Annotated in this window: 210 protein-coding genes, 4 tRNA genes, 14 pseudogenes and 2 CRISPR repeat arrays; of the genes and pseudogenes, 116 read left to right on the forward strand and 112 right to left on the reverse strand. The window is 41.1% G+C overall.

Annotated features, from left to right (window positions below):
• Positions 1–374, forward strand: a 374-nt coding sequence (locus AACQ38_RS03355; RefSeq protein ID WP_165577415.1) for an IS630 family transposase, incomplete at its 5' end; no start/stop codon positions are given.
• A gap of 303 nt (positions 375–677) precedes the next feature.
• On the opposite strand, the gene AACQ38_RS03360 is transcribed toward AACQ38_RS03355, so the two are convergent.
• The 3 genes from AACQ38_RS03360 to AACQ38_RS03370 form a co-directional block, all read right to left on the reverse strand.
• A complete protein-coding gene (locus tag AACQ38_RS03360; RefSeq protein WP_165577416.1) occupies positions 678–2,429 on the reverse strand; it encodes a carbamoyltransferase family protein in 1,752 nt (583 codons plus the stop codon).
• Positions 2,430–2,700: 271 nt separating this feature from the next.
• Positions 2,701–2,967: a hypothetical protein gene (locus tag AACQ38_RS03365; RefSeq protein WP_125026230.1), complete on the reverse strand. Its 267-nt coding sequence runs from the start codon at positions 2,965–2,967 to the stop codon at positions 2,701–2,703.
• Between the two features lie 56 nt (positions 2,968–3,023).
• Complete coding sequence (locus tag AACQ38_RS03370; RefSeq protein ID WP_165577417.1) at positions 3,024–3,716, reverse strand: SDR family NAD(P)-dependent oxidoreductase; 693 nt, start codon at positions 3,714–3,716, stop codon at positions 3,024–3,026.
• Positions 3,717–4,451: 735 nt separating this feature from the next.
• Between AACQ38_RS03370 and dauA the strand changes: the two genes are divergently transcribed.
• Complete coding sequence (gene dauA, locus AACQ38_RS03375; protein WP_041380067.1) at positions 4,452–6,167, forward strand: C4-dicarboxylic acid transporter DauA; 1,716 nt, start codon at positions 4,452–4,454, stop codon at positions 6,165–6,167.
• Positions 6,168–6,282: 115 nt separating this feature from the next.
• Here the strand turns inward: dauA and AACQ38_RS03380 are convergent.
• Positions 6,283–6,477: pseudogene (locus AACQ38_RS03380) on the reverse strand (3-deoxy-8-phosphooctulonate synthase); the annotation flags it as partial.
• A 140-nt stretch (positions 6,478–6,617) separates the two neighbouring features.
• On the opposite strand from AACQ38_RS03380, the gene AACQ38_RS03385 reads away from it, so the two are divergent.
• Positions 6,618–6,950, forward strand: a complete 333-nt coding sequence (locus AACQ38_RS03385) for a hypothetical protein (RefSeq protein WP_165577418.1) — start codon at positions 6,618–6,620, stop codon at positions 6,948–6,950.
• Between the two features lie 179 nt (positions 6,951–7,129).
• On the opposite strand, the pseudogene AACQ38_RS03390 reads toward AACQ38_RS03385, so the two are convergent.
• Positions 7,130–7,363 (reverse strand): annotated as a pseudogene (locus tag AACQ38_RS03390) (3-deoxy-8-phosphooctulonate synthase); the annotation flags it as partial.
• 457 nt (positions 7,364–7,820) lie between these two features.
• Here AACQ38_RS03390 and AACQ38_RS03395 point away from each other — a divergent pair.
• Positions 7,821–8,153 carry a hypothetical protein gene (locus AACQ38_RS03395; RefSeq protein ID WP_165577418.1) on the forward strand — a complete coding sequence of 111 codons (333 nt, stop codon included), beginning with the start codon at positions 7,821–7,823 and terminating at the stop codon, positions 8,151–8,153.
• A gap of 179 nt (positions 8,154–8,332) precedes the next feature.
• On the opposite strand, the gene kdsA is transcribed toward AACQ38_RS03395, so the two are convergent.
• From kdsA to hemA, 5 genes are all read right to left on the reverse strand, one after another.
• Complete coding sequence (gene kdsA / locus AACQ38_RS03400) at positions 8,333–9,187, reverse strand: 3-deoxy-8-phosphooctulonate synthase (protein ID WP_011146328.1); 855 nt, start codon at positions 9,185–9,187, stop codon at positions 8,333–8,335.
• 119 nt (positions 9,188–9,306) lie between these two features.
• Positions 9,307–10,116 (reverse strand): invasion regulator SirB1, encoded by an 810-nt coding sequence (gene sirB1 / locus AACQ38_RS03405; protein ID WP_011146327.1) that lies wholly within the window; start codon positions 10,114–10,116, stop codon positions 9,307–9,309.
• Positions 10,100–10,948 carry a peptide chain release factor N(5)-glutamine methyltransferase gene (gene prmC / locus AACQ38_RS03410; protein ID WP_165577419.1) on the reverse strand — a complete coding sequence of 283 codons (849 nt, stop codon included), beginning with the start codon at positions 10,946–10,948 and terminating at the stop codon, positions 10,100–10,102. Before prmC ends, sirB1 begins: the two co-directional genes overlap by 17 nt.
• Positions 10,948–12,030: a peptide chain release factor 1 gene (gene prfA, locus AACQ38_RS03415; protein WP_011146325.1), complete on the reverse strand. Its 1,083-nt coding sequence runs from the start codon at positions 12,028–12,030 to the stop codon at positions 10,948–10,950. Before prfA ends, prmC begins: the two co-directional genes overlap by 1 nt.
• A 31-nt stretch (positions 12,031–12,061) precedes the next feature.
• Positions 12,062–13,324, reverse strand: coding sequence for a glutamyl-tRNA reductase (gene hemA / locus AACQ38_RS03420; protein ID WP_011146324.1), 1,263 nt, complete (start codon positions 13,322–13,324; stop codon positions 12,062–12,064).
• Between the two features lie 377 nt (positions 13,325–13,701).
• Between hemA and lolB the strand changes: the two genes are divergently transcribed.
• From lolB to prs, 3 genes are all read left to right on the forward strand, one after another.
• A complete protein-coding gene (gene lolB, locus AACQ38_RS03425) occupies positions 13,702–14,328 on the forward strand; it encodes a lipoprotein insertase outer membrane protein LolB (RefSeq protein ID WP_165577420.1) in 627 nt (208 codons plus the stop codon).
• Positions 14,328–15,203 carry a 4-(cytidine 5'-diphospho)-2-C-methyl-D-erythritol kinase gene (gene ispE / locus AACQ38_RS03430; protein ID WP_165577421.1) on the forward strand — a complete coding sequence of 292 codons (876 nt, stop codon included), beginning with the start codon at positions 14,328–14,330 and terminating at the stop codon, positions 15,201–15,203. The genes lolB and ispE overlap by 1 nt, the downstream gene beginning before the upstream one ends.
• A gap of 63 nt (positions 15,204–15,266) precedes the next feature.
• Entirely contained in the window at positions 15,267–16,214 is a 948-nt protein-coding gene (prs, locus tag AACQ38_RS03435) for a ribose-phosphate diphosphokinase (protein ID WP_011146321.1), read from the forward strand.
• Between the two features lie 95 nt (positions 16,215–16,309).
• On the opposite strand, the gene ychH is transcribed toward prs, so the two are convergent.
• The 11 genes from ychH to AACQ38_RS03490 form a co-directional block, all read right to left on the reverse strand.
• Positions 16,310–16,585: a stress-induced protein YchH gene (gene ychH / locus AACQ38_RS03440; protein ID WP_011146320.1), complete on the reverse strand. Its 276-nt coding sequence runs from the start codon at positions 16,583–16,585 to the stop codon at positions 16,310–16,312.
• Between the two features lie 479 nt (positions 16,586–17,064).
• The gene (locus tag AACQ38_RS03445) at positions 17,065–18,033 is read right to left on the reverse strand and encodes an Ig-like domain-containing protein (RefSeq protein WP_165577422.1); all 969 of its coding nucleotides are present in this window, start codon (positions 18,031–18,033) and stop codon (positions 17,065–17,067) included.
• Between the two features lie 114 nt (positions 18,034–18,147).
• Entirely contained in the window at positions 18,148–19,473 is a 1,326-nt protein-coding gene (locus AACQ38_RS03450; protein WP_165577423.1) for a hypothetical protein, read from the reverse strand.
• Complete coding sequence (locus AACQ38_RS03455; RefSeq protein ID WP_165577424.1) at positions 19,470–20,156, reverse strand: hypothetical protein; 687 nt, start codon at positions 20,154–20,156, stop codon at positions 19,470–19,472. Before AACQ38_RS03455 ends, AACQ38_RS03450 begins: the two co-directional genes overlap by 4 nt.
• 83 nt (positions 20,157–20,239) lie before the next feature.
• Positions 20,240–21,760: a hypothetical protein gene (locus tag AACQ38_RS03460; RefSeq protein ID WP_242685510.1), complete on the reverse strand. Its 1,521-nt coding sequence runs from the start codon at positions 21,758–21,760 to the stop codon at positions 20,240–20,242.
• A gap of 417 nt (positions 21,761–22,177) precedes the next feature.
• Complete coding sequence (locus AACQ38_RS03465; protein WP_242685511.1) at positions 22,178–23,680, reverse strand: hypothetical protein; 1,503 nt, start codon at positions 23,678–23,680, stop codon at positions 22,178–22,180.
• Positions 23,681–24,062: 382 nt separating this feature from the next.
• The gene (locus tag AACQ38_RS03470) at positions 24,063–25,565 is read right to left on the reverse strand and encodes a hypothetical protein (RefSeq protein ID WP_011146314.1); all 1,503 of its coding nucleotides are present in this window, start codon (positions 25,563–25,565) and stop codon (positions 24,063–24,065) included.
• Positions 25,566–26,149: 584 nt separating this feature from the next.
• A complete protein-coding gene (locus tag AACQ38_RS03475) occupies positions 26,150–27,652 on the reverse strand; it encodes a hypothetical protein (protein WP_165577426.1) in 1,503 nt (500 codons plus the stop codon).
• A 563-nt stretch (positions 27,653–28,215) separates the two neighbouring features.
• A complete protein-coding gene (locus AACQ38_RS03480) occupies positions 28,216–28,434 on the reverse strand; it encodes a hypothetical protein (RefSeq protein ID WP_058589121.1) in 219 nt (72 codons plus the stop codon).
• A 17-nt stretch (positions 28,435–28,451) separates the two neighbouring features.
• Positions 28,452–33,962, reverse strand: a complete 5,511-nt coding sequence (locus AACQ38_RS03485) for an inverse autotransporter beta domain-containing protein (RefSeq protein WP_242685512.1) — start codon at positions 33,960–33,962, stop codon at positions 28,452–28,454.
• 392 nt (positions 33,963–34,354) lie between these two features.
• Complete coding sequence (locus tag AACQ38_RS03490; protein ID WP_165577427.1) at positions 34,355–36,295, reverse strand: phage tail protein; 1,941 nt, start codon at positions 36,293–36,295, stop codon at positions 34,355–34,357.
• A gap of 528 nt (positions 36,296–36,823) precedes the next feature.
• Here AACQ38_RS03490 and pth point away from each other — a divergent pair.
• Together pth and ychF are read left to right on the forward strand one after the other, a co-directional pair.
• Positions 36,824–37,414: an aminoacyl-tRNA hydrolase gene (pth, locus tag AACQ38_RS03495; RefSeq protein ID WP_011146310.1), complete on the forward strand. Its 591-nt coding sequence runs from the start codon at positions 36,824–36,826 to the stop codon at positions 37,412–37,414.
• Between the two features lie 141 nt (positions 37,415–37,555).
• Positions 37,556–38,647: a redox-regulated ATPase YchF gene (gene ychF, locus AACQ38_RS03500; protein WP_109791511.1), complete on the forward strand. Its 1,092-nt coding sequence runs from the start codon at positions 37,556–37,558 to the stop codon at positions 38,645–38,647.
• Positions 38,648–38,797: 150 nt separating this feature from the next.
• Here ychF and AACQ38_RS03505 read toward each other — a convergent pair whose 3' ends face one another.
• Complete coding sequence (locus AACQ38_RS03505; protein WP_165577428.1) at positions 38,798–40,546, reverse strand: ABC-F family ATP-binding cassette domain-containing protein; 1,749 nt, start codon at positions 40,544–40,546, stop codon at positions 38,798–38,800.
• Positions 40,547–40,991: 445 nt separating this feature from the next.
• On the reverse strand, positions 40,992–41,270 hold the full coding sequence (locus AACQ38_RS03510) for a phage tail fiber protein (protein ID WP_242685513.1): 279 nt from the start codon (positions 41,268–41,270) through the stop codon (positions 40,992–40,994).
• 471 nt (positions 41,271–41,741) lie between these two features.
• Between AACQ38_RS03510 and AACQ38_RS03515 the strand changes: the two genes are divergently transcribed.
• Genes AACQ38_RS03515 through AACQ38_RS03525 form a run of 3 tightly spaced genes read left to right on the forward strand, consistent with a single transcriptional unit; the run spans position 41,742 to position 42,538 of the window.
• A complete protein-coding gene (locus AACQ38_RS03515; RefSeq protein ID WP_255562970.1) occupies positions 41,742–41,870 on the forward strand; it encodes a hypothetical protein in 129 nt (42 codons plus the stop codon).
• Positions 41,871–41,885: 15 nt separating this feature from the next.
• A complete protein-coding gene (locus AACQ38_RS03520) occupies positions 41,886–42,107 on the forward strand; it encodes an AbrB family transcriptional regulator (protein ID WP_165577429.1) in 222 nt (73 codons plus the stop codon).
• Entirely contained in the window at positions 42,104–42,538 is a 435-nt protein-coding gene (locus tag AACQ38_RS03525) for a PIN domain-containing protein (protein ID WP_165577430.1), read from the forward strand. The genes AACQ38_RS03520 and AACQ38_RS03525 overlap by 4 nt, the downstream gene beginning before the upstream one ends.
• 68 nt (positions 42,539–42,606) lie before the next feature.
• Here AACQ38_RS03525 and AACQ38_RS03530 read toward each other — a convergent pair whose 3' ends face one another.
• The gene (locus AACQ38_RS03530; RefSeq protein ID WP_165577431.1) at positions 42,607–43,818 is read right to left on the reverse strand and encodes a phage tail protein; all 1,212 of its coding nucleotides are present in this window, start codon (positions 43,816–43,818) and stop codon (positions 42,607–42,609) included.
• 839 nt (positions 43,819–44,657) lie between these two features.
• On the opposite strand from AACQ38_RS03530, the gene AACQ38_RS03535 reads away from it, so the two are divergent.
• Complete coding sequence (locus AACQ38_RS03535; RefSeq protein ID WP_165577432.1) at positions 44,658–45,464, forward strand: hypothetical protein; 807 nt, start codon at positions 44,658–44,660, stop codon at positions 45,462–45,464.
• 775 nt (positions 45,465–46,239) lie between these two features.
• On the forward strand, positions 46,240–47,082 hold the full coding sequence (locus AACQ38_RS03540; protein WP_011146302.1) for a hypothetical protein: 843 nt from the start codon (positions 46,240–46,242) through the stop codon (positions 47,080–47,082).
• 144 nt (positions 47,083–47,226) lie between these two features.
• Here the strand turns inward: AACQ38_RS03540 and AACQ38_RS03545 are convergent, their stop codons facing one another.
• Complete coding sequence (locus AACQ38_RS03545) at positions 47,227–48,648, reverse strand: aminotransferase-like domain-containing protein (RefSeq protein WP_165577433.1); 1,422 nt, start codon at positions 48,646–48,648, stop codon at positions 47,227–47,229.
• A 131-nt stretch (positions 48,649–48,779) separates the two neighbouring features.
• On the opposite strand from AACQ38_RS03545, the gene AACQ38_RS03550 reads away from it, so the two are divergent.
• From AACQ38_RS03550 to AACQ38_RS03580, 7 genes and pseudogenes are all read left to right on the forward strand, one after another.
• Complete coding sequence (locus AACQ38_RS03550; RefSeq protein ID WP_165577434.1) at positions 48,780–50,117, forward strand: cytochrome ubiquinol oxidase subunit I; 1,338 nt, start codon at positions 48,780–48,782, stop codon at positions 50,115–50,117.
• Positions 50,107–51,114 (forward strand): cytochrome d ubiquinol oxidase subunit II, encoded by a 1,008-nt coding sequence (gene cydB, locus AACQ38_RS03555; RefSeq protein WP_165577435.1) that lies wholly within the window; start codon positions 50,107–50,109, stop codon positions 51,112–51,114. Before AACQ38_RS03550 ends, cydB begins: the two co-directional genes overlap by 11 nt.
• A complete protein-coding gene (locus tag AACQ38_RS03560; RefSeq protein ID WP_071824106.1) occupies positions 51,095–51,253 on the forward strand; it encodes a DUF2474 domain-containing protein in 159 nt (52 codons plus the stop codon). Before cydB ends, AACQ38_RS03560 begins: the two co-directional genes overlap by 20 nt.
• Before the next feature lie 208 nt (positions 51,254–51,461).
• Positions 51,462–52,550: a histidine kinase gene (locus AACQ38_RS03565; protein ID WP_242685514.1), complete on the forward strand. Its 1,089-nt coding sequence runs from the start codon at positions 51,462–51,464 to the stop codon at positions 52,548–52,550.
• Between the two features lie 138 nt (positions 52,551–52,688).
• Positions 52,689–53,522, forward strand: coding sequence for a siderophore-interacting protein (locus AACQ38_RS03570; RefSeq protein ID WP_165577437.1), 834 nt, complete (start codon positions 52,689–52,691; stop codon positions 53,520–53,522).
• 446 nt (positions 53,523–53,968) lie between these two features.
• On the forward strand, positions 53,969–54,271 hold the full coding sequence (locus AACQ38_RS03575) for a hypothetical protein (RefSeq protein ID WP_242685515.1): 303 nt from the start codon (positions 53,969–53,971) through the stop codon (positions 54,269–54,271).
• Positions 54,268–54,566: pseudogene (locus AACQ38_RS03580) on the forward strand (hypothetical protein). The gene AACQ38_RS03575 and the pseudogene AACQ38_RS03580 overlap by 4 nt, the downstream one beginning before the upstream one ends.
• 165 nt (positions 54,567–54,731) lie before the next feature.
• Here AACQ38_RS03580 and phoH read toward each other — a convergent pair.
• A complete protein-coding gene (phoH, locus tag AACQ38_RS03585; RefSeq protein ID WP_165577438.1) occupies positions 54,732–55,520 on the reverse strand; it encodes a phosphate starvation-inducible protein PhoH in 789 nt (262 codons plus the stop codon).
• A 491-nt stretch (positions 55,521–56,011) separates the two neighbouring features.
• Here phoH and AACQ38_RS03590 point away from each other — a divergent pair, with 491 nt between their 5' ends.
• Complete coding sequence (locus tag AACQ38_RS03590) at positions 56,012–56,236, forward strand: hypothetical protein (protein WP_125026229.1); 225 nt, start codon at positions 56,012–56,014, stop codon at positions 56,234–56,236.
• On the opposite strand, the gene AACQ38_RS03595 is transcribed toward AACQ38_RS03590, so the two are convergent.
• The 10 genes from AACQ38_RS03595 to AACQ38_RS03640 form a co-directional block, all read right to left on the reverse strand.
• Positions 56,172–57,170 (reverse strand): endonuclease, encoded by a 999-nt coding sequence (locus AACQ38_RS03595; protein WP_113049501.1) that lies wholly within the window; start codon positions 57,168–57,170, stop codon positions 56,172–56,174. The two genes, AACQ38_RS03590 and AACQ38_RS03595, sit on opposite strands and share 65 nt — an antisense overlap.
• A 306-nt stretch (positions 57,171–57,476) precedes the next feature.
• On the reverse strand, positions 57,477–58,772 hold the full coding sequence (locus tag AACQ38_RS03600; protein ID WP_165577439.1) for a phage tail fiber protein: 1,296 nt from the start codon (positions 58,770–58,772) through the stop codon (positions 57,477–57,479).
• Positions 58,773–59,009: 237 nt separating this feature from the next.
• Complete coding sequence (locus AACQ38_RS03605) at positions 59,010–59,636, reverse strand: tail fiber assembly protein (RefSeq protein ID WP_165577440.1); 627 nt, start codon at positions 59,634–59,636, stop codon at positions 59,010–59,012.
• Positions 59,637–59,657: 21 nt separating this feature from the next.
• Positions 59,658–60,377 carry a phage tail protein gene (locus AACQ38_RS03610; RefSeq protein WP_113049503.1) on the reverse strand — a complete coding sequence of 240 codons (720 nt, stop codon included), beginning with the start codon at positions 60,375–60,377 and terminating at the stop codon, positions 59,658–59,660.
• Between the two features lie 382 nt (positions 60,378–60,759).
• Positions 60,760–61,455 carry an aquaporin Z gene (gene aqpZ, locus AACQ38_RS03615; RefSeq protein WP_011146289.1) on the reverse strand — a complete coding sequence of 232 codons (696 nt, stop codon included), beginning with the start codon at positions 61,453–61,455 and terminating at the stop codon, positions 60,760–60,762.
• A 227-nt stretch (positions 61,456–61,682) separates the two neighbouring features.
• Entirely contained in the window at positions 61,683–61,841 is a 159-nt protein-coding gene (locus AACQ38_RS03620; RefSeq protein WP_158538177.1) for a hypothetical protein, read from the reverse strand.
• A gap of 105 nt (positions 61,842–61,946) precedes the next feature.
• The gene (locus AACQ38_RS03625) at positions 61,947–62,384 is read right to left on the reverse strand and encodes a universal stress protein (protein ID WP_165577541.1); all 438 of its coding nucleotides are present in this window, start codon (positions 62,382–62,384) and stop codon (positions 61,947–61,949) included.
• A 178-nt stretch (positions 62,385–62,562) separates the two neighbouring features.
• On the reverse strand, positions 62,563–62,901 hold the full coding sequence (locus AACQ38_RS03630; protein WP_011146287.1) for a hypothetical protein: 339 nt from the start codon (positions 62,899–62,901) through the stop codon (positions 62,563–62,565).
• A 260-nt stretch (positions 62,902–63,161) separates the two neighbouring features.
• Positions 63,162–63,590, reverse strand: coding sequence for a universal stress protein (locus tag AACQ38_RS03635; RefSeq protein ID WP_011146286.1), 429 nt, complete (start codon positions 63,588–63,590; stop codon positions 63,162–63,164).
• Between the two features lie 197 nt (positions 63,591–63,787).
• Positions 63,788–64,012 carry a DUF2594 family protein gene (locus tag AACQ38_RS03640; RefSeq protein WP_011146285.1) on the reverse strand — a complete coding sequence of 75 codons (225 nt, stop codon included), beginning with the start codon at positions 64,010–64,012 and terminating at the stop codon, positions 63,788–63,790.
• Positions 64,013–64,446: 434 nt separating this feature from the next.
• Between AACQ38_RS03640 and uvrY the strand changes: the two genes are divergently transcribed.
• From uvrY to AACQ38_RS03670, 6 genes are all read left to right on the forward strand, one after another.
• A complete protein-coding gene (gene uvrY / locus AACQ38_RS03645; RefSeq protein WP_011146284.1) occupies positions 64,447–65,112 on the forward strand; it encodes a UvrY/SirA/GacA family response regulator transcription factor in 666 nt (221 codons plus the stop codon).
• Positions 65,096–66,928 (forward strand): excinuclease ABC subunit UvrC, encoded by a 1,833-nt coding sequence (gene uvrC, locus AACQ38_RS03650; protein ID WP_011146283.1) that lies wholly within the window; start codon positions 65,096–65,098, stop codon positions 66,926–66,928. The genes uvrY and uvrC overlap by 17 nt, the downstream gene beginning before the upstream one ends.
• Before the next feature lie 57 nt (positions 66,929–66,985).
• Positions 66,986–67,534, forward strand: a complete 549-nt coding sequence (gene pgsA / locus AACQ38_RS03655) for a CDP-diacylglycerol--glycerol-3-phosphate 3-phosphatidyltransferase (protein WP_011146282.1) — start codon at positions 66,986–66,988, stop codon at positions 67,532–67,534.
• A gap of 144 nt (positions 67,535–67,678) precedes the next feature.
• Positions 67,679–67,754 (forward strand) — tRNA-Gly (locus tag AACQ38_RS03660).
• 48 nt (positions 67,755–67,802) lie between these two features.
• Positions 67,803–67,876: transfer RNA gene (locus AACQ38_RS03665), tRNA-Cys, on the forward strand.
• A 6-nt stretch (positions 67,877–67,882) separates the two neighbouring features.
• A tRNA-Leu gene (locus tag AACQ38_RS03670) sits at positions 67,883–67,969 on the forward strand.
• A 156-nt stretch (positions 67,970–68,125) separates the two neighbouring features.
• Positions 68,126–69,354: direct repeats of the CRISPR family, unit length 28 nt; unit sequence TTTCTAAGCTGCCTGTACGGCAGTGCAC.
• A gap of 202 nt (positions 69,355–69,556) precedes the next feature.
• Here the strand turns inward: AACQ38_RS03670 and AACQ38_RS03675 are convergent.
• The 5 genes and pseudogenes from AACQ38_RS03675 to AACQ38_RS03695 form a co-directional block, all read right to left on the reverse strand.
• A complete protein-coding gene (locus AACQ38_RS03675; RefSeq protein WP_011146280.1) occupies positions 69,557–70,306 on the reverse strand; it encodes a phage tail protein in 750 nt (249 codons plus the stop codon).
• Between the two features lie 54 nt (positions 70,307–70,360).
• The gene (locus tag AACQ38_RS03680; RefSeq protein ID WP_041380819.1) at positions 70,361–70,987 is read right to left on the reverse strand and encodes a tail fiber assembly protein; all 627 of its coding nucleotides are present in this window, start codon (positions 70,985–70,987) and stop codon (positions 70,361–70,363) included.
• A gap of 230 nt (positions 70,988–71,217) precedes the next feature.
• Positions 71,218–71,842, reverse strand: a pseudogene (locus tag AACQ38_RS03685) (tail fiber protein); the annotation flags it as partial.
• 357 nt (positions 71,843–72,199) lie between these two features.
• Positions 72,200–72,292, reverse strand: a complete 93-nt coding sequence (locus AACQ38_RS03690) for a DUF2560 family protein (RefSeq protein WP_268801318.1) — start codon at positions 72,290–72,292, stop codon at positions 72,200–72,202.
• A 6-nt stretch (positions 72,293–72,298) separates the two neighbouring features.
• Positions 72,299–72,430 carry a hypothetical protein gene (locus AACQ38_RS03695; protein ID WP_278249220.1) on the reverse strand — a complete coding sequence of 44 codons (132 nt, stop codon included), beginning with the start codon at positions 72,428–72,430 and terminating at the stop codon, positions 72,299–72,301.
• Between the two features lie 196 nt (positions 72,431–72,626).
• Here AACQ38_RS03695 and AACQ38_RS03700 point away from each other — a divergent pair, with 196 nt between their 5' ends.
• Entirely contained in the window at positions 72,627–73,328 is a 702-nt protein-coding gene (locus tag AACQ38_RS03700) for an XRE family transcriptional regulator (RefSeq protein WP_165577441.1), read from the forward strand.
• A 9-nt stretch (positions 73,329–73,337) separates the two neighbouring features.
• Positions 73,338–74,046: pseudogene (locus AACQ38_RS03705) on the forward strand (type I restriction endonuclease); the annotation flags it as partial.
• 382 nt (positions 74,047–74,428) lie between these two features.
• A CRISPR array of direct repeats spans positions 74,429–75,057; the repeat unit is 28 nt; unit sequence TTTCTAAGCTGCCTGTACGGCAGTGCAC.
• 205 nt (positions 75,058–75,262) lie between these two features.
• On the opposite strand, the gene AACQ38_RS03710 reads toward AACQ38_RS03705, so the two are convergent.
• Positions 75,263–76,180: a tail fiber protein gene (locus AACQ38_RS03710; RefSeq protein WP_165577442.1), complete on the reverse strand. Its 918-nt coding sequence runs from the start codon at positions 76,178–76,180 to the stop codon at positions 75,263–75,265.
• 627 nt (positions 76,181–76,807) lie between these two features.
• Between AACQ38_RS03710 and AACQ38_RS03715 the strand changes: the two genes are divergently transcribed.
• The 4 genes from AACQ38_RS03715 to AACQ38_RS03730 all read left to right on the forward strand — a co-directional run bounded on the left by AACQ38_RS03715 (position 76,808) and on the right by AACQ38_RS03730 (position 81,411).
• Positions 76,808–77,383 (forward strand): serine acetyltransferase, encoded by a 576-nt coding sequence (locus AACQ38_RS03715; protein ID WP_058589746.1) that lies wholly within the window; start codon positions 76,808–76,810, stop codon positions 77,381–77,383.
• 140 nt (positions 77,384–77,523) lie between these two features.
• On the forward strand, positions 77,524–78,327 hold the full coding sequence (locus tag AACQ38_RS03720; protein ID WP_165577443.1) for a lipopolysaccharide biosynthesis protein: 804 nt from the start codon (positions 77,524–77,526) through the stop codon (positions 78,325–78,327).
• A 982-nt stretch (positions 78,328–79,309) separates the two neighbouring features.
• Positions 79,310–79,984 (forward strand): PAS and helix-turn-helix domain-containing protein, encoded by a 675-nt coding sequence (locus AACQ38_RS03725; protein WP_165577444.1) that lies wholly within the window; start codon positions 79,310–79,312, stop codon positions 79,982–79,984.
• Positions 79,985–80,742: 758 nt separating this feature from the next.
• Complete coding sequence (locus AACQ38_RS03730; RefSeq protein ID WP_041380057.1) at positions 80,743–81,411, forward strand: LuxR C-terminal-related transcriptional regulator; 669 nt, start codon at positions 80,743–80,745, stop codon at positions 81,409–81,411.
• A 219-nt stretch (positions 81,412–81,630) separates the two neighbouring features.
• On the opposite strand, the pseudogene AACQ38_RS03735 reads toward AACQ38_RS03730, so the two are convergent.
• Positions 81,631–82,047: pseudogene (locus AACQ38_RS03735) on the reverse strand (S-type pyocin domain-containing protein); the annotation flags it as partial.
• A gap of 794 nt (positions 82,048–82,841) precedes the next feature.
• Here AACQ38_RS03735 and AACQ38_RS03740 point away from each other — a divergent pair.
• The 23 genes and pseudogenes from AACQ38_RS03740 to AACQ38_RS03850 all read left to right on the forward strand — a co-directional run bounded on the left by AACQ38_RS03740 (position 82,842) and on the right by AACQ38_RS03850 (position 96,557).
• A complete protein-coding gene (locus tag AACQ38_RS03740; RefSeq protein WP_165577445.1) occupies positions 82,842–83,534 on the forward strand; it encodes a PAS domain-containing protein in 693 nt (230 codons plus the stop codon).
• A 55-nt stretch (positions 83,535–83,589) separates the two neighbouring features.
• Positions 83,590–84,267: a helix-turn-helix transcriptional regulator gene (locus AACQ38_RS03745; RefSeq protein WP_165577542.1), complete on the forward strand. Its 678-nt coding sequence runs from the start codon at positions 83,590–83,592 to the stop codon at positions 84,265–84,267.
• Between the two features lie 29 nt (positions 84,268–84,296).
• Positions 84,297–84,443: a hypothetical protein gene (locus AACQ38_RS03750; protein WP_369931609.1), complete on the forward strand. Its 147-nt coding sequence runs from the start codon at positions 84,297–84,299 to the stop codon at positions 84,441–84,443.
• Positions 84,428–85,114, forward strand: coding sequence for a helix-turn-helix transcriptional regulator (locus tag AACQ38_RS03755; protein ID WP_165577446.1), 687 nt, complete (start codon positions 84,428–84,430; stop codon positions 85,112–85,114). The genes AACQ38_RS03750 and AACQ38_RS03755 overlap by 16 nt, the downstream gene beginning before the upstream one ends.
• 29 nt (positions 85,115–85,143) lie before the next feature.
• Positions 85,144–85,290, forward strand: coding sequence for a hypothetical protein (locus tag AACQ38_RS03760; RefSeq protein ID WP_369931609.1), 147 nt, complete (start codon positions 85,144–85,146; stop codon positions 85,288–85,290).
• On the forward strand, positions 85,275–85,955 hold the full coding sequence (locus tag AACQ38_RS03765; protein WP_165577447.1) for a helix-turn-helix transcriptional regulator: 681 nt from the start codon (positions 85,275–85,277) through the stop codon (positions 85,953–85,955). The genes AACQ38_RS03760 and AACQ38_RS03765 overlap by 16 nt, the downstream gene beginning before the upstream one ends.
• A gap of 29 nt (positions 85,956–85,984) precedes the next feature.
• Positions 85,985–86,131 carry a hypothetical protein gene (locus AACQ38_RS03770; RefSeq protein ID WP_369931609.1) on the forward strand — a complete coding sequence of 49 codons (147 nt, stop codon included), beginning with the start codon at positions 85,985–85,987 and terminating at the stop codon, positions 86,129–86,131.
• Positions 86,116–86,796: a helix-turn-helix transcriptional regulator gene (locus AACQ38_RS03775; protein ID WP_165577448.1), complete on the forward strand. Its 681-nt coding sequence runs from the start codon at positions 86,116–86,118 to the stop codon at positions 86,794–86,796. Before AACQ38_RS03770 ends, AACQ38_RS03775 begins: the two co-directional genes overlap by 16 nt.
• A 30-nt stretch (positions 86,797–86,826) precedes the next feature.
• Positions 86,827–86,967: a hypothetical protein gene (locus AACQ38_RS03780; RefSeq protein ID WP_369931610.1), complete on the forward strand. Its 141-nt coding sequence runs from the start codon at positions 86,827–86,829 to the stop codon at positions 86,965–86,967.
• Positions 86,957–87,637, forward strand: coding sequence for a helix-turn-helix transcriptional regulator (locus AACQ38_RS03785; RefSeq protein ID WP_165577449.1), 681 nt, complete (start codon positions 86,957–86,959; stop codon positions 87,635–87,637). The genes AACQ38_RS03780 and AACQ38_RS03785 overlap by 11 nt, the downstream gene beginning before the upstream one ends.
• A 30-nt stretch (positions 87,638–87,667) precedes the next feature.
• A complete protein-coding gene (locus AACQ38_RS03790) occupies positions 87,668–87,796 on the forward strand; it encodes a hypothetical protein (protein WP_339367022.1) in 129 nt (42 codons plus the stop codon).
• 110 nt (positions 87,797–87,906) lie between these two features.
• Positions 87,907–88,590 (forward strand): helix-turn-helix transcriptional regulator, encoded by a 684-nt coding sequence (locus AACQ38_RS03795; protein WP_011146267.1) that lies wholly within the window; start codon positions 87,907–87,909, stop codon positions 88,588–88,590.
• A gap of 270 nt (positions 88,591–88,860) precedes the next feature.
• Positions 88,861–89,541, forward strand: a complete 681-nt coding sequence (locus AACQ38_RS03800; protein WP_165577450.1) for a helix-turn-helix transcriptional regulator — start codon at positions 88,861–88,863, stop codon at positions 89,539–89,541.
• A 29-nt stretch (positions 89,542–89,570) separates the two neighbouring features.
• Positions 89,571–90,251: a helix-turn-helix transcriptional regulator gene (locus AACQ38_RS03805; protein WP_165577451.1), complete on the forward strand. Its 681-nt coding sequence runs from the start codon at positions 89,571–89,573 to the stop codon at positions 90,249–90,251.
• A gap of 30 nt (positions 90,252–90,281) precedes the next feature.
• Positions 90,282–90,962, forward strand: a complete 681-nt coding sequence (locus AACQ38_RS03810) for a helix-turn-helix transcriptional regulator (protein WP_165577452.1) — start codon at positions 90,282–90,284, stop codon at positions 90,960–90,962.
• 45 nt (positions 90,963–91,007) lie between these two features.
• Positions 91,008–91,205: pseudogene (locus AACQ38_RS03815) on the forward strand (helix-turn-helix transcriptional regulator); the annotation flags it as partial.
• Positions 91,206–91,234: 29 nt separating this feature from the next.
• The gene (locus AACQ38_RS03820; protein WP_165577453.1) at positions 91,235–91,915 is read left to right on the forward strand and encodes a helix-turn-helix transcriptional regulator; all 681 of its coding nucleotides are present in this window, start codon (positions 91,235–91,237) and stop codon (positions 91,913–91,915) included.
• 29 nt (positions 91,916–91,944) lie between these two features.
• A complete protein-coding gene (locus AACQ38_RS03825) occupies positions 91,945–92,625 on the forward strand; it encodes a helix-turn-helix transcriptional regulator (RefSeq protein WP_165577454.1) in 681 nt (226 codons plus the stop codon).
• A gap of 29 nt (positions 92,626–92,654) precedes the next feature.
• On the forward strand, positions 92,655–93,335 hold the full coding sequence (locus AACQ38_RS03830; protein ID WP_165577455.1) for a helix-turn-helix transcriptional regulator: 681 nt from the start codon (positions 92,655–92,657) through the stop codon (positions 93,333–93,335).
• A 29-nt stretch (positions 93,336–93,364) separates the two neighbouring features.
• On the forward strand, positions 93,365–94,045 hold the full coding sequence (locus AACQ38_RS03835) for a helix-turn-helix transcriptional regulator (protein ID WP_165577456.1): 681 nt from the start codon (positions 93,365–93,367) through the stop codon (positions 94,043–94,045).
• Positions 94,046–94,337: 292 nt separating this feature from the next.
• On the forward strand, positions 94,338–95,015 hold the full coding sequence (locus AACQ38_RS03840; RefSeq protein WP_165577457.1) for a helix-turn-helix transcriptional regulator: 678 nt from the start codon (positions 94,338–94,340) through the stop codon (positions 95,013–95,015).
• 27 nt (positions 95,016–95,042) lie between these two features.
• Positions 95,043–95,714: a helix-turn-helix transcriptional regulator gene (locus tag AACQ38_RS03845; RefSeq protein ID WP_165577458.1), complete on the forward strand. Its 672-nt coding sequence runs from the start codon at positions 95,043–95,045 to the stop codon at positions 95,712–95,714.
• A 147-nt stretch (positions 95,715–95,861) separates the two neighbouring features.
• Positions 95,862–96,557 (forward strand): helix-turn-helix transcriptional regulator, encoded by a 696-nt coding sequence (locus AACQ38_RS03850; protein ID WP_058589326.1) that lies wholly within the window; start codon positions 95,862–95,864, stop codon positions 96,555–96,557.
• Between the two features lie 286 nt (positions 96,558–96,843).
• On the opposite strand, the gene AACQ38_RS03855 is transcribed toward AACQ38_RS03850, so the two are convergent.
• The 11 genes from AACQ38_RS03855 to AACQ38_RS03905 all read right to left on the reverse strand — a co-directional run bounded on the left by AACQ38_RS03855 (position 96,844) and on the right by AACQ38_RS03905 (position 108,064).
• Positions 96,844–97,980, reverse strand: coding sequence for an aminotransferase class V-fold PLP-dependent enzyme (locus AACQ38_RS03855; RefSeq protein WP_165577459.1), 1,137 nt, complete (start codon positions 97,978–97,980; stop codon positions 96,844–96,846).
• 42 nt (positions 97,981–98,022) lie between these two features.
• The gene (locus AACQ38_RS03860) at positions 98,023–99,384 is read right to left on the reverse strand and encodes a YhfT family protein (RefSeq protein WP_041380053.1); all 1,362 of its coding nucleotides are present in this window, start codon (positions 99,382–99,384) and stop codon (positions 98,023–98,025) included.
• 10 nt (positions 99,385–99,394) lie between these two features.
• Complete coding sequence (locus AACQ38_RS03865; RefSeq protein ID WP_165577460.1) at positions 99,395–99,754, reverse strand: DUF2620 domain-containing protein; 360 nt, start codon at positions 99,752–99,754, stop codon at positions 99,395–99,397.
• Between the two features lie 11 nt (positions 99,755–99,765).
• The gene (locus AACQ38_RS03870; RefSeq protein ID WP_165577543.1) at positions 99,766–100,656 is read right to left on the reverse strand and encodes a phosphotriesterase-related protein; all 891 of its coding nucleotides are present in this window, start codon (positions 100,654–100,656) and stop codon (positions 99,766–99,768) included.
• A 43-nt stretch (positions 100,657–100,699) separates the two neighbouring features.
• Complete coding sequence (locus AACQ38_RS03875) at positions 100,700–101,878, reverse strand: YhfX family PLP-dependent enzyme (RefSeq protein WP_011146254.1); 1,179 nt, start codon at positions 101,876–101,878, stop codon at positions 100,700–100,702.
• 117 nt (positions 101,879–101,995) lie between these two features.
• Positions 101,996–102,352 (reverse strand): PRD domain-containing protein, encoded by a 357-nt coding sequence (locus tag AACQ38_RS03880; protein WP_011146253.1) that lies wholly within the window; start codon positions 102,350–102,352, stop codon positions 101,996–101,998.
• A gap of 23 nt (positions 102,353–102,375) precedes the next feature.
• Positions 102,376–103,281 (reverse strand): GntR family transcriptional regulator YhfZ, encoded by a 906-nt coding sequence (yhfZ, locus tag AACQ38_RS03885; RefSeq protein WP_011146252.1) that lies wholly within the window; start codon positions 103,279–103,281, stop codon positions 102,376–102,378.
• A 152-nt stretch (positions 103,282–103,433) separates the two neighbouring features.
• Positions 103,434–105,101: a PTS fructose transporter subunit IIBC gene (fruA, locus tag AACQ38_RS03890; RefSeq protein ID WP_058589328.1), complete on the reverse strand. Its 1,668-nt coding sequence runs from the start codon at positions 105,099–105,101 to the stop codon at positions 103,434–103,436.
• Positions 105,102–105,298: 197 nt separating this feature from the next.
• Positions 105,299–106,426, reverse strand: a complete 1,128-nt coding sequence (fruB, locus tag AACQ38_RS03895) for a fused PTS fructose transporter subunit IIA/HPr protein (protein WP_109791500.1) — start codon at positions 106,424–106,426, stop codon at positions 105,299–105,301.
• 471 nt (positions 106,427–106,897) lie between these two features.
• Positions 106,898–107,518 (reverse strand): tyrosine-type DNA invertase, encoded by a 621-nt coding sequence (locus tag AACQ38_RS03900; protein ID WP_011146249.1) that lies wholly within the window; start codon positions 107,516–107,518, stop codon positions 106,898–106,900.
• Between the two features lie 375 nt (positions 107,519–107,893).
• Positions 107,894–108,064 (reverse strand): hypothetical protein, encoded by a 171-nt coding sequence (locus tag AACQ38_RS03905; RefSeq protein WP_207631779.1) that lies wholly within the window; start codon positions 108,062–108,064, stop codon positions 107,894–107,896.
• A 430-nt stretch (positions 108,065–108,494) separates the two neighbouring features.
• Here AACQ38_RS03905 and AACQ38_RS03910 point away from each other — a divergent pair, with 430 nt between their 5' ends.
• The 8 genes from AACQ38_RS03910 (at position 108,495) to AACQ38_RS03940 (ending at position 114,864) form a co-directional block, all read left to right on the forward strand.
• A complete protein-coding gene (locus AACQ38_RS03910) occupies positions 108,495–110,036 on the forward strand; it encodes a PTS transporter subunit EIIC (protein ID WP_165577462.1) in 1,542 nt (513 codons plus the stop codon).
• A 13-nt stretch (positions 110,037–110,049) separates the two neighbouring features.
• Positions 110,050–111,408: a 6-phospho-alpha-glucosidase gene (locus AACQ38_RS03915; RefSeq protein ID WP_058589330.1), complete on the forward strand. Its 1,359-nt coding sequence runs from the start codon at positions 110,050–110,052 to the stop codon at positions 111,406–111,408.
• Positions 111,409–111,664: 256 nt separating this feature from the next.
• The gene (locus AACQ38_RS03920) at positions 111,665–112,444 is read left to right on the forward strand and encodes a MurR/RpiR family transcriptional regulator (protein ID WP_011146246.1); all 780 of its coding nucleotides are present in this window, start codon (positions 111,665–111,667) and stop codon (positions 112,442–112,444) included.
• 719 nt (positions 112,445–113,163) lie between these two features.
• On the forward strand, positions 113,164–113,298 hold the full coding sequence (locus AACQ38_RS03925) for a hypothetical protein (RefSeq protein ID WP_255563012.1): 135 nt from the start codon (positions 113,164–113,166) through the stop codon (positions 113,296–113,298).
• A gap of 19 nt (positions 113,299–113,317) precedes the next feature.
• Entirely contained in the window at positions 113,318–113,500 is a 183-nt protein-coding gene (locus tag AACQ38_RS24010) for a hypothetical protein (protein WP_324251497.1), read from the forward strand.
• Between the two features lie 242 nt (positions 113,501–113,742).
• Complete coding sequence (locus AACQ38_RS03930; protein ID WP_324251498.1) at positions 113,743–113,988, forward strand: helix-turn-helix transcriptional regulator; 246 nt, start codon at positions 113,743–113,745, stop codon at positions 113,986–113,988.
• Entirely contained in the window at positions 113,954–114,148 is a 195-nt protein-coding gene (locus AACQ38_RS03935; protein ID WP_158538234.1) for a hypothetical protein, read from the forward strand. Before AACQ38_RS03930 ends, AACQ38_RS03935 begins: the two co-directional genes overlap by 35 nt.
• A gap of 20 nt (positions 114,149–114,168) precedes the next feature.
• Positions 114,169–114,864 (forward strand): helix-turn-helix transcriptional regulator, encoded by a 696-nt coding sequence (locus AACQ38_RS03940; RefSeq protein WP_011146244.1) that lies wholly within the window; start codon positions 114,169–114,171, stop codon positions 114,862–114,864.
• 319 nt (positions 114,865–115,183) lie between these two features.
• Here the strand turns inward: AACQ38_RS03940 and AACQ38_RS03945 are convergent, their stop codons facing one another.
• Genes AACQ38_RS03945 through AACQ38_RS03955 form a run of 3 tightly spaced genes read right to left on the reverse strand, consistent with a single transcriptional unit; the run spans position 115,184 to position 117,214 of the window.
• Complete coding sequence (locus AACQ38_RS03945) at positions 115,184–116,440, reverse strand: PTS ascorbate transporter subunit IIC (protein WP_165577463.1); 1,257 nt, start codon at positions 116,438–116,440, stop codon at positions 115,184–115,186.
• 13 nt (positions 116,441–116,453) lie between these two features.
• Positions 116,454–116,741 carry a PTS sugar transporter subunit IIB gene (locus tag AACQ38_RS03950; protein WP_041380050.1) on the reverse strand — a complete coding sequence of 96 codons (288 nt, stop codon included), beginning with the start codon at positions 116,739–116,741 and terminating at the stop codon, positions 116,454–116,456.
• A 29-nt stretch (positions 116,742–116,770) separates the two neighbouring features.
• Entirely contained in the window at positions 116,771–117,214 is a 444-nt protein-coding gene (locus tag AACQ38_RS03955; RefSeq protein WP_165577464.1) for a PTS sugar transporter subunit IIA, read from the reverse strand.
• 297 nt (positions 117,215–117,511) lie between these two features.
• Between AACQ38_RS03955 and AACQ38_RS03960 the strand changes: the two genes are divergently transcribed.
• Positions 117,512–118,552, forward strand: coding sequence for a LacI family DNA-binding transcriptional regulator (locus AACQ38_RS03960; protein ID WP_041380049.1), 1,041 nt, complete (start codon positions 117,512–117,514; stop codon positions 118,550–118,552).
• Positions 118,553–118,610: 58 nt separating this feature from the next.
• Here AACQ38_RS03960 and AACQ38_RS03965 read toward each other — a convergent pair whose 3' ends face one another.
• The 5 genes from AACQ38_RS03965 to AACQ38_RS03985 all read right to left on the reverse strand — a co-directional run bounded on the left by AACQ38_RS03965 (position 118,611) and on the right by AACQ38_RS03985 (position 121,961).
• Positions 118,611–119,075 carry an Rrf2 family transcriptional regulator gene (locus tag AACQ38_RS03965; RefSeq protein WP_011146238.1) on the reverse strand — a complete coding sequence of 155 codons (465 nt, stop codon included), beginning with the start codon at positions 119,073–119,075 and terminating at the stop codon, positions 118,611–118,613.
• A 206-nt stretch (positions 119,076–119,281) separates the two neighbouring features.
• The gene (locus tag AACQ38_RS03970) at positions 119,282–119,683 is read right to left on the reverse strand and encodes a nuclear transport factor 2 family protein (protein WP_011146237.1); all 402 of its coding nucleotides are present in this window, start codon (positions 119,681–119,683) and stop codon (positions 119,282–119,284) included.
• Between the two features lie 181 nt (positions 119,684–119,864).
• Entirely contained in the window at positions 119,865–120,920 is a 1,056-nt protein-coding gene (locus AACQ38_RS03975; protein ID WP_011146236.1) for an alkene reductase, read from the reverse strand.
• 506 nt (positions 120,921–121,426) lie between these two features.
• Positions 121,427–121,756, reverse strand: a complete 330-nt coding sequence (locus AACQ38_RS03980) for a type II toxin-antitoxin system RelE/ParE family toxin (protein WP_165577465.1) — start codon at positions 121,754–121,756, stop codon at positions 121,427–121,429.
• Positions 121,725–121,961, reverse strand: a complete 237-nt coding sequence (locus AACQ38_RS03985; RefSeq protein WP_011146234.1) for a TA system antitoxin ParD family protein — start codon at positions 121,959–121,961, stop codon at positions 121,725–121,727. The genes AACQ38_RS03980 and AACQ38_RS03985 overlap by 32 nt, the downstream gene beginning before the upstream one ends.
• A gap of 516 nt (positions 121,962–122,477) precedes the next feature.
• Between AACQ38_RS03985 and AACQ38_RS03990 the strand changes: the two genes are divergently transcribed.
• Positions 122,478–124,199 (forward strand): phospholipase, encoded by a 1,722-nt coding sequence (locus tag AACQ38_RS03990; protein WP_165577466.1) that lies wholly within the window; start codon positions 122,478–122,480, stop codon positions 124,197–124,199.
• 217 nt (positions 124,200–124,416) lie between these two features.
• Here the strand turns inward: AACQ38_RS03990 and AACQ38_RS03995 are convergent, their stop codons facing one another.
• Together AACQ38_RS03995 and dsdX are read right to left on the reverse strand one after the other, a co-directional pair.
• The gene (locus AACQ38_RS03995) at positions 124,417–125,748 is read right to left on the reverse strand and encodes a D-serine ammonia-lyase (protein ID WP_165577544.1); all 1,332 of its coding nucleotides are present in this window, start codon (positions 125,746–125,748) and stop codon (positions 124,417–124,419) included.
• A 684-nt stretch (positions 125,749–126,432) separates the two neighbouring features.
• Positions 126,433–127,770, reverse strand: a complete 1,338-nt coding sequence (gene dsdX / locus AACQ38_RS04000) for a D-serine transporter DsdX (protein ID WP_011146230.1) — start codon at positions 127,768–127,770, stop codon at positions 126,433–126,435.
• Between the two features lie 241 nt (positions 127,771–128,011).
• Between dsdX and dsdC the strand changes: the two genes are divergently transcribed.
• Both dsdC and AACQ38_RS04010 read left to right on the forward strand, forming a co-directional pair.
• Entirely contained in the window at positions 128,012–128,950 is a 939-nt protein-coding gene (dsdC, locus tag AACQ38_RS04005) for a DNA-binding transcriptional regulator DsdC (protein ID WP_011146229.1), read from the forward strand.
• A 308-nt stretch (positions 128,951–129,258) separates the two neighbouring features.
• Positions 129,259–129,807 (forward strand): Ail/Lom family outer membrane beta-barrel protein, encoded by a 549-nt coding sequence (locus AACQ38_RS04010; protein WP_011146228.1) that lies wholly within the window; start codon positions 129,259–129,261, stop codon positions 129,805–129,807.
• 176 nt (positions 129,808–129,983) lie between these two features.
• On the opposite strand, the gene AACQ38_RS04015 is transcribed toward AACQ38_RS04010, so the two are convergent.
• Positions 129,984–130,059: transfer RNA gene (locus AACQ38_RS04015), tRNA-Lys, on the reverse strand.
• 251 nt (positions 130,060–130,310) lie between these two features.
• Between AACQ38_RS04015 and cycA the strand changes: the two genes are divergently transcribed.
• The 4 genes from cycA (at position 130,311) to xylB (ending at position 135,731) form a co-directional block, all read left to right on the forward strand.
• The gene (gene cycA, locus AACQ38_RS04020) at positions 130,311–131,717 is read left to right on the forward strand and encodes a D-serine/D-alanine/glycine transporter (RefSeq protein WP_165577467.1); all 1,407 of its coding nucleotides are present in this window, start codon (positions 130,311–130,313) and stop codon (positions 131,715–131,717) included.
• A 379-nt stretch (positions 131,718–132,096) separates the two neighbouring features.
• On the forward strand, positions 132,097–132,696 hold the full coding sequence (gene wrbA, locus AACQ38_RS04025) for an NAD(P)H:quinone oxidoreductase (RefSeq protein ID WP_011146225.1): 600 nt from the start codon (positions 132,097–132,099) through the stop codon (positions 132,694–132,696).
• A gap of 491 nt (positions 132,697–133,187) precedes the next feature.
• Positions 133,188–134,216, forward strand: a complete 1,029-nt coding sequence (locus tag AACQ38_RS04030) for an NAD(P)-dependent alcohol dehydrogenase (RefSeq protein WP_113024307.1) — start codon at positions 133,188–133,190, stop codon at positions 134,214–134,216.
• A gap of 3 nt (positions 134,217–134,219) precedes the next feature.
• On the forward strand, positions 134,220–135,731 hold the full coding sequence (xylB, locus tag AACQ38_RS04035) for a xylulokinase (RefSeq protein WP_165577468.1): 1,512 nt from the start codon (positions 134,220–134,222) through the stop codon (positions 135,729–135,731).
• A 214-nt stretch (positions 135,732–135,945) separates the two neighbouring features.
• Here the strand turns inward: xylB and putP are convergent, their stop codons facing one another.
• Positions 135,946–137,442, reverse strand: coding sequence for a sodium/proline symporter PutP (gene putP / locus AACQ38_RS04040; protein WP_165577469.1), 1,497 nt, complete (start codon positions 137,440–137,442; stop codon positions 135,946–135,948).
• Positions 137,443–137,928: 486 nt separating this feature from the next.
• Here putP and putA point away from each other — a divergent pair, with 486 nt between their 5' ends.
• On the forward strand, positions 137,929–141,909 hold the full coding sequence (gene putA / locus AACQ38_RS04045; RefSeq protein ID WP_165577470.1) for a trifunctional transcriptional regulator/proline dehydrogenase/L-glutamate gamma-semialdehyde dehydrogenase: 3,981 nt from the start codon (positions 137,929–137,931) through the stop codon (positions 141,907–141,909).
• A 76-nt stretch (positions 141,910–141,985) separates the two neighbouring features.
• On the opposite strand, the gene fliZ is transcribed toward putA, so the two are convergent.
• The 3 genes from fliZ to AACQ38_RS04060 all read right to left on the reverse strand — a co-directional run bounded on the left by fliZ (position 141,986) and on the right by AACQ38_RS04060 (position 144,587).
• Positions 141,986–142,498, reverse strand: coding sequence for a flagella biosynthesis regulatory protein FliZ (gene fliZ, locus AACQ38_RS04050; protein WP_011146218.1), 513 nt, complete (start codon positions 142,496–142,498; stop codon positions 141,986–141,988).
• Positions 142,499–142,550: 52 nt separating this feature from the next.
• The gene (locus AACQ38_RS04055; protein WP_011146217.1) at positions 142,551–143,273 is read right to left on the reverse strand and encodes an RNA polymerase sigma factor FliA; all 723 of its coding nucleotides are present in this window, start codon (positions 143,271–143,273) and stop codon (positions 142,551–142,553) included.
• Positions 143,274–143,519: 246 nt separating this feature from the next.
• Positions 143,520–144,587: a FliC/FljB family flagellin gene (locus AACQ38_RS04060; protein ID WP_165577471.1), complete on the reverse strand. Its 1,068-nt coding sequence runs from the start codon at positions 144,585–144,587 to the stop codon at positions 143,520–143,522.
• Between the two features lie 274 nt (positions 144,588–144,861).
• Here AACQ38_RS04060 and fliD point away from each other — a divergent pair, with 274 nt between their 5' ends.
• Genes fliD through fliT form a run of 3 tightly spaced genes read left to right on the forward strand, consistent with a single transcriptional unit; the run spans position 144,862 to position 147,083 of the window.
• Entirely contained in the window at positions 144,862–146,283 is a 1,422-nt protein-coding gene (fliD, locus tag AACQ38_RS04065) for a flagellar filament capping protein FliD (RefSeq protein ID WP_165577472.1), read from the forward strand.
• A 12-nt stretch (positions 146,284–146,295) separates the two neighbouring features.
• The gene (gene fliS, locus AACQ38_RS04070; RefSeq protein ID WP_011146214.1) at positions 146,296–146,706 is read left to right on the forward strand and encodes a flagellar export chaperone FliS; all 411 of its coding nucleotides are present in this window, start codon (positions 146,296–146,298) and stop codon (positions 146,704–146,706) included.
• Positions 146,706–147,083: a flagella biosynthesis regulatory protein FliT gene (gene fliT / locus AACQ38_RS04075; protein ID WP_011146213.1), complete on the forward strand. Its 378-nt coding sequence runs from the start codon at positions 146,706–146,708 to the stop codon at positions 147,081–147,083. The genes fliS and fliT overlap by 1 nt, the downstream gene beginning before the upstream one ends.
• Positions 147,084–147,343: 260 nt before the next feature.
• Here fliT and AACQ38_RS04080 read toward each other — a convergent pair whose 3' ends face one another.
• The 7 genes from AACQ38_RS04080 to fliE all read right to left on the reverse strand — a co-directional run bounded on the left by AACQ38_RS04080 (position 147,344) and on the right by fliE (position 152,365).
• Positions 147,344–148,174 carry a DUF2829 domain-containing protein gene (locus AACQ38_RS04080; protein ID WP_165577473.1) on the reverse strand — a complete coding sequence of 277 codons (831 nt, stop codon included), beginning with the start codon at positions 148,172–148,174 and terminating at the stop codon, positions 147,344–147,346.
• Between the two features lie 542 nt (positions 148,175–148,716).
• Entirely contained in the window at positions 148,717–149,721 is a 1,005-nt protein-coding gene (locus tag AACQ38_RS04085) for an ATP-binding cassette domain-containing protein (RefSeq protein WP_165577474.1), read from the reverse strand.
• Positions 149,722–149,745: 24 nt separating this feature from the next.
• Positions 149,746–150,120: an ABC transporter transmembrane domain-containing protein gene (locus AACQ38_RS04090; RefSeq protein ID WP_165577545.1), complete on the reverse strand. Its 375-nt coding sequence runs from the start codon at positions 150,118–150,120 to the stop codon at positions 149,746–149,748.
• A gap of 17 nt (positions 150,121–150,137) precedes the next feature.
• Entirely contained in the window at positions 150,138–150,350 is a 213-nt protein-coding gene (locus AACQ38_RS04095; RefSeq protein ID WP_165577475.1) for a hypothetical protein, read from the reverse strand.
• 124 nt (positions 150,351–150,474) lie between these two features.
• A complete protein-coding gene (locus AACQ38_RS04100) occupies positions 150,475–151,284 on the reverse strand; it encodes an AAA family ATPase (RefSeq protein WP_165577476.1) in 810 nt (269 codons plus the stop codon).
• 38 nt (positions 151,285–151,322) lie between these two features.
• Complete coding sequence (locus AACQ38_RS04105; RefSeq protein ID WP_165577477.1) at positions 151,323–151,895, reverse strand: thioesterase domain-containing protein; 573 nt, start codon at positions 151,893–151,895, stop codon at positions 151,323–151,325.
• A gap of 158 nt (positions 151,896–152,053) precedes the next feature.
• Positions 152,054–152,365, reverse strand: coding sequence for a flagellar hook-basal body complex protein FliE (gene fliE / locus AACQ38_RS04110; RefSeq protein WP_011146211.1), 312 nt, complete (start codon positions 152,363–152,365; stop codon positions 152,054–152,056).
• Between the two features lie 285 nt (positions 152,366–152,650).
• Here fliE and fliF point away from each other — a divergent pair, with 285 nt between their 5' ends.
• The 14 genes from fliF to AACQ38_RS04180 all read left to right on the forward strand — a co-directional run bounded on the left by fliF (position 152,651) and on the right by AACQ38_RS04180 (position 164,182).
• On the forward strand, positions 152,651–154,354 hold the full coding sequence (gene fliF, locus AACQ38_RS04115) for a flagellar basal-body MS-ring/collar protein FliF (RefSeq protein ID WP_113024300.1): 1,704 nt from the start codon (positions 152,651–152,653) through the stop codon (positions 154,352–154,354).
• Positions 154,351–155,343, forward strand: a complete 993-nt coding sequence (fliG, locus tag AACQ38_RS04120; RefSeq protein ID WP_011146209.1) for a flagellar motor switch protein FliG — start codon at positions 154,351–154,353, stop codon at positions 155,341–155,343. Before fliF ends, fliG begins: the two co-directional genes overlap by 4 nt.
• Complete coding sequence (gene fliH, locus AACQ38_RS04125; RefSeq protein ID WP_011146208.1) at positions 155,336–156,040, forward strand: flagellar assembly protein FliH; 705 nt, start codon at positions 155,336–155,338, stop codon at positions 156,038–156,040. The genes fliG and fliH overlap by 8 nt, the downstream gene beginning before the upstream one ends.
• A complete protein-coding gene (gene fliI, locus AACQ38_RS04130) occupies positions 156,040–157,404 on the forward strand; it encodes a flagellar protein export ATPase FliI (protein ID WP_011146207.1) in 1,365 nt (454 codons plus the stop codon). The genes fliH and fliI overlap by 1 nt, the downstream gene beginning before the upstream one ends.
• A gap of 42 nt (positions 157,405–157,446) precedes the next feature.
• Positions 157,447–157,890, forward strand: coding sequence for a flagellar export protein FliJ (gene fliJ, locus AACQ38_RS04135; RefSeq protein ID WP_165577478.1), 444 nt, complete (start codon positions 157,447–157,449; stop codon positions 157,888–157,890).
• The gene (locus tag AACQ38_RS04140; RefSeq protein ID WP_165577479.1) at positions 157,890–159,218 is read left to right on the forward strand and encodes a flagellar hook-length control protein FliK; all 1,329 of its coding nucleotides are present in this window, start codon (positions 157,890–157,892) and stop codon (positions 159,216–159,218) included. The genes fliJ and AACQ38_RS04140 overlap by 1 nt, the downstream gene beginning before the upstream one ends.
• 173 nt (positions 159,219–159,391) lie before the next feature.
• The gene (gene fliL, locus AACQ38_RS04145; RefSeq protein ID WP_011146204.1) at positions 159,392–159,868 is read left to right on the forward strand and encodes a flagellar basal body-associated protein FliL; all 477 of its coding nucleotides are present in this window, start codon (positions 159,392–159,394) and stop codon (positions 159,866–159,868) included.
• Between the two features lie 5 nt (positions 159,869–159,873).
• A complete protein-coding gene (gene fliM / locus AACQ38_RS04150) occupies positions 159,874–160,878 on the forward strand; it encodes a flagellar motor switch protein FliM (RefSeq protein ID WP_011146203.1) in 1,005 nt (334 codons plus the stop codon).
• The gene (gene fliN / locus AACQ38_RS04155) at positions 160,871–161,290 is read left to right on the forward strand and encodes a flagellar motor switch protein FliN (protein WP_011146202.1); all 420 of its coding nucleotides are present in this window, start codon (positions 160,871–160,873) and stop codon (positions 161,288–161,290) included. Before fliM ends, fliN begins: the two co-directional genes overlap by 8 nt.
• A 1-nt stretch (position 161,291) precedes the next feature.
• Positions 161,292–161,744, forward strand: a complete 453-nt coding sequence (gene fliO, locus AACQ38_RS04160) for a flagellar biosynthetic protein FliO (protein WP_041380047.1) — start codon at positions 161,292–161,294, stop codon at positions 161,742–161,744.
• 49 nt (positions 161,745–161,793) lie between these two features.
• Positions 161,794–162,510 (forward strand): flagellar type III secretion system pore protein FliP, encoded by a 717-nt coding sequence (gene fliP / locus AACQ38_RS04165; RefSeq protein WP_109791968.1) that lies wholly within the window; start codon positions 161,794–161,796, stop codon positions 162,508–162,510.
• Between the two features lie 20 nt (positions 162,511–162,530).
• A complete protein-coding gene (gene fliQ / locus AACQ38_RS04170; protein WP_011146199.1) occupies positions 162,531–162,800 on the forward strand; it encodes a flagellar biosynthesis protein FliQ in 270 nt (89 codons plus the stop codon).
• Positions 162,801–162,802: 2 nt separating this feature from the next.
• The gene (fliR, locus tag AACQ38_RS04175) at positions 162,803–163,585 is read left to right on the forward strand and encodes a flagellar biosynthetic protein FliR (RefSeq protein WP_011146198.1); all 783 of its coding nucleotides are present in this window, start codon (positions 162,803–162,805) and stop codon (positions 163,583–163,585) included.
• 189 nt (positions 163,586–163,774) lie between these two features.
• On the forward strand, positions 163,775–164,182 hold the full coding sequence (locus tag AACQ38_RS04180; RefSeq protein ID WP_165577480.1) for a cytidine deaminase: 408 nt from the start codon (positions 163,775–163,777) through the stop codon (positions 164,180–164,182).
• A gap of 305 nt (positions 164,183–164,487) precedes the next feature.
• Here the strand turns inward: AACQ38_RS04180 and AACQ38_RS04185 are convergent, their stop codons facing one another.
• Positions 164,488–166,575, reverse strand: coding sequence for a DNA methyltransferase (locus tag AACQ38_RS04185; protein ID WP_011146197.1), 2,088 nt, complete (start codon positions 166,573–166,575; stop codon positions 164,488–164,490).
• Between the two features lies 1 nt (position 166,576).
• Positions 166,577–167,419, reverse strand: a complete 843-nt coding sequence (locus AACQ38_RS04190; protein ID WP_165577481.1) for a hypothetical protein — start codon at positions 167,417–167,419, stop codon at positions 166,577–166,579.
• A gap of 159 nt (positions 167,420–167,578) precedes the next feature.
• Here AACQ38_RS04190 and AACQ38_RS04195 point away from each other — a divergent pair, with 159 nt between their 5' ends.
• The 5 genes from AACQ38_RS04195 (at position 167,579) to AACQ38_RS04215 (ending at position 169,358) form a co-directional block, all read left to right on the forward strand.
• Entirely contained in the window at positions 167,579–167,878 is a 300-nt protein-coding gene (locus tag AACQ38_RS04195; RefSeq protein ID WP_162129035.1) for a hypothetical protein, read from the forward strand.
• Positions 167,879–167,880: 2 nt separating this feature from the next.
• The gene (locus AACQ38_RS04200) at positions 167,881–168,165 is read left to right on the forward strand and encodes a CopG family ribbon-helix-helix protein (RefSeq protein WP_011146195.1); all 285 of its coding nucleotides are present in this window, start codon (positions 167,881–167,883) and stop codon (positions 168,163–168,165) included.
• Positions 168,165–168,359, forward strand: a complete 195-nt coding sequence (locus AACQ38_RS04205; RefSeq protein ID WP_041380046.1) for a hypothetical protein — start codon at positions 168,165–168,167, stop codon at positions 168,357–168,359. Before AACQ38_RS04200 ends, AACQ38_RS04205 begins: the two co-directional genes overlap by 1 nt.
• A 287-nt stretch (positions 168,360–168,646) precedes the next feature.
• Positions 168,647–168,907: a type II toxin-antitoxin system RelE family toxin gene (locus tag AACQ38_RS04210; RefSeq protein ID WP_165577482.1), complete on the forward strand. Its 261-nt coding sequence runs from the start codon at positions 168,647–168,649 to the stop codon at positions 168,905–168,907.
• A gap of 76 nt (positions 168,908–168,983) precedes the next feature.
• The gene (locus AACQ38_RS04215; RefSeq protein ID WP_011146193.1) at positions 168,984–169,358 is read left to right on the forward strand and encodes a helix-turn-helix domain-containing protein; all 375 of its coding nucleotides are present in this window, start codon (positions 168,984–168,986) and stop codon (positions 169,356–169,358) included.
• Between the two features lie 307 nt (positions 169,359–169,665).
• Here the strand turns inward: AACQ38_RS04215 and AACQ38_RS04220 are convergent, their stop codons facing one another.
• The 18 genes from AACQ38_RS04220 to flgB all read right to left on the reverse strand — a co-directional run bounded on the left by AACQ38_RS04220 (position 169,666) and on the right by flgB (position 188,176).
• The gene (locus AACQ38_RS04220; RefSeq protein WP_165577483.1) at positions 169,666–170,589 is read right to left on the reverse strand and encodes a hypothetical protein; all 924 of its coding nucleotides are present in this window, start codon (positions 170,587–170,589) and stop codon (positions 169,666–169,668) included.
• Between the two features lie 109 nt (positions 170,590–170,698).
• Positions 170,699–171,559, reverse strand: a complete 861-nt coding sequence (locus AACQ38_RS04225) for a hypothetical protein (protein WP_242685516.1) — start codon at positions 171,557–171,559, stop codon at positions 170,699–170,701.
• Between the two features lie 172 nt (positions 171,560–171,731).
• On the reverse strand, positions 171,732–172,655 hold the full coding sequence (locus tag AACQ38_RS04230) for a hypothetical protein (RefSeq protein WP_165577485.1): 924 nt from the start codon (positions 172,653–172,655) through the stop codon (positions 171,732–171,734).
• On the reverse strand, positions 172,655–174,247 hold the full coding sequence (locus AACQ38_RS04235; protein ID WP_165577486.1) for a hypothetical protein: 1,593 nt from the start codon (positions 174,245–174,247) through the stop codon (positions 172,655–172,657). The genes AACQ38_RS04230 and AACQ38_RS04235 overlap by 1 nt, the downstream gene beginning before the upstream one ends.
• A 9-nt stretch (positions 174,248–174,256) precedes the next feature.
• Positions 174,257–174,526: a type VI secretion system PAAR protein gene (locus AACQ38_RS04240; protein ID WP_165577487.1), complete on the reverse strand. Its 270-nt coding sequence runs from the start codon at positions 174,524–174,526 to the stop codon at positions 174,257–174,259.
• 25 nt (positions 174,527–174,551) lie between these two features.
• A complete protein-coding gene (locus AACQ38_RS04245) occupies positions 174,552–175,394 on the reverse strand; it encodes a DUF4123 domain-containing protein (RefSeq protein ID WP_165577488.1) in 843 nt (280 codons plus the stop codon).
• Positions 175,394–177,361, reverse strand: a complete 1,968-nt coding sequence (gene tssI, locus AACQ38_RS04250) for a type VI secretion system Vgr family protein (RefSeq protein ID WP_165577489.1) — start codon at positions 177,359–177,361, stop codon at positions 175,394–175,396. The genes AACQ38_RS04245 and tssI overlap by 1 nt, the downstream gene beginning before the upstream one ends.
• 633 nt (positions 177,362–177,994) lie before the next feature.
• Positions 177,995–178,960 (reverse strand): flagellar hook-associated protein FlgL, encoded by a 966-nt coding sequence (flgL, locus tag AACQ38_RS04255; protein ID WP_165577490.1) that lies wholly within the window; start codon positions 178,958–178,960, stop codon positions 177,995–177,997.
• A 74-nt stretch (positions 178,961–179,034) separates the two neighbouring features.
• Positions 179,035–180,681, reverse strand: coding sequence for a flagellar hook-associated protein FlgK (gene flgK / locus AACQ38_RS04260; RefSeq protein WP_165577491.1), 1,647 nt, complete (start codon positions 180,679–180,681; stop codon positions 179,035–179,037).
• A gap of 251 nt (positions 180,682–180,932) precedes the next feature.
• The gene (flgJ, locus tag AACQ38_RS04265) at positions 180,933–181,874 is read right to left on the reverse strand and encodes a flagellar assembly peptidoglycan hydrolase FlgJ (RefSeq protein ID WP_165577492.1); all 942 of its coding nucleotides are present in this window, start codon (positions 181,872–181,874) and stop codon (positions 180,933–180,935) included.
• Entirely contained in the window at positions 181,874–182,983 is a 1,110-nt protein-coding gene (locus AACQ38_RS04270; RefSeq protein WP_165577493.1) for a flagellar basal body P-ring protein FlgI, read from the reverse strand. Before AACQ38_RS04270 ends, flgJ begins: the two co-directional genes overlap by 1 nt.
• Before the next feature lie 12 nt (positions 182,984–182,995).
• Positions 182,996–183,685, reverse strand: a complete 690-nt coding sequence (locus AACQ38_RS04275; RefSeq protein ID WP_173362523.1) for a flagellar basal body L-ring protein FlgH — start codon at positions 183,683–183,685, stop codon at positions 182,996–182,998.
• Between the two features lie 137 nt (positions 183,686–183,822).
• The gene (gene flgG, locus AACQ38_RS04280) at positions 183,823–184,605 is read right to left on the reverse strand and encodes a flagellar basal-body rod protein FlgG (RefSeq protein WP_011146182.1); all 783 of its coding nucleotides are present in this window, start codon (positions 184,603–184,605) and stop codon (positions 183,823–183,825) included.
• A gap of 23 nt (positions 184,606–184,628) precedes the next feature.
• The gene (locus AACQ38_RS04285) at positions 184,629–185,384 is read right to left on the reverse strand and encodes a flagellar basal body rod protein FlgF (protein WP_165577494.1); all 756 of its coding nucleotides are present in this window, start codon (positions 185,382–185,384) and stop codon (positions 184,629–184,631) included.
• Positions 185,385–185,402: 18 nt separating this feature from the next.
• Positions 185,403–186,617 (reverse strand): flagellar hook protein FlgE, encoded by a 1,215-nt coding sequence (gene flgE / locus AACQ38_RS04290; RefSeq protein WP_165577495.1) that lies wholly within the window; start codon positions 186,615–186,617, stop codon positions 185,403–185,405.
• A 27-nt stretch (positions 186,618–186,644) separates the two neighbouring features.
• Positions 186,645–187,340 (reverse strand): flagellar hook assembly protein FlgD, encoded by a 696-nt coding sequence (flgD, locus tag AACQ38_RS04295; RefSeq protein ID WP_011146179.1) that lies wholly within the window; start codon positions 187,338–187,340, stop codon positions 186,645–186,647.
• Positions 187,341–187,352: 12 nt separating this feature from the next.
• Positions 187,353–187,757 carry a flagellar basal body rod protein FlgC gene (flgC, locus tag AACQ38_RS04300; RefSeq protein ID WP_065824386.1) on the reverse strand — a complete coding sequence of 135 codons (405 nt, stop codon included), beginning with the start codon at positions 187,755–187,757 and terminating at the stop codon, positions 187,353–187,355.
• Positions 187,758–187,762: 5 nt separating this feature from the next.
• Positions 187,763–188,176: a flagellar basal body rod protein FlgB gene (gene flgB / locus AACQ38_RS04305; protein ID WP_011146177.1), complete on the reverse strand. Its 414-nt coding sequence runs from the start codon at positions 188,174–188,176 to the stop codon at positions 187,763–187,765.
• 259 nt (positions 188,177–188,435) lie between these two features.
• Between flgB and flgA the strand changes: the two genes are divergently transcribed.
• The 9 genes and pseudogenes from flgA (at position 188,436) to AACQ38_RS04350 (ending at position 203,810) form a co-directional block, all read left to right on the forward strand.
• Positions 188,436–189,095: a flagellar basal body P-ring formation chaperone FlgA gene (gene flgA, locus AACQ38_RS04310; protein WP_165577496.1), complete on the forward strand. Its 660-nt coding sequence runs from the start codon at positions 188,436–188,438 to the stop codon at positions 189,093–189,095.
• Between the two features lie 124 nt (positions 189,096–189,219).
• Positions 189,220–189,522, forward strand: coding sequence for a flagellar biosynthesis anti-sigma factor FlgM (flgM, locus tag AACQ38_RS04315; protein WP_011146175.1), 303 nt, complete (start codon positions 189,220–189,222; stop codon positions 189,520–189,522).
• A gap of 11 nt (positions 189,523–189,533) precedes the next feature.
• The gene (locus tag AACQ38_RS04320; protein ID WP_165577497.1) at positions 189,534–189,974 is read left to right on the forward strand and encodes a flagella synthesis protein FlgN; all 441 of its coding nucleotides are present in this window, start codon (positions 189,534–189,536) and stop codon (positions 189,972–189,974) included.
• 346 nt (positions 189,975–190,320) lie between these two features.
• Positions 190,321–191,451, forward strand: a complete 1,131-nt coding sequence (locus tag AACQ38_RS04325) for a hypothetical protein (RefSeq protein ID WP_165577498.1) — start codon at positions 190,321–190,323, stop codon at positions 191,449–191,451.
• A 29-nt stretch (positions 191,452–191,480) separates the two neighbouring features.
• A pseudogene (locus AACQ38_RS04330) lies at positions 191,481–192,110 on the forward strand (IS630-like element ISPlu8 family transposase); the annotation flags it as partial.
• Between the two features lie 278 nt (positions 192,111–192,388).
• On the forward strand, positions 192,389–194,077 hold the full coding sequence (locus AACQ38_RS04335; RefSeq protein ID WP_165577499.1) for a glycosyl hydrolase family 18 protein: 1,689 nt from the start codon (positions 192,389–192,391) through the stop codon (positions 194,075–194,077).
• Between the two features lie 83 nt (positions 194,078–194,160).
• Positions 194,161–197,673 carry a Tc toxin subunit A gene (locus AACQ38_RS04340; RefSeq protein ID WP_165577500.1) on the forward strand — a complete coding sequence of 1,171 codons (3,513 nt, stop codon included), beginning with the start codon at positions 194,161–194,163 and terminating at the stop codon, positions 197,671–197,673.
• A 20-nt stretch (positions 197,674–197,693) separates the two neighbouring features.
• A complete protein-coding gene (locus tag AACQ38_RS04345) occupies positions 197,694–201,839 on the forward strand; it encodes a Tc toxin subunit A-related protein (RefSeq protein WP_165577501.1) in 4,146 nt (1,381 codons plus the stop codon).
• 57 nt (positions 201,840–201,896) lie between these two features.
• Entirely contained in the window at positions 201,897–203,810 is a 1,914-nt protein-coding gene (locus AACQ38_RS04350; RefSeq protein ID WP_165577502.1) for a glycoside hydrolase family 18 protein, read from the forward strand.
• Positions 203,811–203,968: 158 nt separating this feature from the next.
• Here AACQ38_RS04350 and AACQ38_RS04355 read toward each other — a convergent pair.
• Positions 203,969–204,316, reverse strand: a pseudogene (locus tag AACQ38_RS04355) (hypothetical protein); the annotation flags it as partial.
• Positions 204,317–204,867: 551 nt separating this feature from the next.
• Here AACQ38_RS04355 and AACQ38_RS04360 point away from each other — a divergent pair.
• Both AACQ38_RS04360 and AACQ38_RS04365 read left to right on the forward strand, forming a co-directional pair.
• The gene (locus AACQ38_RS04360; protein WP_165577503.1) at positions 204,868–205,185 is read left to right on the forward strand and encodes a hypothetical protein; all 318 of its coding nucleotides are present in this window, start codon (positions 204,868–204,870) and stop codon (positions 205,183–205,185) included.
• Positions 205,186–205,245: 60 nt separating this feature from the next.
• Positions 205,246–206,196: a hypothetical protein gene (locus AACQ38_RS04365; protein ID WP_165577504.1), complete on the forward strand. Its 951-nt coding sequence runs from the start codon at positions 205,246–205,248 to the stop codon at positions 206,194–206,196.
• A 515-nt stretch (positions 206,197–206,711) separates the two neighbouring features.
• Here the strand turns inward: AACQ38_RS04365 and AACQ38_RS04370 are convergent.
• The 13 genes and pseudogenes from AACQ38_RS04370 to flhB form a co-directional block, all read right to left on the reverse strand.
• A complete protein-coding gene (locus tag AACQ38_RS04370) occupies positions 206,712–208,184 on the reverse strand; it encodes a hypothetical protein (protein ID WP_165577505.1) in 1,473 nt (490 codons plus the stop codon).
• Between the two features lie 58 nt (positions 208,185–208,242).
• Positions 208,243–209,706 (reverse strand): hypothetical protein, encoded by a 1,464-nt coding sequence (locus AACQ38_RS04375; protein ID WP_165577546.1) that lies wholly within the window; start codon positions 209,704–209,706, stop codon positions 208,243–208,245.
• Between the two features lie 900 nt (positions 209,707–210,606).
• A complete protein-coding gene (locus AACQ38_RS04380; RefSeq protein WP_165577506.1) occupies positions 210,607–212,109 on the reverse strand; it encodes a hypothetical protein in 1,503 nt (500 codons plus the stop codon).
• Between the two features lie 57 nt (positions 212,110–212,166).
• Positions 212,167–213,318 (reverse strand): annotated as a pseudogene (locus AACQ38_RS04385) (hypothetical protein); the annotation flags it as partial.
• A 1-nt stretch (position 213,319) separates the two neighbouring features.
• Positions 213,320–214,519, reverse strand: a pseudogene (locus AACQ38_RS04390) (hypothetical protein); the annotation flags it as partial.
• Positions 214,520–214,577: 58 nt separating this feature from the next.
• Positions 214,578–216,083 (reverse strand): hypothetical protein, encoded by a 1,506-nt coding sequence (locus AACQ38_RS04395; protein WP_207631782.1) that lies wholly within the window; start codon positions 216,081–216,083, stop codon positions 214,578–214,580.
• Between the two features lie 49 nt (positions 216,084–216,132).
• Complete coding sequence (locus AACQ38_RS04400; protein ID WP_011146164.1) at positions 216,133–216,534, reverse strand: hypothetical protein; 402 nt, start codon at positions 216,532–216,534, stop codon at positions 216,133–216,135.
• Positions 216,535–216,552: 18 nt separating this feature from the next.
• A complete protein-coding gene (locus AACQ38_RS04405) occupies positions 216,553–218,124 on the reverse strand; it encodes a hypothetical protein (protein ID WP_165577507.1) in 1,572 nt (523 codons plus the stop codon).
• Between the two features lie 180 nt (positions 218,125–218,304).
• Positions 218,305–218,748: a hypothetical protein gene (locus AACQ38_RS04410; RefSeq protein ID WP_165577508.1), complete on the reverse strand. Its 444-nt coding sequence runs from the start codon at positions 218,746–218,748 to the stop codon at positions 218,305–218,307.
• Positions 218,749–219,441: 693 nt separating this feature from the next.
• The gene (locus AACQ38_RS04415; protein ID WP_207631783.1) at positions 219,442–219,849 is read right to left on the reverse strand and encodes a hypothetical protein; all 408 of its coding nucleotides are present in this window, start codon (positions 219,847–219,849) and stop codon (positions 219,442–219,444) included.
• A 399-nt stretch (positions 219,850–220,248) separates the two neighbouring features.
• Positions 220,249–220,614, reverse strand: coding sequence for a hypothetical protein (locus AACQ38_RS04420; RefSeq protein ID WP_165577509.1), 366 nt, complete (start codon positions 220,612–220,614; stop codon positions 220,249–220,251).
• Positions 220,615–221,123: 509 nt separating this feature from the next.
• Positions 221,124–223,205: a flagellar biosynthesis protein FlhA gene (gene flhA, locus AACQ38_RS04425; RefSeq protein ID WP_011146160.1), complete on the reverse strand. Its 2,082-nt coding sequence runs from the start codon at positions 223,203–223,205 to the stop codon at positions 221,124–221,126.
• Complete coding sequence (gene flhB / locus AACQ38_RS04430) at positions 223,198–224,349, reverse strand: flagellar biosynthesis protein FlhB (protein ID WP_165577510.1); 1,152 nt, start codon at positions 224,347–224,349, stop codon at positions 223,198–223,200. The genes flhA and flhB overlap by 8 nt, the downstream gene beginning before the upstream one ends.
• Before the next feature lie 305 nt (positions 224,350–224,654).
• Between flhB and AACQ38_RS04435 the strand changes: the two genes are divergently transcribed.
• The 8 genes and pseudogenes from AACQ38_RS04435 to AACQ38_RS04470 all read left to right on the forward strand — a co-directional run.
• Positions 224,655–226,343 carry an S-type pyocin domain-containing protein gene (locus AACQ38_RS04435; RefSeq protein WP_165577511.1) on the forward strand — a complete coding sequence of 563 codons (1,689 nt, stop codon included), beginning with the start codon at positions 224,655–224,657 and terminating at the stop codon, positions 226,341–226,343.
• On the forward strand, positions 226,340–226,597 hold the full coding sequence (locus AACQ38_RS04440) for a bacteriocin immunity protein (RefSeq protein ID WP_011146157.1): 258 nt from the start codon (positions 226,340–226,342) through the stop codon (positions 226,595–226,597). The genes AACQ38_RS04435 and AACQ38_RS04440 overlap by 4 nt, the downstream gene beginning before the upstream one ends.
• An 87-nt stretch (positions 226,598–226,684) precedes the next feature.
• A pseudogene (locus tag AACQ38_RS04445) lies at positions 226,685–226,762 on the forward strand (hypothetical protein); the annotation flags it as partial.
• Positions 226,763–226,774: 12 nt separating this feature from the next.
• Complete coding sequence (locus AACQ38_RS04450; protein WP_242685521.1) at positions 226,775–227,182, forward strand: hypothetical protein; 408 nt, start codon at positions 226,775–226,777, stop codon at positions 227,180–227,182.
• On the forward strand, positions 227,179–227,649 hold the full coding sequence (locus tag AACQ38_RS04455) for a DUF6392 family protein (RefSeq protein ID WP_011146156.1): 471 nt from the start codon (positions 227,179–227,181) through the stop codon (positions 227,647–227,649). The genes AACQ38_RS04450 and AACQ38_RS04455 overlap by 4 nt, the downstream gene beginning before the upstream one ends.
• A 103-nt stretch (positions 227,650–227,752) precedes the next feature.
• Positions 227,753–228,220: a DUF6392 family protein gene (locus tag AACQ38_RS04460; RefSeq protein WP_165577513.1), complete on the forward strand. Its 468-nt coding sequence runs from the start codon at positions 227,753–227,755 to the stop codon at positions 228,218–228,220.
• Positions 228,221–228,317: 97 nt separating this feature from the next.
• Positions 228,318–228,503 (forward strand): CPCC family cysteine-rich protein, encoded by a 186-nt coding sequence (locus tag AACQ38_RS04465; RefSeq protein ID WP_011146154.1) that lies wholly within the window; start codon positions 228,318–228,320, stop codon positions 228,501–228,503.
• A 356-nt stretch (positions 228,504–228,859) separates the two neighbouring features.
• A pseudogene (locus AACQ38_RS04470) lies at positions 228,860–229,042 on the forward strand (DUF6392 family protein); the annotation flags it as partial.
• An 85-nt stretch (positions 229,043–229,127) separates the two neighbouring features.
• On the opposite strand, the gene AACQ38_RS04475 reads toward AACQ38_RS04470, so the two are convergent.
• The gene (locus AACQ38_RS04475) at positions 229,128–229,379 is read right to left on the reverse strand and encodes a DUF2442 domain-containing protein (protein WP_011146152.1); all 252 of its coding nucleotides are present in this window, start codon (positions 229,377–229,379) and stop codon (positions 229,128–229,130) included.
• A gap of 232 nt (positions 229,380–229,611) precedes the next feature.
• Between AACQ38_RS04475 and AACQ38_RS04480 the strand changes: the two are divergent.
• A pseudogene (locus AACQ38_RS04480) lies at positions 229,612–229,757 on the forward strand (IS982 family transposase); the annotation flags it as partial.
• 329 nt (positions 229,758–230,086) lie between these two features.
• On the opposite strand, the gene AACQ38_RS04485 reads toward AACQ38_RS04480, so the two are convergent.
• Positions 230,087–230,509 (reverse strand): cupin domain-containing protein, encoded by a 423-nt coding sequence (locus AACQ38_RS04485; RefSeq protein WP_011146151.1) that lies wholly within the window; start codon positions 230,507–230,509, stop codon positions 230,087–230,089.
• Between the last annotated feature and the right edge of the window lie 177 nt (positions 230,510–230,686).

Consider the following 230,686-nt stretch of genomic DNA (forward strand, 5'->3'; position numbering starts at 1 on the left):
AATATCAGACCATCAATGACTACAACATTTGCTGTTTTTTCAATGAAATAAGAAAGTCTTATCCTGACTACCATCAAAAAATTCACCTTATTGTGGATGGAGCGGGTTACAACAAAGCTCATCTTGTTAAGGAGTGGGCTTATGTTAGCAATATTGAGTTACATTACCTTCCTCCCTATAGCCCAAATTTAAACCCAATAGAGCGATTATGGAAGGTCATGAATGAACAGGTTCGAAATAACCGTTATTTCGCGGATAAACATGAATTTCGAGACAAAGTCTTCAAATTTTTCACCACAACGCTACCGGATATAGCGGACTCGCTGATGTCTAGAATTAACGACCATTTTCAGGTGCTAAAAACTGCATCTTGAAGTTTCTTGGGTATATATCAATTCTATATCATGATAGCACATTGATATACGTTACCAAATCCCCATCACTCCCTTGCCGTCGCGATCCATCTTGAAATCCATTGGGTATATCATATTTTTATATTACCTTTGCTGATCGATGATAACGTTATGCCGCCCGGCAAACAATCTCTGTTTTGCAAATAGAAAGGATGTGTTTCCATATCATCAAATATCATCTCCAGATATTTTTCTAAGATGACAAAGAAACCCATGTTATCCCAAAATCAATTAACTGACATTTTTATCAGGACGCCATCAGGATTATTCTTTCCATACGACAAATCCCTCAATATAAAGTTTGTCCAGTGAAGTTTTCAAAAACGTCTCTATTGCAATCTCCGGGGACATAATAAGCGGCTGTCCTCTAACGTTGAATGAAGTATTCACCAGACAACCATAACCGGTTATCTTCTGTACCTCTTTCAATAATCGCCAAAAAGTTGCGTTAAAAGCACGTTCAACAAGCTGAATACGCGCCGTTCCATCAGCATGGACAATACCTGACACCGGCTTCATCATTTCTGGTTTTACTTTGGCGGTGCAAAGCATATATCGAGTCGGCATTAAATTGCGTGTCTCAAAAATAGTGTCGCAATCCTCATCCAAAATTGCCGGGGCAAATGGTCGGAAAGCCTCACGGAATTTCACTGTACTATTGATTCTATCTTTTATTCTTTCACCTGCCGGCAAAGCCAAAATTGAACGGTTGCCCAGTGCTCTTGGGCCAAATTCCATCCGATCATGGAACCAAGCAATGATTTTATCTTCTGCGATATCTTTAGCCGCGGTCGCAAAATAATCATCATTCAGCCCTAAATAACGCCATTTCATTCCTGCATTGCCACCATGTCGGAATAATACATTACGGACTTCATCGGTAGAGAAACGAGGACCGAGGTAAGGATTAAAGCAAGAATCGGCACCATTGTGATATTCACCAGCCACAAAAAGCGCAGCGCCCAAAGCCGAACCATCATCCCCCGATGCCGGTTGAACAAAGACGTTTTCCACACCATCAAGCTGACAAATAACTTGATTTGCTTTGCAGTTTAAGAATGATCCTCCAGCAAGACAGAGTGATGTTTCACCCGTTTTTCCCAGCCAATAGGTTACTAACTGTTTCAGCAGCAGTGTAAATTTTTCCTGTAATCCGGCAGCAAAATCCTGATGAACATCCCGTAAAGTGTCATCTTCTCTTCTCGGCGTAAAACCAAACATATCACTAAGTTGTGCCATTGCAGCGGGAAAACCATATTCTGCATTATCAAATGCTGGCGGTAACCAGTTTATCTGTATCGTTCCGCTCTCTACATCGAATTGAGCTAATTCATTGAAAATATCACGATATCGTTCAGGGTTACCATACGCAGAAAGTCCCATAACTTTATATTCATCGCTATTAAATACAAAGCCAAGGAACCGGGTACAGATAGAATAAAATATGCCTAATGAAGAGCTAATTGGCTGGCTGTACAATTTCTGGAATTGTTGGTCTTTAGCAAGATAAACACTTAAGGATTCTATTTCACCCATACCGTCTGAAATAATGCACAATGCAGAAGGGAAGCCACTAGGATAAAAGGTTGATGCCGCATGAGCCAAATGATGATCTACCCCTTGAAAACGCAATTCAATATTCTGCCATCCCTCAGCAGTTAATGCATTAATCATAGTTTTTCCACTAAAAACCTCCTCGAATAACGCTTCATTAGACATGAAAAATCGGCGATAATTATCATAATTAAAACCGTGGGCAATCACCTGTATATCATCTTGCGTAAGACCTGTTTCCGCCAAACAATAATTAATGGCATTAGCAGGAAACCGCCCTGTTCCTTTCTCTCCCGTAAAACGCTCTTCCGCCGCCGCTGCAACAATTTTTCCATCAATAATCACACAGGCTGCACTATCGACTCCCTGGCAAATACGTTCATCTAATTTACTCACCTCTGGATTATTCTCTCGCAGAAAACGTTGAGCATTAGGAAGGCCACTGATCCCTAATATAATCATTTTCTTCACCTCCAAATTGTTATTTTTCTTTCATAAAAATTAAACTATACGCTTTATACTGATAGCCCATTTTGTATTAAGTGGAATCAAGTTACCTTGCCAAACAAAGTAATGGCATTGTTACCACCGAAACCAAATGCATTATTTTATGTATTTAAAATTATTCTTCATTTCTATTTAATGAGTGATTAAATTAAATTTAAATTCAACACCCTCCGGCAAAATATATATTGAAAAACGCATTCCAACTAACTACCTGCAACAATTACGACTATTGGGATAGACTCTCATTTACCCAGAAAAATAACTCATAAACAATATAAAAGTAAAGATATCTGATAATCAGTTTCATACCCGTCATCTTCCAAATTGCCCTTTGTTGGCTGCACTCACTCACCCCGGTCACATCGTTATCTATGCTCCCAGGGATTCGCTCCCTTGCCGCGAAGCATCTTGAAATCCATAGGGTACAGATTCTATTAAAAATAGCGAAGCCAACATTGAAATAATAACCTTTTCTCATTAAAACGATTGGCAATATTCAGCCAGGTGAAGAAATATATTTATTATAAATCCAATCTGCTATTTTAGCTATTAACCACTTAATCCCCCATCAATGCAAAGAGATGTTCCTGTGATATAGGTTGATGTACTCAACGTCCCCACACAAAAACTGGCAATTTCATTAATATCTGCCATTCGTCTTAATGCGGTGCTTCTAGCGAATTCCATCTTCTTTTCTGGGGAAATATGACGCAACATACCACCATCAACATATCCCGGCATGACAGTGTAGGCCCTAATATTAAAACGGCCATAGTCATTAGAGATGTTTTTTACCAATGCATTCATGGCGGCTTTCGAACAAGAATAAGCGGTGGCACCGGTCTCTCCACGTAAACTTGCTGTAGAAGAGATAAATTGCATCACGCCATTACGATTCTTCATAAAATGTGGCAGCAAATATTTTGCTACTCTTGCTGCACCAAATAAGTTGACATTAAAAACGTCATGCCAACCCTCAATATCCTGAGCATGCAATAAACCATCCAATGACATTGCCGGTGTATAGATAACCGCGTCAATACATTTCATCTTCTCAACTGCAATGCCAATGGCTTCTCTAACACTGTTATCTGACATAACATCTAAATAAATTTCTTCATTACGCGGTTTACGTGAAGTGCCTAATACTTCATAACCACTTGCAACCGCATGCCGGCAAATTGCATTCCCAATTTCACTTGATGAACCAATAATAAGTATTTTGCTATCATATTTATGCATTTAAACATCCCTACTTCAAATAAAGTATTCAGAATAAACATCATTTAAATAATAAAATATTTTTAACTTATACATTATTAATTTATATATTATTAACGTATATATTTTAGCTTACCTATTTTCAACTCACTTGTTCCATCTAATTCTATGAGTCACCCTAAATAATAGGGTGAGTTCTTATATCTGTCAAATTATTAATCTAATATTTAAGCGATATCAACGCATTGGTTAAATTACATCCAAAAATTAAATAAAAAATATTATGCGTAAAAACATTCAATATAGCTAATTTAATTCAGTCATAATCAATACATGTGGTGAATGCATAATTAATTATTTAACTCCCTAACAATAACAATTAAAAATTGTTATCAATTATGTTAATTAATTATAAAAATGAAATATTATAATGCTATAATTAATAGAATAAACATCTGGCTTCAATTTTAAAAATATTAATCAGATTCTTTATGGAATTAATTCAATAATATTCACCAATAAGAATAGATTCTTAATAGAATCGATTTCAGCATATCTCCCAATGATAAAAATGCTATTCTCCCTTTTACTTTTTACTTTCCTGCCGTTAAGCTATTAACATTAAGTTTGCTCTATGGCACTATCATTTTGAACTAAAAGCACTATTTTTATAATTCGGCTTTGTAATTTGGCCTTGCAATTTGTCTGTAACGACCTTATTACTTTTTTCCCTCTATATTTTTGGTTTATGCACAGATGAAAACTCGTAGAATGAACGGCATACGGCCGTTTAGTGCTGTAATTGATGCTTGCTGGAAGGAATCTTACTCTTTTGCTCGTTTAACTAAAGATATTATTGCCGGTATTACTGTCGGTATTATCGCCATCCCGCTCGCTATGGCGCTAGCCATCGGCAGTGGTGTCGCGCCACAGTATGGGCTTTATACCGCCGCTATCGCCGGGATAGTTATCGCGATAACCGGCGGCTCACGCTATAGTGTTTCCGGCCCTACCGCCGCTTTCGTTGTCATTCTCTATCCGGTCTCTCAACAATTTGGTCTGAGTGGTTTGCTCATTGCAACATTAATGTCAGGCATTATTTTGCTGGTGATGGGATTAGCCCGCTTTGGTAAATTGATCGAGTATATTCCGCTACCCGTCACACTCGGTTTTACTTCTGGAATCGCGATAACTATCGCAACCATGCAAGTAAAAGATTTTTTTGGTCTGCAATTGGAACATATGCCAGAGAATTATATCAATAAGGTTGTGGCTCTGTTTCAAGCTCTGCCAACGCTGTATGTGAGTGATACGCTGATTGGCCTGACGACACTTGCTGTTCTGATTTATTGGCCTAAGCTTAGGCTGAAATTACCCGGGCATCTTCCTGCTCTCATTGCAGGAACTGCTGTGATGGGGATCATGAACTTATTCGATCAACATGTTGCTACTATTGGTTCTGAATTTAGTTATATATTGAATGATGGTACACAAGGGCAAGGTATCCCTCCCATCCTACCGCAATTTGTTTTACCGTGGCATTTACCTGATATGGGTGCTCATCAGGTTGATATAAGTTGGTCAACGGTTTCAGCCCTATTACCCGCCGCCTTTTCAATGGCAATGTTAGGTGCCATTGAGTCACTGCTTTGTGCCGTGGTTTTGGATGGTATGACCGGTAAGAAGCATCACTCAAACAGTGAATTGATTGGTCAAGGGTTGGGAAATATTGCCGCACCATTCTTCGGTGGCATTACAGCTACCGCCGCAATCGCCCGCTCAGCCGCCAATATCAGAGCCGGCGCAACATCACCGGTTTCAGCCATTGTTCACTCTCTGCTCGTGTTATTGACTTTACTGGCATTGGCCCCCATGCTCTCCTATCTTCCTCTGGCCGCTATGTCTGCCTTGTTGCTTATGGTCGCCTGGAATATGAGTGAAATACATAAAGTTATCGATCTGATCCGCCGTGCACCAAGGGATGACATTATTGTGCTGGTGCTTTGTATGTCGCTCACGGTGCTGTTTGATATGGTTATCGCAATTACGATCGGTATCGTATTAGCTTCACTGCTGTTTATGCGTCGAATAGCTAATATGACTCGCATCAGTCAATTGCCACAAACCAATGTCGATAAAGCTCTGCTGGTTGTTCGTATCAATGGCCCGCTATTCTTTGCCGCCGCTGAACGTATCTTCACCGAATTAAAGGAAGAAAGCGCCAGTTATCAGACAATTCTCATGCAATGGGATGCCGTTCCTGTGCTAGATGCCGGTGGGCTGCACGCTTTCCAGCGTTTTATTGATGAAGTGGGTAAGGATAAATATATTGCTGTTTGTGATATTCCATTTCAGCCGTTAAAAACACTGGCCAGAGCCAGAATACAATTGATTGAAAATCACCTTAGCTTCCATGCGACATTGCCACGAGCAATGGAAGAGTTGAATTTCAATAGCAAAACAGTTAACTAAAACCCGATAAAGAGTCGTTTAACTTTTTTCAACATAATGGCGCTGTAAACCAGCGCCAAATCTATTCATCACCAAATCTCGCCATCATTTGATGTCATGGCATCAAAAAGCCATTTTATTTACTGGTATCCAGTTGAGGGAAACTTTTCACTACATCATCAATCGCTTTCATCTGGCTCAAGAATGGCTCAAGTTTTGCCAACGGCAATGCTGATGGACCATCGCACATTGCATTCGCCGGATCAGGATGCGCTTCAAGGAACAAGCCAGCAATGCCGACTGCCATTCCCGCACGCGCCAGTTCAGCAACCNATTAAAACAAATTAAATTTGTTTTTTTAGTAAAAATACTGGCTAATTTATGGCTCTCAAATATATAAGCTTATTACTACGTTTCTTAGAGAAACATAGGTATATCTATAAATCAATTATTATTATGGAACCAAAAATTATGAATAATCTCGTCAAACCCCGCCATGTTGATATACTTAATCTTATTCAGCAACCACCGGTTACTGGTACAGTATATAAAATTGATCTTAAATCTGACGTTACAATTACTTTGTCGATACTGTCATCTGGGACTACAACATTATCTGAATATAAATTAGTTGGAAAAACTGACGATACTAAAAATCCTGTGAATATGTTTCTATATAACTCTCTTCTAAATGCCATGTACGCTGTTAATAATATAGAGGCATCCATTGAAAAAGATGTTGGCTCAGAGCAACAATATATAGTTAGTGTTAAACTATTAGAAATACCATCTAAACAACCTTAGCTTCCATGCGACATTGCCACGAGCAATGGAAGAGTTGAATTTCAATAGCAAAACAGTTAACTAAAACCCGATAAAGAGTCGTTTAACTTTTTTCAACATAATGGCGCTGTAAACCAGCGCCAAATCTATTCATCACCAAATCTCGCCATCATTTGATGTCATGGCATCAAAAAGCCATTTTATTTACTGGTATCCAGTTGAGGGAAACTTTTCACTACATCATCAATCGCTTTCATCTGGCTCAAGAATGGCTCAAGTTTTGCCAACGGCAATGCTGATGGACCATCGCACATTGCATTCGCCGGATCAGGATGCGCTTCAAGGAACAAGCCAGCAATGCCGACTGCCATTCCCGCACGCGCCAGTTCAGCAACCTGAGCACGACGACCACCAGACGCTGCACCAAATGGATCACACTTAAAAATGGAACAAGGGCCTGAGGCACGATTAAAGTTTTTGTCAAAAACAACGTAATATTATGTTGCACTTATTATGTGAATCCAAGTATTATCTCTATTTTTATAATCTCGCTATTTTAATCTCTTTTCAATATTAAAATCCATAAAGATAGTTTATTGTTCATACATATAATTATATATAGCAAGAAATATACCATTCATATTATATTTAACAGATAATAAGCCTATGTTAATTATAGAACAACAACATTATCAACTAGTTATATAAAATAATAAATTATACTTGACAACCCCAAAATATAATTTATTATTAATTAAAACAAATTAAATTTGTTTTTTTAGTAAAAATACTGGCTAATTTATGGCTCTCAAATATATAAGCTTATTACTACGTTTCTTAGAGAAACATAGGTATATCTATAAATCAATTATTATTATGGAACCAAAAATTATGAATAATCTCGTCAAACCCCGCCATGTTGATATACTTAATCTTATTCAGCAACCACCGGTTACTGGTACAGTATATAAAATTGATCTTAAATCTGACGTTACAATTACTTTGTCGATACTGTCATCTGGGACTACAACATTATCTGAATATAAATTAGTTGGAAAAACTGACGATACTAAAAATCCTGTGAATATGTTTCTATATAACTCTCTTCTAAATGCCATGTACGCTGTTAATAATATAGAGGCATCCATTGAAAAAGATGTTGGCTCAGAGCAACAATATATAGTTAGTGTTAAACTATTAGAAATACCATCTAAACAACCTTAGCTTCCATGCGACATTGCCACGAGCAATGGAAGAGTTGAATTTCAATAGCAAAACAGTTAACTAAAACCCGATAAAGAGTCGTTTAACTTTTTTCAACATAATGGCGCTGTAAACCAGCGCCAAATCTATTCATCACCAAATCTCACCATCATTTGATGTCATGGCATCAAAAAGCCATTTTATTTACTGGTATCCAGTTGAGGGAAACTTTTCACCACATCATCAATCGCTTTCATCTGGCTCAAGAATGGCTCAAGTTTTGCCAACGGCAATGCTGATGGACCATCGCACATTGCATTCGCCGGATCAGGATGCGCTTCAAGGAACAAGCCAGCAATGCCGACTGCCATTCCCGCACGCGCCAGTTCAGCAACCTGAGCACGACGACCACCAGACGCTGCACCAAATGGATCGCGGCATTGGAGTGAATGAGTGACATCAAAAATGACCGGATGCCCCCCCGTTGCCTGAGCCATGACATTGAAGCCCAACATATCCACTACCAAATTGTCATAACCAAAGTTGCTGCCACGGTCACATAAGATCACCTGATCGTTGCCGCCCTCTTTGAATTTATCCACAATATTTCCCATCTGACCCGGGCTAATAAACTGGGGTTTTTTAACGTTGATCACCGCACCGGTACGCGCCATCGCCTCAACTAAATCAGTCTGACGCGCCAGAAATGCCGGCAGTTGGATGACATCAACCACTTCCGCCACCGGTTGTGCCTGTGCCGACTCATGCACGTCAGTGATGATTTTCACACCGAAAGTTTGTTTCAGTTCCTGAAAAATCTTCATTCCCTCTTCCAGACCCGGGCCGCGGTAAGAGTGAATTGATGATCGGTTTGCTTTATCAAAGGAGGCTTTGAAAACATAAGGAATGCCCAATTTTTGTGTCACTGTCACATAGTGCTCACAAATACTCATGGCCAAATCCCGTGACTCAAGGACATTCATACCACCAAAGAGAACAAACGGTAGATCATTCGCGACCTTAATATCACCAATATGAACCACTTTCTGTTGCATACTTATACCTTCCGTTAGGGACCAATAAATTAATGAGATAAATCAGTGCAGTGCGCTATTCATCAGTGCAAAACAATATTTCAGTACAAAACCATGTTCAATGTAAAACAATATTTATTTCAATGTAAAACAATGCATTGCTGCTGAATGGCGTATATCTGCATTCTGACCATTTCTGCCACCGGGTCCTCCGGGCAGTGCTCCACAAAATAATTTAAATCAGAAACCGCAATATGATTACAATCAAGTTCCGCATAAATCAGCCCCCTATCACGTATTTCATAGGGGTTATCGGGATCAAATATCAGCACAGCTTCGCTCGTTCTCAGTGCCAATTCCATCTGCCCTTCGTCCATCAATGCAGCTTTTATTGTATCCAGCACTTTACGTATAATGCTGGCGTTATCCGCTCCTTGCAAATCATCGGCTGTTAATTTAGCTGTCTGACTAATATTGCCTTTAAGCCACACATCAAGCACATATTCACTTAACGCTTCACCATTGAGTGGATTAATAAACCTCGCCGTGTTATCTGGATAATCAACACGCAAAATCAACTGGGTTGGAAAAACCACCGGCATAAACGGTAGCGCTAAAGCCTGAGCAATATGGATAAGAATTACCCCTAAAACAGCAGAGGAACCTTGGCGAGTTTGCAGTACTTTATCTAGCCATAATGTATCCGACAGACAATAAACACCACCGGCACCGCCGAATTTCCAGCTTTGATAAAAAAGCCTCAGTAATTTTTCCAACCGTTCTTCTATAGTTAACTGCGGAGATATTTCACGTCTGGCTTCATCAATCAATGCTTGAAGCTGCATTTCCACTGAATGCTGAGGAAAATCAGAACGCAATGTTCGGGAAATTAACAGGATACCGCTACTTAACGATGCATTATTAAATTCATAATCAGCTATGGCTTTCATCACTTTTCCACTGACCCTGTGTTATTCGCTCATTACCGCCATAATCCTGAAAAGTAGCTACCTGCCGATAACCACTTTCAGAAAACAGGCTTCTTATAACATTTCCCTGTTTCCAACCATGTTCCAATAACAACCACCCACCAGGTAACAAAAAATGGCGAGATAGATCAATAATGGTATTCAGATCAGCAATTCCCTGTTTTGCCGCAATTAATGCACTATCTGGCTCAAACCGAACATCGCCCTGAGATAGATGTGGATCGGTTTCATCTATATAAGGCGGATTACTGACAATCATACCAAACTGTTGATTATTCAACGAAAAAAACCAATTACTTAACAAAAAATCCACATTTTGTATTTTGAGTTTTTCAGCATTGCCCTGCGCCAGCATCACCGCATCAGGATTGATATCAACCCCGGTAACCCGGCAATCAGGGCGCTCACTTGCGATTGCCAATGCAATTGCGCCGGTTCCCGTTCCCAAATCCAGAATGCAGCAAGGTGTCAGCGATAGCCGTTCAAGTGCCTTTTCTACCAGACATTCTGTATCAGGACGTGGGATTAACGTAGCGGGAGAGACATTTAATGGCAACGACCAGAATTCACGCTCACCGGTGATGTAGGCAATAGGTTCACCTTTCACCCGGCGAGCGAGTAAAGCCTCAAGCTGGCTGAACTGCTCTGGAGCCAACTGAGTTTCACCGAATGCCAATAGATAAGTTCGGGAATGGTGAGTGACAAACCCCAACAAAATTTCTGCATCTCGTTTAGGACTGTCACTCGCCGATAACTGCATTGTGGCTTGTTTAAGCCAAGATAGATAATCCATCAATCCTGCTCTGACAAAGCCGATAATAGATCAGCCTGATACTCATTCACAATCGGCTGAACAAGCATATCCAATTTGCCTTCTATCACTTCATCAAGGCGGTACAAAGTGAGGTTAATGCGGTGATCCGTCACCCGCCCTTGCGGGAAATTGTAAGTACGATTGCGATCTGAACGATCACCGGAACCCAGCAAGTTACGGCGCTCAGAAGCTTCCGCTTCCTGACGTTTACGAACCTCCGCAGCGCGAATACGGGCCGCCAATACCGACATCGCTTTCGCTTTGTTTTTATGCTGTGAACGTTCATCCTGACATTCAACGACAATGCCAGTTGGAATATGAGTGATACGGATGGCGGAATCCGTGGTGTTGACATGCTGTCCACCCGCACCCGATGAACGGAACGTATCAATACGCAGATCACTTGGACTGATTTCCGGCAACTCGGCGTCCGGGATCTCCGGCAAAACCGCAACGGTACAAGCAGAAGTGTGAATACGCCCCTGCGATTCGGTTTCCGGTACACGTTGAACACGATGACCACCCGATTCAAATTTTAAATGACCATAAACCTGCTCACCAGAAACTTTCGCAATAATTTCCTTATAGCCACCATGCTCACCATCGTTAGCACTGATGACTTCAACTTTCCAACGACGGGATTCAGCATAACGGCTGTACATACGAAACAAATCCCCGGCGAAAATCGCCGCTTCATCACCACCGGTTCCTGCACGCACTTCAAGAAAACAGTTACGCTCATCATCAGGATCTTTCGGCAACAGCAACAATTGCAGTTGCTGCTCTAATTCTTCATTGCGAACCTTAGCGTCCCTGATCTCTTCCTGTGCCATTTCCCGCATTTCAGGGTCATCAAGCATTATTTCGGCTGCTTTAAGATCATCCTGAACCGCACTCCAGGCCTTAAAACAGTTCGTCACATCAGTCAGTTGAGCATATTCCCGCGACAAAGCACGAAAACGTTCCTGATCAGCAATCACATCGGCATCACCGAGATGAGCCAAAACTTCCTCGTGACGTTCTTGCAATGCTTCCAATTTAGCAACAATAGAAGGCTTCATTCTTGGTTTCAGACCCTATTCCGAGATATGGTTAATTATGTTCCAGCCCCAGGCTGTCACGTAATAAATTAAGACGCTCCAGATCACCATTGCTGGCTGCTTGCTGGAGTGATTTGGTAGGAGCATGTATCAGGCGGTTCATCAATTGATGAGTCAATTGATTGATTGCCTGTTCTACGTCAGCTCCCTGATTGATAGCAGTCAGTGCCTTAGCCGCCATCTCAGCCCGCATCTGTTCTGCCTGATTACGATACTCACGGATTGAATTCACTGCACTCTGCGAACGCAACCAATCCATAAAATAACGGCTTTCCTGCTGAACAATACATTCAGCCTGAACCGCCGCTGCTTTGCGCTGCGCAAGATTCTGCTGAATAATTGCCTGCAAATCGTCAACACTGTAGAGATAGACGTTATTGAGTTTTTCCACATCAGGCTCTATATCACGAGGAACCGCAATGTCAACGAGCAACATCGGTTGGTTACGGCGTAACTTTAATGCACGTTCAACCATCCCTTTACCAATAATAGGCAGCGGGCTGGCCGTCGAACTGATAACAATATCAGCTTCAGCTAAACGTATATCAATTTCAGGCAAGGTGATCACTTCCGCCTGAACTTCATCAGCCAATACCTGTGCCTTCTCTTTTGTCCTGTTAGCAATCATCATATGGTGCACACGATGCTCTCTCAAATGACGAGCCGCTAGCTCAATGGTTTCTCCGGCACCTACCAGCAAAATATTCAGTTCAGAAAGTGATTCAAAAATCTGCCGCGCCAAGGTACAAGCGGCAAATGCAACAGAAACCGCATTCGAACCAATCTCTGTTTCCGTTCTGATGCGCTTGGCAACAGAAAATGATTTCTGAAATAGTCGCTCCAGTTCACTCGATAAAGAGTGGCTGTGCTGCGACTCGGCAAATGCTTTCTTCACTTGCCCAAGAATCTGAGGTTCCCCAAGTACCAACGAATCCAGCCCACTCGCCACTCTCATCAAGTGGCTAACGGCTTCATTATCACAATGCCAGTAAATACTGGATTTTAGCTCTCTGGGATTCAGTTGATGGTATTCACACAACCAGCCAATTAACTGCTCATACAGATTATCTTGCTGTTCTACGCTGAGATAAAGCTCCGTACGATTACACGTTGACAACACAACCCCCCCTTTCACCAAGGGATGCTGGAGGAGGTTATCAAGCGCTTCACCAATCGTATCTGGAGAAAAAGTCACCCGTTCACGCAAGGATACAGGGGCCGTTTTATGGTTAATACCAAGTGCTAACAAAGTCATATCAACTTCATTGAGTTATCAGCAGAGAGATCGTTCATCGTAAAAAACATTCTATACCCGTTATCTTTCAAGTTGCTTCTTTGTTGGCTGCACTCACTCAACCCGGTCACATCGTTATCTATGCTCCCGGGGATTCGCTCCCTTGCCGCCGCGATCCATCTTGAAATCCATAGGGTATAATATTGATGAAATCATCACCCTTAATAAGGACTCTTATAAGCTGTGCATTCTACTTGATACCTCAGCTCAATAAAAGACAATCAGCAGTGTCTGATATCATTATTCAGAACATTTTTTTGAAATTTAACTGGATTAATAGTTCATTCTTCATTATTAAGTGATGTAAAAGTTTTCACGTTATTAAACAGAGATTACCGATGAAGCCAATACAAAAATTATCACTATTCCGCCTATTGCCACTCTCTTGTGTACTACTGTTGACCGCCTGTACATTAACACAACCTGGCGGAACAGGTTCGGCGGATTCTCCTCAATGGCGAGCACATACCCAACAGCTACAGCAATTAAATCAATATCAAACACGTGGATCTTTTGCCTATCTGTCTAATGAGAAAAAAGTTTATGCCCGCTTTTTCTGGCAACAATATCATCCTGAACACTACCGTTTATTACTGACTAACCCACTGGGCAGCACGGAATTAGAACTGATCGTTCAGCCAAACATGACGCAATTAACCGATAGTCAAGGTAAAAAATATTTTAGTGATAACCCCGAAGAGATAATTTATCAGTTCACCAATATGGATATTCCATTAGATAATCTGCGGCATTGGATAACGGGTCTCCCCGGTGATGCCAAAAACTTTAAACTGGATGCTAGCTATCTATTGAAAACCGTCAATTACCAGCAAAATGGCGCAACATGGCAGGTTAACTATCAATCCTACGATACCTCAACCACCCCCGCCCTTCCCAACCGTCTGGAACTGATTCAGGGTGATCGCCGCATTAAACTGAAAATGGATAACTGGACCACAAAATAATGACATTCACTTGGCCCTCACCGGCAAAACTGAACCTATTTCTCTATATCACCGGTCGTCGCGCTGACGGTTACCACCAGTTACAAACGCTATTTCAATTTCTTAATTATGGTGATGAAATTACGATTACCCCTCGTCAGGATAATGAAATTCGTTTACTGACACCCGTGGAGGGAGTGGAACACGATAACAACCTGATTGTTCGCGCAGCACGTCTCTTGCAATCCTATAGCGACAAACACCATGCGGGTATTGCTCATAAAGGTGCTGATATTCATATCAACAAACGTCTGCCAATGGGCGGTGGGTTAGGCGGAGGTTCATCCAATGCCGCTACCGTACTCATAGCCCTGAATTATCACTGGCAAACCGGTTTCACAGACGAAACACTGGCCGCCCTCGGCGTAAGTCTTGGTGCTGATGTGCCCATCTTTGTCAAAGGGCATGCCGCATTCGCAGAAGGTATTGGTGAAATCCTGCACATAGCCGAGCCGGAAGAAAAATGGTATCTGGTTGCGCATCCTGGTATTGAAATCTCAACTCTGCGTGTCTTCACAGATCCAGAATTAAAACGTGATACACCAATTCGCCCTCTGGCCGCATTATTAAAGGCTCCGTACCTAAATGATTGTGAATCTCTTGTAAGAAAACGTTTCCGTAAGGTTGAACAGCTTCTTTCATGGCTGCTAGAATACGCGCCGTCACGCCTGACCGGAACCGGTGCATGTGTATTCGGTGAATTTGAATCAGAAGCATCGGCCCGTAAGGTGTTAAATCAAGCCCCTGAGTGGTTGCAGGGTTTTGTTGCGCGTGGCGTTAACAATTCACCTTTGCACAATTTCCGCTCTGGGATACCCGTGTTATTGAACCAATGAATAAATATGTTATTTAACATTGGTCAACAATATCTCTCTGGACGCAAGCCTGAGGTCTTTCTCGTGCCCGATATGAAGCTTTTTGCTGGTAACGCTATCCCGGAACTAGCACAACGTGTTGCCAACCGCCTGTACACTAATCTTGGAGATGCTGCTGTCGGCCGTTTCAGCGACGGTGAAGTCAGCGTGCAAGTTAACGAAAATGTGCGTGGTGGTGATATTTTCATCATCCAGTCCACTTGTGCACCGACTAACGACAACCTGATGGAATTAGTCGTTATGGTGGATGCACTGCGTCGTGCTTCCGCAGGACGTATTACCGCAGTAATCCCTTATTTCGGTTATGCCCGTCAGGACCGTCGAGTCCGTTCCGCCCGTGTGCCAATTACCGCCAAAGTTGTTGCAGACTTCCTGTCCAGTGTCGGTGTAGACCGCGTACTGACTGTTGATCTGCATGCTGAACAGATCCAAGGTTTCTTTGATGTTCCGGTTGATAACGTATTTGGCAGTCCAATTCTGCTGGAAGATATGCTACAGAAAGAGTTAGAAAACCCTATCGTTGTTTCCCCGGATATTGGCGGGGTTGTCCGCGCACGTGCTATTGCTAAGCTGCTGAATGATACCGATATGGCCATTATCGATAAACGCCGCCCACGCGCTAACGTTTCTCAAGTGATGCATATTATCGGTGATGTTGCTGGCCGCGACTGCGTGCTGGTCGATGACATGATCGATACCGGAGGCACCTTATGCAAAGCGGCTGAAGCATTGAAAGAACGCGGAGCAAAACGTGTATTTGCCTATGCTACTCACCCAATTTTCTCCGGCAATGCGGTGGATAACATTAAAAACTCGGTGATTGATGAAGTGGTTGTTTGTGACACCATCCCATTGTCTGCTGAGATCAAAGCGCTCAATAAAGTTCGTACTCTCACTTTGTCCGGTATGTTAGCTGAAGCGATCCGGCGTATCAGTAATGAAGAGTCAATTTCTGCGATGTTTGAGCACTAATAAATAAGTTATACTCATATATGAAAAAACCCGTTGTACAAGAGCTTCAACGGGTTTTCTGTTTACTCTGGAAGAATAATACTTCTCCATTTTTGTTATGGATACCGATGACTACCACGACGATAACGCTCATCATAGTTTCTTAGCCACCAATAACGATCTGCCACACCTTCCCGGCCTCCCACACCGGCACCAGCCAACCAAACAAGCGCACCAATAAAAACGCCCAATAGCGCTGCTTCAGATAAAAACTCAGGCCAGCCAAAACCGAAGATGTGAGGCAGTAATGTATAAACCAGGCTACTCACTATGGTGAACATACCGACACCCATCAATACATTACCGACTATGAAGGCACTTTGACGTTTCATATGTTACCTCCAACACTCTTCATTAATACACACTCTTCGTTAATACACACTTTCCGTTAATACACACTCTCCGTGAACACTAAGAACCGAAAATTCAACAGCTAACGTTAATTGACTCTATATAACTTTATAGCCTATTTATAGTATAGCCCTATTTCATAAAAGGTCATTGCGGACACGATCACAACTAAAGGAGATTTAATAACAATTCCCTCATCATTGTGAGAAATAACATGAAGAAATAATGAGTTAGTAACCTGAACTTTGCTTAAAGAGAAGTTCAGGTTTTTAACTAAATATTGATATATAACAATGATAGTTGTGAAATCCCACCCAGGTTATATATTCTTAATCAATGATTCCTACCGGGATAATAAAAATCATCTTATTTTCACACTGCATGATAACGGCTAAAAACAGGGGATTTGTCTAATTTTTTAATGAGTAACCATCAATCAGCATCCCCAAATATCCAACACCTAATATAGCCCTGGGGTTAATTCTATCCACGCTTGAGAATATACCCTCCCATCAATACAACTTATATACACCGATGAAAATTCACTCATGGGAGGTACATGATTATGAGGCGAATACCCCCGAGAATAAGAAGAAGAAACTCTAAAGCTAAAATAGCCATTTTTATCGGTAGTCATATGTTTGTCTTGATCACTCAATGACAGATAAGATCCCATAGATACTCCTATAGTGACATTAGGTTCACCTACGCCATTCTTATATAAATATCCAGCTATAATACCGCTTGAAAATGAATACAGCACAGCCGGAAATTCTATAATCTTTAACTGATATGGATTATACGTGAAACACATAGCTATAGCCTTTTCAATAGCTCCCGCTTGTGCCATTAGTATCACTTCACCAGCACGACTAGATTGTATTGACGCCGTTATCTTACCATCTTTATCTGTCATCCCGGACGACGGAGCTACTGTTGCCCCACTATCTGCATAGAAGGTTATTTCTTGGTTTTTAATTCCATTACCCAACCGATCATACACCGTTGCAACTACCTTATTCTCATCGGCACTCTTAGTCCATGCATTATTTTTTTCTAAGTCAAGATTAAGCACTGCCACCGATTGAGGAGCAACAGTAAACTCGACCTGGAGAGGAGGGGCTTCTATTTCAGTATCATCTTCCAAGCAAGCATACACATTCCCTTGACACGGAGTTGAATCAGTAGAGATTATTTCAACTGATACCTTACCCAGTACTCCTGTACCTTTTATAATTTTACGATCATTATTCTCTTTAAATACCATAGATTGATTATCTAACGTGAAAATTATATTTACCCCATGCAATAAATAACCATCCTGGATTGCGCTTACACCGATATCTATCGGTTTATCCGCAGTTTCCGTTTTTTCATTTGATAGCCAATTTAATGTTTTAGCCTCTTTTGGTGCTTGTTCGTCATTCATTTCATTCTCCTAATTTATCACTATCATGTATATTTATATATGTCATCATCGATTTAAAGTTAAAAAAATAATTTCAAGTTGATAACATTATACTAATTAACAATATTCCTTACGCTAAACAAAAGGAAAGTGTTTAAAATTAATAGAAAATTGAATCGACTTATCAGTATCGGGTAAACTTATTATCACATTATTTTTTTCTGCTTTGGTATTAGTTATATGGAAAGTTGTACAACCATCTTTACTAATCGCAACCTGCAACTCTCTTTCATTATCACCATAACCTGAAATTATCGCGGAGCCATCAGTACGAACAAGTAATCTTTTACCGGAATAGACAGTACGGTCCACAATAACATAACCACTACAAACACTCACGCCATCAGCAGGTACTTCAGAGGTAAATGCATAAGCACTGATAATATTTCCTCCATCTCTCCACTCACTAAATACTGCCTGACTTACAGCCAGTGTTATAGAACCATCCTCCGCCGAAACAGTACAACGAAAACTACCCGCTACCTCAGATTGCAAATGGAAATAAGCCAGCCCGAAACTATTAGGGGCAAACTGATATTTTGCACCACCCCCTTCAACAATACTGCCTGATTCAACACTGGCCGATAATCTCTTTCCTGGCGGCCCATAAACCACAGCTAAATTTTTCGGGTTTATTCTGGGATATTCATTAGATACCATCGGCGCACCTTCACTAATTGATATCATGGCAGATGACATATCCGTTAGCGACAATATCACTGAACCTGGAGCAGAACTATTATTACCAACCTCATAATACCCTGTTCCCACGCCCTCTTGCCCCAAACAAAGCACATTTTCCGCCGGCACCACTAAAGAAACATAACCCTGCTTAACATCCTCATCACTGACTGTTATTGGTTGTGCATCCCAGGCCGCCCTCGCAATCGGATCATAGTCAAAATTATGCCCTTGCCAGTGGAATATGACGCTATCGCCTTTCTGCATCTGCTGATAACTAATATGCACATTTAACCCACTATGTTGTACAAGAGATGAATAGTGAATCACGCCAGATGTTGAATCTGGATAAATGGATGGTAATAATTTTATCGATGGGGAATTAATAATTTTAATAACAGCCGGTTTAGAGAAATTTTCATTCTCGAAATCATCGGCTGATGTATAAGTCACATTATAGCAACCATCCGGTATTTCAGAGAACGGAATAGTTACAGTAAAAAAATCAAGATTAATATTCTGAATATAATAGGGCCGAGAAAATATCCCCCCAACATTTACCACGATCATATCCCCGATTCTTAGCCACTCATGATAAGGTACTTTGATAATTAAATCTTGGTTCTGTTGAACAGAAACATCAATCAGGCCATCGTGTTCTGCTTGCGGCAATTCTGGCGACGATAAAGAAATAGGTGTATTGTCGTTATTGGTAATCATATTTCACCTCCCATTGGAGTCGGTCTGAACGATAAAACAAAATTGACTTTATCGCCTGAATCTGAATCAGGCGCTGTTAGCCAAACATTAACTTTACCTACTGTGTTGCTAATCACATTCACTGTCGCACTACCATCCTCCTTTAATGGAATATCTGCCCAATCTTTATTATAACCATCAATGAGGGCATTATTATTCACTCTTATCCGGATTTGATTAATATCATCATTATGTTCACGATCAATGAAAAGATATATCGAGCAAGGCGTCTTGCCATCTGCCGGAGCGCCTGTAGTATAATTATAGGCGGTAAATATTATAGCCTCATCAGACTGACGATAATTACCAAAAGTAAGCGGAAAAGACATTACTTTATTGATATCCTCTTGCGGGGCAATCACCACAAAAGCCGAAAATTCTTCGCTATTTTCAATATTTTTATGTTCAAACGGAGAACGAACATAAAAATGTCCTTTTCCAGTCTCATCTAACGTCAATATGATCTGATCTAGATTAATGTTATCGTCTACAATGAAAGCACCGATAGATGTCGTAGCATAGAATTTATGCCCAGGCAAACCATATAGAGTCACAATATTTTGAGGGTTAAGATTAGGGTAATCGGTTAAATCACTCATCGCCGCGTTTTCTGTGATAATCACACTTGATATGCCGTTATTCATATTGTCACCATTAACTCCATGATTTATTAATCGAAAATAAAATAATAACGCTTAATAAAATATTAAATCTCAATCAGTTAAATTTATCGTCCGGGGGGAACCGTATCAATGCGTCCATACCAAATCTTAGAGTGCTTTGTACTTTCACTACACTCCATGCCTACACTATAAGTGATATAAACCCAGCTTGGCGTACCATCACGATATGAATTTACATTAGTAAAAATCGCCCGACCAAGTGGAATAATAGCTTCTCCAGCGTCCATTACGTCGGCAGTTACCGTATGAGGTGCAAGAGAATAAATCTTTGAAAATGGATTCTCATTGATAATACCATTAACGTAAATACGTACATTAATGACATTATTTATCTCTATCCCATTCTTTTCACCCACAGCAATATGAGCATCCAACCCTCCTCCTAAAATACTTGCAAGATTAATCTTGCTTGACTGTCTAAATTCTACCTGATCTTTATGACTGAAAATTCTGGGTACCGCTAATATACGCCTAATCTCTGGTGGTACATTTAGTACTGGCTTCGTTAAATTAAAATAGCGGGCAGATGATACAGCGACGTTTCCAGTTGCATCAGCCACATAATAATACAACTCATTATTGCCAGTATTTGGAATATTGGCATATGGAACTGAAATAAATGACATATCCAACTGATTCAGATCAGTAATGACAGCAGACGCACCTTGCGTTTCGTCATCATCTTCTCTAATTATTAAAAAAACTCTATCCCTCGGCCTAACACCTTCATAAAATGGAATAATCACATGAAAATCTGTATTGCTATTTCCTACTGATGGCATTAATTTATTACCATTCAGTTCTGCAATATCTGGCGCTGGAAGCGTTGGCTCAATATCTTCGGTAATCATCAAAATGTTTGATGAAGCGCTTTTTAAAAGATATGGCAATTTTGTCAACATATTCACTGAATAGTTACCCTCAGATTTCTTAGGGAAAACTATTAAGGCAATAAATCCTTTACTATCTGTATTAATATAATATTGACAATTATCTTTTTCACTAATAAACGGCAATATTTCTTCCCTAATTTGCCCTCTATTATAACCAAAAATACGCACTGGCTTATCCGTTACCAGAGGAATTTGAAAATAAGGAAGTGGATCATTTTTTTTATTCAAAGCATAAATATTAATAAGCAGTCTGTCATTAAATAGTGAAGGTCGCCAATTATCTTCTGCCGGAGAAAAATCTTTTACCCACGAATCGCCAATAATTATAGGGGTAAACCCTTCGTATGAAAAATCATTTTTACCAATAGAATGAAACTCAATCTCTAATTTAGCATCAGGATCGGTAGCTTTATCCATTGAAAACATTATGGTGAAATCACTGGCATCAGAATAAGCAGAAACAACAAATTTTGCAGTGTAGATATTATTCTTGACATCCCTTGAAATACGCGGAATCTCATCAAAACTGACATCTTGCTGGTCACTGTACACTATATCAGTCGCTTCCGTTACTTTATGAACCTCATCACCTGAATAAGTCACAGTGATAACAACTGGACACCCTTCTAAAATCGTTATTCCTGAAACGATATCTGCTGTAAGTGTAGACATATTCAATCTCATATTAAAGTTAAACATCAATAAGTAAAAAACATCTAATTTTCTATCAAAATTAATACACTTCCACAATGATGCCGACTACCTATTACCTCCTTTCTACTTCTCAACAAATAAATTATTTACTTTAGCCGGTCATGTAATAACAATAAATCCATCACTCAGAGCATAAGCTTTATATCCAAGCAGACAACATAACCATAATTTTTATATGATTAAGACAATGGTAATCGTTAAATCACTTTTCACCATGTTTGCTATTATTCATACTGTCACCATTAACTCCATGATTCATTGGTTGAAAATAACCCACAATAAAAAATCGCTAGTTTACAAATAAGAAACATGTCCGGGGAAATGGAAAACGCTTACGCATTTTCCATAAACAGGTAAAATCTCAATCAGTTAAATTTATTGTCCGGGGGGAACCGTATCAATGCGTCCAAACCAAATCTTGGAGTTCTTTATATTTACACTATAAGTGACATAAACTAATCCTGGTCCATCATCATACGAGTCCACACCGGTAAAAGGTGCCTGACCAAGCAGAATAATAGCCTCTCCTGCCGCCACTTCTTCGGCAGTTACCGTATGAGGTTCAAGAGAATAAATTTTTGAAGATGGGCTATGATTGACAATACCATTAACGTAAATACGTACATTGATAATACTATCCACATCTATTCCATTTTTTTTACCCACAGCAATACGCGCATCCAGCCCTCCCCCTAAAATTTTTACAAGATTGATCTTACCTCGCTGTTTAAGTTCGCTCTGATCTTTATGAGTAAAAATTCTAGCTGCCGCTAATGTACGCCTAATCTCTGGCGGTTGATTCGGTACTGACTTCGTTAAATAAAAATAGAGGGAAGATGATATAGCTACGTTTCCCATTGTATCAGCCACATAATAGTATAACTCATTATCGCCAATATTTGGAATACTGGCATATGGAGCTGAAATAAACGGACTATCCAACTGATTCAGATCAGTAATGACAGTAGATGTACTTTGTATTTCATCATTATCTTCCCTGATCATTAAGAAGATTCTATCTTTCGGTTTAGCACCTTCATAAAATGGGATACTCACATGAAAACCTGTGCTACTATTTCCCACTGATGGTATTAATCTATCGCCATCTAACTCTTTAATATCTGGCATCACAAGGGTTGGAGCAATATCTTCTGTAATAAACAGAATATTTGACGAAGATTTCCTTGAAAAACCCTGCAACTCTGTAAACATATTGACTGTATAGTTACCCCCCTCTCCCTTGCTAGGGAAAGCTCTTAAGGCAGCAAAACCTTCACTATTCGTATTAATATAGTATTTACTATTATTGAGTTCTTGAATAAAAGGAAATATTTCTTCCGTAAGTTGTCCTTCCTCATAACCAAAAATACGTACCATCCTATCAGTTACCAAGGGAATTTGAAAATAAGGCAACGGATCATCTGTTTTATTCAGCGCATAGATATTAACAATGAGGCTGCCGTTAAACTCAGAAGGTTGCTCATCATCCGCTACCGGAGATAAGTCTTTTACCAACGAATCGCCAATAATGATAGGTTCAAACGCTGCATGTGAAAAACCATTTTTATCAATAGGATGAAATGCTATCTCTAATTTAGCATCGGGGTCCGTAGTCTTATCCATTGAAAATATTATGGTGAAATCATTGGCGACAGAATGAGCAGTAACAACAAATTTTGCAGTGCAGATATTATTCTTGACATCCCTTGAAATACGAGGGGTTTCATCAAAACTGACATCTTTCTGGTCACTGTACACTATATCAGTCGTTTCCGTTACTTTATGAATCTCATCACCTGAATAAGTCACAGTAATGACAACCGGGCACTCTTCTAAAACCGTTATTCCTGAAACGATATCTGCTGTAAGTATCGACATATTAAACCTCATATTAAAGTTAAACATCAATAAGTAACAAACGTCTAATCTTCTTACCAAAATAATGCGTTTACACCACGATGCTTACTGTCTATTACCTCCTTCCTGTTTGTTACAAAAATAAATTATTTACTTCATCCGTTATTTTTTGGTCAAGATTAGGATAACTGTAAAATTACTTCTCACCCTGTTTGCCATTATTCATACTATCATCATTAGTGCCATGATTCCTTGGTTTAAAATAAAAGGACAACACTCAATTAAATATTGTATCTCGGTAATGAAAAAATCGCCAATTCACAAAATAAGCAACATGTCCGGGAAAATGGAAAATGCTTATGCATTTTCCATAAACAGGTAAAAGCTCAATCAGTTAAATTTATTATCCTACTGGAGCAGTATTAATGTGCCCACTCCAAATCTCAGACTCCTTCGTGTCTACACTATAAGTGATATAAACTGAGCCTGGTGTACCATCACAATACGAACCTACCTTAGTAAAAGGAGCCTGGCCAAGCTGAATAATAGTTTCTCCAGCAGCCACTTCATCGGCAGTTACCGTATGAGGATCAAGAGAATAAAGTCGTGAGGATGGGTTATCATTTACAATACCATTAACGTAAATACGTACATTAATAACACTATCCACATCTATTCCATTGTTTTGACCCACAGCAATATGGGCATTCAACCCTCCTCCTAAAATATTTTCAAGATTGATCCTACCTGACTGTTCAAATTCTAACTGCTGTTTATGAGCAAAGATTCTGGGTACTGCTAATGTCCGCTTAACTTCTGGTGGTTCATTCGGTACTGACCCTGTTAAATTAAAATAGAGAGCAGAAGACATAGCTACATTTCCCACTACATCAGCCACATAATAACATAATTCATTGTCGCCAATATTTGGAACGCTGGCATATGGAACTAAAATAAATGGATTATTCAACTGATACAGATCAGTAATGACAGTAGACGCACCTAGCGTTTCGTCATTATCTTCTCTAATTACTAAAAAAATCCTATCTCTCGGTTTAGCACCTTTATAAAATGGGATACTCACATGAAACCCCGTGCTACTATTTCCTACTGATGGCGTTAATCTATTTCCATCCAGCTCTTCAATGTCTGGCGCAGGAAGCGCTGGAGCAGTGTCTTCTATAATGAAAAGAATATTTGATGAAGCGTTCTTTAAAAAACCCGGCAATTCTATGAACATATCAACGGTATAATTACCAATCTTCTCCTTACGAGGGAAAACCCTTAAAGCAACAAAACCTTTATCATCCGTATTAATATAGTATTTATTATTATTGATTTCTTTAATAAAAGGCAATATTTCTTCCGTAATGTTTTCTCCATCATACCCAAAAATACGTACTAAATTATCAATTACCAGAGGGATTTGAAAATAGGGTAACGGCTCATTTGTTTTACTCAACGCATAGATATTAATAAGCAAGCTGCCATTAAATTCAGAAGGTCGTTCATCATCAGCTACCGGAGATAAGTCTTTTATCAACGAATCGCCAATAATGATAGGTTCAAACGCTGCATGTGAAAAATCATTTTTATCAATAGAATGAAATGCAATCCCCAATTCAGCATCGGGGTCCGTAGCCTTATCCATTGAAAATGTTATGATGAAATCACCAGCGTCAGAACCAGCAGTAACAACAAATTTTGCAGTACAGGTATTATTCTCGACATCTCTTAAAATACGAGGGGTCTTATCAAAACGGGTATTTTTTGGGTGACTGTACATTATGTCAGTCGTTTCCGTTACTTTATGTGTATCATCACCTGAATAAGTCACAGTAATGACAACCGGGCACGCTTCTAAAACCGTTATTCCTGAAACGATATCTGTTGTAAGTATTGACATATTAAACCTCATATTAAAGTTAAACGCCTATACCCGTTATCTTTCAAGTTGCTTCTTTGTTGGCTGCTCTCGCTCACCCCGGTCACATAGTTTGCTATGCTCCCGGGGATTCACTCCCTTGCCGCCACGATGCATCCTGAAATCCATAGGGTATATAAGTAACAAACACTTAATTTTCTGTCAAAATAATGCGTTTATACAACGATACTTACTATTTATTATCCTATTACCTCCTTCCTGTTTGTTACACAAATAAGTATTCATTTTAGCTATTAATGTAATAGCAATAAACCCACTACTCATAACATAAGCTTTATATCCAAGTATATACTATATAGTCACAATATATCTGGGGCTAAAACTACGATAATTGTTAAATCACTTTTCGCCATATTGACCATTATTCATACTGCCACCATTAACTCCGTGATTCATTGGTTGAAAGTAAAATGACAACGCTTAATAAAATATTATAGCTTGGTAATGAAGAATCGCCAGTTCATCAATAAGAAATATGTTCAGAAAAGTGGAAAATGCGTGAGCATTTTCCAACAAACAGATAAAAGCTCAATCAGTTAAATTTATTACCTAGGTGGAACAGTATCAATATGTCCAAACCAAATCTTAGATTCGTTTTTGCCTACGCTGTAAGTGATATAAACCAAGCCTGGCGTACCATCATCATATGAATCTATATTAGTAAAAAACGCCTGACCAAGTGGAATAATAGTCTCTCCTGCCGCCACTTCGTCGGCAGTTACCGTATGAGGATCAATAGAATAAATTTTCGAAGATGGATTATCATTGATAATACCATTAACGTAAATACGTACATTAATGACATGATTTACCTCTATTCCACTGTTTTTACCCACAGCAATATGGGCATCCAACCCTCCACCTAAAATATACTTAAAACTAATCTTACCTGGCCAACTAAATTCCTTCTGTCGTTTATGATTAAAGATTCTAGGTCTCGCTAATATACGCTTAATCTCTGGTGGTATATTTGGTGTTGATCTCGTTAAATTAAAATAGAGGGCAGATGACATAGTTATGTTTCCTATTACATCAGCTACGTAATAGTATAACCCATTATTGCCAATATTTGGAATACTGGCATATGGAACTAAAATAGATGGTATATCCAACTGACTCAGATCAGTAATGACAGTGGACGCACTTGGCGTTTCATCATTATCTTCTCTGATCATTAAGAAAATTCTATCTCTCGGTTTAACACCTTCATAGAACGGGATACTCACATGAAAACCTGTATTGCTATATCCTGTTGATGGCGTTAATCTATCACCGTCCAGCTCTTCTATATCTGGCATCACCAGCGCTGGAGCAATGTCTTCTGTAATAAACAGAATATTTGATGAAGATTTCCTTGAAAAACCCTGCAATTCAGTGAACATATTAACTGCATAGTTCCCCTCTTCCTCCTGACTGGGAAAAATCTTTAAGGCAACAAAACCTTTATCATCTGTATTAATATAGTATTTATTATTATTCAGTTCTTGAATAAAAGGAAATATTTCTTCCGTAATTTTTTCCCTATCATACCTAAAAATACGTACTAATTTATCCGTTACCAGGGGAATTTGAAAATAGGGTAATGGATCATTTGTTTTACTCAGCGCATATAGATTAACGAGGAGGTTACCATTAAAATCAGAAGGCTCCTCATTATCTGCTGCCGGAGATAAATCTTTTATCAGCGAATCACCAATAATGATAGGTTCAAATGCTGCATGTGAAAAACCATTTTTATCAATAGAATGAAATGCAATTTCTAATTTAGCATCGGGGTCCGTAGCCCTATCCACTGAAAATTCTATGGTAAAATCACCAGTGCCAGAATTAGCAGTAACAACAAATTTCGCAGTGCAGGTATTTTTCTCAACATCTCTTGAAATACGAGGAATTTTATCAAAATAGGTATTTTTGGGGGTACTGTGCACTATGCCAGTCGTTTCCGTTACTTTATGAGTATCATCACCTGAATAAGTCACTGTGATAACAACTTGGCACGCTTCTAAAACCGTTATTCCTGAAACTATATCTGCTGTAAGTGTCGACATATTAAACCTCATATTAAAGTTAAACACCAATCAGTAACAAACACTTAATTTTCTATCAAAATAATGCGTTTATACAACGATGCTTACTCTCTATTACCTCCTTCCTGTTTGTCACACAAATAAATTATTCACTTTAGCCATTACTGTAATAGCAATGTATTCTTTATCCAAAAGATATCGTAAAATAGGATACGATGCTTCCTCCTCACATTCAAAAAACTAAGTCAGAAACCATCAGCATATGAGTCCACATATGAAAAAAGCGACTGACCAAGCTGAATAACACTTATTCTAACCTCCGTATCTTCCTTGATTCATGTATGAGGATCAATAGTAATAAATACTTAATCTAACTCCTCTCCCATAATACCATCAGCGTAAACACTTACATCAATAACATCATCTACATTGATTTCAACTTCCAGCCCTACAACATAAGCATCCAAGTCCCTTCCCTGAATAATCAAATAATTGATTTTCCCTCGCTGTTCAAGTTCTAAATAACCTTGGTGAGTAAAAATTCCAGCTACAGCTAATGCACGAGAAACCCCTGTGATCGTTCATTAGAGACTGGCTCGATTAAAATAACGAGAAGATAGCATGGCTACATTTTCACTATAAGTAGCAGTAATGACAACTGAGCACTCTTCTAAAATCGTCATTCCTGAAATTATATCTGCTGTAAGTGTTAACATATTAAACTTCATATTAGAATTAAACACCAACCAGTAACAAACACCTAATTTTCTATCAAAATAGTGCGCTTCAACAATAATGCTCACTACCTATTATTTCCTTCCTACTCTTCACATAAAACCACATAAAAAATTGCATTTGGATCTTTCTCCTTCAACAAATGAACCTGAATACTTTCGTCATTTATTTGTAGCCCTCCCATTGTTATTCCGTTAGAATTTAACGAAGCTCGTGGATCTCCTAATAAACCCTTATCAATAAGATTCAAATTCAAATCCTTAACCAAATAATCAATTGAACCACCAAGATCACTCTCCTTTATCCTATTTCCTCTTGTACAACTAGGTAAAGGCTTACTCGTGTCAATACGATCCTTCGAGTAAGCGGAACCAATCCCCGGCCCTGTCGAGCTAGAATCAACAATTACAAAGTGATCAATTTTCACATCGGGAATAATATATTTTAAATACCGGCCAGATTCTGGGTGTGTAAACGTCGTAGTTAATGTAGCCGTTCCTGCTTTTTTAACTTGAAAATAATGTCCATCCACATCAACTACGTTCCTATTACTTGAGTCATATACTCCAGTATAACCAGCTATAGTTAATTCTCCAGGCAAATACTCGGGTTCAAACCTCATTTTTGGCCAAGCAAAATTCATTCTTTCTTTTGGAACCGAACGCCCGGGTCCTTTTCCATCTTTAGTGTCATAATCCATTATAAAGAAGTCAGTAACATCCTGCTCATTAGCCTTAATTTCTACCGTTTTATTCTTAGAACCAACAGATGAATCATTCACTTTGGCCGTTACCATAACAGCAACAAACCCGCCACTTTTACTATATACCTGATATTGCGCTTTCCCATCAGCATCTGTTTTACCATCACCCACTACCTGAGTTACCAAGTTTTTATCAGTAATGGTGACTCCCTTACTATTTGCTGCACTCCAGGCCACCGTAATACCGCTTTTCGCCTGCCCGGAAAAATCTTTTACTGTGGCAGTGAAGGTATAAGTATGCCCCTCGCCTTCTCCTTCTGTTACGTGATCTGGGCTAACAGTAAGAGAAGCAAGCTCATCAGGGCTGATAAAACTGACTTTTTTATCTACATTCACCGGCGTCTGCTGAGTAGCTGTTTTTGCGGACACTTGTACATCAATCGCTACCACTGTACTGGTTAAGGTCGCGGTCACCTGTCCCTGCGCATTACTCACTGAGTTGTTCTGTTTCGTCAGTTTTAACCCGTCAGCCTTTGGATCTGTCTGCCAGTCAATGTTGACCGGTTGACCCATCACCAGATTGCCGTGCCCATCCTTTACTATCGCCGTGAAGGTATAACTGTCACTGCCGTTGTTGTAGTACTCCTTGTCTTTATCCACTTCCACCGTCACGCTGGCGACATAATAGCTGGTGCTGAACTCCGTAAAACTGACTTTGCCGTTCGCGTTCACCACCGTCTGCTGGCTGGCTGTTTTCGCCGATACCTGCACATTCTCCACCGCCGCTGTACTGGTTAAGGTCGCGGTCACCTGCCCCTGCGCGTTACTCACCGAGTTGTGCTGTTTCGTCAGTTTTAACCCGTCAGACTTTGAATCTGTCTGCCAGTCAATGTCGACCGGTTGACCCACCACCAGATTGCCGAGCCCGTCCTTCACTGTCGCCGTGAAGGTATAACTGTCACTGCCGTTGTTGTAGTGCGCCTTGTCTTTATCCACCTCCACCGTCACGCTGGCGACATAATAGCTGGTGCTGAACTCCGTAAAACTGACTTTCCCGTTCGCGTTCTCCGCCGTCTTCTGGCTGGCTGTTTTCGCCGATACCTGCACATTCTCCACCGCCGCTGTACTGGTTAAGGTCGCCGTGACCTGACCCTGCGCATTACTCACCGAGTTGTTCTGTTTTGTCAGTTTTAGCCCGTCAGCCTTTGGATCTGTCTGCCAGTCAATGTCGACCGGTTGACCCACCACCAGATTGCCGTGCCCGTCCTTCACTGTCGCCGTGAAGGTATAACTGTCACTGCCGTTGTTGTAGTGCGCCTTGTCTTTATCCACCTCCACCGTCACGCTGGCGACATAATAGCTGGCGCTGTACTCCGTAAAACTGACTTTCCCGTTCGCGTTCTCCGCCGTCTTCTGGCTGGCTGTTTTCGCCGATACCTGCACATCAGATACCACCACTGTGCTGCTTAACGTCGCCGTGACCTGCCCCTGCGCGTTACTCACCGAATTGTTCTGTTTTGTCAGTTTTAACCCGTCAGCCTTTGGATCTGTCTGCCAGTCAATGTTGACCGGTTGACCCATCACCAGATTGCCGTGCCCGTCCTTTACTGTCGCCGTGAAGGTATAACTGTCACTGCCGTTGTTGTAGTGCGCCTTGTCTTTATCCACTTCCACCGTCACGCTGGCGACATAATAGCTGGTGCTGAACTCCGTAAAACTGACTTTCCCGTTCGCGTTCACCGCCGTCTGCTGGCTGGCTGTTTTCGCCGATACCTGCACATCAGATACCACCACTGTGCTGCTTAACGTCGCGGTCACCTGCCCCTGCGCGTTACTCACCGAACTGCTCTGTTTTGTCAGTTTTAACCCGTCAGCCTTTGGATCTGTCTGCCAGTCAATGTCGACCGGTTGACCCACCACCAGATTGCCGTACCCATCCTTCACTGTCGCCGTGAAGGTATAACTGTCAGCGCCGTTGTTGTAGCGTACTTTGTCTTTATCCACTTCCACCGTCACGCTGGCGACATAATAGCTGGTGCTGAACTCCGTAAAACTGACTTTGCCGTTCACGTTCACCGCCGTCTGCTGGCTGGCTGTTTTCGCCGATACCTGCACATTCTCCACCGCCACTGTACTGGTTAAGGTCGCAGTCACCTGCCCCTGCGCGTTACTCACCGAGTTGTTCTGTTTCGTCAGTTTTAGCCCGTCAACCGTTGGATTTGTCTGCCAGTCAATGTTGACCGGTTGACCCACCACCAGATTGCCGTGCCCATCCTTTACTGTCGCCGTGAAGGTATAACTGTCACTGCCGTTGTTGTAGTGCGCCTTGTCTTTATCCACCTCCACCGTCACGCTGGCGACATAATAGCTGGTGCTGAACTCCGTAAAACTGACTTTGCCGTTCGCGTTCACCGCCGTCTGCTGGCTGGCTGTTTTCGCCGATACCTGCACATTCTCCACCGCCGCCGTGCTGGTTAAGGTCGCAGTCACCTGCCCCTGCGCGTTACTCACCGAGTTGTTCTGTTTCGTCAGTTTTAGCCCGTCAACCGTTGGATTTGTCTGCCAGTCAATGTTGACCGGTTGACCCGTCACCAGATTGCCGTGCCCGTCCTTTACTGTCGCCGTGAAGATATAACTGTCACTGCCGTTGTTGTAGTGCGCCTTGTCTTTATCCACTTCCACCGTCACGCTGGCGACATAATAGCTGGTGCTGAACTCCGTAAAACTGACTTTGCCGTTCGCGTTCACCGCCGTCTGCTGGCTGGCTGTTTTCGCCGATACCTGCACATTCTCCACCGCCGCCGTGCTGGTTAAGGTCGCAGTCACCTGCCCCTGCGCGTTACTCACCGAGTTGTTCTGTTTCGTCAGTTTTAGTCCGTCAACCTTTGAGTCTGTCTGCCAGTCAATGTCGATCGGTTTATCCGCCACCGGCTTGCCATGCCCATCTACCACCGTCGCCGTGAAGGTATAACTGTCAGCACCGTTGTTGTAGCGCTTCTTGTCTTTATCCACACCCACCGTCACGCCGGTGACTCGATAGCTGCTGCTGGACTCCGTAAAACTGACTTTTTTATCCGTAGTAACACGTTCGCCATTAATCCTGACGCTAACTTGTATATCGGATAATGGCGTTGTACTGGTTAATGTTGCAGTCTGTTGTCCATTTTTATCTGTTGCTTCTGAATCAGGCTTTAATTTCAATCCAGGATCTTTTTTATCCGTATCCCAAATCAATTTGGCATTTTCTATCGGCGTTTTTTTGTCAGCGCCAAGCAGGGTAGCTGTATAGACATATTTCGCATTTCCATCAGCAATTAAAGGATCGGTTGTATTAACACTCAAAGAGATATTACGTTGTAATACATGAGCTTGTATTTGCACCCTCAGCTGATCATCTTTACTTGTACCTGTTATAGTATAGTCATTTTTTCCATCAGGCTGATATTCCGGTAACTGAATGGTATAACCATGAGTACTTTCTATATTTATCATCCCGCCATTCTTCTGGAATAATTCAGGTATATCCCAAGTCACATTTTTGAATGGAGTATCAGATTGAATTTGTATTGGTTTAACTTCACCACCGTAACTACTAATTTCTATTACAGGGACCAGTAACCTAAAATGTTGCTGTTTTTTCAGATAATTCAAAATAATATTATTATTTCTTTCAACTAAGTCGTAACGACTGCCGGCCAAGCTTCGTAGTGAAGAGACATTTTCTGGTGAAAGTTGTTCTGACAACGGAACACCAAATCGGTAATTCACATTGAATGAAAATATACCATCACTTTTTCCCTCTTTTCCTAATTTATAGTCAATCCCCGCTGTGATCAGTGGAATCGGGGTATAATTTACCCCAATAGTTGCCGCATAGGGATCTTTTTGTCTCTTGTTCTTTCCGAATAATGCAACATTATCACCAAAATATTGTTCATATTTTATTTTGGCACCGAGTGACGGCATTGAAGGTAAATACATGTCGGCAATAAGGTCATAACCATTGGCAGGGCGCTCATAATAATTGACTAAATCACGGGAGTTATGCCAATCACTCAGGCGAAAATAGGCGTTAGCAGACATCTTTAGGTAGTTAGTCCATAGTTCACCACCCAAGCTGAATCGGCTATTATTACCAGTTAAATCATTATCGTAAAAAGTGTTCGCCCCATACATCCAGTTATTTATGAATAAACGGGTGCCAATGCCTAAATTCACAGTGTCACGGCTATCTTTATGACGATAGCCATATTGACTATAAACAAGCCAATGCTCTTTATCATCATAAAAAGGAACGAGTAAGTCTACAGAACTTTCATCCAGTCGCCCACGATGATCAACATTTAAATTAATTTTAGCTGTACCAAACTGTGATAACCACTTCTGGGTATTACTTGTTATCTGACTGTTTAATTTATTAACAATATAATCCTGTGCCAATTTTTTCGGATCTGAATTTAATAATCCAAGGATTTTAGTGCCATGAGATAAAATTAAAGGAGGGAGGGGGTGATTACCGTCTTTATGACTATCTTCGTCTAACCACAGTATTTTTGGTTTTTCACCGCTATCGTTTTTTCCTACTACGCTTCTCTTTGATAAAAAATTACCACATCTCCTCGGCTCTGATCGCTTTTTCTCTTTATAAGTAACGTTTTCGTGTAACTTATTGCTAGCCTGCTCGGTTATCTGTTTTTTGCTATCAATATTATGCTCTATAACTGCCTCTGGGTATTCCTGGCAATTTTCAATACCAATCAAAGACTTTACTGGTTCAGATAAAGCAGGATAACTTTTTAGTAGCATAAGCGCTGCAAATAAAAAACAGACGATTAGCACACCTTTATTTATCTTACAATTTATTACATTACGAGAATTACGATTGATGCTCATCAGAAATTACCTAAAGTTATTGCTGTTATACCCGTCATCTTTCAAGTTGCCTCTTTGTTGGCTGCACTCGCTCACCCCGGTCACATCGTTATCTATGCTCCCGGGGATTCGTTCCCTTGCCGTCGCGAAGCATCTTGAAATCCATTGGGTATATATTCAGTTATAGCTAATGAGTACAATAAATTACTTTTTATGACTTTGTATAATGAAAATAAATTATCAGTCGATAACAATAAGTAATCACTTAGCAAAATAAAAATCGTCGTAAATCATTTACTAACACGGCATTAAATATTTATACAACTTTCATTAAAAACATAAGCAGAAAACCCGCTCCAACGGGTTTTCTGTCTATTTATCATTATTGAGTTTACACTCAGTGATTATGGTTATTATGATTTTTCCGGCAGTTGAACTCGAACATTAATCACTCGTCCATCGGGGATATCACAGAGTTCACCATCATTATAATAAATGACTTCTCCATCACTATTAACGCTCTTAACACGTTTATTTTGAGCAAATATCGGCGCATCTTTATTTTGACGATGATAACATTCGATGGTTATATTGCCATTAGATGGATCTACTGATTCACAAACCCAAATCAAATTTAATCCGTTGCTATCTGCCGGGACAATTGTACCACCGTGAATTCCCCATGCTCCATCTTTAGCAAAACCGTTGCAGCCGCTGATGCGGTATTTCCCTGTCTCTATCCGCTCGACAATCATGCCTTCCGCTTCGCGAGTTAATTCATAAGTGCCGTCTGGATGAATACTCACTACAGGGCTGGATATTTTAAGATTGCCGTTAGTATCAGCAATACAGTTATCATTAAAAACAGCAATAGGATTACCGTTATATTTCAATTTTTCGCCAACTGTCAGCCTGCCATAATTTTTTTCGTTGCAAATATCAAAATCCGATGAGCCGTCACCTGGAACTCCAATGTAGGCAGTTCTTTTTCCTCCCTCAACAAACTGAAAATATGCGTGTCTACCCGTGTCATATATTATATTAAAAATACCCCCGGCCCCCTTTAAATTTGCCGACCCGGCATCAATCTGCCCCGCAGGAGAAACAGAGAAAACCCGATTATTATTAATATATGCCGCCAACTCTCGACCAATGGTTAATTTGCTAGATTTTTTTTCGTTACAAATATCAAAATCCGGTGAGCCGTCACTCGGGAATCCAACATAGGCCGTCCTTTTTGCTTCCTCAATAAACTGAAAATATGCATGTTTACCCGTATCATGGGTTATGTTAAAAACCCCCGCATTTCCCCTTATATTCGCTGACGCGGCTTCCATCAGACCCGCAGGAGAAACAGAGAAAACCCGTTTGTCATTAATATCTATCGCATATCCGTAGGTATTAGCACTACCACCACGCACAATACCGGCTTTAGCATAATTGTCATACCAATTGTAAAGCGTATACGAGACTATTGTACCCGTCGATCTTAAACCAGATTCAGAAACTAACATCGTCGCATTACGTTCGGTGGGCAGTGTTTCAACCTGTTTAAACCTAGCGTTCCCATTTATATTCGCTGACGCGGCTTCAATCAAACCCTCAGGAGAAACAGAAAAAACCCGTTTGTCATTAATATCTATCGCATATCCGTAGGTATTAACATTACCACCACGCACAATACCTGTTTTAATATAATTGTCATACCAGTTGTAATGCGTAAACCCGACTAGCCCATTTTGCGGTCTGGCTCCCTGCAAAGAAACTAACATCGTCGCATTACGTTCGGTGGGCAGTGTTTCAACCTGTTTAAACCTAAAATACTGTGGATAATTCCCGCCATTGGCCGATACCGCATTTTTCGCCAATTCCACTGTTTCCGATAAGCCGAGGTTTTTCACAAACCCGCTCTTATCAGGAATATCTGCGCCATTTTGATTTTTTGCCAATCGGTTATTCGCATTATCATTTACATCAGAAACCAGTTTCTGCGTTACCGCGAGGGTATTACTATTACCTATTGTATCTGTGAGCTGGATAACACCTTTTTGTGTTAATGAAGCACTTGGTACTGCTATTCCGATTTTTTGTTCTAATGCTCTATTTAATTGGACAATAAGTTTGGCTATATCCCCATCATCCAGAACATCATTACCGGAATATGTTGCGATAAAACTAGCCACAACAGATGTTATGGTTGACGACTGACGTAACGCCTTGTTTAGTAAATGAATCGTAATATGATCTGGTGGAAATCCCGTTTTTAAACTCTGGCTTTCTTCATATCCTTCTTGACTCACCACATTAGCATTATTACTAATAGAAAAAGCTTTAAAATCATTTTTTTGATTCATATATACTCCTAAAATTAAAAAAACATCATTTCATAATCAACATGTTAAATTCCTGTAAAAATAATTCCCCGCAATTTATTTTAATTATAGTTTAGCTTAGAAAAATAATAATTGAGCCAATATTACAACTTAAATTACCAACTATTTTTTATAATTGATAGCAATGAAAAACCAAATGTCATTAAGCCAGATCTATATCAAAAATATTTCCATCCATTTCCTCACTTGCTATTACAATTGCAAAACTTATTAAATTATTTTTTACAATTTTACATAATGAAAGTCACTTATACCCTATGGATTTCAAGATGCATCGCGACGGCAAGGGAGTGAATCCCTGGGAGCATAGATAACTATGTGACCGGGGTGAGCGAGTGCAGCCAACAAAGAGGCAACTTGAAGGATAACGGGTATAACGATCGGGAATCACTGACAAGGAAGACTCAATCAAACTGAACTTTGTACTCGTCGTACCCGGCAGGTAAACTATCCTCCTTTTTGTTTTACTGCCAAAAGTGAAGAAAAATAGTGAGTAACATAAAATTAATCGTCGGTCTGGCTAATCCCGGTGCTGAATATGCTCAAACCAGACACAATGCCGGAGCCTGGTATGTTGATCTACTCGCTCGGAGCCACAATCAATCACTGAAAGAAGAGAGTAAATTTTTCGGTTATACCGCCCGGATTAATATCTGCGGTCACGATGTTCGTCTGTTAGTCCCGACGACGTTTATGAATCTCAGTGGTAAATCTGTCGTAGCCCTCGCCTCCTTCTACCGTATTCAACCGGATGAAATTCTGGTGGCTCATGATGAACTCGATTTACCGCCCGGGGTGGCAAAAATGAAGCTGGGTGGTAGTCATGGCGGTCATAATGGCTTGAAAGATATTCAGAACAAATTTGGCAATAACCCTAACTTTTATCGCTTACGTATTGGTATCGGCCATCCCGGCGATAAAAATAAAGTGGTTGGCTTTGTGCTAGGCAAACCACCAGCCAGTGAACAACAGTTGATTGATGATGCCATTGATGAAGCACGGCGTTGTACTGATATCCTGATGAAACAAGATATGGATAAAGCGATCAACCGTTTACATAGCTTTAAAGCCAGCGTTTGATGACATGGAATCTGGAATCGATAAATCTTGTCTGTAAGATCGTGATAACCCGTCATTCCGTGTATAATGGCGCCAATTTTTTTGACTCATCGAAAAGGCTGATACAGCCTTTTGATTTATAAGTAAATTAAGGTGAAAATCATGGGATTCAAATGCGGTATCGTTGGCCTGCCTAACGTCGGAAAATCAACCTTATTCAATGCGCTGACTAAAGCCGGTATCGAAGCAGCAAACTTCCCGTTCTGCACCATTGAACCTAATACCGGTGTCGTCCCTATGCCAGATCCACGGCTTGAACAACTGGCTGAAATTGTGAAACCTCAGCGAATCTTACCAACCACAATGGAATTCGTCGATATTGCGGGTCTGGTGAAAGGTGCATCAAAAGGTGAAGGCTTGGGCAACCAGTTTTTAACTAACATTCGTGAAACAGAAGCTATCGGCCATGTTGTGCGCTGCTTTGTCAATGACAATATCATTCACGTTTCCGGTCAAGTTGATCCTGCTGCTGATATTGAGATCATCAATACCGAACTGGCCCTTTCCGATCTGGACACCTGCGAACGGGCCATTCATCGTGTGCAGAAAAAAGCCAAAGGTGGCGATAAAGAGGCCAAAGCAGAATTGGCAGCTCTGGAAAAATGTCTGCCTCATCTGGAACAAGCGGGTATGTTGCGGGCGTTGGATCTCAGTACCGAAGAGAAAGCGGCTATCCGCTATTTGAGTTTCCTGACGCTGAAACCCACCATGTATATCGCTAACGTCAACGAAGAGGGTTTCGAAAACAACCCTCATCTGGATGCGGTTCGTGCGATCGCAGAAAAAGAGGGTTCAGTGGTCGTACCGGTTTGTGCGGCGGTAGAAGCGGATATCGCGGAGCTGGAAGATGATGAACGCGAAGAATTTATGGCTGAACTTGGGCTGGAAGAACCCGGTTTAAATCGCGTTATCCGCGCTGGCTATCAGTTACTGAATCTGCAAACTTACTTCACCGCCGGCGTGAAAGAGGTTCGGGCATGGACCATCCCAGTTGGCGCAACCGCACCACAAGCAGCCGGTAAGATCCATACTGATTTTGAAAAAGGTTTTATCCGCGCACAAACCATCTCTTTTGAAGATTTCATCACTTACAAAGGCGAGCAAGGGGCCAAAGAGGCCGGCAAGATGCGTTCAGAAGGTAAAGACTATATCGTTAAAGATGGCGATGTAATGAATTTCTTGTTTAATGTCTAATTTATTTTTCATCTCTGACAACATCACAAGATCTCTCTGAGACTGATTAAAATTCTTAAAATCCACGCAGTTGCGTGGATTTTTGTTTTCATGATGTCTCAAAAAATATCGTAACAGCTCGGGCTAAATGCGTCTGTTACGGGCAACGAATTACAGGTTCAACTGAGCCTGTATTTTTTCTATCTCCTTTATCCACTGCTGCTGAAGATGTGGCTTTTGGTGAGCAATCTTACGTTTCCTATCGATTTCCAGTTTTTCTTCAAGATAAAACAGGCGCTCCAGTAATTGCTCTTCCAGCAATAAGGATGGTTGTAACCTGTCATCAGCAATGTGGGAAGCATAGCGGCCGTACTCTTTGTGTTTACTTTGCTGCTGACTCATCTGTTCAATTTGCTGATAAATAGCCTCAATATCGTGATACTCTTCCAACTGGTTGTTATTGATAAACCAAAAACGCTGACAGCTATTTTCGATCAACCAGCGATCATGGCTAACAACAAGTAATGCACCACTAAATGTCGCAATTTGCTCACACAATGCTTCTTTACCTTCAATATCCAGATGGTTGGTCGGCTCATCCAGCATGATCAATTCATACTTCGCCAAACTCAGTCCCACAAACAGCAACCTTGAACGTTCACCACCACTGAGAGTAGCCACTTTCTGCTGATGGCACGAGTAAGCAAAACCGGCACCAATCAGCGCCATCTTGCGCTGTTCGTCTGTCAGTAGTGCAAATGGCCGTAATGCATCTATCAGGCTGTCGTTATCATGCAATTGGTGTAATTGCTGATCGTAATAACCTGCTGTAATGGCCGGATGGAACTTTATATCAGGACTGTGGCGCATCGCTGAGAGATAACGTTGCCACAACAGTCGCAATAAGGTTGATTTACCACAACCATTGGCACCAATGATAGCAATGCGATCACCACTCTTTACCTGATGAAAGCCGGTGGTAAACAGTGGTATTGAGCCACCCTGTACTGTTATGGTGGCATAGTCAAGTTCAAGAACGCGATCAGCCTGAATAGGCTGGCCGGTTAATGTCAACTGCCACTGGTAACCTTCAGTCAATACTGTCTGCGCATCTTTCAAACGTTCAATGTGTTTTTCCATCTGTTTCGCTTTGCGTGCCAGATCTTCGTTATCATAAATGCGTCCCCAGTTTGCAAGGCGTTTGGCACTGGACGTAACACGATCAATCTCGTTCTGTTCAAACTGATGGCGATGTTCATCACTCATATCTTTTTCTGCGAGAGCTTGACGGGCCTCAGAACAGGGTAAACGATAAAAATAGAGGGTCTTGTCGCGCAATATCCATGTGCAATTAGTGACCTTATCGAGCAGAGTCTGATCGTGGGAAACCAGAATAAAACTCCCTTTCCAGGACTGAAGAAAATTGCCCAACCACCATAGAGTAGGTAAATCCAGATGATTACTTGGCTCATCCAGTAATAGCAGATCAGGCTCCTGTATTAATGCCCTGCCTAATAGCAGACGTGTGTGTTGCCCACCGCTGAGCTGACTGGCAGGTTGTGCCCACAAGGTTTCAGCAAAACCGAGCTGTGTCAGAAGAATTTCCGCACGCCAGCGTTCTGTCACACGTTCATCAACAGGTAATTTTTGTAAAACCGCATCAATTAATGGCTGATTTTCCACGTCTTCCGGTAAATGCTGCTCAATATAGGCAGTCACACAATGGCTGGCATAGTGAATAGTGCCAACGCTAGGAAGTAGTTGCGCTGTCAATAATTTTAATAGCGTACTTTTTCCACTGCCGTTATGACCAATCAGACCAATACGGTCACCAGCCTGAATAGTGAAAAAGACATTATTCAGCAACATGGCGGTAGATACTTCGTAACAGATTGATTTTACAGATAATAATGTGCTCATAGCTTACTCATTTTTCAGGTACAGAGATACCCGGGTTAAGTCAGGGGGCGACAACCCAGTAAGCTGAGGAAGAGATTTTTTTAGATAACTTCGCTCAGACAGGTTATCGCAGTGTAATACTGTGAAAGCCTGAGCTCTGGCGATTACCAAAGAAGTGTGAATATTCGATCACATCACACAACATCATAATTAGCCTCCTTATTTTTCCAAATTGAACGATACTGTCATCGTAACAAAGCTGTCTATTTACAGGCAAACAATAATTAAATAAAAATAACCAGGTATCAATAAATTTAATGGCTAACAGGCGGTTATGCGTTTTTTTTAGATATTTTGGTAAAAGCTGCTTCACGATTAAAATCATGATTCAAATAAGGACATATGAGAGTTACCTCTTTAAAGCCCTTGAAATCCACGCAGTTGCGTGGATTTTTTTATTTTATTCTTATGGTTTTTCTGGCAGTTGTACTCGAACGTTAATTACTCGCCCATCAGGAATGTCGCATAACTCACCATCATTGTAATAAACAACTTCCCCATCATCATTAATACTCTTAACACGCTTATTTTGCGCAAAGATAGCAATAAATTTTAAACTCCCTAAAACCAGACATATATTAAAACCATTTCTGTCCAATATATGAAAGTAACTCTTTTCCATCCATTTCATTTCGAAAATATAAATAATAACATTTACTTTCCAAGAATAAATAAATCCCACCATACAACAAAATATTTTAACCAAGAAGTTAATATAATTGATCGTAATTTTAACTTGTAATTATTCATTCCAAATAAATATAAATCAAAATAAATCGACAAATAATTAATAATAAAGCGCATTATTATAAAATAAAAAATAAATATCCGAATAATATAATTCAGGATTATTCAATTAGAACAACCAAAACACAAATTTTGCGATAATGGACTTTACATACTATATTTTTACACCATTATTAAAAGATTAGATATATATTTTTACCTATTGATTAAGATATTCTCGGTTTTCAGGAACATTGCTTATCATATAAATAAAACCCTATATTGTTGATATAAAACAAATTATAGTTTCTGAATCTGGATCTCATTTTGAGTAAAGAATGAAAATCAATTACTTATCTAATATACCCTATGGATTTCAAGATGGATCGCGACGGCAAGGGAGTGAATCCCTAGGAGCATAGGTAACGATGTGACCGGGGTGAGCGAGTGCAGCCAACAAAGAGGCAACTTGAAAGATGACGGGGATGACGGGTATAAGTATAGATATTTACTATTGACAATATGTAAAGACGTGCATATCTTTATCTTTTACATTTAGTAAAGAGGTGTTTGTATGCCAATAGTTAGCCAGAAAAGGCAGGTAACGTTACCGCTTGAGCAATGTTCGATAGCTGGCATTCAGCCAGGTGATGAGTATGAGAGTTTCGTCAGCCGAAAAGGAGTCATCTCAATTGTCACAAAGCGCAAAGGGGCCGCGAAGGGGATATTAAAGGGTATCCTGGCCGATCACCAGGTGAGTGAAGAAGAATCACTTGAGAGTGCCATACACAAATGATTGCGGTAGATACAAATATTGTTCTCAGATATCTTCTGCAAGATGACGCGAACCAGTCTCAAAAGGCCAATGCACTTTTTGAAGGCAAACAAAAAATCTTGATCACCGATGTGGTCTTAGTCGAGACAATTTGGACATTGAGAGGCAAGCGTTACTTGCTACCTAAAGAGGCGCTGATAGAAGTGTTGCACAGGCTCATTGAAGAGCCTAATGTTGTCTTCGAAGATGGTCATGCGCTCTGGTGTGCGTTGGATGACTACATCAATGCCAAACCGATTAAATGCGGCAGCAAGACGAAGCAGGCCGACTTTGCGGATGCATTGATAGTGAATAAGTCTCAGCGGTATGGCATAAAAAACAAAAAATCGGTTTCGCCGCTTTATACATTTGATAAAGCCGCCTTGGAGATCGATGGTACAGAAGAGCCTTAGAGGAAAGGCATTATGCTGGAGTTAGCTAAAGCCCTTGAAATCCACGCAGTTGCGTGGATTTTTTTATTTTATTCTTGTGATTTTTCCAGCAATTGCACTCGAACATTAATGACGCGCCCATCAGGAATGTCGCATAACTCACCATCATTGTAATAAACAACTTCCCCATCATCATTAATACTCTTAACACGCTTATTTTGCGCAAATATCGGCGCATCTCTATTTTGACGATGATAACATTCAATGGTTATATCGCCACTGGCTGAATCTACCAATTCACAAACCCAAATAAGATTTAACCCGTTGCTATCTGCCGGAACAATAGTACCACCATGAATTCCCCATTCCCCATCTTTAGCAAAACCATTGCAGCCGCTGATACGATATTTCCCTGTCTCTATTCGCTTGACCGTCACCCCTTCCGCTTCGCAAGTTAACTGGTAAGTTCCGTCTGGATGAATATCTACCACTGGACTGGAAACTTTAAGGTTGCCATTAGTATCTGGTTTGGCGTTGCTTGTTGACCAGACTTTATACCACGGATTCCATTTATTGATGTTACCGTCACCATTGTGCGTTCTATAGTATAATTCGCTCTTCAGCAAGTATGAGGAGTGAATCATCAGCTCATAACCCTTAAAAGTCCCATACCCTCCTGAAAATCTCATTCCGGGACCATGTACACCTGGACCATTTAACCCTACTGGATAGCCAAAATATGTCGAATTCTGAGGAATGTTATCAAAATTATCGATTGTAGAAGCTGTATTATTCCCAACAATAACCGGTTTTGTACTAATCACTTCTAAAGCGAGATTTTCCACAAAGGCTTTTTTATCAGGAATGTCTGCGCCGTTTTGGCCTTTTGCCAATCGGTTATTAGCATTATCATTCACATCAGAAACTAGCTTCTGTGTTACCGCCAGGGTATTACTGTTGCCAGTTTTATCTGTAAGCTGAGTAACACCTTTTTGTGTTAATGAGGCATTTGGTACTTCGGTGGCAATTTTTTGTTCTAACGCGCCATTTAATTGGGCGGCAAGTTTAGCGATATCCCCATTATCCAAAACATCATCGCCGGAATATGTCGCAATAAAATTAGCCACAACAGATGATATTGTCGATGACTGACGCAATACCTTATTGAGCAAATGAACAGTAATATTGTCGTCTGGTGGAAACCCAATCTTTAAACTCCGGCTTTCTTCATATCCTTCTTGACTCACTATATTAGCATTATTACCAATAGAAAAGGCTTTAAAATCATTTTTAGAACTCATACACCCTCCAAAATCAAATAATATTATTTTAATTTAACCACCGTGAAAATCATTCCCCATAATTCACTTCAATCATAGTCTAGCTTAGAAAAACAATAATGGAATATTCTTACAACCTAAATTGCCAACTATTTTTATAATTGATAGCAATAAATTTTAAACTCCCTAAAACCAGACATATATTAAAACCATTTCTGTCCAATATATGAAAGTAACTCTTTCCATCCATTTCATCTCGAAAATATTTATAATAACATTTACTTTCCAAGAATAAATAAATCCCACCATATAACAAAGTATTTTAACCAAGAAGTTAATATAATTTATCGTAATTTTAACTTGTAATTATTCATTCCAAATAAATATAAACCAAAATAAATCGATAAATAATTAATAATAAAGCGCATTATTATAAAATAAAAAATAAATATCCGAATAATATAATGCAGGATTATTCAATTAGAACAACCAAAACACAAATTTTGCGATAATGGACTTTACATACTACATTTTTACACTATTATTAAAAGATTAGATATATATTTTTACCTATTGATTAAGATATTCTCGGTTTTCAGGAACATATGCTTATCATATAAATAAAACCCTATATTGTTGATATAAAACAAATTATAGTTTCTGAATCTGGATCTCATTTTGAGTAAAGAATGAAAATCAATTAATTATCTAATATACCCTATGGATTTCAAGGTGCATCGCGACGGCAAGGGAGTGAATCCCCGAGAGCATAGCAAACTATGTGACCGGGGTGAGCGAGTGCAGCCAACAAAGAGGCAACTTGAAAGATGACGGGTATAAATCCATAAAGGAAAATAGACATGAAAGATATACTCACAAATTCTGATCATAAAATTAAAACTGTCCAAGAGTGGAGAGAATACGTTAAACACAGAGGAGAAAAATATTCTAAAACGCAGCAACATTCAGATAACATTTTTACTCATTTCTTAGAAATTGAGAATCTTTCTGATATACAAAGTCCAGCCAGTGTAGCAGCGACAAATAAATACACACTATTCGCCAAGAAATCGGCCACATCAAATAAATACCCAGTCAGTGTCACTGAAGGGCTGCAAACTATCATTAACTTATGTCGAGTGGCCTCAGGTTATGACCCGCTGGAACCGGAAGGTAATGGCAATGCGCAGAAATTCACAGCATTCACAGAAGAAATAGAAAAGGTTCCCTTTCTCTCTTTACTATGGGCAGACACAAATACGATTACTCAACAAAGTCATGACACAGATGTCTTGATCGATTCTTTTGTTGAAGCCTTTCAAGGGTTATCTCCTCAGGATAAAATTACTATTAAGATTTATTTGAAAAAGTTGATTGATACCGCTTTATCATATGCCGATCAAAAGGAAAAAAAATCCAATCTGGTGCAATATGCTCTGACTAAAACCCCAAATGGGGTGTCACTCTTACTCTATTCTTCTATATTGATAATAAAGAAAGTAGATAACAAGGGTACTATTAAATTCACCTCTCATTATAATCTTTGCCAGGCAGAATATAATCTCAGCCAGAAAACGTGGGAAATAGTAAGATCAGTATTCGAGAAAGAAGATAAGATAACCATAGAGTATTTAATTGATTGTATGACAACCAAAATGAAAGCATAAACTGAAAACTCTCTGTCAGTAGATTAATTGATTTATATCAATAACATTATTACCAATATGTGCTGATATTATTCTCATCATAGTTATTCAATAAAACCATTAAATTAAAGGAGAATAGACAAATATAACATAAAGAATAGAACATACGATCAATATATATAAAAATGAATTATCTCAAAATGTGAATTTCAAATCGATAAATTTCACAAGCAGTATTTTACTATTAATATGAAAATATCACATAAAAAAACATTTATCCGTGAGGAATAAGTTAAATTACATACCCTTAATATTTGATAGTGAAAAACATCCACTTATGGATATACTTAGTTCATACAAAAATATATTTAACACTTATTAACAAAAATTTAAAATAAAAATTACCAAGCTAAAAAAACAGTAATATTAAGTACATGATTATCGATTTATCTCACTGTTAAAAATAGGGTTCAACATTGTTCCCTACTTTCAACAGTACCCTAACATTCAATACTTAACTTAATATACCCTATGGATTTCAAGATGGATCGCGGCGGCAAGGGAGCGAATCCCCGGGAGCATATACCCAATAGATTTCAAGTTGCAGTGCGGCGGCAAGAGAACGCATCCCCAGGAGCATAGATAACTATGTGACTGGGGTAAGTGAACGCAGCCAACAAAGCAGCAGCTTGAAAGATGAAGGGTATAGATAACTCTGTGACCGAGGTGAGTGAGTGCAGCCAACAAAGAAGCAACTTGAAAGATAACGGGTATAAATCTATTAAGGATAAAAATCATGGAAAATATCTTAAATAATCCTGATTATGCAGTTAAAAAAGCCCAAGAATGGATAGAACATATTGAAAAAGGAGGCACAAGGCTCCTTAAAGATTGGGAACGCTCAGGTAATATTATTATGGAGTATCCTGAGGCTGGCGATTATTCTGATGTACAGAGCCCAGCGAATGGCGCAGCTACAGGAAATTATACCCAGTTGGCAAAAGATTCTGCCTCACCCTCTAAAAACCCACTCAGCATTACCGAAGGCTTGCAAACTGTTATTAATATGTGCCGTGCGGTTTCAGGCTATAATCCTTTAGATCCTCAAGGCCAAGGTAATAAAAAGAATTTCTTCTCATTTACAGCAGAATTATCTGGCGTTCCATTCCTTTCTTTACTGTCAACAAGTACACAAAATGTTATTCAAAAAAGCCATGATGCCGATGTTTTGATCAACTCTTTCCTGGAAAACTTCCTAGGATTATCGAGTCAGGAGAGAGAGCAGATGAAAACCCCACTGAGACAATTGGCTATCGCTGCATTATCTTATGCTGGTAGAAGGCAAACTCAATCCAATTTCGTACAAAGTGTTCTTGCTACATCACCAAGAGGTGGCGTGTCATTCTTCTTGTATTGGTCTGAGTTTTCAATCATCGCTTACGAAGATGATAAAGGTCTTATCGAATTCAAATCTCATTACTTCCTGCCACAAGCAGAATATAACCTAAGGTACGAATCATGGGTAAATGTAAGGCCCGCATTCGAGAAAGCACAGAAGGTATCATTAGAAGATTGGATTGACAGTATGACCACTCGGAGAAAGCAAGGAAGTAACGTAAGAGCGCTTTGTATAGAATAATGTATACCTTATAGATTTCAAGATGCATCGCGACGGCAAGGGAGCGAATCCCCGGGAGCATAGGTAACTATGTGACCGGGGTGAGTGAGTGCAGCCAACAAAGAGGCAACTTTCTCCTTGATAGGGATTAATATCAGCCTGGGATCAGGCTATTTCAACCAATAATGTATGACAAATATTGCCCAAAGTCTGCATCGCACGTTCCATTTGCTGATTCCAATCAAAAGAGGCATTCAGACGAAAGGCATGGTTAAACTGTTCGCTGGTGCAAAACATACTGCCCGGTGCAATACTGATCCCTTCTGCCAATGCCAGTTGATAAAGCCGCTGTGCACTGAACAGAGGCTCAAATTCCAACCAGAGAAAATAGCCACCTTTAGGGCGATTCACTTTGACTGAAGCAGGCATATAGTCACCAATTGCTCGTAACATCAGTTGCTGACGTTGCTCCAATATGCGACGAAGGCGACGTAAGTGGTTGTCATATCCCCCCTCCGCAAGATAATCAGCAATTGCCAATTGCGTCGGCATGCTGGCAGAAACGGTACTCATCATTTGTAACTGTTGGATTTTCTTGGCATGTTTTCCTGCTGCCACCCAACCCACACGGAATCCCGGGGCCAGACATTTAGAAAACGAGGAGCAGTGCATAAAGTTGTTTTCACTGTCTAACCCTTTCGCCGGTACAGGCCGTTGCTGATCGAAGTAGAGTTCACCATAAACATCATCTTCAATCAGCACCACCTGATTACTGTTCAGGATATTCACCAGCCGTAATTTACTTTCAGCGGACATCGTTCCCCCTAGCGGGTTCTGAAAGTGAGTCATTAACCAACAAGCTTTTATTGGGTATTTCTGGATCACCTCCTCCAACGCATCCAAATCAATACCGTTTTGTGGATCAGTTTTGATGGCTACCGCTTTCAGACGTAAACGTTCAATGGCCTGTAAAGCACCGTAAAAAGCCGGTGATTCAATCACCACCCAATCCCCCGGTTCTGTCACCGACTGTAAACTGAAACTCAGTGATTCCATCGCACCCGCAGTGATGACAATTTCATCAGGAGGGACATGAATACCATGCATTGCATAACGGCGCGATATGTTACGGCGTAACTTATCATTACCCGGCGGTAAATTGGCTAAAGCGCTATGTGGTGCTATTCGTCTGGCAGCAGCCGCTAACGCTTTGGAAAGTTTAGGTTGAATCAATAAGGATGGATCTGGAAATGCTAAACCAAACGGAATAATCGCAGGATCTTTGCACGCCTGTAATACATCAAAAATAGAAGCGCTTATTTCCACGCTTTCACTTAAATGTAATCGCTTTCCCCCTTTTGCTGCGGCAAAGGGCTGCAAACGTTTAGCGACGTAATAACCCGATTGAGGCCGGGAAATGATCCATCCCTGACTTTCTAGTAATTGATACGATTGAACAACGGTCATCAAACTCAAACCTGATAACGTCACTGATTCCCTCAATGAAGGTAATCTATCTCCCACCAGCCAGGTACCATCTTCAATATGTTGAAGAATTTGCCTGGCAAATTGTTCATAACGCTTCATCAATTCAGACCTCTCCGCAAACTGTTATAGTCAATATACAGAAAACTGTCACTATTATAGTCATTTTTTTCATGCTTTACTTGTCCGCATACATTTCCTGCCTTTATTCAAACTAAAAATAAGAGGTTACTATGTTTGGTTTAAGTGCCTTGGAACTGGCCAGAATTCAATTCGCGTTTACCGTCTCGTTTCACATTATTTTTCCGGCAATTACCATCGGGCTGGCAAGTTTTTTAGCGGTACTGGAAGGGTTATGGCTGAAAACGCGTAATAGTGATTACAAAGTGCTATATCATTTCTGGTCGAAAATTTTTGCTGTTAACTTCGGGATGGGCGTGGTTTCCGGTCTGGTTATGGCTTATCAGTTCGGTACCAATTGGAGTTTTTTCTCCAATTTTGCCGGTTCAATCACCGGCCCATTGCTGACTTACGAAGTACTGACCGCGTTCTTTCTTGAAGCGGGCTTTCTCGGCGTTATGTTATTTGGCTGGCATCGTGTGGGTGAAAAATTACATTTCTTCGCCACCTTTATGGTTGCACTAGGTACTCTAATATCCACTTTTTGGATACTGGCTTCCAATAGCTGGATGCAAACCCCGCAAGGTCACGAAATTGTCAATAATCAGGTCGTCCCCGTCGACTGGCTGGCAGTGATATTTAATCCCTCCTTTCCCTATCGCCTGGCTCATATGTCTACTGCGGCCTTCCTCGCCTCAGCATTCTTTATTGCAGCTTCCGCGGCATGGCATTTATTAAAAGGCAATGACTCGACAGCAATGAAAAAAATGCTATCCATGTCGATGTGGATGATCTTGATTATTGCGCCTTTGCAGGCATTGATTGGTGATGCTCACGGTCTCAACACCCTCAAGCATCAACCCGCTAAAGTCGCGGCAATGGAAGGCCACTGGGAAAATCTTCCCGGTGAAGCCACGCCGCTGATCCTGTTTGGTATCCCGGATATGGCGCGGGAAGAGACGCGTTATGCCGTTGAAATTCCTTATCTCGCCAGTCTAATCTTAACTCACAGTATAGATAAGCAGGTTCCGGCGCTGAAGGAGTTTCCACCGGAAGACAGACCAAACGCGCTTATGGTTTTCTGGTCATTTAGAGTGATGGTCGGCCTCGGTATGTTGATGATAGTTGCCGGCTTTTGGGGACTTTGGCTACGCTATAAGAGACGACTTTATCAGTCAAAAGCTTTCCTGCGTTTTATCTTCTTAATGGCACCTTCCGGCCTGATCGCCATTCTTGCCGGTTGGTTTACTACCGAAATAGGCCGTCAACCGTGGGTAGTTTATGGTCTGCTACGTACCAAAGATGCGGTATCCGCACACGGTGAAATACATATGAACATCAGTTTGTTGCTTTTCATCGCGGTCTACAGCTCGGTATTCGGTGTGGGTTACGCCTACATGATGAAACTTATCCGCAAAGGTCCCAAAAAGGAGTTAAACAATGGGTATTGATCTGCCGTTAATCTGGTTCATCATCATTGTGTTCAGCATCATGATGTACATTGTCATGGATGGTTTTGACCTTGGGATTGGGCTGCTCTATCCCACGGTTAAAAGCGATAAGGACCGTGATTTAATGATGAACAGCGTTGCGCCGGTGTGGGATGGTAACGAAACCTGGTTGGTGCTTGGCGGCGCAGGTTTATTCGGTGCTTTTCCTTTGGCTTATGCCGTTATCCTTGATGCATTAACGATCCCCGTGACATTAATGTTATTTGGCCTGATCTTCCGTGGTGTCGCCTTTGAATTTCGTTTCAAATGCGCGCCTGAGCATCGTTATATCTGGGACAACGCTTTTATCAGCGGCTCTGTGATGGCGACGTTTGTTCAGGGCGTGGTGGTGGGTGCCTTTATTCAAGGGTTCCCGGTGGAAAACCGAGCTTACACTGGCGGCTATTTTGATTGGTTCTCACCCTTCCCCCTATTTTGTGGTTTTGGCCTGATAATTGCTTACGCATTGTTAGGCTGTGGCTGGCTAATTATGAAAACCGAAGGTCACCTACAACAAGAGATGTACCGTGTCGCCCGCCCGCTCACTTTTCTGATGCTGACAGTTATCGCCATTATCAGTTTATGGACACCATTCATTCATCCGGCAATCACTGAACGTTGGTTCAGCTTACCTAACCTGTTGTTCTTCCTTCCTGTGCCACTGTTGGTGGTCTGGTCTGGCTGGAAACTACTGCACTCCATCAAACGTAAAGCTCATTACACACCGTTTCTGGTAGCACTATTGTTAGTTTTCCTTGGCTACAGTGGGTTGGGCATCAGTATCTGGCCTAACTTGATCCCACCGACCATCAGCTATGAAGCCGCGGCAGCGCCGCAACAAAGTTTAGGTTTTATGCTGGTCGGTGCCCTACTTATCATCCCAGTGATTCTGGTTTACACCTATTGGAGCTACTACGTTTTTCGGGGGAAAGTTAACCATGAACAAGGCTACCACTAATCAAAACACCCCACGCCCTTCTGTATGGAAACGGATAGGCTGGATGGCAATGATCTGGTTATGCAGTGTGATGGCTCTTTTTGCTGTTTCCACACTATTTCGCCTTCTGATGACAGCAGCAGGTATGAAATTGAAGTAATTATTAACACTATTTAACAAATTGAGCTAAAGTTTTCATCAGTATTGCAGAACGGAATCTTAACCTGATGAAAACAAGTTCAAATAACACCATCTTCAAAAACCAAAAACTGTTTGTAATCAACTCTATTATAAATTTGTTTTTACTTTTTATACTGTTGTTGATTGATAAACCGTCGATTCCAGATTTAATTTTACCGTTATTGATAATGTTAAGTATTACAAATGTCTACTTCCTGATAAAAGTGGTACATAACTCTGCTCCTGTCAAAGAATGGCAACATGCAAGATACAAAGCAGAAATTAACGCACTGAAACAAAAAAATGGCTATTTGGATTTTCTCTGTCAAAGCCATTTCAAACTACAAAATTGTAAACTGCTACCTGAAAAGCTTCAGGAGATTTTTTCTCACCTCAATCGTCTGATCCCTTTCTGTGAAGCCAAAATCATCTTTTATCCATCACAACAAGAATATTTCTTTCGCAATCCCCATCAATGCCCCTATTTTGATATGCCGCTGATTATGAGATGGAATCTAGATGATAATATTGATAGCTATGGGACACTCTGGATAAAAACACACAGGAATAGTGATCTCACTCCCGATGAAAAAAGTCTGGTTCAGGATGTGGTGACGTTAATGACAAATAAACTATTACGGGAAAATCAGATCCAATGCCAACACCAGAGTATGTTGGCCGCAGAGAGAACCGCTATTTCTCGTGAACTCCACGATTCCATTGCCCAATCCCTCTCTTTCCTTAAGATTCAAGTTAATTGTCTATATATCGGCAGTGATAATTTACCCAAGCAAAGTTTAACCTCGTTGAATATGATTAAAGATGAGTTAAATATTGCCTATCGCCAGCTCAGAGAATTACTGGCAACGTTCAGGAACGAACAACCTCAATGTAATCTACAAGAATCTTTACAGACCTTGATTAGTGAATTTAACCATCGTCTAGGCTTCAACATTGAATTCAATTACCGCCTGACACATCAGCACATTCCTGACAGTTACAGCAAACATTTGATACAAATCATTAGGGAATGTTTGAACAACTGTTATAAGCATGCCAATGCCAATTGGATCAGTATCCGTATTTATCCTATCGATGACAAAATCATTACAGTTGTCAGTGATAATGGTCAGGGTATCAATCTGGACTCCGCTAATAAAAACAAATTTGGGCTGGCTATTATGCAAGACAGAGTTTCTATCCTAGGTGGACAATTACAGATAAAAAACCGTAAACATGGTGGTACAGAGGTAGAAATTCAATTTTCAGTGGATTGAAAAAGGCAGATCAATCCCATTATCGACGGCAGCGCAATTTATTTAATGATAATAATTATCATTTTCGTTAATTGCTGTTACACTAACTTTGGCTTTATCAGATAATAACCTTCGGTAAATTTTCCAGAGGAATTTTACGTGACCAATAAAACAATTGAAGAAAAAAACATTTACCGGCCTGCCCCCCCTAGACTTGTTCAGGTGAAAAACATTTTCGACGTGACACCTAATATGCGCAGCATTACTTTCACCGGTGAATGTCTGGATAGTTATCCCACGGAATGTGAAGGCGGACACCTAAAGATATTCTTACCGCTTCCGGGGCAGACCAAACCCGTGTTACCGACTCTATCTCCAGAAGGCCCGATATGGCCGCCGAGTGAACTGCGTCCAATAACGCGCACTTACTCGGTTCGAGCCATCCGCACCGAACAAAAAGAGATCGATATTGAATTTGCACTACATCACAATGGCGGCCCGGCGGTAGAATTTGCTTATAGAGCCCAAATCGGTGACTGGATGGGTATTACTAACCCCGGTGGACCTGATCCATTACTGCCAAAAGTCAGCCACTATTATATGGCCGGCGACCCAAGTTCTTTGCCTGCTATTGCTGCGCTATTGGCAACAGTAAAACCAGATGCAACCGGGCAAGTCATTATTCGTATCGAAAGTGAGCAAGATATTCAGGAATTAAAAAAACCGGCAGGAATAACAGTTCACTGGATCACTGGTGACGTTGAAATAACTGACACAATCGTATCTGAATTCAAATCCTGGTCATTACCAACAGAAAATGTCACTTTCTGGCTGGCCGGTGAGGATAAGCTGGTAAAAGAACTTCGTCGCTATATTCGCCGGGAAAAAGGCTATGAACGCCACCAGCTATATGCCATTCCTTATTGGAGGCATGGCTTTGATGAAGAAGGTTATCATGCCCTGCGTCATGAAGTGGTGGATAGCGACGATTAATGGCCTTACATGCCTTGCATATTTATACTCGCTTGATCCCCTCTCCTACTAAAATCAGAGGATGAGGGAATCAGCGATACTGATATTATCAGCAACATCACTTTAAACGAGGTTTTTAAAACCGAAGAAATACGATTGACGATAACTCAATCCCTATTGAGTTTGTCACACTTTCTTATATACCCGTCATCTTTCAAGTTGCCTCTTTGTTGGCTGCACTCGCTCACCCCGGTCACATAGTTTGCTATGCTCCCGGGGATTTACTCCCTTGCCGCCGCGATGCATCTTGAAATCCATAGGGTATAAACCTATTTTTTCACAGATTTAAAAAATGAAAATTTCCTCTTGCTATTTGGTGATGATTTAATAATCATAACCGAATTCCATCATATGGACAGTATGAAGGAAATTCCAACTCCTGTTCCCTTATTCAAAGGGATTAATTAATGGGAATACATTTGCTGTATTCCTGTCATTCAATTCACTATTCCTCACTTGGCGCACGACTGGCAGAACTGATTGCACCGGGTAAATACCATTTTTTCCAAGATCAAGAACAGTTATTTGAAAAAACGCTGAATGAAAGGCCCGATATTGTTGCAGATATTCGGCAGCGCGATGCACTATTTTTACAGATGGACCATCACTTAAAGCAAACATTGATTTGCACTCAACAGGATCAACAAGGACCGTTAGCCTTAACACGCTATATAGATAATGCTGTAGGAATTGAGGAAAACTTACCATGATAAATATCAAGCAATACTTATCTGTTTTATCCGTGATTTTAATATCAGGCTATGCTGACCCTAATGATCCGCTTTCTCCTCCTAAAGAGAATCAATGGATCACCGTGGAAGGGGTAGCACCGAAATTACCTTTTAATGGCGGAGGTCGGTGTAAATGGAAAATTATCTTTAAGCCTAAACTAGATGAAACCAAAATACCCAAGATCACGGTGACTAAAAAAAGGAATGGGTTGAATATCCTGACGGGCGAATTGACCTTCACCGCCAAACGATAGACTACTGGAAAATAAAGTAGTTCTATCAGAGTTTCCAATAAAAATCATTGGCCGTCAGTCAGCAGGAAGAAAAAGGGAAATTGGCTGAAGATCAGAGAGTTAAAATATACCGAAATCAGAGAATATGCTAAAAGATCACGCCGTGAGGCGCTCTTGCAAAAGCCCTCACGGCATATTTCCATCGGTTATTTACAATAAGCCAGCAACGTTTTCTGGCACAATTGAGAACGAACACAATCCTCTTGATTAAAATGGATAACACTGACGACTTCATCATCTGAAAATCTTCCCAGTGCATCACGCAATCCTGATACCACTCCCACTGGCAAATCACATTGACTTATATCACCATTTACAATCACAGTAACATTTTCCCCAAGCCGGGTCAGAAACATTTTCATCTGATTAACCGTGACATTCTGGGCTTCATCCAGAATTACAAATGCATTTTCAAATGTTCTGCCCCGCATATAGGCAAAAGGCGCAATTTCCACTTTGCCAATTTCAGGCCGCAAGCAATATTGCAAAAACGATGCGCCCATACGTTTTAATAAAACGTCATAAACCGGTCGGAAATAAGGCGCAAATTTTTCAACCATATCTCCGGGCAAAAAGCCGAGATCTTCATCCGCCTGTAATACAGGACGGGTAACAATGATTCTATCAATTTCCTTATTAATCAATGCATCCGCAGCCATTGCCGCACTAATAAACGTTTTACCGCAACCCGCCTCCCCACTGGCAATAATCAGTTTTTTATAGTTTATTGCGCGCATATAACGCCATTGCGTTTCAGTTCGTGGCAAAATTTCCGAAGTATCCCGGTTATCACGTGCCATACCAATGGCTTCTACGCCACCGGGTTGCACTAAAGAGGTTACATTATCATCCCGATAACATTGATGGCGCAAATCCCTTTTCATCATCCGTTTTGCCTCTCGACGCGATTTAATCACTGCTTTCTGTCTACTCATAGCAGTATCACCTTATCGTTGTTTTCACCCATGCGGTGTCATATCACCGATACAATCACTACGTTATTTCAAGCCTCTTTTCCGCTTATTTAGCCCCATAGAAAAACGGTAGTGGAACCGCCACATATATTAATGACCTTAATATTCCCGCTAGCTCGCATATGATCGGTATATCAATCATTAACACTACTCACCATTATTTCCATTTAGTGAAAACTAACGAATCATTATGACAGTATAATGACAATCTCTGAGTTATGACAAACAAGCCAGGGATGCTCAATTAAAAATAATCGACAGTATCGTTTATTTAGTTTTGCGAGAAATTTAATTCATTGAATAATATGACTTAATATAAGCTAATGACTTAACATCATAGTAGCCATTATTGATTTGACTACCATAGTATTGATACATTCAGCTACTATCCGGCAAAGAAGTCACTATCTGAAAGCACTCTTCTTCACCGGATGGCAATAATATTATTATTGATGACAACAGAGCAAATAGTTAACTATACCCTATTGATTTCAAGATGCATCGCGGCGGCAAGGGAACGAATCCCCGGGAGCATAGATAACTATGTGACCGGGGTGAGCGAGTGCAGCCAACAAAGAAGCAACTTGAAAGATGACGGGTATATCTGTTTTATTAAGTCCCCTTACAGTTTCCAGCCAACCGAAAACCCGCATTTCTTGCTTCCGTTTCTGTTTTAAAATAGACCGAGTTCTTCTCCTGAATCACCTTATAACCTGAACAATGAGAAAAATGGTAGATTTTGCTGTTGTTATTCCCTTTAATTAATCCTCTAGAGGATGAATCAGATAATACCCGTTGTTTCTGGGTATCTGTTTGACTATTTCTCTGCCCTTTTCTCTGCTCGCTTTTTGGAATGCCAGAGGCGGAGTTTTTATGCCATAATTGCCATTTCTGTTCACCGGTAACAAAAGGGTTATGATGCCCCATAATACCGGTAATTCGGTTATCTCTCTCCCGCTCCCATTTACTCGGTGGATATTGACGATCCCAAGCGATAAATAGCTGCTGCTGTTGGCGAGACATGGAAAGATTGTAACGATCATGCATATAAAAATTGATCCGAGCGACCTGCCCTTTTACTTCATCTCGCGGTTCGAACGTTCGAGATTTAAAATCAACTTTACTGTTACAACGACCATAATCATTCGGCATATTTTTCGGTAACATTCCATAACTGAAATTACTACGATCGCCATTAACCTCGCCAATTGATGGAACCAAATTATGTATATCAGATTCCATTGCCCTAAAAACAGGATCAGAAGAGATACAATTCTTCCTCCCTCCATTCCGCCAACATTGCCGCTGATGACCAAAAACCCAGGCAGGAACAATATGCTCCCATTCAATTCGTTCAGCACGATTCTGTTGTGACCTGACTTGATAACCACACGAAGAAAGGATTGCGCGTCCACCGCTCTTACCTGTCCATTGCCAATCACAACCACAATAAAATGTCCCTTCCCCTGACTTAAATTGATCATGGTAAATGCGTTTACGCAATTCAACTTTAGCTTGTTCAAAGGTAGCCGGTGCGGCAAAAGAAGATAAAGGAGCAATTAAACTGAAACACCCAATGTGAATTGCCCAAAAAATAACTTTACGTTTCAATGATAAACCCTACTTATATAAAAATACCATTCTGATTTTAACCTTTTATGTTGCCTCATAATCGACCTATAAGACAAACATTGTTTCTTTGCATTTCTTCTTAGCATCTCTTTTAAAGAAATCGGGTATTATAAGTCAACATAGAGATCATATGCTTCAAAAAACGAGCGGTTATATCACTTACCAATGGCATGAAAAAATAGAGGATAGCGCTGAACGTCAACCCTCTATATTGAAGCCCCCAAAAGCCCAAATAAGATACAGGGCCGATACACGGCCCCGCCTTACTGCAATTTACTACCAGAATCATTTATTACCAGAAGCGCTGGTACTCTCCATTTCTTCCTGTAACTTCTTTCGTTTCAAGTTCCAGAGTGAATCTTCTGGCATTTGGACCCGAATATCTAAGCGGCAAGAATCGGGAATATCACAGGGCTCCCCATCTTGATAGAAGATCTTGTTGCCATTGTCATCAATAGATTTGAGTCGCCAATTTTGGAATCTCTCCGGTAAATGCGTATGTTGGCGATGGAAAGTCTCAATAATAATAGAGCCGTCAGACTGAACCTGATCATCAACAAAAATCAGTTCGAGATTATTATTGTCGCGGGGAACGGAAATACCCCCATTAACACCCCAACCACCATCAGCGTTATAGCCCAAGATATTTGATATACGATATATGCCGGTTCCCTGTTTTATCACTTCTGCACCGTCGGATTCGTCATTAGTCGAGAATGTGCCATCAGGGGAGATTTCTATTACCGGGGAGGCTACCTTGAGGTTTCCGTTGGTATCTGGTTTAGCGTTCTTATCGTCCCAAAATTTACGGGTAACTTGTCTTTTGCTATCGCTGTTTATGCTATCTGTACGATATGTATTGCCTTCATGAGCAAAAACTAATCGGTGACTCCATACACCATCCACGCCTTCATTTGATAAGCCATTTACATTACTAATTCTTAACTGAACACCATACCAATCAGATGGCAATCCATATTTAGTAAGGAATGGCGCAGTGGGCCCATACCCGGCACAACCATCATATAGATTTTCCGATCCATACAAACGAGCAAAACCCATTGAATGCATTGCATCATTAATTGATACTGCGCCCACATCCCCCGCAGTCAAATTGATATCTCCGGTCAACACCTTACCGTTTATTTTCCGGCTATCAGGTACCTTAGTATTAATACTTCCCAGTAATGAATTAACTATTTCCTTAATCAACTTTTGCGTCACTGCTAATGAATCACTATCACCAATCACATCGGTAAGTTGAACAATACCTTTTTGTGTTAGTGAAGCATTGGGAATTCCTGTTATCGCTTTCTGTTCTAAAGCTTTATTTAGCTGTGCTGTGATTTTGGCTACATCACCATCATCTAAAACATCCTCACCAGTTTGTGTCGCAATAAAATCAGCTACAACCGATGTTATTGTTGATGTTTGACGAAATATCTTATTTAAGATGTAATTATCAATATACTGCCTGTCTGGAAACCCACGCGGTAAATTCGGATCTGTTTCATAGAGTTGTTGACTGGGCACATTAGCGCCATTACCAATAGCAAAAGCTTTAAAATCATTTTTACTCATATATCTTCCCCAAATTAAATAATGTTCATTTATAATCAAAAATATTAAATATCTTAAAATATCCTTGTTGATCACCCACCATTTTTAAAGAAAATAAATTCAAAATCGATCACCAAATCAACTTTACGAACCAGAGTTCATTTTTATATGGACTTTTATACGAATTTCTTTAATCAAAGCACTGATTAAAAAACCAGTGCCTTGTGAATGTCTGAGGATTATAAGACATTAATGGTATTATTCTTGCGGCTGTTCAGGCCAATTAATATCTGGTGCCGATGAAACATCAACCCGACGCAATAATACCAAATACTTTTTCCAATCTAACAATAAAGTTTTTTCCTCTTCCGATGCCATTTCAGTTTCAACTGCATATTGCAATACAGTGATGGCTTCATCGGCTTGCCGACGAAAAATAGCCCGTTGTTGCTCTGCCTGTTCAATTTGACTGACTTTTTGAGCTTCAAAGTCCGTTACCCATTTTTCACCATCCCATTGATCAAAATCGGTGGACGGTTGCTCGAATGTTAATATTTCTGGCAATTCACCCAGTACAGTCACTTCTTCCTGTACACCCGCTTGCGTGTTGTAAACTATTTTTCCACGGTGGTCAGGGACAATTTCCCAATAACTTCCATCCTCACTGCGACGCACAGCCATATCATCAGAATCGGACAGGTTTGGTGCGTCCAAATAAGAATGCGCTGACAAACCCACGCCTTCCGCAACATATTCGAAATCAGAGCCAGAGAATTCTCTCGTATAGGAATTAGCATGATAAACTTTTATCCAGCCAGCTTGAATTGCTAATCCGTCTTCACCTAATACAGCGGTTTCAGTATCTAAAATATTTTCTTGTGTCATTATTATTCTACCTTTACGATATTATTCTGCTTTTACGATATAGTTAAATGCGATATTACGGGGGCGGGTTTCATGACCGCCTGTATTGTTAGCAATTGATGTAACAGTAGCACTCTCAAGTACATCACGCCCCAGCGGGAACTGGTATCTATCTACAGGACCTTGATAATCAACAAGAAATTGCCCATTAGAGAGTCCTTTCGTAAGTTGTATTCTTTTTGTGTTGTCAGTCTGTGCGCTTAAAATAACACGGCCACTATCAACACCTCGCCCATCATCCCAGCCACGAATAAACTCGCCTCTTAAATCGGGTATTCTGCCATCAGGATAAGCTTCTGCTAACTTCGGATACTGTGATCTACTAAAAGCGGAACCATTACAAGTAAAATAACCGGAAGGTGGGTGGGACAACGGCCAAGGAATAGGAGAGCCAACGGGAATACTGGAAATACCTGAAATTTTTTGCTCTAAAGCTTTATCTAAAGCCCTATTGAATCGTACAGTAAGTTTAGCTATATCACCATCATCCAAAACATCCTCACCTGATTGTGTCGCAATAAAATTAGCCACAACAGATGATATTGTTGAGGATTGGCGTAATACCTTATTTAATACATGAGTAGAAACATTCTCAGGTGGAAATCCCGTCTTTAGATTCTGACTTTCTTCATACTTTTCTTGACTCACTATATTAGCATTATCACTAATAGAAAAGGCTTTAAAATCATTTTTTTGGCTCATATACTCCTCTTTAATTCAATAATATCATTCAGTAATCAATATATTAAATTTTCGTACAGATAGCCTCTCTCAATTGACGCTAATGATAGTCTAGTTCAGAAAAATAATAATGAAATTTATTTTATAACTTATAGGGTTAATTATTTTTGTATAATTGACACTAATAAATCACCCAACACACTGCAATAAAACACATCCAGATTATTTGCATTTATCATCTTTTACTTTATCTTTACTATTTATAACTAAAAATCTTCATGAAAATATTTCCTACCTTTATTAAAACAAATGAAAAAATAATAGTGACAAAAAGTTATTTCATTGAAAAATAAAAAGACCACACTACAGCGTGGCCTTAAGCAAGGTAACTCACCAGTAAAAATCATTGTTTTTCAGCGAACAATAACCTGTAAATTCCCCCTCCAACAATCCCACCAATAATTGGCATCACCCAGAAAAACCACAACTGCTCTAAAGCCCAGGTATTCTGGAATATCGCAACAGCCGTGCTTCGTGCCGGATTGACTGACGTGTTGGTAATAGGAATGCTAATCAAATTAATTAAAACCAGCGCCAAACCTATTGCTAATGGCGCAAAGCCCGGAGGTGCTCGTCTATCTGTCGCACCAATAATAACAATTAAGAAAATAGCCGTTAAAACAATTTCAGCTACAATAGCCGATTGAAGCGAGAATCCACCCGGTGAATGCTCACCAAAACCATTTGAGGCAAAGCCACTCGTGGTCGCATCAAAACCCACTTGCCCACTGGCAATAACATATAATACCGCAGCAGCAAGAATACCACCGATAACCTGAGAAATAATATAAGGAATAACTTCCACTGCCCTGAAACGACCACCAGCCCAAAGACCAATTGTTACAGCGGGGTTAAAATGCCCGCCAGAAATATGCCCAACAGCATATATCATCGTCAATACGGTTAAACCAAATGCCAAAGATACACCGACAAAACCAATCCCTAATTCAGGAAATGCCGCAGCGAATACAACACTACCACATCCCCCAAAAACCAGAACAAAAGTTCCAAGTAATTCAGCCGCTAATTTTCTTAACATGTTTTGTCCTCATCCAGATATCAAAACGAGTTACCTTGCTGAAATTAACTATAGCCAATAAATTAAAATCATGCTTATTTTTACTATAACCGCATAAGTTGCTGATTCTTGTGGCATCTTTGTCTGATATTCACTTTAATCCGGGATTTAATGCAACATCTATCCTGTGCAGATCAACTTTTTAGTGAAAAATGGATAGCTTAAAATCAATTATCACCAAAATAAGTTCAATATTCTGTTCTAAAAATAGGATGATCCGATGCAAAATATCTGCACCGGATTATTACATCAGTATTAAATAACACAATATCTATTAAGCAATGAGTACTATACCCGTCATCTTTCAAGTTGCTTCTTTGTTGGCTGCACTCACTCACCCCGGTCACATAGTTTGTTATGCTCCCGGGGATTCGCTCCCTTGCCGTCGCGATGCAGCTTGAAATCTATAAGGTATATGTGAAAACGGGTTTTTTCACTGCTAAACAAATCATTCATCTGACTACCAAAACTGAAATATTTGCATATCCGACAATTCCTGAAGCATTTGAGCCTAATAAATGGGTGGAAATATTAGGCCGCCGGGAACCAACAACAATTAAATCTGCTTTAATCTCATCTGCTGTCGATAATACTTTATCCCTCGGTGATCCACAGGCTACGGAGAAAGAGACTCGCTCTTTTGGCAAATCTATTTTTTCAGCCACTTTTGCCAATTCCTCTTCTGATCTTGCAATAGATTTCTTGGCAAAAGAGTTGAGCAAATCATAATGGTAACTATAACTAATTGAAAATCTTGATATATCAGGAACGGCATGGAAAAGATGTATATTAGCATCAGACAACTTCGCCAAATACTCTGCATGTGTAATCGCTTTATCGGTCAACTCATCTTCTGAAATATCCACCGGTACTAAAATCGTTTTGTACATACGTACTCCTATATTTATATACTCGTCATCTTTCAAGTTGCCTCTTTGTTGGCTGCCGCCGCGATGCATCTTGAAATCCATAGGGTATAACTATTTCAATGAGTGTATAAAATATTACATTATTTGTTGTGAATTATTTAACTAAATCAAATAAATTACCGTATCGCTCTATTTTCAATCACTCAGAGTCAAGATGCCACTTATGTAATATTCGATGAATGAAAGGTGTTACAACAAGCCCCAAAGTAATAAAGAACACACTTTCCAAAAATACCCCATATATGGCAATAAAATATTTACCGGATAAACTAACAGGAACGGGATCTAAACCCTGCGATCCCAGCATAAATAAAGCGTTAAGCAAAGATTCAGAAAATGTATGCTCTTCTATCAGGTAAAACCCTAGGACACCCGGAATTATTCCAATAAAGAAAAACGTTGCAGCAATAAAGTAAAAGCGTATCACCCGCCATACAAAATGGTCCAAACGAATCAGTTTATCAGTAAATTTTTCCACAATTATTGCATCCTCAACAATTCTACAAAATCTTATGTAACCTCAATGAAAATGAAATCAGAGCAAATTTAATAAAAATAGTGCAGCCCAGCGTTAGCTAGCAAGCCACCCGAAGATGGCTAGCCATTATACCCGTCATCTTTCAAGTTGCCTCTTTGTTGGCTACACTTGCTCACCCCGGTCACATAGTTACCTATGCTCCCGGGGATTCTCTCCCTTGCCGTCGCGACGCATCTTGAAATCCATAAGGTATAACCACCTTACCTGATAACCAAAACAGATGTTGTCGAATATTTGACAACACCTGATGCATTAGATCCTAATAAGTGCGTTGTAATATTGGGCCTTCTAGAGCCAATAACGATAAGATCAGCATTAATTTCTGTCGCTGCTGCTGTTATTTCATCTCTTGGCGACCCAAATGCAATAGAATAAGATAACCTGTCAGCAGGAAAATCGATGGCATCAATCAGCGTTTTTAAATCATCTTCGGCTTTAATTGTCGCTTTATCCTTAATTTCATCATATCCCAACGAATATGCGTTAACAATCGCGGATGAAATTGGCAGTACATGAAGAATATGGAGCTTCGCACCCGTTTCTTTTGCTAAAGAAAGTGCATGCTTAACCGCTTTACTCGTTAGTTCATCTTCTGAAATATCTACCGGTACTAAAATAGTTTTGTACATACGCACGCTCCTATATTTACATACCAAACCAGACTACTACATTTAGTATACACTATATCCTGTTAATTACTATGAGTCATTCAACTATATATATTTTTCCAAATAAAAATTTTATGAAAATAGGTGCTGTTCATTTCAATACGTGGCAAAAGTGGGATATGTACAGGGGCAATAACATTAACCCCTGAGACTCTACCTCACTGCCGATATAACGCTTTTATTTGCTGAACGGTATTTTCAAATATCTTGGCCTGTTTTTCATCGCCCATTTCTGCAATAACACGTTCCAGATTCAGTACAACTCTCCCTGCATGAGCTTGTCCCATAGTTTTAAGAATAGAGGCCAACAGAACTTTCAAACATGTCACCTCTGTTGCCAAGGTTTCAGTATCAGATGAAGGAATTAAATCGATTTTATTCATAGTCGTTACCTGTTTACGTATTAATTGCGTCATGAAAATAATAATTATACCACATAATTCATCCCCTATTTTTATACATTTTCCAAATAGATCTACGCCAAAAAACGTTAAATTGTTGTTAAAATCATATATTTTATAAATATTTATTTAGTTATTAATTTTATCATAATCAGAATATATGAGATATTATGATTGCAAATAAATAATACTTCCTATCGTATAAAATAATTCTCTTTTGTCTTTGGAAGAGATAAGTATAATATTCACATTCCTGATGAACTTTAAGGATAATTTATCTATTCTATTGTTTTATATAATCTTTACCAAAAGTTAAAAAACAGACAATTGAAGTTAACTTTTCTGAAACAAATTCAATACACAAGCAATATCAATGAAGCTCATGTATGAGCATAGAGCCAGTTGGAGACACTTTTTTGATAAATGTTTTGTTAGTCGATGATCATGAGCTGATCAGAGTTGGTGTAAAACGTATTCTTGATGACGTAAAAGGGATAACCGTAGTAGGAGAAGCTAATTGTGGTGAAGATGCGATAAAATGGTGCCGAGCTAATAAAGTAGATATCGTGTTAATGGATATGAACATGCCAGGCATTGGGGGCCTGGAGGCAACAAAAAGAATCCTACGCTATTGTCCCGATGTCCGTGTCATCATGTTGACTATCTATACTGAAAATCCTTTGCCAATGAAGGTGATGCAGGCTGGTGCCAGAGGATATCTCAGTAAAGCCTCTACCCCTCAGGACATGGTAAATGCAATTCGTGCAGTTAATGCCGGCCAGCGCTATATCGCTCCCGATATTGCTCAACAAATGGCTCTTAGCCAAATTAGCCCACAGCAAGACAATCCATTAAGTTGTCTGTCTGATCGTGAATTACAGATTATGCTGATGATCACGAAAGGACAAAAAGTGAGCGATATCTCTGAACAACTTAATCTCAGCCCAAAAACCGTCAATAGCTATCGCTACCGAATGTTTAGTAAACTAAATATCAACGGTGATGTAGAATTAACACATATGGCAATACGTTATGGGCTATTCGACACAGAGAGTCTATTAAATAGTGACGGAACAATTTGATTCAAAAACATTTTTAAAAACAGTAACCAGTCAGCCTGGCGTTTATCGTATGTATGACACCTCAGGCACGGTTATTTATGTCGGTAAAGCCAAGGATTTAAAAAAACGGCTTGCCAGTTACTTTCGCGCACAAGTCACCAGTCGTAAAACCGAATCTCTGGTTAAAAATATTGTTCAGATAGATGTTACAGTTACGCATACCGAAACCGAAGCACTGCTGCTGGAGCATAATTACATTAAGCTCTATCAACCCCGATATAACGTTTTACTGCGAGATGACAAATCCTACCCTTACATTTTTCTCAGCGCAGATAAACATCCACGACTGGCAATGTACCGGGGAGCTAAACATTTCAAAGGTGAATATTTCGGCCCATTCCCAAACACTCATGCGGTACGGGAATCATTAATCTTACTGCAAAAACTTTTTCCTATCCGACAATGTGAGGATAGTGTCTACCGCAATCGCTCGCGGCCATGCCTGCAATATCAAATTGGTCGCTGCCTTGGGCCTTGCGTTAAAGGGCTGGTAAGTGAAGATGAATATCAGCAGCAAGTTGATTATATTCGTCTGTTCCTTTCAGGCAAAGATCAGCAAGTTTTAACCAGATTAATTGAACGAATGGAGCAAGCCAGCCAGCAACTGAAATTTGAAGATGCTGCAAGATACCGTGATCAAATCCAGGCCGTTCGTCAGGTTACTGAAAGACAATTTGTTTCAGGAACAGACGATGACCTCGATGTTATCAGTGTTGCCTTTGACGCGGGCATGGCTTGCCTGCATGTACTGTTTATACGTCAGGGCAAAGTACTGGGTAGCCGAAGTTACTATCCTAAAATCCCGACAGGGACAACGCTTGATGAGATTGTACAAACATTCCTTGGCCAATTTTATTTACAAGGCAGCCAAAATCGGACTTTGCCCTCAGAAATTTTGCTGGATTTTACTCTGCCAGAGAAAGACATTTTGTCTGATTCTTTATCTGAAATATCCGGGCGAAAAATTCATATTCAAACCCGGCCCCGCGGAGATAAAGCCCGTTATCTGAAACTTGCCCGCACAAATGCAACAATTGCCCTATCGACCCGCTTATCACAACAATCAACTATTCACCAAAGATTAGACTCTCTCACCAAATTAGTTAAGTTAGCAAAAATTCAGAGAATGGAATGTTTTGACATTAGTCACACTATGGGAGAACAAACTGTTGCATCCTGTGTCGTCTTTGATAGCAATGGTCCACTACGTTCTGAATACCGGCGCTATAATATCAGTGGTATTACTCCTGGTGATGATTACGCTGCCATGAATCAAGTACTACGCCGTCGATACGGGAAAGCATTAGATGAGTCAAAAATTCCCGACATTATTTTCATCGATGGTGGTAAAGGGCAATTAGCTCAAGCAATCGATGTCTTTCAGTCTCTTGATGTTGAATGGGATAAAACGCGACCTCAATTAATAGGTGTTGCCAAAGGCAGTGATCGCAAAGCCGGGCTTGAAACGCTATTTTTCGCAACGGAGGATAAAAGTATCGCATTACCGCCGGACTCTCCTGCCCTGCATGTGATTCAGCATATTCGTGACGAATCACATAATCATGCAATAACCGGGCACCGTCAGCGTAGATCTAAAGTTAGAAACACCAGTACACTGGAATCTATTGAAGGCGTTGGACCAAAACGCCGACAAATGTTACTGAAATACATGGGAGGTTTGCAGCCTTTACGTAATGCAAGTGTCGAAGAGATCGCAAAAGTACCGACTATTTCCTATGCATTAGCAGAAAAAATTTATAATGCATTGAAACACTAAGTACATTGATGCACCATACTTATAAATTCCACTATAGCCAGATAGTTAAGAAGCACTATGCAATTAAATATACCAACATGGCTCACTCTATTTCGTATCGCCCTGATCCCATTTTTTGTCCTGGCATTCTATTTGCCATTCACATGGGCGCCGATGGTTTGTGCCATAATTTTTATTGTCGCTGCGGCGACAGACTGGTTTGACGGTTTTCTCGCTCGCCTTTGGAAACAGACAACTCGCTTTGGCGCATTTCTTGATCCTGTCGCGGACAAAATCATGGTTGCGGCCGCATTAGTCTTAGTTTCCGAACACTATCATACATGGTGGATAACCCTGCCCGCAGCAACCATGATAGCGCGTGAAATTATCATCTCTTCTCTCAGAGAATGGATGGCTGAATTAGGCAAACGCAGTAGTGTTGCCGTTTCCTGGATGGGTAAGGTAAAAACGACAGCACAGATGGCAGCGTTAATTGCTTTATTATGGCGCCCTAATTTTGAATTCGAATTGGGTGGATTCATATTACTTTATGTTGCTACGGTGATGACATTTTGGTCAATGTTTCAATACATAAATGCGGCTTGGTCTGATTTGCGTGAAGCTTGATCGAAATGACGTAAAAACCATCGAACAAACACGGTGTAACAATAATTGTGTTGACTCGATACGTGAAGTAAGTAGAATGCAACGCATCGAACGGCACATGAGATTTACGAAAACAAATAAGTAAATCAGCTAGTTCAAAGCGGTGCGGGAATAGCTCAGTTGGTAGAGCACAACCTTGCCAAGGTTGGGGTCGCGAGTTCGAGTCTCGTTTCCCGCTCCAAATTACTGTTCAGAAGTTGGATGCTGAATTAGTCGTTGAATATAGAAAGGCGCGTTGGCAGAGTGGCCATGCAGCGGATTGCAAATCCGTCAACCTCGGTTCGACTCCGGGACGCGCCTCCAAATTCAGCCCAGGTGGTGAAATCGGTAGACACAAGGGATTTAAAATCCCTCGGCTGTAAGGCTGTGCGGGTTCAAGTCCCGCCCTGGGCACCAAATGAAATTCGCTGATAAAACAGTGAGTTAGGAAAAAGAAAAGGCCACCGCAAGGTGGCTTTTTTTATGCCGGCCCCTCCCCTTCCTAACATGCTTTCCTAACATCATTGTTGTGCAATGAATAAATATTCACTAAAAGCGCTCAATTAATCCTCTTTTCTAATCTGCCTGTACGGCAGTGCACCTGGAGCAGGACTAGGAGCACAACTTGCAGGATTTCTAAGCTGCCTGTACGGCAGTGCACTTAACTCAAGCTTAATAATAGGTCTTAAACATTTTCTAAGCTGCCTGTACGGCAGTGCACGCAATCAAAAGTTAATCTCACAGTTAGCGGAGTTTCTAAGCTGCCTGTACGGCAGTGCACCGGTCACGCCATTGCTTCAGGGAGTTTTCAAATTTCTAAGCTGCCTGTACGGCAGTGCACCAACCCCTTCTTTTTTGCCTGCGCTGCTGAAATTTCTAAGCTGCCTGTACGGCAGTGCACATCCCTGCGGGTTGCATCAGTTCGAAGATGTCTTTCTAAGCTGCCTGTACGGCAGTGCACACCCGCTCAGTGTCCTATCAGCAATCAAGCATTTTCTAAGCTGCCTGTACGGCAGTGCACTTTCATCCATCCCAATAAGCAGGTTATGAGCGTTTCTAAGCTGCCTGTACGGCAGTGCACTCTACTCCAGCGTTATCCATTGTATTTTGTAGTTTCTAAGCTGCCTGTACGGCAGTGCACACAATGTCTTACATTCAGTCATGGATTTAATCTTTCTAAGCTGCCTGTACGGCAGTGCACACCACGGCTGAGGTTTTCTGCGTTTAACACCATTTCTAAGCTGCCTGTACGGCAGTGCACGGTATGCAAGCCGCTAATCCCACAGCGATTGTTTTCTAAGCTGCCTGTACGGCAGTGCACGGGTATTGAATGAGTTTTCTTGATAATTTAATTTTCTAAGCTGCCTGTACGGCAGTGCACCGTTCAGCGCTGTAATTTTGCTCAACGCCGAATTTCTAAGCTGCCTGTACGGCAGTGCACCCTTGATGCTATCTCATTTACTTGTTCATTTGTTTCTAAGCTGCCTGTACGGCAGTGCACAATATTTCTGGCATCTCATCTAAGAACTTTAGTTTCTAAGCTGCCTGTACGGCAGTGCACCTATAAAGATAGGATTACCATCTGGGCCCAATTTTCTAAGCTGCCTGTACGGCAGTGCACAATGGCACCTGGAGCGTGATGTGGTTAACCAATTTCTAAGCTGCCTGTACGGCAGTGCACGCTGAATCAATCCAAATTACGTGTAGTTTGTCTTTCTAAGCTGCCTGTACGGCAGTGCACCCGGCAAAACGATGGCTGCTGAGGTCATTGCTCTTTCTAAGCTGCCTGTACGGCAGTGCACTGTTACATATTAACCCCAACCTATTGAATGTTAAAGAGCAACCATGATAAAAAATAAAAAACCCTTTTTTGTGGGACAAAAAATATTTACTTAAAAATCAATAAATTAAAATTTGCCGTTAAAAAAGGGTCAAAATTTTTTCCATCCAAGTAGAAAGCAGTCTCTTCTTCTTCTAGCTATCAAGCGTATTTTTGTTCAGCCATTACGCCGCTCTCACTATGTAATTAAATGCTATGTTGCGAGGGCGGTTCTCTGAGGCTACAGGAACAACCCTTGACGCCTCGAACCCAAAGCCGTATGGAGTATCTGTGTCAGAAATATTTATCGATTTGAAACTGCCATCTGTCGCTATTCCAAGAACTTGACTAGCATAAAAAGCCCCTCTTGTTGCCAAATGATAATTTAGTGCTATCATGCCGGCGAACGAGCCCTGAATATTTCGGATAGCATCCCCCTGATGCGTTAAAATTCTACGGCCACTATCAATACCTCGTCTATCATCCCAACCCCGAATAAATTCTCCTCTCAAATCAGGTAAGTTACCATCAGGATAAGCTTCTGCTAATTTCGGAAATTTCGACTTATCAAAGACCGCCCCATTACACTGCAACCACCCAGCAGGCGGCACGGCAGTCGGCCAAGGAACAGGAATACCGACAGGAATGTTAGAGGTATCTGAAATTTTCTGTTCTAATGCTTTATTTAATTGGGCGGTAAGCTTGGTTATATCACCATTATCTAAAACATCCTCGCCAGATTGTTCCGCAATAAAATTAGCTATGACGGCTGATATAGTTGATGATTGATCCAACGCCTTATTTAACAAATGAGAGTGAACATCATTTGAAGGAAACTCTGTCTGCAAATCCGAACTTATTTTATATTTCTCTTGACTCACTATGTTTTTATTATTAATAACAGAGAGAGCTTTAAAATCATTCTTGGGACTCATATGTCCTCCTTGAATTAAATAACATTATTTCGCAACTCACATCAATCAAAGTCTTTACCTCGGCTGTTCCGGCCATTCAATATCGGGAGACAATGAAATATTTACTCTATTGAGCATTACCCTATATTTTCTCCATGTCAGTAAGGCGGATTTTTCTACTTCGGTAGCGATATTTAAATCAACAGCATCTTGCAGTAATGCAATGGATTCACTCGCGTGTCGCAACAGAGTTACACGCTGCTGTTCCGCTTGTTCAATTTGATTTGCTTTTAGAGCTACATTATCAGTGACCCATTTTGTGCCATCCCATTTATCAAAACCGGTGGTCGGTTGCTTGAAGGTCAGAGTTTCAGGTAATTCACCCAGTTCAGTGATTTTCTGTTGAGTTAATGTTAACGTGTCGTAAGCTATTTTCCCCCGATAATCAGGGACGATCTCCCAACACTTACCGTCTTCACTGCGACAAACAGCCACATCATCAGAATCGGGAAAGTCTGGTGCATCTAAATAAGAATGTGCTGATAAACTGACACCGAGCATGACATATTCAATACCAGCGTTAATAAATTCTCTTGTTATTTGATTCGTGTGATAAACTTTTATCCAACCGGGTTGAATTGCTAATCCGTCTTCACCCAATACAGCGGTTTCATGTTCTAACGCGTATTTTTGTTCTGTCATTATGCTGCATGCTGCTGCTCTCACTATGTAGTTAAATGCTATATTACGGGGCCTCGATACCCCTATAAATGCGGAATTCGCAATCCAGTCTGCCTGAGCTTTATAATATACAGCTTTTACCGAAGTATTTTTATTTTGTGGAATATCCCACTGCAATTTTGCGAACTCATTGCGTGAGAGGGTAATCATAAAATTATTAGCCCGATCAACATTCTGTACCAAATAAGCCCCTTCCTGCCATGACAATATTGAACGAGATGGATCCACATTTCGCCCACTATCCCAGCCACGGATAAATTCTCCCCTTAGATCGGGCAATCTGCCGTCAGGATAAGCTTCTGCTAACTTTGGGTACTGCAATTTATTGAAAAATGCACCGTTACAAACGAGATAGTTGACAGGTGGATAGGGTAACGGCCACGGAATGGGGGAACCCACAGGTATATTAATTTCTTCACGTAATGAATTTATTATTTCCTGAGCAAGTTTTTGTGTAACCGCCAATGTATTGCTATTGCCAACCACATTTGTAAGTTGAACAATACCTTTCTGTGTTAATGAAGCATCAGGAACCTTTATTGTCATTTTCTGTTCCAGCGCTCTATTTAATTGGCTGGTGAGTTTCTCTATATTCCCATCATCCAGAACATCATTGCCAGATTGTGTAGCGATAAAATTAGCGACTACAGAGGATATCGTGGAAGACTGACGTAATGCCTTATTTAGCATATCAGTGGTAATACCATCTTGTGGAAACCCAGTCTGCAAATTCTGATTTTCTTCATATTTTTCTTGGCTAATTACATTAGCATTATCGCTAATAGAAAAAGCTTTAAAATCATTTTTTTGACTCATATCCTTACTCCTTAAGCAAAATAATATTTTTTATAATCAACATATTTAATTACTGTAAAAATAATCCGTCTGTAATTCATTAAAATCAAAGTCTAGTTCAGAAAGAAGAGTAATACAGCATTCCTATTTATTAGGAGATTGACTATTTTTATATAATTAGCAGTAATAAGTAATTAAATATTTTAGAATCGAAAACATACCCAAACCATTTATATTTAACATCTGAAAACTATTCTGCTCTTATTCCTTCTATCTCTTCCTGTAACGCCTTCTATTTTAAATTCCAAGATGAATCTTCTGGCATTTGGACACGAATATCTAAGCGACAGTATTGATCCTGTTTACAATTTTGTGTTATCACCAATTAAACCCTATGGCTTTCTGGGCTGCTGCTGTGTCGTTCATAACAAGACGCAATGTATCCAAACGCATTTGTTGCGATGGTGTCAGTTAGAGTTAAAAGAACTTTTTTGAACGAATCCGCTCTCTCCCCCCGGTCACAGAGTTATCTCTGCTCCCGGGGATTCGCTCCCTTGCCGCCGCGATCCATCTTGAAATCCATAGGATATATACCCTTTTTTGTTCCACTGGCGAACCACCTGATCCCTAATACTTAGCATTTTGTCTAATGTTGGTATGCCGCCAACTTCCTTTATTGCTATATCCAGTATGTTCATAAAAGTTTTCTTCTTTTACTAACAACAACAAACAAAATACAATAAATACTTTAAAAATAAAGTCTTGCTTGCTATAAAAATAAAAGCCTCACTTGTATATTTAAGACATGAAAACAATGCACGAAAGAATCAAGCAAGCTCGGCTTGCAAAAAAATTAACTCAAGCTGAACTAGCAGATATGCTTGGGGTTACTCCACAATCTGTACAACAGTGGGAATCAAGCACAGAACCAAGGAAATCAAGGCTGACAGCATTAGCATCTATCCTTGACGCTGATGTGAACTGGCTTTTATTTGGCGAAACACTCAAAAAGGGTGAGGATCAAGTTCCACCTGAGAACGAATGGGCAGCTATTGCGCAATGGAACAGTAACATGCCACCAGATAGCGATGAGGTGAAGGTGCCGTTCTTAAAGGATATTGAATTCACATGTGGCAATGGTGGATATATTGATGCAGATTATAACAGCTTTAAGTTAAGATTTTCTAAAGCAACATTAAGAAGAATTGGCGCACCAACTGACGGCTCTACAATTGTTTGTTTTCCTGCTAAAGGCGACAGCATGGAACCCGTTATCCCAAATGGGACAGCAATAGCAGTAGATATCTCTAATAAGAAAATTATTGATGGAAAAGTGTATGCAATTGAACAGGATGGGTTAAAGCGTCTTAAATGTCTTTACAGACGCCCGAGAGGGAAATTACTTATCAGAAGTTATAACCGTGATGAATACGAAGATGAAGTTGCAGATGAAGATCAAGTTAGCATCATCGGGAAAATGTTCTGGTATTCCGTTTTAGATTACTAAGGTTATGGAATGGACAATTTTAAGATAAAAATAAAATATCATGTTGACCACGTTAAGAACGTAGGCCAACACTGCACCACCGAAGAAACAACTAAGCAAGCATTAATATTGCCTTTTTTAGATATTCTTGGGTTCAGTCCGTATGACCCTCAAAAAGTTAAAGCCGAGTACGGAGCGGATTTCCCCGGGTTAAAAGCAAATGAGCGGGTTGATTACGCTTTGTTTTGCCAAGGTGTTCCAGTTATGCTTATCGAGGCAAAAGGATACAGCGAAAAACTAGATAACCACTGCCCTCAGTTATCCAGATACTTTAATTCCACTCCAGAAGTGACTATTTCGGCAATTACAAATGGATTAGAGTGGCGTTTCTTTACCGATTTAAAGCAAAAAAACGTAATGGATATTACCCCATTCTTACGCATTAACATGGATGAAGTTAGCGATGCAGATGTTAGCCAGCTCTATCGATTTAGACACGATAAATTCAAACCGGAAGCGCTAAGGACGCTTGCAGAGGAAAGTGTTTACTTATCCGCTTTTACTAAAACCATCAGCACTAGCTTGAGAGATGTTGATAGTGAATTTGTGAGATATGTTGCCAATAGATCTAATGTCGAACGCCAACTAAATCAGCGCTTTATTGAATCAATCACCCCGTTGGTAAAACAGGCTGTTGAGAAATCTGTCAGCGCAATGGTGGTTTCCGGTCTTTCAAATAAACATGCTCCGATTGATGGAGTTCAAGACGAAATAGAACTCCAAGAAAATTCGAAAGAACCAGATGAGATAGTGGATCTAGATAACCCTAATATTGTTACCACCAAAAACGAATTAGCTTTATACCCGTTATCATCTTAATATGACTCGCTACCGCCTAGAAGAACATATCCGCAAATCTGAGGAAAACAACGTAGCGTTGCTTTTCCAAGCTGCCTGTACGGCAGTGCACTTGAGACAGCTTGAGAGGAAAAGCCTTAAAGATTTCTAAGCTGCCTGTACGGCAGTGCACTAAAGGGGGTAAAAACATCGGTCAAGAGAGGTTTTCTAAGCTGCCTGTAGGCAGTGCACATGATGTTATATATTGCGATCCGCCCTATCTTTTTCTAAGCTGCCTGTACGGCAGTGCACATAATAAGTTGTTTGTGTTTCAAAATATATGATTTTCTAAGCTGCCTGTACGGCAGTGCACGATCTGGATGAAATGCTGGCCCCAAAACATTTTTTCTAAGCTGCCTGTACGGCAGTGCACTAAAGAAGGGGTTGCTGATGAGCGGCACCTCTTTTCTAAGCTGCCTGTACGGCAGTGCACGTTTTTCCTGAACCAGACGCTCAAGCAATGCCTTTCTAAGCTGCCTGTACGGCAGTGCACTTTAACTCTAATGAAGCTACATTAAATATCAATTTCTAAGCTGCCTGTACGGCAGTGCACTTTATTTTAGGAGGAAATTTTTCTGGTATTGATTTCTAAGCTGCCTGTACGGCAGTGCACATCCATCTTCGGGTTTTTGAGGGGCATTTGTTTTTCTAAGCTGCCTGTACGGCAGTGCACATATCACAAAATGGCAATCAGAGAGGATATTTTTTCTAAGCTGCCTGTACGGCAGTGCACTTTATATCCTCATCATCTTGAGTAGAGTTTTCTTTCTAAGCTGCCTGTACGGCAGTGCACATGAACGCTTGTTGATGGCATTAGAACGCCATTTTCTAAGCTGCCTGTACGGCAGTGCACTGTTACATATTAACCCCAACCTATTGAATGTTAAAGAGCAACCATTATAAAAAATAAAAAACCCTTTTTTGTGGGATAAACAATATTTACTTAAAAATCAATAAATTAAAATTTACCGTTAAAAAAGGGTCAAAATTTTTTCCATCCAAGTAGAAAGCCATCTCTCTTTCTATTGCCGGCTATCAAGCGTATTTTTGTTCAACCATTATGCTGCTTTCACTATGTAATTAAAGGCTATGTTGCGGGGGCGGTTCTCTGGTGCTACAGGAACAACTCTTGACACGTCAAACCCGAAACCGTATGCAGTGTATACAGCACTCTGGGTAAAATGATCTACTGATTTAAGAGTACCATCTGTGCCCAACCCAAGAGCTTCACTAGCATAAAAAGCCCCTTTTGTTGCAAGATGATAGTTTGGTGCTATTGCCCCAGGAAATGAACCTACAATATTTCTAATGGCATCCCCTTGATGAGTTAAAATTCCACGGCCGCTATCAATACCACGACCATCATCCCATCCGCGAATAAATTCGCCTCTTAAATCAGGTAATCTACCGTCAGGATAAGCTTCCGCCAACTTCGGATACTGTAATTTATTAAAAGCTGAACCATTACAAGTGAAATAACCGAATGGTGGATGAGGTAACGGCCACGGAATAGGAGAACCGACAGGAATTTCATTGGCTGTTTTCATCCGGTTGTCTATCTCTTCGCGGGTATATTCACGTAATGAATTTATTACTTCCTGAACAAGCTTTTGTGTAACCGCCAATGTATCGCTATTACCAACCACATTTGTAAGCTGGACAACACCTTTTTGTGTTAATGAAGCACTGGGAATATCTGTTGTCATTTTTTGCTCTAGCGCTTTATTTAATTGAGCGGTGAGTTTGGCTATGTTTCCATCATCCAGAACATCATTGCCAGATCGTGTCGCGATAAAATCAGTCACAGCAGATGATACCGCTGACGCTTGACGTAGTACCTTATTTAATAAATGGGTGGGAACATTATCTGGTGAAAATCCAGTTTGTAAACTCTGATTTACCTCGTATTTTTCTTGACTGATTACATTCGCATTATCACTAGTAGAAAAAGCCTTAAAATCATTCTTATAACTCATATACTTTCTCCTGCAATTAAATAATATTATTTTATAACCAATATATTGAATTATTGTAAAAACAATCTCTCTTGCAATTCACGCCAATCAAGTCTAGTTCAGAAAAAGAATAATGCAGCGTTCTTATTACTTATAAGGTTAATTATTTTTATATAATTGGTAGTAATAAATAGTTCAACATTAGAAACGACAGCCGGAAATTTATCTATTAATACCCATTACATATCACTATTGACATTTTAATTAAATTACCCAGATATACGTCTCACTGCCAACCCAGTAATTTCCCTATTTTTTCTCTTTTTTCTGCAAGATGGTTTGACTGGATTTACTATGTTTACGCTTGACGGTGACTTTTTCTTGAGATTCACCTGTATTTCGTCAACAAAAATTCACATAGCCAGGTTTGCCAAATTGATCTACACCTAATGGATTTCAAGATGGATCGCGACGGCAAGGGAGTGAATTCCCGGGAGCAGAGATAACGATGTGACCGGGGTGAGCGAGTGCTGCCAACAAAGAGGCAACTTGAAAGATAACGGGTATATTTGGCTAAATTCGATATTTTTAATATAATCCATATCTGAAAAATGATACGGCTAATCAGTGCAGGGTTTTGATAGAAAAATGAACAAGGTATTATCACATAAAGAAGAGCTAAGCCATTTAACAGCATGTTTACTCAGCGAAGTTATCTGTTCACGGACATCGTTTTCATGGTTCAAAGCAATCCATCGAGCCCTTAAATGCCCAGACCGCAGGTTCTATTTCTGGTGGAGAATTGCTAATTACTTATATAGGACAAATAAAGCCAAGAAAATCTCGATTCGTATCAATAGAAATTTAAGAAATAAATATGGATGTGATTTAGGATTAGGCTGCTATATAGGAAAAAATTTACGTATATCTCATTATGTTGGCATTGTTATTTCCCGCACTTGCATTATTGGTGATAATTTTCATGTTTTACAAAATACAACCATTGGCGTTCTTAATGAAGATATTCAAGGGAAAATAAGTATAGGTAATGATGTAAAAATAGGTGCAAATTCTTGTATTATAAGTGACAACATAACAATTGGAGATAATGTCTACATAGGCGCCATGTCATTTATCAATAAAGATATCCCTGCTGATTGTATTGCATATACGCCTAAATCTCAAAATGAGATAAAGATAAAAAAGCAAAAAATAATTAATTGAACATTCCAATTTAAAATAAAAAATGGTAACACAATATGTTTTTTAAATATAAATATCTTTTAAAACTAGGTATGCTCTGTAAGCAGAATATAACAAAATCAATATACAGAAATGTATCCAGTAAAAAAATGAAACACAATATGAACTTTTGGCCTCACATAAAGATCTCAAGAAACATTAATGGCAAAATCGACGCCGTTTCATTCAATAAGAAAAGTATAAACATCAATGAATTCCCAAAAAAATCAGAAAAACCCTTAATCATTATTGCATCTGGACCGTCGGTATCTACCATCAAAACAGATTTTTTTGATGATACCAAATTTGATATTATGGGTGTTAACGGCTCGTATGAATTATCACCAGAGGTAAAATTCAAATATCATGTTATAATTGACCGAACATTCATTCTAAATAGGAAGAATATCGTTTTAAATATATTAAAAGATAATGAATTGATACTCTTCACAACAATGGATTGTCTCAATGATATCTTAATTCATTACGGTTATCTTGAATTAAAATGTAAAGTCATTATTATTGAGAACATTGACCAGCCAGTTTATCAACAGGAAAAAGAACTTTTTGAAATAAAGAGTGATGAAATAATAATACAGAACGGTATCGCATTCTCATTGAACTTAAATCTCGGATTCTACAACGGAACAACAGTGGCATATTCTGCTTTGCAAATATCATTTTTTTTGGGGTATAAAGAAATATATTTCGCAGGTCTAGACATGAACAATTTTTCAAAACCAAGATTTTATGAAACCCAAAATGACAAGCTAGATACCAAATTAAATAATAACTTACATGATTTCATCATTCCTTGTTTCAACCTGGCTCATGAAATAGCCATAAGAAAAGGAGTTAAAATTTATAATCTATCGAAAAATAGCGCTATAAATTCATTTAAAAAGTTAGATTATAGAAAAATTTAAGTCATTAGATTTCTTATAAGCAGAGCAACGAGATAATTAATAAATTTTTCATATTCTTAAATTGATTTATTTTTTATCTCAAAAATTTTAACCATTATAATTTCACAAAAAGTTAAAATGATCACAGATACATTTCATTTGGTCTTATTTCAATTAAGGGATTTTTATTAATTCCCAAAATGTTAAATCTATTGTTCGATACAATATGCCGAGACTATTGATACCCATTCATCACTAATGAACATCGAAAAAAATAAGTATTACCGGCTATAGTTGGACATTCATAAAAAACACCATTACTAAATAATTTTTCTGTGAAATAATATTCATAAATACATTTATGTTTATTTAAAATTTCATTTTTAAATAATAAATAATTTAATTAATAGTTATTTTCCCTTGAAAAACAAATTGTTATTCTATGCTATAGAATCAAATCATGTTACGTAAAATTATTACTTAAATCATTCAGATAATGTCTTAAGTAATCACCAAGGATTTACTATGCAAAATATAAAAAGTAAGCTAATCAGTATCACTTTAATCTTAACGTGTACGAAGAATAAAAATGGGGTCATTTAAACATATAAATTATATTTGATAATCTTAAAATATGAACAAGAATTCCGTTACTAAGATAAAACATACTTTGAAACGATGCAGAGCCACTTTGCTAGAAACTCACTCATTTGGAGACCACGACAAGAAAAATAACTACCCTCTTTTACACCCTATAAATATTGATCACTTAGGGTCGCCGAATATTATATACCCTATGGATTTCAAGATACATCGCGACAGCAAGGGAGAGAATCCCCGGGAGCATATACCCTATGGATTTCAAGATACATCGCGACGGCAAGGGAGAGAATCCCCGGGAGCATAGGTAACTATGTGACCGGGGTGAGCGAATGCAGCCAACAAAGAGGTAACTTGAGAGATAACGGGTATAAATTTATCATCACTATAATAGGCATTAATCATGAAAAAAATTAATGGAACATACATTTCATCACAAATAATAAACACAATGGAAGCAAGCAATGAACCGTGGGGAATCAAAGATAAAAATTCACGCTTTATTTATGGTAACCCGGCCCTAAAATCTATTCAAAACATTCCAACATCATTTGATTATGAAGGGCTTTTTGATGACGAACTTCCTTGGGGTGGAGCGGCGTTTGCAAAAGAATTTATTGATCATGATAAAATTGTAATGACAAAAGGGAAAAGAATCTGTTCACTTGAAACATATACATATGGAAAAGAAAACATTTTATCGTCTTACTTCCAAGAAAAATTACCACTATATAACGATGCAAAGGAATGTATAGGCATACTTTTTCATGGATGGAAAGCCAAAGATTTTTCATTAATGAATTTATATCAATATTATAACGTTCTCCCCACATCTATTATATTTCAACCACCAACAGATACTTTTACCCAACGTGAGTGGGATATTATTTTCTTCTTTTTACAAAAATATACCAGGAAACAGATTGGAAAAATATTAAATATCTCTTACCGTACAATTGAATCCCATATGGCCAATATATATCATAAGATAGGTGTTGATTCCAACCAACAACTGGAAGAATATTGTCTCATCAACAATTTTAAACGTTATGTACCCGAAAAATTTTTACTATTTTAATAATTTTATTTACTATTTTTTAGTCATAAAAAACATGATTAAATAGTTTATCGCTGTCGGTATGATACAGGTAATATATGAAAATTATACCGACACAATTTTCATATATTAAAAACATCAGTTATATAAACAGTTTACTGCCTATCTCAATAGGGCTATTTTATTTGCCCTTCTTTGCCATAAAGAGCGAACCTGGGCAGTGCTCAAAATCCTCACGTACTACGTGTACGCTCCGGTTTTTCCGCGCTGTCCGTGTTCACTGTTCATTGATAAGAATGGCCTGCAACAATTACGCCTATTGAAATAGGCTCTTAATGCCTATTTTATTTTTAGAAAAATAATTATTTCCTGTTACAGTTACTCATATTTAAAGTTCACATCTTAAATAAAAATAAATTTAATCAGCAGAAAGAATTGGCTTTTTTCCATCATAAAACACAGCTATTTTAAATATCACAAACAAATAAATCATTTAAATAATATCATTATTGAACTAATTTATCTGTGTAAAATTGATCGATTCTTAACTGATAAATTACTCTCATCCATTATAGAAAACACGGTTAATTATATTAAGAAAATTTACCTCAAATTAAATCTATAATGGCATGCACAACTAAACAATTCTCGTAATAAAAATAGCCACAATAATTATTTTCTGAAAAAGTCTATTATTACTGATAATAAAGTATTAAACTGATAATATGATTCAAACATATCACAACTTAAACCCAAAATGGGTAAAAAGGAATTATAATATGAGTAATCGCATAGCTATATCATCTCAAGTTATTAATACATTGGCAGTAAGCAACGAGCCTTGGGGAATTAAAGATAAAAACTCATGCTTTATTTACGGTAATCTAGCATTAAAATCTCTTCAGAACTTTTCAAATTCATTTGAATTTGAAGGGGCCTATGAAAATGAACTTCCTTGGGATAGCGCTAAATTTGCGGAACAATTTATTAATCATGATAAAAAGGTAATGGAAAAACAGCAGAGAATATGTTCAATCGAAACCCATATATTTGGCAGAGAGCAAATCCTATCGTCTTACTTTTTCGAAAAATCACCTTTTTACCATAAAGATGGAGATTGCATCGGAGTCATATATCATGGTTGGAAAGCAAAAAACTATTCATTAGCCTATTTACATCAATACCACGACAAACTACCGGCCTCAATTATGCTGCAACCACCAACGGATCTTTTTACTCACCGTGAATGGGATATCATTTTCCTCTTTTTACAGAAAAATACCAGAAAGCAGATTGGGCGGATACTGAATCTAGCTTATCGCACTATTGAATATTATATGACTCGGATATACCGTAAGATAGGAATTAATTCCAGCCAACAACTGGAAGCGTATTGTCGAGCCAATAATTTTAATTACTATATACCGGAAAAGTTTTTATTGTCTTAAATTACGTATTTATTCCTAGTTTTTACATATTACCCTTATCCATTATTAATGGAGAAAATAATCCGCCCTGTTTAAATATTTCATTTAAAAACATAATATTAGGGATATACCCTATGGATTTCAAGATGCATCGCGACGGCAAGGGAGTGAATCCCCGGGAGCATAGGTAACTATGTGACTGGGGTGAGCGAGCGCAGCCAACAAAGAGGCAACTTGAAGGATAACGGGTATATAATCACGGAAATCCTTCTCTTCTGGCATTGGCAGCGATTCAATATCACTACCCTCTTTATCCGGGATTGGTAATACGGTTATTTACGACGGAATAAACGGCTGCTCTTCATTTCCGGTATGCGGTGGAGCCTTGCATTCCTGTTCATTCGGCGTCCATAAAATCGTCGGTCGATTTTCTCCCGGCTCCCAGAATTCATAATTACCGATAGTCGGATTCAATCTCATCATACGAACCAGCACGTTATCCAAACCACTTTCCGGGCTGACATGATAGCCCTGAACCGTCATCTTTCCGTTTTTTTCATCTCTGATCCAACGAAAGCGAATACGAGTCAGCGCTTTACCGGACCGTTCCGCAATTTTACTCAGGTGATACCGATTTAATTCGTCCTCTTCGCCTTGATAATGAAAATCAGGTCAATTTTTTGCCTCCGACGTTACCTCGCCGGCACTGTCAAAGCAGAAAATCATTGATACAAACTGCGGGAAATAGAGTAAGAACGTGATGGTGGCAAACATCTAAGTGGAACTTGAAATACAACTTTATATCTTGGGCTATACCATTTTAAGTAAGTTTTTTACTTAATTATTCTTCGATAATTTAATTTCATAGAATTTACCTAACCTTAATTTTATTTAAGAATAGCTATTGTCAGCAGTAGGAAAATTCAAACTCGGTTTTTAGATTGAAAACTCTATTTAGTTGATTATTCTGATAATTCCAAAATATAGTTTATCTAATTACAATGCTCTAAATACGCTGTTTAAAAAGCATTCTTTAATTGATCGAATATTATTCCGATTAAATGCCATTTTTTCGCCATTATCCCGCGCCAAAAATAACGCCTTCTTTTTCATTCTATTACCTATCATCGTTATAACAACCGCTCCTTCACGCTTCGGTTAATGACAGAAAGTTTTGATCTACGTCACTTAATTATTCATGACTTAAAAAATTTATTCATTAATTTTGCTGTTTAATAAGTTAACTAAAATGTTTTTATACTAAATAGTATTTTTAGTTATATTCATTAATGTTAAAAGTATCACTATATAACAATAAAAGGTTTAATTAATAAATATATGTATTTTGACGAGCAAGTTATTATATTCTATTATATTACCAAGGCATTTTAAGTATAATTAGTTAGCAAACATGTCAGATAACAATTGAAATAATCATTCAGGAGTCACTAATGCAACATATAAAAAACAGACCTAATAATATCACCCTACAATTAATTCATATGTGGGAAAACAGTGATGAACCTTGGGGAGCTAAAGATCTCCAATCGAGATTTATTTACGCCAATTCCGCTTTTTATCAACTACACAATTTACCTGACGATTTCGATATTACCGGGCTTACCACAGGTGAATTACCCTCACCTATTGCAGAATATGAAAAAGAATTCCACCGTCAGGATCAAAAAGTTCTTCAAACTATGCAACGTGTTAGTTCACTAGAAACGCATCCATTTGAAGAACATAAGATTAAGCAAATCTATCTTTGTAATAAATACCCACTTTGCGATGAAGATGGCAATTGTATTGGGCTCACTTTTCATATGTGCAAAACCAAAAACTTTTCTACTGCCTACTATTATGATAAAACCCCTCCGGCAACGTTGGAATTTATCGCCCCTAATGACAAATTGACACAAACTGAATGGGAAGTTCTCTTTCTAACGCTACGTTCATTAGATGAAGAGAAAATCGGTGAAGCGTTAATGATAAGTGCCGAAGATGTGGTTAATCATATTCAGTCAATCTACCAAAAATTCAATTTATCATTACACGAAGAATTAAAAGATTTCTGTAAAGAAAATAAACTTGACGCTTATATTCCTGCAAGATTTGTCACTATCGGCAGTGTGGAATTAAATTGATTACAAAATTAAATATCAATAAGCTAATTTTAAGGCTAGAAAAATGAATGATACTATGAGTAACAAGATAATTTCATCGCAAATCATTAACACAATGAAGCAATGTAATGATCCTTGGGGAATAAAAGACAAGAACTCATGCTTTATTTATGCTAATCAATCATTTAAAACCCTCCAAAATCTTTCAAATTCTTTTGACTATGAAGGAGTTTTTGATGATGAAATTCCCTGGGATGGAGCTGAATTTGCAAAAGAATTTATTACTCATGATAAAACTGTAATGACAAAAGAACAAAGAGTGTGTTCACTTGAAACGCATGTATATGGGAAAAATCAAATTCTGTCATCCTATTTTTTTGAAAAGCTACCTATTTATCATGAAGATGGTAGCTGCATGGGGATTCTATTTCATGGTTGGCAAGCTCAGGATTTCTCATTCACCCGGCTATTTTATGGAAAACTGCCGGCATCTATTATGTTCCAACCACCGACCGATCTCTTTACTCAACGGGAATGGGATGTTATTTTCCTGATGTTACACAAATATACCAGTAAGCAAATCGGTAGGATGTTAAATATTTCCTATCGTACGGTTGAAACCCATATCTCACGCATATATAAACAAATTGGTCTTCATTCTACTCGTCAATTAGAAGATTATTGCCGTACCAATGATTATGATCTCTATGTACCAGAAAGGTTTGTGCATCCAGAAAGCAGAATGTTTCCCTGATCCTTAGATTAAAAGGAGCTTTTACTGATATGAAGAAGAACTACGCACTATCACCTCAGATTATTAATACAATGGAAATGGAAAATGAGCCGTGGGGAATAACGGATAGTTCTTCAAACTTTATTTACAGCAATGCAGCTAAAGAAAAAGGGGTAATAGCATGGACAATAAACTAATTATTTCATCTCAAGTTATTAATACAATGGAGCAGAGTAATGCCCCGTGGGCAATAAAGGATAAAAACTCACGCTTCATGTATGCCAATCAAGCATGTAAACATCTTCAAAACATTTCAAGCTCTTTTGACTATGAAGGACTTTACGATGATGAAATTCCTTGGGGTGGGGCCGAATTTGCCAAAGAATATATCATTCATGATCAAAAAGTGNAAGTGATGGAAAAAGAAGAAAGAATATGTTTGCTTTTAACACATAAATTTGGAAAAGAACAAATTCTTTCGTCTTATTTTTTTGAAAAATACCCTCTTTATCACGAAGACGGAAGCTGTATGGGAACGATGTTTCATGGTTGGCAAGCTCAGGATTTCTCATTCACCCGGCTATTTTATGGAAAACTGCCGGCATCTATTATGTTCCAACCACCGACCGATCTCTTTACTCAACGGGAATGGGATGTTATTTTCCTCCTATTACACAAATATACCAGTAAGCAAATCGGTAGGATGTTAAATATTTCCTATCGTACGGTTGAAACCCATATCTCACGCATATATAAACGACTTGGTCTTCATTCTACTCGTCAATTAGAAGATTATTGCCGTACCAATGATTATGATCTCTATGTACCAGAAAGGTTTGTGCATCCAGAAAGCAGAATGTTTCCCTGATCCTTAGATTAAAAGGAGCTTTTACTGATATGAAGAAGAACTACGCACTATCACCTCAGATTATTAATACAATGGAAATGGAAAATGAGCCGTGGGGAATAACGGATAGTTCTTCAAACTTTATTTACAGCAATGCAGCTAAAGAAAAAGGGGTAATAGCATGGACAATAAACTAATTATTTCATCTCAAGTTATTAATACAATGGAGCAGAGTAATGCCCCGTGGGCAATAAAGGATAAAAACTCACGCTTCATGTATGCCAATCAAGCATGTAAACATCTTCAAAACATTTCAAGCTCTTTTGACTATGAAGGACTTTACGATGATGAAATTCCTTGGGGTGGGGCCGAATTTGCCAAAGAATATATCATTCATGATCAAAAAGTGATGGAAAAAGAAGAAAGAATATGTTTGCTTTTAACACATAAATTTGGAAAAGAACAAATTCTTTCGTCTTATTTTTTTGAAAAATACCCTCTTTATCACGAAGACGGAAGCTGTATGGGAACGATGTTTCATGGTTGGCAAGCTCAGGATTTCTCATTCACCCGGCTATTTTATGGAAAACTGCCGGCATCTATTATGTTCCAACCACCGACCGATCTCTTTACTCAACGGGAATGGGATGTTATTTTCCTCCTATTACACAAATATACCAGTAAGCAAATCGGTAGGATGTTAAATATTTCCTATCGTACGGTTGAAACCCATATCTCACGCATATATAAACGACTTGGTCTTCATTCTACTCGTCAATTAGAAGATTATTGTCGTACCAATGATTATGATCTCTATGTACCAGAAAGGTTTGTGCATCCAGAAAGCAGAATGTTTCCCTGATCCTTAGATTAAAAGGAGCTTTTACTGATATGAAGAAGAACTATGCACTATCACCTCAGATTATTAATACAATGGAGATGGAAAATGAGCCGTGGGGAATAACGGATAGTTCTTCAAACTTTATTTACAGCAATGCAGCTAAAGAAAAAGGGGTAATAGCATGGACAATAAACTAATTATTTCATCTCAAGTTATTAATACATTGAAGCAAAGTAATGATCCGTGGGGAATAAAGGATAAAAACTCATGCTTTATTTATGGAAATTTGGCATTAAAATCTCTTAAGAATTTTTCAAGTTCATTTGAATTTGAAGGGCTTTATGAGCACGAGTTACCTTGGGATGGGGCCGAATTTGCCAAAGAATACATCGCTCATGATCAAAAGGTGATGGAAAAAGAAGAAAGAGTATGTTTGTTTTTAACACATACTTTTGGAAAAGAACAAATTCTTTCATCTTATTTTTTTGAAAAATATCCTCTTTATCATGAAAACGGAAGTTGTATGGGAACGATATATCATGGTTGGCAAGCTCAGGATTTCTCATTCACCAGACTATTTCGTGGAAAATTGCCAGCCAATATTATGTTCCAGCCACCGACCGATCTCTTTACCCAACGGGAATGGGATGTTATTTTCCTGATGTTACACCAATATACCAATAAGCAAATCGGTATAATGTTAAATATTTCCTACCGTACGGTTGAAAACCATATCTCACGTATATGTAAACGAATTGGTCTTCATTCCAGTCGGCAATTGGAAGAATATTGTCGCACCAATGATTATGATCTCTATGTGCCAAAAAGATTTGTGCAATCTGGAAGCAGAATGCTCCCTTAACCCTTAGATTAAAAAGGAGTTGTTACTAATATGAATAAGAACTATGTTATCTCTCCTCAGATTATTAATACAATGGAGATGAACAATGAGCCGTGGAGAATAACGGATAGTTCTTCAAACTTTATTTACAGCAATGCAGCTAAAGAAAAAGGAGTAATACATGGACAATAAATTAATTATTTCATCTCAAGTTATTAATACATTAGAGCAAAGTAATGATCCTTGGGGAATAAAGGATAAAAATTCATGCTTTATTTATGGTAATTTGGCATTAAAATCTATTAAGAATATTTCAAGTTCATTTGAATTTGAAGGGTTTTATGATGATGAAATACCTTGGGATGGAGCCGAATTTGCCAAGGAATACATCGCTCATGATCAAAAAGTGATGGAGAAAGAAGAAAGAGTGTGTTCACTAGAGACACATGTATTTGGGAAAGAACAAATTCTGTCATCCTACTTTTGTGCAAAATATCCTTTTTACCATGAAGACGGAAGTTGTATGGGAACGATATATCATGCTTGGCAAGCTCAGGATTTTTCATTCACTCGGTTATTTCGTGGAAAACTTCCAGCTTCTATATTATTTCAACCACCGACTGATCTCTTTACTCAACGAGAATGGGATGTTATTTTCCTGATGTTACAAAAATATACCAATAAGCAAATCGGTATAATGTTAAATATTTCCTACCGTACAGTTGAAAACCATATCTCACGCATATGTAAACGAATTGGTCTTCATTCCAGTCGGCAATTGGAAGAATATTGTCGCACCAATGATTATGATCTCTACGTGCCAAAAAGATTTGTGCAATCTGGAAGCAGAATTCTCCCTTAACCCTTAGATTAAAAAGGAGTTGTTACTAATATGAATAAGAACTATGTTATCTCTCCTCAGATTATTAATACAATGGAGATGAACAATGAGCCGTGGGGAATAACGGATAGTTCTTCAAACTTTATCTACAGCAATGCAGATAAAAAAATTTATTCATAATGTTAAACAATTATTTGATTATAAACTACCCTAGGGTTTGGGGTAGTCGTGAGTTAAATAGATTATAAGATCAAATATCTAATTTTAAGGCTAGAAAGAGGAATGATAACATGGAAAATGAATTAATTATTTCATCTCAAGTTATTAATACAATGGAGCAGAGTAATGATCCTTGGGGAATAAAAGACAAGAACTCATGCTTTATTTATGGTAATTCAGCAACAAAACAGTTCATTCATGATTTTAAAAAATCATTTAATTATGAAGGGCTTTATGATGATGATCTCAACTGGGATGGAGCTGAATTTGCAAAAGAATTTATTGCTCATGATAAAAGTGTAATGGAAAGAGGAGGAAGGGTATGTTCTCTTGAAACACATCTGTTTGGCAAAGATAAATTTCTATCGTCTTACTTTTGTGAAAAAACGCCTATTTACCATGATAACGGGGATTGCATAGGAACTATATATCATATGTGGAAAGCTCAGGATTTTTCATTCACCCGGCTATTTTATGGAAAACTTCCTGCTTCTATATTATTTCAACCACCAACTGATCTCTTTACTCAACGGGAATGGGATGTTATTTTCCTCCTATTACACAAATATACCAGTAAGCAAATCGGTAGGATGCTAAATATTTCCTATCGTACGGTTGAAACCCATATATCACGTATATATAAACGAATTGGTCTTCATTCTACTCGTCAATTAGAAGATTATTGTCGCACCAATGATTATGATCTCTACGTGCCAAAAAGATTTGTGCAACCTAGAAGCAAAATGTTTCCTTGACCATTAGATTAAAAAGGAGTTTTTACTGATATGAAAAAGAATTATGCACTATCACCTCAGATTATTAGTACAATGGAGATGAACAATGAGCCGTGGGAAATAACGGATAATTCTTCAAACTTTATCTACAGCAATGCAGATAAAAAAAATTTATTCATAATGTTAAACAATTATTTGATTATAAACCACCCTAGGGTTTGGGGTAGTCGTGAGTTAAATAGATTATAAGATCAAATATCTAATTTTAAGGCTAGAAAGAGGAATGATAACATGGAAAATGAATTAATTATTTCATCTCAAGTTATTAACACCATGCAACAAAGTAATGAACCTTGGGCAATCAAAGACAAAAACTCATGTTGGGTTTTTGGTAATTTGGCATTTAGACAAATCCAAAATCTCCCAGATTTATTTGATTATGAAGGGAAAAATGATAGTGAACTCCCCTGGAACGGGGCTGAATTTGCAAAAGAATTCGTTATTCACGATAAAAATGTTATGAAACAAGAGAAAAGAATATGCTCACTTGAAACACATACATATGGGAAAGATAAATTTCTATCATCTTATTTTTCGGAAAAATATCCAATCTATAATGATGAAAACGAATGTATCGGTCTCTTTCTCCATGCATGGAAAGCCCAAGATTTCTCACTTACTCGACTATTTTATGGAAAACTTCCTGCATCTATATTATTTCAACCACCGACTGATCTCTTTACTCAACGGGAATGGGATGTTATTTTCCTCCTATTACACAAATATACCAGTAAGCAAATCGGTAGGATGCTAAATATTTCCTATCGTACGGTTGAAACCCATATATCACGCATATATAAACGAATTGGTCTTCATTCTACTCGTCAATTAGAAGATTATTGTCGCACCAATGATTATGATCTCTATGTACCAGAAAGGTTTGTGCATCCAGAAAGCAAAATGTTTCCTTAACCATTAGATTAAAAGGAGTTCTCACTAATATGAATAAGAACTATGTCATCTCCCCTCAGATTATTAATACAATGGAGCAAAGTAATGCCCCCTGGGCAATAAAAGATAAAAACTCATGCCACATTTATGTCAATCAGGCATGTAAACGTCTTCTCAATATTTCACGTTCTTTTGATTTTGAAGGGCTTTATGATAATGAATTACCCTGGAATGGGGCCGAATTTGCCAAAGAATACATCGCTCATGATCAAAAGGTGATGGAAAAAGAAGAAGGAGTATGTTTGCTTGTAACACATACTTTTGGAAAAGAACAAATTCTGTCATCCTATTTTTTTGAAAAACATCCTCTTTATCATGAAGACGGAAGTTGTATGGGAACTATTTATCATGGCTGGCAAGCTCAGGATTTTTCATTCACCCGATTATTTCATGGAAAATTACCCACCAATATTATGTTCCAGCCACCGACTGATTTATTTACTCAACGGGAATGGGATGTTATTTTCCTCCTATTACACAAATATACCAGTAAGCAAATCGGTAGGATGCTAAATATTTCCTACCGTACGGTTGAAAACCATATCTCACGCATATGTAAACGAATTGGTCTTCATTCCAGTCGTCAATTGGAAGAATATTGTCGCACCAATGATTATGATCTCTATGTGCCAGAAAGGTTTGTGCATCCAGAAAGCAAAATGTTTTCTTAACCCTTAAATTAAAAAGGAGTTGTTACTAATATGAAGAAGAACTATGTCATCTCTCCTCAGATTATTAATACAATGGCGCAGAGTAATGAGCCCTGGGGAATAAAAGATAAAAACTCATGCTTTATTTATGCCAATCAAGCATGTAAACGTGTTCAAAATATTTCAAGCTCTTTTGACTATGAGGGGCTTTATGATTATGATCTTCCCTGGGATGGAGCCGAATTTGCTGAAGAATACATGACTCACGACAGAATGGTGATGGAAAAAGAAGAAAGGATGCGTTCACTTATAACACATGTACATGGAAAAGAACAAATTCTTTCATCTTATTTTTTTGAAAAACATCCTTTTTATCATGAAGACGGAAGCTGTATAGGAACAATATATCATGGTTGGCAAGCTCAGGATTTTTCATTCACCCGACTATTTCGTGGAAAATTACCCGCCAATATTATGTTCCAGCCACCGACCGATCGCTTTACTCAACGGGAATGGGATGTTATTTTTCTGATATTACACAAATATACCAGTAAGCAAATCGGTATAATATTAAATATTTCCTACCGTACGGTTGAAAACCATATCTCACGCATATGTAAACGAATTGGTCTTCATTCCAGTCGTCAATTGGAAGAATATTGTCGCACCAATGATTATGATCTCTATGTACCAGAAAGGTTTGTACACCCAGAAAGCAGAATGTTTCCTTAACCATTAGATTAAAAGGAGTTCTCACTAATATGAAGAAGAACTATNTTACACAAATATACCAGTAAGCAAATCGGTATAATATTAAATATTTCCTACCGTACGGTTGAAAACCATATCTCACGCATATGTAAACGAATTGGTCTTCATTCCAGTCGTCAATTGGAAGAATATTGTCGCACCAATGATTATGATCTCTATGTACCAGAAAGGTTTGTACACCCAGAAAGCAGAATGTTTCCTTAACCATTAGATTAAAAGGAGTTCTCACTAATATGAAGAAGAACTATGTTATCTCTCCTCAGATTATTAATACAATGGAACAGAGTAATGAGCCCTGGGGAATAAAAGATAAAAACTCATGCTTTATTTATGTCAATCAGGCATGTAAACATCTTCAAAATATTTCAAGCTATTTTGACTATGAAGGGCTTTATGAACATGAATTACCTTGGGATGGAGCCGAATTTGCCAAAGAATATATGCTTCATGATCAAAAAGTCATGGAACAGGAAAAGAGAATATGTTCACTCGAAACACATTTATTCGGAAAAGAACAAATTCTATCATCCTATTTTCTTGCAAAATATCCTCTCTATCATGAAAACGGAAGCTGTATGGGCGTGATATATCATGGTTGGCAAGCTCAGGATTTCTCATTTACTCGGCTATTTCGTGGAAAACTGCCGGCATCTATTATGTTCCAGCCACCAACTGATCGCTTTACTCAACGGGAATGGGATGTTATTTTTCTCCTATTACATAAATATACCAGTAAGCAAATCGGTATAATGTTAAATATTTCCTACCGTACGGTTGAAAACCATATCTCACGCATATGTAAACGAATTGGTCTTCATTCCAGTCGCCAATTGGAAGAATATTGTCGCACCAATGACTATGATCTCTATGTGCCAAAAAGATTTGTACATCCAGAAAGCAAAATGTTTCTTTAACCCTTAGATTAAAAAGGAATCTTACTAATATGAAGAAGAACCATGCCATCTCACCTCAGGTTATTAATACAATGGAGCAGAGTAATGATCCCTGGGGAATAAAGGATGAAAACTCATGTTTTATTTATGCCAATCAAGCTAATTATCGTGTTCAAAATATTTCACGTTCCTTTGATTATGAGGGTCTTTATGATTATGATCTTCCTTGGGACGGAGCTGAATTTTCTGAAGAGTATATGGCCAATGATAAAATAGTAATGGAAAAAGAAGAACGAATATGCTCACTTGTAACACATAAATTTTTTAAAGAGCAAATTCTGTCCTCTTACTTCTTTGAAAAATACCCTCTCTATCATGAAGACGGAAGCTGTATAGGAACAATATATCATGGTTGGCAAGTTCAGGATTTCTCATTCACCCGACTACTTCGTGGAAAATTGCCCGCCAATATTATGTTCCAGCCACCGACCGATCTCTTTACTCAACGGGAATGGGATGTTATTTTCCTGATGTTACACAAATATACCAGTAAGCAAATCGGTACAATGTTAAATATTTCCTACCGTACGGTTGAAAACCATATCTCACGCATATGTAAACGAATTGGTCTTCATTCCAGTCGTCAATTGGAAGAATATTGTCGCACCAATGATTATGATCTCTATGTACCAGAAAGGTTTGTACACCCAGAAAGCAGAATGTTTCCTTAACCATTAGATTAAAAGGAGTTCTCACTAATATGAAGAAGAACTATATCATCTCCCCTCAGATTATTAATACAATGGAGCAGAGTAATGAGCCATGGGGAATAAAGGATGAAAACACACGCTATATTTATGTCAATCAGGCATGTAAACGTCTTCAAAATATTTCAAGCTCTTTTGACTATGAAGGGCTTTATGAACATGAATTGCCCTGGGATGGTGCCGAATTTGCTAAAGAATACATGGCCCATGACAGAAAAGTGGTGGAACAGGAAAAAAGAATATGTTCACTTGAGACACATATACATGGAAAAGAGCAAATTCTGTCATCCTACTTTTTTGCAAAATATCCTCTTTACCATGAAGACGGAAGCTGTATGGGCATTATATATCATGGTTGGCAAGCTCAGGATTTTTCATTCACCCGATTATTTCGTGGAAAACTTCCTGCATCTATATTATTTCAGCCACCAACCGATCTCTTTACTCAACGGGAATGGGATGTTATTTTCCTGATATTACACAAATATACCAATAAGCAAATCGGTATAATGTTAAATATTTCCTACCGTACAGTTGAAAATCATATCTCACGCATATGTAAACGAATTGGTCTTCATTCTAGCCGTCAATTGGAAGAATATTGTCGCACCAATGATTATGATCTCTATGTGCCAAAAAGATTTGTGCAATCTGGAAGCAGAATATTCCCTTAACCCTTAGATTAAAAAGGAATCTCACTAATATGAAAAAGAACCATATCATTTCTCCTCAGATTATTAATACAATGGAGCAGAGTAATGAGCCCTGGGGAATCAAGGATGAAAACTCATGCTTTATTTATGCTAATCAAGCATGTAATCGCGTTCAAAATATTTCACGCTCCTTTGACTATGAGGGTCTTTATGATTATGATCTTCCTTGGGACGGAGCTGAATTTTCTGAAGAGTATATGGCCAATGATAAAATAGTAATGGAAAAAGAAGAACGAATATGCTCACTTGTGACACATAAATTTTTTAAAGAGCAAATTCTGTCGTCTTACTTTTTTGAAAAATATCCTCTCTATCATGAAGACGGAAGCTGTATAGGAACAATATATCATGGTTGGCAAGTTCAGGATTTCTCATTCACCCGACTACTTCGTGGAAAATTGCCCGCCAATATTATGTTCCAGCCACCAACCGATCGCTTTACTCAACGGGAATGGGATGTTATTTTCCTTATGTTACACAAATATACCAATAAGCAAATCGGTATAATGTTAAATATTTCCTACCGTACGGTTGAAAACCATATCTTACGCATATGTAAACGAATTGGTCTTCATTCCAGTCGTCAATTGGAAGAATATTGTCGCACCAATGATTATGATCTCTATGTGCCAAAAAGATTTGTGCAACCTGGAAGCAGAACGTTTCCTTAATCCTTAGATTACAAAGGAGTTCTCACTAATATGAAGAAGAACTATGCAATATCACCTCAGATTATTAATACAATGGAGATGAACAATGAGCCGTGGGGAATAAAGAATAGTTCTTCAAACTTTATCTACAGCAATGCAGCTAAAAAAACTTATTCATAACTTTAACAATTATTTGATTATGAAGGGTTTTATGATAATGAACTATCTAGGATTTGGGGTAATCGTGAGTTAAGTTGATTATCAGATTAAATATCAAGAGACTAATTTTAAGGCTAGAAAGAGGAATAATACTATGAGTAGCAAGCTGATTTCATCGCAAGTCATTAGTACAATGGAGCAAAGTAATGATCCTTGGGGAATAAAAGATGAGAACTCATGCCTTGTTTATGTTAATTTGGCATTAAAATCTCTTCATAATGTTTCAAATTCTTTTAACTATGAAGGGCTTTTCGATGATGAAATTCCTTGGAATGGTGCTGAATTTGCTAAAGAACACGTGACTCAAGATAAAATAGTGATGGAAGAAGAAGAAAGAATATGTTCACTCGAAACACATCTATTTGGGAAAGAACAAATTTTGTCATCCTATTTTTGTGAAAAATATCCCCTTTACCACGAAGATGGAAGCTGTATGGGAACTATATTTCATGGTTGGCAATCCCAGGATTTTTCATTCACTCGACTATTTCATGGAAAACTGCCGGCATCTATTATGTTCCAGCCACCGACTGATCTCTTTACTCAACGGGAATGGGATGTTATTTTCCTTTTGCTACAAAAGCATAGCAGTAAACAAACCGGTAAGGTGTTAAATATTTCTTATCGTACGGTTGAAACTCATATTTCACGGATATATGGAAGAATTGGGGTTCATTCTAGTGATCAATTGGAAGAGTATTGTCGCACCCATGATTATCATCTCTATATGCCAAAGAAATTTATCCATCCCAAAAACAGAGTTTTTCTTTAACCTTTAGAATAAAGGAGTTTTACTAATATGAAAAATAACTATGCACTATCACCTCAAGTTATTAATACAATGGAAATAAGTAATGAACCGTGGGGAGTCAAGGATAGTTCTTCAAACTTTATCTACGGTAATTCAGCCACAAAAAAATTTATCCATAATTTTAAAGCGTCATTTGATTATGAAGGGCTTTATGATCATGAATTGCCCTGGGATGGTGCTGAATTCGCCAGGGAGTTTATTCTCCACGATAAAAGTGTCATGACTAAAGGCGAAAGAGTCTGTTCACTTGAAACCCATGTTTTTGGGCAAGAGCAAACTTTGTCATCCTATTTTTGTGAAAAATTGCCTCTTTATCATGATAATGGTCATTGTATGGGAATTATGTACCATATGTGGAAGGCTAAAGAGTATTCATTGACCTGCCTACATCAATATTATGATAAATTACCGCCATCCTTGCTATTCCAGCCCCCCTCCGATCTTTTTACTCAACGGGAGTGGGATATTATCTTTCTCTTCTTACAGAAACAGCCCAAAAAACAGATTGGGAAAATATTGAATATCGCCTATCATGAGGTTAAAGAACATATGCTAAGAATATATCGCAAAATCGGGATTCACTCCAGTCAACAGTTGGAAGAGTATTTTCGAGCCAATAATTTTGAGCACTATATCCCAGAAAGGTTTTTATTGTCTTAGATTACGTATTATTCCCCAGTTTCTACATGCTACCTTTGTTAGTTATTTATTGATAAAATATACGGCCCTATGGAAATATGCTTTGCTTTCAATGATGTATTTACATTCAATAAGTTAAAAAAGCAATAATTATCTTAAAGGATATTTATGAATAAATCAGGATTAAAACAAGTCCCTTTTATTACCCGTCAGTTAACACATGTATGGGACAGAAGCCCTGATCCTTGGTTTGTAAAAGATAAGGAATCCCGCTTTATTTATGCAAATACCAAGTTTATTAAAATCATTCAGTTACCGGAAAACTTTAGTATTATAGGGTATACCGTTGACGAATTACCAATAGCTGTTAATGGTTTTGCCCATCACTTTAAAGAACATGATCGCAAGGTGTTAGAATGTATGCAGAAAGTATGCTCTGTCGGCACTTATCCTCAAGGTAATGGTCGGCCGCCTAAATCCTATTTTTGTGAAAAATATCCATTGATGAGTGAGGATAATCACTGTGTCGGCATTATCTCTCACGCCAGAGAATTAGAGCACTTTACGGTTTATCATTATATTAAAGAGCATATACCAACGTCAGCTAGCCTCAGGCCACCTAATGATTTGTTAAATGAGAAAGAGTGGATGGTTATTTTTCTATTTTGCTGTGGTATGAATAATAATGAAACATCCATTGAAATGAATGTTTCATGCCATGCGGTAGAAAAACATTTTGAAAGTATTTATGAAAAATTATCGGTCAGCTCATTGACTGAGTTACGATTACTTTGCAAAGAAAAAGGGTATGATCTCTATGTTCCATCAAGGTATTTTCTATCAATAGGCCATTTTATATTATAAATAATCGATTTTACTGTTAATTATTAATAATTCTATTAATTATTTAGATAATAATTAGGGATACAATTAATGACATCGCCAACCTTTACGTTAATTCAGGATTTATAGCCTATGGATTTAAAGATGCATCGCGACGGCAAGGGAATGAATCTACTCTCGCCGAAATAAGGCGGGAGGGGCGTTTCGACGGGACTAACGTCCCGTATAGTGTTTCACAACGTCGAGCATCGTCACACGCGCCGGCAAAATGAAAACGAGACCCAAGAACGGACTTGTTGTCTGCCTCTCATACTGATGGAAAGCGGTATATCGGGAATGGTTGAGGGTGTAGCAAGGAAGCAGCCTGTGCACAGCTTTGACTCAGCAGCCTTATCACTGTCTCCGCACCACTTCGATTAGGATTTATCCTTATCATCCGTCTCTCTAACGTGGGATCAGATTGGCGAAATGTACCAGATAACCGGTAAAACAGTGGCGGAATGTCAAACTTTGATTCAGCGCCCACCGGATATGGCAGTGCACCAAGCTGATGAGCAACATGAAGTACCTGTTCGGCAATCTCATCATAAAACTCCACCAGCAATACTTTCGATTGTGCATTGGCGATAAACGCCTGTTTCACCTGCGGTATGATCCCCTGATTAAGCCGGACCACTAATGTTTCACTCACCTGAGCCTGCACAGCATGCATCACCGGAGCAAATACCAATCCACGCAATACTTCCAATGCCTGAAATCCCTGTACCTGACTGCCACCGGAATACATACTACGCCGAATGCGCTCTATTGCCGCTTGTTGACCTACCACAACACCGATACCTTGCGGGCCAAACAGTTTAAAGCTGGAGAAGGCCGATAACGCCGCGCCCCATTCACAACCGATACGTTCCACTTTCATGGCAGCATAGTTATCGTCAACCAGAACCGGTAGTGATGCCGCATTCAGCAGTGATATAACGTCTGCCAGCTCATAAGCATCATCAATTTTCTGCCGCGTGTGTTGTACCAACCCCGCCACCGGTAAATGTTGCAAAATCGCAGCCCGTATTTGTTCGGATTGATTGAAATCGGCCCGCACCAGATGCAAGCCCATCTGCTCGGCAATAATCGCCGTCGAGGGATATAACGGCGCATCATGAACCAGCAAGCGATCACCCGCATTAAGTAATGCCGATAGCCCACAACGTATTGCCCCGGTTCCCGCCCCTTGTACTAACACAGCAGCCTCAGCAGAAAAGAAATCGGCAATGACCTGTTCAACACGTTGCGTTATTTGGGGCCGGTTCAATCCCGGCACCAGCCCTAAATCTCCGGTAGTGAGGAAATCCGCACCGGGAAAATGGCGGCAAATAATGTCAACTAAATGAAACTGTTTGTGCTGCGCCTGCTCCATGCTCAGACTAGGTAATGGATATGTGTTCAATATCTGTTCTCCCTCACTTTCCTCCCCCCTCTATTTTTATCATCACAAAATAAAGGGGGAGAACAGATAAATAACATTAGCTAACACCCCAACCACAATTGTTGCAATCGGCCCAATCGCCATTTCAACCAAAGGACGTTTAGCCGTACGGTTGAGTAGATAAATCCCCGCCACCACCATAAATCCCATGCCCGGCAGAATGGCGTTGGCAGCCATCATTCCCCCCACCAATAAGGCAACTTCTAACATGCGGGTAATAACAGTACGAATATGCTCACCACAAGCTTTGACGCCGGGATATTTATCCAACCAGATAGCAATTCTCGCCAGCAGTTTGATTTCCATAAACATAATCAAACTACCGGCAATGAAGGCAATCCACAGATTATTCGTGACTAATCCGGCGACGAATACAAACTTCATGCCGACCGGGCTATAAACCCCAGTAGCAATGGCTGTCATACCGACTAACGGCACAAAGCTGATCGCTCTGGCAAGCGCCACCAGCATGGCATTAGCCCCTTCCCCCTGCGCCATCAGTTGCAAGGATACCGGACCTTCCGCCAGCAGACTGAGTGACATTGAAGCCGCTACCGCCGTCAAACCACCACTTAATACCAGCAACCAGATGTTATTTTGAATGCGCTGTATCCGCGTGGAGAATAACCCAACCAGCGTCTCATTCGCCCCTTTGGCCGGAGCAGATCCCTCGCCAGCTTTGGGAACACGCTGTTTCATCGCGAAGTAGAACATCACAATCATTGAGATCAGCAGGGCTATCCCGTTAGGATCCAATTGCACCGGTTTGCTCAGAGCCCCACCAAAACTTAATGATCCTACCGCTTTGGTCGCGATATACCCCACCAATGTTGCAATCAGTACCCATATTCCTTTGCCATATCCGTATTGATAGGCCACAACAATCGCAGGAAATAGTGCAAAGCAGGCTACGATAGGATCGCCAACTTTACTCAGGTTGCCCATGAAATTAACCGGTAAATGGGCAAAGATATCGACAACCGATCGTAAACCGGTCATCAAGGCAACGGCATACAGCGCTCCCAAGACAGCAGAAAGTATGAAACCTTTTTTACTGTTTGCACACCAAGTACCAATGACATCGGTTCCCAATAATAAGCTATGCACCAGAATAATCGGGGCAGTCAGCGAGAACGGAATACCAAAGCCGATAACTAACCCAAAACTTAGGGCAAAACTGGTGGCAGCCAGGGTTTTACGATTCATACGCCCTTCCAGATGTTCCGGCATTAAAGGACGTAGCCCATCATGAAATACTGCAATACCGCGGTTAGCCATCATGGCAGATATCCCACCAATCACCGCCAATAAACCCGCTTTAAATGGATCAATTTCCATTAAACGGGTGAAAAATTCATATTCCATTTTCCTCTCCTTATGAAAAAAGAATAGCCTTGATAATTACCGGAATAACCGCGTCTATATCCTGACCGGTAAAACCAAATGCGGTTTTCCCGGCGTTTACATGGGCAATAATTTCTTCATCAGGCAGGATCTTGCCTGGCATACTGACGGTGGCGCATTTGTCAATACCAACAATAGCAATTGCCATTGCCAAAGCGCCTCCACCGGTATTACAGGCACCAAAATAGTAATCCGCATCACCACTCTTAAGCGCCATAGCGGCATCTATGTCACTCATCACGGTAATGGATGAGGCTTTATCGCCAGCCAGATGGCGTAAAGTTTCAGCAATTTTTTCTTTCTCAATTTGCCCTCCAATAACAAATCTCATAGGTTTTTCCTTTAGTTGAAAAATAGCATTGGGTTATCACGTAACATCAAATCAATATCGGTTTGCGTTAATCCAGCCCGGTTTAGCATCGGCACAAAGGTGGTGATTAAATAATCAAATCCATTGCCACCATTGGCTTTTAAATGAGAACGACGGGTAATATCCATCGATAACATGACGCGGTTAAGCAAGCCACGTTGGGCCAAGGTCTGTAACATAGCGATCCGCTTTTCATCCGGGTAGTAATCGTTTTTGCCAATCGTGTCGAACTGGATATAGGCCCCCTGTTCAATGATGCGCAAGATGTTGTCCAGATTATCTTTAAGATCACAGTGACCAATAACTACACGTTCAGCATCTACACCGTGCTTTTTCAGTAACGCCAGTTGTTCAAGGCCCATCGTGCTTAATGTCGTATGCGTCGAAACAGGACGCCCGGTTGCCAGATGAGCTATAGCCGCAGCATGAAAGACTTTCTCTTCATCCGGCGTAATTACCCCTTTACTGGAACCAATTTCCCCGATCACTCCGGCTTTCAGCGTTGTATCGTCGATACCCTGCTCAATCTCAGCGATCATTTCATCCGCCAGTTGTCGAGCTGTGGTATGTGCTACATGTTCAGGAAAAAAGGCAGATTGGTAATAGCCAGTTGAAACTATTACATTAATGCCGGAGTCCCGCATCAGATCCAGCATAAACTGTGGGTTACGTCCCATGTAACGATTGGTCATCTCCACAATATTGTGTACACCCAAGCTGACCAGTGTTTTCATCTCTTCACAAATCAGCTCGTATTGATCCAGTCGGCAGTCAATGTTGTTTTTAAATGATGATAAATCGAGATGCAGGTGCTCATGTACATAGGTATAGCCGGACGCGTCAATTCTGTTTTTCTGGGTCATGAGTAAGGCGGTCCGCAGACGAAGAGAGTGGAACTGTGTCTGTTCACAGACCATGTTCTCCATTAATCGGGATAGGGTTTCCCTGGCTGTCATAAAGCCCTTCCAAGACCGGATGCCCTGACTGGATACCGCTAACTAACGCCACATCACTGCGGGTAGCAAATATCTGGGTGCGAAAACACAGCACGACAGCACAGCCGACCGGAAATTCACCGCTCAGAGGAAAGTGGTAATCAATACTGGTGTTATCCATCGGTAACAGGTGCGTGGCGGCGATCTGGCCGTTTGGCAGGAATATCAGCGCGTTATGCGCCCGTCCACGACGGTAATAACCGCCCCCATAGCAGTAACTGTTACCGTTAAATCGGTGGGATATTTCCGTCAGATAGAGCATAGCAATGCGTTCTGGCTGCTCTCCCCGAAAATTGGCAAGGATGGTTCCTGTTAGCGCATGCCCGGGCTCGGTATGGGTCACGCCATACTTTGCCAGTAACGGCAGTGTGCTACAGCTTGACGCCGATGGCGCATTTATCTGCGTCACCTCAACCCCAGTTTGTCGTAAAATGTCTTTTGCTTTCAGTAAAGTAAATAAGTTTGGCGCCGGCAGTGTCTGCTGCTGATCCTCTTGCCACAGCAAGCAAGGAAAATGTGTCAACCCCGTCAATTTTACACCGGGCATTGCCATAATGTGCTGAACGATGGTGTGCAATTCCGACAAGTGAAAACCCGCTTCCTGACCCGGATATAAATGGTCATGATCATCGTAGATTTTCAGCATAATGCGTTGCACATTTCCCTCACGCCGCGCCAGACTGGAAATTTCCTCCGCTTTTTCTAAAGAATATACTGTGATCACTTCCGGATGTTGCTGCATCACTGAGGAGACCATATTACGAGGGATCTGTACCAGATGGCCTGCATGAGTCACCGGGATCTTCCCACTCATCAAGGCTCTAGCCTCTTTAAAATCCACCGCGGTGACACCCTGATAACCCAATTCCATCAGTTTACGTGCCAACCAGGAGTTACGCCCAACCTGTTTGGTCATCAGATAGAGAGCAATGCCATAATGCTCCGCTACCGCAAGCAATCGTCTGGCATTTTCTAAAACCTGATCCACGTCAATCACATAAGTATCAGGCAGTAAGACCCCTTGCGCCCATAATGTCTGGGCTGCCTCAATCAGTGCCGGATTTTGTTTGTTCAGTGCATGTATAAACATGCAGTACCTCCTGTACTCCTTCGGCGATCAATGCCACTGCATTAAGTTAGATGTTAAATCATCATTTTTTTGAATATTTGATGGAAAAAAAATTCCCTCATCTCTATGGTGGTATTATCACTGCCCCTTTGCCGCCCAAAGGCTAAACAAGTTTGCCAGCAGATAACCCTCTTCACAGGGATGTAATTGCACGTCAAAATGTGCCAGCAGCGAAGCGTTAATTGCTTGCAAATGAGAAAAGATTCTCGATTGACGCACTTCCATCAGCAGTTCATTATCCATTGAACTGATTTGTTCTCCCCGGCGTGAGCGCATTAACGCGTTGGCCATATGTGTTATTACTATTTCCCCTAACGCATTCCTGACAGGAATTTCCCAATCGTTTTCAAGCTGCGCCACAACTTGTAACATGCCATCATGAATATCCTGATCAATGACATTTCCCTGATAGAGCAGATTCAGCCGATTTTCCACGCGTTAACGCCATCCATGCCAAATTAATAACTTGGGTCCTGTTGACCTGCCAGTACACGTTGTTGATGAACTAATAACTCTGTTGTATTTACCATCGTGCGTAAAAGTTGTTGCATCAGAATGTCATCAGCTCTGGTTAAAATCACCGCTTCAGAGGCTCGGGTAAAACATGCACTTCCACTGAGCGGTACTGCAATAAGCTCTCTGGAACTGAGTTCAACTTCTCTGCTGACGTTCCAGATCACGGCATCAATGTCACCTTTCGCGACCTTATACAGGCTCTCGTGGTAAGAAATATCCACCAACGTGATATCCTGCCCGGCAAAGTACACTTCAGTCATGATTTTCTGGTCGGCAGAACGATGATCCAACCCAACACGACGGATATTATGTTCACCTCCTTTGCGATAAATCAGTTGGTGTGCACCAACATAGGTATGTGGCCCCAATTCAAGTACAGTACAAACATCACCTTGTTCCAGATAAGTTTGCGCCGCCAAATGTGATACCACCGCCAAGTCATAAATACCCTTACGCAAGCATTCCACCCTGGCATCTGAACCTCTCATGTGGGCGAAGTAAAATGGAATGCCCTCAAATTGCGCTTTCAGCCCGCTCGCCAGCCCTTCGTACAATCGGGTATAAGGCAGCGGCATTGCACAAACTACGTTGCTAATATCAGCATGGGCTAACAGTGCTTTGTGATCCATACTGACCAAATAGCTACCATTACGCCCTCGTCGTTCCACATAAACCGCGCCAGAACTCTCCAGTTTTTTTAATGCAAACTGAACTAACCCAACAGATAACCCATAGTCAGATGACAGCTCTTCAATCGTTTTCAACCGATTACCACAGCGCTCACCTAGCAGATAACGTGCCAGACACGCTTGAGCAACCCCCTCTTTTTTAAGCAGCCCATGACTCATAATAATTCTTCATTTTTTTGAATATATTTATATCCAATTTAAGCAGGCAAATGACAATCGAAAAATAGTAAAAATGCGAATGAGGTCACGAATAAATAGGTAATTTTCTGAAATTTCAATGATTTTAGTTTGATAATTAATAATTTCTGTTTTTATGGTTTAGTTGTGGTCGTTTCTGGACGCTTAAGCAGTGCATAGATAAATCCTGCCAACAAAGTACCGACAATAATCGACATCAAATAACCCAGTATTGGTGTGATAGCACCTGGAATCAACAGCACAAACAGGCCACCGTGCGGTGCCATTAATTGCGCACTTATTGCCATAGAGATCGCTCCCGTCACCGCACCACCAACGATACAACATGGGAGCACACGTATCGGATCACGGACAGCAAAGGGAATCGCGCCTTCGGAAATAAAACAGAGTCCTAACACCAATGCGGCTTTACCACTTTCCCGCTGAACGTTATCAAACTTCTGCCGGGCAATCAGTGTTGCCACTCCCATCGCCAGCGGGGGAACCATCCCCGCAGCCATAATGGCCGCCATTGGCGCGTAGGTTTGTGAGCTAAGCAAGCCGACACCAAACGCATAGGCAGCTTTGTTTATCGCTCCCCCCATATCAGCACACATCATCCCGCCCAAAATGGCTCCTAGCAGGAGTGCGTTGGTTGTCCCCATGTGAGAAAGCCAATACGTTAGCCCCGCCATAATACCGGCGACGGGTTTACCAATAACGTAAATCATAATCAGGCCAGTGATCAGGCTAGCAAATAGCGGAATGATCAAGATCGGTTTCAATGCGGCCATACTCTGCGGCAATTTCACTTTGCTGTTAAGCAACTTCGCTACGTAACCGGCGAGGAAACCCGCAATAATACCGCCAATAAATCCCGCGTTCGTGCTAGTTGCCAGCATGCCGCCAATTAAACCGGGTGTCAGACCTGGGCGATCAGCGATCGAGAAAGCAATGTAACCTGCCAGTACAGGGACCATCAGCGCAAAAGCTGAGCTACCACCGATTTGCATTAACGCCGCCGCCAATGTACCCGATTCTTTAAATGCAGTGATGCCAAAAGCAAATGACAATGCAATGCACAGGCCACCCGCCACCACCATCGGTAACATGTAAGAGACACCCGTCAACAAGTGACGATAGATACCGGTATTATCTTCCCTCCGGTCAGTTTTAACCTTTTGCCCTTCCGGCTCGAAAAGCTTGGCTTCGGCTAGCGCCCTATCAAATTCTTGCGCTGTTTTCTTCAACGCCAGCCCGGTGGAGGTGCGGTACATCGGTTTTCCGGCAAATTTCGCCAGATCTACGTCAATATCGGCAACGACTAGCACCAGATCCGCTTTTTCTACCTCTTCCGGCGTAATCACATTACCCGCACCTACTGAACCACGCGTTTCCACCTTGACCCACCAACCGCGCTTTTTGGCTTCGGTTTCGATGGCCTCAGCGGCCATAAAGGTGTGCGCTACCCCTGTAGGACAAGCAGTCACCGCGACAATCCGTTTTGTATCACAACTGATGTCAGTTGCCGGTATCTGATACGGCTTGGCGTCAGCTTTTGCCTGCTGAAAGAAATTTTTCGGCGCATGCAATGCCTGTTCCGTGTCACCGAGATAAACAAGCTTACCGTTCAATGTGTTATCGGTGGGGATGCGACTGCCGGTCACGACCACCAAATCGGCCTCTGCTGGATTTTCTGTTAGTATCTGCCCGATTTCCGCCGCAGCGGCACTGAGGATTGTTTTCACCAGATAACTTCCGGCAAGTCCGAGTGAAGGATCAACGATAAGCAGCATTTTCATCATGCTTCTCCTGCTGTTAGCTAAAAGGGTTGTATACCCGTCATCTTTCAAGTTGCCTCTTTGTTGGCTGCACTCACTCACCCCAGTCACATCGTTATCTATGCTCCCGGGGATTCGCTCCCTTGCCGTCGCGATGCATCTTGAAATCCATAAGGTATAGATCGACGTGCGCCATTATCACGGCAAATGGAGGATTTCTACTCTCGCGGCCCCTCGCCCAAACCGGAGGCCACCGCTTCACCAATGGCCGCTATCGCCTGCGGCGCATCATCACCATTGGCAGTAATGTGAAGCCGATGGCCTTTTTTAGCGCCCAATGTCATGATTTTCATCAGACTACGGCCGTTTACCGGTTGACCGGCACCATCAAGATTGATGAGGGTAATTTCACTGGAAAATTGCCGGATAACATTGACCAACACAGCACCTGGGCGAGTATGTAAGCCATGTTCGTTGCACAGGACAAATTCCCCGCTGGATATGGTGCTCTGCGCCAGTGCGCCGCTGGTCAGTAATGCCAGCACTGTCGGCGCATCAGCTTTCAGCAAACATTCCGCTTTTTGTGCTAATAGCAAGTTACTTAGGTGGTGCAACACACTTAGCGGTTGGTCGTCAGCAACCGCCACCGTCAGCAACATCACCACCGGCTCGTTATCCCGCGTGAATAATCGGCTCACTGCTACAGCGCTGGTTAAGTTACCGTCGGGGCTATCACTGAGCCAAATGCCCTGCCCAAGATCCAGTGGCTTACTGTTAATCACTTTGCTGACAAAGGTCGTATCCACGGCTCCCGCTCGCTGTAACCGCCCGGCATTCAATGCCTGTAATGTCATCAGATCGCAGGCATTAACATCTAACGTAATCAAGCTGGTATCGAATTTGAACTCAGGCTGCTGAACTTCTCCCATTAGCAAGCTATGCAGTGCCTGTGCTGACTCAATAGTTTTTAGCTGTTTTGCAATACGATCATCACTCAGTAAGTGTGTTAACTGGCGCAGTAGTGCCAAATGCTCATCGGAACGCGCGGCGATACCAATAACCACATAACACATCGCGCCTTGATCCCATTCAACACCCTGTGAGAAGTGAAATACCTGTACATCGGTTTTCATGACCAGATCACGAGTATCTAACGTGCCATGGGGAATGGCGATACCGTTGCCAAGGTAGGTGGAAATTTGCTTTTCACGTTGCAACATGCCGTCAACATAGGCATCACCGACGTTACCATTCGCGGCTAACATGGCCGCCACCTGGCGAATGGCATCCTCTTTACTGGTCGCTATTGCGCCTGTATGGATATTTTGCAGAGCCAACTGGAACATAATTTTCTCCCTATTACCAAAAATAGAATCGTTTCAGTTTACGCAGAGAAAAAAGCATTAAGTCCATAGAAAGAAAAAGAGATAAAAAACTGAAACGTTTCAACGAGTGTGGAACATGACTAATTTTCATTCAATACTTATGTGAAATAAAATCGCAATTTTTTGAGATTACTCACATTTTTCCAGCCATCGTTTTTTGTCTATCTCCGGTTTAAGAGATTTGGTAAACCTTGAGGGTTCTGTGAAACATTTTTTTTATCGACAGAGGGAACAGATTTAACCGCATTTATAAATGTAGTGGTCAACTCATTCCGAAACGCTTATTTAGAAGAGTTAGTTTTACAGCGATGGTAAGAACTCTCAATATGAGAATATTAAACGTCACGCTATTTAAGATGGTCTAAGATGGTCTAAGATGGTCTAAGATGGTCTTTATGTATGCGCCTTAACAGGCGCATACATCAGAATCGCTTATTCAGTTGGACAAGGATTTTCATTTGGGACGTAATCAAAGTGTAATTCTCGGTGCCGATTCCTTTTTACACCCCAAACACCGTGGAAACGCTCTGCATTACTGGCAGTATAGCGTACTGTATGGCGAATATTACTGTGCCCAAGATAATCTTGTATCAACCGAGTATCTATCCCCCTATCTGCAAGTGCAAAACCACAGGCATGGCGCAACATGTGCGGATGAGAGCCTACGGAAATATTAGCCAATCGTCCTAATTGACTAATAAGTTGATAAATGCGCTGGCGAGTCAGTGGGTTTCCGCTGCGTGACAGAAACAACCAATCACTTTCTGCCCCTCGGAAGGTTTTACGGACTTTTAGCCACTCCCTGATCGCCTGGATTTCATAGCCTAACAGAGGATGAATAGTAGAAAATCCGCCTTTTAAACGCCGGATATACAAACTGCCATCTTCCAAATCCAGATCAGATATCCGTAGATACCTGGCTTCACTAACACGTAAGCCATGAACAAAACTCATGTATACCAGACAATAGTCGCGCTCCCCATTAGGGCCCTTTTTCGCCACTTCCAGCATTCTTTCCACTTCGTATTGCGTTAGATGTCTTCGCTGACCCATTATGGTCTATCCCAAATATTCTTTGTTGCAACGCATTTAACACGCTGCGTTATCTGTAACTGATTAAGACCCGGAACCAACCCTAAATCCCCCATAGTAATTAAACCTGCGCCAGAATAGCGGCAGATGACTGTATGAAACCTCTGTTTCTGTACTTGATCTATGCTCAAGCTGTGTAATGGATAGATATTCAATGTCTGTTCTCCGGTAATTTCCCCCTATTCTTACCATCACAAGGCCAAAAGAAAAATAGTGATTCAATTAACCGATCCCTACCCAATAAGGCTTTTTGGCTAAAATTACCAACAAAAATCGCTGCGATAGGCCCAATAACCATTTTAACAAAAGGACGTGTCCGTCAGATTGATGTCTGGTTCAAATCACTAAGGAAGGATGTTGATGCAGCAATGTTTTCCGGCTTCCAGCTTCCGATAAACATTTAATCTCTCTATACCCGTTATCCTTCAAGTTGCCTCTTTGTTGGCTGTGCTCACTCACCCCAGTCACATAGTTATCTATGCTCCCGGGGATCCGTTCCCTTGCCATCGCGATACATCTTGAAATCCATAGGGTATATATCTTTGCTAGAAGAAACCGGCGGGGCAGCAAATCTAACAAACTGGTAACACGGGTAGACGATCCTCTATACAGAATAATCTGGTATATCAGCTAGATACAATATTCAGCTTTTCAAACTACTACCAGATTTTATCCATATCGTCATCAATGATGCCTTTTATAAATTTTTTAAACCTCAATATTATGACCCATTATTGCCCTTCTCCGCCAATCATTTACAACAAAAATTAGTTTGCGAGCATAATCACACGTTTAAAAGTTACATGTTACTTTTCCCGTTATTTGTTATTTAAAACAATCGGGTAAGTGTCATTTTATCTCCCTATGCTGTTATTCTTAATCTGTCTCTTTAGTTTTATGTCATTAAATAATATCCATAGCAGGGAACAAAAATTTAATGAAAAGAATCATTAACACATTGCAAAACCTTGGCAAATCTTTGTATGGCCCGGTGTTAATTCTCCCTATTGTCGGGCTGTTTATTGCTTTTGGCAATGTATTGGGAAACGGTAACCTTGCAGAATATCTTCCATTTTTAAACCACGGGTTAATTCAGCAATCTGGCAAACTGATCGCCCAATCTGCTATTTCAATATTGAGCAATCTGGCGTTGATTTTTGCTGTTGGAATCCCTATCGGACTGGCAAAACGCAATAAAGGTTATGCCGCATTGATCGGTCTGGTTACTTTCGTCATTTTTATCAACGCCATGCACGTCACTTTAGCATTACAAGGAAAATTGGTGCCAGAAACGCAAATGCGCAATGTTGGTCAAGGAATGGTGCTAGGTGTGCAAGTATTGGAAATGGGGGCTTTTGCCGGGATATTGATCGGTGCACTGGCTGGCTATTGCTATAACCGTTATTCGTCAAAACAGTTTAATGGTGTAATGGCAATTTATTCCGGGCACTGTTTTGTTGCCATTCTGATGATCCCTCTGGCCGTTATATCGGGTTACTTAATGAGTGATATTTGGCCCTATGCGCAACGTAGCATCAGCGCCCTTGCGCATGGTATTCATGAGTCTGGGGCATTTGGCGTCGCTATATACGGCTTTCTGGAGCGCATTCTGATCCCCTTAGGTTTACATCATCTGGTTTACACGCCCTTTTTGTATACCGAATTAGGGGGCATTGCAGAGGTATGCGGCACTGTACATCAAGGAGCTCGTAATATCTATTTCGCTGAAATGGCCTGCCCGGCTGTACATCAACTCAGTCACAGCGTGGTATGGGATGCACGAGGGATCAGCAAGATGTTTGGCCTGACTGCCGCTGCACTGGCAATGTATGTGACTGCCCGCCCAGAAAAGAAAAGTACAGCAAAAGCTGTTCTCATCCCTGCCGCCATGACCACTTTTTTGTTAGGCGTGACCGAACCACTTGAATTTTCTTTCCTGTTTGTTGCTCCGCTACTATTTGGTGTTCATGCCGTGCTAACCGGTTTAGGTTTTATGCTGTTCTATCTACTCGGCGTACATGCTATCGGCGCTAATGGCATAATCGACTTCATACTGTACAACTTACCGCTCGGTACCGAAAAATCTAACTGGCCAATGTATATCGCCGTAGGGCTAATCATGTCGGTGATTTATTTCTTCGCATTCCGTTTCCTCATTTTACATTACGACCTGAAAACCCCGGGACGCGAAAATAACGATCAGGAAACACGCCTCTATAGCAAGCAACAGTATCAAGTTGCCAATGATGACAAACCAGGACAACAAATCATCTGTGGGTTAGGTGGTACAGCAAATATTGTCGCTATCGACAACTGCTACACCCGGCTACGCATAACAGTACATGACACCACGCTCATTGACAAAAACAGGCTTAAATCAACCGGCGCAAAAGGTGTCATCTGTCAGGGAAATAACGTTCAGGTAATTTATGGTCTGCACGTCCAAAAAACGCGTGAAGCCGTAGAAGAAGCACTTTAACAGGAGCATAAACATGGCTAACGCCCCTTTCATTTTAACTATCGCTGGTGGCGGTAGTACCTATACGCCAGGTATCGTAAAAAGCCTGATGGTACGGCTAAACGACTTCCCACTAGCAGAAATTCGTTTGTATGACATCGATACTCACCGACAAAACACTATCGCGCCGGTAGTAGAAAAGGTGATACGCGAACATAGCCAGACGATTCGCTTTGTCGTGACAAGCGAGGCAAAAACCGCCTTTAGTGGTACCCATTTTGTCTTTGCTCAGATACGCGTCGGTCAGTATAAAATGCGAGAACAGGACGAAAAGATCCCCTTACGCCACGGCGTAATTGGTCAGGAAACCTGTGGCCTTGGCGGATTGGCTTATGGTCTACGTACTATTATGCCAATGGTGAAACTGATCGATTTAGTGGAGCGCTACGCAGACAACGCTTGGATCGTAAATTACTCCAACCCTGCCTCTATCGTTGCTGAAGGAATACGCCGTCTACGTCCACACGCTAGCGTACTCAATATCTGTGATATGCCAGTGGCCGCTATGCGCAACATGGCAGCAATTTTAGACGTAGATCGCCACGATATGACTGTCGATTACTTTGGTCTGAACCATTTCGGCTGGTTTACCAAGGTATGGGTGAACGGAAAAGATCATTTGCCTGAATTGCGTCGCCATATCGCTCAGCATGGTTTACTGACTGCTAATGCCGCACAGACAGATCCGCAACATGCCGATCCGTCATGGGTTAAAACCTGGCGTAATATCAAGCCGCTCATGGACCATTTTCCTGATTATGTGCCTAACCCCTATTTGCAATACTATCTGATGCCAAACCATATTGTTGAGCACCAAAATCCTGACTATACCCGTGCCAATGAAGTGATGGACGGGCGCGAAAAAAAGTTGTTTAAAGCAGCGGCTGAGTTTAAACATACAGGAATTTTACCCGACGCTTTCCATGTAGGGGTACATGGCGCTTTTATTGTTGATGTAGCATGTTCACTGGCTTTTGATTTGCGCCAACGCCATTTGGTCATTACCGAAAACAGAGGCGCTATCGCTAACTTACCTTATGATGCAATGGTGGAAGTACCTGCATACATTACCGCTCAAGGCCCTGAACCGGTATGTATAGGGAACGTACCACTGTTCCATCAAGCGCTGCTAGCGCAACAACTGGCTTCAGAACAGTTGTTAGTGGAAGCGGCATTAGAAGGTAGCTATGAGAAAGTGCTGCAAGCATTCACGCTGAATCGTACCGTCCCTACCATGCAACAAGCCAAAGCGATTCTGGATGAAATGATCGAAGCCAACCAGGGTTATTGGCCTACGCTTAATCCAGCCTGGCACCAAGGTGAAGCAATTTAACCCATATTTAACCTATAATCTGCCTTTCTTACATAGTAAAGCAGATTTTTATGCGAGCCGGCTCACTATCCGACAATCACTATCTTGAGGAGATTAAGAAAATTCACCACAATTCAATTACCGAACAGCCGAACATATACCCTATGGGTTTCAAGATGCATCGCGGCGGCAAGGGAGTGAATCCCCGGGAGCGGGAGCATAGATAACGATGTAACCGGGGTGAGCGAGTGCAGCCAACAAAGAGGCAACTTGAAAGATGACGGATAATCGATTAGCACCCTTATTACAGCACAGCGAAAGAATAACTCGCGCGGAATACCGCGTATTATCCTATTTAACCGCGCATCCATTGTTAATTGGGCAAATTACAGTACGTGAGCTGGCAAAAGCTACGTTCATTTCTCCCGCCACTATTATGCGTTTATGTCAGAAACTGGGGTTCAGTGGCTATAGTGAATTTATTTGGTACTGTAAACAATTACTGTCCAGTGGAACGTCTATTTCCGGGAATATTCAGCCCCATCATACTGAGATAATTCCTGATGCATTTGAACACTTCGTGACTAATTACCGTAAAACTTTCTCTTTAATTACACCAGAAAAAATGTCACGCTTTAGCACTCTGCTACGTGAGAAAGAGAATTTTTTTCTCTATAGTGCCGGTTTCTCCAGACTATTTGCCGATTACTTGACGCAAAAATTGCAAATATTAGGGAAAACTGCTTTTAAATCCGGCCCAGGAGATAGCCGTAAGATTTTCCTAAGTAATGCGGTGAAATATGAAGTTTTTATTGCTATCTCTCGCAGCGGCCAGACAGAACAAGTATTGGATAAAGTACGCATTGCTCATAATGTTGGTATGACAGTCATTGCATTTACCCGCTCATCTGCTAATCCATTAGCTTCACTGGCTGATGTGCACTTTGCACTGTATGACGAGGCAATTTATTTCGATGCAGAAATCAACGAAATAACTTCATTCGAGTCTAATCTGATCATGCTCATTGATTTACTATTATTACAAGCAACGTCTTAATTCATTGAGTACAAGCCATACAACATGATCTCGACAGACAAAGAAAAGGAAAATAAAAACAGAGAAAGAGATGTTAAGGATTAAATCAAACCTGTATAAAGACGATTTAAATAATTTCAGAACTAAACAATATTAATGCTTATGTTTTTTTACATAGAGGTATTTTTTTACATAGAATAATAAGCCATTTAATTAACAGATATGTGTAAAAATCGATAAATTTTATTTCTCTACGAATTAATTATTGCAATCTCTTATATAATCAGGTTATTTTAAGTGTAATCATTAAAAAAACGTTTCAGATAATGATTTAAAGACTCATTAAGGAGTTGCCATGTTAAATATAAAAAACAAACAAAATAATATCACTCCGCAATTAGTTTACATGTGGGAAAATAGTCATGATCTTTGGGAAACTAAACATTGCCGGTCAACATTTATCTATGCAAATCCGTTTTTTTGCCAACGACTCAACTTATCTGAAAATTCTGATATTATCGAATTTTCAGCAAGTGAGTTACCCTTGCCTATTGCAAAATATGAAGATTCAGGAAGTTGTATTAATACTCTCTTTGATACCAATAAAGCAAAAGATTTTTCTCTAACCTGTCTGTGTTTTACAAAAATACATCGGCCAAAAACAAAAAGAATATACCCTATTGATTTCAAGATGCATCACGGCGGCAAAGGAGTGAATCCCCGGGAGCATAGCAAACTATGTGACCGGGGTGAACGAGTGCAGCCAACAAAGAGGCAACTTGAAAGATGACGGGTATATTGTTGCCTTAACGATGTTGATCGCGCGCGACACACCAGAAAAATTTTTGCCACAAGAAAGTATTATATTTTCCTAAATCAAAATATTACACAAATATGACTAGAAAAAACTCAACTACCTCGTTACAAATAATCAACACATTGGCAGCAAGCAATGAACCGTGGGGAGTAAAAGATAAATCTTCCTGTTTCCTCTATGGTAATGATGCATTAATTAAACTCCAAAATATAAATGCCAACTATGATTATGAAGGTAAATATGATAGTGATATTCCCTAGAGGGCAATGAATTTGCCAAAGATTTTATTACACATGATTTGCAGGTAATAAAAAATAGAGAAAGTATTTTATCATTAGAGACACATGTATTTGGACAAGATAAAGTTTTATCATCTTATTTCCAAGAAAAATTTCCACTCGATGATGATAAAGGTGAATGCATCGGTATTCTTTTCCATGCCTGGAAAGTTCAGGATAATTCACTGACTCGGCTATTTCACAGTAAACTACCTCCTTCTATTATGTTTCAATCGCCGACTCATCTCTTGACTGAACAGGAATGGGAAGTTGTCTTTCTTTTTCTACAAAAATACAATAGGACACAAATCTGTCAATTACTCAAAATTTCAGATAAAACCATAGAGGAATATATAAGAAAGATTTATAATAAATTGAAAGTTAACTCAGACTCACAACTGGAGGAATATTGCCGACTAAATAGTTTTGATCTCTATGCGCCAAAAAGGTTCTTATTGTCTTACTTATAAATATCGTCTATTTATTCAAATTTTTTATACCCTATGGATTTCGAGATGCATCGCGACGGCAAGGGAACGAATCCCCGGGAGCATAGATAACTATGTGACCGGGGTGAGAGAGTACAGCCAACAAAGAGGCAACTTGAAAGATAACGGGTATATAAGGTAATAATGTTATAAAGGTCAAATATGAGTCAATCAGGATGTAAAAAAGCCCCTTTTATTACTCCTCAATTAACTAATATGTGGGATAAAAGCTCAGAACCATGGTTTGTAAAAGATAAGGAGTTCCGCTTTATTTATGCGAATAAAATGTTTATTAAAGCTAATAAGCTACCTGAAAATATTGATATTATTGGGTATACCGATAAAGAATTACCTTCGCCAGTTAGTCAATTCTCTCATCTTTTTGAGGAGCATGATCATAAGGTGTTACAGGGTATGCAACGAATATCATCTCTTAGCACTTACCCTCAAGCAAAAAATGAACAAGCCACATCCTATTTCTGTGATAAATATCCGTTAATGGATGAAAATAAACAGTGTATTGGCATAATTGCTCACGCAAGAGAAATACATAACTTTACTGTATCTCATTATATGGAGAACAATATCCCTATATCAATTCGATTTCAAAAACCTAACAATATATTAAAAGAGAAGGAATGGATAATCATTTTTTTATTCTGCCGTGGCGTTAGTAATAGATATATCGCTGACGAAATGAAAATTTCATATCGTACTGTGGAAAAGTATTTCGAAAGTATCTATGAGAAACTATCAGTTAGCTCAGCAATTGAGTTAAGAACACTTTGCAAAGAGAATAGTTATGATCTTTATATTCCCCCCCAATACCTTCAATCTATAGGCCATATTTTGCTATAAATAATCGATTTCATTATTACATATTTCTCTCTGACCTGTTTAATTAACCTGAATTTTACTTAAATTCCCTCTAACTGATATACGGATAACAATTTGATAAATCAAAATAAAGGGCTAAAAACGTGACTAAATAATCATTTTTTTGAAAATTTACTTTTCTATTTCTGTTGAAGACTTTATATAAAAAACGATGAAACCAAGAGATTCCCATGAGCACTGACAGGTGCTTTATCATGGTCGAATGGTTTACATCAACATCTTGCCAAGAAACAGGGGGCTTATAACCCTGTTTCCATTCCAAGATCCAGATACGCTACAATCAACGAACAATAATACCTAACAGGATGCCCAATGCGCCAAAGTCAGCATCACTGAATGTCGTGTTAGCAATCCCGATATCCCCCAAAACGGGTAACAGAAATACGGGTAAGAAGGTGATCAGAAAGCCCTGAGCAAAAGCCCCGAGAATAGCGCCTCTACGCCCCCCTGTCGCATTACCAAAAACCCCGGCCGCCGCACCAACAAAAAAGTGCGGCACAACGCCGGGAATAATGACCGTCATACCGAGTGCATACAGTACAAACATACCGATAACGCCCGCCACAAAACTGCTCAAGAATCCTACCAATACTGCATTAGGTGCGTAAGGAAAGACAACCGGGCAATCTAATGCAGGTTTAGCATTTGGGACCAGTTTGTCAGAAATTCCTTTAAACGCGGGAACGATTTCTGCAATGACCATTCTCACACCTTGCAGAATAATGTATACACCTGCGGCAAAGGTAATAGATTGCATTAGCGAGAACATAAATCCATTTTTCCCACCACTGACTTCTCTCACAAAATCACCGCCAGCGAATAAGCAACTGATCATGAAAATAATCGCCATCGTAAAAGAGATAGCAACCGGTGTATCACGCAGAAACAGCAAACTTTTCGGAACATTCATCTCTTCGGTTGAGTGAGCCTTATTGCCTAGTTTGCTGCCAATAAAGCCAGAGAGCACATAGGAAAGCGAGGAAAAATGCCCAATCGCAACGTCGTCAGAACCTGTCACTTTCTTCATATATGGATGGGCAATCGCCGGGAAAAAAACCATCGCAACGCCAACAACCACAGAACCAATAGCCACTAGCATCGAACCCTTGATCCCGGCGGTTGCCAGAATCACCGCGACCATCATGGACATAAATAATGTGTGGTGCCCGGTCAGAAAGATAAATTTCCACGGGGTAAAACGTGCAATCAGGATATTAATCACCATAGCAAAGAACATGATCATTGCCATTTCTTTACCAAAACTCTTTTGCGCAATAGAAACAATTGCTTCGTTGTTTGGTACGACTCCCTGAATACCAAAAGCGTGTTGGAAAATTTCAGCAACCCCCCCCAGTGACGAGACGACTAACCCAGCCCCCGCCCCCAAGATCAAAAACCCCATAATGGTTTTTATGGTACCTTTGATACATTCAGTCACCGGTTTCCTTTGCACGATCAAACCAACAAGCGCGATAAACCCCACCAAAATCGCAGGTTCTGACAGAACATCACTCATCAGAAAATGAAAAAATTCCATGACAACCTCCCGGTTACAGTGCACCAAGTTCAACTAATGCCACGGACAGACGTACTTTCATTGCCGATTTATCCACCATATTGTCCAGCGCAACAATTTTGCCATCGACTGCCTGAATAACCAGTTGTTCTGCAATATCTTTAGTACCGACAAAAATGTCGCTTTGAGTTGCTTTTGCTGATCCCAAATCGATGTGATCAACACTGGCCTCTACTCCCATCTCTTTCAGAATATTTTTGATGCTCATTTCCATCATCAAACTGGTACCTAACCCATGTCCGCAAACGACGGTAATTTTCATACTGTTTCCCCATAGCAAAAAATAGCGACTTAATACTGGCTAATCACGGCAAGCATCTCTTCTTTACTTTTGGCACTCATCAGCAATGCGACATCCTGTTGATTATCAAACAACTCAGCGAGCTGAGCGATCACTTCAATATGACTATTGCTGTCAGTTGCTGCTAAAACAATCAACAATTTGATCGGATCATTTTCCTCAGAACCAAACTCCACTCCTTTGCTAATCACAGTTAATGCTAAAGCTAATTTATTGACCCCTTGTTCCGGTCTGGCATGTGGCATAGCCATTCCCGGCCCAACAACATAATAGGGACCAATTACCTCATGCGAATGATAAATAGCATCAATATAACAAGCAGAAATGGCACCATTTTCCACCAAAGGCTGACAAGCAATCGCGATCGCTTCGCGCCAATTTTTAACATCCGGTATCACTTGGATCACATCTTGGGTGAGTAACGTCTTTAGCATCGATCCCCCTAATTAAAATCTCACTCCGCTCTACCTGTCCTCTGTCCTCTATCTTCCGTCCTCTGTCTTCTGTCTTCTGTCTTCTGTCTTCTGTCTTCTGCTAGTGATATTAGTCACAAATGATAGCGCTATCTATGATCGTAGCTCATAATTGTGATAGCGCTATCATTTGTTATTTGATTAATTCACCAGCAAGCGCAAGTACATCATGGTTTTTTCCCACGACTTGCCTGAGATCAGGTAGAATCCCATCGTCAAATTCATAGCCGTTAATTAAAAAAATAGAAAAATATTTTGATGAAAAAGACACGAAAACGCCGTAATACAGGGCGAGTAACATTACAAGATGTTGCTAAGTATGCCGGTGTCGGTTCAATGACAGTTTCACGCGCATTGAGAACACCAGAAATGGTATCGGATAAATTACGAGAAAAAATTGAACAAGCTATACAAGAATTGGGATATATCCCAAATGGCGCTGCTGGCGTACTTGCTTCGGGCCAAAGTAATATTATCGCGGTACTTGTGCCCTCACTGACAGATAAAGCTAGTGCTACGTTTATACAATCACTGCAACAAGTGCTGAATAAACACGCCTTTCAAGTTTTGCTTGGATGTCATGAATATGACCATAATAAAGAAGCTGAAATTATCATGACATTACTGCAAAGCAATGCCGCAGCACTGGTGATTTTCAGTTCACAACTGGCAGATAAAACCTACAGCAATATTTCTCATATCAATATTCCCATTATTAATGTTGCTGGCTCTCATCAACAGCAGACGGCAATTAATATAGAAACCGATTTTTCCGCGGCTGCCTATATGTTGACTGAGCATATGTTGAATAATGGCCGCAAGCATATCGGTTATATTGGTGCCCAAATGGATAGCCGTTTACGCAATCAGCAGATTAATGGCTGGCATAAAGCCATGCTGCATCACTATCAGAATGCTGACCAAAATATCACTACCTCGGATACTGCTAGCATGCAATTTGGTCGCCAGGCAATTACTGAAATGTTATTACGTCAACCTGAACTGGAAGGTGTGATTTGCAGTCATGAAGTGATTGCCCTAGGTGTCATGTTTGAATGCCAGCGGCGTCTACTTAAAATACCCGCTGATTTGGCTGTTGCTTGTCTGGATGGTTCAGATAACTGTGACCACACACAGCCAACACTGACATCAATTCGCATTAATTATCCCCAAATAGGCAGGGACACCGGAAAATTACTGATAAAACTGCTCACTCAACAAGGTGAAGATGAAACAAAACATCAAAACAACCGATATCACCTATTTTCATATAAGTTCGAGCCTAGACAAAGCGCTTAGCAAAATGATAACGCCATGATGAGACATCAATCGCCATTAAAGCCGCTAACTGTGGTAACTATTTTATCTGCTGACTGAGATCATGTGGCGCGAAAGGAAAGCCCGCGCAATCCTCAACCCTATTGACTATGTCAGCCACCGTCGTTTCAGCTAAAGCGGTTTCTAGCACACAAGTAACACGCGAGAATTCATCTTCTAATACTGGGGTGATATTGTGCCCAATATAACACTTGGGATTAGGTTTAGAACGGTGCAACGTAAAGTACAGAGGATCTTCAACTGCGCGATAAATATCTAATAATGAGATTTGATTCGACGGCCGGGCGAGTAACGCTCCGCCTCCTTGCCCCATTTGTGAATAAGTCAGACCAGCCTCCGCAAGGGCACCTAAGAGCCGGCGAACAACCGTCGGATTAGTATTCACGCTTTTTGCGATATCTTCAGAACGCACGGCTTGTCCGTGGTGAAGCGCAATATCGGTGAGAATATGGATAGCAACAGCAAAACGGGTAGATGTTGGCACTAGAGGATCCTGTATACCTTAAAGGATGTTATGGAAGAATAGCAGAGCGTGAATAAAAAGACCGCGTAGCATGTCACTAATTTCGTCACATAACAAGAAGTAAAATTCAGAATGTTAACTTGTCTGATTAACATTCCTACTCCTCCCGTTTTGCCGCCGTATGCTATTGTTTGGCTCAGTTAATGTTACAAACATGATAGCCCATATTACCGAATGGAATAATCGGTATGAGCACGCTCAATTTGAAGCGTATCGGCAGTTTGTTGTAATTTAACTAGCTGCCCATCCCGCACTGTCCATATATGAACGAAACGAGCAATGAATCGTTTGCCACGCTTCACCCGTCCCAAATAATTACCCAGAACAATGACATGATCATTTGACTCAAAATATTCAGAACCATCTACAACGAATTCATCGACATCATTAAGAAGTGGCACAAAGAAATTATTCAATATATCTTCAATTCCTTCATAAACCCCACCATACCGAGATCCTTCAGTAACATCCCAAATAACATCACTCGCCATAATCTGGCGAAGAACATCAATATCACCCGTAGAGTCATAAAAGCGACGAACAATAGATACATTTAATGAATCTGACATTATCATTCTCCTTCAAATTATCCTGCAATGAAATATGGCCGGCTCTTATAAAATGAGCCGGCCGGATATCTTGGGACGTTCAACCAAAAAGCACCATTGAAGCTTTAAATTAACATCCCCGGAAAACAATTCGAACATCTTTCATGTTAGGCTATCCATTGCGGGTAAGATATCCCCTTACTTAGGTAAGCGCTGGATAATCAGTATAGCCTATAGCACCAGGAACCATAAAAGTTTCCGGTTGTTGTTCATTAAATGGCGCTTTAACTAAAAACCGGTGAGGTAAGTCTGGATTAGAGATGAATAATTGACCAAAAGCCACTGCATCAGCCCGACCGTCAGCAAGAACTTGCTCGGCACTTTCTTTAGTCAGTTCCTCGTTAGCAATATAGGTTGACCCAAAAGCCTCTTTTATCACCTTACTTAAGTCACCATCAACGACAGCATCACGTGAAAAGATAAAAGCAATACCACGTTTACCGAGTTCACGTGCGACATATCCGAATGTCGCCACAGGATTGGAATCCGCCATAGAGTAATGGCCACCACGTGGTGCCAAATGCATACCAACACGTGATGATCCCCAAACTGAAATACAAGCGTCTGTCACTTCCAGTAGCAACCGGGCCCGATTTTCGACTGAACCTCCGTACTGATCTGTCCGCAGATTAGCATTATCTTGCAAGAATTGATCGAGCAAATATCCATTGGCACCATGTATTTCTACTCCATCAAATCCTGCCGTTTTCGCATTTTCCGCTCCGCGTCTGAATGCTTCGACAATGCCGGGAATCTCCTCAGACTCAAGCGCCTGCGGAACCACGAAAGGACGTTTTGGGCGTAATAAGCTAACATGACCATCAGCCGCAATTGCACTTGGTGCCACCGGCCGTTCTCCATTAAGGAAAACAGGGTCCGATATCCGCCCCACATGCCAAAGCTGTATGAAAATACGCCCACCAGCAGCATGCACAGCATCCGTGACCAACCGCCAACCAGCAACTTGCTCATCTGACCAAATACCCGGCGTATTCTCGTAGCCAACTCCCTGCGGAGTGACTGAAGTCGCTTCGCTGATAATCAAACCAGCAGAAGCGCGCTGAGCATAATATTCCGCCATCAGCGCATTAGGGACACGCCCTTCTCCTTCTGCACGGTTACGTGTCAGAGGAGCCATAATGATGCGATTTGGCAAGTCGAGATCACCAATGCGAATTGGATCAAAAAGTGTAGGCATATTTTTTCTCTCATATAGATTAATAAATGCACTTCGTTGCAAATCATCAATAACTGCATAGCCAGGTCATACCAGAAACAAACAGTGTTAATTAGGAAGTGTGAACTCTTTCTCTTGATTCTGTTCCCGAGTCTTTAGTAGCAGGCGGCTTCTCTGGCATGAATCAATGTAACTTACACAGTTACATATTGCAACAGGATAAAAATGTCAGATGCCAGAATATCTGCAAGATAATAATGTTATGACACAACAATAACTTTGCTTAAGAATGACATAGGCCATTTGTCGCCTTTGATTTAAGTGAATAGAGATTCGTTGAATGAGTGGTATAAAAAAGGCTACGCAATACGCAGCCTTGAAACGCTCTAATAGATATACCCGTCATCTTTCAAGCTGCCTCTTTGTTGGCTGCACTCACTCACCCCGGTCACATAGTTCTCTATGCTCCCGGGGATTCGCTCCCTTGCCGTCGCGATGCAACTTGAAATCTATAGGGTATAGAACCCCTATCCAATGAGTTTTAAATCCGCTTTTCTGTGTCGCTTTTGTTCCTGATAAAAATTTTCATGAGAGCCAAAGTTCAGCAGGTATAACTCTATTTTCCCTTCAACCCAACAATAACCAAGCAATGTTAACTGGTTATTTAACTGAAATTTATGAACTCGAAGGAAACTTAAATCACCTTTCTTCTGCTCACCAATTTCAGGGTTATCAATTATTCTATCAATCTCATCTTCTACTATCCTAAGAAGATCCTCAGATAACCTGGATAATGCCTTAGAAAAACGTCTTGTTTCATAAACATCAATCTTTGGATCTTTTTGTCCTTCTGACATAACGCGACACCTTACCGCTATTGACTTCGCTTTTTGCCAGTAAAGAATCAAGGATAAAAGAGTACGGCAAATCGGGGTTATCCTCCGCAATGCGGCCAATCTTAGCCCAATGCTCGATTTGCTTAGGTACACTTCTGCTTGAAGCTTCTGCATGAATTTTTACATCATTCACGAAATCATCATCCAAACGTATACTGATAGCCATAATTTAGTTTACCCCTCTGGGATTTTGTACTCCATGCGATATAAAACACATCTGTATAAAATGCAACATTTTATCGCATTATGCAATCATTGATTACGATTTCAACATGTCTATTCCCGTGATACAAAAGGGACCCCCTCAAAATCCCCTGCTCAACGTAATAAGGCACAGCAAGACCAATTTTATTCTCATCCTCAATAAAACTGGCCTCGTTGAATTGTCAATATCGCCTGAATTTCGGACATATGATTCAGAAAAATCGACTTATTCCCCCTTTTTGAGGATTAAATGTCTGAATTCCAGCCCGATTAAGGGACAAAAAAGCCAAGCAATGCGCAGCCTTGAAATATTCTTTAATGAATAGATGCAATAAATTAAGTTTGAAAATACGTGATCCCAGTTTTATCTTTTTTAGCCTCCTCCTATCAAAAATTGATTATGATTATAAATGAGTTGCCTGATGCTGGCAGATTGTTAGTTGATATGTAAAAAAATTGTTGCCCGGAGGATGCATATATGAATTTATTGGATGGTTTACAAAAAAAACTGGACGGTTACTTTAATAAAACAAGTGAAATCAACTATGTAAAAATATTTGATACTCCCCAAATATGGGGGCTTCCTTTTGGAAAAGAGATAATGCCACAGGCGGTTAAAAGAGCAGCGGAATTTGAAGATGCTATTGTAAGCATTCTGGAAAACATGCGTTATCGCTGTGATATTTCCTCTTTAAATGCCCCGGATGCAGAGTGGAGAAAAGTTATCCTATCAGCTATTGATAGCGCATTTACCAAAAAAATAAACAGGAAGGAGAGAACTCAGATAAGGTTCTTATTCGCTCAAACACCGACGTCTTTGTTAAACGGTGTAAATTCATACTTTGAAGGTACCCCTGAATATCTGGCATTGAAGGAGGATATTATTAAATTAATTCAAGAAAGGAGAAATCATTGGGAGTGTGTACCTGAAATATGGATTGGCCGGTTTTACCGGATAGTAGACGGACTTAAAGTATCATTAGAGAAGAAAGTACTGCCAGAGGAAATGTTTCCAGAAGATGATACCAGAATGACATGGAATCATACAAAAATTATCGCAGTTGATGGAATTGAGTCATTTGTCGGCGGCCATAATTTAAATATGGATCTGTTTAAAAATTACCCTCCAGTTCATGATGTCTCTGTTAAAGTTATAGGAACGGCATCATTAAGCTCACAATTATTTTTAAATAACATGTGGGTGGCTGATACAGACCTCTTAACGAAAGAATTCTTTGATATAGATAAAAATAGATGGGTTAATGCAAATGGTATTATGGGAAAGCCGGAAGATCCATTAAAAAAAGAGTACGTTACTGAATATATCGATAGAAAAAAAGAAGAGAGCCTAAAAAATCCACCTAAAGACCCAGAATATAAGAAAACAAGCAGGATATTATCCGTAGGTAAATATTGGTCTGGACCTGATATGCGAACGGATTATAAAAAAGGCTCTGAAATAATGAAAGAGTTTATAATAAAGAATGCAAAGAAAAAAATCCGCATGTCCCAACAGGATCTTGTCAGTGCATGGAAAAAACAATGGCGAGATCATCATGTGTGCCGATGGTTGATCGAAGCATTACTTTCCAACCCCGAACTGGAAGTTCAAATTGTTGTATCGCCACTTGATGCAGCAGCCGGTGCTGCTGGTGATCAATATTCTTTTGGTTCTGGAGCCAAAAGAACGTTTGAAATATTTAAATACTATTTGACACATGATGAGCATACCGATAAGAAGCTGGAAGATCCGGATGGAATCAGGCAAGCCGCACTGAAAAGAATAGAGGTTGCCCCTTTTTTCTTTACAGACAAAGTACCTGAAGATCTTTTGATTGAAGGGACGACATACAGATGGCCAACCCCGGATGAAAATTCTTATACTGCTACGCTAAAAGAACCGTCTCTTTCTGAAAGACCTCCACAGATAGGTGCTATAGGACGCCCATTCCGATCCTTAATTAAAGCAAGTGGTCCGGTATATCCCAAAGTTCCCCCTGCTCCTGGGAATCATGCAAAAGTAACAATAATTGATGATGAACTCTACGTGGTTGGTTCTGATAATCTCTATCCGGGGTATCTTTCGGAGTTCAATTATCTTATTGAGGGAGAAGACGCGGTGAAAGCTTTTATAGAATCCTACTGGGAACCGTTGTGGAAATATTCAGGAACACATTCATTTAATTACAAAAATACTTGATGTAAATAACAAGTGTTCTGATATATACCCTATGGATTTCAAGATGCATCGCGGCGGCAAGGGAGCGAATCCCCGGGAGCATAGAGAGCTATGTGACCGGGGTGAGTGAGTGCAGCCAACAAAGAGGCAACTTGAAAGATAACGGATATATTCCCGCCAACTGCTAGCGGGAATATAACTTGAAAAACATTAAAGAAATGACTTTTCAGGAGACCAATTAGATCTTGGCTGTCGCCAAATATTTTGTCATTTCATCATCGGGTACCATACCACCACCGGTTGCCCAGACCAAATGCGTAGCCTGTTTCATCTTTTCTACTGAAAGGTTCTTATTGTTCAGGTAATCAAGGTTTCCACTCACACGAGCAGGGCCCGCCATCCCAACTAACGCCGAAGGCTCTAACCGAATACCTTCATCACGATCCAGTAAGCCCAACAGGTTATACATTTCCTGATCTTGAACAGTATAAAATCCATCCAGCAAACGTTCCATCGCACGCCCAACAAAGCCGGAAGCCCTGCCTACCGCAAGACCATCAGCAGCAGTAATATTGTCGATCCCGATATCCTGCACGCAAATATTGTCATGCAAACCAGTATATACCCCCAACAACATACTGGGAGAATGGGTCGGTTCAGCAAAAATGCAGTGCACATGATCACCAAAAGCCAGTTTCAATCCAAATGCAACACCCCCCGGACCGCCACCGACGCCACACGGCAAATAAACGAAGAGTGGATGATCCTCATCAACCACAATATTCATCTGCTCAAACTGCGCCTTTACCCGTCCACCTGCGACAGAGTATCCCAGAAACAACGTTTGGGAGTTTTCATCGTCAATAAAGAAACAGTTAGGAGCAGATTCGGCTTCTTTACGCCCTCGGGCCACGGCTACCCCATAATCTAGCTCATGTTCCACGACATTGACCCCATGTGAACGTAGCTTTTGCTTCTTCCATTCACGAGCATCGGCGGACATATGCACGCTGACATTAAAGCCTAGTTTTGCACTGGCAATACCTATGGAAAGCCCCAAATTGCCGGTAGAACCTACAGCAATGCTGTATTGATTAAAGAACCGTCTAAACTCTTCTGAAAACAGTTTGCTGTAATCATCGTTTTCAGAAAGCAACCCCGCTTGTAATGCCAGTTTTTCCGCGTGAGTTAACACCTCATAAATTCCACCACGGGCTTTAATCGAACCGGAAATGGGTAAATGGCTATCTTTTTTAAGCAAAATTCTCCCTGTGATACCCACACCATAATGTTGCTCCAGTGTTTTTTGCATCGTAGGTATAGCCACTATTTCTGATTCAATAATGCCATGTGTGACGGCTGTTTCTGGAAAAGCTTTACATAAATAAGACGCAAAACGATCCAAGCGTGCTTCAGCATCCTCAACATCATCAGCGCCCAAACCGACAAAAGGCAATCCCTCTTTCAAGGTGGTATTACAAGGGTTAAACCAGAAGATTTCCTCTAATTCCATCAAATTTTTTACTAACGGATATTCATTTAGTAATTGTTGAATTTCAGTACGTTTCATATATGTATTAACCCAATATGAGTGTTTCCCTGGTATATACCCATTATCTTTCAAGTTGCCTCTTTGTTGGCCGCACTCGCTCACCCCGGTCACATCGTTATCTCTGCTCCCAAGGATTCACTCCCTTGCCGTCGCGATCCATCTTGAAATCTATAGGATATATAAAATAACTCTTACTTGCTTGATTATTAGAATTTTTTATTATATTCAATATGTTATGTTTACTACAACTTCCTACAATATATCAGCACATCATACTTTACCCGTTATCTTTCAAGTTGCCTCTTTGTTGGCTGCACTCGTTCACCCCGGTCACATAGTTACCTATGCTCCCGGGGATTCGCTCCCTTGCTGTCGCAATCCATCTTGAAATTCATAGGGTATTTATTTATTTTTTATCTTCCCCTTATTTTGATTACTACGTTAATGTTTATACCCGTTATCTTTCAAGCTGCCTCTTTGTTGGCTGCACTCGCTCACCCCGGTCACATCGTTACCTATGCTCCCGGGGATTCACTCCCTTGCCGTCGCGATGCAGCTTGAAATCCGTAGGGTATATCTTATTTATTATTTTAGATGTAAATCTGCCTATTTTATAGGCTTCCCTGGTATTGACACTTCGCACTTCTTATTCTTATTTTTCAAGCTGAGCGATGACTTCTTTCCATTACATAATGGTAGCCACTACACGATGGTAGAAAGAAGAAACGTCCCAACCAACGCAACCACAGAGGCAATAAATGTTGCGGTTGTATAATACTTAAAAGTTTCACTGAGCGTTGTTCCGCAATATTGCTTAACCAACCAAAACAGTGAATCCGTCACAATAGTACAGCCGATAGCACCAGAACCAATCGCCAATGTAATGATTTCAGGGCTAATATCTGGATATAACGGCAACATAGGCGAAACAATCGCTGTTGCCCCCATCATTGCGACCGTTGCTGAACCAACCGCCGCATGCAAAATAATGGCAACCAACCAAGACAAAAGAATTGGGTGCATATCCAGACTCGACAAAATAACGGCCAACGTATCACTAAGGCCACTGACTTTTAAAATACTATTAAATGCCCCGCCCGCGCCGATAATTAATAAAATATTGGCGATAGAAGAGAAACAATCTTCCGTCTTCGTCAACAGTGTACTCATTCCCATATTTTGCTTAATGCCCAAGGTGTAATAGGCAACAAACGCGGCAATGAACATGGCTGTAATAGGATTACCAATAAATTCCAGCACCGTATAAAACGTGGTACCTTTTTCCATATTTAATTCAGCAGCCGTTTTAGTCAACATTAACCCAATTGGCAATAACACAGTAAACAATGTCATGCCTAAAGAGGGTAAATCCTCTTCTTGACGAACTGCAATTTCAGAAAATTCAGCCGGAACCGATTTAAAAGGCAGACGGCTACCGAGAAATTTCAGAAATAATGGCCCCCCCACCAAAGCGGCAAACAGGCCAACTATCAACCCATAAACAATCACCGAGCCAATATCCGCACCCAGTTTATTCGTCACAAATAATGCAGCCGGGTGCGGAGGAATAATACAGTGAACCGCCATCAACGCTGTACATAATGGGATCGCTAATTTCAGCAATGATGTATTGGTTTTCCTGGCAATAGAAAATGCCAATGGAATTAACAATACCACCCCGACTTCAACAAACAGCGTAATACCACAAACCAAACCAATCAGTACCATAATGATATCAGGTGATAGCCATCGGCATTTTTGCAATGTGATACCAATCCGCTCTGCCGCGCCGGATATCTCCATCATCTTACCAAGAATGGTCCCCAGACCAATCACTACGGCTAAAAAACCTAGCGTATCTCCGATTCCCCCTTGAATGGCGTTCACCATTTCAACAGGGTTCATTCCCATTAAGGCACCGACATAAAAACTGGCTAACAATAGAGCAAGAAAAGGGTGAATTTTTAATTTAATTATCGTAAATACAATTAACGCAATACTTGTGAGTAACGTACCAATCACCCAAGGTTGTGAATCCACTTAATCATTCCCCACAGTTAACCTTTGTTCGTCACGCGAATTTTCATTATTGAATATGAATATTCAATTTTTGACAAATGATTAATACATAGCCATGCATGAATCAGATTGAGCCAATTCAGTGATACCGATCAAAATTTTCACTTTATTTGCGATTTAAATCACTAAAACTATCTGAAACATACCGCCTTAATGATACGGTTATATTATCCGTCGTCGATGAACTAGAAACACGATAAATATGTACACAGATGATAATTTCATGGTTGTAAATAAGTTACTCAATGGAAGCCAGTTATCAAAGCTGCATACATTTGAGATAGCCGCTCGCCACTGCTCTTTTGTTCTGGCTGCTGACGAATTAGCTATCACTGCCAGTGCGGTCAGCCATCGAATCAGTTCTCTGGAACAAGAGTTAGGATTCAAACTTTTCCAGCGTTTTCACAGAAAAATTGAATTAACTTGTGAAGGAAAGCGTTTATTTTGGACAATTAAATCAACGCTGGAACACCTAAATCAGGAAATTCTGGAAATAAAAAATCAAGAGTTATCGGGTAACCTGACTATTTACTCCCGCCCGACCTTTACCCAATGCTGGTTAGTGCCTAAATTAGCTGATTTTAATCAGCTATACCCATCCATTAACCTGAACATCTTAGTCGGTAATGAAAATGTGAATTTCCGCGGTTATGGTATCGATCTTGCGATCTATTTTGATGATATTATATCCAACGAATTATCACATCAATATCTGATGAGTGAGTATATTACCCCGGTCTGTAGCCCGCAGTATGCTGAAAAACATGATCTAATGGGAAATATTGACAATCTACGATACTGCACACTATTGCATGATAAACAAGCATGGAGTTACGACTCCGATACCAAAGAGTGGAATACTTGGGCAGAACACTTTGACATTACACTGGAGCCATCACAAAAGTGTATTGTCTTCGATCGTTCCGATTTAGCTGCCGTTGCTGCAATACACCATGCAGGTGTTGCAATGGGAAGAAAAAATATGATTTGGGAAAAAATTGAAAACAATGAATTAGTCGCCCCCTTTCCCAACACTGAAGTATTATGTAAACAATATTACTATACCTGTACCCTGCCTCAACAACAGAATGAGAAAGTCAATGCCTTTATCCAATGGCTAAAATCAACTATAGACGAATAAAAATATAGCCAACCATTAACGGATATAACAAACCTGCTCTATTTTAAGTGGCGACAGTTAGTCGCCACAGAATTTAGCAACGGATTCTACCGTACTTTCAATCCTATTATTTATACCCGTTATCTTTATCACTATTTCTGTCCTTAAAAAATCAGTAATAATGTAATTATTTGAAAATAACATCTAAATTTAATCAAAAAATATATACTCATGGTGTAAGTTATGATATTCATCACAACTGCTAGTAAGCAAATCGTTTAAATGCGTTATAAAGTCGTTTATTTTAGAAGTATATAGAGTGTAATGAAATGCAAAAATTGTTATTAAGCTGTGGAGTTATCTTTTCTGTATCTGCGATAACTTTACCTGCTCAAGCAGAACAACATACAGCTTCAATCGGATACGCCTACGTGAAACCACAAGATGTAAGTGCACTAAATGGTGCAACATTGAGTTATCGATATGAACTTGATGATCAATGGGGGCTATTATCATCATTTACCTTTGCTAAAGGAGATGAAAAAGAGACAAAATATTACACAGGGGAGGACTTGAAGTACTATTCTGTAATGATTGGCCCAACCTATAGAATTAATGACTACATTAGTTTATATGGGCAACTCGGGCTATCCAGAATAAATGATAAATCTACTGCCCACTATAGTGGTGGATATATCGAGAAGGAATCAACAAGCAAAAACACTTTAGGTTGGGGAGCGGGCTTTATTATCAACCCAACAACCAATACCTCAATTACTGCCGGTTATGAAGGTAGCCGTTTTAGTATTAAAGACGGAAACGAGAAAGATCATTTATCTACTAACGGTTTTAATATAACTGTCGGCTATCGTTTCTAACTTAATCAATGAGCAATGTATCATCACCAAGGTTGAATATTTTATTCGATTGGTAACCTTGGTGATTTATAAAAATACTCTTGACCCAATTCTGTATATCAAGAATTCAATCTATCGCTTAAGAAGGGTTATTGACAATTAATAGCTTGTCATTAATTCATTTAACTAACCTTAATTGGTGGGTTGTCGGGGGCTCGAACCCCGGGCCAATTGATTAAGAGTCAACTGCTCTGCCGACTGAGCTAACAACCCAATATGGACAATTATTCCCCGATACAAAGCTGTCGTCAATATATTATGGCTATTTTTTTCTCGGCGGAGAATTCATACCCAATTCCAACAGCATTAACAAGTTAAATTGTAACCAATTTGTTTTTAAAGTGAGATCAGGCTGTTATTACTATAGTAATCTGTGTCACAATATTTTTTGCAAACATCATCATATATAAGGCCACTTAAAGAGCCGTAACAATTTACCTAAGAAAATATTGGACACTATTACTATGGCAGAAAATATACACACTTCGCTTTCCACTAAAACCGGGGAAACGCAGTTGCAACGCAATCTAAGCAACCGGCATATACAACTTATTGCTATTGGCGGTGCCATTGGCACGGGTCTGTTTATGGGATCAGGGAAAACAATCTCTCTCGCCGGACCATCGATCATATTCGTTTATATGATTATCGGTTTCATGCTGTTCTTCGTGATGCGCGCAATGGGAGAACTACTGCTTTCGAACCTGAATTATAAATCATTCAGTGATTTCTCCGCCGATTTGCTCGGTCCTTGGGCAGGTTTTTTCGTCGGCTGGACTTACTGGTTCTGTTGGGTCATTACCGGTATCGCCGATGTAGTCGCAATCACTTCCTATATCAGCTATTGGCAACCAGACTTTCCACAATGGATTACTTCCCTACTCTGTGTTTCACTACTGCTCTCCCTTAATTTGGCTACAGTGAAATTATTCGGGGAAATGGAATTCTGGTTCGCCATGATAAAGATCGTTGCCATTATCGCTTTAATCGCAACAGGTGCTGTTCTGATTGGCATGCATTTTCAATCTCCAGCCAGTCATACCGCTTCACTGGCAAATATATGGAATGATGGTGGATTCTTTCCCAAAGGGTTAAGCGGATTTTTTGCCGGATTTCAGATAGCTATATTTGCCTTTGTGGGCATTGAATTAGTCGGCACGGCAGCCGCAGAAACTAAAGATCCAATGAAATCGCTTCCCAGAGCTATTAATGCCATCCCGATTCGTATTATCACCTTCTACGTGCTGGCGCTGATAATTATTATGTCAGTCACACCGTGGCGTTCAATCATTGCAGACAAAAGCCCTTTTGTTGAGCTGTTTGTTCTAATCGGTTTACCCGCCGCCGCCAGTATCGTGAACTTTGTGGTATTAACCTCTGCCGCCTCTTCAGCCAACAGCGGAGTTTTCTCCACCAGCCGCATGCTATTTGGGTTAGCAAAAGAAGGTGATGCACCACAGCAATTCAGCCGCCTTTCACGCCGTTCTGTACCTGCATCGGGGTTAATCTTCACCTGTTTATGTTTATCCTGTGGTGTGGTGCTGATTTATTTAATTCCTGATGTTATGCATGTATTTACCCTAGTAACTACCGTTTCAGCCATTCTGTTTATGTTTATTTGGAGCATGATCCTATGCTCATATTTGGTTTACCGAAAACGTCGCCCGGCATTACATAAGGCTTCAACCTATAAAATGCCATTGGGTATTATCATGTCATGGGTCTGTCTGACATTTTTTGCATTTGTTCTGATCTTACTCACTTTACGGGATGATACCCGCCAGGCATTAATCATCACGCCTGTTTGGTTTCTGATCTTAATTATCGGTTTTCAAATTGTAAAAAAACGTAGAACACGTTTGTACAGCTAACTTATTCAAATCTTTAATATCTATATGACCTGTTGGAATAATACTCCACAGGTCTTTTTTATTGCTGCAAGCTGAAAAATTACCACTACACTTAACTCCATCGGTTAAGAAAATCTGCCTTACAAAAGCATTAGGCAATTTTCATAACGTGAGCATTTCACCTCATTCCATCAATAATATTTACCCAATGGATTTCAAGATGGATCGCGACGGCAAGGGAGCGAATCCCCGGGAGCATAGATAACGATGTGACCGGGGTGAGTGAGTGCAGCCAACAAAGAAGCAACTTGAAAGATGAAGGGTATTGATGAATTTAAATAACAGGCTGCTATTATTGTAAACTTCGCAGCCACTTTTTAACCTTGTAGGAGAAAGTAATATGACAAAAATTCTTGTGCTTTATTATTCCATGTACGGTCATATTGAAGCGCTGGCATCCGCAGTGGCAGAAGGCGCTAAAAAAGTCGCTGACGTAGAAGTCACGATTAAACGCGTACCAGAAACCATTCCACCAGAAGCATTTACCAAAGCAGGTGGTAAAGTAGATCAATCTGCTCCGGTTGCATCCGTACAAGAGCTGGTTGATTATGATGCCATAATTATCGGCACCCCAACCCGCTTTGGTAATATGGCCGGCCAAATGAGAAACTTTCTAGATCAGACCGGTGGCCTGTGGGCCGAAGGTAAACTGTACGGCAAAGTCGCTAGCGTCTTCACTTCCACAGGCGTTGGTGGTGGTCAGGAGATGACGATTACTTCAACCTGGACAACGCTCGCTCACCACGGCTTTATTATTGTACCAATTGGTTACGGTATTCCTGAAATTGGCGATATTTCTCAGATGCAGGGAGGAACCCCCTACGGCGCCAGTACTATTGCTGACGGTGATGGTTCACGCATCCCCAATGAAAATGAATTGAAGATCGCCCGTTATCAAGGTGAGCATGTAGCAAAGATCGCTAAAAAACTGAAAGATTAACATGATACCAAGGCGAAGAGACTGAGCTAACGCGCCAGACGCTGGAGATAAGTTTTACTAATGCGATGCATAAACCCACTTTCCGGATCGGTTGTGCTCACCTTCGTCTTTTTCTTCCATCCCTTTATGGCTGACCTGAACGTTTTTTCTACGGCCCCCCTAACCATTAGTATTCTTTATATCGAATTCAAATATCCAAACACTTTACTCTTGAATTGAATATGCCTTTCGAAAAAAACTATTATTTTTTCAATATAAAGTTATTTGCTCACGCTTATATTCTTATTAATGATATCATTACATTGTCAATATACATATTAAAAGAGTAACCAAGTGAATAATTTGCTTTTTAACAATTCACTTTTTAATATTAACGCAAAAACATCACCATTTAATAAGACCTTAACTTAAATCACATAAATATAATAATTTTCGATCTAATATCCCTCCAAATAAATGATATCGATAATATCCAAATAAGAGGGCAGATCATGAAAGCATTAGTATTAGAAAAAGCAGGTCAGATTTCAATTCAAGACTGGGAAACCCCCGAAATATTGGGTGAAAATGATGTTGAAATAAAAATTCACTCGGTGGGGATTTGTGGCAGCGATGTGCATTATTATCAATACGGGCGTATTGGGCCATTTATTGTCGAAAAGCCGATGATCCTCGGGCACGAAGCATCAGGTGTCATCACCGCAGTAGGTAAAAATGTGACTCACTTAAAAATCGGCGATCGTGTCTGTATGGAACCTGGCATTCCTAATCTGCAATCACCACAATCACGGGCAGGTATTTATAACTTAGATCCAGAAGTGCGTTTCTGGGCGACGCCCCCTATTGATGGTTGCTTACGTGAAAGAGTTATTCATCCGGCAGCATTTACGTTCAAATTACCGGATAATGTCAGTTTTGCCGAAGGTGCAATGGTTGAACCATTAGCTATCGGTATGCAAGCCGCCACAAAAGCAGAAATTAAACCAGGAGATATCGCATTAGTTATTGGTGCTGGCACGATCGGAATTGTTACCGCACTTGCTGCATTAGCCGGTGGTTGTTCTGATGTCATTATTTGCGATGTGTTCGATGAAAAGCTAGAAATTGCAAAACAGTATCCAGGTCTTCACCCGGTTAATAGCAAAGTAGTTGCTGAGAAAGTGAATACCTTAACCGAGGGTAATGGCGTCAATATTCTCTTTGAATGTAGTGGCGCAAAACCGGTCATTGCCACTATTTCAGAGCACATTGCACCGGGAGGAATAGCTGTTCTAGTCGGTATGCCTATCGATCCGGCACCATTTGATGTTGTCTCTGCTCAAGCTAAAGAGATCACATTCAAAACTATTTTCCGCTACGCAAATATGTACCCTCGTACTATTCGTTTACTTAGCTCAGGTAAGCTCAAAGTAACCCCTCTATTATCCGCAACCTATAAATTTAAAGACAGCGTTCAGGCGTATGAACGAGCCGCGGAGGGTCGCCCGACAGATATCAAAATTATGTTGGAAATGGAGTAACACATGGCGCTCTATGCTGGTATCGATTGCGGTACACAAAGTACTAAAGTCATTATTGTCGATAGCCAAAAAACGCCTATTTTGGGTGAAGGCAGCTCGCCTCACCCAATAATTAGCGATTCAAACGGCCGTCGTGAACAACAGGTTCACTGGTGGACAGAGGCATTGGAAAGTGCCTTTTCTCAAGCGATTGAGCAAGCAGGAATTTCTGGTACAGAAATTGCCGCTCTTGCCGTATCAGGTCAACAACACGGTTTTGTTCCTCTGGATGCAGAAGGTCATGTTTTAGCACCGGTAAAACTCTGGTGTGACACTGAAACTGCGGCCGAAAATCAGGAAATTATTGATGCACTTGGTGGTACCCAAGCCGCTTTAGCACAACTCGGATTAATGCCGCAGACAGGTTATACCGCATCTAAAATTCTTTGGTTCAAAAAATACCGCCCCGAGTTATGGGAAAAACTGAACGCTGTTTTATTACCTCATGATTATCTCAATTATTGGCTAACAGGCAGGTTAGTTGCCGAATATGGTGATGCTTCAGGAACCGGATTACTGAATATTCGTAAACGCGAATGGGATAACCAAATTGCCCAATTTATTGATCCAGATGGTCGTCTTTGGAATGCACTGCCTGAATTGGTTTCTGCTGAGACCTGTATTGGCACAGTAAGACCTGAAATAGCAAGAAGATTAGGGCTTTCACCGACAACCAAAGTTGCATCTGGTGGGGGCGATAATATGATGGCTGCAATTGGAACGGGTAATATCATTCCGGGCATCACGACCATGAGTTTAGGCACCTCCGGTACTCTCTTCACTTACTCTGACAAACCGATTGTCGCTGATTCTGAAATGATCGCGGGTTTCTGTTCCTCTAATAATGGATGGCTACCATTGATTTGCACGATGAATGTGACTTCAGCGACAACCACCATTCAAAAGCTGTTTAATATGGATATTCAGACTTTTAATGACACATTGAACCAGAGCAAACCCGGTGCTAATGGTTTGATGATGCTACCGTTTTTTAATGGTGAACGTGTTCCACCACTCCCCCGTGCCAAAGCGAGTCTCCATAACCTGAATACTAGCAATATGAATCAACAAAATTTCATTTTGGCTGCGGTTGAAAGTGCCACGTACGGACTACGTTTTGGCATTGAATTATTTCGCAAGCAAGGGATTGAAATTAATGAGATCCGTTTGACTGGTGGCGGCGCTCGCAGCAAAAAATGGCGGCAAATTGTGGCTGATGTCATGAATACGCCTGTTATTTGTGTCACTAACCAAGAAGCTGCCGCATTAGGTGCGGCTATTCAGGCTATGTGGTGTGATTCCTCGACAGAAGAGAAAGATAAACAAATGCAGCTCGCCCACTTTTGCCAACATTTTGTTCATCTTGATGAAGAGACCCGCACCATTCCAACTCCCGAAACGGCCGCATTATATGATGTGTTTTATCAAGATTATTTATCTCTGCTGACTACTGAATATCCAGAGGTGAAAATATGACGACATATTTTTCATGATGAAAAAACAAACCTCGCTATTTTAAACGAGGTTTGTTGGTTACCTTTATTCCAATTTACCTTATTTAGAGCCTATCTCAATAGGCGTAATTGTTGCAGACAGTTTGAACACGGACAGCGCGGAAAAACCGGAGCGTACACGTAGTACGTGAGGATTTTGAGCACTGCCCAGGTTCAAAATGGCAAATAAAATAGCTCTATTGGGATAGGCAGTTAGTCTTGTATTGCGCCTCAGCATCAACAAAACGCTGTTGCGCTGCGCTGCTCGGCGCTTTGCCCAACAGACTCACAATCACGATCGCAATCGAAGCCAAGATAAAGCCAGGAATAATTTCATACAACGCAAACCACTGGTATTTCATCCACACCAATACCGTGACGGCCCCTACCAACATCCCCACTAATGCGCCATTACGTGTCATACGTTTCCAGATAACAGAAATCAGTACAACCGGGCCGAATGCAGCACCAAATCCAGCCCATGCATTACTTACCAGAGCCAGTACTTTATTGTCGGGATTGGTTGCTATCACCATCGCGATGACCGCCACCAGCAGCACCATGAAACGCCCCACCCATACCAATTCTTTCTGGCTGGCAGATTTACGGATAAAGGGTTTATAAAGATCTTCCGTCAAAGCACTTGCACACACCAGCAACTGACAGCTTAAGGTACTCATCACCGCGGCCAGAATAGCAGAGAGTAAAATGCCCGCTATCCACGGATTAAACAGAATAACCGCCAATTCCATAAAGATACGCTCACGGTTGGCTATGACTGGGCCAGACAGTTCAGGATGCATTTCAAAATAAGCAATACCGAAGAAACCGACAGCAATAGTGCCTGCCAAACATAACACCATCCAGGTCATACTGATACGACGAGCCTTGCGGATAGTGTAATGGGAATCGGCCGCCATAAAACGCGCCAGAATATGTGGCTGACCAAAATAACCTAATCCCCAACCTAACAACGAGATAATGGCAATAAAGTTCAACTCTTTAAACATATCCATATAAGCCGGGCTTTTTGCTGCTATCAGCGCCAGAGAGGTATCAATGCCACCCACAGAGAAAATAACGATAACTGGGGTCAAGATAAGTGCAAAGATCATTAATGAAGCCTGAACCGTATCAGTCCAACTGACCGCCAAGAAGCCGCCAAGGAAAGTATAAGCAATCGTCGCTGCGGCACCGAGCCACATAGCTTTCTGATAACTGATACCAAACGTACTTTCAAATAACAATCCTCCGGCAACCACGCCAGAAGCACAATAGATAGTAAAGAAGATCAAAATAACCAACGCAGAAATAATACGTAGGATCTTGCTACTATCGTCAAAACGACTGGTGAAATAGTCCGGCAATGTTAACGCATTATTATTGATTTCGGTCTGGATACGTAGCCTGCCTGCGACCAATTTCCAGTTCAGGTAAGCACCTAAAGCAAGACCAATGGCTATCCAGCTTTCTGAAATCCCCGCAAAATAGACTACCCCAGGTAAGCCCATTAATAACCAGCCACTCATATCCGAAGCACCGGCAGACAAAGCCGTTACCACGCTACCTAATCGCCTTCCTCCCAAGATATAGTCATCAAAATTTTTAGTTGAACGATAAGCCAAAAAACCTATCAACAACATTCCAGTAATGTAGACAATAAAGGTGATTAGCATTGGTGTATTTACTGTCATGCAAGTTCTCCATAGTGTTATCTGTGTTTTGCAAATCCGCAGTTCTCCCGGGTACACAGAGTTTTCCCTGTCAGGTTCAGGAACGTTGCACCTGATTGCACCTAAAAATGGTCCATAATTCTAAATTGAAATAATTATTTTTGTAACCAATTAGAAAGTTACAGTGAATCCTAGATTAGCATCAGGTAATTTAACAACTAATTAACGCCATTTTTTACAAAAAACGTTTACTGAATCACATTTATTTGCTTTAAAAATTATACTTTTTAACCATTTCAGGGTTATACCCTTATGTTAGCCACAAAATGTTAAACCAATGTGTCTCAATCAAATAAAGTCAAAAGAATAAATATATCCACCTAATTATAATAACTAGATTAATTTCACAAAAATAAAACAAGCGATTCTCATAAGGTTGCACAAAGTTGCAACATGTCAGATATTATCATGCAATTTTAGATAAACCTTACCTATTAAGGAGCAAAGATGGGTAGTACAACAATGGGCGTGAAGCTTGATGAAGCAACGCGTGATCGCATTAAAGCTGCGGCACAACGGATTGACCGCACTCCACATTGGCTAATTAAACAAGCTATTTTTAATTATCTTGAACGTCTTGAAAATGATGAACAGATCGCTGAACTCTCGTCCAATCAAGATGTTAAAGAGGAGAAGATAATCGCAGAAGAAACGGTAACAGATTCTGCTCATCAACCTTTCCTCGACTTCGCTGAGCATATCCTGCCTCAATCAGTAAAACGTTCCGCAATTACTGCGGCCTATCGCCTGCCAGAAACACAAGCCATTCCCATGCTGTTACAACAGGCACAATTGCCGGAAGATCAGGCACAAGCAACTCATAAGCTGGCTTACAGCATTGCAGAAAAATTACGTAACCAGAAAAACAGCATGGGTCGTTCAGGTCTGGTTCAAGGGTTATTGCAAGAATTCTCGCTTTCATCTCAGGAAGGCGTTGCGCTAATGTGTCTTGCGGAAGCTTTACTCCGTATCCCTGATAAAGCCACTCGCGACGCGCTAATCCGCGACAAAATCAGTAACGGCAATTGGCATTCCCATCTGGGCCAAAGTTCATCCATGTTTGTCAATGCGGCAACCTGGGGGCTGCTGTTTACCGGCAAACTGGTTTCTACCCATAACGAAGCTAAGCTCTCCAATTCACTGAATCGCATTATCAGTAAGAGTGGCGAACCATTAGTGCGTAAAGGCGTAGATATGGCAATGCGCCTGATGGGTGAACAGTTTGTGACCGGAGAAACCATCGCTCAAGCGCTGGCAAGTGCACGTAAGCTGGAAGAAAAAGGGTTCCGTTACTCCTACGACATGCTAGGTGAAGCCGCTTTAACTGAGGAAGATGCTCAGAATTATATGGTTTCCTACCAACAAGCAATTCATGCTATCGGGAAAGCATCCAACGGCCGCGGCATTTATGAAGGGCCCGGAATTTCCATTAAGCTTTCTGCCCTGCATCCGCGTTATAGCCGTGCTCAATATGAACGCGTCATGAATGAGCTATATCCACGCCTGCTTTCCCTGACATTACAAGCACGCCAATATGATGTTGGTATCAATATTGATGCCGAAGAAGCAGATCGTCTGGAAATTTCTCTCGATCTGTTGGAAAAGCTCTGTTTTGAACCGCAACTGGCTGGCTGGAATGGCATTGGCTTCGTTATTCAAGCTTATCAGAAGCGCTGCCCCTTTGTTATCGATACAGTTATTGACTTAGCACAGCGCAGCCGCCGTCGACTGATGGTGCGACTGGTAAAAGGCGCTTACTGGGATAGCGAAATTAAACGTGCTCAAATCGACGGGCTGGAAGGTTATCCCGTTTACACCCGCAAAGTTTATACTGACGTTTCTTATCTGGCTTGTGCCCGCAAACTATTGTCAGTACCTAATCTGATTTATCCTCAGTTTGCTACCCATAACGCCCATACTTTAGCTGCTGTTTATCATATGGCGGGCCAAAACTATTATCCTGGCCAATATGAATTTCAGTGTTTGCATGGCATGGGAGAACCATTGTATGAACAAGTGGTCGGGAAAATCGCTGATGGTAAATTAAACCGCCCATGCCGTATTTATGCACCAGTAGGCACTCACGAAACACTGTTGGCTTATCTGGTCCGTCGTCTGTTGGAGAACGGCGCTAACACCTCTTTTGTCAACCGTATCGCCGATACCACATTACCACTGGATGAACTGGTTGCCGATCCAGTGACAAAGGTCAAGAAGCTGGCCGAAACCGACGGCCAAATCGGTCTTCCACATCCTAAAATCCCTCTGCCTCACAATTTGTATGGCAAAGATCGCGCAAACTCAGCCGGTTTGGATCTTGCCAACGAACATCGCCTAGCTTCTCTTTCCAGTGCACTATTAAGTTCTGCTACCGAAGAGCAGTATAGCGAGCCGCGACTGGGCGGCAATTATCACCATCAAGGTGAGTTACCGGCCGCCAAACCAGTTATTAACCCGGCAACCCCTTCGGATATTGTCGGCTATGTTCGTGAAACAACTGAACAGGAAGTCAGTCATGCGTTGGATGTCGCAACAGAAGCTGGCGCAATCTGGTTTGCGACACCACCATCAGAACGGGCTGCCATTCTGGTTCGTGCGGCGGAATTGATGGAAAACCAGATGCAGCCGTTATTAGGCATTTTGGTTCGGGAAGCCGGCAAAACCTTTAATAATGCGATTGCTGAAGTACGTGAAGCGGTCGATTTCCTCTATTATTACGCGGGACAGATTCGCCATGATTTCGCTAACGATACTCATCGCCCACTGGGGCCGGTTGTCTGTATCAGCCCGTGGAATTTCCCATTAGCCATTTTTACCGGGCAGATAGCGGCTGCATTGGCTGCCGGTAACAGCGTATTAGCAAAACCTGCGGAACAGACCCCATTAATTGCGGCAACAGCGGTCAAAATACTGCATCAAGCAGGTATTCCCCTTGATGCATTGCAATTATTACCCGGCCAAGGTGAAACCATCGGTGCTCTTCTGGTGGGTGATGAGAGAGTGCGAGGTGTGATGTTTACTGGCTCCACTCAAGTGGCGAGTCTATTACAACGTAACATTGCCGGACGACTTGATGCACAAGGGCGACCAACCCCTCTGGTTGCCGAAACCGGTGGCCTAAATGCCATGATTGTCGACTCTTCCGCGCTGACAGAACAAGTTGTTATGGATGTGGTCGCTTCTGCTTTTGACAGTGCAGGTCAACGTTGTTCTGCCTTGCGTATCCTTTGCATTCAAGATGATGTGGCAGAACGCACCATGACTATGTTGAAAGGTGCCATGTCTGAATGCCGGATGGGTAATCCTGAACGCCTGTCTACCGATATCGGCCCGGTCATTGATGCAGAAGCCAAAGCCGGCATTGATCGCCATATTCAAGCAATGCGTACCAAAGGACGCACGATTTATCAGGCAGCACAAGATAATGTGGTCGACAATCAAGAGTGGGATCAAGGCACTTTCGTTAAACCGACACTGATTGAACTGGAAAGCTTTGATGAATTGAAACAGGAGATTTTCGGCCCGGTTCTGCATGTTGTCCGTTTTAAACGTCATGAACTGGATAAATTACTGGATCAGATTAATAACTCTAACTATGGTTTGACCCTTGGTGTCCATACCCGTATTGATGAAACAATTGCACAAGTTACCGCTAAAGCGAAAGTCGGCAATCTGTATGTTAACCGCAACATGGTAGGCGCTGTTGTTGGCGTGCAACCATTCGGTGGTGAAGGCTTGTCCGGTACCGGACCAAAAGCCGGCGGCCCACTCTATCTGTATCGTCTGCTCTCTTGCCGTCCTCAAAATGCGATCAACCAAACGTTGGAACGTCAGGATGCGGAATATCCACTGGATGCTAATGTTCGTTCAGCGCTAATGGCTCCCTTTGATGCGCTGACAGAATGGGCAGCCAATCAGCACAACGAAGAGCTAAATCAGTTAGTTCAACAATATAAATTGCTGGCACAAGGTGGTACCACCCGTCTGTTGCCGGGGCCGACCGGCGAACGTAATACTTACACCCTATTACCTCGTGGTCAGGTGCTGTGTCTGGCGGATAATCAACAAGATACATTGATCCAACTGGCAGCAACACTGTCTGTAGGCTGTCAGTTGCTATGGCAAAATGATGAATTACATCAGCAACTGTTTCGTCAATTGCCAGATAGCGTCCGTAAATCAATCCATTTGGTTCAGGACTGGCAGAGTGAAGATACGGCATTCGAAGCGGTTATTTACCACGGCGACTCTGATCAACTGCGTCAAGTTTGCGGACAAGTCGCTCAACGTAAAGGCATTATCATTTCCGTACAAGGTTTTGCCCGTGGAGAAACTAATCTGCTGTTAGAACGTCTGCTACATGAACGTTCACTGAGCATTAACACCGCGGCAGCGGGGGGTAATGCCAGCCTGATGACTATCGGTTAATTTCGGCTGTAGCTAAGGGGAACACATCAAATGTGTTCCCCAAAATTAACATCTCTTTGCTGTTTATATTTCCAGCTTAGTGACCGCCCTGTTGCCAGCTCAAATACTGTTCATACTTGCGCAAAGCAATGTTGTAGTTACTGAATGCCGACTGTGACAGCTTTTCACTCAGTTTTTCCTGAATTTTCTCTGTTGTGAACTCTTTTACAGGGTAATTGCTTGAAGTGAGCAATTCATCCAAACGTCGTAAACGAACCACATACTCACGAACAGTACTATGACTCATTTCAGTCTGTTCAAACAGGTACTGTTTGAAAGACATGATGTCAAAATAATCTGTCTCGCTATTGCAATAAATCTCACTGCAAAAACGACATAACGCGACAAATTTATCTTGCAGCTCATCCCAGGTCTTGTCATCAATCAACTCCGTCATCTCGGAGATGGACTCTTTGTTGATCACTTGGCCATTAAAAACCAAAGAGATACGGTCAAGAGCTTTGTGACAATGCAAGCAATGAGTTTGACTATGTTTGTAGTCTTTAATGTAACGGCTGAGCGGCCGTTTCTTTTGTGTTGTAACAGACATAAGAGATAAGCCCTGTGTGTAGTCTTAAACAAAAAACAAATAAGCAAAAAAGTTACTTTTCCGGATTTAAGCGTGCCCGCAAGCGTTTAATCGCCTGGCTGTGTAGCTGACTTATACGGGACTCCCCGACTTCAAGTACTGCGCCAATCTCTTTCAGATTAAGTTCTTCCTGATAATACAGCGTCAGAACCATTTTTTCTCGTTCAGGTAACGAATCGATAGCTTCAATTACCCGTTGACGAACGTCACTTTCCAGCAATTGTTGTAAGGGATTAGTTTCATGCCCCTCTTCAATGACAGGTTCACAGCTTTCACCATGCATTTCATGCCATTCATCATACGAAAACAACTGACTGTTATTCGTATCTAACAGTATCTGCCGATATTCTACCAGATCAATCTTTAATTCTTTAGCAACTTCCTGCTCACTGGCTGGACGGCCTAAGTCTTGCTCAAGTTTACGGATGATGTGCGTCACTTCGCGCGCATTACGGCGCACGCTACGCGGAGCCCAATCACGGCTCCTTAACTCATCCAACATTGCACCCCTGATGCGTTGTACCGCATAAGTGGTAAACGCGGTTCCTTGTAAGGAATCAAAACGTTCCACCGCATTTAGTAAGCCGATTCCCCCGGCCTGAAGTAGATCATCCAGCTCCACACACGCGGGTAACCTAACTTGTAGCCTTAACGCTTCATGGCGAACTAATGGTACGTAGCGCTTCCAGAGGCTGTTTTTGTCCATCACGCCTTCGGCGGTATACAAATCGCTCACAACAACAGACACCTTTGGAAAAAGAGACTAACCATCATTATCCAATCCCCTAACAAGGGCAATCGTTTGAACAATGTAGTAAAAACACTTCTTTTTCACCTATGCGAAATTTATTGTCTGCCTAATAGTATCACAAATTTTAGGCTGTTCCTGATAAACTCCTAAAAAAGAAGGACCGGCGAGCCGATCCTTGATTTGTTTGGATTTTTATGTGAATCAGGTTCACATATTGCCCTAGCTGAGCGATTAACGCAGCAGAGACATTACATTCTGAGGCACTTGGTTAGCCTGAGCCAGAACCGCAGTACCCGCTTGTTGCAGAATTTGACCACGGCTCATGTTAGACACTTCGGTCGCGTAGTCAGCATCTTCGATACGGCTACGAGCAGCGCTCAAGTTGTTAACGGTGTTGTTCAGGTTGTTAACGGTAGATTCCAGACGGTTTTGGATAGCACCCAAAGAACTGCGCAGGCTGTCAACTTGTGCCAGAGCGCTGTCCAAAGTTTCTAGAGGCTTTTCTGATGCTTTAGCAGTGATGTCTGCACCTGCTGTTAATTTACCCTCTTTAGTAATAGTGGCTTCGAAATATTTTACTTTGCCATCTGTATCGTCAGTACCTTTGACAACATATTTACCAGGATTAACTTCACCTTTTTCATTAACAGCTTTATAGACTTCTACATTTTTCAGGTCCTTAACTTTAACGTCGGCAGTATGATCGATATCTTTCTTCCCACCTGCACCATCGTCAACCTGTTTAACTACTTCTCCGTGTGGAACTTCCGCAGAAATAGTAAATTTACCCAGATTCAGAGCTTCTTTGTCGATTTTTTTCAGATCGATGTCGATAACTTCGTTATCATTAGCACCAACTTGAATGGTCATTTTGCTATCTTCACGCAAAACACGAACACCGTTGAACTGAGTTTGTTCAGAAATACGATCAATTTCCTTTAAACGCTGAGTCACTTCTTCCTGGATAGATTTGATATCACTTTCAGAGTTGCTGCCGTTTTGTGACTGAACAGTCAGTTCACGAATACGTTGTAAGTTGGTGTTAATTTCGTTCAGTGCACCTTCGGTAGTCTGTGCAATAGAGATACCGTCATTAGCGTTACGTGCTGCCTGAGTCAAACCTCTAACATTTGCAGTGAAACGGTTAGCGATCGCTTGACCAGCCGCGTCATCCTTCGCGCTGTTGATACGCAGACCAGAAGATAGACGCTCAATAGCGCTACCCAAAGTACCCTGGGATCTATTCAAGTTATTCTGAGTCAGCAGGGACAGGCTGTTGGTGTTGATGACTTGTGCCATAGTTAGAGTTCCTTTTTAAAATCAAGTCGATATATAAGTTTGGGTTTTACCCACGGTGTTCATCACCGCCAACAGTTTTATCGGCGCTCCTCAAAGAACCTTTAATTTTTCTTGAAAAAACTTTTTCTTTTTTATCACGCTGCACTGATAAGCCAAACAGCGTCGGTTCTTCACGACTATTCCTACCATAGAAAAATTATTTTTATTAGTAAACTTTTCCAAAAACTTACCGATAACCGGTTCAATAAAGCTTTACTAATAAAGGAGTCAATAAATGGCTAGCATTTCTTCATTAGGCGCCGGGTCGGGGATGGATCTGGGCTCTATATTGGATAAACTTCAGGCAGCAGAACAAAAACGTTTAGTACCGCTGACACAGCAACAAACCAGTTATAAAGGTAAGCTAACCGCTTTTGGTACGTTAAAAGGCAGTTTAGAAAAACTGGAAACCGCATCTGAATCACTGAAAAAGTTCGATAAACTTAATACAACCACTGCCAGCGAAAAACATGATGCATTCGTTGCCAGTACTGATTCTAAAGCCAGCCCAGGTAACTACAGTATTGAAGTTAAACAATTGGCACAGGCACAATCATTACAGACAGAAAAAGTCAGTAATATCAAAGAGCATATCGGTGAAACTTTGGGTGAAGGTAAAACCCGGACAATTACCATTACTCAACCTGGTGAAAAAAAGCCGATGAAAATCGAGCTGACAGACGGACAAACATCGATTATTGAGATCCGTGATGCCATTAATAAGCAGGAAGGTAATGTCAACGCCAGTATTATTAAAGCCAAAGATGGCGAAAACTATTTAGTGCTGACGGCTAAAAAAGCGGGCACTGAATCGGTGATGACCATCAAAGTTGAAGGTGATGACAAACTTAGCGAGTTGCTAAACTATCCAGGTACAACGAGTAAACTCACTCAAACGGTTGAAGCAAAAAATGCGAAATTGACCGTCAACAAAATCCCAATTGAGCGTCAGACAAACCATATTACCGATGCACCCGAAGGCGTTAAGCTGGATCTGAAAAAAACGACCGAGGATAAAGATAAACCAGGGGAACATAAGCCAGAAATACTGGTTATATCCCGTGATATTGAGCCAATGAAAGAGGCGATTAAAAATTGGGTTGATGCTTATAATGAATTACAAACGACATTTGATTCACTGACCAAATTTAAGCCAGTAAAACAGGGTGAAGAACCGTCGAAAGATAATGGCGCTTTATTAGGTGACAGCACATTACGCGGAATACAGAATCAACTAAGAGGCCAGATTTTCAGCTCTCAGGCGGCTAATGATATTCCAACCCTGAATAAGCTGGGCATTAAACAAAAGCCTGACGGTAAGCTGGAAATTGATAACGAAAAACTGGAAAAAAATCTAAAAGAAAAGCCGACTAATGTGAAAGCATTCTTTATGGGTGACGGTAAAAAAACGGGTTTTGCCACTCAGACACATAAGCTATTAAAAGATGCTCTGGATAGCCATGAAGGTACCTTAGTTACCGCGACTGATGGTATTAACAAGCGTCTAAAAACCCTTGATCAACAAGTAGACAGGACTAAACAGAATATTAACGAAACAATTGAACGTTATAAACGCCAATTTTCACAACTGGATAAAATGGTCTCTTCCTTGGGAAACACCGGTAACTTCCTATCACAATTACAGAAAATAAGATAATTAAAGGAAATTATGTATCAACGTTCGGCAAGTCAATTATATGCCCAGATAGATGTGGAAAGCGAAATTATGAACGCCTCCCCCTATCAGTTGATTCAGATTTTGTTCAACGGGGCGCTTAGCGCCCTACGTCGAGCAATTATTCTGATGGAACAAGGTAATATCGCGGAAAAAGGCGCAGCTATTTCCAAAGCGATCAATATCATCGATAATGGCCTCAAACAAGGGTTAGATAATGAAAAAGGTGGAGAGCTGGCACACAATCTCGCTTCCCTTTACGACTATATGACCCAACGTTTACTCTACGCTAATTTACGCAATGATGAGCCAGCCATTACCGAAGTAATAAAGTTACTCACCGAGATTTCAGATGCTTGGCGGCAAATTGGCCCTCATTACAACGCCAGTCAGGATATTGTTTAATGGATAATAAAATGGATCTTTTGTCAGCTTACCAACGGATCCTAAGTTTAAGTGAGCAAATGCTTAATTTAGCTAAAAATGAAAAATGGGATGAACTTGTTGATATGGAAATCACCTACCTCAAAGCAGTAGAAGTGATCAGCCATTCTTCAATATCATCGACGACTTCTCTTTCGTTACAGCAAAAAATGACCAACATTTTGCAGATAATTTTAGATAATGAAAATGAGATTAAAAAACTACTACAGAAAAGACTTGATGAATTAAGTAAACTCATCAAACAAGCAAGCCAACAGCAATTATTAAATGATAGTTACGGCCAATTCCCTGTTGAACCCTATCATAATACCCTTATGAACTCTACGGAGCAAAAGTAATTGAGAAATAAAGGTGATGTACTCTCATCACCATTATTTACCCGTTTTGTGAGCTTGGTTTAGGATGTCTTTAAAACCTTGTAGTATTCCAGTCTACAAATCAGGATTGTCCTTCATCTTCATATTCTATCCCCATCGCAACCAATAGGTATTAGTGAGCTGTTATATGTAGCTCTGTGATTTAAGTTGATTGTGAAAAATAAAAAGACCACACCGGAGCGCAGCCTTGAATTTAGGGTGTAGATTTGAATTATTTATTCTTATGCATCACTCCAACTTAAGTAAAAACGCTTAGTTACACCTGTTTGCTTTATAATTCTGCCTAGTTTTTCAGTATCCACTTTATGTGGATTATTGGGCGGGTCATTGTTATATAAAACACCGGATGTGGAATTTGTTATATCTCCACTCCATTCTGAGCTTGTTCCAAGATTATAGGTTATATTGTCAACTTTGACATAAAGATTTTTCTTAAATAATTCTTTCACCTTTTGAGAATTAACTTCATCAAAGGATACAGAAAAATGAATATAACCTGGATTTTCAACAGTATGGAATATTAAAATATTTTTAATATCTGTCTTATTTTGGGTAATAGTTAAAGTCCCTATGGGAGCGGCATTAGAGTCACTTATTTTATTTTCACTCAAATATCCATAATATCCAGCTTTTTCGCCAAACTCTGATTTAAGATCGAAAACCAACATATCATCTGACTCTGGTTCAGACTTTACCTTATCTTCAAAAACACTCCAATCACAAGCCATCATATCTTCTTGCGTTGGCTGCCACGGTACAAAATTGCCATGCTCGTTACGCAGATCAATATACGTCAAATAATCATATTTAGTACCAACGGCAACACCATCAACAGCGTAAGCACTACCTTCTTCTACTGTTAAATCATTCACACGAGGAACAATAGCCAAATACATTTTTTTATCGCGCCAAACAGAACGAGCGACAAGCTTACGTAGTTTTAATTGAATCAAAGCCCAAGAAAAAGAACCAACCGGAGCGACAACACTATGACATTCATATTGTTTAGGATCAAACGGACATTCATTTTCAGGTTTCATAACTTCAGACATATTATTTCCTTATATCTATAAATAATTAAAAATTAAACCACATGATTCAACTTTTAATCTATTATTAAACATTCAGTAAATTTTTATGAATTAATGCAACCGGCATAAAACTTAAGATTCAATTATAACAGGATATGTCGCTCATTCTCCTTATCGTTTTTTGATACTTATCAATAAGTTAAAGTCAATCTTAGAAATTAGAGTTGAAAGTTATTATTCGAAACCGTGACACCTTAAATATTTTATTGACTATGAGTTTTACAACATTTAATTAAATCGCTAACTATAACAAGCATTCAACTTATTGAAAGGTCACTGTGCTATATCGGTTAATGGCAATTAGCGATTAACATTTAGATTTGAAGGTGACTTTCCGACAAACAAAAGTAATAGCTCAAAACGCGCGATCGCTGTCAATCTCATTGGCGTTACAAAGATATAAAGTATGCGTAAGATCACACTATTTTTAAATCAGGAATGAGGTGCAAAATGACGGATAGATAAAAAATCCTGATGATTAAACTGCGTGCTGTTTTTCATTCTCAATCGAGAATGCAAATAATTATGTTGCACTTACTATGCGAAATCGCCCTATCAGCTACGTAAAAATATCTATCATCGTGTGTTACGACCACAATTGTTTTACCTTTAGCCTTTAGCTCTGGAATGATTGAATCGTAAAAATCACTCCTAAAGTTAGGATCCTGCTCAGCAGCCCATTCATCTAATACAATGATCTCTTTATCTTCTAAGATAGCTAAAACAAGCGCTAACCTTTTCATTTGCCCTTGAGATAAACCAGAATAGGTAACAAAACCATTCTGGAAATTAACTTTATTATTTAATCCAAATCTTTCAAGTAAAGATCCAGCCATCTCATTCTTATCCTCTAACAAAGGATATTTATTAAATATATAATAGTCAGAAAATGTAATTGAAAATTTATTCTTATAAAAAACTTCATTTTCTTTTTCAAGAATCATATCATCTAAAAGAATTGAGCCGCTTGTAGGAGAATATAAGCGCGTTAAAAGTTTCATCAGCGTGGTTTTGCCAGAACCATTCCCTCCCACAATAAAAGTGATACAACCTTTTTTCAAAGAAAAGCTTAGTGGCCCGATACTAAATCCATCACCTGCTTCTATTTTGTTCTTTTCATTATACGAAAAAGAAACATTTCGGAAATATATGTATTCCCAATCCAATGGGGTATCCTTCGACATCCTCTTTTCAACATTATTCTGTAAGATGTTATCAAACTCTAGGTTTTTTAAAGAAACAAAAGAAGCATACCCATCCATATATAATGGATACATATGTAACAATCCATTTAAAGGCCCCATAACATAAATAATCGCAACCGTTGCCGAAATCAATTCAATTTTATCTCCACTACCATTCATAAATATCAAAATCCCCAATATAGAGAAAATCATCATTGTATTGAAATTACCCCCTATTATATAAAAAAATCTTTCCCGCAGAGAAATTTTCTTTTGCTTATTAACATTATCATGCAACTCCCGCAAAAATTTATATTTTTTCAACTCATTAATCTTTAACTCCTTTATTCATTCGGTCAAAGATATAAAATCTTTAAATAATAAATCTTCATAACCTCTACCCCTTTTAAATTCAGTTTTCGATTTATAGCTAATAAAAAGATATATTACTGCATTTATAAACAATGCAAACATCGTCCACAAAAATAAAGAAATAGATAAATAAAACAAATAACCGATAATGACAATAACTATAGAGAGGTTAGTCAAAAATATAGGCATATTTGATAAAGCACTAACTAATATTGTCACATCTCTCGTCAATGAAGAAAATATTCGATTAGCGCCCGTCAGCTCAATCTGACGTAAACTACTATTTATCACACCATCAACAATACTTTTTCGGAAACTCGCTGTAGCATCTAATGATAATTTCAATGCCATAAATTCTGAGAATATGCCTAAAAAAACAAAAATAATAAAGAGGAAATAAATATCGTCAAATAATATAAGTAGTTATTTTCTACCTTCACAGCTATCAAATTATTAATAAAAGAAATTAAATATCCCCCACCTAAACCAACCATAAAACTGACAACAAAAACAAAAAATAATCTATACCCGTCATCTTTCAAGTTGCCTCTTTGTTGGCTGCTCTCGCTCACCCCGGTCACATAGTTACCTATGCTCCCGGGGATTCACTCCCTTGCCGCCGCGATGCATCCTGAAATCCATAGGGTATATAGGGATATCTTTTCAATAAAAAAGTAAATAATTGCATACAATTTACATCCTATGCTATAAATCTCTCAAATAAAGTTCAGGGTTATTAAGGAAAGATTTTGTTATCACAACATGCTCGATATCATTATAAGCAGACTTTTCAATTCTATCAGAATTAAAATATAAGACGTCTGCTCCAGGAAAAGCCATCAATATGGGAGAATGTGTAGCAATAACAAACTGCGCTCCTAATCCCACATAATGTTTTATTAAAGATATTAATGCCAATTGACGTAAAGGAGATAAAGGAGATAAAGGTGTTTCAGGCTCATCCAAAAAGAATAAAGATTTCCTATAGAAACGTTGCTGCAATATATTTAAAAATGTCTCTCCGTGTGATTTAGCGTAAGGATCATCACCATAACTCTGAGTTAATTCCCTCAATTGCCCTCTTACCGCCCCCACTGCACGATATTTCCCATCACCTTTTATCTCTTTGAGAAATGTATTCTCCATTTCATTGAGATCTTCCTTAGTTTTAGAGATTCTTTTTATAAATCCCAGAACATCTTCGGCACGAAAAAAAATAGTTTTTAATGGTTTAGCATTTCTAACAAATCTAATTCTATTAGAAAAATCTTGAATATTAACCATAGATTCATCGTAATCAAATTCATTACTTCCAATATGTACAGCATTTAATCCTATAGCCAAAGCTTCAAGAAGTGTTGACTTACCAGAACCATTTTCTCCAACAAAAAAAGTAACCGGGGAATTAAACTCCATCTTTTTTATATTTCTTATACATTTTATATTCAATGGATATATCAAAGAATCATCTTCATTAATTTCGTTCTTATACGAAAGAGATCTTAAGAATAACATTATAACCTCAGCACATTAAAATAATAGAGAAAATTATATCACCCATAATACTTTAAAGAAATATTTTTTTGGGTAATTAATTTTGCCACCTCCACATAAGAACGCTGTAAAATATTATTATGACCTCCTTCTACAATATTTAATTCAATTAAACCGCTAACGTAGGGGCTCCACCCATATTCACGATTTCTAATAATTAAATTCTCCTCAGCCGCTATAAACAGCAAGTTTCCTTGATATATCTTTGGAATATGTTTAATCGCAGCAGAACCATTTTTAATATAAATCAATTGCTCTAAACAAAACCGCTCTTTTGTACTATTTGCTGGGGCTCTACCTTCAGCACTTAACATATCGTAAATAATATTAATTACTTCTTCAATGCCAAATTTATTTACATATCCCAAAATATTATCAATATTATCAATATTATCTCTTCCAAAATATTCAGCCACTAAACCAGCAATCAAGCTTTCATCAGATAAATACTCATTAATAGTAGAGCAAACAGTATCTATCAAACATAATAGATTTACATCTAATCCTTTTTCAGCCGCTTGAACAGCAATCTTATGCTCCCGGGGATTCGCTCCCTTGCCGTCGCGATGCATCTTGAAATCCATTGGGTATATAACATCTATGAGACATGAATGAAAATAGTGATGTTCAAATTCGTTACTAAAATAAAAAATTAGCCCAAATACCCACTCATGCCCCACACAGGAAATACAAAAGGTTGATAACGATAGACATCAATAAATTAACATACCTACACCTGCATATTCATAATCTCCTGATAAGAAGCCGTTAGCTTATTTTTTGCCTGAACGCCTATTTGCAAAGCAATACTGGATTTCTGCATCTCCACCATTACATCATTCAATTCAACACCGGGTACACCCAGTGTAAAATCCTGAGCTCGTTTTGTGGCATTCAAACGTGTTTGATTAATTTTACCCACAGCCGCCATCAGTTGACTGGCAAATCCACTCTGCAACGGTAGTGGTTTTGCGATACTGGCTGCCTGTAATGCCTGAGCTTGCATCAGTTGCAGCACGCTTTCAATTGCCTGAATTGACATAAAAACCTCGTGTTAAACCACCCTATAACCTACGCCATTCAATGCCATATTAACCCAAAGTAATATACGGCATATTTTTAGACTGCCACCCTAACATAGCCCTCTCGATCTAAAGCGGGTAATTAAAGTAAAAAGTCAGGGCTTATTGTGCCATTAAAAGATGAGTGAACAGCGAATAATGACAAAACTGAAAATAGGAAGAATTTTTTCGCTTGCGTATGGGGAGTCTGTTTTGTTACGCCACGCTTTTAGTATTCATGTTGAACAGCAAGGCAAGGATCGTCTATGAGTGCCGCAACAACCGACGTTGAAAATCAAACTAAAGGTTTCAGTGCTATCATTAACCAGATAAAAGCTGATCCTAAAGTGCCATTATTAGTTGCCGGCAGCGCAGCCGTTGCGATTGTCATTGCCCTTTTCCTGTGGTTACGCAGCCCCGATTATCGGGTGCTTTACAGTAATCTGAGCGATAAAGATGGTGGCGATATTGTCACCCAATTAACCCAATTAAATATCCCTTACCGTTTTGCCGAAAATGGCGCTGCGATCATGATCCCTGCCGAGCAGGTGCATGAGACACGGCTAAGATTGGCACAACAAGGGTTGCCCAAAGGTGGGGCTGCGGGATTCGAACTACTCGATAAAGAAAAGTTTGGCATCAGCCAATTTAGTGAGCAGGTTAACTACCAAAGAGCATTGGAAGGTGAACTGTCACGCACCATTGAATCTTTAGGGCCAGTGCAAAATGCTCGTGTTCATCTGGCACTTCCCAAACCCTCGCTGTTTGTCCGTGAACAGAAATCGCCCTCAGCTTCCGTTACGGTTGGATTACTGCAAGGTCGTACCTTGGATGAAGGCCAGATAAACGCCATCGTCCATATGGTTTCCAGCAGTGTCGCTGGCTTACCACCGGGCAATGTCACCATCGTTGATCAGACCGGACGTCTATTGACACAAGCCGATGCGACCGGACGCGATCTCAATACCAGTCAACTGAAATACATTCAGGAAGTGGAAAATCGCTTCCAGCATCGTATCGAAGCGATTCTAACCCCGGTTGTCGGTCGTGGTAACGTTCACGCACAGGTGACAGCGCAGGTGGATTTTTCACGCCGTGAAGAGACGGCAGAAGAATATAAACCTAACCAACCCCCGAATCAGGCTGCGGTTCGCTCAAAACAGTTGAGTGAAAGTGAGCAGAGTGGCGGCCCTCAGGTTGGCGGTATTCCCGGTGCGCTTTCCAATCAACCGAGCTCACCACCGAGTGCGCCGATTGATAAACCAAACACCAAAGAGAACAATAAAAACGACAAGAGCGATAAGAAAGCATCATCCGCCGGTAACAGTAATGAGCGCACGGTTAACAGTAATCGCAATAACCGCCGTGACGAAACCACAAACTATGAAGTGGATCGAACTATTCGCCATGTGCAACAGCAAGCCGGTGGTGTTGAACGCTTATCCGTCGCCGTTGTCGTCAATTATGTCACGGTAGAAGGCAAAAATGGCCCGGAAACTCAGGCCCTAACCCCTGAGCAATTGACAAAAATAGAAGCGCTGACCAGAGAAGCGATGGGCTTTTCTAAAGAGCGTGGCGACAGCTTGAATGTGGTTAATACACCATTTACTGAAAGCAAAGAAAATATCGAGGTCATTCCTGTCTGGCAGAACCCGGTTCTGTTAGAAAAAGCCTTCGATTTTGGCCGCTACCTGCTATTGATTCTGGTGGCATGGCTGCTGTGGCGCAAAATGGTGGTGCCTCAACTTGCCAAAAAACGCGCCGCAGAAAAAGCCGCCCTCGACGCACAGAAAGTTCAGAAAAGACAAGTGACTGAATCGAGTGCGGAAATGGATGAAAAAACGCGCCAGAAACTGACACGTCAACGAGTCAGTGCTGAAATTCAAAGCCAACGCATTCGTGAGCTGGCAGAAAAAGATCCTCGCGTAGTGGCGCTGGTGATCCGTCAATGGATGAGTAACGAACAATGAGCCTGAACGGAACAGAAAAAAGCGCCGTCATGTTAATGACCCTGGGAGAAGATCAAGCGGCCGAGGTGTTTAAACACCTGAACTCCAGGGAAGTCCAGCAACTCAGTATCACAATGGCAGGTATGCGCCAAATTTCTAACCAGCAACTGGTGGATGTCTTGGCAGAGTTTGAAGAAGATGCCGGCCAGTATGCGGCACTGAGTATCAATGCCAGTGACTATTTGCGTTCGGTGTTAATTAAAGCGCTAGGAGAAGAACGCGCTTCCAGTCTGCTTGAGGATATTCTCGAATCCCGTGAAACCACCACCGGTATTGAGACCCTCAACTTTATGGAACCTCAAATGGCAGCCGATATGATCCGTGAAGAGCATCCACAGATTATCGCCACCATTCTGGTTCACTTAAATCGCGGACAAGCAGCCGATATCCTTGCGCTGTTTGATGACAAATTACGCAACGACATCATGCTACGTATCGCGACTTTCGGGGGTGTACAGCCGGCGGCACTGGCTGAACTGACAGAAGTACTCAATAACCTGTTAGACGGCCAAAATCTCAAACGTAGCAAAATGGGTGGCGTTCGTACTGCGGCTGAAATTATCAACCTGATGAAAAGTCAGCAGGAAGAGAATGTTATCGAAGCCATGCGTGCCTACGATAACGAACTGGCGCAAAAAATCATCGATGAAATGTTCCTGTTCGAAAACCTTATCGATGTGGATGACCGCAGTATCCAGCGTCTGTTGCAGGAAATCACCACTGACTCCCTGCTCATTGCACTGAAAGGCTGCAACCAGCAACTACGCGATCATTTCCTCAACAATATGTCTCAACGTGCCGCAGAGATTATGCGCGATGACCTGGCAAACCGTGGTCCGGTGCGGATGTCGCAAGTGGAGAACGAACAGAAAGCGATTCTGCTTATTGTTCGCCGTCTGGCAGAAAGCGGCGAGATTATCCTAAATGGTGGCGACGATAGCTATGTCTGATAAGTTAAACCATGCTGACTGGCAACCCTGGAAACCAAACGAGCTCACACAGTGGGAAAAACTACGGGCCAAACCCGAGCCCGTTGATGACTCACAGGAAGAGTCAGAGCGTAATGAAATCCTTGAACAAGCGGCAATGCTGGATAATCTGAAAGAACAGGCACGGCAGACAGGCCATGAACAGGGATTTACCGAGGGTCAAGCGCAAGGTTATGAACAAGGTTACCAAGCTGGCTTAGAGGCTGGTCTGGAACAGGGGCGAAAAGAGGCTATTCAGCAGCAGCAACCTATCACCGAGCAGTGGCAAAATCTGCTGGCCGATTTCCAACATTCACTCGAAGGGCTTGACACGATCATTGCATCCCGCTTGATGCAACTGTCACTGACCGCCGCAAAACAGATCTTAGGTCAGCCTGCGATTTGTGATGGCACTGCTCTGCTCAATCAGATCCGTGAATTTATTCAACAAGAACCGATGTTGAGTGGTAAACCCCAATTGCGGGTTCATCCACGAGATATGCCAATGGTTGAACAACAATTAGGCAACACGCTCTCACTACACGGCTGGCGCTTACTGGCAGATAACAAACTGCATCCTGGTGGTTGCAAAATCAGTGCAGATGAAGGCGATTTAGATGCTAGTTTGGCAACCCGCTGGCATGAGTTGTGCCGGCTGGCCGCACCGGGGGAATTGTAATGACCGCAAGACTCGGGCGCTGGCTGGCGACACTGGATACTTTTGAGCAGAAACTAGCGAAAACCTCACCAGTGCGTCGTTATGGACGTCTGACCAGAGCGACCGGGCTGGTGATGGAGGCAACGGGTTTACATCTGCCTCTAGGGGCAACCTGCCTGATTGAACGACAAAATGGCAGCAATATTGAAGAAGTTGAAAGTGAAGTTGTCGGTTTTAATGGCGAAAAACTTCTCCTTATGCCACTTGAAGATCTGGAAGGGATTGTACCCGGTGCCCGGGTATACGCCCGCCCGTACAGTGAAGATTGTGGCGGTGGACGCCAATTACCGCTTGGCCCGGAACTATTAGGACGAGTTTTGGATGGTGCCGGTCGTCCACTGGATGGTTTTCCTTCGCCAGATACCAGCTATCGTGCCCCACTCACCACGCCGCCAATCAATCCTCTGCAACGTACACCAATCAGCGACGTACTGGATGTCGGTGTGCGAGCGATTAATGCCCTACTGACCGTAGGCCGTGGGCAGCGTATGGGGTTGTTTGCCGGTTCCGGGGTCGGTAAGAGTGTTCTGCTTGGCATGATGGCACGTTACACACAGGCTGATGTGATTGTCGTTGGCTTGATCGGTGAACGTGGCCGCGAAGTTAAAGATTTCATTGAAAATATCCTTGGTGCCGCTGGTTTAGCCCGCTCAGTGGTTGTCGCCGCACCCGCCGATATCTCACCGCTGTTGCGCATGCAAGGTGCCTCCTACGCCACCCGTATCGCTGAAGATTTTCGTGACCGAGGTAAACATGTATTGCTGATTATGGATTCATTGACCCGTTACAGCATGGCGCAACGTGAAATTGCCCTGGCAATTGGCGAACCTCCGGCAACCAAAGGCTACCCGCCTTCGGTTTTCGCCAAACTTCCGGCGCTCGTAGAGCGTGCAGGCAATGGGGTGAATGGCGGTGGCTCGATTACCGCGTTCTACACCGTACTCACCGAAGGTGATGATCAGCAAGACCCGATAGCCGATGCCGCGCGGGCAATTCTGGATGGTCATATCGTCCTCTCCCGTTCGCTGGCAGAATCAGGGCATTACCCGGCGATTGATATTGAAGCGTCTATCAGCCGCGCAATGACCGCACTCATTGATAAACAGCACTACCGGCGGGTACAACAGTTCAAACAACGACTCGCAAGCTATCAGCGTAACCGTGATCTGATTAATGTCGGTGCCTATGCTGCGGGCAGTGATCCGCTACTAGACAAAGCCATTGAGCTTTATCCCTACATGGCACAATTTCTACAGCAAGATATTGAAGAACGTAGTGAATATGACGCTGCCTGCATTCAATTACAACAGTTGTTACCTACATAACGTAACGATTTTCTGGGTGTTGCCATTAAAGCGAGGAATAAGATGCAGCAACAATCACCTCTCATAACCTTGCGTGACCTTGCACAAAATGCAGTGGAAAAAGCCGCTACTCACCTGGCACAAGTTCGTCAGAACTATCAGCAAATGGAGCAACAACTCGCAACGTTGATGGGCTATCAAGATGAATACCGGGAGCGCCTGAATGACACACTGAGTCATGGTATGCCATGTACCACTTGGCAAAATTATCAGCAATTCATGAAAACGCTGGAAAAAGCGATTGAACAGCACAAATTGCAGCTCAATCAATGGCAACAGCGGCTTGATACGGCTTTATCACAGTGGCGGGAAAAACAACAGCGCCTCAATGCCTTCGATACTTTGCAACAACGGGCAGATAACAACCGAAGATTACATCAGAACAGAACGGAACAGAAACAGATGGATGAATATGCCCAACGTAGCGTACAACGGAGAAATAAATAATGAATCTCACTCTTTTGCCTGCCGACCTGAAACCGACAGAAAATCAACCAACGCGCAGCAATTCACTCACTGATGCCGATCAACCTTCGGCTTTTGCTCAGTTTCTTAATCTGGAAACCGAACTGGCACAGAAAGGCGGGGTCAAACCAGGAAAAGTATCATCCAAAGAAGAAGAGATTACAGATGATACAGACCACGATTTGTCGCCACTATTATCCGTCCCAAACGAATTATCCGCTCCAAACGAACTGTCTATCGCAAATGAATTATCTACCTCAAATAAAATACCAACAGAGCCTATTACCTCCTCGCTGATTCCTCTTGATGTCAAAGCAGATACAAATAAACAACCGGTTGCTGTTGATGAGAAACTTATGTCAGCAGAAGAGCTGGCGGCAAGTTTACCCATACAATTATCCGGTTTAGCCATCAAATCAGAAAACCAGAAAAGCAGCCTCCAACCTGACGGACTCGTTAAGCATAATGATAAAAACCGTCAAATTAGCGTTAAAGAATTAGTCGTTACAGAATTATCGACTGAAGAGAATCCTCTGACAGCGATTGCAAAACAACCAAAACAGGAAGAAGAAAAAGCAGACGCCTTTTTTAAAACCAAACCTGAAAACGGACTTGGGCAAAATTCTTCGGTAAAACCCAAGATTGCTGCCGCAGCTATCCAACATGAAACTGCAACTCCGACTCATCCACGTGAATCAGCACTCACTCAAACTACCGCTCAAGCAGAGATCCAGCCCGCGCCAGCAGCCACTGAAAATCAACAAACCGGGCAAATCTCCTCTGTGGCAACCTCTCCCCTGCTTTCCGCCGGACACAATCAGACAGCCCAGTTTCAGTTATCCAGTGCCTCTACCCCCTTACTGAATGCCCAATTGGGTAGTGAAGAGTGGCAACAACAATTAAATCAACAAATCATTTTATTTAACCGCAATGGCCTGCAACAGGCAGAGCTACGCCTGCATCCACAAGAGCTAGGCGCATTGCAAATCCGCATGTCTGTTGAAGATAATCAAGCGCAATTGCATCTGGCATCGGCTCACAGCCATGTCCGGGCGGCACTGGAAGCGGCATTACCTGGACTTCGCCATGCACTGGCAGAAAGTGGTATTCAACTGACCCAAAGCAGTGTCAGCAGTGACAACGCGAGTCCGTGGCAACAAGAACAACGTGCTGGTTCACAACATTCAGACGGAACCGCAAGTCGCAATGCTGATGCCACCTCAGAAAATCACTCAGCCACTGAATCCACAGTACATTTAACACCTCATCAACTCGCGTCCGCCCGGGGAGGTGTGGATATTTTCGCCTGATAGTGGCAAGTAACTTCATAACAAACGAACGAGTTAGTCGTTTTTTCCCCGTTTGTTCCAGCTATTGCCTGCGGAAATACGCGGGATAATGATTATCGATATTGATGGATAAGTCAGCCCACCATGGAATGCGTGGACACTTATCCGCAACAAAAACAGGAATTTGTCTGTCCATGTCTGACTATAGCTACGAGCATAAACGCAAAAATCCATTTGGGATGATACTGTTAGTACTGATTGCCGTTATCGGTACCGCCATCGGGGGATACAGTTGGTGGGCACTTAAACAGGCAAAAGAGAGTGACTCTGCGGCATCTAAAGCCATAGCAGTCCCTGTCTTTATGACTCTGGAGCCTTTTACCGTCAACCTGATCGACAATGAAGATCACTTTGACCGAGTGCTTTACATTGGTGTGACTTTACGTTTAGCCGATGAAAAAACTCGCCAGCGCTTCCACGAATATCTGCCGGAAGTTCGTAGTCGTATGTTGTTGCTATTATCACGCCAAAAATCGGCCGATCTGGCTCATGACAGCGGTAAATTGCGTCTGATGGACGACATCAAGCAAACACTTCGCCCAACCTTGGTACCCGGTGAACCGGATCAGGTCATCACCGATGTGCTGTTTACCACGTTTATTCTGCGATAATCACCATGAGTGACAATATTCTTTCACAGGCAGAGATTGATGCTCTGCTCAATGGCGACAGTGCCAGTGACGACGTAGAAAATACCTCGTCCGGGGAAAATGAGATTCGCCCTTATGATCCCAATACCCAACGCCGGGTTATTCGGGAACGTCTGCAAGCACTGGAAATTATTAACGAACGCTTTGCCCGTCATTTCAGGATGGGGTTGTTTAACATGCTCCGCCGTAGTCCTGACATTACCGTCGGCGCAATAAAAATCCAGCCTTATCATGAATTCGCCCGCAATCTGGCAGTACCGACCAACCTTAATCTGGTTCATCTGAAACCGTTGAGAGGGACAGCACTGTTTGCATTCGCACCCAGTCTGGTTTACATCGCGGTAGATAACCTGTTTGGTGGAGATGGACGTTTCCCGACCAAAGTAGAGGGCCGAGAATTCACCCATACCGAGCAACGAGTGATTAACCGGATGTTACGTATGGCACTGGATTCCTATCGTGATGCCTGGAGCGCCATTTTCAAAATTGAAGTGGAATACATTCGCTCTGAAATGCAGGTGAAATTCACCAACATTACAACATCACCGAACGATATTGTGGTGACAACGCCATTTCAAGTGGAAATTGGTGCGTTGAGTGGTGAATTTAATATCTGTATTCCGTTTGCCATGATCGAACCACTACGGGAACGTCTGACCAATCCACCATTGGAAAATGCCCGGCAAGAAGACAGCCTGTGGCGAGAGAGTCTGGTAAAACAAGTTCAGCATTCAGAGCTGGAATTGGTCGCTAACTTTGCTGATATCCCGCTGAGGCTGTCAAAAATCCTGCAACTTCAGCCGGGCGATATCTTACCTATTGATAAACCCGAACGCCTGATCGTTCACGTCGATGGTGTGCCCGTGCTCACCAGCCAGTACGGAACATTAAATGGGCAATATGCCCTGCGAGTCGAACATCTTATTAACCCAGTTTTAAATGCTCTGGATGAGGAACAGCCCAATGAGTGATGCTAAGCAACCCACAGATACCGCTGCAACCGGATCTGCCGAAGATATGTGGGCAGAAGCTCTGGAACAACAGGCCGCGCAACAACAAACCTCTGACAGTAGCGCGGCAATTTTTGAATCTCTGGAGCCTCAGGATGCACTGGCTCACTTATCGGATATCGACCTGATTTTGGATATTCCGGTCAAATTATCCGTAGAATTGGGCCGGACAAAAATGACCATCAAACAGCTACTGAGATTATCTCAAGGTTCAGTTGTTTCCCTTGATGGCCTTGCCGGGGAGCCGTTGGATATTTTAATCAATGGATATCTGATTGCTCAGGGTGAAGTTGTGGTTGTATCCGATAAATACGGTATCCGTATCACCGATATCATCACCCCTTCTGAACGTATGCGTCGCCTGAGTCGTTAATATGGCTTTCCAGCCCTCGCTGCATAATGGCGCGGCAGAACCTGCCGCGCAAACCCAAACGGCGACTCAAGTCGCCACATCCGCACCACTTCCCGCAGGTCAGACACTGATGCAGGTCAGCAGTGCACTGGCGGGGGTGTTGCTATTAATTTTCACCCTCACTTGGTTAATACGCCGTATGGGGCTGTTTTCCAGCAAAGGGAAGACTCAGCAACAATTAAGTATCAAAGCCAGTTGCTCTCTGGGACAACGTGAACGTGTCGTCATTGTAGAAGTTGAAGATAACTGGCTGGTACTGGGTGTCACTGCTCAGCAAATCAATTTATTACATCAGATGCCAATACCTGAATCCAACCGTGATAACACCGAAGGACAAGCTATAAAACCGGCGCTGTTTGGTCAGATTTTAAAAAATACGCTGATGCGACAAGGCAAGGATGATGAAAAAAAGTAGTTCTCTCTTTATGACAAGGGATAAGTTTGCATTGTCATGCCGCCTGGGGATGATACTCGCTGCGCTTATTTTACCGATGGATGCCGCGGCACAGTTGCCGGGCATCATCAGTCAACCGCTGGCAAACGGTGGACAAAGCTGGTCACTACCGGTTCAAACGTTAGTTTTCATTACCGCGCTAACCTTTATTCCCGCCGCCTTACTCATGATGACCAGTTTTACCCGCATCATTATCGTGTTGGGTTTACTGCGTAATGCTTTAGGCACCCCATCGGCACCACCTAATCAGGTTCTACTTGGACTGGCGCTATTTATGACATTTTTCATTATGTCACCGGTTTTCGATAAAGTTTATCAAGATGCTTATCTGCCTTTTAGTGAAGATAAAATCAGTCTGGAAACCGCTTTAGAAAATGGTGCCAAGCCATTACGGCAATTTATGTTGCGTCAGACAAGGGAAAACGATTTAGCGCTGTTTGCTCGTCTTGCTGATCAGCCGCCGTTTGAAACCGCCGATTCCGTTCCTATGCGAGTACTGATGCCAGCATTTATTACCAGCGAACTAAAAACCGCTTTTCAGATTGGTTTTACCCTGTTTATTCCATTTTTGATTATTGACCTGGTGGTCGCCAGCGTATTGATGGCGTTGGGGATGATGATGGTCCCCCCTGCTACCATCTCACTGCCCTTCAAACTCATGCTATTTGTTCTGGTTGACGGCTGGCAATTACTACTGGGTTCTCTGGCACAAAGTTTTTACGGTTGACCTGAAAAGAGGCAAACATTATGACTCCTGAATCAGTCATGGCATTGGGAACAGAAGCCATGAAAGTCGCGCTGGCGCTGGCTGCGCCGTTGCTGTTAGCGGCTTTATTATGTGGTTTAATCGTGAGCTTGTTGCAAGCGGCAACACAGGTTAACGAAATGACACTATCATTTATTCCCAAAATTCTGGCGGTATTTGTCACTACCGTTATCGCCGGACCTTGGATGCTAAACCTATTTCTGGACTACATGCGTGAACTCTACAGCAGCATCCCTGTGATAATTGGCTAATTATGATCTCTTTTAACAGTGAAATGCTGATCCAGTTCGTCAGTGAATTTTTCTGGCCGCTGGTTCGGGTGCTTGCGCTGTTCAGTACTGCGCCATTATTCAGTGAAAAACAGGCACCTAAGAAAGTCAAAATTGGACTGGCCGTGATGGTAACACTGCTCTTGATGCCAAACCTGCAACCTGCGCAAGTGCCTATTTTCTCTGTTACCGCATTCTGGGTGATGCTCCAGCAAATCCTGATTGGGGCATCACTTGGCCTGACAATGCAAATTGCCTTTGCAGCAGTACGTTATGCCGGTGAAGTGATTGGTTTACAAATGGGGCTCTCATTCGCTACCTTTTTTGATCCCTCCGGCGGCCCGAATATGCCTATTTTAGCGCGAATCTTTAACCTCTTGACCTTACTGTTATTTTTGGCCTTTGACGGTCACCTATGGCTATTATCGGTTCTGGCAGACACATTCCAGATTCTACCGATACAACCACTGCAACTCAGTGCCCAAGGATTTTTACTGCTAGCACAAAGCGCCAGTATGATATTTATCAACGGCATGATGCTGGCTCTGCCATTAATAACACTATTATTAACACTGAATTTATCATTAGGGATTTTAAACCGGATGACACCACAACTTTCCATCTTTGTGGTCGGTTTTCCGTTAACACTGACTACCGGTATATTGGTACTCACGCTTTTAATCCCGATGTTAGCGCCATTTACCGAGCGTATGTTTAGTGAATTGTTTAATCGACTGGCGGTCATTATCAGTGGAATGGTTATTTAAAGATATTATTTAAAACAAAGTTTACCTAGAAAAAATCCGTATTTTATATGATATAAATTGTACTATTTTATGCTATAAAATCTTATCGATAAGTAAAAGAAACACAGGTTTTAATTAGCCATACTCTATGGATTTCAAGATGCATAAAGAGGCAACTTGAAAGATGACGGGTATAGGAGCAATAAATCAATGAATATAGAACAAGAGTTATATAATGCCGCAGTTAACTTAATTGAAAAACGATACCCCAAAGGATGGGGTGGCGCTGCCGCAGTACGGACAGAATCGGGAAAAATCTTAACCAGCATTGCCCCTGATACCAAAAATGACGCATTATCCCTTTGTATGGAAGTTGGTGCTTATTTGGAAGCTCATAAACTGAATGAAGCGGTAACGCACTCTATATGTCTCTGCCGTGAAGATGCCGGCTGTGAATATATCATTTTATCACCCTGTGGAATATGTCGGGAACGCCTGATTCATTGGGGAGGCTCCGTAAAAGCAGCGGTAACTAATGAGAAAAATGAACTGTTATTTAAAACCATTCGTGAATTGCAACCTTATCATTGGTCGGCCGTTAATGGAGAAAAGCTCTAATATATTCGTTATCTTTCAAGCTGCCTCTTTGTTAGCTGCACTCACTCACCCCCGGTCACATCGTTATCTATGCTCCCGGGGATTCGCTCCCTTGCCGTCGCGATCCATCTTGAAATCCGTAGGGTATATGTTACACAACAAAGTCAATATTGGTACCAGCGCCCATGTTTTTATGCACGGTACCTGTTATTTTTCATACTCTTAATATGGCAATCAGAGTGTATTGATAAAATCGTATTAATTGAACAAAATTATCGATGTCCGCCCATTGATGACTTTTTATGTAAAACAGAATCCCGCTCTGGTCATTTAAGTGATATCTTTTTACGCTGAACACATGTTTCAACAGACCATTTAACCAAGTCAATCGTCGATCCTCTATCCATTCGAAGGCATGAAGCAACCGTAATTGCCTGAGAGCAAGCAATTACAAAGCGGTCCCCTGAACTTAGATTTCTTTCAACAGCGTTGAATCGTTCAATATAATCACTGAACCGAGAAAAGATTTCGTCCTGTGGGTTCTCAATTTTTGGCGGATTAACTTCCTTTTTACAAACCAAGATTGCATCAAGATTGATAGGATCTTTTGCTGCACTTTTAGGGCTGGCAACAGACATTTCAGCTTTTACCGGGTGAGCAGCTACAATGTCAAAACCAGCTTTAGTGACAGAATCGTATATTGCCATCCAGCCGTCTATTGTCGAATGATGATAACTGAAACACAAGAGACCATCTTCTTTAAGCACTCGGTTGCATTCCTTAAAAATACTGCAAATTTTCCTTGTGAAACTTTCGTTATCCCTATCTTGAACTTCATTTTCATGTGATGAATCTTTTCTATTTAAGTATTCATATTCGCCACTAAGAGCATTAGAAAGCCAGGCATAGAAAAAGTCACTCAATTCACTATAGTGAACAAAATCAAAATACGGTGGATCAGTAATTACCGCATCAACCGATGAATTAGGGATGGGAAGTGAAGAACTGTCCGCATTCAAAATCAAAGCACCTTGAGAAGCGTTTTTGAACGTTTCCCATGATTGAGTAGGATTTACCCTTATCGGATCACTGCAAACGACTTTTTTTGAAAAACATTTTGCCCCATTGTTTTCAATGAATACTTCAAATGGTTCGTCAAGATAGGTCTTGGCCTTAATCAAACGACTTTCAAATAATGTCGAAAATGTACCGCTGCTTTTCCCCGGTGTTCCCCATATACTATTTTCTAATGGTGTTCTCTCTGGTTTCAAAATATGGTTCGAAAACATATGACGAACAGCACCAGTACCTTCTCCCTTAAAACTGCAAAACAGGTTATTAAATTCAAGTGTTCCACTGAACAGGCAAACAAAATGATCCCGAATCACCTTGTCTTTAATTTTCAATATCCGTTGAAGCAATAATCCAAGACATAACAATTGACGTTCATTAAAGAAGTCACACCAATTATTGTAATTATATCCACGTGCTTGGTTCGTGTTATATCCAGCTCTAACTTTCATAGTAGGTAATGGAAGATCGCCTTTGATCAGGGAAAAGCGTTCACGCGTTTCATTAAAAAGGTCGTAGTCATATTGGGTCGGTTTGATATAGACCTTTTCACCTGCTTCGTTAAGCGCCATAATGGCATATAATTTATGCTTGGGTGGACACTCTTTGCTAGATACCAATTCCTTGATTTTGTATTCATTACCTCTACTGTCAATAATTTTTGTTCCCCTGGCAGGTCCATTTTGGGGGTTAAAGTTATGTGAGCAGCAAGGGCATTTAATGTCAGTACTATTGTATTTCCCCACAATAATAGATTCGCATGACGGACACCATATTTGCGAATCCGGTTTCTTGCTAGCGTAGACATTTTTACTGAATACATAACTTGAAAACAACGGAATTTCTTCACCCTCTGGCGTGGCGACAACCTTCACCCAAAAATAGTAAAGTGCCGGCGTGGATTTCGACGCATCGGGAACCATTGTTGTATAGTAGGAAAGGATTTCCTCTTTTACATCCCGTTCAATGGATTTAAATTCTTTTTTCAGTTCATTTATATTCACGCTAGCCATTGCTTGTGTGACTAAGAATGTACTAACTGGGTTAACATCACATCCTATAATACTTGCTCCAAGCTTCGCCGCTTCCCCCAATGTGGTTCCCGAACCCATAAAAGGATCAAGCACAACCTTTCCGGTATATTTTTGGTATTCGTAAAAATCCTTCCATTGGCCTTCAGTAAGAGCGCCGGAAACAATAGAACGGAATACGCTTCCTAAACGCTTCGCCCACCATTTATGAATGTGGTAGATAGGACGGTTAATTTCCTTTCTATAACTTTCGATTTCCGCAATTGGATCAATCTGCTCGAAAGGAAAATCATTTTCAATTATATACTTCATATTATTTTGTTAACACTGGCATAGAAACAGACGTACGTATTTTTGCTATACGTGCTTTGCAGTCAGCAAAAATATCTTCAATCAGAACAGGCTCAACAGATTGATCAGGCTTTCCATTATCAATGATATTGTACAAAAAATTGTTTTCGTAAATATCGTACCTTGATACTTCTTCTGTAGCCAAGTGCGATATCTGAAGATTTTCACAATCAAATTTTTTCGCTACAAAAACTTTTCTTGTATAAAAACACTTTAATTTGTAGTTCAGTGGATTAGGGTACGTATACATTGCCCGATGGCGAACAGAACCTTCACCGTACGGACCGTGGTTATACTCGGTTTGGTTTGTAACTTTAGCTTTCTTATAAAGATTAAAATCATAGTTAATGAAATCACCGTGCATCAAAATGAAAGTTACAATACTGCTACTGTCATTGCTCAATAATGCGTACATGTAATAACAAGGAATCTCGACCATTGCATTGCCCATCTTTATCAAAGCAGTTCCGCACGGCAAGCAACTATTGTAATCCATAGTAAGACCACGTGAATCAGCGCCATTCGGCTTCTGAATTAACTTTTTAACTTCAAGCCCAACAATGATACCCGTTCGCTTGTCACGAATAATAATATCAGGGGTAGTCAGCTTACCTGAACGAACAACTTCCAATTCAGGAAATGCTTGTTGGAGTTTTTGTTCAATCAAGCAATCAAAGGGATCGTCTTGAACTGTACCAACCAAAGAAGGCGCACGCAGGTCAACAGGTATAACACCATTATCATTAATCTGACCATAAAAGTTATCGTAAACGGCTTTCATTATTTGATGTTCATTATGGTACATGCACAATCCTTAAGATTATTTTCTAATATTGGTTATTGTTTTCAACCACTTCCATGCAATAGTAACCAGAAACGCTGCCCGCTTTAGGCGTTATACCGTAACAATTTTTAAAAACAAGATCAAAAGGGAAATCAAATAACACGGGAACCAGGACCAAACTTGGCAAACATGGTTAATTATGAAGCAATTCGCCGAACTTCTGCAATAGCAACTCTTTATCCTGCATATGTCCCGGCTCATAGATATTATACCCTATGGATTTCGAGATACATCGCGACGGCAAGGAAGCGAATCCCCAGGAGCATAGCGAACTATGTAATCAGTGTGAGAGAGTGCAGCCAACAAAGAGGCAGCTTGAAAGATAACGGGTATATCATTTTACCGTCCTTCTGGCAGTATTCTACCCATTTAAGTACTACACTGTACTTACTTTGTAACACATTACGATGGAATCATTAGCTATGAGCGAAACTACTTTTACCTTTAGGGTTGATGATGCCCTGAAAAATGACTTTACCGCAGCAGCGAAATCACTCGATCGCAAAGGCGCACAGCTACTACGTGACTTCATGCGCGATTTCGTGCGTCAGCAACAAGAAGCGAGCGTCCATGATGCTTGGCTCCGCAGGCAAATAGAAATAGGCCAAGCTTCTGCCGATGCCGGCAATCTAGTGCCAGCCGACCAAGTTGAAGCTAAATTTTTAGCCCGCCGCAAAGCCACACTTCGCCGTTTTGAGGCCAAGTAATGCAATTATTTTGGACGCCAGAAGCCATTCAAGACCGTGAGGAAATATATACCTTATGGATTTCAAGATGCATCGCGACGGCAAGGGAGCGAATCCCCGGGAGCATAGCAAACTATATAACCGGGGTGAGTGAGTGCAGTCAACAAAGAGGCAACTTGAAAGATGACGGGTATAAACAACAATCTTTTATTTAAGGGGTAACCCCCTTTAATTTAATTAGGAATAAAATCAATATAAAAAAACAAATAGAAACTAATCTTCATTTCTATAATCACATTTAAAACAGAGAAAGAATTTTATTAAAAAATAAATTCCAATCATCATAAAATTTATATCTGATTTCATCATAAAAAATTGAACTCTACTGGACGCAACCTTATTTTCCCTCTTAAAATATAAGACTTTCCCTTGACGACATAAGAATAAACACTTATATTTTGAGTATCCAAAGCGGATATGCTCTTTTAAAATAGGGAAAGAAATGGTTAAAGTCATTTGGTCTAAAGCTGCAATCAAACAGCTAACGAGGATCGATACTCGATATCAGAAGACGATAAAACAAAAGGTGAGTTCGCTAACAGATTTTCCCCTTGTTGGTCTGGATATCAGAAAATTATCAGAATTCGATAACAGATATAGGCTCAGAGTTGGCGATTATCGGGTTTTGTTTGAATTACTGGATGGAGAACCTAATATCCTAGAAATTCAGGAAATTAGGCGACGCCAGACAAAAACCTATTAACAAATAGGTGAATTTTCCATTTAACCATTTACCTCTAAGGGCTACGTAACTACGTAAACATACGGAGCAAAAGAATATGGCTAGTATTCAATTTATTACAGACGAGCATGGCAAAAAACAAGCCGTTATTTTGCCAATGGACGAGTACGAAAGACTGTTGGCAGCTGCGGATCATGATGAAAATTATCAAATTATTCCCTATACAACGGGACCAAATGACGATGAAACTATTCCTCATGAAGTCGTTTCTATCATGGTAGACGATGAAGTTTCACTACAAGCCGCTTGGCGCATTTATCGTGGACTATCACAAGCTGAGGTAGCGGAAAAACTGGGTATAAAACAAGCTGCCGTTTCTCAGTTTGAGAAATCAGATCGCCCACGCAAAGCAACGATTGAAAAATTAGCGGATTTATATGATTGCCGAATAAGTCAACTAGTGCTCGACTGATTAAAGTTAGTAAAAAGTTACCAATACGACCAGGGTGAGATCTCACCCTGCTGTTTTCCCACCAATGAAATTGCTGCCGGTATACCACCCGCTTCATCAACCACTCAAATATCCCCTATCGGTTCAATCTGGTTATAATGAAAAACCCATTTCCCGACTTTTAACACTAATTTTGTGAATATAAAGGGCCGGGGTTTTACAATCACAAACGGCACTTTTCATGTTAATCGAAAGCATAGTCTTTCCTTACCTCCCAATATTAACTACCGGAAACAATTAATACTGAGTTATTTAAGAAAGGACATAGTTATCTAGAAATAACCACTTTTCCATTGATTAAAGAAAAATAGGGACTGAATGTGAATCCATCTTCGCTATCATTTTTATTTTCAAATAATAAGGGCGAATTATTACTATGCTCACGCTGGAATCGGAATAAACGCCCGCCCAGATAACGCACCAACTTATATTTACTCCAATCAATCGGCACTGCCTGATAACCGTTATCAAAATCTCGTTTAAAGTCATAAGAATCAAAATAACTTTGTTCCGTACAATTATTGGCCTGCGCATGTTCATATAACATTATTTTGGTAGCATGTTGCAAAGCAACCAAATCTTTATTTTTCATGATCTGCCAGACATCTTCATAGGCTTTTTTAACCAGTTCAGTGCTTTCCGCTGTCTCCGGTAGAGGGGTAGCCGTCGTCCAAGCCCAGGCAGGGAGATCATTTAATGTCACTGTCCGCTGCGCATAATAAAATCCCCTATCTTTAAGATTTTTCTCCGCGATTTTGCTGTACTGAGTGGTATCAATATTAAAATTAACGGACTTCATGCTGGTTGGTTCCAACGTACCATTTTTATCTGCCACACTGGCGATAATATTAGTCACTTCATCAGACTCATAAGGAGTTACCCTTACCAATCTAACCTTGCACTCAGTACCTTTTTCTTGATAAACATACCCCTCTTTTGCATTTCTGAACGGCGCTATTTCAATATAAATAGTATTCTTACCATTTTGCAATAATGGTGCAACATTGTAACCCGTTGATATGGTTCCAGTCCTTGAACCCAGATTGCTTAAAGTATAAATCCCATTGACTCTGAGAACACAATAAGCACGGTTCGTTTCTAAATAAGTGATATATTTAACTTTATCCATTGTATTTTCTCCATAAGCTGATAATGAAAACAATGCCATAAAAAGTAGAAAAGATTTCTTCATTGCAATAACCTCAGTTTGTATATTGATTTATATTTTAGTTATATTTCCTTACTCCCCAGTATTAACTGCAAAAAACAGTTAATACTGAGTTAGTTAAAATAAACCATAGTTATCTCGAAATAACCACTTTTCCATTGATTAGAGAAAATAAAGGATTATATATAAATCCATTTTCACTATTATTTTTATCCTCAATTAACAATGGTGACTTTATACTATCATTAAGCTCAAATCGAAATAATCTTCCTTTCATATAGCGCACTAATTTATATTTATTCCAATTTATCGGTACTGCTTGATAGCCTTTATCAAAGTAATGTTTAAAATCCAATGAGTCAAAATGGATTTGCTCAGTACTATCATTTGCCTGAGATTCCTCATATAACGTTAATTGATAAGCTTCCTTTAATGCCATCAAATCCTGATTTTTCAACATTTGCCAAATATCTTCATAGGCTTTTTTAACCAACTCAGTACTTGCCGCAGTCTCTGGTAAAGGAGTTGCTGTTGTCCAAGCCCAGATAGGCAAATCATCTAATGTGACTGTTCGTTCTGCATAATAAAAACCTCTATCCTTAAGATTATTTTCCGTAATTTTACTATACTGCACAGTATCAGTATTAAAACTAATGGATTTCATACTATTAGGCTCTGCTATGCCATTTTTTTCTGCCACGCCAGCAATAATATTCGTGATTTCATCCGACTGGTAAGGAGTCATCCTCACCAAGCGAACTTTACACTCTGCATTTTTATCTTTATAAATATATCCCTCTTCAGCATTACTAAATGGAGCCATTTCAATACGAATAGTATTTTTACCATTCTGCAATAATGGCGCAACATTATATCCTGTCGAAATGGTGCCAGTCATTGAATTCAGATTACTTAAAGTATAAATATCATTTACCTTAAGGACACAACGTGCCCGATTAGTTTCTAAATAAGTGATATATTTAACTTTATCCATAGTGTTTTTCCCATAAGCTGATAATGAAAATAGGACCATAAAAAATAAAAAAACTTTTCTCATTGCAATAACCTCAGTTTGTATATTGATTTCTATTTTAGTTATATTTCCGTACTCCCCAGTATTAACTGCAAAAAAAAGTTAATACTGAGTTATTTAAGAAAGACCATAGTTATCTAGAAATAACCACTTTTCCATTGATTAGAGAAAAATAGGGGCTAAATGTTCGACCATTTTCACTGTTATTTTTATCTTCAATTAACAAAGGTGAATTATTGCTATGTTCAAGCTGGAACCTAAATAACCGCCCCCCCATATAACGTATCAGTTTATATTTACTCCAGTCTATCGGTACTGCCTGATAATTATTATCAAAATCTTGCTTAAAATCCAGAGAATCAAAAAAAACCTGCTCTGTGCTGTTATTGGCCAATGCATGTTCATGTAACATTAATTTGGCTGACGATTGTAAAGCTACCAAATCTTTATTTTTCATTATTTGCCAGATATCTTCATAGGCTTTTCTAACTAACTCGGTGCTTGCTTCCGTTTCCGGCAAGGGAGTAGCCGTAGTCCAAGCCCAGACAGGCAAATCACTTAATGTCACTGTTCTCTCTGCATAATAAATACCTTCATCCTTGAGGTTTTTTTCCGTTATTTTACTATACTGTGCTGTATCAACATTAAAATTAACAGATTTCATACTATTAGGCTCTGCTATGCCATTTTTATCTGCCACGCTAGCAATAATATTCGTGATTTCATCCGACTGGTAAGGCGTCATCCTTACCAACCGGACTTTACACTCCGCATCCTTATCTTTATAAATATATCCTTCTTTTGCATCACTAAATGGAGCCATTTCGATATAAATAGTATTCTTACCATTCTGCAATAATGGTGCAATATTATACCCGGTCGATATAATGCCGGTAATTGAATGCAAGCTACTTAATGTATACATCCCATTGACTCTAAGGACACAACGTGCCCGATGAGTTTCTAAATAAGTAATATATTTAACTTGATCCATAGTGTTTCTCCCATAAACTGATAATGAAAATAAAGCTATAAAGAATAAAAATTCTTTTTTCATTACGATAACCTCAGTCTGTATGTTGATTTCTCTTTTGGCAATTTTGGATATATTTCCCACTTTTTTTGTTTTTTATTATCTTTTCCGTCTTTTTGTTTAGCAGAATCGCCATCACTTTTAGGTGGAGCAATTCCTGCCCCATACTCTACATAATAACTGGCAGTGATGCCCTCATGGAAAAACACCAGAGATAATTCCTTATCCTGCTTATCCAGTTCAAAACATCCTTCCGCTTCAATATCCGCCTCCGCGTTAAAATACCCCTCCACCAGATAATATTTAAACCCCGCCTGAATATTGGTTTCCGCTTTAATCGCTAGCGTACCTCTTACCATATCCCCCAATTGAAATTCCATTTTATGCTCTTCATTACTGGCATATTTAAATGACAGATTTAACGCCCCTTCCAGAATCATATCTAATTGCGCCCCCAGATAAGCCCCATTCCGTCCCTCTTCCACCGCCGCCTGACCTTTTAATCCCTGTTCACGAATTAAGGCGATTAATTTCTCAACCCCAAATTCCGTCGCAAACGCCTCAATTAAATCCAGCCGCAGTTTTATCCCAATCAGCGGCGCTAATTCCACCGAAACCGCATGCTCAAAATAGACTTCATTGCCATGTGTGGCATTCACCAGTTTACTGCCGCCGCTTAATTTTATTTCCGGAGTCTGGATTTCCACCTCCAACAGTTTAATTTCCTGACTGCCTTCACTGGAAAACAGTTTTTGCAACGTCTCAACCGCCTGCAAGCCTTTATTCACTAAACCCAGTTTTTTACGTTTTTCTTTAAATTCTTTTTCCAGTTCACGTGTAAGTGTGTGGGTATAAGGACCCAACCTATAAGCAAAACTCCCTTCGGCAGTTAACGTGTCCGTTAATTCATAACCCGCCGTGTGTTTATGCCAGTTTTGACCGGGCTTTTTCGCGTTCGGATTGGTTTTCTTTCTCTCCTTCAGCGCCTCCGCTTTTCTTTCCGCCGCGCTTCTTTCCCGTACTTCTTGTTCTGCCCCTATCGTCACATCCAGTGTCCATTCATATTGCGGCAACACATGGATTTTAATGTCAAGTACGTTCACCAGCCCCAATAACACCTTCTTCATTTTATCATCCGGCAAGAGAAATGAGCGCTGGGCAAAAGGCTGACCGTAACATTGCGTCAGGGTCAGAATATAATCCGTATGCGGTAAACAATTCAGATCCCCCTTCTGAAACAACCACGATGCAATAAAACCTAACGGATCATTTGCTATTGGATCGACCGACAAGCTATGACGGGAAAAACTGATTTCATAATCTACTCCCGGTCCCTTAATTGGATTTTTATCCAATTCATAAAATTGAAACGCCGGGTTATCCGGGCTATAGAAAACCGCTTTGGGACAGTGTGCGTTTTCCGTTATACACTGTTTTCCCACCAATGAAACAGACACCGGTATCCCCTCCGCTTCATCAACTACCCAAATATCCCTTATCGGTTCAATCTGGTTATAGTGAAAAACCCGTTTCCCGACTTTTAACACTAATTTGTGAATACAAGGGTCCGGAGTTTTACAATCACAAACTGCGCTGCGCATATTAACTGAAAGCATGTTTTTTCCTTAACCAATATTAACACTACCACCACCAATCACAATTCCACCACAACTCACCGCATCACCCGTTCTCGCCGCAGGTTTACCATCAACAAAAACGGTACTGGAACCACCGGCAATGATGCGTGAATGAGATGAATGTGGTGCCAAATTATCGCCTTGACGGGCTAAAGGAATACCGTCAACTTTCACACTGGTCGATCCCGAAATAACCGGTGTCGCGCCACAATCACCATGCGCCGTGCCAATATCACCAATCTTTACCGCATTACCCATATTTATTCCTCCACATCTGGCAAAATTAAAATAATTTGTCTTTAAAATGGAACCAAGGTATTGATGAATCGCCTAACTCCTGTAATAGCAACTCTTCAGCCCGTATATGTCCCGGTTCACAGATTTTATTTAATATGCGTTTACAACGAGTAGGCGATTCTTTAATAGATGAGTATCTTCGTAAGAAGAATAATTTTAATATTCCCCTGACACTGTGATCATCCGTAATACCGATATTTTTTAATTCGGTAAGTAGCCCCCGGATATAACCAACGTAATCAAACTCCTCAATAGTTTCCCATTCGATAATTAATGCTGCCAATGTCTGTACATAACGCTCAGCAAAAGCAGTCTCAATCTTTTCCAGTTGTTCTGGCGTAATCGATAATAGCTTTCTTTTGCTGCTGGCATCCCGTGGATATTGTTCTCTATTAGCAAGAAAATCATGACCTTGAATATTGCCCTGATAGTTGGTGGCAATTTTATCTATCGGCCCCATGAAACAGTGAATTTCCCAGTCACTGAGGACACTGAGAAACTCCCAGATATTACGCGGATCATAAAACCGGAAAAATACCGGTTTCTCCTGTTCAGGTAATAATACTTGCAAATATTTACGCAAATGCTGGCGCAATGTTTTCATATCCGCTTTTGAGTGAAGACAAATTCCCCAACATGTTTGCCATTCCTCCAAATAAAGTCCGACTTTTTCTGTCACCTCCACCAAGTAAGGCGCTACCTTAAGCCGTTCAGGTGGTAAAGATTCATCATAAAGACAAACCGCGGGGGGATTAAAATTTTCCAAGATAAAAAACAATCGGTATTCAATCGCACCGTCAATGACGGCATAATATTTTTCAGCGGCCATCAGTCGTTATCCTCCTTCGGACAATGTGCAACAAACAAGGAGCCGGCACTGGCGGCAGCTTGCAAAATGACCGGATCCGCCGGTCGCAATAAATCTCCGGGACTCCCCCCTGAGTTCAGATTGATAGATGGACCTTTGATATCGACACCATCAGCATGAATAACGATAAAACTATTACCTACTTTCAGACTGATTTTATTGCCGCTTTGCACCGTAATATCACCATTGGTATCAATACTGAGCATACCTTGAACTTTCTGTGCTACATTGCCATCGACCTGCAAAGTTTTGTCACCCTCAACCTGAACAACGTAGTTCCCGGTAGTTTTGTGTTCCTGCTGCCCATCAACCGTTATTTTACGGTTATTGGTAATCACCAGTTCGTCATCATGGCCAATACTGGTTGTACGGTTGTAATTAATTCGTTCATCCCGGGAATTCAGCACCTGAATCGCCAGATTCTTCTGAGCATGAATAAATATCTCTTCCCGATCTTTTTCATCTTCAAATCTCAATTCATTAAAACCCTCCCCTTTATGGGTTTTTGAGCGAATTGACATCTGGGTTTTTGCTATCGGCAGACGGTTAGGCACAACGTTAGTGGCATGATAGGTACGCCCAATAATAATTGGCTGATCTGGATCGCCATGCAGAAAATCCACCAGCACTTCCTGCCCCACACGCGGGATTGCAATCATGCCCCAGCGCTTGCCAGCCCAAGCCTGACTGACTCTGATCCAACAGGAACTCTGGTCATTGAATTTGCCATATTGATCCCAGGCAAACTGCACCCGCACACGCCCGTATTCATCACAGAAGATCTCTTCCCCCTCCGGGCCAACCACTGTCGCAATTTGCAAGCCGTCAATGCGCGGTTTGGGATAAGGCGAGGGACGCCACACCCGGTTGCGATCGCCAAAGGTGAAGCTGTTCGTTAAGGTCGTCCCCATTTCACCGAAACGGGATTCATCCGCCTGCGGCTGTCTACCGTGATGACTGATTTTAATGACCAGCCACAGGGTATTAAATTGCTCTTTCGGATGATCAGTAAGCGTAAACCCTGATGCCGGCGCCAGAGCAAAACAGTCACTTTGTGCACGGCCAAACATAGCGTCAGTGCGGAGTGCTTCCAGACGATATTGACTCAGGCGCTCGCCACGCTCATCTTTAAAGCGCCCGGGAAAATCATAGTAAGTGTAACTGGGTAAATCTGAACGCTGGTGATTAATTTGGCGTTCGTGATAGTAACAGTCAGCCCCCCACAGCGGATTTTTAAAAGTACGATCCTTCAACACAATGTTGGCAATCCCGACCTGTTCACGCCAGCAGAATCGATTGATGCTGCATTGGCTTCCTGTAGCATCCAATTCTGGGTGATAGGGCAATGAAAATTTGTTATTTATCCGATGAGAATCAATGAAAATAATTATCGGTTCACCCCGCTCCTCAGTGAAATCGAAATAATAAAACATCCCTTCATCAGCCAATAAACGATGGAGAAACGCCAGATCACTCTCATCATATTGCACACAAAATTCCCGTTCAGGATGTTCATAACGCAATTGGCAATAGAAGTTTCTAACGCCATTTTCTTTCAATAATATGTCAATAATCTCAGCCACAGATTGATGCTGAAAAATACGGGAATTAACCCGTAATCCCGCACGCCATAAAGCAGGTTGAATGGTCAAGGCATAATAACTGCGATGACGACCTGTCGTACTTTGTTCAAATTGAGTCACAATCCCAGTTATACTGCGCTCGGGTTTTCCATCACGATAAACGGTCAGTGTCGCAAAATTATCCAGAACATCAGCGAAATTAATATCTGGATCAGCACTGGTTAATGTCGCCTCCAGACAAAATAACGTTGATAGTGCTTCATCTAGAGTAAACTCCACTACAGCAAACGTTTTCTCCGGGAGATGACCCGCAGTCAGTGTAAAAACCAGTCCTGAATCTGCCATTACATTCCTCCTGATTGCAGGAGGTTGAGATTCGGGAAGTTAAATAGATCATGTAAAACAACCATAATTTCACCCTCTTTTACTTAGAGCCTATCCCAATAGGCGTAATTGTTGCAGGCCATTCTTATCAATGAACAGTGAACACGGACAGCGCGGAAAAACCGGAACGTACACGTAGTACGTGAGGATTTTGAGCACTGCCCAGGTTCGCTCTTTATGGCAAAGAAGGGCAAATAAAATAGCCCTATTGGGATAGGCCGTTAAATGATTACCGAAAATATTCACTAGCAAATTCATTAACCAAACTTTTCTCTGTTCAACATATGAACGGGAGGGTAGAAGAGGGAAGAAATAATCAACTTATTTTTTTGAAATAACAACATTTTATTCTAATAAATAGGAGGGGTTTTGGCGGAAAATTTCAATATATTGAATAGGTTACGCTAAAATGAATTATAATGATTTTATTAACTAAAATCGCTGGTCTGAATCAGTAATAAAAATATTGATAAGAATAAATTCACTAAAAACGGAGAACAGAAAACAGAAAACAGAAAACAGAAAACAGGATTATTTAATTGAGAAAATCGCTGGCCTGAGAACCAGCGATTAATATAAATAAGGAAAACCGAATTAACGAAATATCTCAAACAACGACATGCCTTTCATATCAGCAAATGTCTTATACGATGCTTGAAGTACGGCTTGTTGTTGATAATAATTCGAAATCGCTGAGTTCCATTCTACGTCAACCAGTTGACTTAACCGGCTTTTATTCGCCAGGCTGCGTTCCGCCCCCAAATTATCTAAGTCTTCCATTTCTCTCAGTTGTAAACCCAATACCGATTCCACCGAAGAGATATTATTCAATGCGTTGCGAGCGCCGCGGTTAGCCTTATTCAACAATTCCAGCGCATCATCACGACTCTTTTGATCTGCTTCGACGAATGGTGTTTTCAATGACTGAATCGCCATATCTATGGTTTTAAATATATCAGATTCACTCGGGTTGCCATCCGGCTCTTTTATCGGATTACTGGTAGACGAGAGAAAGACTTGCTTCCCGGTATGTCCAATAATCATAGAGCGGTTGCTATCCACTTTCTGAGTTATTTCCTCAGAGCCTCCTAGATAGCTAACTGTGCCGCTTGTACTCTCATCAAAAGGTTTCATATCCGTTTTATAACCGGCAAAAATATAGCGGCCATTACCATCAGTGGTATTACCCAAATTCACCAGTTGTTCTTTAAACCCTGTCAGTTGAATAGCCAGCGAGTTACGATCTTCGTCACTCAATACACCGTTTACTGTGGCTACCAAACTTTCATGAATATCTTGAACCACACCGACAGCTTTGGATACTACACTCAATTGCATGGAAATCGCGTTTTTAGCAAACGAGCGGGCCGTTATATATTGCTGGTTCTGAGCTTCAGCTTGAGCGACCATGACACCCTGAGATGCCGCCATCGGATCATCGGATGGATTTATCACCCGCTGACCACTGGATAGCTGTGCTCCCTGCTGCATCCATTTCGACTGAGCAGTAGTGATACTCGTCATTTTCTGGTCGTACAATATATTGGTACTTACGCGCACAATTTCATTCCTTTTAAATATTCAGCGAAATGCCTAAGATGTCTCAGGCTATTTTTTATTAAATGGCACGTTTATTAGCGACGGAGTTCCAAAATGGCATTAAATAACGTTGTGACAGTCTGGATAACTTGCGCATTCGCCAGATAATATTGCTGTAAGTTTTGTAATGCGCCATATTCTTCATCTACGTTGACGCCGGAAACCGATTGCTGTTCAGCGTAAAGTTGTTTAGTAATATTATTCTGAGTTTCTAAATCAACATTCGCTGTGCTGGTCTGGTTACCAATGGTACTGACCATTGAAGCATAAGCACCAGAAAATGATGCTTTACCCTCTACCAATTTTTTGTTCTGCAATTCAATGAGTTTTTTGGCATTGACGTTATCACTCACCCCACCCTCAATACCGGCAGCCGCCAATTTCGACGCATCTTTAATATTAACCGCCATATTGCCAATAACACCGCTGACGGTTTTCAGTGTATATCGATCGTTTTCTTTTACATTGGTTGGATCTATTTCAACTTTTAGTCCATCAAATTCCAGTGTATTACCTGTCACTTTGGCGGCAATATCCACCTTAACCTTACCAGAGGCACGCTGAATTTTCCAATTAGCGCCATCGTAGCTAATATGATAATCACTATCTTTTACCACCGAGGTATCTGTATATTCCACTTTAAAATTAGCAGAACCTTTATTTTTACTATTGGCAATCACATCCGGGTTATTAAATGTGAAGAAATCTTCACCCGGTTTGCCTTTTAAATCAAAACCAGCACGATGAACCTGATTAAATTGATCGCCCAATACCAACGCTAATCGGTTTAACTGATTACGGGAATTATCCAGTACTTCACTACGCGCCCGTAATGTACCGCCTAATTGCCCTTTATCAATGAATTTTTCATCAATTTCAACAACATCACCAAAACCACGATCATAACCTAATGTAATGCGACTGCTATCCGCATTGGATGAAATCGCTTCTACTCGGTAAGCGGTTGTTCCCTGAACCAGTGTCAATCCCCCCGCAAAAGAGACATTGTAAGAATCGCCATCCTGCTGAATCACACTCACGCCAACCAGCTTATTCAGTTCATTGACTAATTGATCACGCTGATCCAGTAATGCATTCGGCTCAGCACTGCCACCGCCTCTCATACGGGTAATTTCACCATTGAGTTTAGCAATTTGCTGCGCATAGTTATTAATAGACTCAGCCGAATTAGCGATTCCCCGATTAATGTTATTTTCCATTTTACGCAGGAAAGCATCCGCACTTTGCAACTGGTTTACCAGCCCCTTTGATTTACCAATCGCTGTTGTTCTGGCTGCATCATCTTCCGCATTACTGACAACATTTTGTAAACTGGTAAAGAAGTCATCAATGGTGTTTGACAGGTTATTCGCTTTATCTGCCAGCAAATTATCAATCTGGGAAATTTGCTGAGAATAAGTGGTGAATTCACCTTGTTTCGCCCGAGCCTCAGACAGTTGTTGATTAATGAATTCATTATATTGACGGTTAATACTGGTGACAGTAACACCATTGCCGATAAAGCCAACGGACGTCATCGTGCCGCCGTTTTGATTGACAACTGTCGATTGCCGGTTATAACCAGGAACTTTGGAATTTGCGAGGTTATTACTCACGGTTCCCAGAGCAATTTGAGCAGCTTGCAGGCCACTCATCGCGATATTAATAAGACTGCTGGACATCAGAAGATCCTTTTGCGTTTTATTTATACCCGTTATCTTTCAAGTTGCCTCTTTGTTGGCTGCACTCGCTCACCCCGGTCACATCGTTACCTATGCTCCCGGGGATTCACTCCCTTGCCGTCGCGATGCATCTTGAAATCCATTGGGTATATGTCTCCGCTGGTGGCGGCAAATAATCTTTCAGCTAGAAACAAAGTCTGAACTGCTTTAATTTATCGGCTGAACTCAATAAAACTTGAGCAAAATAAAGATCAGAATAGTTTACTCAAATCGTAGGTATAGGCTTTTACCGCCTGCTCTCCGGCACCTTTTAGCTGTTGAATCACTGAGACCAGTTTTTTCGCATACCCGGGATCGGTCGCATAACCTGCCTGTTGTAAGGAATAAGCCCCTTGCTCCGCGGTAGCAGAGCGGGCAACGTTGGCGTAACGGGGACTCTCTGTCAGTAATTTGACGTAATCCTCAATCGCTTCCACGTAAGAGCCATAAACACGGAAGTTATCCTTCATTTTCTGTGGCTCACCGTTGATATATTCTGTGGTCAAGATATTGGTTACCGGCCCTTTCCAACCTTTACCCGCTTTAATACCAAACAGATTATGGCTTGGCTTACCATCAGCGGTCAGAATCTCTCTTTGCCCCCAACCAGACTCTAATGCGGCCTGAGCAATAATCAGCAAATGAGGAATACCACTGCGTTGGCTAGCTATCCGGGCAGGGGTCGAGAGCGTAGAGACAAAATTCGTACTGTTCAGGGGGAGCGGTTTAGGTGCCACCTCGGGTTTCGGTACCGTTCGACGGATAAATTGCTCAAGCGCCTGCCTTGGCAAAGTTTGCAAAATTTCGTTATCCAGTGTCATAGGTATCTTGCCCGCTATGTCACTGGGGACCGTTTTAGCGCTAGAAAGCTGCTTGAGCATCATATCGGCAAAACCTAGCCCCTTCTGAGCAATATTCTGCGCGATTTGCTGATCGTATATCGAAGTATAGAGTCGTGTCTGTTCACTGCTCAACATGCCCTCTTTAGGCAGAGCTGAACGCATGCTTTTCAACATCATCTGAACAAAGAGCCCTTCCATTTGTTGGGCTACTTGCCGTAGCCCCTGTTGTGGATCTTTTGCCAGATTGGATTTTAACGCGTTAACCGACTGTACATCATAAGCCGCACCGGGCAGGGTTAAAAAATCATTCATCAAATGATCTCCAATTTCGCCCGCAAACAACCCGCACTTTCCATTGCCTGTAAGATTGACATTAAATCATTCGGTGTCGCACCCAGAGCATTCAATGCTTGAATAACATGGCTCAAACTTGCACTGGCGTTAACCTGTTGCAACGCACCATTTTGTTCACGGACAGCAACAGCGGGATTACGAGTAACAACGGTACTACCACCTGCTAACGGTGTATTTGGCTGACTAACAACCACTTGATTATCGACAATGACAGAAAGATTCCCTTGAGCAACAGCGCAGCTATCTAGCATGACATTGCGATTCATCACGACAGAGCCGGTGCGAGAGTTGACGATCACTTTGGCATCACCGACATCAACACGGACAGTGAGATTCTGCACATGGGAGAGGAATTTAACCTGCGCACTTTTATCTCTCGGCATACGCAATTGTACTGTGCGGGCATCCAACGGCGTTGCTGTCCCGGTTCCGCCCATACGATTGATCGTATCGCTGATCTGCTGCGCCAGTGTGAAATCTTCGTTATTTAATTGAAGATTCAATATGCCATTTTCACCAAACTGGGTAGGCAATTCGCGTTCAATCACTGCACCGTTACTAATCCGACCACCTGCAAGTTGATTGACTTTTACACTGCTTCCCCCCGCGCTGGCACCGGCACCACCAACCAATATATTACCCTGCGCCAGAGCATAGACCTGATTATCAACACCTTTTAGTGGTGTCATCAACAAAGTACCACCACGTAAGCTTTTCGCGTTCCCCAATGAGGAAACCACCACATCAATATTCTGCCCGGCACGGCCAAACGGCGGTAACTTCGCGGTGACCATCACGGCAGCCACGTTTTTCAACTGCATATTGGTTCCCGGAGGAACAGTAATCCCCAATTGGGATAACATGTTGCTTAAACTTTGGGTGGTAAATGGCGTCTGAGTCGTCTGGTCACCCGTTCCATCCAGCCCAACTACTAATCCATAACCAATCAACGCATTTTCCCGTACTCCTTGAACCGTGGTGAGATCACGGATACGTTCTGCTGATGCCGTCGTTGTCACCAGAGTCAGCAATACAAGAAGAAGGCTGACAGCAAATTGTTTTATCATAACCATCCCCTGTTAAAATGGTGCAACATTCAGGAAGAAACGCTGTAACCACCCCATGTTCTGCGCTTCATTGATATAGCCATTCCCCACATATTCAATGCGGGCATCAGCGACCTGATTGGAACTGACCGTGTTATTAGCATTAATTGTCCGTGGGTTAACGACACCGGAAAAACGAATAAACTCGGTTCCCTGATTGATAGCTATCTGCTTTTCACCAACCACATGCAAGTTACCGTTTGCCAGTAACCGATCGACTGTCACGGTAATCGTCCCTTTAAAGGTGTTATTCGCATTAGCGCCGCCTTTCCCACCAAACGTGTTCTCGGCTTCCATGTCCAGATCGGTTTTATCTCCACCAATTAGCCCTTTCAGGAAACGGGGAGTCAGTGCTGCGGAAAACGTGTTTTTCCCATTACGGCTGGCATTAGCCGAAGAGTTCTTACTGGCGCTGACATTTTCCTGCAATGTAATCGTCAGGGTATCGCCAATATTTCGTGGTCGGCGATCTTCAAATAGCGGCTGATAACCATAATAAACCGGCTGTACTACTTGAAAAATAGCACCATTAGGGACTGGTGCAGTTGCCACAGAAGGTGCGGCGGTGGTTGCTCCCTCAACCAGGGGTTTTTGCGGTATATACGCACAGCCCGTTAGTGACAATACCGCCAGTGCTATACTACAACGCCATTTATTCGCCATATTTTTCCGTAAATGGCGGAACTGACAAACGGCGCTGGTCTCGGCAACAGCCATTGTATCCATCTTCGATACTCTTAATTTATCCCTGAATAACGGGGAAACTGAATGTTCCCCCGCGGTTCTGATTGACGATTAGGTTATAACTGAGTCAGTTTTTGTAGCATCTGATCAGACGTCGACACCGCTTTACTATTAACTTCATAAGCACGCTGAGTCTGAATCATATTGACCAATTCTTCCGCGATATTGACGTTAGATGTTTCGACATATTTATGCTGGAGCAATCCTGCGCCATTGATTCCCGGTGTATTTTCAATCGGTACGCCAGAGCTGCTAGTCTCTACATAAAGGTTTTCACCGATACTTTCTAACCCACTGTCATTGATAAAAGTTGTCAGAGTAAATTGACCAACTTGCTGAGGTACCGATTGCCCCTGTACTTTCACACTGACAATACCATCACTGCTAATGGTGAGGTCCGTCGCATTATCAGGAATGGTAATAGTAGGGAAGATCAAAAAACCGTTAGCGGTTGTCAACTGTCCGTTTTGATCTTCCTGAAATGAACCGTCACGGGTATAAGCACTGGTACCATCAGGTAACTGAACCTGAAAGAAACCCTTTCCTCTAATGGCAACATTATGGCTGTTATTAGTTTCAGATAAGTTTCCCTGACTATGTATACGTTCTGTTGCTACCGGGCGTACCCCAGTACCTATCTGTAAACCAGAAGGTAAGCGAGTTTGCTCCGATGACATCGCCCCTGGTTGACGAATGTTCTGGTAAAGCAGATCTTCAAAAATGGCACGCTGGCGTTTAAAACCATTGGTGCTGACGTTTGCCAAGTTGTTGGCAATCACATCCATATTGGTTTGCTGGGCATCCAGCCCAGTTTTAGCAATCCATAATGATCGGATCATCGGTTTTATCCTCTGTGTCTAAATCAACTCATTGCTAATAGCTGATTAGCACGTTGTGCATTTTCATCTGAGCTATGGATGACTTTCATCTGCATTTCAAAACGGCGGGCATTGGCAATCATGCTCACCATGCTTTCCATTGGGTTGACGTTACTTCCTTCAAGCACACCGGGCATTAATTTCACCTCATCACTGGCTGGCAAGACATCACCCTGTAACCCTTGCGCCTGTTCCGTCATGTGAAAAAGGCCATCATCGCCGCGGACTAGCTGATCGCTCTCCGGTTTCACCATTTTCAATCTGCCAAGTTGCCCCAACTGTGTTGGCGGATCACCAGGAATCAGTGCAGATATAGAACCATCCGTCGCCAGGGTTAACTCAGCCTGTGGCGGAATATTGATCGGGCCGTTGTCCCCCATCAACAAGTTACCTTGAACAGTTAACTGGCCTTCCGCTGAAATCTGAATGCTGCCGTTACGCGTGTAAGCCTCAGACCCATCTTCAAGCTGAACCGCCAGATATCCCCCCTGCCCAATCGCCACATCCAACGGACGAGAGGTATAGTTCATCGGCCCCTGACGATTGTCAGAACCCGGCGTTGAAGCCACAACCAAAGTACGGGTATTAAAGGCAGCCCCTTCAACAGGCACCGCTCGCAAAGCAGCCAGTTGCACCTTAAAACCCGGCGTCGAGGCATTAGCCAGGTTATTTGCCGTCACTGCCTGATGTTCTAGTGTCTGACGAGCACCGCCCATTGCGGTATAAATGACATGATCCATAATGCTATCCTGAAACTATCAGCGCATGCTGACCAGCGTTTGTAGGATCTGATCTTGGGTTTTAATGGTTTGCGCACTGGATTGGTAGTTGCGCTGCGCCACGATCATATTAACCAGTTCCTGGCTCATATCGACGTTGGATGCTTCCAGCGAACCACTGAGCAATTTGCCAAAACCGCCAGAATCCGCAATGCCAACCACTGGGTTACCTGAAGCACTCGTCTCTACCCAAACGTTATCACCCTTCGCTGCCAGTCCTTCTGGGTTAGCAAAGTTAGTCAGAACGATCTGACCTAATAATTGGGATTGCTCATTGGTATAGGTGCCGATGACACGGCCATCTTGCTCAATACGGTAGCCCTTGAATTCACCTGCGGCATAACCGTCTTGCTTGGGTGCTGATATGCTGTCAGTATCAATCTTTTGCTGTTTACTGCCATTAAAATCAATAGTGATATCAGCGGCATTAGAACCATTCAGAGAAGGAACATTAAATGTAAACTGATTATTGTCACCAATTAGTTTACCGTTGCCATCAAATTTCAACGTCCCCAACGAAGCGGCTTTAGCGCCCTCAACCGCACTATCCTGAGCATGAACCTGCCATTCGTTATCATTCGTTTTCACAAAGAAAACCTGGATAGCATGTGGGTTACCCAAGCTATCAAAGGTGGTAACACTGGTAGGATAGTTATAAGAATCGTTATTTTCCGGCGAGAAAGCCTCTGTCGGTTTTTTATGCATCGAATTAAGGTTGGCTGTCATCGTAACCTTAGTTGTTGCTTTAGCCATCAATATACCTTGAGGTATTGTAATTGGCTCTGGGTTAGCCCCTTTCTGAATCTCCGGCGCACCACCATTGACGCTGGCAGCGGGATAGCCGGTCAATTTCATGCCTTGCATGTTGATAATATTGCGGTTCTCATCCATCTTGAATTGGCCGTTACGGGAATAATAAATCCCGCCATCACCGCCTTGCATACGGAAAAAACCGCCCTGCGTGATCGCCAGATCAAGTGTTCGGTTAGTCGTCGTTGGCGTACCATCTTTAAAATTCTGATTAACACCCGATACTTTTACCCCCAGTCCCACCTGAGAACCGGCAAAAATGTCAGAAAAAGCAACCGTGCTGGATTTAAAACCATATGTCGCCGCGTTAGCGATATTATTACCAATAACATCCAAATTACTTGCCGCGGCATTCAAACCACTTACTGCTTGTGAAAAAGCCATATTATTCTCCGTTAAAATTCTTGCTGGTTAAAGAATTTGACGTATCTGATCCATAGTGACGGCACCGATCCGCCCTAAATCTAGCTTAGCGCCGTCCGCGTCACGAGTAACACCATTTACCTTCGCAAACCTCAGCGGCTGAAATACTCTCTGTTCGCCTTTATAGCTGGCAGTAATAGTGAAGTTATAAGCGCCATCCTCAACATTCGTGCCATCTTCTTTTTTGCCATCCCAAGGGCGGAAGCTATGGACACCCGCTTCCAATCCACCGAGATCAATTTGGCGTACAACCCCGCCTTGTTTATCAATAATGGTGACTTGCACACTATCCGCGGGCCTTTCCAACTCAATACCATATGGTGTCGTACTGACGTTCCCAGCTTCTTTGTCTAAACCTGCCAAAATAGTATTCCCAGGGATCATAACGCCTCGCCCAATCAGAGCTGATGCCTGTACAGGCTGATTATTATTTATCTGACCGACAATAGACCCCAGTGTGGTATTCAGCTTTTCGATCCCCGCTAGTGTGTTAATCTGCGCCAAATGGGAAGTCAGCTCATTGTTCTTCATCGGGTTAGTGGGGTCTTGATTTTTCATTTGCGCGACCAGCAATTTCATGAAGTTGCTATTGAGCTCTTCACTACCCTTTTTCTTGCCAGCCAATACTGGCTCTCCAACAATCGTGTTATTCAGTGATTCATTCACTGAACCGGTAATCGCCATGAGTCACTCCTGTTACTGACCTAACGTCAATGTTTTCAACATCATCGACTTAGTTGTATTAAGCACTTCAACGTTGGCTTGATAACTACGGGAAGCGGAAATGGTGTTAATCATTTCTCCGACCACATCAACGTTTGGCATCCGCACATAACCCTTTTCATCAGCCAATGGATGTCCCGGCTGATACTCAAGGCGGAAAGGGGTGGGATCATCAACAATTTCACTGACTCTGACGCCACCGGTTTCCTGCCCTGCCGGTGCGGCAACACGGAAAACCACCTGTTTAGCCCGATACGGCTGACCATCAGGTCCCGCAACACTATCGGCATTTGCCATATTGCTAGCGCTGACATTTAATCGTTGGGATTGCGCTGATAATGCCGAGCCGGCAATATCAAAAACACTGAGTAAAGACATTGCCCTTATCCTTGCTGTAAGACTGCCATCATGCTTTTAACTTGAGAGCTGGTCGCCGTCAGTTCAGCCTGATATTTCAAGCTGTTATCCATAAAATTGCTGCGTTCCATATCCATATCCACCGTGTTGCCATCCATTGCTGGCTGATAAGGCACCCGATACAGTAAGTCCATCTCCATTCTCTTCTGAGGCTGAATAGGAATATGCCGATCGGATGTCAGCGTCAGCCCGATCCCGTTTCCGGTGACCCGACCGTGTGCAATGGTTTTTTTCAGTTGTGTGGCGAAATCAATATCCCGCGCTTGATAACCGGGCGTATCCGCATTGGCGATATTAGCGGACAATATTTCTTGTCTCCGTGATCGCAATGACAGAGCTTCCTGCTGAAAATGAAAGGCTGCATCTAATTTATCGAGCATATTCCTCCCTCTGATGTGACTGACCTGTGTTGTGAAACTTAATAGCGCTGTTCGCGATCGCGAAATTCGCAGTAAACAGAATAAACGCAGAAGGAAAAGCCTATCGGATGAATAGACGCTAATTGAATTGCTATTTATCCCATTGGCCGATATTCAATGTAGGTACACTTATACGCGACTAATTACGCGACTAATTACGCGACTAATTACGCGACTAAACGGCAGCATATTGACCTACAGAAATAATGAGAGCGAGAAGATGCAAGCTATAAATATTATCGGGCTGTTCGCATTTTTCTTTATCACTTCGATGGCATGGGGCAATAATTTACCCCAAGCTATGGAGCACTATTTCCAGCAGATACATAGGGATAATCATTACAAAGTTTCTGTTAACATCAGAACCCCTGAACAACAATGGCCTCAGTGTGAACGGCCAGAAATTCAACCCGCTATCGGTGGTCAAAATTGGGGAAATCTCTCTTTACCTGTTATCTGCCATCAACAACGCAAATTCATTCAAGTCGCTGTCAGTGTGACAGGGAATTATCTGGTTACCCGCCGAGCTATCTCGCGTAATGATGTTTTGTCAGATAAAGATTTTCAGGTCAGAAGAGGATTACTGGAAAGACTACCGCATGATCTGGTCATTAACAAAAATGAGATAAAAAATAGTATTGCGATACGTAACATCCCGGCGGGGCAGGCGATTACGCATAATATGTTACGCCGCCCGTGGGTTGTACGGTCAGGCCAGTGTGTGGCGGTGATTATACAGGGAAATGGCTTTCAGATACGAAACGAAGGGAAAGCTATTAATAACGCCGCTATTTCTGATAAAGTCAGAGTTAGAATACATTCAGGGCATGTTATAACCGGCCAGGCATTAGAAAACGGCAATGTAAAAATCATGTTATAAGTTCTAAAGTTTTCTTTCACTGTGCCGATATAACCAGCAGAGCACGATTTGCAGGTATGCAAATGGCATGTAACCTGCTCCGATCCATAGGTGAACCTATGCCTGGCCATAAAGGATAATGATTATGAGTATCGAACGCACTCACCCCTTATTAGCTATCGCTGCTGTTCAACAGCGACCAACTAATGAAAGCGCCCAGGGCACCCGAAAAACCGCCGGCGTTACCTTACAAAGCAGCGATGCACAAGTAAAACTGAGCGAAGCACAAACAAAACTGGTTCAACCAAGCAGCCAGGATATCAATATCCAAAAGGTGCAAAAGTTGAAAGAAGCTATTGCTCAGGGAAGCTTAAAAATGAACAGCGGTAAAATAGCAGACGCTCTGCTCAAAGAAGCCGCCGAAAACTTTCAATACGATAAGAAATAATTAAACCCGCTATGGAAGAACTTCAACAATTACTCGAACAGCAAGTGACCTATTTGACCTCGCTGACCCAAACTGTGGCGGAAGAACAGCGTATTTTGTGCGAGGGTTTTATTGAAGCACGAGATTTGCACCAGATAACAGAACGAAAAATTTTCCTGTTGTCCGCGCTTAGCCATTCAGAACAGCAACGTCTTAATTTGAGCAAAGCATTAAACATTATTGCGCCTTATGATAAACAACCTTTGCTGGCCACATTATGGCAACAGATCGGCAAAGCGGTTATCCGGGTTCGTGATTTAAACACTCATAACGGTTCGTTGTTAACCCGGCATCTTGATTTGAATAGTAAAGCCATTGCTTTCCTAAAAAGCCATCATAGCCCCTCGCTTTACGGTTCAGACGGCCAGGCTGCCCGTCACAGCATGCTTTCCGGCCACAAAGTTCAGGTTTGATTCAGTGCATTACCGCCCATTGCGGTAGTGCTACTTTTTATTGTTTTGATAGTATCTGTAAGCCCACCCTTCCTGTTCAACCCGAGCTTCGTCGCTGCTCACGGAGTCCTCAAGCATGAATAATTCAAACGAAACGAAATGTACTGTGAAACAGTTGTTGCAATCGGGGAAGAACGGATTAGCAAAAATCACCATTTGTAAGTCAATATAACAATTGCACAACTATAATGTTTTGCGTGTTACAAAAATATATTGCAAAATAGGAATAAGCAACAATGGGTAACTATCAAAATTAACAGCGAGAACATTCTTCATTTCATTAATCTACCTTGGGAATAATACATTGATGCATAAGCAACTAAAAAAAAGAAAATCGAGCGGACAACAGATACCAAAAACGCCTCAGCAACAATTCAAAACTTACTGGAAGTCCATCGAAAAATACCAATTGAAGATCGCCAAGCTACAACAGCAACAAGACGAATTGTTCATGCGCTTTCAACAGGAGATCTTACCGATAGAACATCAATATATGCAGTCCAGATATGATAAAGCGGCACGGTTGCTTTCATTTGCCGATAAAAAATCGCTGGGGAAAAACCAACGGAGAGAATTATTTTCCTGGATAGAAGAAGAGCTTACTGAGTTATATACTTACCCCTTTAATGAAAACCTTGATCTCAATAAGTTGAACAATCACTTTTCCAATCTTCATGCGTTGAAAGAAGAGGAAATTCCGACACCAGAACAGATGGATGATATCCGACAGACTTTTAGTGAATATTTTGATTTTAGTGAAGAAATATCTGATGAAGAATTACTTGATATGATAAAAAATCCCGAAAAAATGCGTTCCACCATAGAACAGCGTTTTCAACGGGAATCAGAGCATTTCCACGATGAATATGATGCAGAAGAGACCTCTGACTTCGATCCTGCGGCAGAAGACCAGAAAAAACTGGATTCTTTGTTTAAATCGCAGGAAGTGAGCCAAATGTATAGAAAAATAGCCAAGGTACTGCATCCGGATCGTGAACAAGATTTAGATGAGAAGAAGAAGAAAAACCAGTTGATGGTACAGTTATCAAAAGCCAAGAAAGGTAATGATGTCTGGACGATAATAGACATGTACCACAAGTACATTGATCCAACTTTCAGTTTTAATAGCCGGGATATATCCAACATCAATAAATTGCTCAAAGCACGTATAGACAGATTAGCCGATGAGCTTAATCAGCTAAAAAAATCTGATTCGTTACCGGGCATGATTTGGCGCACACTGGGAGGTAATACATCGAAGGCAATAGAGAATAACCTCCGCGAACATTGCAAAAAATTGCGGCAACATATAGAAAACGAAATCCAACTGCGCGAAAACCTACGCTCACTGACTGTATTAAAAAGCTACCTTGCAGAACGACGTGATGCCTTTGAATTTGAACAGGAAATTATCGATTATTTTTTCAAACAATATTGAATCCGCTGAGTCTGACAGAAATTTCGACTGGCGTGCCACATAGACTCAACGCGGAACAGCAACGGGCCTTTATGGAAACCTACGGGAAACTCAAGCAGGAAGCCGGAGACCATGAGCCTATCCTGTTCATTGATGGCGTCCATCCCACGCAAGGGACGAAACTGGCTTATGGCTGGATGCGTAAAGGCCAGAAAACCGCAGTGAAAACCACGGGAAGCCGTACCCGTCTGAACCTGATGGGAGCCCTGAATCTGGCCGATATTAGCAAAACGGTAGTACGCGAGTATGACCGTATCGACAGTTATCACATCGCCGAGTTCTTCATTGCCATCCGTGAGACCTATCCGGTCAGTCAGAAGGTTCATATTATCCTTGACGGAGCTGGTTACCACCGAAGCAGGTAGGTGAAAGACTGGGCTTATGTGATGAATATTGAGCTTCATTACTTGCCGCCATACAGCCCGAATCTGAACCCGATAGAAAGGCTGTGGAAGGTAATGAATGAACAGGTCAGGAATAACCCTTATTTCGCCTCGACGGCCTTGTTCAGGCAGGCAATACATCGTTTTTTTACGGAAATATTACCGGAACTTGCCGGGAACCTGTCGTGCCGTATTAATGACAACTTCCAGGTTATGAATCCTGCATCTTCAAGTTAAGCGGGTATATAAATAATTTTTCCTCAATGACACCATTTAATATCTTTACAATACTTTTACTTATGAAATTATTATTCCAACAATAGAGAATAAAGCTTTATTTAATTAAACCCTATGGCAAAAAAAATGTATACATCTGATTTAAATCTAATAATTAATTTTTCACACAAGAATTATTGATTAATTTCATACATAGTCTACTGTTTATTCCATCTGTCTGAAATTTTAGCTGCTCAGACATATCACTGAAAAAACCTTACTTTAATAGAGGATGATTTATGGTCGATAAAAAAGTACCTCAAGATGATAATAATTTATATATTTCCCCAGATCCGGGTACCAAAGATTTAAAAGAGACTGAAAAAGTATGGGGAGCTGGCGCTGCTGAAAAAACCTATGCTGCTAATAAGTTCGATCCTGCTACATCAGATAAACAACTCTCTTATACTCCAGGAAGGGTGGCTAAAAATCTATTTAATCATTATCAAGCTGATCCTAATTTTCAGGTATTTGGCTACCTCACTGACTGGGGGATTTATGACAGCCGCTATGGTGAATTTGCCGGAGATACCAACGTCGATTACACAATAGGTGGTCGTGGTACAGATATCATGCGCTTGAAACATGATAACTACCCACGTTATGACAAAATTATCGTGGGCTTTGCAGGAATTATTGGTGATGAAGGATCAGAAAAAGACTCGATCAACAAAGGAGCCGTAGATTTCGCGGTTGCCCAAGACGCAGAAGACCTAATTAATCACCGAGGTAAAGTGACCTTCATTGATGCCTGGGCAGATGTTCAAGCCTACCTAAACTGTGGGTTTGCAGGCTGGGTACCCGGCGATCCGCCGGAAATGTTTGATCCAAATAAAGCGCAAGGTATTCTAGGCGCATTAGTCAAACTCACTAAAGTCGCCAAGCCCCCCAAAGTTGGTTTAAGCTTGGGTGGTTGGACAATGAGTCAGGCATTCCACCATATCGCCAAAGAACCTGAATCCCGCGAAAGCCTGGCTGAAAGTCTTAAAAAAATCTTTGATACCTTCCCGATGTTTACTGACCTTGATCTTGACTGGGAATATCCCGGTGTCGAAGGTGCTCCAGGCAATAATTATGGCGACGAAGATGCAGCAAACTATGCCCTATTAATTGAAGCGGTTAAGCAGAAAGTACCTCACATAAAAATCAGTATCGCACTCAATGCTGATCCAAAAAAAATGGAAAAAGCAAATGTCCTTGAGCTAATCAAAGCCGGCGTTGAGGGACTCAATGTGATGTCTTATGATTTCTTTGGCTCTCCGTGGGCGGAAACGTTAATGCATCATACTAATCTTAAACGTGACCCCGTAAATAACGAGCTGAATTCAATGGAGGATGCGGTTAATTATCTTCTAGGGCTGAATGTTAACCCAAAAATGATTTTCTGCGGTTTCTCCGCTTATAGCCGTAATGCCCAGCAAGCATTCGTCACTCAGGTATCTCCGCTGAAAGGCTTCTATACACCATACGATCCTGACCCTGAAGAAGATAATACTTTCGGTAGCTTTGCCGAAGGTGTCACTGAATTTCCAGATCTGTTACGTCATTACTTAGATAAGAATCTACAGGGTAAAAACAGCTTCACCCTTTATACCGATAAAGTCTCCGATGCAGATTTTCTCTATAACGAGAACAATGGCGCATTTTTATCAATAGAAACTCCGCGTACCGTGTATGAGAAAGCAAAGTTTGTCAAAGAAAAAGGTCTGGGAGGATTGTTTGTCTGGACAATTGACTCAGATAACGGGCTATTGGTTAACGCCGCCCGTGAAGGATTAGGCGGAACGCCCATTTCTCCAGTGACGGTAAATATGTCCAAATTCTATGGTGTTGGGAAAATAAAGCTAAGTTCCCAACGCAGACGCACTCAGTTCCCCTTTATAACCAAACATAAACAAAGAAAAATGGTTATTGCCAGAAAGAAATAAATATCCAGACTATATAAGTTGGCTCGACTCATCATATTGAGTTGAGCCTTACTTATGCGTTATTTCAGTTTATAAGGTGAATTATGAACGATAAGACAACGCTCCAATCCAATAATAGTGCGTCTCAGACTATTTCAACGCTTTTAATGAAAACAATCCCAACAGAAGCAAAAAGCCATTTCATCACTCAACTCAATACTTTTGGTTACCAATCTGTTTTCGATATTGTTCGCGTAGGAAAATCCCGTTTTCTTCGCCGCCATAATCATCAGTTCTCTGGACACGCAGAAGAAATCTATGATCGTGCGCTCAGTTTTGCCACTCAACTCGTCCATATGCAAAGAGAACAAGGGTTACGCGATGGTGAGCAGTTGCGTCTGAAACGCATTGCAGAGGGAAAACCCGAACTGCCCAATTATGCCGAACTTTTTCCTGAACCTTGGGATAACTTCTGTCGCGAGGGTGCATTGGAAGCGCTTAATTCCCCAATAAGTTATTTACTTGAGCTCTACCTGTTTGCACGGCAAATCGAGCTGGACTCTACAGAAGGCGCGACAACGCTTGAACAGCGACGTCCTGACTTAGCCGAATTAATGCTGAATGCAGACAATACTTATCAGGAACTTCCAGCATTAAAGATCGTCAATGAAGTACTCAGTTATTCCGCTGCAAACTATATCGATATCACAGAGGATACGGGTAAACCTGTTAATCAGGTATTAGGTGAAACACGCTACCCTTTTACGTTGCCTTTCAGCTTACCAACACTGCAAATTACACTGGGACTAGAACAAAAAAAAACCTCTCTGGCTAAGGTCATTCAGGCATTAAGTACTCAATTGCCCTGGTTTACTAGCGAGATGGCACCAAATAAACAGGATAATATCTTACTGGCAGGTACCCTGCTGAGTAAGGAGCAAATGGCATTGTTGAGCCAACCTAGCCCATTTGCCCAAGTCCATCTGACTCGTCCTCGCTTACAAGCGGTTTATCTTAGCGGCAGTACAACAGAAACTGTCACAGACATTGTGCTTTCTGCTCATGGCTATATTGTGCCACCTGAGGAGCAACATAACGCCAGTGGGCCAGAAGCGCTGACATACAGTGAGATCGAACCCGCGCCGGATAATTACGAATTCATCACCGTCACCTGTACTAATCAGGATCAAAAATCCATTACGATTAACCTACGCGGTAAATCAGTGCTTAGTTATCAGCGTATTAAGGCCCGATTGGTTCCATTTGATGATACCCCTCCCTACCCGCGCCAATTAGAGCTCAGTTGGCATGACGCAGATAATCCTGAACTTGATCTTTCTGACGGCCCTTATTTTGGTGAAGTCAAAATTGAAGTTCAAGAATGGAAAGAAAAGAGATCAATCCTGACCTTAACTTATCGTTTCGCCATTGCGAATGATGATATTGATGAAGATAAGTTGCTGCCGGAAGCTCCTGATTTCTTCTTAAAAAACTATGGTATTACACCTCAACAACGGCAACAGTTGGAAGAAATACTGTTTTTTTCCGAACAGACCAAAGGTTCAGTCGAAGAGTTGGAACGTGCATTTAGCCACGGTGATTATCATCCCATCGTGTCACCGAATGTTCAGTTCAACAATACTATATTTGACAATGGGCAAAGCAATACAATATTCCCGACATCTTATCAATACGGTTCAGTATATTTGAATTCTGCCCATCCAGAAGCGCTGAATATTAATACAACACGTCCCCGTAGCATGGTGGCAATGACAGAATATCGGTTTGATCGTTTGAACCGCTTATTACGTCTGCAACGCTGGACAAAACTACCACATGATAAATTAGATCTGTTACTCACTTCATCTGCCCGAGCAGAAAATACCGACAATTTAGAGTTAAATATCAACTACAATAGCCTGCGTGCTCTGGGGCTTTTCCGTCATTTAAATAATAGCTATCATTTGGAAATTGAAGCTTTTGCTGCTTTTATTCACCAAATTACTCCCTTTAATATCAGTTCTAATGTCCCGTTCTTTGATCAGGTATTCAACCAGCCTAAACTGTTTGATACCCCAATGACACTAGACAATAGCGAATTTGACTATACTACCCGCCGGGGCAACGATGCCAGAACGGTGAAGCAGATTTGTGCCGGTTTGGGGATTTCTTCAGCGACTTTCCAAATCTTAGCTCAACAAGTCAGTTCCGCGTTCTCACTGCCAGAAAAACATCTCCGACGCTCTTTGGACGTCATATCTGCACTGTATCGGCTGGTTATGATCCCCAGACTGTTTAAATTGACCGCAGAACAAGGGATTATCATCGTTGATATTCTAGCTAAAATTGGCAAGTTTAATCCTTTGCTACTGGCGGGAACACCGCATTTAAGTCCGTTGGGGAGTGACGGAATATCCACAATAGAAATCGATATTCTTGACATTATTCTTGCTATGGAGGCAATGTCAGCCTGGCTATCACAGTCAAAATTGACTCCGGAAGAGCTGAGTCTGTTCACTCAAAACCAAAGCTTACCCATTGTTGCTACCGAGAGCAGTGCGGCGTTTTTTGATGGCATCATTACCGGTCTGAAAGAAAACAAATTGACGGAACAAGATTTCCAAGCATCAGATATCATTAACGCCGGTAATTGGATACCGAAACTTCACGAACTCATCACCCCTGAAGGTCTGGTGACGCCATTTCCTTTGGTCTGGGATCAAAGTGATGAGGAATACCTTGAAGAAATCATTACACCTATCGTTAATGCACTAGATGCCTCTTTAATCGTTAATGCACTAGATGCCTCTTTAATCGTTAATGCACTAGATGCCTCTTTAGAGGACAAACAACTTACAATTAAAGCGCTAAAACTCATTATTCTGCAATATAAAATAGCACAGGATAATTTAGTCTCTACCGCAGTCGCCAAAGAGTATGGTGTTTCCCGCGATGTGGTTCCTCTGTTATTGCGCTGGATTGGCAGTAGTGTGACGAAATTATTAGAGATGCTGAGTCAGAAGTCGCACCAATACAATGGACGTATCCGTTACCCACGGCAGGTTTCCGATGATCTTCTGAAAATTTCATATCATCTGGCAATGAACGGTGCATTGATTAAGCAATTGCGCTTGACATCTAAATTACTATTCTTGCGCCTGGCCGAACCAGAATGGCTGGATCTATCACCTATTAAGGTGGCGGATAGCAAACAAGGTGCTCCCTTGACACTGAAAGAAGTCTTTATATTGAGCCGTTATCGTAACTGGTTGACCTCTTCACTACATACAGAAGACGAATTAATAGAATATTTGTCTTATGCCAATAATCCGTCGGTTGAGCGTAATGACGATGATATTAATCTCGATTGCGCAGAGCTGTTAGCCGATATTTTAGGCTGGGACGCCAGTGAGGTCGAACAGGCATGCGAAGAATTTATCCCAGCACGCGCCTGCAATATGGGGCAGATTGATTGGTTGCGCCGTATCCAAGCACTTTCACAACAGACGAAGCTATCCGTTTTACCACTTCGTGAGGCAACCGCAATCTCCTCTTCTTCCACATTCGATCAGATCCAGACTGTCGGTGAAGCTGTCATTGCAGCAACACGATCCTGATCTTTCCGGAGAAAACAACAATGAGCGAAAATACAATAGAAGCCCGTCTGTTGGAAGCACAACGAGATGCATTGCTGGACTATTTTATTGGTCAGGTAGTTGCTCACTCTCCTACGATGGCGTCGCAGCGTGATGATATTAAAAGTGTAGATGATGTCTATGATTACCTGCTATTGGATATTATGGTTTCTGCGAAAGTCAGCACCAGCCATGTCGCAATGGCAACCAACACCCTGCAACAATACATTAACCGCATCTCGCTAAATATTGAAAAAGGTCTGTTTATGACCGTAGAGGAGAGCGAGAACTGGCAAGAATTTGCGAACCGTTATGGCTACTGGTCTGCCGATCGCATGCTCAGAACCTACCCGGAAAGTTATTTGGAACCGACGTTACGGCTGAATAAAACCGAGTTTTTCTTTCAGTTGGAAAGCGGCCTGAATCAAGGGAAAATTACTGAAGGATCTGTACAACAGGCAGTGCTAGGGTATTTAAACAATTTTGAAGATGTCAGCAATCTAAAAGTCATTGCTAGTTATGAAGATGGCGTTGGAATCACACGTGATAAGTTTTTCTTTATCGGACGCACACGAACCCAACCTTACCAATACTACTGGCGCTCTCTGAATCTGTCTATTCGTCACCCAGATACTGATGCACTTTCGCCCAATGCCTGGAGTGAATGGCGTTTGATTGACTTACCGCTGGGAGGCGTAGAAAGTACAGTGATACGTCCCATCTTTTTAAATAACCGCTTATATATTGCCTGGGCAGAAAGCGAAGAAGTTATCCCCACGTCAACAAATACGCGTGTATTTGCAGACACAGCGGAAACACCGAAAACATACAACACTCAATTAAAAATCGCCTACGCAAAATATGATGGAACTTGGAGCGCCCCAAGTACCTTACGAGAAAGTGAGTTACCTTATCAGATGACCGATATGGTTGCCGTCATGGATGTAATGCAAGGCGAACCGAAGCTCGCTATTGTCGCCTTTACTCGCCTGAAAGGCGTCGATCCTATTCATGGCCCTTACGACTACGATTATTGCTTCGAATTTATCTGCGATACCTTGTTGGCGGAAATTACCGATTTACCTGACACATCGGAAAAATATGCCGCACAGCTGGTGTGGAATTATTCCCGCGACCAGAAAGATGAACTTGGAAACCCCATACCTTACCGTACTATGGTGCTTTACCCGGCAACGCGTAATACCGAATTTATGATTGCAGGGGACAAACCTAAAATAGGCGGCAGAGATGAACTGGGCAAAGGGACTATAGAACTTGTTGTCGATTTTGTCTACGGCTCCAGTACCGAACTTCAACTGACCGCCAGATCGACTTTTGATTATGGTTCTGATCCACATCATGACGAATTTCCAGACGAAATTGACTTCTGTATTTGGCAGCTCAATATCACCAAAACTATAGATGATGATGGGAAAGAAATCGAAGTCCAGTCTGAGGAAAAACTAGGATCAGTTACCATACACAAACACCAACCCGTACCAGAACTTGTTGTTCCCCGCCTGGATCTGGGAGACCACCGCTCCGTTACACTAAAGGCTGGAATTGATATCGTCGGCGGCGGATCATATACCAATGATTATCGAGTTGCGATGTTGATCCGTTTGTTAGTTCAATTCAAGGAAGAACGCCAGGTTCAGTACCTTTCCTTCCCACCAGATGATGATGAAAATATTCCACCCACTATTCGACTGAATACCTTGTTTGCCAAAGAATTAATCAGCCGCGCCAGTCAAGGCATTCATCAAGTACTCAGTTGGGATACTCAGCATATTAAGGAACTCCCTCTCCCGCCACACAGTGGAATGACAGCAATTGATCTCGATGGCGCTAACGGTATCTATTTCTGGGAACTGTTTTTCCATATGCCATTCTTAGTCGCCTGGCGCTTAAATATCGAACAGAGACTTGAAGAAGCCACACAGTGGTTACACTATATATTTAATCCGCTGGAAGATGCCGAAAACGCGGATTTATCCAAAGGAAAACCGCGTTACTGGAACAGTCGACCACTGCTTGATCCGCCACCGCAATTTATGCGCAGTTTTACCCAACCTACAGATCCTGACGCCATAGCAGCCAGTGAACCTATTCACTACCGCAAAGCTATTTTCCGCTTCTATCTGAAAAATCTACTGGATCAAGGTGACCGGGAATATCGCAAGCTTACACCGACATCACGCATTGTCGCCCGACTGCTCTATGCATCAGCTAACTCTCTGCTTGGAACCAGTCCAGATATTCAACTTGCCGCTGAATGGAAACCTCTGACACTGGAAGACGCAGCAACCTATACTCATTCTAAACCACGTCAACTGGAAGTGATGATGGCTGACACACTGCCACTGCTGCCTGTAGCATGGGATTCATCAGTAGCTAATCAACCCTCTGATTTATTCCGCAAGCCAGTTGATACAGAGTATCTAAAACTCTGGGAACTACTCGCGCATCGTCTATACAACCTACGCCATAATTTGACCCTAGACGGAAAAGAGTATCCAGTAGGACTTTTCGATGAATTGATTAGCCCTCGCGATTTGCTAAAACAGCGCTATCAACGTGTTGTTGCTAATCGTCAGGCTGGCGCTAAACGAATGTCGATCCCCAACTACCGTTTTGCACCGGTGTTTAACCGAGCAATGAGTGGTGTGGAGACATTAATTCAATATGGTAATAGCCTGCTCAGTTTACTGGAACGCAAAGATAACCTGGATTTCGAACGATTCAGAATGCAGCAACAGTTGGGGTTATATAGTTTTACACTGAATCTGCAACAACAAATGATTGATATTAACCAAACTTCCTTGGATGCACTCAACGTGAGCCGTCGTGCCGCTCTTGAACGACAACAGCACTATCAGGCATTGCATGATGAAGATATCTCCGGCTCCGAGCAGGAAGTCATTGCGCTACAAGCCGGCGCGGCTGACGCGGTGATTGCGGCACAAGCCATCTCGACCGCCGGGGCAGTTGCCGATCTTGTACCCAATATTTTCGGCTTCGCAATGGGAGGGATGCAATACGGGGCTCCACTAAGGGCTATTGCAGAAGGTATACGCATTGAGTATGAATCCAAAAATGCAAAAGCTAATAGCCTGAGCGTTTCAGAAAATTACCGTCGTCGCCGTCAGGAATGGGAAATTCAATATAAACAGGCTGAAATTAACGTTGAAGAAATCGATCAACAAATTACTGTTCAGAACCGCCAATTGCAGGCATCCATCACTCAATTATCCCAGATACAAGCCCAAAAAGAACACGATAGTGCGTTGTTGGAATATTTTTCCCAACGTTTCACCAGTGAAAACCTGTATATGTGGATGATAAGTCAAATATCCGCACTGTATTTACAAGCTTACGACGCCGTAATGTCTCTCTGTTTGTCTGCTGAGGCTTCCTGGCAATATGAAATGGGGAAATTTGACACACAATTTATTCAAGGCGGTGCCTGGAACGATCTTTACCAAGGACTGCTGGCAGGCGAGTCTTTGAAACTTTCCTTACAGCGTATGGATCAAGAGTATATAAAACAGAACGTTCGCCGGCTGGAGGTGGTTAAAACCATTTCATTAAAATCACTACTAACTTCCCAAGCATGGGAAGCGGGTAAGTCAACCGGTAACTTTAATTTCAATCTGGATTCTGAAATGTTCAGCAGAGATTATCCCGGACATATTGATCGTCGCATCAAAACAGTCTCGGTTTCTCTGGCGACACTGGTCGGCCCCTATCAGGATATTCGTGCGACGCTGGTGCAAGATAGCAGCAGCATTAACTTCATGGAAGATCCTGACACTATCGACTATTTACTTAACCCGGTTAAATACGGCGACCCTCGTGGCTTAATTCGTAATTTACAGGCCAAGCAGGCGGTAGTGTTATCAACCGGTATAAACGATAGCGGCATGTTCCAGCTTGATTTCCAGGATGAGCGTTTCCTGCCTTTTGAAGGAACCGGGGTATTTTCTAGCTGGACACTAACGTTTGGTGATAATCAATCTGACCTGTTGGAAAAGATGAGCGATATTATCATTCATCTGCGTTATACCGCACGTTCTACCAGTGACAGCTTCGCTAAAAAAGTCAAAGAGCGATTACTACAGCACGAAGCTCAAAAAAAACAAGACTAACCGACTCACATTTTGCACCTCAGTAAATGAGGTGCGAAAAACATAAAGGTAAAAAAAATGACTGATAATAGGAAATATCAATATACCTGCAAAAAAGCCATGTCCGATGCCAGTGAAAATATCGGAGCACCGCTAACCGCCTGGAGCAATCAATCCGGTGGAGAAACCTATTACGTTATCTTTGATGGTCAAGTCTATAAAAACACTTACTGGGTAGAACGCTGGCACATTCCTGAGCGTGACAATATTCCATCATACGAAAATGCCTGGCTCTGGGTAAGAGAAGCAACGGCGGAAGAAATCGCTAATCACGGTAATCCTAAGGAAGGCACCGTTGAACCTATCCCCGGAGATGTCGCTATCCTAAAACCCGATGCTCTCACAGAGGAAACTTATCAGGAAAAAGGCTATAAGCCTGATGGTTCAGGCACGAATCTGGCTTATACCTCTGCACGTGTATGTCATTCCCTTTATAACCCATATGAAACGGATAAGACACGCCCTAAAGTTTCTGCCTATATTACTGACTGGTGCCAATATGACGCGCGCTTACCAGCAGCTTTAGATGACTCCGGCGGGAACGAAGATAAGCCTGGTCGTGGATTTAACCTAGAGGATATTCCCGCAACTGCTTATGACAGATTAGTATTCAGCTTCCTAGGTATTTATGGAGATAAAGGAAAAAAAAGTGACAGAATCAACCTGTCTGCTGAGGGTTGGAATAAACAATTAAGACCGGAAGACCCTCCTATCACATTCGGTCATATCGTTCCTGTCGACCCTTATGGCGATCTAGGAACCACGCGTAACGTCGGGCTACCTGATGAAGATAAAAGAGATGCCGGTCCTAATACATTCTTGCAATATTATAATCAGCAAGCCGCATCGGGCCTGCTCGGAGGGCTGCGTAACCTGCAACAACAGGCCAAACTGGCTGGTCATCGTTTGGAACTGGCATTCAGTATCGGTGGCTGGAGTATGTCTGGCTATTTTTCTCCCATGCTAAAAGACGACACACAACGCGAGACCTTTATTAACAGCATTATTGACTTCTTTCAACGTTTCCCCATGTTTACCGCTGTCGATATCGACTGGGAATATCCAGGTGCCAGTGGTGAAGAGGGTAACGAGTTCGATCCAATTAATGATGGACCTAACTACGCCATACTCATTAAAGAGCTGCGTCTGGCTTTGGATCGAGCATTTGGGACCAGTGCCAGAAAACAGATTACGATTGCGTCCAGTGCTGTCGTCGGCAAACTGAAAAAATCCAATATCAAAGAACTTATCCGCAATGGCTTGGATAATATTTTTGTCATGACTTACGACTTCTTTGGAAACGGATGGGCAGAATATATTGGACATCACACCAATCTCTATTCTCCTAATTATGCGTCAGATGATCCTGATCGCTTGTACGATATTTCAGCCGATGAGGCAATTAAATACCTTATTGAGGTTGAAGGGGTTCCTCCCGGAAAAATTCACCTTGGTTTTGCCAACTATGGTCGTTCCTGTATAGGAGCAGATCTAGAAACCCGTCAATACAACCGTAATCCAAATAATCCTGCGCCTGCTCTGGGCACTATGGAGAACGGCGCTCCTGAATTTTTCTGCTTACTGAATAATCAGTTTGACTGTGAGCAACAGCTCGCGTGGGCAAAAAATGGTTTTAAATTAATGACAGACACGGCTACCGATGCAGATTTTCTTTATAACAGCACCGGCGGACATTTTATCTCTCTGGATACTCCTCGTACGGTGTTCAAGAAAGGTATTTATGCAACGGAGCATAAACTGGGAGGCATATTCTCTTGGTCTGGTGATCAAGATTGCGGTCTATTGGCAAATGCAGCCAGAGAGGGAGCCGGCTATATTCCAATTAAAGGTAAAGAGAAAATTGATATGGGGCCACTGTATAACCGGGGAGAACTTGTAGAACTTCCTGATGTTAATGCCGATAAAAAGTAATCTCGCTTCATAAGCATAAATAAGTTTTAATCAAGTGCCGCTCATCACAATGGACGGCACTCTAATCTCTTTATTAGTCATCTACTTCCTTAAAAGCCTTACTAAACAGTCACCGTCACCTGTCTTCTGTTCTCTGTCTTTTGTCTTCTATACGGTCATCAATTGATATTTTCAAAAACATAAACTGCACCAGCTTCGGACTCAGAACCAAGCTTGATTGGACCTGCGCTAACAACCAAACTCGTCCCCGCCTTATTCAGGCCGACAGCACCACCAAAACCATTTAAATTGTCTGAATTGCCTGAAGGGTTCAAAATCTCCATCGGTGTTTCCATATTCCACTTACCATTCAGACAGGTATACACATATACCCGATAAGACGCTCCCACTGCCAGACGATCTCCCGCATCATCCAGTTCAAGAGAACCGCCAAAATATACGCCACTTGCCGGGGCCGAGAACTTAATGGGATTTTCTTTATCCCAGATCCCATTCGTGCGCATATGTACACCAACCCTCTTTTCGGAACTATTGGCCCCACTACCTGCCAACTCCAGGCAACCTCCCGCCGTATCCAGACAGACCAGACATCCCATGAAAATCACCCAACAACTATGCGATCTCTATCCACTCCCACCTCGATAAACTGAAAAAATCTGTAAAACAAAGCAGTACAGGGGACGTCAGAAAATACTTAAATCGACGCTTTTCATATGATGGTTTGACATCAACTTGGTATACAACCAAACAAAACAACAGGTCAGTGCCAAAGCAAAAATTTCATTTGCAATCATTGCAAGCCCGTACTGATGGGAATGCGAACCGTTACAATTTGTGTATTTGGCATACCTTAATTTATTCTCAACTAAATAGAATAGTATTACTCATCAACTATAACATGATAATAGTTTTATTAACCATGATATTACATCTTTAATTATTTAAAATGTTATTAAAAGACATTTAAAATAATTAACAAGAAAGTAGCTATTGATTTTCATTCAATAATCGCGTTCTTTAACAAAAATACACTTTAAATTTATCAAAAAGGTTTTTTATGTCTAATTTTAATTTCGGCCCTGTTATTCCCCTTGGCAGTGTTTTTCCTCCGGGAAGTACGATCAATCATGGAAATGGCTGGACAACAACGACAACCCCCGTTTTTCCTGGGGTTCCGGGTGGAGGGCATAGCATTACTCATTATACAGGTATCTATAATAAACCAACACAGCCTCCAACCTATAATTGGACACCACCCATTAATAGACCCTGGGGACAACCTGGAACTCCTTATAAAGACGTAGACCATTATTTTAGAGAAAACGATCTTGAAGTTATTGATAAAAAATTAACCAATGTAACAAAAGAATTATAAGATTCTGAGAAAAACGTTTCTTATGATTTTGATGACTCTCTTCTAAAAGCGGAAATGTTGTTGGTTATATTAAATAAATTGGCTTCTGAGAATTCTTCCGAAGCACTAAAAACAAATGTTGTTGATTTCAAGTTATTGATTGAGCAAAAGAATAATTTAAAAAAATATATTGAAAATCAAGAGTCTTTTAGACAAGAAAAAATAAAAGATCTGGCTATTAAAAAGATGTCTTTTAATGGTCGGAATATGGGAAACTTTCTAAAATATGCAAACTCTAATAAGAAATATATTTTTACGCTTGCATTCATTGAAAGTGCAAAAGCCGTGCTTGGATATCGGGGAGATTGGATCGGGGTTTGGAATGAATACGTTGTAGCACCAGCGATGGATTTATATAATGCAAAACATGAACTCATTAATGTATTAAATAAAATAACACCGGCAAAAGAAGAGATCAAAACAAATACTAAAAAATTATTGACTACAGATAATAGCATGAGTGGATTGGGAATGTTTTTTCATTTTACAGGAAAATCAGGTCGAGAACTCACACTCTCTGAAATCGGTGTGCATGATAGAATTCGTGTATTAATGCAGAAGCCAAGTGCATTTGGCAGAACAGAAGGCAGTATTCAATCTCGTTTTATTTCACAAATTCAGAATGGTGAACGAATTGATTTTAAAAATGGTTATGATTTTGCTAAGGAATCAAAAATACCAGGTATCGACCCTCTGTGGGCTATTGGAGGTGCAACGATTAGTGGAAATTTGATAAATATTAAGGCAGAAAACTCAGGTGATAAATATAATATATCCGGTGTAATAAATTATAAACTATATGATAATTTTACTGATCCATATGATACATTTAACTGGAAGACGGAAGATATTAATTGGGGTGGAGAGCCATTTGAAATCACTGGAGAATGGAAGGAAGATGTAAATTTTCAGATCGATAAAAATATTTATGAAAATAAAATCAAACCATTAATTAAACAGAATAAACAATAATATTCTTATGGTCGCGCATTTAATGCGCGACCTTATGCCAAATACCCAATTAAAAAAAGTACTGATAAATAACCTGAGGAAAAACGTGACTGAATATTGCAATAACAGTCATTAATAATGATATCAATATAGTTTTTTTAAAATTTCTTCCTAGTATAAAAAAATAATTAACCAACATAGATAGCATAAAAAAAATAACAAATATCGACAAAAAAAGAGCAACCAGCATTTTATATACACTCAGTTTAAAAACTTTCTGTGATATTATCATAAATGAGATTTATTCTCAGTGCTGAGAACATGATCAATTTTAAATATTCAATAAATGTGAGATTTATCGCAAAAAAGTAGGATTTGAGTTGAAAGCCTGCCTCTTAAAGATTTATTTGCTGTTATGAATGATCTGATTCCTGACTCATTAGCCAGTTCTTCGCAAAAAACGCGATAACAACGGGAATGGCGCATGCGTGATCAGGCACATTCAATTTAGAACTTAGTATTAACAATTATGGGCATCATTTGATATTCTCAAAAACATAAACTACACCGGCTTTGGATTTAGAATCAACACTCTCTGACGTTGCACCAACAACCAAACTCGTCCCCGCCTTATTCAGGCCGACAGCACCACCAAAACCAATTAAATTATCTGAAGGATTCAAAATCTCCATAGGTGTTTCCATATTCCACTTATCATTCAGATAGGTATACACATACACCCGGGAAGCTGCACCCACTGCCAGACGATCTCCCGCATCATTCAGTTCGAGAGAGCTACCAAAATATACGCTATTTGCCGGGGCCGAAAACTTAATGGGATTTTCTGTATCCCAGACCCCATTCCGGCGCTTATACAAATAAACCTCCCCATCTGTGGAGTTATAAAACTCTATCCCCACCGCTAAGCGATCTCCTTCTGCATTCAGGCTAAAAGCCCTACCCACGAATAGGTTATTTTCAGGGACCTTGAACTTAATGGGGTTTTCTCCATCCCAGATCCCATTTGTGCGTGTATACACATAAATCACGGGAGCATAATCACGCACCGCCAGACAGTTTCCCGCAGCACTTAGATGGGCAATCCAGCCAAACTCATAAGAATCCGAAGGGATCGGAATCGGAATGGGTTTTTTTGTATCCCAGATCCCATTCCGGCGCATAAATATACGGAACGGAGGGTAGGGTTTGCCCCCACCCACCAGACAGTCTCCCGCAGCGCTCAAGCTGACATTCACACCAAAGTATTCAGGTCCTATCGGAAACACAACGGGATGTTTTGTATCCCAAAAGCCCTTCGTACGCGTATACACACAAACCCGCCCTTGGTTATAAGTGGGATACGGCGACATGTTTCCCAACGCCAGGGTATCGCCAGCCGCATCCAGACTGACATCCCATGAAGATTTATAATATTCATCTTCATAAGCCTCAAACACAATAGGTTTGCTTATATTCCACTCACCACTCTTCCGGCGCGTATACACACAGACTTGATTATTTATCCCAACTGCTAAACAGTCTCCCGCTGCGTTCAGGCTAACAGAAGCGCCAAAACGCTCATCTTCTTTAGGGAAGGTAGAAACAATGCGCGTTATCATGGTGCGTTTCAAACCCAACACCTGCGTGATCTCCATCCGCTCACACCGCGATAAGCTGAAAAAATCCGCAAACTGAATCTGCCGAGCGGCATCCAATTTCAGATATCCTCCCCCATCAAACGAGAGTCCCCCTTCTGGTTTCAGTGATAACGCCAAAGCACATTGATTAGAATTTAACCCGCCAGAATGCTGGGTGTTGAGGGTCAGTTTTCCTTTGTCATCTCGTTTCAGTCCTGCGGTTGGGCCATCACCCTTAACGCCATCAATGATTTCATATGCTTTATAGGCTTCATCAATCAAATGGGAAAAGGCTTCCGGCATGAGCCGCACACCAGACTTAAAACTCGCTTTCAATGAGTCAACGGTATTAATTTCTTTATCAGTCATCACATTTCCTCAAAAGCCAGCCGTATTAGACAGTCACCGTCATCTGTTTTCTGTATGGGCATCAATTGATATTCTCAAAGATATAAACTGCACCAGCTTTGGATTTAGAATCAACACCTTCTGATGCTGCGCCAACAGCCAAACTCGTCCCCGCCTTATTCAGGCCGACAGGCCCACCAAAACCATTTAAATTGTCTGAATTGCCTGAAGGGTTCAAAATCTCCATCGGTGTTTCCATATTCCACTTACCATTCAGACAGGTATACACATACACCCGGGAAGCTGCACCCACTGCCAGACGATCTCCCGCGTCATTCAGTTCGAGAGAACCGCCAAAAGATATGCGACTTACAGGGGCCGAAAACTTAACGGGATTTTCTCTATCCCATATCCCATTCGTGCACGTATACAGATAAACCTCCCCATTATAGGGTTTATAAAAACCCGTACCCACCGCCAAGCGATCTCCCTCTGCATTCAGGCTAAAAACCCCGCTAAAACTAGATGATCCACCTTCAGGGCGACGGAACTTAATGGGGTTTTCTATATCCCAAATCCCATTTGTGCGTGTATACACATAAATCGCGGAAATGTAATCATCACACACCGCCAGACGGTTTCCCACAGCACTCAGGTGGGCAATCGCGCCAAACTCATAAGCATCCGAAGGGGCCGGAAACAGAATGGGGTTTTTTGTATCCCAGATCCCATTCCTGCGTATAAACATACGGAATGGAGAGGAGTATTTGCCCCCAGCCACCAGACAGTCTCCTGCGGCGTTCAAGCTGACATTCGCACCAAATCTTACAGCATCCCTCGGAAACACAACGGGATGTTTTGTATCCCAAACGCCCTTCGTGCGTGTATATACACGAACCACTTCGGGCCATATGTCTCCCAACGCCAGACAATCTCCCGCCGCATCCAGACCGACACGCCATGAAGATAAATCATATTCAACATCCTCAAACATAATCGGCTTGCTTATATTCCACTCACCACTCTTCCGGCGCGTATACACATAGACGTGACTATTCATCCCAACCGCTAAACAGTCTCCTGCCGCGTTCAGGCTAACAGAGCTACCAAAATACTCATCCGTTCTAGGGAAGGGAGAAACAATGCGCGTTATCATAGTACGTTTCAAACCCAACAACTGCGTGATCTCCATCCGCGCTCCCCGCGATAAACTGAAAAAATCCGCAAACTGAATCTGCCGAGCGGCATCCAATTTCAGATATCCTCCCCCATCAAAAGAGAGTCCACCTTCTGGCTTCAAGGATAGCGCCAAAGCGCCTTGTTCGAGGTTTAACCCGCCAGAATGATGAGTGTTGAGGGCCAGTTTTCCTTTTCCATCTCGTTTCAGCCCTGCGGTTGGGCCATCACCCTGAGCGCCATCAATGATTTCATATGCCTTATATGCCTCATCAATCAAATAGGAAAAGGCTTCCGGCATAAGCCGCACACCAGATTTAAAATTCGCTTTCATTGAGTCAACGATATTGATTTCTTTATCAGTCATCATATTTTCCTCAAAAGCCGTATTAGACATTCACTGCTATCGGTTTCTGTTAATGTTTTATCCACTTCGTTAAAGTCGATGGAATTAAGTAACGGTACTGACCACGAAATACACTACAATTAATTCCTTCACACCTTTTAGCTCGATATCCTGCTGTTTGGCGCTACTTAACTTCACTGACTACCTCAGGTATGTTGCTATCTTCTAAAAACATATCCCCAATAACACTGATTTAATATTTAACTTGAATATGTCATTCGCTTTTCGTATGGCACAATCTGATATCATTAAGTATTATGGAAAAGTAAATTTTTACCAGTTATTTAATAAAAAATTAATTGTTTTTATAAAATTTCACATAAAAATATATCTTTTAAATAATGATTCAATAACTATTATTACCGCAACAACCATAAAGTTAATTAGATTAAAATCAACTCATTAAAAAATCCACCAAAAAACCACAAAATAATCAATAACATAATAAAACATCATTATTTAAATATAATCTTTTTATTATCATTCAATAAATATATTTCATTTTAATTTTCAAAGAAAACTTAGCACATATTCAAACAATATCAAAATCATAATGACCAATATTAAATAATTCGCAATCGCAAATAAAATCAATATAAAGACAAGAATAATAGTTAATAAATAAATTTAAAACTCCTCATGAACACAATCACCACCAAATTAAAAATAATATAAAATCACCCGAAATGATAACACCACATCCTTTTACAATATGTCCCTGTTATGTTTAATTTATTTTTATTAGATGTTATCATGCACTTATTTTCCATATTTGAAGGTAAAAAAACAAAATAATTGTTAGATACCCATATTCTATTGTGTGTCGCCGATAGAAGATAATATCCAGTTTAGTGATTACAGTCATCAATTGATATTTTCAAAAACATAAACTACACCGGCTTTGGATTTAGAATCGACACTCACTGAATCTGCACCAACAACCAAACTCGTCCCCGCCTTATTCAGGCCAATAACCTTACCAAAATCATTTAAATTGTCTGAATTGCCCGAAGGGTCCAAAATCTCCGTAGGTGTTTCTATATTCCACTTATTATTCAGACAGGTATACACATACACCCGGGAAGCTGCACTCACTGCCAGACGATCTCCCGCATCATTCAGTTCGAGAGCTCGGCCAAAATCTGTTACATCACTTGCAGGAGCTGAAAACTTAATGGGATTTTCTCTATCCCAGATCCCATTTGTGCGTGTATACAGATAAACCGCCCTAACAATATTCGTGGACTTATAAAAACCCACCCCCACCGCCAGACGATCTCCCTCTGCATTCAGGCTAAAAACCTTGCTGAAAACAGATGATTGACCTTCAAGGTGACTGAGCTTAATGGGGGTTTCTCTATCCCAGATCCCATTCGTACGTGTATACACATAAATCGTGCTTATTGTGTAATCATCGTAACCATGCACTGCCAGACAGTTTCCTGCGGCACTCAGGACGGCAGCCTTGCCAAACTCATAAGAACTCAAAGGGACCGGAAACTTAATGGGATTTTCTATATCCCAGATCCCGTTCGTACATGTAAATATATGGAACGTAGAATGTAACGCAGGTTTGTATTCGCATCCAGCCACCAGACCGTCTCCTGCTGCGCTCAAGCTGACACCCAGGCCAAAGAATTCAATGCGGCTCGGAGCCGGAAACCAAACGGGCTTTCTTACATTCCAGACGCCATTTGCACGCATATGTACACCAACCCTCTGTCTGAACCTATTTGCCAACGCTAGGCAATCTCCCGCCGCATTCAGACTGACATCCCATGAAGAATCACTTTGATAAGACTCAAGCACAATAGGCGTGCTTGTATTCCACTCACCACTCTTCCGGCGCGTATATATACAGATTTTAGTATTCATCCCAACCGCTAAACGGTCTCCCACCGCATTCAAGCTAACAGAATAGCCAAAAAATTCACGCGCCTCGGGAGAGAGAGTGGTAGAAACAATACGCGTCATCATGGTGCGTTTCAAACCCAATACCCGCGTGATCTCTATCCGTTCCCGCCGCGATAAACTGAAAAAATCCGCAAACTGAACCTGCCGATCAGCATCCAATTTCAGATACCCTCCTCCAGCAAAAGAGAGTCCACCTTCTGGTTTCAGTGATAGGGCCAAAGCGCCTTGATGAGGGTTCAACCCGCCAGAATGATGAGTGTTGAGGGCCAGTTTTCCTTTACCATCCCGTTTCAACCCTGCGGTCAGGCCATCACCCTGAGCGCCATCAATGATTTCATATGCCTTATATGCTTCATCAATCAAGTGGGAAAAGGCGTCAGGCATAAGCCGAATACCAGACTTAAAACTCGCTTTCAATGAGTCAACAGTACTCATTTCTTTATCAGTCATCATATTTCCTCAAAAGCCGTATTAGACAGTCACCGTCATCTGTTCTCTGTCTTCTGTCCTCTATTTGACATTCTCAAAAACATAAACTGCACCGGCTCGGGGTTGAGAATCGACACTTTCTGAATCTGCACCAACGGCCAAACTCGTCCCCGCCTTATTCAGGCCAATAACCTTACCAAAATCATTTAAATTGTCTGAATTGCCCGAAGGGTCCAAAATCTCCGTAGGTGTTTCTATATTCCACTTATTATTCAGACAGGTATACACATACACCCGGGAAGCTGCACTCACTGCCAGACGATCTCCCGCATCATTCAGTTCGAGAGCTCGGCCAAAATCTGTTACATCACTTGCAGGAGCTGAAAACTTAATGGGATTTTCTCTATCCCAGATCCCATTTGTGCGTGTATACAGATAAACCGCCCTAACAATATTCGTGGACTTATAAAAACCCACCCCCACCGCCAGACGATCTCCCTCTGCATTCAGGCTAAAAACCTTGCTGAAAACAGATGATTGACCTTCAAGGTGACTGAGCTTAATGGGGTTTTCTCTATCCCAGATCCCATTCGTACGTGTATACATATAAATCGTGCTTATTGTGAAATCATCGTAACCATGCACCGCCAGACAGTTTCCTGCGGCACTCAGGACGGCAGCCTTGCCAAACTCATAAGAACTCAAAGGGACCGGAAACTTAATGGGATTTTCTATATCCCAGATCCCGTTCGTACATGTAAATATATGGAACGTAGAATGTAACGCAGGTTTGTATTCGCATCCAGCCACCAGACCGTCTCCTGCTGCGCTCAAGCTGACACCCAGGCCAAAGAATTCAATGCGGCTCGGAGCCGGAAACCAAACGGGCTTTCTTACATTCCAGACGCCATTTGCACGCATATGTACACCAACCCTCTGTCTGAACCTATTTGCCAACGCTAGGCAATCTCCCGCCGCATTCAGACTGACATCCCATGAAGAATCACTTTGATAAGACTCAAGCACAATAGGCGTGCTTGTATTCCACTCACCACTCTTCCGGCGCGTATATATACAGATTTTAGTATTCATCCCAACCGCTAAACGGTCTCCCACCGCATTCAAGCTAACAGAATAGCCAAAAAATTCACGCGCCTCGGGAGAGAGAGTGGTAGAAACAATACGCGTCATCATGGTGCGTTTCAAACCCAATACCCGCGTGATCTCTATCCGNTTTAATGGGATTTTCTCTATCCCAGATCCCATTTGTGCGTGTATACAGATAAACCGCCCTAACAATATTCGTGGACTTATAAAAACCCACCCCCACCGCCAGACGATCTCCCTCTGCATTCAGGCTAAAAACCTTGCTGAAAACAGATGATTGACCTTCAAGGTGACTGAGCTTAATGGGGTTTTCTCTATCCCAGATCCCATTCGTACGTGTATACATATAAATCGTGCTTATTGTGAAATCATCGTAACCATGCACCGCCAGACAGTTTCCTGCGGCACTCAGGACGACAGCCTTGCCAAACTCATAAGAACCCGAAGGGACCGGAAATTTAATGGGATTTTCTCTATCCCAGATCCCGTTCGTGCGTGTAAACATATGGAACGTAGAGGAGTATATGCCCCCAGCCACCAGACAGTCTCCTGCTGCGCTCAAGCTGACATTAATACCAAAGTAATCTCTGGCGTCCAGAGCCGGAAACCAAACGGGATTTCTTGCATCCCAGACGCCATTCGTGCGTGTATATACACCAACCATCATGCTAGCATTAGCGGGCGCTCTATTTCCCAACGCCAGGCAATCTCCCGCCGCATCCAGACTAACATCCCATGAAGATCCATAATAATCATTTTGATAAGGCTCAAGCACAGTAGGCGTGCTTGTATTCCACTCACCACTCTTCCGGCGCGTATATACATAGACTTTATTAATCATCCCAACCGCTAAGCAGTCCCCCGCCGCATTCAGGCTAACATAATCGCCCAAGGATTCATTTTTCTTGGGGGAGGAAGAAACAATACGCGTTATCATAGTACGTTTCAAACCCAACACCTGCGTAATCTCCATCCGCTCCCACCGCGATAAACTGAAAAAATCCGTGAACTGAACCTGCCGATCTGCATCCAATTTCAGATACCCTCCCCCATCAAAAGAGAGTCCACCTTCTGGCTTCAATGATAGTGCCAAAGCCCCTTGTTCAGGGTTTAACCCACCAGAATGGTGAGTGTTGAGGGCCAGTTTTCCTTTGCCATCTCGTTTCAGTCCTGCGGTCGGACCATCACCCTGAACACCATCAATGATTTCATATACCTTATATGCCTCATCAATCACATGGGAAAAGGCTTCCGGCATAAGCCGAACACCAGACTTAAAACTCGCTTTCAATGAGTCAACAGTACTCATTTCTTTATCAGTCATAATATGTCCTCAAAAGCCGTAGTTAGACAGTCACCGTCATCTGTTCTCTGTCTTCTGTCCTCTATTTGACATTCTCAAAGGTATAAACTGCACCGGCTTCAGGCGCAGAACCGACCTTGGCTAAAACTGCACCAACCGCCAAACTCGTTCCTAACTTATTCAAACTGACAGCCTTACCAAAACCATTTACATTGTCTAAATTACCTGAAGGGTCCAAAATCTCGATAGGTGTTTCCATATTCCACTTACCATTCAGATAGGTATACACATACACCCGGGAAGCCGCACCCACTGCCAGACGGTCTCCCGCATCATTCAGTTTGATAGCGCAACCAAAATACGTTACGCCACTTGCCGGAGCCGAAAACTTAATGGGATTTTGTGTATCCCAGATCCCATTCGTGCGCGTATACAGATAAACCTTCCCATTAATAATGGGTGAATCATCATCCGCCCCCACCGCCAGACGATCTCCCTCTGCATTCAGGCTAAAAACCTTGCCAAAACCGGGTGAGCTATCTTCAGGGGGATTGAACCTAATGTAGCCTGCATCCCAAGTCCCATTCGTGCGTGTATACACACAAACCATGTTTATTGCAGGAGAAGGATGATTAACATTGGTACTATGCACCGCCAGACAGTTTCCCGAAGCACTCAGACAAATCATGGCAACCTCGTTACCATAACTCGAAAAATAAAGCTTAATGGGGCTTTCTCTGTCCCAGATCCCATTCGTGCGGGTATACACATAGAGCCAAGAGCTGTCTCCCACCACCACCAGACAGTCTCCTGCTGCGCTCAAACTGACATTCACATTATTGTTTCCATAAGAACGCTGGATTGGAAACACAATGGGATTTTTTGTATCCCAGACACCATGCGTACGCATATACACACAAGCATCCATTTTATAAACATCAGTTTCACTTAAGTATCCCACAGCCAGGTTATCTCCCTCCGCATCCAGACTGACACTCCATGAAGCACTACGATATTTATCTCCATCAGCCTCAAACACAATGGGCGTGCTTGTATTCCACTCACCCTTCCGGCTCATATACAAATAGAGCTCTTTCCCCATCCCAACCACTAAGCAATCTCCCGCTGCATTCAGGCTAACAGAAGTGCCAAAGCGTTCATTCTCTTTAGGGGAAGGAGAAACAATACGCATCATCGTGGTACTGCGTTTCAAACCCAACAACTGTGCGATCTCCATCCGCTCCCACCGCGATAAACTGAAAAAATCGGCAAACTGAACCTGCCGATCGGCATCTAATTTCAGACGCCTTCCCCCATCAAAAGAGAGCCCACCTTCTAGCTTCAGTGACAGGGCCAAAGCTCTCTGATCAAGGTTTAACCCGCCAGAATGGTGAGTGTTGAGGGCTAGTTTTCCTTTGTCATCTCGTCCCAGCCCTGCGGTCGGGCCATCCCGCTTATCACCATCAATGATTTCATATGCCCTATATGCCTCATCAATCAAATGAGAAAATGCTTCAGGCATAGGCGGAACACCAGACTTAAAACTCGCTTTCAATGAGTCAACAGAACTCATTTCTTTATCAGTCATAATATGTCCTCAAAAGCCGTATTAGGCAGTCACCGTCATCTATTCTCTGTCATCTGTTTTCTGTCTCAGCATTCAATAACAACTTGGCAATTTGTTTCCGCGTCTCCTCAGGAAGCAATTTAAAAGCTTGTGCCGAAACGGCTACAGTACCATCCACTGACAACGCCCCAGATTTATCCAACATCAATCCCCCATTGGGCTGTAGCCTTAACGCAAGCCCCTCCGGTTTCACCGCGATGCCATTGCCAGTCTTAACCGCCAAACGGTTGTCGATAACCTGCAAACCGCCCCCCGGATGATAAGCTTGAGCACCATCCTGCCAACCAAAAAGCTGTCGCCACAACGTGGCCCAATCAATCAGTGAATAAAACGCCGCCTCAGTCGGGATCTTGCCAGGGGCGAAGTGGGTACCAAGCTGACTGACCGTTTCATCTGTTATCTCTTTCACCATCGTCTTTTCCTCATTTAGCTAGTCGTAAAGGTAAACTTTCCCTTCGCCACTTTTCCAGCCACTGGCACCAATCGCCAATGTATTGGCGTCACCGCTAAAACAAACACCGGCACCAAATTTATGGTTTGATTCCCCATCCAGCTCCAGTAATTTGCTCTGCATAACCCATTGTTCATCCTGATAGCTAAACCACCATACCGCACCGGTTTGCACACCAGTGTCATTCTTACCAACAGGTGTTGACACCACCAGCATCTGGCCGTCACTACTCAAAGAGAGTTCGCTGCCAAACCTTTCCCCGGCAGTCACCGTTTCTCTCAGTATTCCCATAACTTGCCATACATTACGGTGACGCTGGTACAAATAGACCGCACCAATATTGTTCTTCTCTCCCGGGCACCCCACCGCCAGAATATTGCCGCTGTCGCTCAAGCTAAGACTGGCACCAAAGCTGTCATTACTGATGGTTAAAGGCGAAGTCAGCGAATTGAGCGGTGGTTGCGGTTGCCAGTATTCCCCGTGACGATGAAATATCGTCACTTCACCATTACCATTACGCCCCGTTGCCGCCACTGCCAAGATTGAACCATCGGCACTCAAGCTAAGTTTTCCGCCAAACATATCGCCCTGTGCCGGAGAAGATAAGGTCAGACGCTCACCAAGCTGTGACCATTTCTTCCCGTCATACTGATAAAGATACACTGCGCCGCAGTTAGCCAATAAACTCGATCTCCAGCCATAAGAACCTACTGCTAATAGTGTGCCATCAGCACTTAGGCCCACAGCGCAACCGAAATGCTGCTGAACGTTCGCCTCACTAAGCCAAAGTTTGGCCGATTTCTCCCACGCGCCATTTGCCAATCTGCGATAAACGAACACCGAACCATGCCCACCATCACTGTTTCGGTTATCAATCCCCACCGCGAGGACATTACCATTGCGATTCAAACTTAACGCTCTGCCGCTATAACCACTAACGTAATCAGCGAATTGCTGCCGCCAACCGTTATCGGTATAAGAAAATAGATATACAGGATCCTTTCCTTCTGCCCCACTAAGCGCAATAGTTTTCCCATCGCCGCTGACACTGACAACAGCGCCAAGGTTTTTATTGTTACCATTGGCCGGCAAGTCAAACGCGGGCAACTGCGCCTTACTTGCTGCCATCTCCTCAGCATGAATCAGCCAACGGTAAAGCTCCCTTTTTTGTTCCTCTGTAAAACTCTCAAACAATTCCAGCGACAATTTAAAGTCGGGGCGTAACCCCAATTCGCCATTAATGAACTGTAAGCCGCTGCTTTTATCAATATTGACAGCAATTTCACGGTCTTCGCCGATATGCACCCCATCACCGGGATTCACTAAGAGTAAATTCACCTCATCCAGATCCCGGTTCAATCCTGCCCCTGGATTATTATCGAGCTGAGCAGGGTCCAGCCCGGCCAAACGTCGACCTTCCGCCGCTATTTGCACCAATTGAGCATAATTTTCACTTTTCGGCAGGGAATATAATTTAAACCAGGATTTAACTTCCTCTTTATCCAACAAACTATTCTCGCTGGATGTAGTAGATGTCTTGTTGTGAGCCATTAATACCTCCAATTCCGAATGACAGATAAGTTAATGTTATTACACGCCGTTCTATTCTTTTATTTTCGGGATAAACAATATCCTGGCTTTATCCCCCTCTTAATGTTTCTCTTCATTCTAATTGGCCTCTTTATCGGTAAACTTTACCGAATCGTCAGGCGTGGCGATATGTTTAGCCCCCTAACCGGGCATTCCTTCTCTGGGTACAAACAACACCTCTGCGGCTTTTAGCTGCTCGTAGTCTTTCTTACTCCAGAAAAGCTCTTTATCGGCAAACTTCGCTAAATCGTCAGGCGTGGCAACATGTTTAATCCCCACACCGCGTATTTTTTCTGCTGGTATAAACAACACCCTTACAACCTCTATCTGTTTATAGGTTTCCTCACTCCAGTAGCCTTCTTCATCGACAAACCTCACCAAATCACCGGGCGTGGCGACATATTTAATTCCCAAGCCAGGTGGAATCTCTCCCGCTGGCGTAAACAACACTTCCGCAGTTTTCATCTGTTCATAGGTTTCTTCATTCCAGAAGAGTGATTGATCGGCAAACTTCGCCAAATCGTCGGGTGTGGCAACATGTATCACGACAATATCTTCTTGATGTAGCGGCGGTTCAGTGGACATTATTTTCCCCCTATTAATAAAGTCAGACCTTGGTTATGTGTTATAGCTGATACTGCCCTCGAAAGACTTGCTCCGGATAACGCTTATTTAATATTTAACTCGACTACATTTTTCGTACGAAAAAATCATCTATATTTAAGCATTATAGAAAAGTGAATTTTTGCCAGCCATTTAATAAATTTTTAATTACTTTTTTTTAAAAATCTCACATAAAAAGATACCGTTTAAACAATATTCCACTGGTATCGCAATAACCATTAATTTAATTATATTTAAACTAATCAACCAAAGACTTTATTAGAGAAAACATAATAATCAATGATGTTTATAAATGTTACGTATTTATATCAAGACATCTCACTGCTACATAATAAAAACATTTGGCAAATCAGACTAAATACAACAATTAAAAATAACTTTTCCAATATAACTAATAATCCATTTAAATGAAGAAGTTTATTAGTTAATTGTAAGGAATTAAAAATATAGAGATTTAAAATTAACAAAATATAAAAATAGACATCATCCTCCAGATTTATATATTTGATAATAGGATTGGTAATATGAAGCATGAGAGTTACCTCGCGTTTTATTTAAGATTTCAAATCTATACTAAAACCGGTAACTCTCAATTTTTCAAGGTGCTGTATCAGCTCAAGTGGCGCTTAATACATACAAAATTAATTTAATCGATTATTTTCCAAATATCTTGGTTTTGGCTGGTATTCCATCTGAGAATTTTGTACCACTCCAGTCTATCTGATTAGGCGGTATGCCGAACTTTTTCCATGCCAAATTAACCGGCACTCCAAGTATACATGCAGCAATAAATCGATGCTGACCATCCATGATATGGGTAAGCCCTGTCCGACTATTATGCCAGACAACGATTGATATTGGATTTCCCTTTGTTTTGAAGTTTGCTATTTTTTCGTCAACAACTTTTTGAAAAACTTCTGCCTGAGCGGGTAATGGTGCGGAATTCCCAATATCCCTTCTTCCTACAGGGCTGCCTTTTAATATTGATGTGTCATATGTACCCTCATTTCCTTTTAGTTGAGGTCCGTTTGCTGTTTTTCTTAATGTTACGGGATTTAACATATTTTTATATATATTTAACTCTCATCCTTTTGAATTGTTTAGGGCATCCGATATTACTGAATTTTATTTTTTCGTCACCCAATTCTGTGTATTATTTTTTATCTTTCCTTTATCATTATTTTATTCAACATGCGATTATTTAGCCCGTTATTTATTATTCTTACTCAGTATAATTTGTTCTGTTTTTGAGCTATTTAAAAAACTTTTTTAACATAAGCTACGGACAATATCATCATTTATGAATTTCAAATAAAACGCATATTGGGAATAAATAACATATAAATTATGTCCATTATTTATATTTAACTTTATCTCAAGATAGCGTAAAACCAGCACAATTAATGCACTGGTTTAGCGATAAAGTATTTTAAATAACATCATCAAGAATAGTGAATAAAATTACTGAGCTATGCCTATTATACGATTTTTACTGACTCTAATTTTTAAAATCTTACTTTGAGCAAAGGCGTCATAAGCAATATTATCATGTCTTACACTGTTTTTATCAATCCCTACACATCCCGAATCATCTGAGTTTAAGCTCACGAACCAATACCAATTATAAACCCAGCTATCTACAGAAAAAGCATAAATCAATTTTCCTGTATAATCACCATCAGCAGGTAGGTATTTTAAACAAGTAAAATCGCCTGGAGAAACTTCCTGCTCTATCTTATCAGCCGATGCTTTTTCAGCAGCTATCCCTGTTCCAGCAATTAAAGATAAAAACAATCCTGCAAGAACACTCACTTTTTTATTTATCATAACAACCCCTTATTCATATTAATTAACCTTGCCAAACTTCTCCTAGATATTACCGCTGCAATATCCGTTCAGCCATATTAAAATAAGGAAAATACTGATAACTTAACTCAATCAGAAAGAACCCATAAAAATCAATTAATAACAATTAGAAAAGTGATAATTATCATAATGAAATTTTAGTTAATTATTTTATGAGCCCACTTATCCATTTTTCATTTTACCTCCACCATAATTAAGCTAATATTAAACTAGGAGAACCCGGCATTAATATTACCCAGTTATATTCCAGTGAGCTTATCGGCGGTAAAGTTATAATGAATTATTGCCCTTTCTGTGGGAAAAATATATATCCTAATTGATGTTGTTAACTATAACAAATGGGTAAAATAAATTTATATTAAAAACCAATTAATTAAATTAATTTTGATGACTAAAAATGACTATGAATGTCGAAAGATGATTATAGCAAGCCATTTTGGAATAAATGGCCTGCTATTCTATTGATACCGCTATCCGTTACCACCAATGGTCGCGGTCATACGAATTTGACGGTTATCACTGATTTCAAGATTAGATAAAACCACTAATTGAGGCAAAGTTCTACGTAAGAAACGCGATAACAGCGGGCGTAATGCATGATTGACCAACAGCACCGGAGGCGCGCCCAACATTTCTTGGCGTTGCAGTGCTTCCGTTGCCTGCCGTTGTAAGTTATCCGCCAATCCGGGTTCCAGACCACCGCCATTTTGTAACGCCTGAATTAACAAGCGCTCAAGGCCCGCATCCAATCCGATGACTTGAATTTCCTGTGCGCCGGGGAACCATTGTTGAGCAATTGCCCGGCCAAGCGCAATTCTAACCAAAGATGTCAATTCATAAGGATCAGTTTGTCCAGGTGCATGTTCAGCCAAGGTTTCAATAATTGTCCGCATGTCTCGAATCGGCACTTGTTCGGACAACAGATTTTGCAGCACTTTATGCAAGGTTGTCAGATTAACAACATCAGGAATAAAGTCTTCCGTCAGTTTAGGCATCTCCTGGCTGACCCGCTCAAATAGTTGCTGAGCTTCCTGACGACCAAATAACTCATTCGCATATTGCGTCAACAGGTGATTCATATGAGTCGCAACCACCGTACTGGCGGCAACCACCGTGTATCCCTGAACCTGAGCTTGCTCTCTGAGGCTATCATCAATCCAAACCGCAGACAGGCCAAAAGCAGGATCTTTCGTGATATCACCCGGCAATTCCCCCACGGCACCACCGGGGTTAATCGCCAGCCAGCGCCCCGGATGCGCTTCACCACGACCAATTTCTACCCCTTTCATCAGAATACGGTAGCCCGCTGGGGCCAGTTCAAGGTTATCCCGGATATGAACAACCGGCGGTAAATATCCCATCTCCTGAGCAAATTTCTTACGAATGCCGCTGATCCTCCCCAGTAATTCACCATTCTGGCGAAAATCAACCATCGGAATCAGACGATAACCCACCTCCATACCCAAAGGATCTTCAAGCTGAACATCGGACCATGAAGCTTCTGATGTCTGTTGCTGCTCTTCTATTTTTGGTTTTTCTGTATTTATCGCCGGCGCATCGGTGCGGCGATATAGATACCAGCCAAGACCAGCTAATGCCGCGGTAAATAACAGGAAAACAAAATTGGGCATTCCCGGTACCATGCCCAACAATCCAAGAACACCCGCACTCAACATCATCACTCTGGGATTGTTGAACAGTTGAGTCACCATCTGCTGACCAACGTCCTGATCCGTTGCTACGCGAGTCACAATAACACCCGCCGCAGTAGAAATAATGAGAGCAGGTAACTGTGCAACCAAACCATCACCAATGGTTAACAGGGTATACGCTTCTCCCGCATCCCCCAAACTCATACCATGTTGGGCTACACCAACAATTAAGCCGCCAACGACGTTGATAACTAAGATCATCAATCCCGCAATCGCATCGCCGCGCACAAACTTACTGGCACCATCCATCGAACCATAAAAATCCGATTCCTGTGTCACTTCAGCACGGCGTTTCTTCGCTTCTTCTTCACCAATCAATCCCGCATTTAAATCGGCATCAATTGCCATCTGTTTACCCGGCATGCCATCCAACACAAAACGGGCACCCACTTCGGCAATCCGCCCTGCACCTTTAGTAATGACCATAAAGTTAATCAATACCAAGATGATAAATACCACAATACCGATAGCGAAGTTGCCACCAACCAGAAAATGGCCAAATGCCTCTACAACATGCCCCGCTGCCGCAGAACCCGTATGCCCTTCCAATAAAATGATACGGGTTGAAGCTACGTTAAGAGATAAGCGCAATAATGTGGAGAACAGCAAAATGGTCGGAAATGCAGCAAAATCTAGCGTACGCCGGGTAAACATCGCCACCAGCAACACCATGATTGATAGCGCTATGTTAAACGTAAACAGTAAATCAAGCATGAATGGCGGCAATGGCAATACCATCATCGACAAAATCAAGAGGATCAATACCGGCCCGGCAAGCATTTGCCATTGCGAGCCTTTCATATTGCCCGGTAAACGAAGTATAGAGGCCAGATTAGCCATGACGATTATTTTCTCCAGCAAAATCCAGTGCTGGCGGCACTGGCAGATTTTCAGGTTTCTTCGGCTTCAAGCCGCCTTCCCGTTTCCAACGTTTCAATTGGTAGACCCAAGCAAGCACTTCCGCGACTGCCGCATACAGTGTCGCGGGGATCTGCCCGCCAATTTCACCATGGCGATAAAGCGCCCTGGCAAGTGGCGGCGCCTCAAGTAATGGAATACGATTTTCTGTACCTATTTCTTTAATCCGTAATGCAATGATCCCCGCCCCTTTCGCCAATATTTTTGGCGCACTCATCGCTTTTTCATCATATTTCAACGCAACGGCATAGTGAGTTGGGTTGGTGACAATCACATCCGCTTTCGGTACATCCGCCATCATACGCTGACGAGCAGCCGCCCGTTGTTGCTGACGGATACGCGCTTTGACATGTGGGTCCCCCTCTTGTTCTTTAAATTCATCCTTTATTTCCTGCCGGGTCATTCTCAGTTTTTTCAAATGGCTGTATATCTGGTAAACAACATCGAAAGCCACCATCGGTATCAACATGAAAACCACCACATAACCGGCGAATATCAGCATTTGCATAGCATCATCCAGTGCCAACAGTGGCGGTTGAGCTATAAGCCGTAACATGGCAGGCCAGTTCATCCAAAGGAACAAAGCAGCACCAATACCGACAAATCCCGCTTTAAGTAGTGCTTTGAATAATTCCGCCAACGCATTCATTGAAAAAATACGTTTCAGGCCAGAAATGGGATTCAATTTTTTCGGATCAAATTTGATGGATTTGGTACTGAACACTAATCCACCCAATAGCGCCGGGGCACTTAATGCAACTAATACTAATCCAGCAAAAACCGGCAGCAGGGCCAAAACAGCCTGTTGCAGCAACCTGCCAATCTGTTGAACCATCTGCTTATCATTGCTGACCATGCTGTGATCAAAACTAAACCCTTCAAACACCATCAACGACAATTCATGCGTCATTGACTGACCACTCATCCAGAGCAAACTTAAACCACTGGTCAACATCAAGATAGAACTCAGCTCTCTGGAACGGACTATTTGTCCCTCTTTTCGCGCTTTTTCCCGCTTATGGGGCGTGGGTTCTTCTGTTTTCTCAAGATCGCTATCTTCAGCCACGGCTTTCCTTGTCAGATTTTCAAACGCTATCGATCAGAAAATATGGAATCAAATGGCGGTTAGCATGACAAAAGAGAAAAAATCCGATGGCTGGAACAATGAGAAATTTGACCGGGTATTTGCGGGATAGAGCTAGCAGCAAAAAATTCGATTTTATTTTCATTAATTTCTGAACTTTTCTATATCTCTTTAACTCAAATATATTGCATTACCGATCAATTATTACCTTTTAAGTTGTAACGATACGGTAATTATTTTAGTTAAAAAAAAGATTAATGTGGCTAGTCAAAGGGGAAGTGAAGCAGATGGCAATAGGGTATTACCTGCTGGTTGGTGACAAAACCACCTGTGGCGGACAGATTATTACGGGTGATCACACCATGACATTTAATGGGCGAGCCACCGCGCGTGAAGGGGATAAAGCTACCTGCGGCAAGCATCCCGGTACTTATATGATTGTCGGCGGCATATCAGATATGTTTGATATGGGGCAACGATTAGCCGGCACATTGGATAGTGTCAGCACCTGCCCTTGCCGGGCCCGGTTTATCAATTCGGTTATGGACAGCTACGAGAAGCAGGAACAGCCTCGTCAACAAGCGGTAACACCTGCTTATACGGCGACGCAAAACTTCTCATCACCAATGAAGGAAGCAACAACAGTTCAGTCCAATCCTCCACCGGTGACACAAGTGCCACCTCCACCGATCCCGGTATTTGCCAAATCTCGTCAACGGGGCAAAGGCTGTACCGACGCCGGTACGGAGACTGAACCGGCAAATAATTTCGGTAGGATGGGGATATATCAGGTTCTATCATCGCCCGCCCCTGTCACGGAATCAAAGCCTGAACAGCCTCCGCAAGGCAAAAAACATCCACCAGAACCGGATAAGCCACAGGATAAAAAATTACCGTGGTATAAACGGTGGTTTAGCAACAGCAAAGATAAAGCCGAAGCCGCTGCGACTGCTGTAGCTGCAACGACCCGCAGTGCGGTAGCGGATGGCGAAGCGCTGGTGATGCGTTTCATTGGCGGTGGCGTTACTAGTGCCGGACGTTGGCTGGCAGCGCCGAATCCGTTGACAGTCGGATTAATGGGGTTGTTTTATTCATCGGGGTTAAATGAAGGCGAAGAAGATTACTTAAACCAATATCATCTTAGTGAAATTGCCAGTCAGTATGGTAAAGCACCGACCCGTGTCCGTTTTCGCTGGATCAGAGATGAAAAAAGCGGCAGGATGACGGTTCAGGGGTATCACGTCAGCCCAGAAAGTGGTCTGGATAAAGTGCCGGTTCGTATGATGAAACGGAATCCAGTCACCGGTAATTATGAGTTCTGGGAACCAGGAGAATATCGGCCAACGATTTTATGGACACCAAACGATCAGGAATTCAAAGTTCCACCCCATACCGGGAATGAGGAACAGCCGTTTATTCCGTCGCAGATAACCGTATTGCCGATCCCGGATAAAGTCGGCAGCGATATTGAATCGTTGCCAATGCCGGAAGAGAAGGATTTTCGGGATTATATTCTGGTCTTTCCCGCCGGTTCAGGAATGAAACCAGTTTATGTGATGTTTAATACTCCTCGGAACCAACCGGGAGTGGTAACTGGCCAAGGACAAAGAGTTGAAGGTAATTGGTTAAGTCTCGCAGGACAAGATATGGGGGCACCCATCCCTAGCCAGATAGCGGATAAGTTACGAGGGAGGAGATTTAATAACTTTGATGATTTCAGAAGGGCATTTTGGAAAGAGGTTGGTAATGATCCTGAGTTGTCTCAGCAATTTAATTCACATAATAAAGAGTTTTTAAAAAAGAGTTACTCTCCATATTCACCACGACAGGAACACATTGGAAATCGAGAAAAATATGAGATCCATCATGTTAAATTTATTAAAGACGGTGGTGAAGTCTATAATCTCGATAACCTTCGTGTAACAACACCAAAAAGGCATATCGAAATTCATTCAAGCAAAGGTGGAATAAAATGAAGCTAAATAAAAAGTTAGAAGATTATACAGAAGCTGAGTTTTTAGAATTTGCCAGAAAAGTATGCAATGCAGACTATGCGACGGAAGATGAAGCTAATGTTGCAGTTCAAGATTTTATCCGTTTATCAGAGCATCCAGATGGTACTGATATCCTTTTTTACCCATCGTCTGGTCAGGATGATTCTCCTGAAGGAATAGTGAAGCAAATCAAAGAATGGCGAGCCAAAAGCGGTAAACCTGGCTTTAAAAAATAGCAATTAAGTCAGTGATAAAAAGGATTTTTATAATCCTTTTTATCACGGTTAAGTAAGGTTAATACCTCACACAGCTATCATATTGGTATTGAATCGTTGCCAATGCCGGAAGAGAAGGATTTTTGGGATTATATTCTGATACTCCCCATCCCGAATATGCCGCCGGTGTATGTGTATTTGAGTAAACCGCCGGTGAAATTGTTTGAGGTGGATTTGTATAGTAATTTTGCGGGGAGACCAAGAAATGGGATGCATGCTGATCATATGCCTTCGGCTGCTGCGGTTCAGGCTTACTGGAAAAACCTTTATCCAGAACTGAAACCCAAGCAACTGGAAAGATTATCGAAAAATGTAGCAGCTATAATTATTCCTGCTGATGTCCATAGAAAACTCAGTGCGACCTATGGGGGACGTAATACCCCTGAGCAAATACGACAGGATGCCAGTGACTTACGGGGAGCTGTCGATCGAGATTTTAATACAATAATGCCAGCATTACAGGAATATGGTGCAACAGAGCGTCAGCTCGAAGAAGCTAGAGTAAAAATGCATAAACTAAATCAGGAACAGAGGTTATACAAATGACAGTAAATATAGAATCATTAATAAACAGTTTGGGGAAAACGTATCAGGAAATCTTTGATGCGGGACTCATTCCCTATAAAACCAAGCCAACAGGAAATTTTGGCACTGAATATATATCTCTAGATATGGTTAAAGAAGGTGTTTATCTTGCTTTTAAACGGAAGGATAAAATTTTATTTGATGTGACACTTACTCTACTAGATAGTGATAAACCATCATACACATTTCCAAATGAGTTACCATCACCGCTGATCTCACATATGTCACGTCAGTGGATCCATGAACAATTCGGATTGCCTGAAAAGTCAAAAGAACCAAAAGTGATAATGAAAGAAGAGTTTGGGTGGGTTGATTTGTACACGATACTAGATTTTCGTATACCAACTAACATGCAAGTTGATTATGATCTATCAGATCGCGTTAAAGAAGTGACATTTCTACCCACCTCAGAAGTACGTTGGTGGTAGTCAAAAAGAGGAGATTTTCTTGAGAGCCAATTCATTAATCAGCAGCTTAAAAGGTTAAATTGAAGATGAATTGGCTTAATTGAGAAAAGAGGTTATATAAATAATGGCGATTAACATTGAAGTACTAATTAATAGTTTAGGTAGAACTTATCAGGAAATTTATAGTGAAGGATTAATTCCTTATAAAACAAAGCCTAAAGGACACCTAGGCTGTGATTATATATCATTGGATATGATTAAAGAAGGTGTGTATTTGGCATTTAAAAGAAAAAATAAGATTTTATTTGTTGTGACAATTACCCTAATTGATCGAGATAAGCCATCATATCAATTTCCCAACGAGTTGCCATCTCCCCTAATTTCGATGATGTCTCGTCAATGGATTCATGAACAGTTTGGAGAGCCTGAAAAGTCGCATCCGCCTGAGATGATTATGAAGCACCAGTTTGGTCGTAAGGACTTATATACATTACTTAATTTCCGTGTTCCGACAAGTATGCAGATCTCCTATGATTTACTTGACCGTGTTGAATACATAACACTCCTATTCACCTCAGAAGTGTGTTGGTAGTCAATATAAAGAGGAAATTTTTCTTGAGAATCAATTCATTAATCAATAGATTAAAAAATTAAACTGAAAGTGAATTTGAATATTGGAACAGGAAATAATGGGATATAATACTTGTCCTTGTTGTGGTAAACAGACAATTGAACGTTTAGGCGAATATGAAATATGTTCGATATGTCATTGGGAAGATGATCCTGTTCAATCAGCAGACCCACATTTTTCAGGAGGAGCTAATTCTATGAGTTTGGAAGATGCGAAGAAACTCTATCTTTCAAAGAAAGATTGATTTTAGAGTTAAATATTCTTTGTCGTATTTCACTGTTTTTCTTGTAAGTGGTTAATATTTACATGAAATTACTATCAAATGAATTATTCGCATAACATTATCAATAAGAAATAGTGGCTTACAAGGACTAAGCTCTGCAACCAGCAGAGCTTAGTCATAACTATAATAAACTCTGTAAGAATGAGAGAGTATGTAAGATGGAATTGAAAAACAAAAGTTGACTTCAAGAATAATATCGAATGAAGGTACAGAAGAATAGCAATATTCTAGTATTTCCAGTCGGTTCAGGTGTTAAACTACTATCCACCGAAATCAACTAGAGTGATAGCTGGTAGGAAGCAAAAAGGGTTATACAAGTGACAGTCAATGTAGAGGCATTAATAAACAGTCTAGGGAAATCTTACCAAGAAATCTTCAATGAAGAACTCATTCCTTATAAAACCAAGCCAACAGGAAATTTTGGCACTGAATATATATCTCTAGATATGGTTAAAGAAGGTGTTTATCTTGCTTTTAAACGGAAGGATAAAATTGTATTTTAGTCAGTCCATCAATACCTTCTAGAAAATGACTAAAACGCTCGCTTTTGCCAATATCCAAACGCAAGCGATGCAAACAGTTCAGTCATATATTACCCCTTAAGTGGGATTTGAGCTTTTTGTAGAGTGCGTCGGGTGCCAGATCAACATCATTCGGCCAACACACTGCGCCACACTCATCAACACGCGCTTGGGCAAAGAATTCCTGCTCTTTCAGTGGCTCGAACATGGGTCCGAACAACCGATCCGCGATGCACACCTCTCCATAGGTGCCATCATCGAACGTCACCGCCAAGGTGTATTCTGGCTTTATTTCCACTTTCGTTACTCTGCGCATGATAATCTCTCCAGTGGTTCAATCTTGTTGAGAGGCGGATTATGGTTAATACATCCAGATCAAGATGCCAAAAAATTCACTGATAATTGGCATTTGTAATGGCCTGAGAAACAATGATAATACTATTCACCGTAGCATTAAGATTGACACTACTCAACCATTAAATACGAGATATAAATATCGAGAAAGGGAATCCTTTAGTTGGTTCATCAATCCCCAAATACGGATACCCAATATTTCCCAGACAGAACATTCACGACACTGTAGTGTGCAAGGATTAATGTTAAATGTGTTAGAGGGACAGATAGCTTATTATCTCAAAGAGAACAGTCACTGAATATTTCCTGCTTAGAAATGGATATGTTAGTAACGGCTTAACCAGAACTCAGGTTATTTAATTTAATTTCCATCCGAAAACTCATTACCACCACTCATTGAAATTATTTTCCAATTTAAATATTAGATTAAAATAATTTCAATCGTTATTTCCACCTTTATCATTACAATAGCATATTATCTCTAATATATTTCTCCATTTTATTTCCAGTAAATTTAATATTCCATAGGCTAGTACCTGATCCCCTTCATGAGATGCTCATATCATCCTTTTATCACTCCAATGACATCCTGATTTATAATTACCTTCATGAATATCATGGCATTCTCGCAACCCATCAAGCACTAGCACATATTTAATTTATCCCAAGTTAAACCTTTAATTCCTCTGGCGTTCCCTCTCTATATGGCACCAGCGTCGTCCTATCTTGCGCATCAACCGCACAATGATTATTACCGACAACAAGCATAACCAAATCGCTGGTTGCTTTAATCGCGTGATCTATTTCTCCATTCACAAAATAACAAACTCCAGGCTCTATTTTATGCTTTTCACCCGCATAAATAACATAACCCGTTCCTGCGAGGACAAATAAGATATGATGCCCTAAGTGAGTATGATTCTGCATCCCCTCATCTTTGCTGAAACGAATTAGATCAGCACCAAAGCCATCAAACGAAACTAATCCCTCGCCCGTTCCCATACTGTTAACCATTTTATGATTTCTGGCCATTGTATCGACAACAAGGTGTTCACCGTTCCAGTGACAAAATCTATTTTTAATAAATTCCATATTACCTTCCTTTTATCTCTACAAATAAAATTTTATTTTAAAGTGACTATCATTTCTCTTGGTTAATTGAATTAACATTATCTCTCTATCAAATAAAATGATATTTCACAGTAAAACCTCAATCATCACAAACTCATATCGATAAAGAAACCAACTAGTTATTAACAATATATCAAA

This window comes from Photorhabdus sp. RW14-46 (assembly GCF_963887965.1).
Taxonomy (GTDB): domain Bacteria; phylum Pseudomonadota; class Gammaproteobacteria; order Enterobacterales; family Enterobacteriaceae; genus Photorhabdus; species Photorhabdus laumondii.

Bases quoted from the DNA above. Each gene is read 5' to 3' on its own strand.
- AACQ38_RS03635 (WP_011146286.1), bottom strand. From the start codon at position 63,590: ATGTACAAAACTATTTTAGTACCGGTAGATATTTCAGAAGATGAACTA.
- AACQ38_RS04320 (WP_165577497.1), top strand. From the start codon at position 189,534: ATGGAAGAACTTCAACAATTACTCGAACAGCAAGTGACCTATTTGACC.
- aqpZ (WP_011146289.1), bottom strand. From the start codon at position 61,455: ATGTTAAGAAAATTAGCGGCTGAATTACTTGGAACTTTTGTTCTGGTT.
- AACQ38_RS03850 (WP_058589326.1), top strand. From the start codon at position 95,862: ATGAATAAATCAGGATTAAAACAAGTCCCTTTTATTACCCGTCAGTTA.
- AACQ38_RS03975 (WP_011146236.1), bottom strand. From the start codon at position 120,920: ATGCCTACACTTTTTGATCCAATTCGCATTGGTGATCTCGACTTGCCA.
- AACQ38_RS04030 (WP_113024307.1), top strand. From the start codon at position 133,188: ATGAAAGCATTAGTATTAGAAAAAGCAGGTCAGATTTCAATTCAAGAC.
- AACQ38_RS04230 (WP_165577485.1), bottom strand. From the start codon at position 172,655: ATGAAAAAAGAATTTTTATTCTTTATAGCTTTATTTTCATTATCAGTT.
- AACQ38_RS04395 (WP_207631782.1), bottom strand. From the start codon at position 216,083: ATGACTGATAAAGAAATGAGTTCTGTTGACTCATTGAAAGCGAGTTTT.
- AACQ38_RS04485 (WP_011146151.1), bottom strand. From the start codon at position 230,509: ATGGAATTTATTAAAAATAGATTTTGTCACTGGAACGGTGAACACCTT.
- AACQ38_RS03610 (WP_113049503.1), bottom strand. From the start codon at position 60,377: ATGAGCCAAAAAAATGATTTTAAAGCCTTTTCTATTAGTGATAATGCT.
- pgsA (WP_011146282.1), top strand. From the start codon at position 66,986: ATGCAATTAAATATACCAACATGGCTCACTCTATTTCGTATCGCCCTG.
- AACQ38_RS03900 (WP_011146249.1), bottom strand. From the start codon at position 107,518: ATGGGTCAGCGAAGACATCTAACGCAATACGAAGTGGAAAGAATGCTG.
- flgK (WP_165577491.1), bottom strand. From the start codon at position 180,681: ATGTCCAGCAGTCTTATTAATATCGCGATGAGTGGCCTGCAAGCTGCT.
- AACQ38_RS03745 (WP_165577542.1), top strand. From the start codon at position 83,590: ATGAGTAACAAGATAATTTCATCGCAAATCATTAACACAATGAAGCAA.
- fliI (WP_011146207.1), top strand. From the start codon at position 156,040: ATGACCGCAAGACTCGGGCGCTGGCTGGCGACACTGGATACTTTTGAG.
- fliD (WP_165577472.1), top strand. From the start codon at position 144,862: ATGGCTAGCATTTCTTCATTAGGCGCCGGGTCGGGGATGGATCTGGGC.
- flgE (WP_165577495.1), bottom strand. From the start codon at position 186,617: ATGGCTTTTTCACAAGCAGTAAGTGGTTTGAATGCCGCGGCAAGTAAT.
- AACQ38_RS03715 (WP_058589746.1), top strand. From the start codon at position 76,808: ATGAACAAGGTATTATCACATAAAGAAGAGCTAAGCCATTTAACAGCA.
- flgA (WP_165577496.1), top strand. From the start codon at position 188,436: ATGCAAGCTATAAATATTATCGGGCTGTTCGCATTTTTCTTTATCACT.
- AACQ38_RS04090 (WP_165577545.1), bottom strand. From the start codon at position 150,120: ATGGCATTGAAATTATCATTAGATGCTACAGCGAGTTTCCGAAAAAGT.
- AACQ38_RS03640 (WP_011146285.1), bottom strand. From the start codon at position 64,012: ATGAATAAAATCGATTTAATTCCTTCATCTGATACTGAAACCTTGGCA.
- AACQ38_RS04220 (WP_165577483.1), bottom strand. From the start codon at position 170,589: ATGAAGAAATCTTTTCTACTTTTTATGGCATTGTTTTCATTATCAGCT.
- AACQ38_RS03360 (WP_165577416.1), bottom strand. From the start codon at position 2,429: ATGATTATATTAGGGATCAGTGGCCTTCCTAATGCTCAACGTTTTCTG.
- flhA (WP_011146160.1), bottom strand. From the start codon at position 223,205: ATGGCTAATCTGGCCTCTATACTTCGTTTACCGGGCAATATGAAAGGC.
- AACQ38_RS03790 (WP_339367022.1), top strand. From the start codon at position 87,668: ATGAATAAGAACTATGTTATCTCTCCTCAGATTATTAATACAATGGAG.
- AACQ38_RS04405 (WP_165577507.1), bottom strand. From the start codon at position 218,124: ATGGCTCACAACAAGACATCTACTACATCCAGCGAGAATAGTTTGTTG.
- AACQ38_RS04200 (WP_011146195.1), top strand. From the start codon at position 167,881: ATGAGCGAAACTACTTTTACCTTTAGGGTTGATGATGCCCTGAAAAAT.
- AACQ38_RS03550 (WP_165577434.1), top strand. From the start codon at position 48,780: ATGTTTGGTTTAAGTGCCTTGGAACTGGCCAGAATTCAATTCGCGTTT.
- AACQ38_RS03980 (WP_165577465.1), bottom strand. From the start codon at position 121,756: ATGTCAGAAGGACAAAAAGATCCAAAGATTGATGTTTATGAAACAAGA.
- AACQ38_RS03445 (WP_165577422.1), bottom strand. From the start codon at position 18,033: ATGAATGACGAACAAGCACCAAAAGAGGCTAAAACATTAAATTGGCTA.
- AACQ38_RS04375 (WP_165577546.1), bottom strand. From the start codon at position 209,706: ATGATGACTGATAAAGAAATCAATATCGTTGACTCAATGAAAGCGAAT.
- AACQ38_RS03545 (WP_165577433.1), bottom strand. From the start codon at position 48,648: ATGAAGCGTTATGAACAATTTGCCAGGCAAATTCTTCAACATATTGAA.
- AACQ38_RS04420 (WP_165577509.1), bottom strand. From the start codon at position 220,614: ATGATAAATAAAAAAGTGAGTGTTCTTGCAGGATTGTTTTTATCTTTA.
- AACQ38_RS04205 (WP_041380046.1), top strand. From the start codon at position 168,165: ATGCAATTATTTTGGACGCCAGAAGCCATTCAAGACCGTGAGGAAATA.
- flgM (WP_011146175.1), top strand. From the start codon at position 189,220: ATGAGTATCGAACGCACTCACCCCTTATTAGCTATCGCTGCTGTTCAA.
- fliR (WP_011146198.1), top strand. From the start codon at position 162,803: ATGATCTCTTTTAACAGTGAAATGCTGATCCAGTTCGTCAGTGAATTT.
- AACQ38_RS04465 (WP_011146154.1), top strand. From the start codon at position 228,318: ATGGGATATAATACTTGTCCTTGTTGTGGTAAACAGACAATTGAACGT.
- AACQ38_RS03565 (WP_242685514.1), top strand. From the start codon at position 51,462: ATGTTAAGTATTACAAATGTCTACTTCCTGATAAAAGTGGTACATAAC.
- fliJ (WP_165577478.1), top strand. From the start codon at position 157,447: ATGCAGCAACAATCACCTCTCATAACCTTGCGTGACCTTGCACAAAAT.
- fliE (WP_011146211.1), bottom strand. From the start codon at position 152,365: ATGTCAATTCAGGCAATTGAAAGCGTGCTGCAACTGATGCAAGCTCAG.
- AACQ38_RS03710 (WP_165577442.1), bottom strand. From the start codon at position 76,180: ATGAGTTATAAGAATGATTTTAAGGCTTTTTCTACTAGTGATAATGCG.
- AACQ38_RS03970 (WP_011146237.1), bottom strand. From the start codon at position 119,683: ATGTCAGATTCATTAAATGTATCTATTGTTCGTCGCTTTTATGACTCT.
- AACQ38_RS24010 (WP_324251497.1), top strand. From the start codon at position 113,318: ATGACTAGAAAAAACTCAACTACCTCGTTACAAATAATCAACACATTG.
- AACQ38_RS03470 (WP_011146314.1), bottom strand. From the start codon at position 25,565: ATGTCAATACTTACAACAGATATCGTTTCAGGAATAACGGTTTTAGAA.
- AACQ38_RS03680 (WP_041380819.1), bottom strand. From the start codon at position 70,987: ATGACAGAACAAAAATACGCGTTAGAACATGAAACCGCTGTATTGGGT.
- fliT (WP_011146213.1), top strand. From the start codon at position 146,706: ATGGATAATAAAATGGATCTTTTGTCAGCTTACCAACGGATCCTAAGT.
- AACQ38_RS03485 (WP_242685512.1), bottom strand. From the start codon at position 33,962: ATGAGCATCAATCGTAATTCTCGTAATGTAATAAATTGTAAGATAAAT.
- AACQ38_RS04245 (WP_165577488.1), bottom strand. From the start codon at position 175,394: ATGGCCGCTGAAAAATATTATGCCGTCATTGACGGTGCGATTGAATAC.
- AACQ38_RS03995 (WP_165577544.1), bottom strand. From the start codon at position 125,748: ATGAAACGTACTGAAATTCAACAATTACTAAATGAATATCCGTTAGTA.
- AACQ38_RS04455 (WP_011146156.1), top strand. From the start codon at position 227,179: ATGACAGTAAATATAGAATCATTAATAAACAGTTTGGGGAAAACGTAT.
- AACQ38_RS03395 (WP_165577418.1), top strand. From the start codon at position 7,821: ATGAATAATCTCGTCAAACCCCGCCATGTTGATATACTTAATCTTATT.
- AACQ38_RS03870 (WP_165577543.1), bottom strand. From the start codon at position 100,656: ATGACCCAGAAAAACAGAATTGACGCGTCCGGCTATACCTATGTACAT.
- flgC (WP_065824386.1), bottom strand. From the start codon at position 187,757: ATGTCTTTACTCAGTGTTTTTGATATTGCCGGCTCGGCATTATCAGCG.
- AACQ38_RS04415 (WP_207631783.1), bottom strand. From the start codon at position 219,849: ATGTTAAATCCCGTAACATTAAGAAAAACAGCAAACGGACCTCAACTA.
- AACQ38_RS04275 (WP_173362523.1), bottom strand. From the start codon at position 183,685: ATGGCGAATAAATGGCGTTGTAGTATAGCACTGGCGGTATTGTCACTA.
- AACQ38_RS03560 (WP_071824106.1), top strand. From the start codon at position 51,095: ATGAACAAGGCTACCACTAATCAAAACACCCCACGCCCTTCTGTATGG.
- AACQ38_RS03955 (WP_165577464.1), bottom strand. From the start codon at position 117,214: ATGCTAAAGACGTTACTCACCCAAGATGTGATCCAAGTGATACCGGAT.
- ispE (WP_165577421.1), top strand. From the start codon at position 14,328: ATGACATTCACTTGGCCCTCACCGGCAAAACTGAACCTATTTCTCTAT.
- putA (WP_165577470.1), top strand. From the start codon at position 137,929: ATGGGTAGTACAACAATGGGCGTGAAGCTTGATGAAGCAACGCGTGAT.
- putP (WP_165577469.1), bottom strand. From the start codon at position 137,442: ATGACAGTAAATACACCAATGCTAATCACCTTTATTGTCTACATTACT.
- fliG (WP_011146209.1), top strand. From the start codon at position 154,351: ATGAGCCTGAACGGAACAGAAAAAAGCGCCGTCATGTTAATGACCCTG.
- ychH (WP_011146320.1), bottom strand. From the start codon at position 16,585: ATGAAACGTCAAAGTGCCTTCATAGTCGGTAATGTATTGATGGGTGTC.
- AACQ38_RS03935 (WP_158538234.1), top strand. From the start codon at position 113,954: ATGCGCCAAAAAGGTTCTTATTGTCTTACTTATAAATATCGTCTATTT.
- fliN (WP_011146202.1), top strand. From the start codon at position 160,871: ATGAGTGATGCTAAGCAACCCACAGATACCGCTGCAACCGGATCTGCC.
- hemA (WP_011146324.1), bottom strand. From the start codon at position 13,324: ATGACTTTGTTAGCACTTGGTATTAACCATAAAACGGCCCCTGTATCC.
- AACQ38_RS03600 (WP_165577439.1), bottom strand. From the start codon at position 58,772: ATGAGTAAAAATGATTTTAAAGCTTTTGCTATTGGTAATGGCGCTAAT.
- AACQ38_RS03460 (WP_242685510.1), bottom strand. From the start codon at position 21,760: ATGTCTACACTTACAGCAGATATCGTTTCAGGAATAACGATTTTAGAA.
- AACQ38_RS03835 (WP_165577456.1), top strand. From the start codon at position 93,365: ATGAAAAAGAACCATATCATTTCTCCTCAGATTATTAATACAATGGAG.
- AACQ38_RS03370 (WP_165577417.1), bottom strand. From the start codon at position 3,716: ATGCATAAATATGATAGCAAAATACTTATTATTGGTTCATCAAGTGAA.
- AACQ38_RS03525 (WP_165577430.1), top strand. From the start codon at position 42,104: ATGATTGCGGTAGATACAAATATTGTTCTCAGATATCTTCTGCAAGAT.
- ychF (WP_109791511.1), top strand. From the start codon at position 37,556: ATGGGATTCAAATGCGGTATCGTTGGCCTGCCTAACGTCGGAAAATCA.
- AACQ38_RS03490 (WP_165577427.1), bottom strand. From the start codon at position 36,295: ATGAATCAAAAAAATGATTTTAAAGCTTTTTCTATTAGTAATAATGCT.
- AACQ38_RS04285 (WP_165577494.1), bottom strand. From the start codon at position 185,384: ATGGATCATGTCATTTATACCGCAATGGGCGGTGCTCGTCAGACACTA.
- AACQ38_RS04410 (WP_165577508.1), bottom strand. From the start codon at position 218,748: ATGTCCACTGAACCGCCGCTACATCAAGAAGATATTGTCGTGATACAT.
- fliS (WP_011146214.1), top strand. From the start codon at position 146,296: ATGTATCAACGTTCGGCAAGTCAATTATATGCCCAGATAGATGTGGAA.
- AACQ38_RS04180 (WP_165577480.1), top strand. From the start codon at position 163,775: ATGAATATAGAACAAGAGTTATATAATGCCGCAGTTAACTTAATTGAA.
- AACQ38_RS03450 (WP_165577423.1), bottom strand. From the start codon at position 19,473: ATGATTACCAATAACGACAATACACCTATTTCTTTATCGTCGCCAGAA.
- AACQ38_RS04235 (WP_165577486.1), bottom strand. From the start codon at position 174,247: ATGCTTTCAGTTAATATGCGCAGCGCAGTTTGTGATTGTAAAACTCCG.
- AACQ38_RS03590 (WP_125026229.1), top strand. From the start codon at position 56,012: ATGACAACAGAGCAAATAGTTAACTATACCCTATTGATTTCAAGATGC.
- dsdC (WP_011146229.1), top strand. From the start codon at position 128,012: ATGTACACAGATGATAATTTCATGGTTGTAAATAAGTTACTCAATGGA.
- AACQ38_RS03795 (WP_011146267.1), top strand. From the start codon at position 87,907: ATGGAAAATGAATTAATTATTTCATCTCAAGTTATTAATACAATGGAG.
- AACQ38_RS03700 (WP_165577441.1), top strand. From the start codon at position 72,627: ATGAAAACAATGCACGAAAGAATCAAGCAAGCTCGGCTTGCAAAAAAA.
- AACQ38_RS04335 (WP_165577499.1), top strand. From the start codon at position 192,389: ATGGTCGATAAAAAAGTACCTCAAGATGATAATAATTTATATATTTCC.
- AACQ38_RS03930 (WP_324251498.1), top strand. From the start codon at position 113,743: ATGTTTCAATCGCCGACTCATCTCTTGACTGAACAGGAATGGGAAGTT.
- dauA (WP_041380067.1), top strand. From the start codon at position 4,452: ATGAAAACTCGTAGAATGAACGGCATACGGCCGTTTAGTGCTGTAATT.
- AACQ38_RS03520 (WP_165577429.1), top strand. From the start codon at position 41,886: ATGCCAATAGTTAGCCAGAAAAGGCAGGTAACGTTACCGCTTGAGCAA.
- AACQ38_RS04460 (WP_165577513.1), top strand. From the start codon at position 227,753: ATGGCGATTAACATTGAAGTACTAATTAATAGTTTAGGTAGAACTTAT.
- fliP (WP_109791968.1), top strand. From the start codon at position 161,794: ATGATACTCGCTGCGCTTATTTTACCGATGGATGCCGCGGCACAGTTG.
- flgJ (WP_165577492.1), bottom strand. From the start codon at position 181,874: ATGAATGATTTTTTAACCCTGCCCGGTGCGGCTTATGATGTACAGTCG.
- fruB (WP_109791500.1), bottom strand. From the start codon at position 106,426: ATGTTCCAGTTGGCTCTGCAAAATATCCATACAGGCGCAATAGCGACC.
- AACQ38_RS03505 (WP_165577428.1), bottom strand. From the start codon at position 40,546: ATGAGCACATTATTATCTGTAAAATCAATCTGTTACGAAGTATCTACC.
- AACQ38_RS04400 (WP_011146164.1), bottom strand. From the start codon at position 216,534: ATGGTGAAAGAGATAACAGATGAAACGGTCAGTCAGCTTGGTACCCAC.
- AACQ38_RS04345 (WP_165577501.1), top strand. From the start codon at position 197,694: ATGAGCGAAAATACAATAGAAGCCCGTCTGTTGGAAGCACAACGAGAT.
- AACQ38_RS03575 (WP_242685515.1), top strand. From the start codon at position 53,969: ATGGGAATACATTTGCTGTATTCCTGTCATTCAATTCACTATTCCTCA.
- AACQ38_RS03830 (WP_165577455.1), top strand. From the start codon at position 92,655: ATGAAGAAGAACTATATCATCTCCCCTCAGATTATTAATACAATGGAG.
- fliH (WP_011146208.1), top strand. From the start codon at position 155,336: ATGTCTGATAAGTTAAACCATGCTGACTGGCAACCCTGGAAACCAAAC.
- kdsA (WP_011146328.1), bottom strand. From the start codon at position 9,187: ATGCAACAGAAAGTGGTTCATATTGGTGATATTAAGGTCGCGAATGAT.
- fliM (WP_011146203.1), top strand. From the start codon at position 159,874: ATGAGTGACAATATTCTTTCACAGGCAGAGATTGATGCTCTGCTCAAT.
- AACQ38_RS03950 (WP_041380050.1), bottom strand. From the start codon at position 116,741: ATGAAAATTACCGTCGTTTGCGGACATGGGTTAGGTACCAGTTTGATG.
- AACQ38_RS04440 (WP_011146157.1), top strand. From the start codon at position 226,340: ATGAAGCTAAATAAAAAGTTAGAAGATTATACAGAAGCTGAGTTTTTA.
- tssI (WP_165577489.1), bottom strand. From the start codon at position 177,361: ATGGCAGATTCAGGACTGGTTTTTACACTGACTGCGGGTCATCTCCCG.
- AACQ38_RS04010 (WP_011146228.1), top strand. From the start codon at position 129,259: ATGCAAAAATTGTTATTAAGCTGTGGAGTTATCTTTTCTGTATCTGCG.
- wrbA (WP_011146225.1), top strand. From the start codon at position 132,097: ATGACAAAAATTCTTGTGCTTTATTATTCCATGTACGGTCATATTGAA.
- AACQ38_RS03985 (WP_011146234.1), bottom strand. From the start codon at position 121,961: ATGGCTATCAGTATACGTTTGGATGATGATTTCGTGAATGATGTAAAA.
- AACQ38_RS03750 (WP_369931609.1), top strand. From the start codon at position 84,297: ATGAAGAAGAACTACGCACTATCACCTCAGATTATTAATACAATGGAA.
- AACQ38_RS03860 (WP_041380053.1), bottom strand. From the start codon at position 99,384: ATGGAATATGAATTTTTCACCCGTTTAATGGAAATTGATCCATTTAAA.
- AACQ38_RS04105 (WP_165577477.1), bottom strand. From the start codon at position 151,895: ATGCATCGCGACGGCAAGGGAGCGAATCCCCGGGAGCATAAGATTGCT.
- cydB (WP_165577435.1), top strand. From the start codon at position 50,107: ATGGGTATTGATCTGCCGTTAATCTGGTTCATCATCATTGTGTTCAGC.
- AACQ38_RS04190 (WP_165577481.1), bottom strand. From the start codon at position 167,419: ATGTACCATAATGAACATCAAATAATGAAAGCCGTTTACGATAACTTT.
- AACQ38_RS03940 (WP_011146244.1), top strand. From the start codon at position 114,169: ATGAGTCAATCAGGATGTAAAAAAGCCCCTTTTATTACTCCTCAATTA.
- AACQ38_RS03805 (WP_165577451.1), top strand. From the start codon at position 89,571: ATGAATAAGAACTATGTCATCTCCCCTCAGATTATTAATACAATGGAG.
- AACQ38_RS04475 (WP_011146152.1), bottom strand. From the start codon at position 229,379: ATGCGCAGAGTAACGAAAGTGGAAATAAAGCCAGAATACACCTTGGCG.
- AACQ38_RS03510 (WP_242685513.1), bottom strand. From the start codon at position 41,270: ATGGTGGGATTTATTTATTCTTGGAAAGTAAATGTTATTATTTATATT.
- AACQ38_RS03535 (WP_165577432.1), top strand. From the start codon at position 44,658: ATGAAAGATATACTCACAAATTCTGATCATAAAATTAAAACTGTCCAA.
- AACQ38_RS04225 (WP_242685516.1), bottom strand. From the start codon at position 171,559: ATGGATAAAGTTAAATATATCACTTATTTAGAAACTAATCGGGCACGT.
- sirB1 (WP_011146327.1), bottom strand. From the start codon at position 10,116: ATGAAAGCCATAGCTGATTATGAATTTAATAATGCATCGTTAAGTAGC.
- AACQ38_RS04360 (WP_165577503.1), top strand. From the start codon at position 204,868: ATGTCTAATTTTAATTTCGGCCCTGTTATTCCCCTTGGCAGTGTTTTT.
- AACQ38_RS04185 (WP_011146197.1), bottom strand. From the start codon at position 166,575: ATGAAGTATATAATTGAAAATGATTTTCCTTTCGAGCAGATTGATCCA.
- fliF (WP_113024300.1), top strand. From the start codon at position 152,651: ATGAGTGCCGCAACAACCGACGTTGAAAATCAAACTAAAGGTTTCAGT.
- AACQ38_RS03920 (WP_011146246.1), top strand. From the start codon at position 111,665: ATGACGGATAATCGATTAGCACCCTTATTACAGCACAGCGAAAGAATA.
- AACQ38_RS03800 (WP_165577450.1), top strand. From the start codon at position 88,861: ATGGAAAATGAATTAATTATTTCATCTCAAGTTATTAACACCATGCAA.
- cycA (WP_165577467.1), top strand. From the start codon at position 130,311: ATGGCAGAAAATATACACACTTCGCTTTCCACTAAAACCGGGGAAACG.
- xylB (WP_165577468.1), top strand. From the start codon at position 134,220: ATGGCGCTCTATGCTGGTATCGATTGCGGTACACAAAGTACTAAAGTC.
- AACQ38_RS03775 (WP_165577448.1), top strand. From the start codon at position 86,116: ATGGACAATAAACTAATTATTTCATCTCAAGTTATTAATACATTGAAG.
- AACQ38_RS04080 (WP_165577473.1), bottom strand. From the start codon at position 148,174: ATGTCTGAAGTTATGAAACCTGAAAATGAATGTCCGTTTGATCCTAAA.
- AACQ38_RS03530 (WP_165577431.1), bottom strand. From the start codon at position 43,818: ATGAGTTCTAAAAATGATTTTAAAGCCTTTTCTATTGGTAATAATGCT.
- AACQ38_RS04435 (WP_165577511.1), top strand. From the start codon at position 224,655: ATGGCAATAGGGTATTACCTGCTGGTTGGTGACAAAACCACCTGTGGC.
- AACQ38_RS03765 (WP_165577447.1), top strand. From the start codon at position 85,275: ATGGACAATAAACTAATTATTTCATCTCAAGTTATTAATACAATGGAG.
- AACQ38_RS03725 (WP_165577444.1), top strand. From the start codon at position 79,310: ATGAAAAAAATTAATGGAACATACATTTCATCACAAATAATAAACACA.
- AACQ38_RS03780 (WP_369931610.1), top strand. From the start codon at position 86,827: ATGAATAAGAACTATGTTATCTCTCCTCAGATTATTAATACAATGGAG.
- AACQ38_RS04340 (WP_165577500.1), top strand. From the start codon at position 194,161: ATGAACGATAAGACAACGCTCCAATCCAATAATAGTGCGTCTCAGACT.
- AACQ38_RS03875 (WP_011146254.1), bottom strand. From the start codon at position 101,878: ATGTTTATACATGCACTGAACAAACAAAATCCGGCACTGATTGAGGCA.
- fliZ (WP_011146218.1), bottom strand. From the start codon at position 142,498: ATGTCTGTTACAACACAAAAGAAACGGCCGCTCAGCCGTTACATTAAA.
- AACQ38_RS04060 (WP_165577471.1), bottom strand. From the start codon at position 144,587: ATGGCACAAGTCATCAACACCAACAGCCTGTCCCTGCTGACTCAGAAT.
- AACQ38_RS03785 (WP_165577449.1), top strand. From the start codon at position 86,957: ATGGACAATAAATTAATTATTTCATCTCAAGTTATTAATACATTAGAG.
- AACQ38_RS04350 (WP_165577502.1), top strand. From the start codon at position 201,897: ATGACTGATAATAGGAAATATCAATATACCTGCAAAAAAGCCATGTCC.
- AACQ38_RS03845 (WP_165577458.1), top strand. From the start codon at position 95,043: ATGAAAAATAACTATGCACTATCACCTCAAGTTATTAATACAATGGAA.
- AACQ38_RS03475 (WP_165577426.1), bottom strand. From the start codon at position 27,652: ATGTCGACACTTACAGCAGATATAGTTTCAGGAATAACGGTTTTAGAA.
- AACQ38_RS03840 (WP_165577457.1), top strand. From the start codon at position 94,338: ATGAGTAGCAAGCTGATTTCATCGCAAGTCATTAGTACAATGGAGCAA.
- AACQ38_RS03770 (WP_369931609.1), top strand. From the start codon at position 85,985: ATGAAGAAGAACTATGCACTATCACCTCAGATTATTAATACAATGGAG.
- flgG (WP_011146182.1), bottom strand. From the start codon at position 184,605: ATGATCCGATCATTATGGATTGCTAAAACTGGGCTGGATGCCCAGCAA.
- AACQ38_RS03905 (WP_207631779.1), bottom strand. From the start codon at position 108,064: ATGGCAAGGGAACGGATCCCCGGGAGCATAGATAACTATGTGACTGGG.
- fliO (WP_041380047.1), top strand. From the start codon at position 161,292: ATGGCTTTCCAGCCCTCGCTGCATAATGGCGCGGCAGAACCTGCCGCG.
- AACQ38_RS04210 (WP_165577482.1), top strand. From the start codon at position 168,647: ATGGTTAAAGTCATTTGGTCTAAAGCTGCAATCAAACAGCTAACGAGG.
- AACQ38_RS03910 (WP_165577462.1), top strand. From the start codon at position 108,495: ATGAAAAGAATCATTAACACATTGCAAAACCTTGGCAAATCTTTGTAT.
- AACQ38_RS04100 (WP_165577476.1), bottom strand. From the start codon at position 151,284: ATGTTATTCTTAAGATCTCTTTCGTATAAGAACGAAATTAATGAAGAT.
- AACQ38_RS03810 (WP_165577452.1), top strand. From the start codon at position 90,282: ATGAAGAAGAACTATGTCATCTCTCCTCAGATTATTAATACAATGGCG.
- yhfZ (WP_011146252.1), bottom strand. From the start codon at position 103,281: ATGAGTCATGGGCTGCTTAAAAAAGAGGGGGTTGCTCAAGCGTGTCTG.
- AACQ38_RS03825 (WP_165577454.1), top strand. From the start codon at position 91,945: ATGAAGAAGAACCATGCCATCTCACCTCAGGTTATTAATACAATGGAG.
- AACQ38_RS03740 (WP_165577445.1), top strand. From the start codon at position 82,842: ATGCAACATATAAAAAACAGACCTAATAATATCACCCTACAATTAATT.
- flgB (WP_011146177.1), bottom strand. From the start codon at position 188,176: ATGCTCGATAAATTAGATGCAGCCTTTCATTTTCAGCAGGAAGCTCTG.
- AACQ38_RS03945 (WP_165577463.1), bottom strand. From the start codon at position 116,440: ATGGAATTTTTTCATTTTCTGATGAGTGATGTTCTGTCAGAACCTGCG.
- AACQ38_RS04325 (WP_165577498.1), top strand. From the start codon at position 190,321: ATGCATAAGCAACTAAAAAAAAGAAAATCGAGCGGACAACAGATACCA.
- lolB (WP_165577420.1), top strand. From the start codon at position 13,702: ATGAAGCCAATACAAAAATTATCACTATTCCGCCTATTGCCACTCTCT.
- fliQ (WP_011146199.1), top strand. From the start codon at position 162,531: ATGACTCCTGAATCAGTCATGGCATTGGGAACAGAAGCCATGAAAGTC.
- AACQ38_RS03915 (WP_058589330.1), top strand. From the start codon at position 110,050: ATGGCTAACGCCCCTTTCATTTTAACTATCGCTGGTGGCGGTAGTACC.
- fliL (WP_011146204.1), top strand. From the start codon at position 159,392: ATGTCTGACTATAGCTACGAGCATAAACGCAAAAATCCATTTGGGATG.
- AACQ38_RS04140 (WP_165577479.1), top strand. From the start codon at position 157,890: ATGAATCTCACTCTTTTGCCTGCCGACCTGAAACCGACAGAAAATCAA.
- AACQ38_RS03605 (WP_165577440.1), bottom strand. From the start codon at position 59,636: ATGACACAAGAAAATATTTTAGATACTGAAACCGCTGTATTAGGTGAA.
- AACQ38_RS04215 (WP_011146193.1), top strand. From the start codon at position 168,984: ATGGCTAGTATTCAATTTATTACAGACGAGCATGGCAAAAAACAAGCC.
- AACQ38_RS04270 (WP_165577493.1), bottom strand. From the start codon at position 182,983: ATGATAAAACAATTTGCTGTCAGCCTTCTTCTTGTATTGCTGACTCTG.
- AACQ38_RS03865 (WP_165577460.1), bottom strand. From the start codon at position 99,754: ATGAGATTTGTTATTGGAGGGCAAATTGAGAAAGAAAAAATTGCTGAA.
- AACQ38_RS03455 (WP_165577424.1), bottom strand. From the start codon at position 20,156: ATGAATAACGGCATATCAAGTGTGATTATCACAGAAAACGCGGCGATG.
- AACQ38_RS03730 (WP_041380057.1), top strand. From the start codon at position 80,743: ATGAGTAATCGCATAGCTATATCATCTCAAGTTATTAATACATTGGCA.
- AACQ38_RS03720 (WP_165577443.1), top strand. From the start codon at position 77,524: ATGAACTTTTGGCCTCACATAAAGATCTCAAGAAACATTAATGGCAAA.
- AACQ38_RS03540 (WP_011146302.1), top strand. From the start codon at position 46,240: ATGGAAAATATCTTAAATAATCCTGATTATGCAGTTAAAAAAGCCCAA.
- flgD (WP_011146179.1), bottom strand. From the start codon at position 187,340: ATGGCGATTACCGGTTCAGTGAATGAATCACTGAATAACACGATTGTT.
- AACQ38_RS03385 (WP_165577418.1), top strand. From the start codon at position 6,618: ATGAATAATCTCGTCAAACCCCGCCATGTTGATATACTTAATCTTATT.
- AACQ38_RS03760 (WP_369931609.1), top strand. From the start codon at position 85,144: ATGAAGAAGAACTACGCACTATCACCTCAGATTATTAATACAATGGAA.
- prfA (WP_011146325.1), bottom strand. From the start codon at position 12,030: ATGAAGCCTTCTATTGTTGCTAAATTGGAAGCATTGCAAGAACGTCAC.
- prmC (WP_165577419.1), bottom strand. From the start codon at position 10,948: ATGGATTATCTATCTTGGCTTAAACAAGCCACAATGCAGTTATCGGCG.
- AACQ38_RS03675 (WP_011146280.1), bottom strand. From the start codon at position 70,306: ATGAGTCCCAAGAATGATTTTAAAGCTCTCTCTGTTATTAATAATAAA.
- AACQ38_RS03465 (WP_242685511.1), bottom strand. From the start codon at position 23,680: ATGTCGATACTTACAGCAGATATCGTTTCAGGAATAACGGTTTTAGAA.
- AACQ38_RS03960 (WP_041380049.1), top strand. From the start codon at position 117,512: ATGAAAAAGACACGAAAACGCCGTAATACAGGGCGAGTAACATTACAA.
- AACQ38_RS03990 (WP_165577466.1), top strand. From the start codon at position 122,478: ATGAATTTATTGGATGGTTTACAAAAAAAACTGGACGGTTACTTTAAT.
- phoH (WP_165577438.1), bottom strand. From the start codon at position 55,520: ATGAGTAGACAGAAAGCAGTGATTAAATCGCGTCGAGAGGCAAAACGG.
- fruA (WP_058589328.1), bottom strand. From the start codon at position 105,101: ATGAAAATGCTGCTTATCGTTGATCCTTCACTCGGACTTGCCGGAAGT.
- AACQ38_RS04380 (WP_165577506.1), bottom strand. From the start codon at position 212,109: ATGATGACTGATAAAGAAATGAGTACTGTTGACTCATTGAAAGCGAGT.
- AACQ38_RS03625 (WP_165577541.1), bottom strand. From the start codon at position 62,384: ATGTACAAAACGATTTTAGTACCGGTGGATATTTCAGAAGATGAGTTG.
- AACQ38_RS04240 (WP_165577487.1), bottom strand. From the start codon at position 174,526: ATGGGTAATGCGGTAAAGATTGGTGATATTGGCACGGCGCATGGTGAT.
- AACQ38_RS03820 (WP_165577453.1), top strand. From the start codon at position 91,235: ATGAAGAAGAACTATGTTATCTCTCCTCAGATTATTAATACAATGGAA.